Source organism: Xanthomonas sp. NCPPB 1062 (assembly GCF_041481705.2).
GTDB classification, from domain to species: domain Bacteria; phylum Pseudomonadota; class Gammaproteobacteria; order Xanthomonadales; family Xanthomonadaceae; genus Xanthomonas; species Xanthomonas euvesicatoria.
In genome coordinates, this window is sequence record NZ_CM192987.1 from 3,022,269 (window position 1) to 3,252,954 (window position 230,686).

The window sequence follows — 230,686 nt, forward strand, 5'->3', positions numbered from 1 at the left end:
CTCGGAAAATATTCGGCCAGCACAGCGATTCTCTCTTGCCTCTGCCCGCACGCGCCGCGTGCCGGCATGGGGTATAGGCAGACCCCGCGCGCGACAAGCGATGCGCAGGAACTGCAGCCAAACAATGGTGCCCAAGAGGGGACTCGAACCCCTACGACCTAAGTCGCTACCACCTCAAGGTAGTGCGTCTACCAATTCCGCCACCTGGGCATACGTTGCGCCGCTGGGCATCCCAGTGCGCAGCGTATTGTAACCGGCTTCAGCGTTTTTGTGCTGGTTCTGAAGCGTTTTCTTCGCTTGCTGCAGGCGCCGGCTGCGCCGGTGCGGACTGCGCAGGCGCCACTGCCGGGGCGGCGGCCGGAGCCGGCTGCGACGGAGCGGTCGGCACCGCACCTGCGGCCGGGGCCTGCGGCAACGGCTGGGTGAGCTCGCCGGCGGCGGCCGGAGCCGGGGTTGCCGACTGCGACATCACACCCAGGTTCTGATCCGTAGGACGTGCGCCGTGCGTGGCGTACCACGCCATGAACAGGCTGATGCTGAAGAACACCACCGCCAGCCACTTGGTCGACTTGGACAGGAAGTTCGACGCACCCTGCGAACCGAACACGGTGCCGGACGCGCCGGCGCCGAAGCCGGAGCCGGCCGCCGCACCTGCGCCACGCTGCATCAGGATCAGCGCAATCATCGCCAGGGCGACCAGCACGTAGACCACATTGAGGATCAACATCAGCATTTCGAAATCCGTCCCCGGACAAAACTTAATGGGTTAGCACGCGGCCGCCGCGCGTGCGATGGCCAGGAAATCTTCGGCGACCAGTGACGCGCCTCCGACCAGCCCGCCATCGACGTCAGGCTGCGCGAACAGCTCGCCGGCGTTGTCGGGCTTGACACTGCCCCCGTACAGGATGGGCAACGAATCGGCGATTCTAGCATCCGCCTTCGCGACTTCGCCACGCAGGAAGGCGTGTACGGCCTGCGCCTGCTCCGGGGTCGCAGTGCGGCCGGTGCCAATGGCCCAGATCGGTTCGTAGGCCAGCACCGCGCCTGCGAAACCGGCGCTGCCGACCAGCGCCAGGACCGGGTCGAGCTGGGCACGTAGGATTGCCTCGGTCTGACCGGCTTCACGCTGTTCCAGCGATTCGCCCACGCACAGCACCGGAATCAGTCCAGCATGGATGGCGGCGGCAAACTTGCGTGCCACCAGCTCGCTGCTCTCATGGTGATACTGGCGGCGCTCGGAGTGGCCGACCAGCCCGTAGCCGGCACCGACATCGACCAGCATGGAGGCCGAGACCTCGCCGGTGTAGGCGCCCTTCTCATTACTGCTGACGTCCTGGGCTCCGAACGACAGGTGATGGGCCTCGAAATCCTCGATCAGGTCGCCGAGGTAAGGCAGTGGCGGCAGGATGACGACTTCGACACCCTCCAGGGGCATGTGCGCGGCCACCTTGGCCACCAGCTCGGTGGCGAAGGCGCGGCTGCCATGCAGCTTCCAATTTCCGGCAACGATCTTTCGACGCATCAGGCGCAGGTTCCTGAGTTGAAGACAGGCGACAGAATAGCCCAAGGGCTGGCAGCAACCGGCACACTTCTGTCCGCCAGATGTCCTTCCCCTCCCCTTACAGGAACCTGCCATGTCCGTTTCGCCTGTCTTCGCCTTGATCACCGGCGCCTCCAGCGGCATTGGCCGCGAGATTGCGCGCGCATACGCCAGGCGCGGCGTGCCGTTGATCCTGACCGCACGACGGGTGGACCGGCTGCAGGCATTGGCCGAGGAATTGCGCAGCACGGTTCGGGTGGAAGTGCTGCCGGCCGATCTGGCCGACCCTGCCGCGGCCGAGGCGCTGGCAACGCAGATCCAGCGCAACGGCTGGACCGTGGGCACGCTGGTCAACAACGCCGGTTACGGCGTGCCGGGCCGCTACCTGCATCACGACTGGGCCACGCATGCGCGCTTCCTGCAGGTGATGGTGGGCGCGGTGTGCGAACTGACCTGGCGACTGCTGCCGATGATCCGTGCCAGCGGCCAGGGCCGCATTCTCAACGTGGCCTCGTTCGCCGCACTGACGCCCAGCGCCGATGGGCAGACCCTGTATGCGGCCAGCAAGAGCTTCATGCTGCGCTTCAGCGAATCGCTGGCGCTGGAAAACGCCGATTGCGCGGTCAAGGTCTGCGCGCTGTGTCCGGGCTTTGCCTGGTCCGAATTCCACGACGTGACCGGCACCCGCGAGGCGATGTCCACCCTGCCCGCCTGGGCCTGGCTGCAGGCCGATGCAGTGGCCGAATATGGAATCGCCGCACTGGAGCGCGGCCAGGTGCTGGCGGTACCGGGCTGGCGCTATCGGCTGGTCAACGCAGCACTGCGGCTGTTGCCGCATGCGTTTGCCCTACGCCTGATGGCGCGCGGCTCGCATCGGGTGCGGCCGCTGGAATGATGCATCGGCAGGCTGCGTGTGCGGGCCATATCGCCTGTGCTCGGCAGCGCTTCGTGCCCGCCTTCGACCCGGGCGACCGGAGGGCTTGCGACGACCACGCAAGCGCATGTATCGAGCGTCAGATGATTTGGATGCACGCGCATGCCAGCGCAAGTCGGCATCAGCTCACGCACCTTCCCGCCAACGCTAAACCACCCGCTTGCTTCAGTGATTGACGATCTCGCCGTGCATGGCCGCCAGACGCGCCAGCAGGCGGTTTTGCGTGCGACGCGGAATCTTGCGCTGATCCATGGCCCAGTTCAGATCCTCGACCAGGGCATTGAAGTCGCCTTCGCGGATGGCCAGGTGCGCGTGCGCCTGCTGCATCGATTTGGCGGTGTCCGGGCATGGGCCGTCGGCGACATGGCAGAACTTCTGCACCAGGCGCTCGTTGAGCATGACGATATTGACGCGCGCGAATTTATCGACGATGCGTGGATCGTCGGCGATGCGCGAGAGCATGGTTTCCACCAGCGCTTCGATGCCGGCCTGCCCGCCGAGTTCGTCGTACAGCGTCTGCCGCGATTGCGTGCTGGCGCAGGCGCCCGTCAGGCCCAGCACGCAGAGCAGCGACCAGCGCAGCCATCGGTTCATCAGAACGCCACCTGCAAGGAGAGATAAGGGCCGCGCTGATCGGCAAGCGTGGCGATGTCGCCAAGATCGGCGAATGCAGCGGTCAACGAGACATGCTTGCTCGGGAACCAGGCAACGAATGCATCTGCCCACGCTTGCTCGCGCGCAAAGCCGAGGTTATTGGGTTTGTCGCGATATTCCACACCCACTGCCCAGGACGGCGACAGCACGACGGCGGCGCTGACTTCCGGAACCAGGCGATAGCTGTTGCGGCGATCGCCGCCGAAGCCGAGCAAGCCGGCCTGGTTGGCGCGGGTAGCGCGCAAGGTGCCGTTGAGCAGCAGCTGATATCCAGCAGCGCCCTGCAGCAACAAGCGGCTTGCGCTGACATAGATGTCGGTGCCGTGATCGTCGCGCGCACCGATCGCCAACGGCAAGGTGCCGTTGCGCAGGCGTTTGTACTGCACGCCCAGGCTGACTTGTGGCGCATGTCCGTACACAAGGTCGCCGACCACGCGCACCTTGGCACCGAACACGTCCTGGCCAAGCGCATTCCATGGCAAGCCGAGCCGGTCCTGCAAGGTGCCCAGATCCAGGCGCTGGCGGGCAAGCGACAGTTCCAGCCGATTGCCGACCGTGAGCGCGGCGCCCTGCACGTCGAGACGGTAATCGCCGCTGTCGACATGGGTTGCGAACGCGACGGTGCCAAGCTCGTCGCGCGTACCGTACCCGGACAACGTGGCCCACGGCACGATGCCGCCGCCGCTACTGCCTTCGATCATCGACACGCCGCCGGTGGCGAGCAGGCGCCCGTCGCCGGCCAGGGCATGCAGCGGCGCGAACACGCCGGCCACCGCAGCGGCAACAAGCGCAACACGCAGATGCCCGCTCATCGCTGCACTCCTGCATGCGCTGGCGTGGTGATGCCGAGTTGGCGCATGCACCAGGCCACCAGCGGCGCTTCTTCCAGCGGTGGCGAATACAGATAGCCCTGCACCATGTCGCAGCCGTAGCCGCGCAGCAACGCGAGGGCCGCGGCGTTCTCGACGCCTTCGGCAATCACGCTCAGCCCTAGGTTATGCCCCAGATCGATCGTGCTGCGCACGATGAAGGCATCGTCGGTGCCTTCGGCCAACTGCATGACGAAACTCTTGTCGATCTTCAATTCGTTCACCGGCATGCGCTTGAGTTGTGCCAACGAGGAATAGCCGGTGCCGAAGTCGTCGATGGACAGGCGCACGCCGACACTGCGCAACTGATGCAGCATGTGCAGCGCGAATTCGACATCGCGCATCAGGGCACTTTCGGTCAATTCCAGTGTGACCGACTGCGCTGGCACGGCATGATGCTCCAGGCAGCCGCGGACGAAGTCGGGCAATCCGGGATCGGACAGATCCAGTGCCGACAGGTTGATGGCCATGCCCAGTTCCAGCCCCTGCTTGCGCCATTGCGCCTGGCAGCGCAGCGCTTGGTCCAGCACGAAGCGGGTGAGCGGATGGATCACGCCGGAGTGTTCGGCAAGTGGGATGAATTCGTCCGGGCCGATCGGCCCGAGCACCGGATGATGCCAGCGCACCAGCACTTCGACCTGTTCGACATGATCGGTGCGCAGACAAATCTTGGGCTGGAAGCGCAAGGTGAGTTCATTGGCGCCGATGGCCTGACGCAGATCGCCGGTGAGGCGCAAACGCCGCAAATGCTGTTCGTCCTGGCCCATGCGGTAGACGCTGGCGCCGAAGGCGGCCGTCGTACCGACCTGCCGCCGTGCAATGTCGGCCCGGCGCAACAAGGTGTCCGGGTCGGCGCCGTGCTCGGGAATCAAGGCGATGCCGATGCTGGCTTCGAGCTGGATGCGCGCCTGCGGCAACACCAGCGGGCGGCGCAACTGCAGCAGCAGGCGCTGCGCATCCTGCTGCACGCTGGCCGCATCGGCTTGCGCCACCACCACCATGAATTCATCGCTTCCCAGCCGGCCCACCAGGTTGGGCTCCTGCACGACCTCCACCAACCGACGCCCGGCTTCCACCAATACCTGGTCGGCGAAGTCGTGGCCCAGGCTGTCGTTGAGTTCCTTGAAGCGCTCCAGATCCAGGATCAGCACCGCGGCGGTGCCACCGGATGCCACGGTCTGATCCACCACGTCCTTCAAGCGCTCCAGCAACCAGATCCGGTTAGGCAACCCAGTCAGGGCGTCATGGCGGGCCTGATGCAGGATGTGCTGTTCGCGGCTGGCGATCTGGTGCTGCATGCGCCCGAAACTGTCGGCCAGTTCAGCGAGTTCGCGGCCTGGCGGCACCTGCACGGCGGTGCGGTAGTCGCCGCGCTGAATGCGCCGCGCGGCCTGCACCAGTTGCGCCACCGGTTTGCTCACGCTGCGCGCAAGAAAAATCGCCACGCCCAGTGCAGCGACCGTGGCCAAGCCTGCCAGCAGCAGGATCCGCAGCTTGAGGATGCGGTACGGCGCCACGGCGCGATCCAGCGATGCCTGCAAGGCCACCCGCACCTGGCTGTCGCCCTGGATCGATTGCAGCCTGACCAGATAACGCGACTCATCCAGCGTCAGCGGGATCGATGCAGCCTGCACCTTCTCGGCCAGGGGCAGCTGCTGCGCGAATTGGGCGCGCGCCGAGGGCTCCAGGGTGGAGGCCAGCACGCGCACCGGCGGGCCATCGGTAAAGAAGGTCGCATCCAGCCCGGTGGTGGTGCGGAAATCCTGCGCCAGGCCATCGCCGGATTCGTTGCCGATCCCAATCCAGCCGACCCGGTTCGGCGCCAGCACCTGCACCACCGCCAACCGCACGATGTGCTGATTCAGCGCCACCACACCGACCGCGCGTCCATCGCGCTGCGCTTGCTGCAGCAAGGCCTGCACCGCACGCAATTGTTCGGCTTGCGGCACGTCGGCCAGGCCGGTCAAGAATTGGCCATCGGGCGACAGCAAGAGCGCGGTTTGCGCCGACATGCGCGCGGCGTGGTTACGCAAGGCCGACTGCATGGTCGGCACATCGCCGCTTGCAACGGCCGCACGAAACCCGAAATCGTCGGCCAGCACCGACGCCGACTGCAGCAGCTGTTCGTCGCGGCGCACGTTGATGCGTTGCCAGACCCGCTGCCCGATCTCCAGCTCTTCGCCAAGTTGCGCCTTGACGCTGCGCTCGGTCGCCACCTGAACGGCAAGGAAGGTCAGCGCCTGGGTGGCAAGCACGACCAGCACGAGCAAGGCCGCGATGCGGGTATGCAGGCGCATCGACCTCATGGGCGCGGCTTCTTCGGGTCGGCGTTACGGAACTTGTCCTGCAGGGCGCGCACGCGCGCATCCGGTGGCGCCACGGCCGGCGCGGCGCCGGTGGTCTGCAGGGTCACGCGGCGCTGTACTGGTTCGCGTGCGATCACCAACGGCTCGCTGCTGGCCGCGCCCTTGATGCGCGGGTGCCAGACCCGCAGCGTGTAATTGCCCGCAGGCGCCTCCAGCTGGGCGCGGCCATCGCTGCCGGTCTTGCCGAAATACGGCGTGTCCAGCACCACGATGTACCCCAGCATCCAATCGTGGATGTTGCAGCCGATGGTGACCAGACCCGCCTGGTCGAAACGCACCGGCGTTGCGATGGTGCCTTGAAACAGCGGCAGCTCGAAGCGCTTGGCCGGAGAGAACGAATACACCTGGTGGCGAATCTGATCGTTGTTCGGAAAGCGCACCAGGGTGCCGGTGCGCACTGCGAGCACGGCAGGCACGAACTGCGAATTGACCTGATCCATCTCCGCAGTCTTGGCCGCGGCTGGCGGAGCCGGCCGCGCCGGCTCCAGGCTCACGACCGCATCGACCAGCACGCCGCCGGCATCGGCGACGGTCACATTGACCGCTGTCGCCGACACCGATCCTGCGCCGGCACAGGCCGCCAGCACCGACACGACACCCAGCCATTTGATCCATCGCATGCGCACGCCCCCAGCCCTGTGCAATCGGCAGCGGGCGCCAGGCGAGTCCGACGTCGCGCTAGCGATTAGCCTCGGTTATCGGCCCGAGTGAACGCAAGCTTTAACCAGACGCGAGCGGAATCTTCTGAACAGAAGTGCGGCACCGGTCACCGGTGGTGTTGCGAGCGCGGCTGTTGCGCAGGCGCAGATCACTTCAGCTTGATCTCGCGCAGACGCTCTTCCAGGAAGCCATGCGCCGTGATCGGCTCCGGATAACGGCTGGGATTGTCGGCGCTGATGCACGAGGGCAGCACGTCGATGAGGAAATCCGGATTGGGATGCAGGAAGAACGGCACCGAATAGCGCGGCTGGCGCGCCTGCTCTCCGGGCGGATTGACCACGCGGTGGATGGTGGACGGATATACATGGTTGGTCAGGCGCTGCAGCATGTCGCCGATGTTGACCACGATGGTGTCGGCGTCGGCAGTGAACGGCACCCACTCGCCATCGTGGGAACGCACTTCCAGGCCGGCGGCACTGGCACCCACCAGCAAGGTGATGAAATTGATGTCGCCATGCGCACCGGCACGCACGTTGGGAATGTCGTCGCTGGTGATCGGCGGGTAATGGATCGGCCGCAGGATCGAATTGCCGTTGTTGGTCTTGTCGACGAAGTAGTCCTGCGGCAGGCCGATATGCAGCGCCAGCGCCGACAGCACGCGCGAACCCAGTTGATCGAGCTGCTGGTACAGCTGGTAGCCGCGCTCGCGGAAACCCGGCACTTCGCTGGGCCACAGGTTCGGCGGCATCACTGCGCGGTACGGCGAATCGTCCGGAATCTCGCGGCCGATGTGCCAGAACTCCTTCAGGTCGAAGTGCTTGGAATCCTTGGCGGTTTCCACGCCGAACGCGGTGTAGCCGCGCGCGCCACCGCTGCCTTCCACGTGATAACGGCGCTTGGTCGCTTCGGGCAACGCGAAGAACGCCTTGAACACGTCGTAGGCGGCGTCGATGTCGGCCTGGGCGACGCCGTGATTGCGGATGCCGGCAAACCCCCACTGCCGATAAGCCGCTCCGAGCTCGGCGACGAAGGCGTCGCGATCGGTGTCGAAACGGGTGATGTCCAGCGTGGGGATGCGCGCGCTCATACGGATGTCTGCAGTCAAGGTCGAAAGGTCCAGAGAAACCTGCTGATCAGATCAGCAGGCGATACAACAGGTAGAACGTGGCGGCCTTGGCGATGACCACGCACACGCCAATGACGATCGACTCACGCCGCGTCACGCACTGCACCCGAGAGCCGGTCGAGCGTGTCCTGCATCAGGCCGGCGTCGTCGGCTTCCACGGTCACCCGTACCACCGGTTCGGTGCCCGACGGGCGCAGGAACGCGCGGCCGCGCCCTTGCACGGCGGCCTGCGCCTGCTGCAATGCCTGCTGCACGTGGACCGCTTCCACGATGGCCTTGGCGGTGCCGCCATCCAGGCGCACGTTGACGGTCTTCTGCGGCACCTTGCTCAGGCTGGCCAGCGCCTCGCGCAGGCTCTGCCCATCGCGGCCCAGCGCTTCGAGCACCTGCAGCGCACTGACGATGCCATCGCCAGTGCTGGCACGGTCCAGGCACAGCAGGTGACCGGACGTTTCGCCGCCCAACGTGCCGCCGCCTTCGACCAGGGCCTGATGCACGTAGCGGTCGCCGACCTTGGCGCGCTGGAACGGGATGTTCAGTGCAGCCAACGCCTGTTCCAGACCGTAATTGGTCATCAAGGTGCCGACCACGGTACCCGTCAGCCGGCCGCTGGCCTGCCACGAGCGGGCCAGCACATACAGCAGATCGTCGCCATCGACCGGGTTGCCCTGGTCATCGGCCATCAGCACGCGGTCGCCGTCGCCATCGAAGGCGATGCCCAGATGCGCCCCGCACTCGCGCACCTTGACGGCGAGATTGTCGATATGGGTCGAGCCCACGCCGGCGTTGATGTTGAGCCCGTCCGGCGCCGCGCCGATGACCACCACCTCGGCGCCCAGCTCGCGGAACAGCATGGGTGCGATGTGATAGGTGGCGCCATGCGCGCAATCCAGCACCATCTTCAGCCCGTGCAGGGTGAAACCGCGCGCCACGCTGGCCTTGCAGAATTCGATATAGCGGCCGATCGCGTCACGGGTGCGAATGGCCTTGCCCAATCGCTCCGATTCCACCGTGTGGAACTGCTCGTCCAACGCCGCTTCGATCGCCGCTTCGGTGGCGTCGTCGAGCTTCTCGCCTTCGGCGGAGAAGAACTTGATGCCGTTGTCGTAATGCGGATTGTGCGAGGCACTGATCACCACCCCCGCATCGGCGCGCAGCGTGCTGGTCAAAAAGGCGATGGCCGGGGTCGGCATCGGCCCGATCAGCTGCACGTCGGCCCCGGCGGCAACCAGGCCAGCCTCCAGCGCCGCTTCGAACATGTAGCCGGAAATGCGGGTGTCCTTGCCGATCAGCACCAATGGCCGCTTGCTGCGGCCCTGGGTCAGTACACGGCCAAGCGCATTGCCCAGGCGCAGCACGAAGTCGGCCGAGATCACACCCTGCCCGACCCGGCCGCGGATGCCGTCGGTGCCGAAATACTTGCGTGCGCTCATGCGGCGTCGGCGTCTTGCGGATGCGGCTGCCGCATCATCATCGCGGTGAGCTCGGCGATGCGGTCGCGCAGCTGGCGGCGGTCGCAGATCTGGTCGATGGCGCCGTGGTCGAGCAGGAACTCCGAACGCTGGAAACCTTCCGGCAGCGTTTCGCGCACGGTCTGTTCGATCACGCGTGGGCCGGCAAAGCCGATCAGCGCATGCGGCTCGGCGATGTTGATATCGCCGAGCATCGCGAACGAGGCCGACACGCCACCGGTGGTGGGATGGGTGAGCACCGAGATATACGGCAGGCCGGCTTCGCGCAGGCGGCCGAGCGCGGCCGAGGTCTTGGCCATCTGCATCAGCGAGAACAGGCCTTCCTGCATGCGTGCGCCGCCACTGGCGGAAAAGCATACGAACGGGCAGCCCACTTCCAGCGCCACTTCGGCCGCACGCGCAAAGCGCTCGCCGACCACCGACCCCATCGAGCCGCCCATGAAGGCGAAATCGAACGCAGCGGCGACCAGCGGATTGCCCTTGAGGGTGCCGCGCATGGCGATCAGCGCGTCGTATTCGCCGCTGGCCTTCTGACTGGCCTTGATGCGCTCGCCGTAGCGCTTCTGGTCCTTGAACTTGAGCGCGTCGACCGGCCCGAGCTGAGCGGCGATTTCAGTGGTGGCGGTGTCCGGGTCGAATAGCGAATTCAGGCGCGCGCGGGCGCGGATGGCCATGTGGTGATCGCATTTCGGGCACACCTCCAGGTTTTCTTCGAGCTCCGGGCCGTACAGCGCGCTCCCGCAATTGCTGCACTTTTCCCACAGGCCCTCGGGGACACTGCGCTTCTTGGCCGGGGTGTTTTCGGTGCGGATGCCGGAGGGCATCAATTTGCTGAGCCAGCTCATGCGTGTATGACAATCCATGCAGGGCGGCCTGGCGGGCCGCAGAGGGGCGACAGTCTAACGCGCCGTGGGAATGCCAAGGTAGCCAGGGTCATGAATGCGGGATCTGGCGCAGAGACTTGCGGCCTTGGGCGGCGAGATGTCTCTGCGCAGGATGGCCGCGGACGGATCGCGGCGACTGCCGTGGCGCGATGCGGCGCAATGGATCGGCTGCACGTGGCTGCGCCCGCCCCCTCAACCCACTCCCTAGCGCTGAGAGAGACGTTCGGTTCTCATTTCTGGTCGAGCGCCTGGCGCAACGGGGCCAGGAACGCTTCGGCGCGCTCACGGGCGCTGCGGACCTCGCCTGCGTCCGCCAATGCGGCGACCAGGGCACTGCCCACCACCACGCCGTCGGCATCCACGGCCATGGCAGCGGCGCTGGCCGCATCCTTGATGCCGAAGCCGGCCACCACCGGCGCGCCGGCACGCTGGCGCAGCTGGCGCAGGCGATCGCTGGCGGCATGGGTGTCGAGCAGATTGGAGGCGCCGGTGACGCCGGCAAAGCTGACGTAGTACAGATAGCCCTGCGCGGTGCTGCACAGCATGTCCAGGCGCTGCTCGCTGGTGGTGGGCGAGGCCAGTGCGATCAGCGCCAGGCCGACCTCGGTAAAGATGGCGCGCGTTTCGCCGGCTTCTTCCGGCGGCAGGTCGACCAGCAGCACACCATCCACGCCCGCGGCGACCGCGGCTTCGGCGAAGCGTCGCGTGCCATGGATCTCGATCGGGTTGAGGTAGCCCATCAACACCACCGGAGTGGTGGCATCTTCGCGACGGAATTCGTGCACCGCTTCGAGCACATACGCCAGGCCGGCGCCGCGTGCCAGCGCGCGCTCGGAGCTGCGCTGGATGGTGGGACCGTCGGCCATGGGGTCGGAGAACGGCACACCCAGCTCGATCACATCGGCACCGGCGCGCACCAGCGCGTGCATCACCGGCACGGTGGCTTCCAGCGATGGGTCGCCGGCGGTGATGAAGGGGATCAGTGCCTTGCGCCCATTGGCACGCAGCTCGGCGAAGCAGGAATCGATACGACGCATGAAATCACTCGAACAAGGGAGGAAGGCCAGCTGCCATCTAACCTCAGGTGGCAAAGAAATACCGCATCAGCGCAAAGCACAGCGCAAACAGGTAGCCGTAGGAAAATCGATCGATGCGCAGCACCGGGTCGCCGCGACGCGCACGCCACGCACCAAGCGCGGCCATCAGCCCACCAGCGACCAGCGGCGCGATCAGCAGCGCTGCCAGTCGAGACCCAAAGGTCGCAGTGAGGTGCTGCGGCAGCAGCCAGAGACTGACACCGCCAAGTAACGCGCCCAGGATTGCGTAGCCCACTGCCGCCAGCCAGGGCGAGGGCCTGCGCTCGAACGACTCGGCGACAGAGTGCAGGCCAACTTCGATCAGCAGCTCGGCCAAGGCCTGCAGGAGCACCTCGGCCACCAACTGGAGCATTCCTTCGAGCATCGCCGCGTCCCTGCGTCCGGATAGCGTCAGCCGCCACCACTTTTAAAGAGCGATCCCCTCGCGCGCTGCGATGGTATGCACATCCTTATCGCCACGCCCGGACAGATTGCACAACACCAGCGCATCCCTGGGCAGCTCGCGCGCAAGCTTGATCGACTGCGCCACCGCATGGCTGGACTCGAGCGCGGCAAGAATGCCTTCGGTATGCGCCAGCAGATGGAAGGCGGCCATCGCCTCGTCGTCGGTGATGCCCTGGTACACCGCGCGACCGCTGTCGGACAGGAACGAATGCTCCGGGCCCACACCCGGGTAATCCAGGCCGGCGGAAATCGAATGGGTCTCGGTGATCTGGCCGTCGTCGTCGCAGATCACGTAGGTGCGGTTGCCGTGCAGCACGCCCGGGCGACCTGCGGCGATGGAGGCGGCGTGGCGGCCGGTGGCGATGCCATCGCCGGCCGCTTCGGCGCCATAGATCTTGACGCCCGGATCATTGAGGAAGGCATGGAACAAACCGATCGCATTGCTGCCGCCACCCACGCAGGCACTGATCGCATCCGGCAGCCGACCATAGTCCTGCAGCATCTGTTCGCGCGCCTCGCGACCGACAATCGCATTGAAGTCGCGCACCATGCGCGGGTATGGGTCCGGGCCAGCCACGGTGCCGATGATGTAGAAGGTGTCGCGCACGTTGGTCACCCAGTCGCGCATGGCTTCGTTGAGCGCGTCCTTGAGCGTGGCCGAGCCGGAAGTCACCGGGATCACCGTGGCGCCGAGCAGCTTCATGCGGTAGACGTTGATCTTTTGCCGCTCGATGTCGGTGGCGCCCATGTAGACCACGCATTCCAGGCCCAGGCGTGCCGCCACGGTGGCACTGGCGACGCCGTGCTGGCCGGCGCCGGTCTCGGCGATGATGCGGGTCTTGCCCATGCGGCTGGCCAACAGCGCCTGGCCGATGGTGTTGTTGATCTTGTGCGCGCCGGTGTGGTTCAGGTCTTCGCGCTTGAGCAGGATCTGCGCCCCACCCACTTCACGGCTGAGCCGCTCGGCGTGGTAGATCGGGCTGGGCCGGCCGACGTAATGCTTGAGGTCCTTTTCGTATTCGGCAATGAAACTCGGGTCCTGCCGTGCCTGATCGTAGGCGGCGGACAATTCCTGCAGCGGGCCGATCAAGGTTTCGGCGACGAAACGGCCACCGAACTTGCCGAAGTGACCGGCAGCATCCGGATAGGCGTAAAAGTCACTGATGGGCTGGGCCGACATGGAATCCTCTGCAGCGATGCGTCATACGAGAGGCATCACTTTAGCGCAGCCGCGGCGCGCAATAAATCGATAAGATTGCCGCAACCTGTGAGCTGGAATCACATATGAGTGCCTTGCTTCCTCCACTGGCGGCGCTGCGTGCGTTCGAAGCTGCCGCGCGCCTGCAGAGCCTCAGCCGTGCTGCGCAGGAATTGCACGTCACCCATGGCGCCATCAGCCGGCACGTGCGTTCGCTGGAACAGGCGTTGGGCGCCGCGCTGTTTGCACGCCAGGGCCGCGGCCTCGTGCTGACCGCGGCGGGCGTTCGGCTTCGCGATGCCACCGGCGAAGGCTTTGGCGTGATTGGTCAGGCCTGGGCGGCATTACAACGCCCGGCCGCCGAAGCGCCGCTGGTGCTGGGGTGTTCGGGCAGCTTGCTGGCGCGCTGGGTGATTCCGCGCCTGGGACTGCTGCAGCAAGAGCTGCCTGACGTGCGCCTGCATCTGTCGGCCAGCGAACAGCCACCTGGTCCGGAGCTGGACGGCTTGGATGCCGCCCTGCTGCTGGACACCCCGCCCTGGCCCAGCGAGTGGCAGGTGCACACCCTCGGCGTGGAGTGGATTGGGCCGGTGCTGAGCCCTCAGCTCGCATCGACCCTGCAGATCGAGGGGAGCAACCCGGCCGCGCTCGGCGATCACGCGCTGCTGCACACCCGCTCGCGCCCGCAAGCCTGGCCGGAATGGGCCCAGGCGCACGGGCTGGCACCTGAGGGGCTGCGCTTCGGTACCGAATTCGAACACCTGGTGTATCTGTTGGAAGCCGCTGCCGCTGGTCTTGGGATCGCGATTGCGCCGCAGCCGTTGGTCGCCGCGGACCTGGCAGCCGGGCGCCTGCTGGCGCCATGGGGCTTCACCGCCACGCGAGGGCGCTGGGTCTTGTGCGCGGCCAAGCGCAACCCCGATCCACGCATCGAACGGCTGGCCGGCTGGCTAGGCAAAGCGCTGGCGACAGACCAGCACACCTCTTCAACCCTGCAGGCAGCGGAGAACTGAGCAGCCATCGCGCGCGATCACCACATGAGCACTTCGCCAGCTGCTGGCGCCTCGCAAACACGTGCAAGCGAAAAGGCGCAAGGATCAGGCGACTGTCCAGTGGATCCTGACGCAGCGGTGTTGCAGGCAAGAAGCAGCGCTTGAGATGCCTCGGCATAGCCGCTGCCACGAATCCCGAACCCCAATCACCCTCACGACATGTCGTGACAATCCGCCCGCCGCACTTCCTCGACGAACTTGCGCATCTTGTGGCCGTCCTTGATGCCGGGCGCCAACTCCACGCCACTGGAAACGTCCACGCCCCAAGGCAACGTGGCCACGATGGCGTCGAACACGTTGTCGGCGTTGATGCCACCGGCCAGCAGAAACGGACGGTGCAAGCCGGTGGGCAAGCGCGACCAGTCGAAGGTCTTGCCGGTGCCGCCGCCCGCGCCGGGCGCATGGCTGTCGAACAGAAAGCCAGCGGTATTGGGATACGACAACTGCAGCGTGCGCGCGTTGGCGTCCTCGCCATTCACGCCGCTGCTGCCCATCGGCACCGCCTTGAGATACGGCAGGTTGAAGCTACGGCAGAACGCGTCGTCTTCCTCGCCATGGAACTGCAACAAGGTCGGGCGCACGGTGCGCACCACTTCGCGCACTTCTTCCTTGGAATTGTTGCGGAACAACGCCACCACATCGACCATCGGCGCAGTGGCCTGGCGCATCGCGCGCGCCTCGGCCGGCGCCACGCGCCGGGGGCTGCCATGCGCAAAGATGAAACCTACCGCGTCCACACCCAGCTCGCCGGCCAGCCGGATATCGCCGGCGCGGGTCATGCCACAAAACTTGATACGGGTGCGGTACAGCGATCGATTCATTGGGTCACCTCAGCAGGCAGATGCCACTCTGCAGGATACAGAGGTCCGATAAATACCAGACCTTGTGGCGGCGCTGTCGGGCCGGCCACAGTGCGGTCGCGTCCGGCGAGCAACGTCGCGATCCAGTCGGCCGGCTGCTCGCCGGTACCGACCAAAATCAGCGAACCCACAATATTCCGCACCATGTGATGAAGGAATGCATTGGCCTGGACCTGCACCTCCACCACCTCGCCGATACGCTGCACGTGGATGGCCTGCAGGTGACGGCGCGCGTGCAAGGCCTGACATTGCACGCTGCGGAACGCGCTGAAATCGTTCTCGCCCAATAAGGCCTGCGCCGCCGCATGCATGGCATCGGCATCGAGCGGGCGACGCTCCCAGCTCAGGGTATGCCGATACAGGGCTGGGCGAATCTGCCGATTGAGCAGGCGATAGCGGTAACGACGCGCGCGTGCGGAAAAGCGCGCGTGGAAGTCATCGGCTGCCGGCACGCACCAGCGCACGGCGATCGACGGCGGCAGGCGCGCAGTGGTGCCCAGCATCCAGCCACGCGGCTCGCGGCGTGCGTCGCTATCGAAATGCACCACCTGGCATTCGCCATGCACGCCCGCGTCGGTGCGCCCGGCGCAGACCACCTGCACCGGCGCATCGGCGACCGACGACAAGGCCGCCTGCAGGCTGGCCTGCACGCTCGGCCCGCCATGCTCGCCCAACTGCTGCCAGCCCTGGAACTCGCTGCCGTCGTATTCCACGCCCAGCGCGTAACGCATCGGTACCTGCCCTATGAGTGAATCGATGAAATCGGCGCGCCGGTCATGCCGCCGCCATCGCAGGCGATTGCCAGCACAGCCCCGTCGCTGCAAAGAAGGTGAAGTGTACGAGCCGCATTGGCTGGTGCCGAGCCGCGGGACGCGCGTGCGACCAGCGCGCAGTCAGTCGTCGGACGCGACGCTGCGCTGGGACCACACGGCCAACGTGGTGCCGCCGGGCTCGCGGAAATGAAACCGGCTGCCGCCCGGAAAGCCGAAGACCGGCTTGACGATCACCCCGCCTGCGCCACGCACGCGCTCGATCACCGGGGCCAACGCGTCGGCATACAACACCACAAGCGGACCACCCCCGTCCGGCGCCGGCGCGGCTGCACGGTAGAAGCCGCCGTCCAGGCGTCCATCGTTGAAGGCCAGGTAATCCGGACCGTAGGCCTGGAATTGCCAACCGAACACCGCTTCGAAGAACGCACGGCTGGCATCCGGATCGATGGAGGCGAACTCCACATAGTCGATCCGGCGCTCGCGTGCGTCACTTTCCTGCGCGGCAAGGCGATCGATCGCCGGGCTCATGCCAGGCGTTCCAGCAGCTCGGCGGCTTCGGCGCGCGTGGCGTCGTCGCCGGTGGCGGCAACTTCCAGCAGCAGGCCGCGCGCGGTGTCCTTGTCGCCCAGGTCCATGTAAGCCACCGCCAGTTCCAGGCGATCGCGCCCGGCCGAGGCGACGTCCCGGCTGGCCGAGGGGCTGGGCGCAGCGCTCGGCGCCGCAGGCGGACGCTCGAAATCCAGGCTGTCTTGCGTGGCCGCCGCTACCGGGGAAGCCGTAGACGGGACATCACCGATCGTGGGTGCGACATCTGCGTGACTCGCTTCCACGGCCTCGAACGCCGGGTGCGGCGGAGCCTGCACCTCGTCGACGGGGGCGCTGTCCTGCGGCGGCGTTGCCACCACCGGCGGTGCGGCCCGCAGCGCACGCCAATCGTCGCTGTTGACCGCCATGGGCGCAGCAGCCGGCTCGGACGGCAGCGGCTCGCGACGCAGCACGTCCGACAATGGTTGCTGCGCGTCATGGGCGCGCTCTTCGTCGCGCAGATCGGCCTGCTCGAATTCGGTCTCGTGCACCACATCGCGCTCGCTGGGCTCAGTGGCTTGCGTCGCCTCTTGCGGCTCGGCGGCCTGCACCGGCGCGCCAGGCAGGACGAAGTCGAACTGCCGACGCGGCAACGGCGGCAGCGGCGAGGGTTTGCGACGGCGCGCGGCCAGCCACGCCACCACAGCCGCGACGATCAACACCAGCCCGCCGATCAACCACAGCGGAAAACCGCCACCCTGTTGTGCGGCCGCCGGGGTTTCCGACAGGCGCTTCTGTGCGGCCGCCAGGTCGCTGTCCTTCATGGCGATCAGCGCTTGCTGTTGCTGCTTGAGCTTTTCCAGATCCGCCACGCGGGTCCGCAGGTCCTGCAATTCCGCATCGCGGGTGGCGATGTCTTCCTTGGCCTGTTGCAACTGTTGATTGGCCGCCATCTCGCCCTCGCCTTCGGCACTGGTGCCGGACGTGACGCCGGCCTTGTTGGTCTGACTCGCCACTGCAGGGGCGATTTCGAGCCGCGCGCCGTTGCCAGCCGCTGCGGCAGGTGTGGCGGGCGGCGGCGTTGCGGCAGCGGCGGCGCCGGCCTCGGCCGGTTGCGGCACCGCCGATCGCGCCTGCCGCCACTGGGCGGCCTGCTCGCGCACCATGACCGCCGCTTCGGCCGCACCGACCTGGGCAAGCGCGTCTTCCTGCGGCGTGCGCAGCACCGCGCCCTGCTTCAGGCGATTGATGTTGCCGTTGATGAAGGCGTCCGGATTGGTGCGCAGCAACGCCAGCATGGTCTGGTCCAGCGAGTGCCCGCTGGAACGCGCCACCGCCGCGGCGATCTCCGACAAGGTCTGGCCCGCGCGCACGGCCGGCAACGCGTCGCCGGCCTGCGTCGCAGACGCAGCAGACGCACTGCCAGTTGCACGCGCAGCCGGTTCGGCCCTGGCGTTGTCCTGCGCGGCGGGCGCGGCGACCGGCGCCGGCTCGCGTGCAATCGCATTGCTGGAACCGGCACGCGGCGCTTCGATGGCCGGCTCGGCGATGGCGGCCGCGGTGTTGGGCGCATCGACCAAGGCGGAATATTCGCGCACCAGCCGGCCCTGGCCCCACTCCACCTCGATCAGGAAGTTGATCGCCGGCTGGTCCACCGCCTGGCTGCTGGTCACGCGGATCACCGCACGCCCGCGTGCGTCCTGCGCGAACTGGAACTGCAGATTGCTGACCAGCCCTTGCGGGCGCTCCAGGCCGACGCGCGCAAACGTGGTGGCCGATGCCAGCGCCACGCGTGCGTTGTCCAGTTCGCCCGGCTCGTTGGAGATGACCGGAATCTCGGCCACCAGCGGTTGCCCGGGCTTGGACAGCACCCGGATATCGCCCAGCCCCAACGCCATTGCAGCGCCGCTGCAGGCCATCAGCAGCAACGCACCTATCCCTTGTATCGGACGCATCGCGCCCCCGCCCCTATGTTTCATGGGCATCAATATAGCTGCTGGATGAGCGAAAAAGTCGGCGCCGTGATGCAGAGCGCTGTGCCAGCGACACTGCCGCAGTGCGGCATGCATGCGTGGCCAATGCAAACCGGCAAGTGCTGATGGGCGCTCTCACTGCGCGAGGTCTCAAGCGCGCAACGGCCTGTCGGCAGATTGCGTGGTGCAAAGTCACGCGCTGCGGGATGCCATGACAGGGCGCCAATGGCGTGTCGCCTGAGCAGGCACGGAGTGTGTGCGAGCGGCTGGCGACAGGTCTGCGCACTGCAAGCTGCAAGGTCCTCCAATGCCACATGAGGCGATACGCGCACGTGCGCATGCCCGCAGACGCGCGATGGGCAGCGCGCCTGCAGGTGGAATTCGGTTGAGGTGGAATTCGGTTGAGAATCGAGCCGACGTTCCATGTGTCGGTGCGCACCCTGCCGGAGCGCTTGCGCGCGGTGCGCCTCTCTGGGAAGCATCACCGCGCGCCGGCATGCTCCAGCACGTGCACGGCGGTTGAGAGCGCCAACTGCACGTCGCGAGCCGTCCCCATGCAGGCGCGAACGGCGCGCTCAGCATCGCAGTGGCCGGGTGACGCCTGCTGCACCAGGCGCCGGCCGCGCGCACGCATGGCGGCTGCGCGGTCGTCTTTGTCGTGCTGCTTAGCCTTCCTGTGCGACCAGTTCGGCCAGCTGCACGGCGTTGAGCGCAGCGCCCTTGCGGATATTGTCGGAGACGATCCACAAGTTCAGGCCGCGCGGATGCGAAAAGTCTTCACGGATGCGGCCGACGAACACCGCATCCTTGCCGGAAGCATGCGTGACCGGCGTCGGGTAGCCGCCGGGCTTGCGCTCGTCCACCACTTCCACGCCAGGCGACGCTGCCAGCAGCGCGCGCGCCTGCTCCACGGTGATCTTGTCGCGGGTCTCGATCGCCACCGCTTCGGAATGGCCGTAGAACACCGGCACGCGCACCGCGGTGGGGTTCACCTGGATGCTGTCGTCGCCGAGGATCTTGCGGGTCTCCCAGACCAGCTTCATCTCTTCCTTGGTGTAGCCGTTGTCCTGGAAGTCGTCGATGTGCGGGATCAGGTTGAAGGCGATCTGCACCGGGAACCGCTGCGGGTCGATGTCCTGAAAGCTCAACAACTCGCTGGTCTGCTTGCCCAGTTCTTCCATCGCCGAACGCCCGCCGCCGGAGACCGACTGGTAGGTCGCCACGTTGATACGCTCGATGCCGTACTGGCGGTGGATCGGGCCCAGTGCCACCAGCATTTGCATGGTCGAGCAATTGGGATTGGCGATGATGCCGCGCGGGCGCTGCTTGAGCGCTTCCGGGTTGACCTCGGACACCACCAGCGGCACGTCGTCGTCGTAGCGGAAGGCCGAGGAGTTATCGATCACCACCGCACCGGCCGCGGCGAACTTGGGGCCGTATTCCTTGGACACGCTGCCGCCGGCGGAGAACAGCGCGATGTCCACGCCGGCGGGGTCGAACTCGGCCAGGTCCAGCACATCGACCTTGCCGCCATTGAACTCCACCTGCCCGCCCGCCGAGCGCGACGACGCCAGCGCGTACAGGGTGGCTACCGGGAAGTTGCGCTCGGCCAGGATGCTCAGCATGGTCTCGCCGACAGCGCCGGTGGCGCCCACGACGGCGACGTTGAAACGACGGTTTTCGTTGCTCATGCGTTTGTCTTTATCGAAAGGGGAAATGAGGAAGCACTGCGCGCTGGGTTCGGGGAACCTCCAACGCTGGCCGCGGAGGTTCCCTATCGTTTGGTCGAAATGCTGCCGGTGACGCCGTTTTTTTTCGCGTCCACGCCGGTGCCGCCACGTTTGGTAGCGGCAACTGCATCGGCGTTGAGGGCGCTCGGCGGGTTGCCGGCATGCGGGCCCTTGCCCAGCGCAGCGATCAGGTTGTCCACCGCCAGTTGCACCATCGCGCGGCGCGTGGCCAGGCTGGCGCTGCCGATGTGCGGGGTGAGCACCACGTTGTTCAGCGCCAGCAGCTCCGGACGCACATGCGGCTCGCCTTCGTAGACATCCAGGCCGGCACCGGCCAGGCGGCCGTTGGCCAGCGCATCGGCCAATGCCAGCTCATCGACGATGCCACCGCGGGCGATGTTCACCAGCGTGGCGGTGGCGCGCATCTTGCCCAACGCCGCGGCATCGATGATGTGGTGAGAGTCCCTGGTGTACGGCAATACCAGCACCAGGTGATCGGACTGCGCCAGCAATGTCTCGAAATCCACGTACCGTGCGCCCAGCGCCTGTTCGGTAGCGGCCGGCAACGGGCTGCGGTTGTGGTACAGCACGCGCATGCCGAAACCGTGCGCACCGCGCCGGGCGATGCCTTGGCCAATGCGGCCCATGCCCAGGATGCCGAGCGTGCTGCCGTGGATATCGGCGCCGAGCATGGTCTTGAACGACCATTGCCCCCACTGCCCGTCGCGCAGCCAGCGCTCGGATTCGGTGATGCGGCGCGCGGTGGCCATCAGCAACGCAAAGCCGAGATCGGCCGTGGTTTCGGTAAGCACGTCCGGCGTGTTGCTGGCCAGGATGCCGGCCGCGCTTAAGGCGTCGATGTCGAGATTGTTGTAGCCCACGCCGACATTGGCGATGGCGCGCAGCTGCGGCGCGGCGGCGATTTCGGCCGCGCCGATGCGCTCGTTGAGGGTGATCAGGGCGCCGTCCAACGGTGCCAGTTGCGCGGCCAGCTCGGCCGGCGAATATGCGCTGACGCGCTGCGTGGTGGTCAGCTCGAAATGCTCGCCCAGCTGCGCGACGACATCGTCGAACAGCGGCTGGCTCACCCACACCCTGGGGCGACGTCCGTCAGACATCGACCTGACCGGGAATGCGTGGCGACACCTCGCCCACATCGCCGCACTGCGCACGATGTCGCAACGCCTGGTCCATCAGCACCAGTGCCATCATCGCCTCGGCGATCGGGGTGGCGCGGATGCCCACGCACGGGTCGTGCCGGCCGGTGGTGATGACATCGACCACGCTGCCATCGGCATCCACCGTCGCGCCGGGCAGGCGCAGGCTGGAAGTGGGCTTGAGCACCATCGAAGCAGTGACCGCCTGGCCAGTGGAAATACCGCCCAGGATGCCGCCGGCATGGTTGCTGAGAAAGCCTTCCGGGGTGATCAGGTCGCGGTGTTCGGTACCCTTCTGCGCCGCGCTGGCGAAGCCGTCGCCGATCTCCACGCCCTTGACCGCATTGATGCTCATCAACGCCGCCGCAAGTTCGGCATCGAGCTTGCCGTAGATCGGCTCGCCCCAGCCTGCCGGAACGCCGCCGGCCACCACGTCCACGCGCGCACCGACCGAGTCGCCGGATTTGCGCAGCGCGTCCATGTAGGTTTCCAGCTCCGGCACCTGCGCCGCATGCGGCCAGAAGAACGGGTTGTCTTCCACCGCATCCCAATCGAAACCAGCGGGACGGATCTGGCCCAGCTGCGACAGGAAACCGCGCACCAGCACGCCATAGCGCTGCTTGAGCCACTTCTTGGCGATCACGCCGGCGGCCACGCGCATGGTGGTTTCGCGCGCCGACGAACGCCCGCCGCCGCGAGGATCGCGAATGCCGTACTTCTGCCAGTAGGTGTAATCGGCATGGCCGGGACGGAACTGCTGGGCGATGTTGCTGTAGTCCTTGCTGCGCTGATCGGTATTGCGGATCAGCAAGCCGATCGGCGTGCCGGTGGTACGGCCTTCGTACACGCCGGACAGGATCTCGATCTCGTCGGCCTCGCGGCGCGCCGAGGTGTGCCGGCTCTTGCCGCTGGCGCGGCGCTGCAGATCGTGGGTGAACTCTTCCGGCGCGAGCTCCAGGCCGGGAGGGCAGCCGTCGACGACGCAACCGATCGCCGGCCCGTGCGACTCGCCGAAGGTGGTGACAGTGAACAGCTTGCCGAACGAATTGGCACTCATGCGCGCAGGCTCATCGCTGCGCGGCCAGCTCGGCGATGCGGGCACCGTGGGCGATCAATTCGCGGCATTCCACGGCGAAGATGCCCATCTGCCCGACCTTGAACTCGACCCAGGCCAGATCCACTTCCGGCAGCAGCTTGACCAGGTGCTGCTCGGACTCGCCCACTTCGCAGATCAGCAAGCCGTCTTCGCTCAGGTGCTGCGGCGCATCGCGCAGGATCTTCAACACCAGGTCCAGGCCATCGTCGCCGGCGCGCAGGCCGAGTTCGGGCTCGTAGGAATACTCCTGCGGCAGCGCGTCGGTTTCCTCGTTGGTGACGTACGGCGGGTTGGTGACGATCAGGTCGTACTGGCGACCGCCCAGACCGTTGAACAGGTCCGACTTGAGCAAGGTGACATTGTCGGCATGCAGGCGCGCCTTGTTTTCTGCGGCCAGCGCCAGCGCATCGTCGCTGATGTCCACGCCGTCCACATCCCACTGCGGGTTGTAGTGGCCCATCGCGATGGCGATGCAGCCCGAACCGGTGCACAGGTCCAGCGCGCGAGTCACTTCGCGCCCGCCCAGCCAGGGCTCGAAGCCGGCTTCGATCAATTCGGCGATCGGCGAACGCGGCACCAGGGCGCGCGCATCGCTCTTGAAACTCAGGCCTGCAAACCAGGCCTCGCCGGTGAGGTAAGCGGCCGGCACGCGCTCGGTGATGCGGCGCTCGAACAGACCAAGCACCTGGTCTTTTTCCGAGCGCAGCAAGCGCGCCTGGCCGTAGGCCGGGCCCAGATCGTGCGGCAGATGCAGGCTGTGCAGGACCAGCTGGGTGGCTTCGTCCAACGCATTGTCGTAGCTGTGGCCGAAGGTCAGACCGGCTGCGTTGAAACGGCTGGTGCCGTAGCGGATCAGGTCGATGATGGTGTGCAGTTCGTCGGCCGCGGCGGCAGTCATGGCAACAACTAAAGAGGAATCGGCCCCCGATTATAGAGGTCGGATCGGTATCATGAGCGTCCGTTGCACTGGAAACCGCCATGTTCAATCGCAATACCGGCATCGTGCTGCTGGTGGCCCTGGCCGCCGGCCTGGGGATGTTGCTGGGCCAGAAGTTCCTTGGCGGCGCGCCCAGTTCGCCATGGCCGCCCACCAAGACCATCACCTTTTATCCGCAGCCGCGCCCGCTGCCGCAATTCAGCCTGCGCCAGTCCGACGGCACCCAGCTGGTGCCCGGCGAACTCAAGGGGCATTGGACGCTGGTGTTTCTGGGCTTCACGTTCTGCCCCGATGTCTGCCCCACCACCTTGACCGATCTGGCAGTGGCGCAACAGCAATGGGAAAGCATTCCCGATGGCCTGCGCCCGCGCGTGCTGTTCGTGTCGGTGGACCCGCAGCGCGATCCGCCCGCGCGCCTGGGCGAGTACGCACATGCCTTCCACAAGGACACCCTGGCCGCCACGGCGGACGTGCCGGCGTTGGAGCGCTTCGCCACCGCGCTGGGCTTCGTGTTCCAGAAGGTCCCGGGCAAAGGCTATGCGCAAAATCCCAACGACTACAGCATGGACCACTCCGCCGGCATTGCCGTGCTCGATCCGCAAGGCCGCCTGGCCGGGCTGATCCGCCCCCCGCTCGATCCGAAGGCGATTGCCGCCGACCTCCAACAGCTGACCAAGGTAACCGCTCCGTGAGTCTTGTCACTTCCCTGACCTACGTGCTGCCGCACCGGTTGCTGTCCTCGCTGGCGCGCGCGCTGGCCTACTCGGATAGACCCGCCACCAAGCAGTGGTTGATCGACACGGTCACACGCAAGTTCGGCGTGGACCTTAGCGAGGCAGAGGAGCCGGATCCGCGCGCCTATCCCACCTTCAATGCGTTCTTTACCCGCGCCTTGAAGCCCGGCGCACGCGTGCCGGATGCCGACCCGGCTGCGTTGCTGATGCCCGCCGACGGCCGCATCAGCCAGCTCGGCCCGATCGAGAACGGCCGCATTTTCCAGGCCAAGGGGCAGTCGTTCACTGCTGCAGAATTGCTTGGCGACGAGGCCGCGGCGGCGCCGTTCAACGACGGCCTGTTCGCCACCGTGTATCTGTCGCCCAAGGACTACCACCGCGTGCATATGCCGTGGACCGGCACCCTGCGCGAGACCGTGCACGTGCCAGGGCGGCTGTTCAGCGTGGGCCCGGACGCCGTACGCAACGTGCCGCGCCTGTTCGCGCGCAACGAGCGGCTGGTCTGCCACTTCGACACCGATTTCGGCCCGATGGCCTCGGTGATGGTAGGTGCGCTGCTGGTGTCCGGCGTGGAGACGGTCTGGAGCGGCGTGGAGATTCCGCGCTATGGCGACCGCATCACGCGCAAGGACTACCGCGGCAAGGGCATCGTGCTGGAGAAGTTCGCGGAGATGGCCAGGTTCAATTACGGCTCGACCGTCATCGTGTTGCTGCCGCCGGGTGTGGCCACGCTCGATGGCAGACTTGCGGCCGAAACATCGGTTCGTCTTGGCCAGGCACTCGCGCGTCGTCAGTGAAGTGCAACGCTGCCCTCGTAGGAGCGGACCTGGCCGCGACCAGGCGTTTCCGGTGATACGCCGCCCCTACGCGCACGCCATCCTGCTCAGCCTCGGATGAAGAACATCCGGCATAAAACGGGCTGTTTGGATGGTTTGGTTGCGACCGGGTCCGCTCCCACGGCAACCACCAGGCTTGTCGTGCGCTCGCTGCCAACGTAGCAGCGAACCTGGCCGCGACGAGGCCTTCCCCACAAGGCCTCGCACCCCCGCGCACCGTTTTCCAACCTTCGACTGACGACACGCTGCGCGTGCCGGGGCTACCGGAACGGCTTTGGCACAGCCTGGCCTGCCCCACGCCAGCGGGTTCAGGCCGATGCGCACCGCCGTTTGAAGGGTGCGGACATCAGCAACGCTCCACCAGCGCCCGGTTCAGCGATCGCACCCCGCCAACCTGATGCTCTGCCCCGGCTTGAGCGCATACGACGGCGCTTTCAAGCCGTTGGCCTTGGCCAGCTCCTTGATCTCGCATTGGTACTTCTGCGCGACGCGACCGAGCGTGTCGCCCTTGGCGATGGTGTAGCTGCGCACCTGCTTTGCCTTGGGCTTGGCCACTGCCGGCTGACCGGTGGCGACGGTGGTCGGGACGCCGGCCATCTGGCTGACATCGCCCACCGCCACGCTGGGCACGTACTCGGGCGCGCTGCTGCTACGCACGATCGCGCTGTTGAGATCGGCAGTGATCAGGGTGCGCGCCAGATCCGCACGCGGGCCATTGACGCAGTAACGGGTGTAGAGGTTGACGATGCGGTTGGTGGCATTGATGACCGTGCCGGCCGGAATCCAGCCATCGGATTCGTAACGTGGGTTGAGATTGCGCAACGCACGCATGTAGCCGTCGCGTGTGCCCATGCTGCCTAGGCAGATGGTGAGTTCGTAGATGGTGGTCGACTTGGCCAGCTTGAGCGTGGCCGGCTGCGCATCGAGCTTGGGAAAGTCCACCCCGTATTGACGCGGGTGCAGGAAGATCCACGCCGCCGCGATCACCATTGGCACGTAGTCCTTGGTTTCGGCCGGGAACTGGTTATAGACGTCCTGGTCCCAGAAGCCGCGCCCGCCGCTCTGCGCGAACACGCGCGCGGCACGGCCTTCGCCACCGTTGTAGGCGGCCAGTGCCAGTTCGATGCTGCGGTTGAGCCCGGCCATGCGCTCATTGAGGTAAGCGGCGCTGGCTTCGGCGGCGCTGCGTGCATCGAAGCGGGTGTCGAAGCCGGTGCCGTCCGGGCCCAGCCCGAAGCGACGTCCGGTGGCGGGCATGAACTGCATCAACCCGGCGGCACCAGCGCGCGAGCTGGCATGCACCTTGCCGTTGGATTCCTTGGCCATGATGCCGAACAGCAGCGCTTCTGGAAGGCCGCGCTTCTGCCATTCCGGCCACATCACGCCGCGCAGGTTGCTGTAGTTCTCGTAGCTGGTCAGCAGCGCCGGGCGCATATCGGTGAGCCAGCGCCGGATGCCGGCCTGCACGGCCGGGTTGTACTGCACCATCTTGTCGAACTCGTGGCGCTGGTCGTTGAGCAGCGTGGCGGCACGCGCGGCCTCGGGCACGCCGTTCGACGCCGGGCCCAGATGGTCCGGGTCGGCTTGCAGCAGCGTGTCGTCGTCTTCCGGATCTTCGGCGGCCGGCGCCTCGGCATCGGCGCGCGCCTTGAGCAGGCGCTTGTAGGTGGCCAACTGATTGGACACCAGGCAACCACGCTGCTTGATGCAGGCGTCGATGATGTCTTCCATGTCCTCCAGCGCAGCATCGCCTTCGGCAGTGCCCTTGGGGTCGGAGTTGTTCACCAGCACCAGCGCATCGCGATAGCGCTTTTCGGCGGCGGCCATGCGCGCATCGAGCGCGGCGGCCTTCTCCGTGTCGCGTTTGGAGATGGCGTGGGCGGCGGGGACGACAGACATCAGCGCCACCACAGCCAGGACAGGCCATGGGCGCAAACCAAAATGAGCGAGCGGCATCGTAGGCAGTACAGCGGAAAGGCAGGCAGGGTAGCTGCCGGGGCAACATCGGGGCAAGGCAGCGAGGCCACCGGGGTCAGTGGGCCGTTAGCTTGGTGGGCGCGGTCGATGCGTGCAGTACCTGCAAACCGGCGCACCGACGCGAACGATCGAGTGCGTCTGCGGCTGCCGCGCGGCGTGCGTGCGTCGCCCGTTCGACCCAGCCTGCCTGCCAGGATCTGCCGCGTTGCCGGTTGGCATTGCCCGCTGGGATTGCCCGCTAGAATCGGCCCTTTCCTACCGGATCAGCGCAATGGCCTCGTTCCTGCTCGGCAAAGGCGTCACCGACGATATCCCTGTAGTGCTGGAAGGACGCTTCGGCAACCGCCACGGGCTGGTGGCCGGCGCCACCGGGACCGGCAAGACCGTGAGCTTGATGACGCTGGCCGAAGGCTTCTCGCGGCTGGGCGTTCCGGTGTTCCTGGCGGACGTGAAAGGCGATGTCGCCGGCCTGGCCGTGGCTGGCGATGGCGCGCCCGGCGTGCTGCAGCGCGCCAACGATTTGGGCATGACCGACTACGCCCCGGCCGCCAACCCGGTGGTGTTCTGGGACCTGTATGGCCAGATGGGGCACCCGGTACGTACGACGGTCAGCGAGATGGGCCCCACCCTGCTCGCCCGGATTCTGGAACTCAACGACACCCAGTCCGGCGTACTCGACATCGTGTTCAAGCTGGCCGACGACCGCGGCTTGCTGCTGCTGGACCTGGACGACCTGCGTGCGCTGCTCGCGCTGGTGATCGAAGAGCGCAAGGAGCTCTCCACCAGTTACGGACTGGTGTCCAGCCAATCGGTTGCCGCCATCCAGCGCGCCTTGCTGCGTTTGTCCCAGGACGGCGGCGAACAGTTCTTCGGTGAGCCTGCGCTGGAGCTGGCCGAACTGATGCGCGTCGCGCCGGATGGCCATGGCGTGATCGGCATCCTGGCTGCCAACCAATTGGTGCTCAAGCCGAAGCTGTATTCCACCTTCCTGCTGTGGCTGCTGTCGGAACTGTTCGAACGCTTGCCCGAAGTGGGCGACCTGGAAGAACCCAAACTGGTGTTCGTCTTCGACGAGGCGCACCTGCTGTTCGACGATGCGCCGGCGGCGCTGGTGCAGCGCATCGAACAGGTGGTGCGCCTGATTCGTTCCAAGGGCGTGGGCGTGTATTTCTGCTCGCAGTTTCCCGACGACATTCCCGACAATATCCTTGGCCAGCTCGGCAACCGCGTGCAGCACGCGTTGCGCGCCTACACGCCGCGCGACCAGAAGGCGGTCAGGACCGCCGCGCAGACCTTCGTCGGCAATCCCAAGCTCGATGTCGCCACCGCCATCTCCAGCCTGGGCACCGGCGAGGCGCTGGTGTCGCCGCTGCAGGGCAAGGGCGTGCCGGCGCCGGTACAGCAGACGTTGATCGCACCGCCGCGCTGCCGCATGGGCGCCATCAGCGAAACCGAACGCGCGCAGGTGCGCGCGGCAAGCCCGGTCGGCACCCGCTACGACACCGCGATCAACCGCGAATCGGCTGCCGAACTGCTGGCGCGCCGCGTCGAACAGGCCGCCGAACACAACGCAGCCCCACCTGCCCGCACTCGCGAAGATGACGACGCGCACGACAGCGGCTTCGGCCAGGCGGTCAAGGACGCGGTCTTCGGCACCCGCCGCCGCCAGGGCATGCTGGAAGCGATGGCCAAGCAGACCTCGCGCACGGTGGGCAACAAGATCGGGCAGCAGATCGTGCGCGGCATCTTCGGTAGCATTTTTGGTGGGAAGCGATGATCTGCTTGATCGCCGCTGCCACGTCTCGATGGCACCGTCGCCGTGAAGGGCTACCGCGTGTTGGCGTGAACGGACTCCAACACGTCATGCAACTTGGCGTACTGCAACAGCATGATGGTCTTGGCATCGGCGATCTCCCCTGAGCCGATCATCGCCAGCGCTGCATTCAGTGACAGCTCCAGCACTTCGATCTCTTCGCCGTCTTCTTCGAGTCCACCGCCGCCGCTGACCTTGTCGCCGTCGACGTATTCGCCGACGAAAAAGTACAGGCGTTCGGTGACCGAGCCAGGGCTCATGAAGGCCTCGAATACCTTGCGCACGTTGTCGATCCGGTAGCCGGTTTCCTCTTCGGTTTCCTTGCGGATGCAGGTCAGCGCATCGTCCTGGTCGAGCAGGCCGGCGCAGGCTTCGATCAACATGCCATCCGGGTTGCCATTGAGCAGCGTCGGCAGGCGGAACTGGCGGGTGAGCATCACCGTCTGCTTGGCGCGGCTGTACAGCAGAATGGTGGCGCCATTGCCACGATCGTAGGCCTCGCGCGACAAGGTCTGCCAGCGGCCGTCCTTGCGCTGGAAATCGAACGTGACCTTGCGCAGCACATACCAATTGTCCGAGAGCACATCGATGCTGCGGATGCGGACCTGCGGGTTGCCGGTGGCAGAGGGAATCAAGCGACACTCCTTGTGGTGCAAGCGAGCAGTGCCACGGTTGCGGCGCGCACGGTCGCTCGTAGGGCCGCGAGAGTGCGGCGGGCCACCATTTTACCTGTCGCTCAGCTGGCACCTCAGGCAGTCACGCACGCACCGCGTCGGCGGTCTGCCGATGCGCTTAGGGTGATGTCTGACACAGCATGCTTCGATGTAGGGCCGGCACTGACGCACGGCCTGGCCAGCAGTATCCAGACCATGCCCGCAACACGTCGCCGGTCGCTGGCGATCCGGGTTCGCCGGCTTGCCCTCCCCCAATTGCGTGGCGGCGCACGGCCCCGCACAATCCCTTCACATCACACGCCTGGGGAGCGTCATGGAAGACCGTTTTCGCGCACGCAAGGTGGCCGCGCTGGCTGCGCCTGCACCGTTCTGGACCCGCATTCCCGCCATCGCCACCTACCCGCTGCGTGGCTCGGCGCTGTATGCGCTGATCGCATTGACGCTGTGCAGCGCCTTGCTGGTGCTGCCGGGCATCCTGAAACTGGTGATTGCCGGTGTGCTGGGCATGGCGACCTATACCTATGCCTTCGACATTCTGCGCCACACCGCCGATGGCCAGACCGATGCGCCACGCCTGGGCTATAACAGCTTCGACAGCGCGGTACTGCGCCTGATCCTGCTGGCCGTCGCGCTGGGCATCGTGATCGGCGTAGGAGCCGTGATCGCCGGCCCGTTCGGCCTGACCATCGCCTATCTGGGCACCATGCTGCTGCTGCCTGGCATGCTGATCTCGCTGGCCATCGACGGCAGCCTGCGCCGCGCGCTCAACCCCGCCGTCTCCATCGACATGGCGCTACGGATCGGCTGGCCGTATCTGGCCGCCTACGGCCTGCTCTACGTGATCCAGGGCAGCGGCACGGCAGCGGTCTTCTTCGCTACCAAATACCTACCGCCGCTCGTGCGCGAAGCGACGGTCATGGTGACCTCGATCTGGACGCTGTTCGCCAGCTTTCACCTGCTGGGGTATCTGGTGTACCAGTACCACGAGGAGCTGGGCTATGTGCCCAGTGGCGCGGATGCGCACGAACGTAGCGACCCGGACCAGCGCCTGCTCGACGAAGCGGAACAGTACGTGCGCGACGGGCATTCCGACGAAGCCTTTCAGGCCCTGCGCGGTGCGGTGCGCTCGCGCGCGGTGAGCCTGGCGGTGCACGAGCTGTATCAGCGCCTGTTGCGCCAACACCATCGCAACGACGAGCTGCGCGAACACACTCGCCAATACATCAATCGCCTGTTGCAGGAAAAGCAGGAACGGCGTGCACTCGCGCTGCAGCGCGAAGCGCTGGACATCGACCCCACGTTTACGCCGCTGACGCCCGAGCAGGCCAACCTGCTGGCCGAGCGCGCAAGGATGGCCGGGCAGTTCCAACTGGTCACCGATGGCCTGCTGGCCGCCATTGCTGCGTGGCCGCGCGACCCGATGCTGCCTGCCTGGTCGCTGGACGCCGGCGTGCTGCTGGCCGAGCGCTTCGGGCGCGATGATCAGGCGCGCGCCGTATTGCAGAACGCAAAGGATCGCTGCGACGACGAAGCACTGCGCGCGAAGCTGGACGCGGCACTGAAAGCGGTGACGATTCAGCCGGCGTGATCGGCTGAGGAACCGTTCTGCAGGTTCCAGGTAGACAGATTCCCATCAAGCTCCGACCCATGCATGCCAGCCAGCGCGACCGGCCCTTGCCCGCCCGGCGCCGCGCGGTCAAAGAGCATGCGTTGGGCAGAAACCGCTCAACCGTTTTCGAGCAAAAAGCGCGCTTTGTTGGCCTGTCCCTGCTCTGGAAACTGATCCAGCAGCTGGCGCAGCAAGCGCGTGCGCTGCGCACCGTCCTGCAGCTCACCGTGACGCAAGGCAAGCACGAACCATTGTTGGGCCAATTCATCGCGCGGCGTACTCAACTCGCTCTCCTTCAATAGACGCTCGGCATCGGCCAACAGGCCGTTACGCATGCATGCAGCGATCAGCGCCATGCGCGCCGTCGGGCTGCAGGCAATCCTGGCCTTACTGAGTTCGGCGGCAACTGCCAGCTGGATGCGTGTCTGTTCGGCGCTATGGGTCTGCAGGGCCAGCAGCGTCTCGGCATGGCGCAGGCTGTCCTGGCTGCGCCCTGCATGACGCGCAGCGCGATAGCGCGCAAGCGCAACCTCCAGATTGTGCGGCTGCTCGCTCGCCAACTCCGCCAGCAAATGTTCGGCCTCGGCGTTTTCCATCCGGCCCAGGTGGCGCTGCGCACGCTCCCAGCGATCGTCCACCGCAACCGCGTCGCCCTCCTGCATAAATTCTGGCCGAGTTTGTCGCAGCACCACCAGCAAGGCGCCCAGCAACGCACCGCTCACCAGTCCGCCGGCATGCGCCTCGAAGGCGACTGCGCCGTCGTCGCTGGATGCCAGGCTATACAACTCCCAGCCCAGCCACAGCGGCAACAGCAGGATCGCAGGCCCGCGCACGTAATTGAAGACGACGAAAAACCAATAGAAAAAACGCACCCTGCGCCTGCCCCAGACCACGCAGAACGCACCCATCAGCGCGGCGATGGCACCGGAGGCACCCAGACCGCCACCGGGCTCGCCCCAGCGCCACCACAAGCTGGCCAGGCTGGCGCCGAATCCGCCGAGCAGATACAGCACCAGGAACCAGCCACTGCCGATGGCGCCTTCCAGCAAGGTACCCAAGGCAAGCAGGAACAGCATGTTGCCCAGCAAATGATCGAAGCTGCCGTGCAGGAACGTGGCAGTCAGCATGCGCGCTGGCGACCATTCGGAACTGCGCTGCACATGGCGCAGCGTAAATATCCTGGACAGCCGCGTGTCGTAAGGCGCACGCAATGCGCGCCACTCGCGCAGACGCGCGTCGTCGTTGAACAACGTGCCGCTGCGCAGGGCGTGTTCGAAGGCGACATCGTGCATCGTCAGGTGCGCCAGATACGCGATGCGTTGCGGTTTAGGCACGCTGTCCAGCTTTGCCTGGCGTGCCGCGCGCAGCTTGGCGTTGGCGGTCTGCTGCAGGTAGCGCGCATGCGCATCGGCCTCCAGCGCGCCCAAGCCGGAGTGCACGTAGTAGTGCACGGCGCTCTCGACCAGGCTGTCGTCCTTGCGCTGGTAGCCCAGGTAGACCGCCACATTGATCAGCACCAGCAGCAGCGTCACCCAGGGGATGTTCTGTCGCGACCAGGGTTTGTGCAGCGGCATGATCAGCATGACAACATCCGTGTCTTAAGAATGGCGGAAAGCTTCGCTGTGCGGCGGCAGATGCGCAAGCACGTCATGCGCGCTAGCATCGCGGCCCCGCCGTTGGAAATTGCCTGCCCCATGAGCCGCTGGCGCCCGCCTGCCGAGAAAAGCACTGCGCTGATCACGCCCGAAGGCCATGCCCGCCTCAAGGCCGAGCTGGACGACTTGTGGCGCGTGCGGCGGCCCGAAGTAGTCCGTGCCCTTGCGGCGGCCGCCGCAGAAGGCGACCGCTCTGAAAATGCGGAATACACCTATCGCAAGAAGCAGCTCGGTGAAATCGATCGGCGTGTACGCTATCTGAGCAAGCGGCTGGAAGCGCTGCGCGTGGTGGACACCGCACCCACCGACGCGAACGCGGTGTTCTTCGGCGCACAGGTGGAACTGGAAGATGCCGACAGCGGCGAGTTGCTGCGCTACCGCATCGTCGGCCCGGACGAAACCGATGCCGGACGCGGCTGGATCAGCATCGATTCGCCGCTGGCGCGCGCACTGCTGAAAAAGCGCGTGGACGACGAATTCGACGCGCACTTGCCGGCCGGCAAGCACACGTTTGTGGTGGTGTCGGTGCAGTACGTGCCGCTGTAAGGGATATACAGCGCGCGAAGCGATTCTGGCGCGTGCATCGGCAACGGCGGTAATCGAGGCCACAGAGAACCGAACACCCAGTGCCCCAGGACTGCCGCGTGACCTGCTGATACGCTCGCGCCCCGACCACCCTCATGCGGCGATGTCATGCCCACAGGCGATGTTGGTGCGCAGCGCGTCGTGCCGGGGGCGGCTGCGCGTCGCCAGCCTCGTCGCGCTCAGGCACGCTCCTACGGCTTGGCGTGCCCACCGCGGCATGTGCGCCGACGGTTCGGCACAGTCGGGAGCGCCGACGCCATCGGCCAGCCGGCATCCTGCTGCGGCTAAACGATCTGCAGGTTCAATGTCCGCCCTGGCTGCTGCACCGCGGGGCCAGACGGCAATGCATCGCCAAACAGATCGTGCTCGTCGCTGTCGGTGATTTCCACATCGACCAGATCGCCCACCTTCAAGCCGAGCTCGCCGCCGTTCTGGATATGCACCAGCCCATCGATTTCCGGCGCATCGGCACGCGAGCGGGCCACCGCGATGTCGTCTTCGATCACATCCACCAGGCACTGCTGCACGCTGCCGATCTTGGATTCCAGGCGCAACGCAGAGATCTGCGCCTGCTTGGCCATGAAGCGCGCCAGGCGCTCGTGTTTCACTTCTTCGGGCACCTGATCCGGCAATGCGTTGGCGCTGGCGCCATCGACCGGCGAATACGCAAACGCACCGACGCGGTCCAGCTGCGCCTGATCCAGGAAGTCCAGCAAGGATTCGAATTCGGCATCGGTTTCGCCGGGGAAACCGACGATGAAGGTCGAGCGCACGGTGATCTCCGGGCACATCGCCTTCCAGCGCTGCACGCGCTCCAGGGTTTTTTCCACCGCGCCCGGGCGCTTCATCAACTTGAGGATGCGCGGGCTGGCGTGCTGGAACGGGATGTCCAGATACGGCAGCAGCCTGCCTTCGGCCATCAGCCCAATCACATCGTCCACGTGCGGATACGGGTACACGTAATGCAGGCGCGTCCACACGCCCAGCTCCGACAACCCCTCGCACAGCGCCTTCATGCGGGTCTGGTACATGCGGTCGCGCCACGGACGCTCGGCGTACTTCAGGTCCACGCCATAGGCCGAGGTGTCCTGCGACACCACCAGCAATTCCTTGACGCCACCGCGCACCAACCGCTCGGCTTCGCGCAGCACCTCATCGACCGGACGCGAGACCAGATCGCCGCGCATCGAGGGAATGATGCAGAAGCTGCACCGGTGATTGCAGCCTTCGGAAATCTTCAAGTAAGCGTAATGGCGCGGGGTCAGCTTGATGCCGTAGTCCGGCACCAGATCCACGAACGGGTCGTGACGCGGCGGCAACGCGGCGTGCACTGCCTCCATGACGCTCTGGTAGTCCTGCGGGCCGGATACTGCCAGCACCTGCGGATACGCCTCACGAATCTGCTCCGGGCGCTTGCCCAGGCAGCCGGTGACGATGACCTTGCCGTTGGCGTTCATCGCTTCGCCGATCGCGTCCAGCGATTCGGTCACTGCCGAATCGATGAAGCCGCAGGTATTGACCACCACCACATCGGCAGCGTCGTAGCTGGGCACGATGTCGTACCCCTCCACGCGCAGCTGGGTGAGGATGCGTTCGGAATCGACGAGCGCCTTCGGGCAGCCAAGGCTGACGAAGCCGACTTTAGGGTTCAGCTGGGACATGGAAGCAGGAGCCTGGGAAGCGGAGCGGCCTGGGGCCTGAGCGGGTCAATTATAGCGGCGCGGGGGCGACGCTCTGAACCGCATGCCGCGCAAGCGGGGTCATCTTAGCGGAACCCTCACCTTCGCCCCCGCCGATCCGTTCGATAATGCGCGCCTCCCCGGACTGCAGCAGGAGTTTCCATGGGTCACTGGACCACGCTCGACACCCCCGACGGCCAGGTTGCCGCCTGGCACGCCACACCCGCTTCCAGCCCGCGCGGCGGCCTGGTGGTGATTCAAGAAATCTTCGGCGTCAACGAACATATCCGCGCAGTGGCCGACGACTATGCCGCACGCGGCTACGAAGTGCTGGCACCGGCCTTTTTCGACCTGGAAGAAAAGGACGTGCAGTTGCCGTACGACCAGCAGAGCCTTCAGCGGGGCCTGGCGCTGGCCAACGCGGTCGGCCTGGAGCGCGCCGTGGAGGTGGTGAAATCTGCCGCCACCCTGCTCACCCGCGCCGGCAAGGTCGGTACGGTGGGCTACTGCTGGGGCGGCTCGGTCGCGCTGCTGTCGGCCATTCGCCTGGGGCTGCCGTCGGTCAGCTACTACGGCGGCCGCAACACCCAGCTGCTGGACGAAACCCCCAAGGCGCCGGTGATGTTCCACTTCGGCGAGCGCGATGCCAGCATCCCGCCCGAGGCGATCCAGGCCCATCGCGAGAAGCTGCCGCAGATGGAAACCTTCGTGTACCCGACCGGGCACGCCTTCAACCGCAGCATCGACCCCACCCACTACGACGCCGACAGTGCCGAGCGCGCACTGGAGCGCACACTGGGCTTCTTCGCGGCGCACCTGGGATGAGCGACACCGCACCGGACAGGCCTGCGGGCGACTTCCAGCTCGACCCGCGCCTGGCGGCCGATAGTGTGTTCGTGGCCGACGGGCCGCTGTCGCAGGTGCGGCTGATGGACGACACCCGCTTCCCGTGGCTGGTGCTGGTGCCACGGGTGGCCGATGTCAGTGAATGGATCGATCTGGATGGCGGCCAGCAGCGTTTGTTGCTGGCCGAAATCAACCAGCTCTCGCAGTTGCTGCGCGCCGAACCTGGGGTGGGCAAGCTCAATATCGGCGCGCTGGGCAACATCGTGCGGCAGCTGCATGTGCATCTGGTCGGCCGCCACCCCGGCGATGCCGCCTGGCCCGGGCCCGTCTGGGGCAGCGGCAGTGCGCAGCGCTTTGCGGCCGAGGCGTTGCAGCAGCATGTCGCGGCGTGGGCGCAACGGCTACGATAGGCACCTGTCTTTCAACCAGTCTCCCGCATGAAATCCAATGTCGTCGCCGCGCTGATCCTGATCCTCGTCGGCCTGCTGTTCCTGGCCAATAACCTGGGCTGGACCAATCTCAGTATCGGTCGCTTGATCGCCACCTGGTGGCCGGCCGCACTGGTTGCGTGCGGAATTGGCATGCTGTTCGGGCGCGGGAAGTAGGTCGGGCGGGGATTCGGGAGTCGGGATTGGCGAATCGCAGCAGCGGTATCTGGCTGCTAATGGCCCTAACGACCTATCTTCTGCGGTGGCATGCAGCAGCTTCCTTCTCCCCTGGGGACATTGTCCTCCTTTATGGGGGAGAAGGTGCCCCGAAGGGGCGGATGAGGGTACGGGCGAAGCCTCGTGCATTTACCGACGGCTAGTCTGAGCTGGCACTTCCGGCCCCGCCCCACATAACCGAACACTGACAGCCCAGACCCGCGTCGCCTGCCCTGATCACGCATCACCGCACTTGAGGCACTCACTGGCGATGCAACATGACGACTGTCATCCGCAACTGTTGACTTCCGGCACCTGATTGACGGGCGCATCGAGCGCAGCATGGCCTCACACCAACCGAGGATGTCGCCATGAACTACCGTCTGATTCCTGCCCTGTTCCTGATCGTCCTGGGCGCGTTGTTTCTGCTGGACAATCTGGGATTGGCGCATATGGATGTGGGCAACCTGATCGCGACCTGGTGGCCGGTGTTCCTGATCGCCGCCGGTGTGCGCCAATTGCTGCGCTACCGCGAGAAGGCGGCCGCGACCTGCTGAAGGCCACGGCCGCGCCACCTCATCAGGTCCGCGGCAGGGTCACGCCGGTCTGGCCCTGGTACTTGCCGCCGCGGTCCTTGTACGAGGTTTCGCACACTTCGTCGGACTGGAAAAACAGCATCTGCGCCACGCCTTCGTTGGCATAGATGCGCGCCGGCAGCGGCGTGGTATTGCTGAATTCCAGGGTCACGTGGCCTTCCCACTCCGGCTCCAGCGGGGTCACGTTGACGATGATGCCGCAACGTGCGTAGGTGCTCTTGCCCAGGCATACCACCAGCGTGTCGCGCGGGATGCGGAAATATTCCACCGTACGCGCCAGCGCGAAGCTGTTCGGCGGAATGATGCAGACATCCGATTCGATATCGACAAAGCTGCCGGGATCGAAGTGCTTCGGATCGACGATCGTCGAGTTGATGTTGGTAAAGACCTTGAACTCGCGCGAGCAGCGTACGTCGTACCCGTAGCTGGAAGTGCCGAAGCTGACGATGCGCTGCCCGGCAGCATCGTGCTTGACCTGGCCGGGTTCGAACGGCTCGATCATCGCGTGCTGTTCGGCCATGCGCTTGATCCAGCGGTCGCTCTTGATGCTCATGCGTGTTCCTTGAAGACGGAAGGCGGCGGGCCGAGCGGCCCGCGCGAAGACGGCGAATTCTACCAGCGGCCGGCATCGCCGGCCCGATGCGCTACAGCAGGGATGCAGAGATCGGGATGCTGGCGCGTGGGCGCTTGCCCAGTTCCTCGGCAAGCCGCGTCGCCGCCGCTAGGTAGGCCTTGGCTGCCACCGACTCTGGCGCGGCCACCACAACCGGCTGGCCGGCATCGCCTTGCTCACGGATTGCGATCTCCAGCGGCAACGACCCCAGCAACGGCACGCCGTACTGCGCCGCCATGCGCTCACCGCCGCCTTCGCCGAACAGATGCTCGCGGTGGCCGCAGTTGCCGCAGGTATGCACCGCCATGTTCTCGACGATGCCGAGCACCGGCACCTCGACCTTTTCGAACATCTTCAAGGCCTTGCGCGCGTCCAGCGTGGCGATGTCCTGCGGCGTGGTGACGATGACCGCACCGGCAACCGGAATCTTCTGCGACAGTGTCAACTGGATGTCGCCGGTGCCCGGCGGCAGGTCGATCAGCAGATAGTCCAGGTCGTCCCACAGGGTGTCGTTGAACAACTGGGTCAGCGCGGACGTCGCCATCGGCCCGCGCCAGATCATCGGGGTGTCCTGATCGACCAACAGGCCGATCGACATCGCCTCGATCCCGAATGCGCGCAGCGGCTCGATCGACTTGTTGTCCGGGCTGTCCGGCCGGCCGCTCAAACCCAGCATTGCCGGCACGCTGGGGCCGTAGATATCGGCATCCAGCACGCCGACGCGCGCGCCCAACCGATGCAGCGCCAGTGCCAGATTCACCGCAGTGGTGGACTTGCCCACGCCGCCCTTGCCCGACCCCACCGCAATCACATTGCGGATGCGCGGATGCGGCGCCAACGTGCCCTGCACCGCGTGCGCGGCGATTCTGCGTTCGCCCGTCATGCGCCAACCGCCTGCGCAACCGCGCGCGTCGCCAAGAAACCACTTTTCGCCATCGTGTTCATCGCCTACCCGGGTTGTCGTGTGCTACCGCGAGCGACTCAAGCATCGCCTTGCGCCGCATCGAAGAGGGCGTGAGTGTACCGGCTCGATCAGACGCAGCCGCCCTGTTTGCCAACGCGACACAGACGCACGTGTAGCTCGCACGTGACATTCACTGGCAAATTTCGCAGAGATGGACACAAGATTAAAGAATTGTTACGGTCGAAAATCGGTTCAGCTGGCGCTCAGCGAACCCAACTGTGCAAGTCGAATCCCAGCAAGGAATCCGCGAAATCATGTCGAGCCGTACCTCGCAACGCACCCGTCGCCATCGCCTCAGCACTGCACTTTTCGGCGTACTAGCCGCCTCTGCGGGCAATGCTGCCGCCCAATCCGAAAATGGCGTCGCGCCTGATACGACCGATCTGGACAAGGTCACCGTCACCGGATCGCGCATTGCGCGTACCGGCTTTGTCACGCCCTCGCCCGTGACGGCAATCAGCGCCGAAGAAATCCGCGCCACCGGTGCGACCACCATCAGCGACCTGATGGCGCGTATGCCGGCACTGGCACCGAGCTACACGCTGGGCAATTCCACCCGCTTCATCGGCACCGCCGGCCTGGGCCTGCTCGACCTGCGCGGCATGGGCGTGGATCGCACGCTGGTGCTGGTGAACGGGCGTCGCCACGTAGGCTCAAGCCCAGGCTCGACTGCGGTGGACGTCAACACCATTCCGGTGGAATGGGTCGAGCGCGTGGAAGTCATCACCGGCGGCGCATCGGCGGTGTATGGCGCCGACGCGGTGGCCGGCGTGGTCAACTTCATCCTCAAGAAATCCTTCACCGGTTTCGAAACGCGCGCGCAGACCGGCCTGGCCGACGAAGGCAACTACAACCGCTCATTTGCCAGCTTTTCTGCCGGTACCGATTTCGCAGGCGGTCGCGGCAACATCGCGGTGTCCGGCGAATACAGCAAACAAGATCGTTTCGGTCGCGGCAACCGCGCCATCGGCCGCGAGTATCTGGTGAGTGTGCCCAACCCCGGTTTCGACCCCACCCGTCCGCCGAGCGAAAGCAATCCGCAAAACGTGCTCAGCGGCCCCGGTGGCAATCATTCGACCTCCTACGGCGGCACCTTCAATCTGGGCACGTTCGATTTCCGTAACCCGGCAAGCTACGGCAACCGCTATCTGTTCAACGACGACGGCAGCTTCCGGCGCAACCGTTACGACGGCACCGTGGTGAGCAACACCTCGTGCGTGGACTGCGATTTCGTCGACCTCAATGCGGTAGCCGACCTGCAGCCGGGCTTCGACCGCAAAAGCGTCAACACCATGATCAACTTCGAGATCAGCGAAAACCATCGCGTGTTCTTCGAAGGCAAGTACAGCGAAACCGATTCGGAATTCTTCGGCCAACCGGCATTCGACAGCTCGCTGCGCGTGCGCCGCCAGAACCCGTACGTCAGCCCCGAGCTCGGCGCCCTGATGGATTCGCGCGGCGCCACGCAGATCCTGATGAACCGCTTCAACGTCGACGCCGGCCGCCGCGGCGAAAACATCGAACGCAAGACCTACCGCGCGGTTCTCGGCGCCGAAGGCAACCTGACCGACAACTGGACCTACGATGTGTCTGCCAATTACGGCAAGACCACGGTGGACCGCCTCAACCTCAACAACCGCATCAATGAACGTTGGCAGGCTGGCATCGACGCCGCACGCGATGCCAGCGGCAACATCGTCTGCCGCACCACGCTGGATCCGACTGCGGTCAACCCCAACACCGGCCGCGTGTACTCGGCGCTGGCCCGCGAAGGTTGCGTGCCCTTCAGTGTCTTCGGTAACGGCGCGGTCACTCCGGAAGCGGCTGCATGGTTCAACACCACCGCGCGCTCGCAAGCCAAGATCCAGCAGACCGTATTCAGCGCCTCGGTGGCCAACAGCAACCTGCTGTCGCTGCCGGCGGGCGACATCGGTTTCGCTGGCGGCGTGGAATACCGCAAGGAACAGAGCGAGGAAGTCACCGACCCGTTGGCAGCATCGGGGGCGACCTTCCTCAACGCCATCCCCAACAGTGGCGGCGACTACAGCGTCAAGGAAGTGTTCGTCGAAAGCACCATCCCGTTGCTGGCCGGCCTGCCGGGCGTGGATCGCTTGGCGCTGGACGTTGCAGGGCGCTATTCGGACTACAGCAGTATCGGCTCGACCAAGACCTGGAATATCGGCCTTGACTGGACCATTATCCCGTCGCTGCGATTGCGTGGCACGCTGGCACAGGCCGTGCGCGCACCCAGCATTGGCGAGCTGTACGACTCGCAGAGCGAAAACTTCGCCACCATCAACGACCCCTGCAATTACCTGCCCACCAATATCAATCGTCCCGGCACCGCCGGCGATGTGGCGTTGCGTCAGGCCAACTGCAGCGCGCTGGGGATTCCGGTGGGCTGGATCGACACCTTTACCTCCACGCGTCCCGGCGTGAGCGGCGGCAATCCGGAGCTCAAGCCGGAGCGCGCGCGTAGCCTCTCGTACGGTTTGGTGTGGCAGCCGGAATTCTTCGAAGGATTCGGCATGTCGATCGACTATTGGCGCATCGACCTGCGCGATGCCATCGGCACGGTGACCGCCGAAACCAACGCCACCCGTTGCGTGGACAACCCCGGCGGTATCGGCAACAGTTTTTGCGGCTTCGTGCAGCGCGCCCCGCTCGGCGGCTTCACCGACCCGCAGGGCCGCATCTATCCAGAGCACAGCATCATCGGCTGGCAGGCACTCAACGAAAACCTCGCCCGTTCGCGTCGCGTGGGCGTGGATCTGGAAATGGACTACCGCTTCCAGATCGGCGAAGGCAATACCGTGCTGCGGTTCGTCGGCACCCGCCTGATCCAGTCGCGCGAATGGGTGTTCCAGGACTTCCCGGCCGAATACGACGAGTACGTGACCTACGTGACCGACCCGCGCTGGCGTGCGCAGTTCCAGACCAAGTACAACTGGAACGAGTGGCGCGCGTCGTGGGACATGAACTATGTGGACGGCAACCTGCGGGTGACACCGGAGAGCTATAACAGCAACCCTGGCTCGGCCAGCCCGATCAAGAATGGCTCGTACGTCTATCACAACTTCCAGTTCGGCTATCAAATCCCCGGCTCGAAGATCGACGTATACCTGGGCATCGACAACGCCTTCGACAAGGATCCGCCGCGCAACTACTTCGGCTCGGATTTCACCTCTGCGCTGTATGACAACGTGGGCCGGTTCTTCTACCTGGGCACGACAGTGCGATTCTGATGGCGTCACGCGTGTAGAAGAAGCCCCGCTTGTCGGGGCTTTTTTTTGCGGTTTGGCAACGCGATGGATCATCACTCGCTGCGCAGACCACCCAACAACCTTCGAACACGCCGATTACATCAGGCAATCTGTATCGAAAGTAACCATTAACTCACGAGCGCCGCTCCAGGTCGTTTGCCCAGGTGTGCAACATAACGCCACTTTGTGCCGAATTCCTCATTTCCGATGCGGATTTGGGTTATTTCATTAACAAATCATGTCAGATGCTTGCACTCGGTAGCAGGCATTCATTACGTTCGGGTTAAGGCCATCTGACTCCCCGATGACCGCCCTATCCGAACTCCAGTTGAAAGGTCAGGAATGAGCAATCAGTTTCGTCGCCAAGTCCTCAAACGCACCGCTCTCGCCGTCGTGCTCGGTGCTTGCCTAACCAACGGCGCGGTCTACGCGCAAAGCACCACCGGCAGCATCTACGGTAGCGCTCCCTCGGAAGCCGGCAGCACCATCGTCGTTCAAAGCGACACCGGCCTCAGCCGGACGATCACCATCGACGCCAACGGCCGTTACAACCTCGGCTCGTTGCCGGTCGGCGCTTACACCGTCACCTTGAAGCGTGGCGATCAGGTCGTCGACACCCGCAAGAACGTGCAGCTGCGCGTGGGATCCGGCACCGAGGTGTCGTTTGCTGGCGCAGCTGCCAGCGGCAGCACCGATGCAACCACGCTCGGCGCGATCACGGTCACTGCCGCCAATGCACCGAAGATCGACGTCAGCTCCACCAGCTCGCGATCGGTGATCACGTCCGAACAGCTGGCAACCCTGCCGCTGGGACGCAGTGCGGAGGCGATTGCGTTGCTCGCGCCTGGTGCAGTGGCCGGCAGTGGCGCTTTCAATAACGGCTCGCGCTCGGTGGTCTCTTTCGGCGGTTCCGGCGTTACCGAAAATGCTTATTACATCAATGGTTTCAACGTCAGTAATCCGCTGAGCAACCTGGGCGGCGTCAGCCTGCCCTATGGCGCAATCGACCAGCAGGAAACCTATACCGGCGGCTATAGCGCCAAGTACGGCCGTTCCACAGGCGGCGTGATCAACCAGCTCGGCAAGCGCGGCACCAATGAATGGCATTTTGGTGCACAGGCAGTGTGGGAACCAGATTCCCTGGCAAGTTCGACTGGCGATGTCTGGTTCCCGAGCAACACCCTGCCTGCGGGTTATGGCTACACCAACCGTACCCAGCCTGGCACGCTCTACCGCAGTGGCAAGGACAACAATCAAACCCGTACTGTCTACAGCGCGTATGCGGGCGGCCCGCTAATCGAAGACAAACTCTTTATTTTTGTCGCTGGAGAAACCGATAAGACCGACGGCGTCACCACCAACGCACGCACAAGCTCTATCCAGGGACAGAACAACTACGGGTACAGCTCGCCCAAGTTTTATGGAAAGCTGGACTGGAACATCAACGATTCCAATATTTTGGAATATACCCGCATCCAGAACACTGACCGACGCGGCGGCTACTACACCGCATTCAATTACGACGATCTGAGCACTGGGGGCGCGACCGGGACTTTCCCGGATACGTTCAAGATCACTGACAAATACGACATTTTCAAATACACCGGTTATCTCACCGATGATCTGACCTTGAATGCCACCTGGGGCCGCAGCACCCAGCACAACCGCCAGTTCAACCCCAATATTTCGGACCTTCCATTCCTCGACGGCGTCACCGAGCAAGATCCGGCAATTGTGGGTAACACGCCGATTCGCAACGATCAGGCGACCAATCGAGCCAAGGCTGATGACCCGATCAGCAAGTCGCGGAGCCTCCGTCTAGAGTTGGAATACCGCCTCGGCGATCACGATTTGACCGCTGGCGTGGACAATATGTATTTCAATGCCTACAACGAGGGCGTCCGCACCACGGGTCCTGGCTATCAGTGGATCTATGGCCGCCAGGACAATCCTACTGAAGGCATTAACCCCGAACTTGGCGTCGGTGCGCCCGGCGGACAGGGCTACTACGCGCAACGTCGGATCTTTACGACAACCACGAGCATGGCGGTCGAGCAGAAAGCCTATTATTTGGAGGACCGTTGGCAGGTCAGCGACAAGTGGCTGCTGACCCTGGGCATTCGCAACGATAAGTTCACAAACTACAATAGCGACCACGTTGCCTATGTCGACAGCGGTGATCAGTGGGCGCCGCGGCTGGGTGCAAGCTGGGATGTGTTCGGCGATTCGTCACTAAAGATATTCGCCAACCTTGGGCGCTACTACCTGGCGTTACCCAATAGCGTCGCCATTCGTGGAGCATCGGCCTCAACCTATACTGACGAATACTTCACATACACTGGTATCGACGCCAATGGCGAGCCAACCGGTCTTGGAGCGATTGGTCCTGGCCCGGTCTCGAGCAATGGCGAATACGGCCAGGCGCCGGATCCCAATGCGTTCGCGCCCAGTGATCTGAAGTCGCAGTATCAGGACGAGATCATTCTTGGCTTCGAGAAAACTCTCGGCGAGAGCTGGAACTCGGGCGCCAAGGTGACCTATCGCAAGCTGCAGAGTGCGATTGATGATGTCTGCGATCCTGGCAAGATGTCCGCGAAATTGGCTGCAACCGGTGGAGATGTCAGCAGCGTGAGCATCCCGGGGTGCGTCATGTTCAACCCTGGCCAGACCAATACCTACAATCTTGCCAACGTCGACGGCTCAGGCTATACGCAATTGCGCATGAGCCAGTCCGATTGGGGTTTCACCGACAAGGCGCGTCGCAATTACGTTGCCGTGGACCTGTTTCTGGAACATCCGTTCGACGAAAAGTGGTACGGCCGTGTCGACTACACCTGGTCGCATAGTTACGGGAATACCGAAGGTCAGGTTAAGTCTGACATCGGTCAGTCCGATGTCTCCAAGACGCAGGACTGGGATGCGGCTGAGTTGATGTATTACGCAGGCGGTAGTCTGGCAAATGATCGCAGGCATCAGCTCAAGGCATTCGGTGCGTATCAGATCACGCCGGAGTGGATGGCATCGGCGACTGTACGCGTGATGTCGGGCACACCGATCTCCTGCCTGGGCTACTTCGGGTCGAATGAAGGCAATCCGATCGGATATGGCTCTGCGTACCACTACTGTGGTGGCCAGGCTTCACCTCCGGGCGACGCTGGACGTACCCCGTGGATCAAGAATCTGGATCTTGGCATTACCTACCGGCCTTCCTTCGCCGACCATAAGTTGGCGCTGGGACTTCAGGTCTTCAACGTCTTGAACGACCGCTCGGTAAATCGTGTTGAAAGCCGCTACAACACCGCGCCCTTCACCGTTCGCAACACCTATGGTGTCGGTACCGAACCCTACAACTACAACACACCGCGATTCGTCCGTCTGACTGCAGCCTACGATTTCTGATCGCAGGAACCGGATCGCCGTAATGGCGCTTCCGGAGCAGAAATCACTTGAAAAGGCCCTGGTTTCCAGGGCCTTTTTTTATCCATTACCGAAGAGTCATGGCAATCACCCTGGTATTGGTCAATCACCAAAATAACCCGTGCAACATTATGTCCAGGCGCACGCTGACCAAGCCTCCTCCTGAGTGTGCTCCAGACCCGCACAGATACAAGCCGGAATCGCACCGCGATAGATGACGCCCCATCCCGGCAGCGGGCTGGGGCAGAAGAACTCAACCGCTGGCCCTGAAGTGACTTATCTAACGCCTAACAGGTGTCCATCCAAAGTCCCATAGAAGCTCAGGCTCAGTTGTCTCGCACGGAAAGCGCCGGATCAAATCACACGCCTCCTCTTCTGTGAAAGGCGCACTACTTGTCAGCGAATAAGTTACCGATGTATCGTTTTGAATATTGCAAGACCCTCCACCCGGCGGACAAATGACTTCACTACTGCAGCCGCCCTTAATCGTCAAACGATATGGCGCAGAAGTATCCCCTCCTTCCCATTGCGCGTTATTGCAAAAATACGCCTGCTGACCGACGGGAACGCCCTCGGCACTAAAATAGACGTAATTGATTGAGTTCTTACGGGCAGCCTGGACGTCTGCTCCAGCACATGCGAGGGCAATCAACAAAGCAACAGAAGCAATCTTCACCTGACATCTCCTTGTGAGTGAAATTCGCGCAATTACCGTAAGCGCACGCCATTATTATCACTTCCCAAGATAGATTTCAGATAAAGATCACATTTTTACAAGACAAGTTAGTAAAATTATTTAATTTCTCAGATGAGTGCCTACTTCAAACCAGATCCTCCCTGGCGGCGAATTCGATTCAATACATTGCAGCAAAAACTCAACCACCCAAAATCACCCGCGCCGCATTATGTCCAGGCGCGCCAGTGACCCCGCCGCCAGGGTGGGTTCCCGAGCCGCATAGATACAGCCCGGCAATCGCGCCGCGATAGGCGCCCTGCCCCAGCATCGGGCGTGCGCTGAAAAGTTGATTGAGGTTGAGGGCGCCGTGGAAGATGTCGCCGCCGGTCAGCCCGAAGATGCGTTCCAGATCGAGCGGGCTGAGGATCTGCCGGCCCAGTACCGAGGCCGCGAATCCGGGAGCGTAGCGCTCGACCGTCGCGATCATCAGATCGGCCACCTCCTCGCGATGATCGTCCCAATGCCGGCCATCCGGCAGCTGCGGTGCCACGTGCTGGCAGAACAGGCTGGCCACGTGTTGCCCGGGCGGTGCCAGCGTGTCGTCCAGCGTGCTGGGAATCAGCAACTCGACCACCGGTTCGCGTGACCATCCCGAAGCGCGCGCATCCTGCCAGGCACGGTCCATGTAATCCAGGCTGGGCGCCAGGATGATGCCGGCAGTCAAATGATCGCCCGTGCCCGGCAAGGCGGTGAAATCCGGCAGGCGCGAGAGTGCGACATTCATGCGGAAGGTGCCCGACCCGCAGCGGTAATGGGCAATACGTTCGCGCGTTGTCGCAGGCACGTCGCCTGGCCGCATCAGGCGCTGATACAGCAGTTTCGGGTTGACGTTGGCCACGATCGCGCGGGCGTGGATCGTCTCACCGCCGGTCGTGACGACACCGACCGCACGCCCCTGCTCCACCAACACGCGCTCCACCACGCAGCCGGTACGGATTTGCACGCCGTGTTCGCGCGCGCTGGCGGCCATGGCCTGAGTGATCGCGCCCATGCCACCGATGGCGTGGCCCCATGCCCCCTTGACCCCGTTGCTCTGCCCGAACACGTGGTGCAACAACACGTATGCGGTACCCGGCGTGTGGGGACTGGCGTAATTGCCGACAATGCCATCGAAGCCGAACAAGGCCTTGATCGGCGCGCTTTCGAACCAGCGATCCAGATATTCGGCCGCTGCAATCGTAAACAGGTCCAACAGCTCCTGGCGCAATGTCAGCGGCAGGCCCTGCAACTGCAGCCCGAGCTTGCCTGCCCGCCATAGCTGCGGCAATACCTGCAACCAGCCGCCATCGGTGACATCAGGCGGTGGCTGCAAGGCCAGCGCACGCAATACGTCGGCCAACTGCTCCAACCGCGCTTCGTAGGCGGGCAATGCGGCCGCATCCCGCGCTGAAAACCTGGCAACTTCCTGTGCCGTGCGCCCTGCCCCGGCAAGCAAATAGTCACCGTTCGGCAACGGCAGAAAATTGTTGAGACGTCGCGGCACCACGTGCAGGCCATGGCGCTCCAGTGCGAGATCGGCGATGACCTTGGGTTGCAGCAACGACACCGTGTACGCCGCCACCGAATTGCGGAAACCTGGATGAAACTCCTCGGTCACCGCCGCACCGCCAACCACGTCGCGCGCTTCCAACACCAGCACCCTTTTACCAGCCTTGGCCAGATAGGCAGCGCACACCAGCCCGTTGTGGCCGGCGCCGATGATCAGTGCATCCAGGGGTTCAGAGGCGACGGGCATGCACTGGTATATAGCACCGCTCATCTGCGCCCACCATCTGTCAACGGCAGCGTATGAGCCTGCCCGCCGCTAACAATGCAGCACTGCGGCGGCGCGCGCAGGTGGTAGGCGAAGAACGGTCGCTGCACAGTGCCGCTAGTGGTTGCCAGCAAGTGCCCCGCTGGGTGATTCGGGGGTGACCACGCCGACACCTCCAGCCGACAGCTGCAGGTTGTGTGACATCGACAGTACCGCCGTTGCCTACTGGCCATGGCGGGCCGGCTCACTGGATGTTCGGTACCCCCGCGCCCCAAAAGCTGGTGCCTCCCCCGGCCCTCTACGCCCCGCACCCATGACCTTCGACACCATGCCATCCGGCTGGCGAGGCGTAGAGTGCCGGCCACGGCCCCGGCGACGGGGCTTCCCATCGATGCTTCCGGAGTCCTTTGTGATTCGTACACCTCATTTATTGACGCTGACCCTGGCCGTGGCCACCGCCCTGAGCGGTTGCAAGAAGTCCGAAGACACCGCACCTGCCGCCCCTGCGGGCGACACCGCGGCCACTACCCCGGCAGCGCCCAAGACGCTGACCCTGGACCAGAGCAAGCTGCCGGCAGTGAACCAGTTCACCGCGGCCGACCTAGACCCCAACAGCAACGCCTGTACCGATCTGAACGCCTACGCCAATGCCAAGTTCCTGGCCGCCAACCCGGTGCCGAGCGACCGCACCAGCTGGGGCGCGTTCGAGATGCTCGACGAGCGCTCCAATGCGATCCAGCGGCAGTTGGTGGAACAGGCCGCAGCCGACGGCAAGGCCACCGGTGTGGAAAAGATCGTCGGCGACCTGTGGTCGACCGGCATGGACGAAGCCAAGATCAACGCGCAGGGCATCGAGCCGCTGAAGCCGGAACTGGCCGCCATCGACGCGATCAGCGACCAGGCCAAGCTGGTGGACTACCTGCGCAGCAGCGCGGCCAAGGGCAACAACGTCCTTTTCGGCTTCGGCGCCGAAGCGGACTTCAAGAAGTCCAGCCAGAACATCGCCTATGCCATGCAGGGAGGCCTGGGCCTGCCGGACCCGGAGTACTACACCAGCCCCGCCAACAAGGCCAAGCTAGAGGCCTACCAGGCGCACATCGCCAAGGTGCTGGAGCTGTCGGGCGTGGCCGCGGCCGATGCCGCCGCGCAGGCCAAGCAAGTGGTCGCGTTCGAAACCCGCCTGGCCAAGGTGTCCAAGACCAGCACCGAGCTGTCGCGCGACGCCTCGCTGGCCTACAACCCGATCTCCCCCGCCGAGGCCGACAAGCTGACCCCGAACTGGTCGTGGACCGAGTTCTTCAAGTCGCAGGGCGTGGTCACGCCGGAGATGTTCTCGCTGGCGATCCCCGCCTTCCATCAGGAAGTGAGCAAGATGATCGCCGATACCGACCCGACGATCTGGCGCGCGTACCTGCGCTTCCACACCGTCGATGGCGCTTCGCCGTTCCTGAGCCAGCCGTTCGTCGATGAGAACTTCGCGTTCTACAACAAGACCATGCGCGGCCAGAAGGAAATCAAGCCGCGTTGGAAGCGCGTGCTGGCCACCATCAACGGCCAGGCCGGCGAAGCGCTGGGCCAGCTGTACGTCAAGGTTGCCTTCCCGGCCGATTCCAAGGCCAAGATGGAAACCCTGGTGACCAATCTGCGTACCGCGCTCAAGGCCCGCATCGAAAAGCTGGACTGGATGAGCCCGGAGACCAAGACCAAGGCCATCGCCAAGTGGGAAAGCTTCACGCCCAAGATCGGCTACCCGGAAAAGTGGCGTGAGTGGAACGGCCTGAGCACCGGCCGCGACAGCTACCTGGGCAACGTGATGGCCGCGCAGGAATTCAACTACAAGTGGAACCTGTCCAAGATCGGCAAGCCGGTGGACAAGACCGAATGGAGCATGAGCCCGCAGACGGTCAACGCCTACTACAACCCGCTGCAAAACGAGATCGTGTTCCCGGCCGCCATCCTGCAGCCGCCGTTCTTCGACCCGAATGCGCCGGAGGAAATGAACTACGGCGGCATCGGTGCAGTGATCGGCCATGAGATGACCCACGGTTACGACGACCAGGGCAGCCGCTTCGGCGCCGATGGCAACTTCATCCCCGATCCGGGTTGGTGGACGCAGAAGGACCTGGACGCGTTCAAGGCACGCACCGGCAAGCTGGTGGCGCAGTTCGACGGCTACCGTACGCCGGCCGGCGACAAGGTCAAGGGCGACCTGACCCTGGGCGAAAACATCGCCGACCTGGGTGGCCTGAACACCGCCTACGACGCCATGAAGGCCGCCACTGCCGGCAAGGACGACCCCAAGACCGACGGCATCACCCGCGACCAGCGCTTCTTCCTCAACTGGGCCACGGTATGGCGTCGCAACTTCACCCCGGAAGAACTGGCCGTGCGCCTGAAGACCGACCCGCATGCACCGGCGAACTTCCGCGCCATCGGCGCACCGTCGAACATGCCGGCCTTCGCCGCCGCGTTCTCGTGCAAGGCGGGCGATGCGATGGTGCGTCAGGGCGACAAGCAGGTCGTGATCTGGTAATTGCGCAAGCGCGGTAAAACCACGGGCGGCCATCGAAAGATGGCCGCCCGTTTTCGTTGTGCACCCGGTATTTGCCGCAGCGTCTTTCTCCAAATCCGCCAGCCGGCACCAACGACCGAGGCAGGCCATGCTCCTGCAGTGGATGATCTTTCCTGCACGCACGCGCTGCCAGACCGATGCCGACCAACGGGTAGAACGCGCATCCTGCTGCGACGCCGTCGCTGCGCTGGCTACAAGCGCAGGCTACGCAAGACCCGCAAACACCAGCTGCAATGCGGTGCGATCTGCAATCGCGCCTGCATGCAAGCCTCAACAAAACTCAACGCACGCGCCCCCTGGTGATGGGTCCGCTTATGCTCGGCGTTTATCCCAGCCACTGGCGCCCATGTCACACACCAAGACCTCCACGCTTGCCCTTGCCCTGCTGGTCGCCCTGGCAGGCTGCCAACGCGAAGCGCAAACCAGCAGCACGCCGGAAAAAACCGCGACCTCGGCACCTGCAGCGACAGCGGCCGCGAAACCTGCATTCGACATCGGCGAACTGGATGCAGCTACCAACGCGTGCCAGAACCTGGACGATTTCGTCAATGGCCGTTGGAAAAAAGCCAATCCCATCCCGGCCGACCGCACCAGTTGGGGGGTCTCCGACGTGCTCGTGGAGAACAGCCTGACCACCCAACGCCAGATTGCCGAAGACGCCGCAAGGCAGGCGGACACCCAAACCAATCCTGTCGCCCACAAGATCGGCATGCTGTATGCCTCGGGCATGGATGAAGCGGCCATCGAAGCGGCCGGCGACCGGCCGATCAAGCCACAGCTCGACGCCATCGCCGCGCTGACCTCAGGCAAGGAGGTTGCCGACTACATCACGCATCGTTTTGCCGAAGGCGATGCGCAGGTGTTCGATTTCGGCGCACGTGCGGACTTCAAACATGCCGACAGGCAGATCGGGTTCGCGCAGGAAGGTGGACTGGGCCTGCCGACCAAGGAGTACTACACCTCTCCCGAATACGCGCCTATTCGCGAGGCATATCTGGCTTACATCGCCAAATCCTTCGAGCTCACCGGCAGCACCACAGACGCCGCCAAGGCACAGGCGAGCGAGGTCCTGGCGCTCGAAACACGGCTGGCCGCGGCCTCGCTCACACGCACCGAGGCGCGTGACCCCAGGAACCAGTATCACTTCGTCAGCACGGCCGAGGCCGACAAACTCACGCCGCACTTTGCATGGAGCAATTTCTTTGCCGTGCAAGGCATCGACAGCGGTACCGGCTTTTCCCTGTCGCAGCCGCGGTTCTTCGCCGAATTCGATCGTCAGCTGGCGAACGCGCCGATCGCACAATGGCAGGCCTATCTGCGCTTCCACACCATCGACGACGCCTCCAAGCAGCTCAGCAAGGCCTTCGTCGACAACAACTTCGCGTTCTATGGCAAAACGCTGTCCGGGCAACCCGAACAGCAGCCGCGTTGGAAGCGCGTATTACGCACGGTCAACGGCGCAATGGGCGAAGGGCTGGGGCAGCTCTACGTCGCCAAGGTGTTCACGCCGGAAGCCAAACAGCGTGCCAGCGACTTGGTGGACAACGTGCGTGTTGCGCTCAAGGCGCGCATCGAGAACGTCGACTGGATGAGCCCGGAAACCAAGGCCAAGGCCATCGCCAAGTGGCAAACATTCCTGCCCAAAATCGGCTATCCCGACACCTGGCGCGACTGGTCGGGGCTGGAGATCGTGCCTGGCGCGTATTACCGCAACCTGCAGGCAGCAGCGAAATTCAATTATCACTACGACATCGCCCAGATCGGTAAGCCCACCGACCGGATGCGCTGGCAGATGACCCCGCAGACGGTCAATGCGTATTACGACCCCAGCACCAATTCCATCAATTTCCCTGCCGGAATTCTGCAGCCGCCGTTCTTCGACGCCAGTGCGGACGACGCCTTGAACTACGGCGGCATCGGCGCAGTGATCGGGCACGAAGCCACGCACGGCTTCGACGATGAGGGCCGCCAGTTCGACGGCGCCGGCAACAATGTCGACTGGTGGACACCGCAGGATCGCAAGGCCTTCGAGCAACGTGCCGAGCGACTGGTCAAACAGTTCGATGCCTACGTGCCGCTGCCCGACCACCCCACGGTGCACGTCAATGGCAGGCTCAGCCTGGGCGAAAACATCGCCGACCTGGGCGGTACCAACGTCGCCTACGATGCGTTGCAGGCAGATCTGCGCGCGCATCCGGAACGCGCCGTCGCGATCGACGGCTACAGCCCGGATCAACGCTTCTTCCTGAACTATGCACGCAGCTGGCGTGGGCAGACGCGCGAACAGCAGCAGCTGGTCTACCTGGCAAGCGACCCCCATGCGCCCGACAACCTGCGCGCCATTGCCCCGCCCTCGAACATGCCCTCCTTCGCCAAGGCATTTTCCTGCAAGGCCGGCGATGCGATGGTGCGGCCAGAAAAAGACCGTGTGGTGATCTGGTAAGCCTGCACAGGCGACGGCTGCAAGCGCTTCCAACACGGTGGCACCCGGTACAGGCCCGCACGCGCGGGCCTGTCGCATTCATGCAAGCGGCCGGCACCGAACACGAACCGGCGCGCGCGCCTGCCTGCGCGGCACGCAGCCTTGCTAAACTCCGCCGACTTCAATCTGGCCACCCTTCTTCTCGATGCCCACCATTCGTCCGCTTGCCCTCGCTCTTGGCTTCAGCCTGATCTCGCTGCTGTCCGCCCCCGACGCCGACGCCGCTCGCAAGAAGAAGGCCGCAGCGCCCAAGGCTCCGGCCGTCTCGGCGGCCTGCACCAATTTCTACGACTACGCCAACGCCAGCTGGCTCAAGGCCAACCCCGTGCCGCAGGCCGGCGCCGTCACCGCGCTGGGTCAATTGTCCGAGCGCGCCCTGCAGCAACAGCGCGAGTTGCTCGATGCATCGATGAAGTCCCCGCAGGGCAACGTGCAGAAGCTGCTCGGCGATTTCTGGGCCAGCGGCCTGGACGAATCGGCTGTGGAGAAGGACGGCTCCAACCCGATCGCTCCCCTGCTCTCGCGCATCGACGCGATCAAGAAGGCCAAGGATGTGCCCGCTTCCATCGCCGCGTTGCATCAGGTCGGTATTCCGGTCGGCTTCAATTTCGGCCCGGACGTGGACCTGAAGGCGCTCGATCGCCATATCGGCTACTTCATGCAGGGCGGCATGGGCCTGCCCGACCCGGCCTTCTACACCCGCACCGACGCCGACACCCAGGCGCTGATGGGCCGCTACCGCGCGTACGTCAAGCAGATCCTGGCGCTGACCGGCACCGCTGCCGACAAGCTCGACGCCGACGCAGCCTCCGTGCTGCAGATCGAAACCGCGCTGGCGCGTAGCGCGCAGTCGGTGCAGGGCATCAACAACCCGTTCAACAACTACGCACCGATCGCCACCAAGGAACTGGGCAAGCAGTACAAGAACCTGCGCCTGGCCGACTTTCTGGAGGCGCAGGGCGTCAAGGACGACCTGGTGTCGATGGCCGACCCGGCCATGTTCAAGCAACTCGACAGCATGATCGTCAGCATCAAGCCGGACCAATGGAAGGCCTACCTGCGCTGGCGCGTGGGCGATGCGATGGCGCCGTACCTGTCCAAGAGCTTCCACGATGCCGAATACCAGTTCCGTGGCCGTCTGCTGCGTGGCGATGCGGTGCCGCCGCAGCGTTGGCAGCAGGTGCTGGACGCGATCAACGTGGCCGCCGGCCCGATGCTCGGCCGCGAGTACGTGGCGCGTTATCTGAGCAGCGACACCCGTCGCCAGGCCGAAGCCATCGCAGACCAGGTGCGCGATGCACAGCTGGCCGCACTGGAGCGCACCGGTTGGGGCAACGGCGAGGTGGTGGCCGAAGCCAAGGCCAAGCTGGCCGCGATGAAGATCGAAGTCGGCGCGCCGCGACGCGACCTGGATTACACCGTGCAGCCGATGGGGCGCGGCAGTTTCGGCGGCAATATGCTGATCGCCTCGACCTGGCGCCACCGCGAAGAGATGAAGCGCATCGGCAAGGGCAACGCCGACCGTCGCTGGGACGTGCTGCCGCAACAGCCGGCGGTGGCCTACGACATTGCGCAGAACCGCCTGATCGTCACTGCCGCCGTGTTGCAGGCGCCGGTGTTGACCACCGGCGGCACCCAGGCCGCGCAGTACGGTGCCTACGGTGCGCTGGTCGCACACGAGATCACCCGTGCGATCGATGCCAAGGGCTCGCTGGTCGATGCCAAGGGCGAATTGCGCAGCTGGTGGACGCCGGCCGAAAAGGCGAGCTGGACCATGCTGACCAACAAGGTCGCCGCGCAGTTCTCCGCCTACCCGTACCCGGGCGTGCCCAACGCCAAGGTCAATGGTGCGCAGACCGCCGAAGAGAACCTGGCCGATCTGGCCGGCGTCGAATTGGCCTGGCAGGCGTTCAACAAGGCGCAGCCGGCAGCCACCGAGGCCGACAAGCAAGCCTTCTTCACCGCCTGGGCCGGGCTGTGGGCACAGCAGTTGTCGCCCAACGAGGCGGTGCAGCGCGCAAGCGCCGACATCCGCGCACCGGGCCAGTGGCGCACCAACGGCCCGCTCTCGAACCTGCCCGAGTTCGGTGCAGCGTTCAGCTGCAAGGCCGGCCAGCCGATGCAGCGCGTGGATGCCGAGCAGTTGAAGATCTGGCGCTGAGTCAGGCGCCAGCAGGTCGCTGGCAATCAGCACGCAGTGGCAGGCAATAAAAAAGAGCGCGGACTCCGCGCTCTTTTTTTGTGCCTGGCATTTCGCCCATCCGTTGCTTACCTCAACGCGCTCTTCGTAGGGGCGGCCCGGCCGAGATGAAGCCTTGCCGGTAAAACCCCATCGCGGCCAGGGTCGCTCCTACGGAGCAGCGTGGATCTCAACGCACCACGCGCAACGGCGGCTTGCGCTTCCCGCCGCCCTTCCTTCCGCCGCTGCCGCCGAATGGCGACTGGCCGCGCCAGTAGCGGATCATCAGCCAGCCGAACAGCATGCCGCCCAGATGCGCGAAGTGGGCCACGCCAGGCTGCCAACCGGTCGCCCCGAGCAGTAACTCGATCGCGCCGAACACGATCACGAAGGTCCGCGCCTTCATTGGAATCGGCGGGAACAGCAGCATCACGCGCTGATTGGGGAACAGCATTCCGTAAGCCAGCAGCAAACCGAACACGCCGCCCGATGCGCCGACGACCGGCGCACCGCTTTGCGTGAACCAGGCCATCAGCAACTGGCACAGGCCGGCGCCGGCGACGCACACGAGGTAGTAGGTGAGAAAGCGCTTCTGGCCCCAGGTCTGTTCCAACGGCGCGCCGAACATGAAGAGCGCCAGCATGTTGAAAAATAGATGGTTGAAGCCGCCATGCAGGAATGCGTAGGTCAGCAGCTGCCAGGGCATGAAGCTGGCACCCGGCGTAAACGCATCGAAGCCGTTGGACAGCGGCCACAACATCAGCCACGACAACACGCTGTCCGATGGCAACACGCCAGCGCCCAGGTCGCCCACCGCCCATTGCAGCAGGAACAAGCCGATGTTGGCGATCAGTAATGCTTTGGTGACGGGCGGCAATTGAGGCATGGCGGCTTCCTTCGGAATGCTGCCGATGATAACGGCAGGCTTATGAAGGTCCCCACACGGCCGCATCCAGCCGCTGCGCGGCGCTGGCCCGGCGCACACGGCCACGTTCCACCTGGACGCCCTCGTCGCGCAGGCGCTGGCATTGCTCGCGGTAGCCTGCCGAGCCTTCGGGCAAGGCAATCCGGCCGTCGCTGCGCAATACGCGGTGCCAGGGCAGCTGCGGGTCGTCGTTGCCGCTGAGCACGCGTGCCACCAGTCGCGCACGGCCCGGCAGGCCCGCGCGCCGGGCAACTTCCCCATAACCGGCGACCTCGCCCACGGGAATTGCGCCGATCGCCTGAAGAATCCGCAGCCGCGCCTGCTCGCCGGACAGTGACGCGCTCTTGGAGCCTGCGCGCGCAGGCGGGCTGGCGGTGCCGCGCGGTGTTGGATGGCGAGATGTGGGCATCGCACAAGCATGCCAGCTGATGAGCGTGCGTGTGCGGATCGCCCTGCACGCGAGGGGAAAGTTGCAAGCCCTCTGCTCCCGGGAGAGGGCTTGAGGTGCGGGCCCAGCAAAGCAAACCGCCGAGGACACGCAATCAGTCGTCGTTTGTTGGTGGATAAAGGTACAACCAACCTTGAACATCAGGTCGCGTTGGATCGATGCGTCGCTTGTACCAGACCCTCACCCCAACCCTCTCCCACAGGGACAGAAGCTCGGTCCATTCTTCCATCAAGACACTGGGGGACCAGGTGACGCGCAGCGCCGGATGAGGCTACGGCTGCCACTGGCTATCCCAGCCTGGCATTGATCAAGGCATCGCCTCATGCGCCGCCACGCGGCAACCCACCATCGATGGCGACAGCGCCCCCCTCAATGCATCAACACAATCTCTTCAGACGAAGTGGGATGAATCGCCACGGTCTCCTCGAAGTCCCGCTTGGTCGCGCCCATCTTCACCGCCACCGCAAAGCCTTGCAGCATTTCGTCGGCGCTCTCACCCAGCAGATGGACACCGACCACACGTTCCTCCTCGCCCACGCACACCAGCTTGAACAGACTGCGCTGCGGCGCGTCGGCCAGCGCGTGCAGCATCGGGCGGAAATTGCTGCGGTACACGCGCACCGCACCGTTGTACCGTGCACGCGCCTGTTCTTCGGTGAGCCCGACATTGCCAAGCGGCGGGTGCGAAAACACCACGCTGGGCACGTTTTCGTAGTCCATGCGCGCATCCGGCTGGTGACCGAACAGGCGATCCATCAGCTTGCGCCCTGCCGCAATCGCCACCGGCGTCAGTCCGACCTTGCCGCCCACATCGCCGATGGCGTGAATATTCGGCACGTTGGTGGTCTGCCCGTCGTCCACCACCACTTCGCCCTTGTCGCCAAGCGCAACGCCCACCGCCTCCAGACCCAGCCCGGCGGTATTGGCGCGGCGACCCACCGCAAAAAACACCTTGTCGAAGACGTCGTTGCCCTGCTCGCGCGGATGCACGCAATGACCATGCACGCGCAACGCACCGTGCAGATCGCGCTCCAATGCGGTGGTGGTGAAACCGAAGTGCAGCCGCACACCCAGATGGCGCAGGTTGTCGGCCAACTGCAAGGTGAGCTCCGCATCGAAGCGCTCCAGCAAGCGCTCGCCCTGCACGAACAGATGCACGCGACTTCCCAGGGCCTGCAGCAGCCCGGCGATTTCCACCGCGATATAGCCACCGCCCACAATCGCGACCCGCTCGGGCGCATGGCAGAGATTGAAGAAATCGTCGGAGACTTCGCCATGTTCTGCGCCCTCCACGTCCGGGCGTAACGGGTGTGCACCGGTGGCGATAACGATGTGCTCGGCGGTCACCCGTACGCCGTCGCCGCCCATGACGGTATGGCGGTCCTGCAATACGCCGCGCTGCGGGATCAGGACCACGCCATCTTCGTTGAGGCGGCGTCGATAGCTGGCGTGGATGTTGGAGATGTACCCCTGCCGATGCGTGACCAGCTCCTGCCAGGCCAGCGTCGGGCGCGGCACCTCGAATCCCAGCGCGCTGGCCAACTCGATCTTGCCGGCCAGATCGGCTGCCAGCCACATCGCCTTCTTCGGCACGCAACCGAGATTGACGCAGGTGCCGCCCAGTTCGTCGGGCTCCATGATCGCCACGCGCGCGCCATGTTTTGCTGCGCGAAATCCAGCCGCGAGGCCGCCGGAGCCGCCACCCAGAATCACCACGTCGTAGTCGTAACGCGCACTCATGCGAAACGCTCCGCCCGGTAAGGATGCGGGTCCAGCGCGGGTGCGCGGCCCGTGATCAGGTCGGCCATCAATTGTCCGCTTGCAGTGCTCATGCTGATGCCGAGCATGCCATGCCCGGCTGCGAGCCAGACGTGAGGATGGCCCGGCACCGCGCCCAGGACCGGCACGTCGTCCCAGGTCATCGGCCGCCATCCGTACCAGCGCTCGATCACCGCAGGCCCGCATGGCGCCTGAAGATATTCGGCCGCTGCACGCTCCAACGCAGCCAGGCGTGTGGCATTGAGCTGCGTATCGCGCCCGGAAAATTCCATCGTGCTGCCGATGCGCAGGCGGTCGCGCCACGGCACCACAAACACCCAGCGGTCCTTCAACACCACCGGGCGGCGCGGCATCAGATGCGGCGCGCTGTAGGTAATCGAATAGCCCTTGCCGGCCTGCACCGGCAGGCGCAAACCAAGTTGCGCCGCCAGCACCGGCGACCATGGCCCGGTTGCGATCACCACTTCGCGCGCAGGGCGCTTGCCGTGCTCGGTCTGCACGCAGCTGCCAGCTCCATCGGGCACGATTGCCTGCACGCGGCAGTGCGCATCGATCACCACGCCACGTGCGCGCAGCACCCTCGCAAGCTCTGCGGTGTACTGCTCCGGGCGCAGATGGGCATCGCCCGGGAAGTGGATCGCACCGGCGATCCCATCGCGAAATGCGGGATCCTGGCGTATGTAGTCCGCACCATCGATGACCTCGGCCCGGATCCCCCACTGCGCCAGCAGCGCGCATTCGTCGCGGTATTGCGCAAAGCGGCGCGCATCGCCGAACACGTAATCCAGCCCGTCGTTACGAAACTCGCACTCCAACCCGTACCGCGCCACCCACGCGTCGAAGCGCTGCCGCGCGTCGTGCAACAACGCCGCGCGCGCCTGTGCACTGGCCTGCCAATCGCGTGAATTGCAGCGCCGCGCAAAACGCAGCAGCCAGCGCCACAACCCCGGATCCAGACGTGGCGGGATATACAGCGGCGCGTCCGGGGTGAACATCCATTTCAGTGCCTGCGCAATCATGCCGGGCGCCGCCAGCGGCGGTGCATGGCTTGGCGTGATGGTGCCGCAATTGCCGTAGGAGGTCGCCGCACCGGGCGCACCGGCATCGAGCACGCGCACCTGCCGGCCCGCTTCGACCAGTGCCAGCGCGGTGGCCAGGCCAATCGCGCCCGCACCGATCACCACCACATCATCGCGGCTGCCGTGCATGCAGGCGCTACCCGGCGCGCCCAGCGCCACGCCACATCGGCGGCATCTGCAGATAGGTCGCGCTGCGCCATAGCCATTCCATCGGCCCGAAGCGGAACCAGTGCAGCCAGCACCGGCTCAGCTGCACCTGTAGCGCGAACAGTGCCAGCGCGAACGGCAGCTGCCACACCCGCGGCAGCTGTTCGAAATAGCCCAGCCCGTAGCCGTAGAAGATGCCGGTGCAGACCAGCGATTGCAGCAGATAATTGCTCAATGCCATCCGCCCCGCCGGCGCAAGCCATGCCAGACGCGGCGCCAGGCGCACCACCCATGCGGCGTAGCCCAGGCACATCAACGGCCCTGCAATCAGCGACAGCGCGAAGGCGCCGGACAGGCGCAGGTCCAGCCGCGCCGGATCGATCCACGGCTCCAATGCATAACTTGCCAGCATCACGCCCAGCCCGAGCGGCAACACGCCATGGCGCAGCGTCGCAAACAAACGGGGGAAGCGCTCGGGCGCGGCGATCGCACCGCTGCGCACGAACCAGCTGCCGAGCAGGAACATGCCGAGCATGGCCGGGCCATTGATGCTGAGCCCGGTCATCGCCTGCTGAAAGTCATGCCAGCGCTGCACCGTCGCCTGCAGGTAAGTGCCGCTGCCGAATGCGGCGCGCTGCGCCTGCACATTCGCCAGCGCCTGCTGCGCGGCGTCGGCCATCGCCGCTTTCCACTGCACCGTCGCGGCAGGATCGGCCTGCGCCAACTCGCCTGCCACCCCGTACAGCAGGGTCAGCCCGGGTGCGCACAGGTACACCAACGCAGCGAACCACGGCAGCGTCACGGTCGGCACGTTGCGCGCACTGAACAGCAGCAACGCCAGCAGGGCATAGGTCACCAGGACATCGCCGGACCACACCAGCAGCGCGTGGGCAAGCCCGATCACCAACAGCCCGAGGGTGCGGCGCAGATACAGGCCGAAGAACGCGCGCCCGGCCTGCGCGGCGCGCTGCGCCATCACCGCAAAGCCCATGCCGAACAACAGCGAAAATAGCGTGTAGAACTTGCCTTGCACGAACACGTAAACCAGCGCATCGGCAACCCGGTCGGCGCCATGCCAATGCGGCTCCACGCCGGTCATGGCCAGATCGAGCGGCCCGACAAAGGCTTCGATGTTCATCAGCAGAATGCCCAGCAGCGCCACGCCGCGCAGGACATCCAGCACGACGATGCGCTCGGTCGCAGCAATGGGAAGCAGCACGTCGCGGGATGTCATCACGGCTCAGGCAACCAGATACGGCGGCGCGCGCCGCAGAATGCAAACGGCCCGCCGATGGGGCGGGCCGTCAGGAACAGCAATCATGCACGCGCCGCGGCAAACCGCACGGATGGGCCGACATGCGCGTGGAGTGCATGCGCCAGCGCAGCGCCGGATGACCGGCCTACGTCAGTGGCGCGCAGGCGTCGCACCCGTCCAACCGCCATACGAGCGCGTGCCCCACCCTTAGTGGTGATGACCGCCGTCGCCGTGCACATGGCCGTGGTCGCGTTCTTCTGCGGTGGCTTCACGCACTTCGACGATCTCCACGTCGAAATGCAGATCCTTGCCGGCCATGGGGTGATTGAGGTCCACATCGACCACGCTCATGCCGACTTTCTGCACCGTCACTGCGCGCGGGCCGAAGTTGGTCTGCAGCACGACCTGGGTGCCGGGCACCAGCTTGGTGGCGCCAAAATGCTTCTTGGGTACGCGCTGGCTCAGGCCTTCGCGGTATTCGCCGTAGGCGTCGGTGGCCTTGACGTCCACGCCGAAGCTCTCGCCGGCCTCCTTCCCCATCATGGCCGCTTCCAGGCCCGGGATGATGTTGCCGTGGCCGATCATGATCGCCAACGGGTCACGCTCCTTGGAGCTCTCGATCGGCTCCTGGCCGATCTCCGAAACGGTGTAATGGAAGCGGACGACGCTGTCTTTTTCGATCTTCATGCCTGGCTCTGAATGGGCTGCCCGGTGGCAGACGGTTGAGGACGGCTTGTCGGCCGCCGGGTGCGCCGCCATCATGGCGACCTTTCGAACCGCCCATTATCCCGGCTCCATGCATATCACGCCAGTTTTCGCCGCCCGCGCCCGTTGCGCCGCGGCCAGCCTGTTGCTGGGCCTGCTGCTCCTGGGGGGCTGTTCGTCGCACACGCCGGTTCAGCGCCCGGCCGCGCCACCGCCGACAACGCGCGTGTGGCCGCAGGTAACGCCAGCCGACCCGGCCGCCGCCAACAACATCCTGATGCGCGCGCTGGGGTTGGTGGGCACCCCGTACCGGTTCGGCGGCAACACGCCAGAGACCGGGTTCGACTGCAGCGGGCTGGTCACCTATGTCTACCGGGATGTATTGGCCCTGGCGCTACCGCGCACCTCCCGCGAACTGGCCGCAATTCAGGGCCCGCGCATCCCGCCCGAGCGACTTGCCACCGGCGATCTGGTGTTTTTTGGCTCCGGCGGCAACGTGACCCACGTCGGCATTTATGTCGGTGAAGGCCGCTTCGTGCATGCCCCTACCACGGGCGGTACGGTCCGCCTGGATTTCCTTGATGGAGCCTACTGGCGTGACCATTATTCAGGTTCGAAGCGGGTTTTACACTGAAATGTGACGTAGATCACAAGTCATAAAACGGAAAGTTAACTTTTTTTGAACGTAACGATTCTTTCACCAGGGCATCATCTCGCATCGACAGCAGAACTGTGATTCCCGCGTGACGAACGACGAACAGATCAAAACTGGCGCCGCACCGCTTCCGCCCCGGAAACCGCTCCGCCTGCTATGCGCCACCGCTCTCTCGATTGCAGCACTTCCCGCATTCGCGCAGACCGCCAGCAGCACGCCATCCGCTCCGCAGACGACCACGCCTGACAGCGCCGTCGCCGCCGAGAAAGCCGCAACCCGCAGCCGCGCCGACGCCGCTGCCACTGCAACACTGGCCGCCCTGCTTCCGCACCTGGCTGCCAACGACGCCATTCCGCTGATGGACCGCTCGGCAATGTTCGCCGGCGATCTCAGCCGCCTGCTTGCCAACTACGACGTGTCGCAGAGCGCAGCCAATGCGGCCCAGAACGCCGTGGCCGACAGCCGCGTGCAGGTGATCCTGCAGCGCGCCATGGCCCTGCTCGGCACCCCGTATGTCTGGGGCGGCGAGTCCACCGAAGGGTTCGATTGCAGCGGCCTGGTCGGCTATGTGTTCAAGACTGCACTCGGCATCGATCTGCCGCGCGTCTCGCGCGACATCGCCCGCGACGAATCGGCCGAACTGATCAAGGACCCGAGCGCGCTGAAGGCTGGCGACCTGGTGTTCTTCGGCAAGCGCGGTCGTATCGACCATGTCGGCCTGGTGGTCGGCGACGGCAAGTTCCTGCACGCGCCCAGCCGCGGCAAGGACGTGCGCGTGGATTCGCTGGCGAGCGGCTACTGGAGCGAGAAGTTCATCCAGGCGCGTCGCGTGCTGTAACGCTCGGTTGCCCGGACTCAGTCAAGCAAGGCCGCGACGATCTCGCGGCCTTTTTGTTGTGCGGAACCCGGCCGCGACGTCCGTGTGCGACTGCGCATGCTCTCGGCGCCTATCGGCCCGCGTGCCAGGCGCACCAGGAGCCACGCTGGCCGCACCGCATGCGCTTTCATCGGGCCAGACGACCTACCCCGTACGCGGCTTACTGCGACGTGTCGGCCTTGTACCGCGCCATGGTGTCCTCGATGCCCTTGCTCAACTCCATCACCTTGAGCGCATATTCGGCCAGGCGTTGATCTTCCGGGGTGTCGGGCCGCCAGGACGGCACTTCGACCGGGGTGACCCCGTCCGGGTCCATCGCCACGAACACGATGATGCAATGCGTGCACAGGCGCGAATCGCCTCCCATCGGACTGCGCGCGCGTACGTCGATGGCCAAATGCATGCTGCTGCGGCCGGTATAGACCAGCTTGGCCGACACCGCCACCAGGTCGCCGATGCGCACCGGCGCCACGAACCGGATGCCGCCCACCGCCACGGTGACGCAGTAATGCCCGCTCCAACCGCTGGCGGCGGCAAAACCAACCTGGTCGATCCACTTCATCACCACGCCGCCATGCACCTTGCCGCCGAAGTTGACGTCGCTGGGCTCGGCCAGAAAACGAAATGTCAGATCACGCTGTTGGCCAATCACCGCCCGCCCTCGTCAATGGATGAGCTGGAAGTGTGCCATGTGGTTGAAGCTCGTCGTACCCGCGACGCGATGGCCATACCGGTCGACGTGAGCGCCTACGAACATCGGCCGGCACACCCCTCGTTGCCATTGCTGTCCATCAGCGAGTGCCGGATGCCTTGAAATTCACATGCGAGCGTGAGCAGGGTCATCGCCAGATCGCCCGACGCACACTGCCCGGCGTCATCAGACAACACCCACAAGCACACTCAACCGCCAAGCACCCCAGGGTTGTCCCGCTTGCGCAGACACAGCCATGGGAAATGTGGCTGCGACACGCTGAGCGCCTTTCGCGCACAGGCACTCCAACAACGCGGGTCGAACAACCACTGCACCGCAAAGCGCTCGAACGTCGCGTAGGTATGCTGGTGGTAATGCGCGGCCAGCTCCGGGACGCCCAGCTCGGTGAAGTAGCGCAGGCTGCGTGCGGCACTCTCCTGGCCGCGTTGCGGCGTGGCGTAGAGCGGGCTATCGAGAATATGCAGCTCGCCATCCTCGCGCAGATGCGCGAGCAAACGCTCGATCAACGCGCCAGGATCAGCAAAATATTGCACGCAGGCGGGTAGCACGATGATGTCGAATACGTCGCGCGGTAGTGCCACGGTCTGGATGTCGCCAGCGATGAAACTCAGGCGCGCCGCATGGCCGAATACGCGTGCGGCCTGGGTGAGCTCGGTGCGATTGACGTCGATGCCGCAGACCTCGCGTTGCAGCGACTGCGCCAGCAAGTGCGATAGCCAGCCATTGCCGCAACCGAGTTCGAGGATGGCGCCCTCGCCGGCATGCGTGTCCAGGTGCTGCACCAGCAAACTGCTCGACAGCGCGCGCACGCGCCATTCCAGCATTGCCCCCAGTTTTCCGCCCGGACGCGGCAGGCTGCGCACCTGCGCATCGGTGTACAGCCGGCCTTCCTTGCGCCGGATCTCCAGATAGCGCGTCTCGAAGGGGTCGTCGGCCAAGCCGCGCTGCACGAACACGCCTTCCATGCGCTGCAGCTCGGGCAGCTGCTGCAGCCGTTCGCGCAGGAGTGGAGATCCGGCACGCATCAAGCCGCCTCAGCGCAGTGGTCTGGCGCTGTCGGCCGGCGGTTCTTCCAGTCCCACATTGGTGGAGGCGGAGTCGTAGATGCGCTTGTCGAGCAGTCCGGTTTCCTTGGCCACCAGCACCGGCACCAGCATCTGTCCGGTGACATTGGTCATGGTGCGCATCATGTCCAGGATGCGGTCGATCGCATACAGGTAGCCAATCACTTCCAGCGGCAGATTGGCCGCACTCAGCACCACCGTCGCCATGATGACGGCCGTGCCCGGTACGCCGGCCGTGCCGAAGCTGCCGAGCACCGAGGCGATCAGCACCACGAAATACTGGTTGGCGGTCAGCGGCACGCCGGTGTATTGCGCGATGAACACCGCGCACAACGCCGGAAAGATCGCGCCGCAGCCATCCATCTTGATGCTGGCGCCCAGCGGTACCGCGAATGCGGCGTAATCCTTGCTGACCCCCAGGTTATGCGTGATCGAACGCATTGCCACCGGCATTGCCGCAAAGCTCGACGAACTGACGAACGCCACCTGCATGCCAGGCGCGGCACCGCGGAAAAACTTCCACGGGTTGAGCCCATGTGCGAGCAACAGGCTGCTGTAGACCACCACAATGTGGATCGCGCAGGCCACATACAGCGCCAGGACGAAATTGCCGAACGGCAGCAGTTTCGAAAAGCCGTAGCTGCCGACCAGGCCAGCGATCAGGCCAAAGGTGCCGAGCGGAGTCATTTCCAGCACGAAGCGCGTCACCTGGATCATGATGTCGCTCATCTGCCCGGTGAGCTTGCGCGCCTCGGCCACCCGCTCGCCGAGCTTGACCATTGCAAAGCCCAGCAACGCGGCGAAGAAGATCACCGGCAGGATCGAGCCACGCCCCGCCGCCAGCACCGTTTCGCCGGCCGCGTTGGTCTTGGTGCCGATGCCGGTCAGTGCGTAGAACGGATTGGACGGCACCACATCCAGCAGCACCTGGACCGGGCTTGGCACATCGCGCGGCTTCCAGGCCGAATCCACGCTCAGACTGAAATGGCCGGCGCCCGGCTGCATGATCGTGCCGACCGCCAGGCCCACGCCCACCGCCAATGCTGCGGTGATGACAAACCATAAAAACGTGCGTCCACCGAGTGCGGCAACCGACTTTTGCCCGTGCAAGGACGAGATCGCATTGATCACCGCGAAGAACACCAGCGGGATGGCGATCATCTTGATCAACGTGACGTACAGGTCACCCAACGGACCGAACCACACATCGGCCGCCGGGCCCATGGCCCAGCCGACCAGCGCGCCGAGGACGAAGCCGGCCACCACGCGTTGCCAGAACGGAATGCGCAACCAGGCCGCAACCAGTTTCATGTCGTCGAATCTTCCGGGGGGAAAGTGCATGCACCATAGCCCAGGGCTGCCCTGCCCGCGAGACCACCGCTGGAACAGCGCTGTGTCATCGGTGTGACACCACCCAGCGCGGCATAATGGGGATTGATTCAGCCACGAGTTCGATGCCGATGCGTTACCGCCTGCCTACCCTCGCCGCCCTGACCACGCTGTGCGTCGCCGCCTGCGCCTCCACGACCGGCAGCAGCACCTCCGCACCCGCGTCGGTCCGCGTGGAGGTACCGCCGGTGGCGCACCCGGCGGGCGAAACCCCGCAGTGGTGGTACCGCTCGGGCGCCGCCCGTGCCGCCGGCAACGGCGCCATGGCCGGCAAGGCGCGCAACGTGATCCTGTTCCTGGGCGATGGCATGAGCCTGACCACGGTCGCCGCCGCCCGCATCCTGGACGGCCAGCGCAAGGGCGGGCCGGGCGAAGAAAACCTGTTGTCGTGGGAACAATTCCCCGCCACCGCTTTCAGCAAGACCTACAACACCGACTCGCAGACGCCGGATTCGGCCGGCACCATGACCGCGATCACCACCGGCGTGAAGTCGCACATGGGCGCGATCGGGGTCAGCAGCGGCAACCGCAGCGACTGTGCCGACAGCTTGAACAAGGGCCTGCTGAGCTGGCTGCAGCTGGCCGACAGCGCCGGCATGGCCACCGGCATCGTCACCACCACGCGCCTGACCCACGCCACGCCGGCGGCAACCTATGCGCATTCGCCGGACCGCAATTGGGAAAACGACACCGACCTTCCCGAATCGGCCCGTGCTGCCGGCTGCCAGGACATCGCCCAGCAATTGCTCTCCACCGCCCGCTACGGCCGAGGCCCGCAAGTGGTACTGGGCGGAGGACGCAGCCAGTTCCAGAGCGTGCAGGAGCGCGACCCGGAATACGACGACAAGGTGGGCCTGCGCCTGGACGGCCGCGATCTGGTGTCCGAATGGAAACAGGCGCACCCGCAGGGCGCTTATGTCTGGAACGAGCAGCAGTTGCAGGCAGCGTCCGGTGCACCGGCGCTGCTGGGCTTGTTCGAGCCGGACCACATGCAGTTCGACCACGACCGCAACCGCACCCCGCAGGGCGAGCCCAGCCTGACCGAAATGACCCGCACCGCGATCCAGTCGCTGTCGCGCGACCCGAATGGCTTCGTCCTGATGGTCGAAGGCGGCCGTATCGATCACGCCAACCACGCCGGCAATGCCTACCGCGCACTCGACGAAACCGTGTCGCTGTCCGATGCCGTACGCGCTGCCGTGCAGACTGCGCCAGCGGACACGCTGATCATCGTGACTGCCGACCATTCGCACACGCTCAACTTTGTTGGCTACCCGGTGCGCGGCAACCCGATCCTGGGCAAGGTGCGCGGCACCGGCGGCGAAGAAGGCGACCGCAGCCAGCTGGCCACCGACCTGGCCGGCCAGCCATACACCACGCTCAGCTACGCCAACGGTCCCGGCTACACCGGTGCCAGCAATGCGCAGCCGGCCGGCCCCAAGAAATATCCGCACGAACCCAGCAGCAGCGAGCCGGCTGCCGGCCGCCCGGACCTGACCCACGTCGACACCGAGGCCCCCAGCTACATGCAGGAAGCGCTGGTGCCGACCAAATCCGAAAGCCACGGCGGCGAAGATGTCGGCATCTGGGCCACCGGCCCCGGCAGCGCGGCATTCCGCGGCACGCTGGAAGAGAACGTGATCTACCACGTCATCGTCCAGGCCACCCCGCGCTTGCGCGAGCGCCTGTGCAAGGCAGGCACCTGCGATGCCGCCGGCGTGCCGGTGGAATTGCCCAGGCCGGCCACCTTCGAGGCTGCGGTCAAGCGCTGATGCGCGGGCGGCGCTGCGGCGATGGCGGGCGAGCTGGCGCGTGATGCGGTTGCCGCATCGCCGCTCGACCTGCCCGCCTGGCGTCGCCACCGCCATGTGCCATCGCGCCTGCGAACAGCCGCAGTCCCCAGCCGTTGGTGTGGTGCTCGGATGGGCCGTAGCGGAACGATGCGGTGACCGCGCACGGCAGCACGTTGCAGCCCAGTCTGCAGCTGCGCACGGTTGTTCGCGCTGCGGGGCGCCGGGAACAAGGGAATCGTCGATGGGTCCCAGGCAGAGAACATCCCGGGCAGGCGGCCGACACGCAATCACGCAGCAGGGATGGCATCTGCTCGCCGAGCGCGCAGGAGCCGTTGCGAGGTTGCGCCTGTGCTGACCGGCACCCCGCTCCTGTTGCCAGCCACCCCGCCCGGCCCGGTGCTGCTGGCCTATAGCGGCGGGATGGATTCCAGCGTGCTGCTGCATCTGCTGGCGGCGACGCCACGCTATCGGCACGCAGGATTGCGCGCGCTGCATGTGCATCATGGGCTGCATGTCGATGCCGATGCCTGGGCCGCGCATTGCCAACGCACCTGCGACACGCTGCAGGTGCCGTTGCAGATCGTGCGGGTGCAGGTGGCACGCGACAGCGGTCTTGGGTTGGAAGCGGCAGCACGCCACGCGCGCCATGCGGCGTTCGCGCAGGCGCTCACTGCTGGCGAATGGCTGGCGCTGGCGCACCATCGCGACGACCAGGCGGAAACCTTCCTGCTGCGTGCGCTGCGTGCGTCCGGCCCCGAAGGCCTGGCGGCGATGCGGCCGCAGCGCCCATTCGCCAGCGGCACGCTGTGGCGCCCGATGCTGGCGCACGCCCGCGCCGATCTGCTCGCCTACGCGCATGCGCAAGGGTTGCGCTGGATCGAAGATCCAAGCAATGCCGATCCGCGCCATGACCGCAATTTCCTGCGCAGCCAGGTCGTGCCGTTGCTGCAGCAACGCTGGCCGCAAGCACCCGACGCGTTGGCGCGCAGTGCGCAACTGAGCGCCAACGCCAGCGCATTACTGCTGCAGCAGGACATGGCGTTGTTGCCGAGTGTGCGGACCGCAAGCGGCGCGCTGGATCTGCAGGCATTGCGCGCGCACCCCGTGGAACGAAGGGCACGGCTGTTGCGCGCCTGGGTGAGTGCGGCGCACGCGCCGCCGCTGCCTGCGCAAGGCGTGGCCGCACTGGAACGGGAAATCGACAATCACGCTGCAGATCGGCAGGCCTGCTTTGCGTGGCAACAGGTAAAAGTACGCCGCTGGCGACAGTACCTGTTTCTGCACCGCCCCGCTGCGGCCTGGCCGTCGGACTGGCACGCGCAGTGGGACGGCGCAGCGCCCCTGCACCTGCCCGACGGTGCGCAGTTGCAGTTGCTCGGCGCACCCGGGCTGCGCTTTGCGCAACCGCTGCTGGTGCGCGCACGCCAGGGCGGCGAGCGCGTCGTGCTGCCGCAGCGCACGCATTCGCACCAACTCAAACACCTGCTGCAGGCGCTGGATCTACCGCCGTGGGAGCGCGGGCGCCTGCCGATCCTGTGGGACGGCACGCAGGTGCTCGCCGCCGGCGACTGCATCATTTCCGCCACCTTGGACGCATGGTTGCAGACCAATGCCGCCGCGCTGCAATGGCGCGCGGCTGCCGACGCGAATTGACCCGCCTGCGCGCGCGCCGCACACTTTAGCGATGGCCAAGAAGTCTTTGAACGAAACGTCCCCGGTTGCCCGCTTCGAACAGTCGCTGGAAGAACTCGAGCAACTGGTGCAGAAGATGGAAGTCGGCGATCTGAGCCTGGAGCAATCGCTCACGGCCTACGAGCGCGGCATCGGGTTGTACCGTGATTGCCAGCAGGCGCTGGAACAGGCCGAACTGCGCGTGCGCTTGTTGACCGACCCCGCCCGCCCCGAGCTTGCCGAAGCCTTCGAACCGTCGTCGCTGGACGGCTGAGGTGAGCTCGGCGCTGTTCGACCACTGGATCGCCCGCACCGAACGCAGCCTGGAGGCGGGCCTGCCGCGCGCCACGCATGCACCGCAGCGCCTGCATGCAGCGATGCGCCATGCCGTGCTGGGCGGGGGCAAGCGCATGCGTCCGCTGCTGGTCTACGCAAGCGGCGCTTTGTTCGGCGCTGCTGAGGATCAGCTCGACACGCCCGCGGTGGCGGTAGAGCTGATTCACGCCTATTCGCTGGTGCACGACGACTTGCCGGCGATGGACGACGACGCGCTGCGGCGCGGCCAGCCCACCGTGCATATCGCCTTCGATGAGGCCACCGCGATTCTGGCCGGCGACGCCTTGCAGGCGCGCGCGTTCGAATTACTCGCCACTGCCTCTGCCAGCGCCGAACTGCGCGTCAGCTGGATGCAGAGCCTGGCCACTGCTGCGGGCGCGGCCGGCATGTGCGGCGGCCAGGCGCTGGATATCGATGCGACCGGGCAACTGCAGTCGCTGCAGGATCTGCAACGCATGCATGCGCTCAAGACCGGCGCGTTGATCCGTGCGGCGGTCCGGATGGGCGCACTCACCGGAGGCGCCGCGGCAGCCGACCAGCAGCGTCTGGACGAATTTGCCGACGCCTTGGGCCTGGCCTTCCAGGTACGCGACGACATCCTGGATGTGGAATCGAGCTCGGCGCAGCTGGGCAAGACCGCCGGCAAGGACGCGGCGCAAGCCAAATCCACCTACCCCGCCCTGCTGGGGATGGATGGCGCCAAGGCGAAGCTGGCCGAGCTGGCCGCGCGCATGCACGACGTCCTGCAGCCCTATGGGCAACCAGGCGAGACGTTGGCCACCTTGGGCCGGTTTGCGGTGAACCGCGCGCACTAGGCGCAGTTGCCAACGCCGCTACACCGCAGCGAGCGGGAACGGCCGATGCCCGAATCGATCTGAAGTTTCCCGCGTGCCGCAATGGCGCGCTGGTGGCTCGCGCAGCCACATCTGGACGATTTGCGACATAGAGCGGACGCGCCGGACACGATTTGCGCACTCCGTGCGCCAGCGCACGGTCAACGTCTGCATCGGGGGCGTGCAAGCGGCGAACTGGGTCACACATTGCAACTTTTCCTGGCTGCGTTTGTGTCATGCGTTGACACATTCGGAGTTGCAGCACATGACCGATCGCACATTTTAAAGCTGAATTGTCGACATTCGTGCTATTTCAGCGGCGTTCATAAGTTCGCTACGAACAAAAATATTCGCAATTGAATAACTTGTCGCGTCCGCTCGTCCTGCCTAGGTTTGGCTTGCCCGCATCCGCGGACATCCCCCGATCACACGGAGAGTCACTGGTGAAGAACGTTTTTCTCGCATCGTTTGCAGCAGGCACGCTGGCCGTTGTTGGCGTCCTCGGATCGGCCCAGGCGCAGTCCGTGCGCGGCCCGGTTCCGTTGACCATCGAACTGTCGCCAGTGGCCGACCAGGCTGGGCGTCATCAGGGCAAGATCGCCGTCACCGTCACCAATAACGGCAGCCAGACCGCACGCGTGCCGACGTACCAGCTGCCGCTGAAATCGCTGGATAACGGCATTCTGGAAGTGAGCCGCGACGGCAAGCCGGTGGACTACACCGGGCGCCTGGTCAAGCGCGGCCTGCCCAAGGCCGCCGACTTCACCATCCTGCAGCCAGGCCAGAGCGTGAAGGGCGAGGTCGATCTGGCCGGCGCCTACGATCTGTCCACCAGCGGCAACTACACCATCCAGGTGCGCTCGGCGCTGCAGTACGCTTCCTTTTCCGACGGCAGCCTGATGAAAGCCGCCAGCGGCGAGCCGGCCGTCGCCACCAGCACCCCGCTCACCGTGTGGCTGGACGGCGTCAACCGTGGCGTACAGCGCCAGCTCGCAGTCGGCCCGACCGCCGTGGTCAACGGCATCAATTACCTCAACTGCAGCACCACCCGCACCAGCCAGATCGCCAGTGCCGTCACTGCCGCGCGCAACTACTCGCAGAACGCGCGCAACTACCTCAATGCCGGCAGCACCGGCGCGCGCTACACCACCTGGTTTGGTGCCTATAACGCCTCGCGCTACAGCCGGGTCAGCTCGAACTTCGTCAACATCGACAATGCGCTGGACCAGAACAACGGCCAGATCACCATCAATTGCGGTTGCACCGACAGCGCCTTCGCGTACGTCTATGCCAACGCGCCTTACGAAATCTATGTCTGCAATGCGTTCTGGAGTGCATCGACCACCGGCACCGACTCCAAGGCCGGCACGCTGGTACACGAGATGAGTCACTTCACGGTCGTCGCCGGCACCCAGGACCGCGTCTATGGCCAGTCCGGCGCGCGCAGCCTGGCGATCAGCAACCCGGCGCAGGCCATCACCAACGCCGACAGCCATGAGTACTTCGCCGAAAACACCCCGGCGCAGAACTGATCGCTCCATCGCCTGATACGACAAAGGCCCGGCATCGCTGCCGGGCCTTTGTTGTTTCCACCGCGCCGGTTACTTGATCAGGCGCAGCGCGAACGGGTAACGGTAATGCTCGCCGTTGTTGGCCTTGACTGCGGCCAGGATGCACAGCACCAGGTTGGCAATCCACACCAGCGTCGGCAAGAAGAACAGGATGCCGAACGAGACAATGGTCAGGATGATCGCTGCCACGGTGGCAATGAGCACGGTGATCTGGAAATTCAGCGCTTCCTTGGCTTGATCGGTCGCGAACGGCTTGGACGGGCTGGCGTCCTTGCTGATCAACCAGATCACCAACGCACCGACGAACGAGGTCACGATGCCGAGCAGATGCGCGGCCAGCGCGAGCGTACGCTCCTCCGACGGACTGGTGCCGACCGGTGGCGGTGGCGGTGCGGCGTGCGATTCGAATTCGCTCATCATGTCTCCCCGTGCATGGTTGTGGTGCGGCGGACTATAGCAACGATTCAGCCAGCCACCAGTGCGGAAAGACATGGGTGCGCGGCCCGGCCATGGCTGCAATCGGCCGCGCCATGGCGAAAAAGACCCTCCCTGCCTTAGTGCGAGCTGGTGCCGCCCACAAGACGCAGAGGGCTTATTCACGCGCGTCGCAAGGTGCGCAGGTAGCGCTCGCACGTCGCGCTCGCCGCCGCATGATCCATACCCCATTGCGCATATCGCATCGGAGACAGCGGCGGTGACCGTGACCTGCCCGCTTCGGCGTTACGCAGATGCATCGTCAGGTGCGAGCGGCGGCTCGTGGGGCGTGCGCCTACACGACAAGCCGCCCGGAAACCGGCGAAGCCGGCACAGCGGTGCCGCTCAGCTGTCGCCTGCCACCGTCATGCGGTTGATCAGCACAGAGCCGATCTTGACGTGCGAGCGCGGGTCGACATCGCTGCCCACCGCTTCGATGCCGGCGAACATGTCGCGCAGATTGCCGGCGATGGTCAGGCCATCGACCGGGTAGGCAATCACGCCGTTCTCGATCCAGAAGCCGCCGGCCCCGCGCGAATAGTCGCCGGTGACGGGATTGACGCCGTTGCCCATCAGTTCGGTGACCAGCAGGCCGCGCGACATGCCAGCAATCATCGACGCCAGATCGCCCGCATTGGCGGTGACCTGCAGGTTGTGGACGCCACCGGCATTGGCGGTGGTCTGCAGGCCCAGCTTGCGCGCCGAATAGCTGCCCAGCACATAGCGCTGCAGCACACCGTCGCTGATCAGCGCCGAACGCCGCGTCGCCACGCCTTCGCCGTCGAAGGCGGCCGAGCGCAAACCGCGGCGCAGGTGCGGCAGCTCTTCGATGTTGAACCAGTCCGGGAACAACGTGCTGCCGACGCTGTCGAGCAGGAAGCTGGCACGGCGATACAGCGCGCCGCCGGACACCGCGCCGAGCAGGTGGCCGACCAGCGAGCGCGCCACTTCCGGAGCGAACAGCACCGGCAACTGACCGGTGGGCAGCGAACGCGGCTGCAAGCGCGCCACGGTACGCGCGGCGGCATGGCGGCCGATGGCGTCGGGCGCTTCCAGGTCTTCGCGTGCCAGTGCACTGCTGTACCAGCCGTCGCGCTGCATGCCGTCGCCCTGCCCGGCGATCAGCGCGCAGCTGATCGAATGATGGGTACCGCGCTCGCGGCCGATGAAGCCATGCGAATTGGCGTACACCGACAGGCTCAGCCCGGTGCTGGCCGAGGCGCCGTCGGAGTTGCTGATGCGCGCGTCGGCGTCGCGGCCGGCGGTTTCGCAGGCCAGCGCCAGATCCACGGCGGTATCGGCGTCCAGCGCCCACGGATGCCAGCTGTCCAGCTCGGGGAACTCGCGCGCCATCAACTCCGGGTCGGCCAGGCCGGCGGCCACGTCGTCTTCGGTGAAGCGGGCGATCGCGCAGGCCTGCGCCACGGTGGATTCCAGGCTTGAATCCTGCAGGTCGGCAGTGCTGGCACTGCCCTTGCGCTTGCCGAAGTAGACCGTGACCGCAATGCCACGATCGCGCGTGGATTCGACCGTCTCTACAGCGCCCAGCCGCACATTGACGTCCAAGCCGCGCTCTTCGCTGCAGCTGACTTCGGCCTGCGTGGCGCCGGCGGCGCGCGCGCGCTCGAGCAGGCGCTGGGAGATGTCGGTGAGCGCATCCAGGCGCTGCAGGCTGTCGTCGGTGACGCGGATTTCGGAGGAGAGTGCGTTCAATGCTTTATCCTTGGAAACGCGGATCCGTCCGCGAAAGCCCGGCCATCCATGACCGGAATGTTTGAATTCGGTGCGGAGTTGTTCCGCCGACGCCCGGCCGTTCGAGGCCGCAGATGTTTATCAACCAAGTTTCGGGATGTGGTGGCAATGCGCGGACGCGATGAAGAGACCGGTGAATTTCGTGGCGCCAGCCGCAGCCAGCAACGGCGCGAGGCGCTGGAGATTTTCGACCTGGGCGAAAAGCTGGTGGCGCTGACCCCGGCGCAGCTGGCCAAGTTGCCGGTGCCCGAATCGCTGATCCCGCATATCGAAGAGAGCAAGCGCATAACCTCGCATATTGCGCACAAGCGGCAGCTGGCGTTTCTGGCCAAGCACATGCGCCGCGAGGACGAGCAGACCCTGGCCGCGATCCGCGATGCGCTGGACTCCAACAGCGATACCGCGCGCCGCGAAGTGGCGGCGATCCACCGGGTCGAACGCTGGCGCGAACGCCTGCTGGCCGAAGGCGACGTGGCGCTGGCCGAACTGCTGGAAGCCTATCCGGCCGCCGACCGCCAGCAACTGCGTCAACTGGTGCGCAACGCGATCCACGAACGTGCCAAGAACAAGCCCCCGCGCGCCTACCGCGAGCTGTTCCAGGTGCTGCGGGAGTTGTCTCAAGAGCAGGGATTGGAGAGCGGGGATTCGGGACTGGAAGACGAGCAGGATCCGGGAGACGACGAATAGGATCTGGTGGCCGCAAGCGCGAAGCTGCTCAACCAGCGCCTCCGCCGCAGTCCACCGCGGCAGCATGCGTCCAACATCAGCAACCTGGATAGGCGACACCTGAGCGCCGAGGACGCTATGCCTCTGTCCGGCTGCGCCTCCCGCTGCCCTGATCCCGATTCCCGGTATCAAGCCCGACGCAGCACAATACTCAGACACGCGATACCCCGCTCCCGCCGTTGCGATTCCCCATTCCCCAATCCCGATTCCCCGCATCTCAGGCCTGCGTTCCGCCGACCGTGATGCCGTCGATCAGCAGCGACGGCTGGCCGACGCCGACCGGCACGCTCTGCCCGTCCTTGCCGCACACGCCCACGCCTTCGTCCAGCGCCAGGTCGTTGCCGATCATGCGCACCTTCTGCATGGTTTCCGGGCCGTTGCCGATCAGGGTGGCGCCCTTGACCGGTGCGGTGACCTTGCCGTCTTCGATCAGGTAGGCCTCGGTGGCCGAAAATACGTATTTGCCGCTGGTGATGTCGACCTGGCCGCCACCGAAGTTCACCGCGTAGATGCCCTTCTTGACCGAGCGGATCATCTCTTCCGGGTCGTGCTGGCCGGCGCGCATGTAGGTGTTGGTCATGCGCGGCATGGTCAGGTGCGCGAACGATTCGCGGCGGCCGTTGCCGGTGGGCGCCACGCCCATCAGGCGCGCGTTGTGGCTGTCCTGCATGTAGCCCACCAGCACGCCGTCTTCGATCAGCGTGGTGCACTGGCTGGGCGTGCCTTCGTCGTCGATATTGAGCGAGCCGCGGCGCCCGTCCAGGGTGCCGTCATCGACAATGGTCACGCCCGGCGAGGCCACGCGCTCGCCGATGCGGCCGGCGTAGACGCTGGTGCCCTTGCGGTTGAAGTCGCCTTCCAGGCCATGCCCCACCGCCTCGTGCAACAGCACGCCGGGCCAGCCCGGACCGAGCACCACCGGCATCACCCCAGCCGGCGCCGGGATCGCGTCCAGATTCACCAGCGCCTGGCGCAGCGCTTCGCGCGCAAACCCTTCCGGGCGGCCGTCGGCGAACAGTTCGGCATAGCCATAGCGGCCGCCGCCGCCGGAATAACCGGATTCGCGCCGGCCGCCCTGTTCGACGATCACCTGCACGTTCAAGCGCACCAGCGGCCGCACGTCTGCTGCCAGCACGCCGTCGCTGCGGGCGATCAGCACCGTGTCCACGCCGCCGGACAGGCTCACCATCACCTGCTTGACGCGCGGGTCGGCAGCACGCAGGAACTGGTCGATCCGGCGCAGCAGGTCCACCTTGGTGGCGCTGTCCATGTCGTCGATGGGATCGGTGGCCGGGTACAGCGCACGGCCATTGCCGCGTACCAGCGCGCGGGTGGATTGCGCCCCGCCCTCGCGCGAGATCGCGCGCGCGGACTGTGCCGCTTCCAGCAGCGCATCGCGGTGGATGTCGTCGGAATAGGCGAAGCCGGTTTTTTCGCCGGCGATTGCGCGCACGCCCACGCCTTGTTCGATGGAATGCGCGCCGTCCTTGACGATGCCGTCTTCCACGCTCCAGCTCTCGCGCCGCGAATGCTGGAAATACAGATCGCCGAAGTCGATGCCCGGGCCCAGCAGGGCGCCGAAGGTGCGGTCGAGATGGCCGGCGTCCAGGCCGGAAGGAAGCAGCAGCCGGGTTTCGGCCAGAGTGAGAGCGTTATCGGTCATGTGGTCAGGATGGGGCCCGCGCGCCGGGGAGACAAGTCGTTCGGCTGAACATGCGCGCGGCTATCATCGCTGGCCAGTTCTTCACCGGTCGCCCGCGCATGAAGCTCATCGCCTACGTCCTGGATGGCCATACGCTGGACATCCGCCCTGCCCCGCACGAGCGCGCGTGGATGGATGCCACCGACCAGCGCTACGCCTACCGCTGCCTGCCGCTGGCGATCGCCAATGCGCATGGCTGGGAGCTGCTGTGCCAGTCCGGTTTCGAGGCCAGTTGGGACGGCAGCGACGCACTGGCGGCGATCAGCATCAGCGCCGATGCCAACACGCAGGCACCGGCGATCAGCCACTTCGGCTATGGCGTGCTGACCTTCCACGTACCGTGCCTGTTCCGCACCGACACCGGCATCGACCTGTTCGTTACCGGGCCGCTGAACCGCCCCAAGGACGGCATCGGCGCGCTGAGCGGCATGGTGGAAACCGACTGGAGCCCGCATACCTTCACCATGAACTGGCGCTTCACCCGGCCCGGGCGGGTGCGCTTCGAGGCGGGCGAACCGTTCTGTCATCTGTTCCCGCTGCAGCGGCAGTTGATCGAGCAGGTGCAGCCGCAGTGGAAGCCGCTTTCCGAAGCGCCGCAACTGGCCCAGCAACACGCCGACTGGACCCGGAGCCGCACGCGCTTTCTCGAGGAACTGCCCGATACGCAAACGGCGGCAGCACGCGAAAAATGGCAGCGTGGCTATTTTCTTGGTGTGGCCGCACCCGGGCAGCCGCCGGTGCCGGGACATCGGTCGCGACTGCGCCTGCCGATGTTTACCCGTGCCGGCAGCGAGGACGCGCCCGCAGAGTGAGGCCGACGGAGTCCATCAGCGCTGCGTCGGATCTGCCTTGCCGGACCTGCCGGAGGGGGCGGCCGGTTTGCTCGGCGCCCGCTCGCGCGCCTCGCGCTCCACCACGTCCACCTGCGGGTCTTTCCACGGCCCGGTGACGTGATAGGTCTTGGCACCGATCGCACCCAGCGGTTTGCCGAGCACCGCGTTGGCCGCTGCGCCGACGGCGGCCCCCACCGGGCCGCCGGCCACTGCGCCAACCACGGTCAGCAGGTTGCCGGCCTTGGGGTTCACGTCCACGGTCTGGTCGAAGGTCTGCGCGCGCAGGTCGGTCTGGCCACGGATCGCGATGTCGGCAGCCGGGCCTTCGATGCGGATGGCATCGGTCCGCGCGAAGCCCTCGCCGAAGCGCACCTCGCCGGCCAGCTTGTTGAAGGCCAGCCCCTTGGAGAAGAAATCGCGGAAGTCGAACATCAACCGGCGTGGCAGCTGCGCCACGCTCAGCAGGCCGAGCACGCGGCCGGCGCCCGGGTCCACTTCCAGCAATTGGCCATTGCGCACATCGACCTTGAGGTTGCCGTCCAGCGAGCCGAGCGCGAAACCGGTTGGTGAGCCCTGCCAGCCGGCATTGAGCTCCAGTTGCCCTTCGCCGCCGCGCAATTGGCCGCCCAGGGTGAGGTTCTGCAGCAGATTGCCCAGGTTGCGGCTGTCCACGCGCGCCGACAACCGCGTGCTGGCTGCCTCGCCCTTGCCGCGCCAGGCCCCGGTGAGGCCGATGTTCTGATCGTCCGAGCGCAGTTGCAGCTGATCCACCTGCATGCCATCGGTGAGCCGGCTGCTGCGCAAGGTGGCCGCGCCGAAGGTCATCTTGCCGATCTGCAGGTCGTCGATATCCAGCGCCAGTGGCGGAATCGACACCGGGTCGAATTCGGCCACGGCACGACGCGCGGGCTCCGGCAACGCGCCTGCCAACGGATCGCCGGGCTCGGGCGCGGCCGGCTCGGCAGGCGCCTCCACCGGCTGCCAGTGCACGGTCTTCAACGTGCCCTGCACCGTTGCGCCGTCGGCATTGGGAACGGTGAGCTGGCCGGCCAGCGAGGGGCCGTCCAGCGTCACCGCCACCGTGTCGCGGGTGGGGCGCAGCCGCAGACGCGTCTGCGGGAACACCCCACCGATCATCAGCAACCGGTCTGCCTGCACATCCACCTGCTGCAACGGCATCGGGTCTTTGGTGGGCACGGCCGGCTGGCCGGGCAACGGTGGCATGTCGGCGTCGCCGCTACTGCCGCGCGCCAGGCTGATCCAGTCGATCGCATCCAGCGAGGCGGCGCGGCCGGTGACCACCAGCCCGTTGGCGGGTGGCCGTTCGGTGACGGTATCGGTGCCCATCACCACACGCACGCCGGTCTGCGCGCCATGGCTGCTGGCCTTGAGCGCCACCAGCTTGCCGAACCCCACATCGATGTCGCCATCGCCCAGCGGCAGCGCGACCCTGACCCGGGTGTCCAATGGCTCGCTGGCTGCCTTGTCCAACGGCGCGGGCAGATCCAGCGTGGTGCCGACCAGATTGGAGCGCAGCGTCAGCACCGCATTCGCATCGGTCTGCCCCGGCGGCGGCAGCGGCACATCCACGCCCACCTGCCAGGGCGCACTGCCATGCACGTACGGGCGCAGCCATTCCATCTGGGGTGCACGGTCGAACAGTTCCCTGGCATCTAGGGTGGCGCCCAGACGTGCTTCGAAAGCTTGCCTGGGGTCCTGCACCAACCCGCCGGCGCGCAACGACAATTCGCCGCTGCGGCCTTCGTGCTGCACGCTCAGCCGCTCGGCGGCAAAGCCGGTGTCGCGATACTCGGCCTGCCCGCTGACCTGGTCGAAGGCCAGGTCCCAACGCGCGTCGGCCAGCTTGGCGCCCTGCAGGGCCACCGTGCCCTGCAGATGGCCACCGGCACCGTGCGTCCGCAAGGGGCGCAGCAGGTCGAAGGTCACGGCGGCCGGCCCGGACACGGTGAGATTGCGCAAGGTGTCGCCATAGCGTCGCTCCAGCGGACTCTTGCGCAACATGCCGAGCAGTTGCGCCGCATCGGCCTGCGTGGATGCGCGCACGTACAGTTCGGAGGTGGCAAAGCTGGGAATACCCGCTTCCAGCTGCGCGACCGGGGTACCGGCCAGATCACCCTGCCCTTGCAGCGAGAAGCCGTTGCCGATGAAGCTCAGGTTGGCCTGGACCTGCTCCATCGCCGGCCAGTCCGGCTGGAAGCGGATCACGCCGTCGCGGATCTGCCCGAACGCTTCGAAGCGCCCGTCGTTGTTGTCGAACGGCCAATCGTCCAGATCGCCGCTGACCAGGCCAGTGCCGCCGGTGACGGTGCCGCCGGCCACGGCCATGTCGAGCCAGTCGATGGCGGCCTCGCTCATCTTGGAGCGGATCCAGAACTTGCGCGCCACCGGCAGCGCCACATCGTCCAGCTGGGCCGCCAACTGCATGCGCGGGCGGCTGCCATCGCCCTGGAACCACAGCCCGCCACGCACGTTGGCGCCGTAATCCTTGCCCTGCACGCGCAGCGCCGGGGTGGCGACCTGCCAGCCAGCGCCTTCGCGCCAGCCGACGATCTTGCCGGCCAGTTGGATCTCGTGCACCACGCCAAAGCCGGTCGGCCAATCGAAACGCAGCGTGGCGTCGGGCGCGGGGTCCAGCTCGACGCCCTGCGCATCGCCATCGATGGTGCCGCGCAGGCCACTGATGCCAGGCGCATTGCCCACCGGCAAAAACCCCAGCTCTTCGATCTGGCCCTGCGCGCGCAGTGTGCCGCCCGGCTCGCCGGCGACCCGCAGGTCGGCCACGCGCAGCTGCGGTTTGGACAGGCTCAGCCAGCGCCGCAAGGCCGGCGACAACTGCTCGCTCAGGGCGGCCGCTGCGATCAGGCCCGAGGCATCCACATGCCTGCCCATCACCGCGTAGCGGCGCCCGCCGGCAATGCTCAGCCCGTCCAGGTGCTGCAGTTGCGCCGCCTGGCCCAGGCGCAGTAGCGGCGCGTCCACGCGCCAGCCGCCATCGATGGTCTGCCAGCGCGCACGCGCCTGCAGCCGTTCCCAGGTGAGCGTGCGCCGCGCGGTCTCGTCCGGCAGCGCGGCCCCGGACAGGCGTAGCTGCTGCAAGTCGACATCCACGCTCACCGCAGCGATCCGGCGTGCGCGCAGTTGCGCCCAGGCCTGCAAGCGCCCCCCACCGCTATCCACGCGCATGCCGCCGAACTGCAACAACGACGCCCAGGCGGACAGGTCGGCCGGATCGGCTTGCACATAGGCGCTGCCGTCGCCGCTGTCGCGATCGAATTCCAGCACCGCCGTCAGCGGCGCGCGCTTGAGATCGATCCAGCTACGGCTGCCCACTTTCACGGTCGAGCCGCTGACGCGCAGGCGTAGGTCGATGCGCGGCAGCGTGGTGTCCAGGCCGATCGAAGGCGCGGCCACATGCAGGCGCGCTTCGGCCAGCTGGATCTCGCCAAGCCGGCGCAGCGCATCCAGCGGATCGGAGTTCCCGCCGCTGGGCATGCCCTGGACCGACCACACGCCGTCGTCGCTCCGCTGCAAGGTCAGCGCCAGGCCACGCAGGCGTATTTCGGTCAGCGAATGGCCCGGCAGCAACCCGGCGTACATCGCCAACAGCACCTCGGCCTGGCCGACGCGCACCTCGCCGTGCGGACCGATACGCAGCCCATCCAGCCGCAGCAGCGGACCGCGCCGGGTCCATTCGGTCTGCAGCCGGTCGAACGCAATCGGCTGACCGGCACGCTGGCTCAGCCACTGCGCAATCTGCTGCGGGTGTTCCTCGGCCAACGGCAGCGCCTGGCTGGCCGCGCCCACCAACAACGCGACCGCCACCAGCGCAAGCGCGCAGGCGGTGATCGCATAGCGGCGAAACAGACGAAGACGGCGGCGCAGCGGGGTGGGCATCAGGAGCGGGGATTGGGCATTGGGGATTCGGGATTGGTTACAGCGTGTCCAAGCACGGTAACGTCAACGCTCCTGCTGGCCGCACATCATGACGGGGCCGGCTTTTACAAATCCCGAATCCCGGATCCCGAATCCCGGACTCACAGCAGCACCACATCGAACTGCTCCTGCAGGTACTGGTCGTCGGACTGGAAGCGGATGCTCTTGCCGAGGAACTCTTCCAGTTCGGCCACGGCGGCGGACTCTTCCTCGGTGATGCGGGCGACCACTTTCGACGAGGCGATCACCAACAGGCGCGCGGCATCGAACTGGCGCACGGCGCGGGTGATCTCGCGGAAAATTTCGTAGGTCACCGTTTCGGCGGTCTTGATGGTGCCGCGCCCGCCGCACTGGCCGCAGGTTTCCGAGAGCTGGCGCTCCAGGCTTTCGACGGTGCGCTTGCGGGTCATCTCCACCAGGCCCAACGGCGAGAACTCATACACCGTGGTCTTGGCATGATCGCGCGCCAGCGCTTTTTCCAGGGTGCGCAGCACCTGCCGGCGGTGCTCCGCATCGTCCATGTCGATGAAGTCGATGATGATGATGCCGCCCAGGTTGCGCAGGCGCAGTTGCCGCGCCACCGCCTGCGCGGCTTCCAGGTTGGTGCGGAAGACGGTTTCTTCGAGGTTGCGCTGACCGACGAACGAGCCGGTATTGACGTCGATGGTGGTCATCGCCTCGGTCTGGTCGATCACCAGATAGCCGCCGGATTTGAGCGGCACCTGCTTGTTCAGCGCGCGCCCGATCTCGTCTTCGACCCCGTACAGGTCGAAGATCGGGCGGTCGCCGGTGTACAGCTCCAGCCGCTCGGCCAGCACCGGCATGTACTTGGCCACGAACGCCTGCAATTGCACGAAGGTCTCGTTGGAATCGACCTTGACCTTTTCCACGTCGCGGCGGATCAGGTCGCGCACCGCGCGCAGCGGCAGGCTCAGGTCTTCGTAGATGATGCTGCACGGCGGCGCTTCGCGGCCGCGGCGCTCGACCACGTTCCAGACCCGCGACAGGTAGGCGATGTCCTCGGCCAGCGCCTCGGCCGGCTGGCCTTCGGCATTGGTGCGGATGATGTAGCCGAAGCCGCCATGCTGGGCCGAGACCTCGCTGACGATGGTCTTCAGGCGCAGCCGCTCGGCTTCGTCTTCGATGCGCGCCGACACCCCAACCACCTTGGACTGCGGCAGCAGCACCAGATAGCGCGAAGGGATGCTGATCTGCGTGGTCAACCGCGCACCCTTGGTGCCGATCGGATCCTTGACCACCTGCACCACGATCTCCTGGCCGTCGCGCAGCAGCTCCACGATCGGCACCGAGGCCGGCGGCGGCGGCGGGATCGGGGTTTCTTCGGTATCGACCACGCTGGCTGGTGCCGGTGCCAGACGGACCACGTCGTTGGCGTGCAGGAACGCGGCACGCTCCAGCCCCACTTCGACGAAGGCAGCCTGCATGCCCGGCATCACCCGCTGCACCTTGCCCTTGTAGATATTGCCCACCACGCCCCGGCGCCAGCCGCGCTCGATGTGCAGTTCCTGCAGCATGCCGTTCTCGATCACCGCCACACGGGTCTCGCGCGGGGTGACGTTGACCAAAATCTCTTCCGACATCAATGCGCTCCGAAGGCTGTGAGCAACTGCGAGGTGTGGTACAGCGGCAATCCCATCACGCCGGAATAGCTTCCGGACAGATGGCGGATGAAGCGTTCGGCGCGGCCCTGGATCGCGTAGGCGCCAGCCTTGCCCATCGGCTCGCCGCAGGCGGCGTAGGCGGCGATCTGCGCATCATCGAGCGTGTCGAAGGTAACCTCCGACACCACCAATGCCTGGGCCGGCGCGCGCTGTGCGCAGACTAGAACCACCGCCGTGAGCACCTGGTGGGTGCGACCGGACAACGCGCGCAGCATGGCAACGGCATCGTCCACATCGACCGGTTTGCCGAACACCCTCTCGCCCAGCACCACCTCGGTATCGGAGCCCAGCACGATGGCGTCGGGGTCGGCGGCCTGTACCAGCGCCAGCCCGGCATGCGCCTTCTCCAACGCAACGCGCTGCACGTACTGGTCGGGCGATTCATCGGCTGCGCGCAGCTCGGGCACATCCAGTTGCAGCGTCTGGAACGGCACATCCAGGCGTTGCAGGAGTTCTTGTCGGCGCGGCGAACGGGAAGCGAGATAGAGCATCCGTCCAGCATACCTGTTGCCCGCACTCGCCCGCTTGCCTGGTGAACGCACACACCGTTGCCGACAGCGCTGTCGTGCTCGACTCACAACATATTCATCGAGCTGCCAACACGCTCGCCACACAGACAAGGAGATCTCATGCGTACCCATCTCAAGCCGTTGTTGCTGGCCCTGTCCATCGCTGCCGGAACCGCCATGACTGCCCACGCCCAACCCGCGTCCAGCTACACCATTCCCAGCGACGGCACCCTGCTCAACGTCTCGGCCGAGGCCGAAGCCAAGCGTGTGCCGGACATCGCCACGCTGTCTGCCGGGGTGGTCACCCAGGCCGCCGACGGCAACGCCGCCATGCGCCAGAACGCCGAACAGATGAGCAAGGTCATGGCCGCGGTCAAAGCTGCCGGCATCGCCGACAAAGACGTACAGACCAGCGGCATCAATCTGAGCCCGCAGTACACCTACAAGGAAAACGAAGCGCCCAAGATCAACGGCTACCAGGCCAGCAACACGGTCAGCCTCAAGGTGCGCGACATCACCCGCCTGGGCAAGGTGCTCGACGCCCTGGTCGCGCAAGGCGCCAACGACATCAACGGCCCCAGCTTTTCGATCGACCAGCCCGAGCCGGTCTACGACGAAGCCCGCGTTGCCGCACTGAAGAAGGCCCAGGCGCGCGCCGAAACTTACGCCAAGTCGCTGGGGCTGAAGGTGCGCCGCATCGTCAGCATTTCCGAAGGCCGCAGCGGCGGCGCAGTCCGCCCGATGATGATGGCCGCCTCGATGCGCTCGGCAAAGGCCGAGATGGACACCCCGGTCGCCCCCGGCGAGAGCACCTTGTCGATCAACCTGGATGTGACGTTCGAGCTGGGGCGTTGACAAGGCAGACCACCGTCAAGCCACTGCGTTTGCACTGCCCTCCTCGGAGGGCAGTGTCGTTTGTACGCTCGGTAAAGCGCACCGCACCTCCGACCGTTGGCAGTCGCTGATGGTGACCAGTCACTAGCGACTAGCTACCTCTCTAAAACAAAGGCACTACTTAGGTGCAAGTGCCCACAGTCACAACGACTTATCCTGAATGCGCGTTTTCGGCTGTTTGTGCTTAAAAAAACATGAAATTTAGCGAAATCATTCTTTAAGCAAGCGCGACCGCTCTCTAGCATCGATTGTCAGCGCACCGTCATCTTCGTGACGGCGCCCATCTGGAGAGCGATAGAGATGACCAGCCACGCCGCGCGGCAACGCCGCCCGTTTCGTTCCACGTCGCCTGCGCGCTATGGCCGCATCAGCATGCTTGCGCTTGCCCTGAGCGGCGCCGTCGGCATGCTCGCCACCGGCACTGCAGCCGCGCAAAGCACCACTGCCGGCATCTACGGAAGCGCGCCGGCCAGTGCAGGTGCAACGGTCACCGCGCAGAGCGACACCGGTTTGACGCGCACGGCAACGGTCGATGCCAATGGCCGTTATGCCATTGGCAACCTCCCGGTGGGCACCTACACCGTCACCCTGCAACGCGAAGGCCAGGCCGCCGAGACCCGCAAGAACATCGCACTGCGCGTTGGCGCCGGCACCGATGTGTCCTTTGGCAGCGGCAATGCGTCCGACGACACGGCCACCCTGGGCACCATCACGGTGACCGGCAAAAACATCTCGCCGGTGGACGTCTCCGCCACTGCTTCACGCACCGTCATCACGGCCGAGCAACTGCAACGCTTGCCACTGGCACGCTCGGGCGAAGCGATTGCGCTGTTGTCGCCGGGCGCGGTACAGGGCAGCGGTTATTTCGGCAACGCCATTTCCTTCGGCGGCGCCGGCGTGACCGAGAACGCCTACTACCTCAACGGCTATCTCAGCTCCAATCCGCTGACCAACATCGGCGGCGTCACCCTGCCCTACGGCGCCATCGACCAGCAGGAAACCTATACCGGCGGCTACAGCGCCCGCTACGGCCGTTCGGCAGGCGGCGTGCTCAGCCAGGTCGGCAAGCGCGGCACCAACGAGTGGCATTTTGGCGGCCAGATGCTGTGGCGGCCGAAGAGCCTGTCCAGCGACTACAAGAATGTCTTTTATCCGAATACCGCACCGCCTGCCGGCTATGAGTACAGCGATGAAAGCCTGCCCGGCACCTTGTACCGCAGACGCAAGGACGACCAGGCATGGAATACGGTCTACAGCGCCTACGCGGGCGGCCCGCTGATCGAGGATCGGCTCTTCGTTTTCATCGCCGCCGAACAGGAACGCACCGAAGGCGCGTCGACCGCCAGCCGCGACAGCCCGGTCATCGGCCGCAACAACTACCGCATTGATGAGCCGAAGGTCTACGCCAAGATCGACTGGAATATCAACGACAGCAACGTCCTTGAATTCACTGGCGTAAAAAACAATTACCGCGAGAGCGGGGTCTATAGCGCTTTCAATGGCTACGACGGCATCACCTCGGATGCAGGCGATGCATTCGCCGACACCGTGAAGGTCAACGACCGTTACTACATTGGCAAGTACACCAGCTACATCACCGACGCACTGACCTTCAGCGCGACCTACGGCAAGAGCCAGCAGAGCGACTATCGCAACAACCCGAGCACGAATCCGTATCTGTATTCCGCCAATCTGCAGGACCCCGCCGTCACCGGGGGCACCGAGATCCGTAACAATCAGACTTCGTCTCAAGGACGCGACGGCGAAAACCGCACGCACGGTCTGCGCCTGGATCTGGAATACGTGCTGGGCGCCCATACGCTGGCCGCGGGCGTCGACAATATGTACTTCAACGCCGACAACGAGGGCGTGGTCACGACCGGACCGGGTTATACCTGGACCTACGGTAATTCGTCGCGTCCGGATTTGCCGATCAGCGGTTCGCTAGGCGTTGGTCCGGCAGGCGGCAACGGTTACTACGTGTATCGAGGCGTTTACAACACGTCTACCAGCATGTCGGTCCGGCAGAAGGCTTACTTTCTGGAAGACAAGTGGCAGGTGACCAACAACCTGTTGCTGACACTGGGCGTACGCAACGACAAGTTCACTAACTTCAACGATGCCGGCACGCCATATGTCGAAAGCGGCGACCAGTGGGCGCCGCGCCTGGGCCTGAGTTGGGACGTCTTCGGCGATTCGTCATTGAAAGTCTACGGTAACGCTGGCCGCTACTATCTGGCCCTGCCCAACAGCGTCGCCATCCGCGGTGCATCACCATCAACCTACACCCGCGAGTACTTCAATTACACGGGCATCGACGCGCAAGGCAATCCCACCGGCCTGACCCCGATCGCAGTCGACCCAAGCGTGGGTTTCTCCTGCGGCGGCAACGTGGTCTCCTCCAATCAGGAATGCGGCCAGCCGACCGACTCGGCCAGCGTTGCCGCCCGGGATCTCAAGTCGATGTACCAGGATGAGTTCATGGTCGGCTTCGACAAGACGCTGGGCAGCGACTGGGTTACCGGCGCCAAGTTCACCTACCGCAACTTGGGCACCACCATCGACGATGTCTGCGATTCGGACAAGATGCGCACCAAGCTGACTGCGATCGGCGTTGACCCCAGCACCGTCAATGTTCCCGGCTGCGTCATCTTCAACCCGGGCGAAACCAATTCCTTCAGCCTGGCTAACCTGGATGGTTCCGGCCGCACCGCGGTTTCGATGTCGTCGGCCGATTGGGGCTTCGACAAGAAGGCCAAGCGCAAGTACCTGGCACTGGATCTGTTCCTGCAGCATCCGTTCGACGGCAAGTGGGAAGGCCGCATCGATTACACCCTGTCGCGCAACTTTGGGAACACAGAGGGCCAGGTGAAATCCGATATCGGGCAGACCGACGTGTCCAAAACCCAGGACTGGGATGCCGCTGCGCTGATGTGGTATTCCGGCGGCTACCTGGCCAACGATCGGCGCCACCAGATCAAGATTTACGGCTCATACCAGATCGCATCGGAATGGCTGATCGCGGGCAATATCCGCGTCCTGTCCGGAACGCCGCGGTCCTGCCTGGGCTATGTCAGCACCAACGGCACTGATGAGTCTTCCGATGCGGGCGACCCGGTCGGTTACGGCTCGGCTTATCACATCTGCAACGGCCAGCCATCGCGTCCTGGCGACGCCGGCCGGTTGCCGTGGACCAAGATCGTCGACCTGGGCCTGACCTACCGCCCGGCATTTGCCGACAAAAAACTGGCCGTTACCCTGCAAGGCTTCAACATCTTCAACGAACGCAAGCCGCTGCAAGTGGACTCCACCTGGGAAGACAGCCCCTACACCCTGTCCAACACCTATGGCATGGGGGTCTATTTCACTCAGCCCCGCTACGCCGTGCTGTCCGTGTCGTACGACTACTGACGCACTCTCCCGTCAGCGTCGCTTCCCCAGCCCTGCGAAGGGCTGGGCTTTTCTTCGATCCACGCCCAGCTTCGGCTGGGCGTTTTGCTTGCGCGGATGAGTGCCGCGGCTGGTCCATGCGATATGCGTGAGCCGCAACGCATCCCCAAGCACCATGAAAACGACGCGTGCCGCGTTGACGGCTCGATGCAACCCCGCGCATTTGCGCGGCGCTTGTGCGGTTGCCACCACTGCGGTAAACCTACGCCACCGGATGGTGATGTGCGTCCGGCTCGCGCTGGTCCTTTCCGCAGTTCCGTTCTGGAGGTGGATGATGGTTCGCACGCAATCGCAGGTTTCTTCCCGTCCCCTTGGCATCGACCCCTCGCGCGTTCTGGCGATAAGCACGGCCGTGGCATTGCACCTGCTGGCCGGCGGGTTGTTGCTGATTCCGCTCTCGCACCGGGCCATTCCGCAGCAGACCGCGCCAAAAGAGCGTTGGCTCATGCCGGTCAGCATCCCGACGCCGCCACCGCCGCTGGTATTTCCAGTCGAAGTAAAGTTCACGCCGAAAACGCATTCACCGACCAAGACGCTGCCGGTGCCGGTACAGACCCCGGTGGTCAGTGAACCCTCCGTTGTCGACAGCGCACCGGTTGCCGTTGCCGCAACCGTCTCCGACGCTGTTGCAGACAGCGCTCCGACAACCACCACACCCAGCGGCCCGGTCGAAGCAGGGCAATTGCAGTATCTGAGTTCGCCCGCGCCGAGCTATCCGGCGGCTGCACTGCGTGCAGGGCAGCAAGGTACGGTGGTGCTGCGCGTACTGGTTGGCACCGATGGGCGTCCGGCCGAAGTGAGCGTGCAGACCAGCAGCGGCCATCGCGTGCTCGACCTGGCCGCGCGTAGCCAGGTGCTGCGCAGCTGGCGCTTCCAGCCGGCGATGCAGAACGGCCAGGCCGTGCAGGCCTATGGTCTGGTGCCGGTGAGCTTCTCGCTGAACTAAGTGGCGACTGGATGCGGCGGCCTGCAACCGCAGCCGCCGCATCGATGTGGCTCTGCGCACCAGTTCCGTTAGGCGCTCTTATGCGCGGTGATACGGATGGTTGGCCAGCATCGCCGCGGCGCGATACAGCTGCTCGGCGACGATCAGGCGCACCAGCATGTGCGGCAGGGTGAGCGGGCCGATCGACCAGCTTTCGCTGGCGCTCTTGAGCACCTCCGCCGCGTGGCCTTCCGGCCCGCCGATGAGAAACGCCAGGTCGCGGCCCTGTCCGCGCCAATGCTCCATGCGTTGGGCGAGCTGTTCGGAACTGAGCGGGCGCCCGGGGACATCAAGCGCCACCACGTAGGCATTTTTTGGCAGCGCCGCGAGCACGCGACGGCCTTCGTCGTCGGTCGCGCGCTGCGCATCGCGGCCCTTGCCGCGCAGGCCGGGCTCGATCTCGACCAGCTCCAGCGGCATCCAGTGCGAAAGACGTTTTTGATATTCGGCAAAACCTTGCGCCACCCAGCTTGGTGCGCGCTCGCCGGTAGCGATGAGTCGGCATTTCATGGCCACATGATATCCGCGTCACAGCCCGGGCAGCCCGCGGCGATTTGTCACCGCGTGTCATGGTGTGGTTACAGCTGGCAATTAGTGTCGCTCGACCACCCAGCCACGCAGGAGTCGTTCGATGCCGATTTTCGATCCCGCCCGCCGCCAGGTTCTCAAGGGCAGTGCTGCCGTCATGGCCGCCGGCGCCCTTGGCAGCTTGAGCGCGCTGCAGTCGCGCCAGGCCCAGGCCGCCACCTCGCCTTCCACGCAGCTTGCACCGGTCCCGAGCCGGTACGGCCCGCTCGCCCCGGTCGCCGACCAGAGCACCGGTTTGCCGCTGCTGCAGCTGCCACAGGGTTTCAGCTATCGCTCGTTCGGCTGGAGCGGCGACCGCATGGACGACGGCCAGCCCTGCCCCGACCGCCACGACGGCATGGCCGTGGTCGGCCTGCGCCGACCCGACTGGCGCCCCGGTAGCGACCCGCTACGCGGTCTGGAATATGTGCTGATCCGCAACCACGAACGCGGCGCAGGCAACCCGTTCCGCGCACCGGCGATGTACGACACCGGCATCGTCAGCGGCACCCAGCAGGCCGGCGGCGGCACCACCACGCTCAGCTACGGCCGGCGCGGCTGGGGCAGCCTGGAGCCCAGCCTGGGCGGCACGCTGGTCAACTGCGCCGGCGGCCCCACGCCTTGGGGCACCTGGCTGAGCTGCGAAGAGATCAAGACCAATACGGTCTCCAGCACCGGCCGCAAGCATGGGTACGTGTTCGAGGTGGACCCGGACAGCCACCGCACCACCGGCCGCCCGCTGGTGGGCCTGGGCCGTTTCAGCCATGAAGCGGTGGCGATCGATCCGCGCACCGGCATCGTCTATCTCACCGAAGACGACCGCAACAAGGCCGGCCTGTACCGCTTCATCCCCAACGACCGCCGCGGCCGCAATGGCTCGCTGGAAAACGGCGGGCGATTGCAAGCCGCGCGCGTGCGCGGGCGCCGCAATGCCGATCTCACCGTGGCCAGCATCGGCCAGCAATTCCAGCTGGAATGGGTGGATATCTCCGAGCCCGACCTGGACAGCATCGCTGCGCCGGCCGGCTTTGCCGATATCGGCGCCAACGACACCCTGAGCGGCCCGTTCGCGCAGGCCTGGGCCGATGGCGCGCTGCGCATGAGCCGCGGCGAAGGCATCTGGTACAGCTACGGCAAGATGTTCATCGTCGACACCAGCACCGGCGTGGATGCGCAGGGGCGCCGTGGGTACGGCAACGGTGCGGTGTGGGTACTGGACCTGTTTACCCAACGCCTGAGCGCGCTGTTCGTCAGCGGCAATCAGCTGGCTGCGCACAACCCGGATAACGTGACGGTGAGTGCGCGCGGCGGCGTGGTGTTGTGCGAAGACGGCGGCGAAAGCCCGGACCAATACGGCCCCGGCGCGCGTCTACTCGGGCTGACGCGCAACGGCGCCTCGTTCTATCTGGCCAAGAACAACGTGCAGCTGACCTCGCAGCAGATTGCCGATGCCGGCAAGACGATCGCCGAAGGCGACTACCGCGACACCGAGTTCTGCGGCGCGTGCTGGGACCCGTTGGCGCGCACCTTGTTCGTCAACATCCAGACGCCGGGCATTACCCTGGCCATCACCGGGCCGTGGGAACGCGGACCGCTCTAAGCGCGTGGCGCTGCGCACCTGCGGTATGCATGTCCCGAACAGCGCGTGGCCAAGGAATGCACGACGCCGACCGATTGCGCAGCGAACGCCCCAGACAACAACGGCGCCCTTGGGCGCCGTTGTTGTCTCTGCGCGCCTGCGGCGCCCCTGCGCAGACTCAGCGCAGTTCGTCGGACTCGTCTTCGTCGGACGGGCGTTGATCGCCCACGGTCCACAGACGCTCCAGTGCATAGAACTCGCGCACGCGCGGCAGCATCACATGCACCACCACATCGCCCAGGTCGACCAGGACCCATTCGGCTTCGCGCTCGCCTTCCACGCCCAGCGGCATCACGTCCAGACGCTTGGCGAACTTGACCACTTCGTCGGCGATCGATTTGACGTGGCGGGTCGAGGTGCCGGAGACCACCACCATGTAGTCGCAGACGCTGGACTTGCCGCGCACATCGATCTCGACCACGTCCTTGGCCTTGAGCTCTTCGACAGCCTCGCGCACGGTAGCCAACAGGGCCGGCACGGACGGCGGCGGGTTCGGAAGGGAGGTCTTGATGACTTGGGCTTGGCTGGTCAAAGCGGCAACTCGATGGAATTGGCGTGAATTATAGGCCGGTCCGGCAGCACGCGTGTTCAGGTAGCCGGGCGGACGCTGCGGTACAGGCCTTCACGCTGGATCATTGCGGCCACCGGGGGCGGCACCAGACGCTGCCATTGCGCGCCGGTGGCGATGCGTGACCGCACCGCACTGGCCGATTCGCCGCGCAGTGGCTGATGCAGCAGATACAGGCGGCCGGCCGGCGCACTGACCAGCTCGTCCGCGCGTGCGACCCAGCGGCCCTGCACCATCGCGGCCAGCTGCGGTGCGTCGGCCAACGCCAAGGGTGTGCCCGGACGGGCGGCAACCACGAAATGCGCCAGCCCGAACAACGCCTCCCACCGATGCCAATGGTGCAGCCCCACGAAGGCATCGGCACCGAGCAACCAGGCGATCGGCGCCGCAGGGCCAAGTTCGGCACGCAGCTCGCGCAAGGTATCGACCGTATAGGACGGCGCATCGCACTGCGCGGCGCGCTGCAGTTCGCGGGTATCCAGTTGCAGGCCTGGAGACTTGGCCAGCGCCAGTTGCAGCATCTGCGCACGCTGCGCAGCGGTGGCACCGGGTGCAGGGCGATGCGGCGGGTCGGCCGCCGGCACCAGTTGCACGCACGCGCCCAGTTCGTCGCGCGCCGCGCAGGCGATGGCCAGATGGCCCAGGTGGATCGGGTCGAAGGTACCGCCGTAGTAAAGATGGAGCTGGGAATCGGGGTTCGGGATTCGGGAATCGGAAGAGCCGGGGTCTGCAACGTGGTCGGGATGGGAGTGTTGCTGTTCCTGCGATCCGGAGGAGCTGCTTGCAGGGCTGGCCTGCGCAAGCTGGTCGGAATGGGCCCGCTGCCGGTCACCCTGCCCTTCCCGGCTCCCCGGTCCCGGGTCCCGGGTTCCGGCGTCCCTGGCCTTCACGCCAACAATCTCACCGCGCGGGCTTCGGCCACGGCCACCAGCAGGCGTTCCAGACCAACCCAGGCGTCGCCGTCGGCGCGGCCCTTGGCCATGCGATCGACCAGCCCGGCTTCGGCAACGAAGCGTTCCCAGCGGTGCGGTTCGGGGTGACGCTGCAGCGCGCGCTTGAAGGGCGCCTGGCGCGATTCCCACAGCCCTTGCGCCTTCATTTCGGCAGCCAGGTTGCCGCCGTTGGCCTGCACCTTCGCCAGTGACGCGGTGCGCAGCAGCTCCTTGATCAGGATCGGCATCAGCGCGGCGACCGCCTCGCCTTCGCCGCGCAGGCCGGCAAGCATGCGGATCACCGCGGCCGGCTGCCCGGACAACGTGGTTTCGGCCAGCCGGAACACGTCGTAGCGCGCGGCATCGGCCACCAGCGATTCCATCGCCTCCAGATCCAGCGTCTTGCCGTCGGCCAACAGGGCGAGCTTGTCGATTTCCTGCGCGGCGGCGAGCAGGTTGCCTTCCACCCGCTCGCTCAGGCGCTGCACGGCAGCGGCATCGGCGCGCAGGCCGTGCGCGCGCAGGCGGCGCTCGATCCAGTCGGACAGTTCGTGCGGTTTGATCGCCCAGGCCACCGCGATGGTGCCGACGCGACCGACCGCCTCCGCCCACTTGCCGTGATGCGCCTTGCTCCAGTCGTTGGCGGTGATCAGCAGCACCACGTCCGGCGGCGGGTTGGCGCAGAAGCGGGTGATGACCTCGGCCCCGTCCTTGCCGGGCTTGCCGCTGGGCAGGCGCACTTCAACCAGGCGGCGCGGACTGAACAGGCTGGGCGCATTGAAGCTGGCGTCAAGCTGGTTCCAGTCGAACTCGCGGCCATCGGCATCGAACACTTCGCGTTCGCCGATGCCTTCGGCGCGCGCGCGTGCGCGCACCGCATCGGCAGCCTCAAGCACACGCAAGGTCTCGGGGCCGGCGATCAGATACACCGGCTGCAAGGGCTGGCTGGACTGGCCGGCCAGCTGCTCTGGGCGAAGTTCCATCACCGAAAACGCGGGGCGCGGCTCAGTTGCCCGACGTGGGCGCGGGCGGCAACGAGGCCGGCACGCTGGATTCGGGTGTCGTGGTCGGCTGCGCTGGCGCCGTCGGGGCCGGCGGCAATGGCGCGGTCGGCGTGCTCTCCAAACCTTCGCCGCGCTGCAGGCGTGCCCGCACCACGCTGTCGATACGACGCAGGATCGAGGCCGACATGTCCTTGCGCAGTTCGTCGGCAAGGATTTCGCGCTCGGTTGCCGTACCGGTGGCATCCACCGGTGGCGACACGTAGTCGCGCGAGAGCTCGATCACCTGCTGCGGCACCAGCACCGAGCCATTGGCGGTGGTGACGGTGAAAATGGCCGCGTAGCGCAGGCTGTATTCCTGTGCACGGCCCTGGCTGTCGATGGCGATCGGCAGATCGCCCCAACGCTCGGACAACACCTGCAACTGCGCAAAGCCGGTCTTGGCATCGTCGTCGGCCAGCGTGGCGCCGGAGGCCTTGAGACCCCGCCGCAACAGCTTGGCCAGCTCGCTGTACTGCACGGCGGACTGCACCTTCACCGCCGGTGTGTCGGGCGGCAACGCCAGCGAATTGCGCAAATGGAAGCCGCAGGCGGTGAGGCTCGAGACGAGCACGAGGGACGCAGCGAAGGCAGTAGGAAATCGAATCATGGGCACAGTCTGGATGAGCGCCCCGGCGGCGGCAACAGGCGGCTAGCCTGCCCGAGACCGCGTGAACGGGGCTTGAGAGGGCGCCGCGAAGCACTGCGGCGCCCCAGGAATGAAAAAACGCGTCGCCACGCGCCAGTGAAACGCATCGTCGGCAACCACTGCCAAAACTCTACCCACGCGTCGTGCGCGCCAGTGAAATGCGGTGTCGAAAACGAAAGTGCCCACGTAAGCCACGCCACGCGCCGCCGCGGTGATTTGCCTGAAAACCCAGCAGCACGTCGTCACGCACCGATGGAATGGTCGCCCAAGACACCTGGCGCTTCTCACCGATCGGCCTCGCCTTTTCGTGTTACCGCGCCCCCATGCCATGCATCGCTAGATCCGTCGCAGCAGCACATCCGCACATCGCACGCCGGTGCAGTGTGCGGCAGCTGCAACGTTATCCACGCGCCTGACCGCGCTGGACGCCCCCGCCACCGTGCAAGCGCGTTGCCACGCCGATCCGGCGCACTGCCCGGACCGGCGAGGGCAACCCGCCGGACCAGCACGGCTTAGCCGGCGACGATGTTCACGATCTTGCCCGGCACGATGATGATCTTGCGCACGCTCAGGCCTTCGAGGAACTTGGCGGCGTTCGGCTCGGCCTGCGCCAGCGCTTCGATCTGTTCGCGGGTCGCATCGGCAGCGACGTCGATCGTGCCGCGCAACTTGCCGTTGATCTGCACTGCCAGTGTCAACGCATCGCGCACCAGCGCGCTGGCATCGGCCTGCGGGAACGCCACGTTTTCCAGCAGCGTCTCGCCGCGGCCCAGGACCTGCCACAACGCGTGGCTGGCGTGCGGGGTGATCGGATTGAGCAGCAGCACCATCGCCTCCAGCGCTTCCTGGCGCACCGCGCGGCCCTGTTCGCTGGCGTCGTCGAACTTGGCCAGCGCGTTGGACAGTTCCATCACTGCGGCAATGGCGGTGTTGAAGCTGTGGCGGCGGCCGTAGTCGTCGCTGACCTTGCCGATGGTTTCGTGGGTCTTGCGGCGGATCGCTTTCTGCTCGGCGCTCAACACGGCGACGTCCAGCGCGACGGCAGCACCCTCGCCCACATGCTTGTGCACCTGCACCCACAACCGGCGCATGAAGCGCGCCATGCCGTCGACGCCGGCCTCGTTCCACTCCAGCGACTGCTCCGGCGGCGCGGCAAACATCGAGAACAGCCGCACGGTGTCGGCGCCGTACTTGGCCACCATCGACTGCGGGTCCACGCCGTTGTTCTTGGACTTGGACATCTTCTCGGTGCCGCCGATGTGCACCGGCTGGCCGTCGGCGATCAGCACCGCACCGGTGACGCGGCCACGCTCGTCGCGCTGGATTTCCACGTCGGCCGGGTTGATCCAGTCCTTGCCGCCGTTGTCGGCATCGCGATAGAAGGTCTCGGCGATGACCATGCCCTGGGTGAGCAGATTGGTCACCGGCTCATCGCTGTCCACCAGCCGCGCGTCGCGCATGAGCTTGTGATAGAAGCGGAAGTACATCAGGTGCAGGATCGCGTGCTCGATGCCGCCCACGTACAGGTCGGCCGGCATCCAGTAATTGGCGCGGCGGTCGACCATGTCGCGTGCGTTGGGGCTGGTGTAGCGCGCCACGTACCAGCTCGATTCCATGAAGGTGTCGAAGGTATCGGTCTCGCGCTCGGCCGGGCCGCCGCAGTCCGGGCAGGTGGTCTGGCGCCAGCTCGGGTCGGTCTTGATCGGCGAACCGGTGCCGGAAAATTCCACGTTCTCCGGCAGCACCACCGGCAGTTGGTCTTCCGGCACCGGCACCGCGCCGCACTTGGCGCAATAGATCACCGGAATCGGGCAGCCCCAATAACGCTGACGGCTCACGCCCCAGTCGCGCAGGCGGTAATTGACCCGACGCTGGCCCTGGCCCTTGCGCTCGAAGCGCTCGGCCAGTGCTTCGAAGGCACCGCCGAAATCCAGTCCATCGAACTCGGCCGAATTGATCAGTTCCAGCTCGCGGCTCTTGTCGGTGTACCAATCGCGCCAGTGGGTGGCGTCCCAGGTCTGCTCTTCTTCGTTGCGCGGCTCGCGCAGCTTAACCACCTGCACGATCGGCAGGCCGTACTTGTTGGCGAACTCGAAATCGCGCTGGTCGTGGCCCGGAACGGCCATCACCGCGCCGGTGCCGTAGCCCATCAGCACGAAGTTGGCCACCCACACCGGCACCTGCTCGCCGCTGATCGGGTGGACCGCGGTCAGGCCAGTGGCCATGCCGCGTTTTTCCTGGGTTTCCAGCTCGGCTTCGGAGACGCCGCCATGCTTGAGCGTTTCCAGCAGCGCGGCCAGTTCCGGGTTGGACTTGGCGGCATGCAACGCCAGCGGATGCTCGGCGGCGATCGACACGAAGGTCACGCCCATCAGCGTGTCCGGGCGGGTGGTGAACACGCGCAGCGGGTCCAGCGGTGCGCCGTCGATGTCGCGCACGTCGAACTGGATTTCCAGCCCTTCCGAGCGGCCGATCCAGTTGCGCTGCATGGTCTTGACCGAATCCGGCCAACCATCCAGTTGATCCAGGCCGTCCAGCAGCTCCTGGGCGTAATCGGTGATGCGCAGGAACCACTGCGGGATCTCGCGCTTTTCCACCAGCGCGCCGGAGCGCCAGCCGCGGCCGTCGATGACCTGCTCGTTGGCCAGCACGGTCTGGTCGATCGGGTCCCAGTTCACCACCGCGTTGCGGCGGTAGGCCAGGCCCTTGCGCATCAACCGGGTGAACATGCGCTGCTCGTGCACGTAATAGTCCGGCGTGCAGGTGGCGAACTCGCGCGACCAGTCGATGGCGTAGCCCAGCGATTTCAGCTGCGCGCGCATGTGCTCGATGTTGGCGTAGGTCCACTTGGCCGGCGCGGTCTTGTTCTTGATGGCGGCGTTTTCGGCCGGCAACCCGAACGCATCCCAGCCCATCGGCTGGAGCACGTTATGGCCGGTCATGCGCTTGTAGCGGCTGACCACGTCGGAGATGGTGTAGTTGCGCACATGGCCCATGTGCAGCGCCCCGGACGGGTACGGCAGCATCGACAGGCAATAGAACTTGGGTTTCTCCGAGTTCTCGTCGACCTGGAAGGCGCGGGTGGCATCCCAGAACTGCTGGGCGGAGGTTTCGACCTGCTGCGGGTCGTAGACGTTCGGTTCGACGGTGGACATTGGGAGCGGATGCTCGGGCGGTGCAAAGCGGTACAGGGTACCGCAGTGCAGCAGGTGGACCAAACCGTTACCGCAGCGCGGCCGGCTTCGGCGGCCAGATCCAGCCCGCGACCGCCAGCCAGCCGACCCAGGCCAGGAACGCCAGCCGTTGCGCAATGGCCTGGCGCACCAGGCCCGGCGGGCCGAACGCCAGCACTGCCACCAGCAATCCGGCCGCCAGGCTCAACCAGGCCAGCCTGCGGGTCGTGGCATCGTTGAGCAGCGCGGCGGCAATCAACAACATGCCGGGCACGAACGCCACGGCCCACAACAACCAGGCGGTGGCATGGGCCTGGCTGGCACGGCCATCCAGATCGGTGGGATCCAGCGGCAGCATGCCCATGCCCAGGAAGGCCAGGCCGGCCAGCACGATCAACTGTCCGCCCACGCGCAGACTCCAGCTGGCCTTGGGCGGCATGCGCGCCAGCAGGCTGACCCCGGTGGCCATGCCCAGCGCGCCTACCAGCACGAAGGCGACCAGATTGAAGCCCAGCGCATGCGGCACGCCCTGCGCGCCCAACAGCGCCACCGGATGGCTGGCCTGCAGATAGCCCGGCAGCGTGACGCCGAAACCGGCCAGCGCCAGTACGAAAACCGTTGCCGCGATCAGGCCCATGTAGCGCTGCGCGCGCTCGGTGGTTGCCATTGGCTTGCTCCAACACGGGGCGCGACGCGCCGCCAGAACGCGGCATTGTCGTGCCGGTCGGGCGCGGCGTGAACCCCTGACGCTGCCACGGCCATGCGGAAGGCGCCCGAACCGGGCACGTGAGCGCCTCATTGCGGCTGGGCTTGTGTCAGCCGCGTTTGCCACCATTACCTCCCATTGTTGCCGCACTTAACTTCTGGAAGCCCATGTCCGACAAGCCGCATGTATTCGATGCCACCACCGACACCTTCGAGACCGAGGTCCTGCAGAAATCGTTGACGACACCGGTCCTGGTGGACTTCTGGGCCACCTGGTGCGGCCCCTGCAAGTCGCTGACGCCGATCCTGGAAAAGCTGGCCGGCGAGTACAACGGTGCGTTCGAGCTGGGCAAGGTCGACGTGGACAAGGAACAGCAGATCGCTGCGGCGTTCCAGATCCGCTCGGTGCCGACGGTCTTCCTGGTCAAGGGCGGGGAGATCGTCGACGGCTTCCCCGGCGCGATGCCGGAAGGCCAGGTGCGCGAATTCCTGACCCAGCACGGCGTGCTGCCGGCCGAGCCGCAGGTGGCAGAAGACGTGCCGCCGGCGCCGCTCGACCCGCAGGCGCAGGCCGCGGCACTGCGTGAAGCGGTCGCCGCCGAACCGGACAAGGACGAACTCAAGCTGGACCTGGCGCTGGCGCTGCTCAAGACCGGCGACACCGCCGAGACCGAGCAGTTGATCGATGCCCTGCCCGCCAACCTGGCCACCGACGACCGCGCGGTGCGCGCCAAGGCGCGGCTGAGCTTTGCCAACGTTCTCAAGGACGCCCCGGACGCCGGCACCCTGCAGGCTGCCGTGGATGCCAACAGCGCCGACCTGCGCGCACGGCACCTGCTCGGCGTGCGCCATCTGCTCGACGGCAACGACGAAGCGGCGCTGGAGCAGTTCCTGGAAATGCTGCGGCAGGACCGCAGCTTCGACGACAACCTGCCGCGCCGTAGCCTGATCGATGCCTTCCGCGTGATCGAGGACGAAGATCTGGTCGGCCGCTATCGTCGCAAGATGTCGGCGCTGGTGTTTTAAGCCCCAGCGTTGACGTGCGACACCTGCGCTGAGTTGAGGCGGTCACCCGATCGCCCTGCTCACCGCAGGATGCGCGCCGGGCCTGTGCCCGGCGTGTTGCGTTCGGGGGCCTGCATGGCTTTTTGACCCGGGCCAACGACCATGACGACACCAGCTCGCGGTCGGCAGCAACGGACGGACGCCGTGCCGACCACGCGCAGCCGGCCTACTCCATACGCATGCGAATGTTATGCTGCGCACTTTCCCTCGCCAAGGAAACAGGCCCGTATGCGCGCATCGCTGTTCAAGTTAGGCATCAACCTGTGGCCGCCATTTTTGTTTGCCGGCATCCACGTCACCGTGCTCTCGGCCGACTACCGTTTTGCGCGGGTGGAGCTGCGCCAGCGCCCATGGAATCGCAACTATGTCGGCACCCATTTCGGCGGCAGCCTGTTTGCGATGACCGACCCGTTCTGGATGCTGCTGACCATGCACAACCTGGGCCGCGAATATTACGTGTGGGACAAGGCCGGTAGCATCGAATTCGTCAAGCCCGGGCGCGGCACGGTAACGGCGGATTTCGTCATCGACGACGGCGTGCTGGCGCAATTGCGCCAGGCCACTGCAAACGGCGAGAAACATCTGCGCTGGTTCGAGAACACGGTCTACAACCGCGACGGCGAAGTGGTCGCACATGTCCGCAAGCAGCTCTACGTCAAACGCAAACCCGCACGCTGAGGATGACGGCAGTGACGCTGCCACGCCAGCCGATACGGCGATGCATGTTTCGCTCGACTCGCCGCCCACGCAACGGATGATGGCGGAGCGAAACAGCTGCACGCCCTCCTGACCAGGTGCTAATGCCGCAGCAGCAAACGCGCAGGCACTTTGCCATAGGCGCAACGCGAGTGTGGCCACCGCAGCCGCAAGCGTGCCGCCCGTTGCTGCAGTTGTCGCGCAACGCGCATCGGTTTTGTATCAGGCCATGGGCGCATTGACTTGGAACCCGTTGCTCACTGACAAGCCTGCGTTCCGGCATGCAGATAACGCCGGGCTGACGCAAGCGCTACGGGCCGCAGCCCTGGCTGCAACTCGTAGCGCGTGCGTTTGGTCATGGCCAGGCGCCGGCGCCTGGGCGGCGCTCAAGGCCTACCCTGTTGCCACTGCTGCAGCGCCTGCTTCTGACGCAAGGCCGCGCCAAGCGCGTGCAATTGCGCAGACAACTCTGCGATCACCGCGCGGCCTTCGCCGTCACCCGCGACGGGGAGATCGGCCAGCCGACCAAGCGCATCGTCGATGGTCGCGATCGAGACCGCTTGCGCAGCCACCTGGTCCCTTAGCTGCTGCAACGCATTGCGCAGTTGGTCGACGTCAGCGCTGAGCGGCACGGGCACGCCCGTGCCTTCTTCCATGGCACGCGCCACCTCGCCCTGGGCTGGCGGGGGAAGCAAGCCAAGCGCTGTGTCCAAGGGCTCGGCGAGCGTCTGCAAGGTGCGTGAAATCGTTCTATCCTGCTCGGCCGCTGCAATGGCGCGCTCGTGATCCAATCGCGTGGCCTGGGTGGTATTTGTGCCGTTCTTGGCTTTCAGCGCATTCCACACCACATCGTTGAAGAACATCTGCGCTCCTTGCTGCAACACCCATGCTGGAGAATTGTCGGCCTCTCCGGGCAAGCTGCCGCCGCCATACCCTCCTCTCAGCGGGGAAGCGATCAATCTGGTGGCACCCAACGAAGCCATGTTGGCCAACACATTGCCGACCATATGGCGTCCCAGCACATCGCGCAGCGCCGTCGTTGCCGCGTTCGCCGTGCTGAACGCCTGTCTCGCTAAAGCCATCGCTTCCTGACCTGTCTGCAATAGATAGCTGGGAAAATGCACCGCATCGGACCACGTGGCAGGAGGTCGTGTCTTGTCCGGCAATGCAAGAGCGAACAGATTCAAGCGCTGATGCCCACCGAGCAAATCGGGAACCGTCATCTGGCCAGTGCGCCCCATTGCCTTGCCGGTGTCCAGCAACGCCTTGTGCAAAGCGCCTGCACCACCCACCGCCAGCCCGGCCAGGCCAACTTCGGCAACCGCCGTACGGGTGGAGGGGTCCCCTGAGGTGCGCCGCGCGGCGTTAAAGCCGCCGCTGATGGTCGGCCTGAGCAGCATGGTGTCCAGCGCCGTATCGTCCAGCATGGACTGACGCTGAGCGATTCCTGCCCGACGGTCATAGGCCTGTGCCGTGAGCTCGGCACGGGTCGGCGTACCGTTTTCTCCGGGACGCACGAAGCGCTTGTTTCCCTCAGGGGTGACTTCCAATAGGACCGGCGGCGGGTCCGGCACCAGGATCTTGGGATCGATCGCCTGGAAACGCGGCAGATTGGCAACGCGCGCGCGCCTGTCCATCGATGGAATCAACAGCGTGTCGCAGGCATGCGACCCCATTCCCGAGATCACCCCAGCCAGGGTCGCTGTACTCTAGGGTTCCGAAGCGGGCGGGCGGCTGCTCTGGTAGGCAGTGGCTGCAGAAATGCCGAGCGGCGTCCGCAACGCGCCAACGAAAAACGATCTGAGACTTTCATACGCAATGGGCAGCGACGCTTTCCTGCCGACCGCCTTCATATCCCCGGCAACTTCGTAGGCAGCGTCCGGACCGAACGCCTCAATACGCTCCTGCAAGCGGGCATCGGCCCACTGCACGTATTCCGCCTGCAATGCGAGCTGCTCGTCCGACGGCTCCGCAAACGGGCGATCCTTCAGAACTGCACGCAGTTGCGCCTTCAGGCGTTCGCAAGCGGCGACACAGCGCTGCGCGTAAGCCCCCTGCGTCGCCGAAGAAGAAGCCGCCTGCTGGTTGCCTGGATGCCGCCCAGCGCGATGCTGGCGCTCCGCGCGCTCAGACGCAGCGCGGGAGGATTCACCCGCTTCCGGACGCCACTGCCTGGTCTTGGCGGGGGATAATTCACCCGACGGCAGCGTTGTGGTCTTGCCTGCACGCGCGCGCAAGCGCGGGCTCGGCTCCGCCAGCCCCTTTAGCACCGTCGAACGCGGCGTCTGCGGCTCTGGCACGAATGGTTCGCTTGCGTGCGCGGCACCGGGATTTGCGGACGATCCACTTGGGATGGACGGTGGAGCGCTGTTCTGGCGTTGGAGCTTCATACGACAGCCTCCCTGGCGCTGCCCGCCTGCGTTACCAGCGCATCCAGCACGACACGTGCGACGATCTGCCCCCGCTCGAGAGTGGCGGCCACGTCTTCGGGCGTCTGCGCGAGCAGCAACGGGCAGATGCACAGCAGGCCCAGGTTGGACATCGTCAGCCGCCACCCGTACTCGGTCAGCAGTTGCTCTTGCAGCGCAAGCAGCGTGACGACCTCGTCGCCCTCGAGTTCGCGTGCGGCCAACGGCAGGATGACTTCCGGAAATCCCGACACACCATCGTTCCGGGGCTGCGCATGCACGCGACACAGCATGCCCGCAGGCCCGAGAACGGTCTCGCCTTCACGCAGGCGCTGCACCAGTGCATCGGTCAGGCCCAGGCGAAGACCAAGACCGGAAAAGAACGAAGCCACCATGGAATCAACATTGATCTGATCGGATGTCATTTGAGGTATCTCACAATGAAAGTGCGAGCTGCATCGCTTGGCTCTGCCTGGGCAGTGTCACTGTCAGCGCCCGGTCACCGCAAAGAAAGCGCGAATCACCGGCGCAACGCACGAAGCGCAAAAGCCTCACGCAAATAGTTCGATCCGCACGCTTGCCTGTTTGCTCAAGTCAGCTATCAAGGCTGTGGTGGCCACAGATTTTTCGGCACCTCAGGCCATACCCGTCGCCAATGACCATCGCCTGGCGCGCCGTCCGGCGCGGCAGTCCTGACGCGCAGCACCATTGGCATGCACCCACGACGACCTGCTCGCCCTGGACGCGCATCTTTGGAAGGCTGCTGACGAGACAGAGACCGGCCGACTGCAGAGCGCCAGTGCATTTGAAAAGACTGCCCTCTGTCACGCTCCACATCCATTGCATACCAGGCGCCGCTTCGGAACCTGATTTGGTTCGCGTACGGCGATAGAAAATCTGCTGGACAGACAGCGGGCATACGCGTCTGGTAGTTCAATTTTCGCGCAGTGCATTCACCACTTCGCCTCCACCAATACCGGCAGGCTCAGGATTGCACCAGGAACTTCGCTACGGGAGGGAGGTTCCACGGCATCTGCGATGCAATCCCATGCGATGCGCACCAATCGTCCGGTACGCACGCAATCTATCTGCCGTATACACGTCAGGAGATGTCCCGATGAAGTCATCCGCATCCGTCGATTCGGCCAGCCGCAGTGCGGGGTCGCACTTGCCTGAGATCCAGGAAACAGAGCTCGCCACTGCCTCCACCTCTGCGGCCGTCACGCACCAATCCGCGCCGGACCCCGCACTCAGCCCACTTGGGCGTGCGCCCGTCAGGCGCAGTGGCGCAAACACGCTAGGGGCGCTCCTAGCCAGGCCCGAGCAAGACGCCCAGGCCCTCGTCCCGCAATCGGCAACCTCATCGAATGCAACGAAGGCGACGCTGGCACGGCTTCGTCAGCAGTTGGCTTCGGACGATGCACGCGCAATCGCACCGGACTTGGCGGCCGATCTGATCAGCAGGCTCAGGCCGATGAAATCGCCCGGCACCACGGGTGCGCAGGCACGCGCGGCCACGCATGCGGACCTGGTCAGCCGCATCAGCGAACACGATGTGATCGATTGGTACAAGGCGCAGGGGCTGAACGAAAACGACGTAGCCACGCTGCGGCGCACCGCACTGCTTTCCGGCATGCCCAACCCGAGCGGCAGCTTCCTCACCAATGCCATGCAGTACATCGTCTCGCCGTGGATCAACTATGCGACACGCCAACCGTGGGCCGGCGCAGGGTTCGGCCTGGCCACCATGCTGGTCGCCGCACCTGTGAATGCCGGCCAACAATCGGCGGTTGTCAGCCTGTGCGAGTCGATTCGCGAACACGGCGCTCACGTCATCGTGCCGGACAAGAAGCAGATCAACGACAAGCACTGGCTCCCCGAACTGGCACACGCCCTCAAGGAAAAGATCGAAACGTTCGCCAAAGCCTGCGACGTGTTTCGCGAGATTCAGAGTGATCCAAATTCCTCAAGTAAGGAACGCGCGGCGGCAGCCGACGTCTTGCTGGCAGCAGAGAAGGAGCTGCACCAGGCCCAGCATGATTTCGTCATGACCCAGGGCGCACACGATCGCCAGTGGCAGGGCAACCGCTGGCAGGCCGTTCCACGCATCTTGCGTTCGCCGGTGGCCAGCACGCTGGGGCTGCTCAGCAAGACAGGCGCGATGCGTGCGCTGTCGCCGACGGCGCAGACGGTTGGCGCGATGTTGATGACGGCTGCGCAACATGTGGCCGCCGGCTTCGACGAGCAAGCCAAGCAGGAAGCCAACAACAAGCTCAACCTCTTGTACGCCGATGTACTGACCGACGCAGGCAAGCAGAAGCTGGCCAGCGGCGCGGCGGTCAGCGCAGAGGACATCAAGACCGACAAGCTACGCAGCCTGATCCAGTCGCCTACCCAAGCGCTGGTCAAGCGCGTCACCGCCGGGGTCGCCGAGTTGGAGCAGCTGCTGGCGGATGCAGTGACAGCAGAGGATACGCAGCCAGGCGCAATCACGGCAGACGACCGCGACATCGAGGCCGGCGACGCCAGCAAGGCGATGCAGGAACTGCGCTTGGTGCGCAACGACCTTGAGGCGTTGCGCGAAGGCAGGCTCGACGAAATCGACCCGAACGGCACCGCATCCAAGCTGCTTATCGGCGCCGAAAAGTCCGTGCTGTCGCAGCAGCTGTTCAACGATATCGCCAAGAAGTACAACTATCTCGAGTTCACCGCGCAAACCGCACAGCGCATCGGCCAGATGTTCCATCTGATCTTCCTGGGCAGCGCCGCATCGTCGGTAATCAGCAAACTCGTTTCGGCCTCCCAGGGCGGGACCCGCAATGTTCCGCTCCCGCAAAGCCTGGCGGTCTCGGCGATCTCCGGGGGCATGGCCGCCGTTGGCGCCCTGAACCAGCACACCGCCATCACCATCAAGAACAACCGTCGCGAGGGAAGCACCGACATCGGGCTGGGGAAGCAGGTAGGCCGCGGAATCCTGGGCGCCATGCATGAAACGCTCTCCCAGCGACGTGGGACCAAGGCCAGCAAGGCCATCAACACCTTGTTGGAGGGCAATGATGTTGAAGCGCTGCTGGCAACGGCAAGAGCGTTGTCTGTGCAGGAGGCAAGCACCTCTTCCAGCCAGCCACAGGATTTGCCATCGACATCCACGGCGGCACCACCGCGCCGGGAACATGTTTCGGCCCCGAGTAGCCCGAACCGATCGAGGCTGGAACAGACCAACAACGAGATAACGCGGTCCAAGAGCGCTCGGAACTTGGGGACGGAACTGCACGAGTTCGCCCGCATGGCCGGCAAACACTCCAAGCACCTGGTGTGAGGTGATGATCCGGCATGTTGCAGGGCGTCGCCTCCCTGCACCATGGCCGCCGCACCGGACGCTGCCTTGTCCGTTACCGACGTCGATTGATGCGGGGTGTGCCGCTTCCTCGGCAGCCGCGCCGGCAGGCGGATGCCGAAGCGGACTCAGTGCCGAGTCAGCGGCGGCATCAGGCCGAAGATGCACGCCGCTGCATCGTTCGCCTCGGCGGTGAACGAAGCGATATCGCCCCTATCCATGTCGGGTCGCCGCCTGTCTGCCAAGGCATTGGTCACCGGCCATCGCGTGGCTTGGCGACCGCTGCCCAAGCGCGCAGACACCACCCGCATGGCTGGCGGATGTGAGCGACATGTGTGCAAAGCGGGCCGCCAGCGGGCGACGCTCACGGCCTGCTCGCTGGGGCATGCGGAGTCTGGGGTTTCCCAACCCACATGGAATGCTTTCATGAAAGCGATCAACGTCATCACTCTGGTGCTTCTCATCGTCGGTGGATTGAACTGGGGGCTGGTCGGCCTGTTCCAGTTCGATCTGGTTGCCGCACTGTTCGGCGGACAGGACGCACTGCTGTCGCGTGTGGTTTACACGCTGGTGGGGCTCTCGGCGCTGTGGCAGCTGGTACCGCTGTTCCGCAACAACCATGGCACTGCCGAGCATCACACCAGCCCGCACGTGCGCAACAATCCGTAACCTCCTGCCCGCGGCAGGTCTTCGCATCTGTGCATGACGCCGGCGCCCTGCGTCGGCGTCATGCCATGCGATGCATGCTTTGCGTCTGGGCGCGTGGTCGGCAAGAATCGCAGACACCTCCCTGCCGGCTGCCTTCATGCTCCTGCGCACTGTTGCTTCTGCCTGCCTGCTCGCCCTGCTGTTACCCGTAGCCGCCAACGCGGCTTACCGTAGCCCGCAACAGATTCTCGACAGCTCGCCGGCCAGCGCGTGGCGCGTGCTCGATCCGGACCGCACGCTGTACCTGGAGCTGGATGCCGGACGGGTCATCATCGAGTTGGCGCCGCAATTTGCGCCGGAGCACGTCGCCAACATTCGCACGCTGGCGCATGAGCGCTTCTGGGACGGGCTGAGCATCTATCGCTCGCAGGACAATTTCGTGGTGCAGTTCGGCGACCCCGATGGCGAGACGCCGGCCAAGGCCAAATCGCTTGGCTCGGCCAAGACGCATCTGCCGGCCGAATTCGAACGCGCATCGCAGGGCCTGGATTTCCAGCGCCTGCCCGACAGCGATGGCTGGGCGCCGCAGGTGGGCTTTGTCGACGGCTTCCCGGTCGGCCGCGACACGGCCACCGGCAAGACCTGGCTGGCGCACTGCTACGGCACCCTGGGCGCAGGCCGCAACAACGACGAAGACAGCAGCATCGGCGCCGAACTGTACGTGGTCACCGGGCAATCGCCGCGCCAGTTGGATCGCAACATCACCGTGGTCGGGCGTGTGGTCAAGGGCATGGAATTGCTCAGCGTGACGCCGCGCGGCCCCGACCCGATGGGCTTCTACGAAGACCCCGCGCAACGCGCACCGATCCGCGCGATCCGGCTGGCCAGCGAAGTGCCTGCGCCAGAGCGCACGCCACTGCAATTGCTGCGTACCGACAGCCAGACCTTCCGCGATGTGGTCGAGGCGCGCCGCAACCGCAAGGACGATTTCTACAAGCGCCCGGCCGGGCACATCGACCTGTGCAATGTGCCGTTGCCGGTGCGTGTGCCGCCGGCCGGTTGAATCGGGAATCGGGAATCGGGAATCGCAAGAGCGAGTCGCGCCCCGTCAGCGGGCGCGCTGGCTGAAGGCGACGCTGCCGAGGATCAGCACCGCGGCCACCAGCATGGTCCAGGTGAGCGGTTCGCCCAGCAGCGACCATGCCAGCAGCGCGCCGAACACCGGCACCAGATAGGTCACCGTGGACGCACGCGCCGGGCCGATGCGCTGGATCAGCCGGTAGTACATCAAGAATGCCAGCCCGGTGCACACCACACCCAACGCGGTGGCGCAGGCCCACGCCACCGCCGGCACCGGCGTGGTCGGCCATTGCCACCAGGCCAAGGGCGCCAGCAAGAGCGCACTGCAACCCAGGGTGGACGCCGCCGACGCAGCAGGCGGCAAATCGCCCATATGGCGCTTCACCAGGTTGTAGCCGATGCCGTACAGCAGCGAGGCAGTTGCACCAGCCAGCGCTGCCGGCCCGACGCTCAAGCCGGCGGATTTGCCGGTGGCCAGCACCAGCACGCCGATAAACCCCACCAGCAAGGCCAGCGCGCGACGCGTGCCGATCCGTTCGCCGAAAAACAGGAAGGCGATCAGCGCGGTAAACAGCACCGTCATCGCATTGCAGATCGCCCCGACTGCCGCCGGTGCATGTTGCGCGCCCCAGGCGAACAGCAGGAACGGCAACGCAGAGTTGAGCACACCGATTGCCGCCAGCATCGGCCAGCGATGCAACGGGAAACGTTCGCGTGCCAGCCACAGGAATGGCAGCAGCACCAACGCACCCAGCGCCAGGCGAATTTCCACCAGCACCACGGTGCCGAACTTGGGCGCGGCCACGCGCATGAACAAAAACGAGCAGCCCCACACCACGCCCAGAAAACCAAGCTCAAGCGGCGTACGCCATTGACGTACCGCAAGCTCGGGCTGCACCGACGATTGGGCGCTCATGGCCGTGCTCCCGAACCGTGCCATGCGGGGATGAAACGGCAGAAGACGGCAGCAGGCAGACTAAGAGACATGGCACGATCGTCGCGAAGGGATGATGCAGCATCGGCTGCCACCAGGGGCGCGACAAGCGCGTAGTATCGGGGCGAGCCACAAATCTCACTCATGCCTCGATGAATCTGCGCCCTACCCTGTTACCTGCGCTGGGCGTGTTCGCCGCTGCCGCCCGCCACCAGAATTTCGCCCACGCCGCCGAAGAACTGCACCTCACCGCCAGCGCGGTTAGCCACCATGTGCGCAAGCTCGAAGCGCTGCTGGGTGCGACCTTGTTCCAGCGGCTACCGCGTGGCGTCAAACTCACCGCCGAAGGCCGCCAGCTGGCAGATGCGGCCACCGCCGCGCTGGCCGAGATCGCGGCGGTAGCCGGCAACCTGCATCCGCGCGAAGACGCCATTCCACTGCGCGTTACCACGTTGCGGTCGCTGTCGTATTGCTGGTTGTTGCCGCGGCTGCCGCGCTTTTGCCGCGCCTATCCGCATATCCGTATGGACCTGCAATCGGATACGGCCTTTTCGCGTTTCGAAGAAGGCGGCCCGGACCTGGGTATTCGTTATGGCCAAGGCGCCTGGCCCGGACTGACCTCGCATCACCTGATGGACGACGAACTGTTCCCGGTGGCCTCACCGTCGTTGCCGGAAGTGGCTGCCCTGCGCACGCCGGCGCAGATCGCGCAATTACCGCTACTGACCGACATGTCGCCGCAGGGGTGGCGCGACTGGTTCCGCGCAGCCCAGGTCCGCGGTACCACCGTGCCGCCGATGCACATCTTCAACGACAGCACCGACGCGATGCGCGCCGCCGTGTATGGCCTGGGCGCGGTGCTGGCGCGCAAGCACATCGCCCAGCCCTACCTGCAGCGTTACGAACTGGTACGCCTGCCCGGCCCCACGCTGAAGGCGCGTTACGCGTACTACATCGTGCACCCCAGCCACCGCGAACTTAGCCCGGCCGCGGCATTGTTCATCGACTGGCTCAAGCGCGAAGCACAGGACGAACGCACCCCGATGCCGGCACTGCCCGCCGAATTGGTGGCGTTGCCGCTGAGCGAAGGCGTGCAGGAGCCGCGTGCAAGGCGGCGTTTGCGTAGCGCATCGGCGGCGGAATGAAGTTGCGCGGGTATCTGGCTATTTGCGTGAAACATTTCGCTGCCCTTCACGCTACGGGAAAAGGTGCCCGGCAGGGGCCGATGAGGGTAAGAGCGAAGGCTAGTGGAGTCGGGTGCACTTGCGGCTTCGGCGCGTACTTTCACCTCAAACCCCCGTTCCGCGCGCTTGCGCACCATCGGTGCGCAAGCGGTAGATCGGCGCCCCGCAGGAAAGTGGCTACCAGCACACCCTGAGCGACACTGCATAAATCGCTTGACAGCCATCCCCATCAAGATCATTAATTAGCTAATTCGTTAATTGGCTAACCCCATCCATGTCCATCGACCGCATCTTCGAAGCCCTGGCTTCCCGGCCACGCCGGGAAATCCTGGCCTACCTGTCCGCGCAGGAACTGACTGCCGGGCAGATCGGCGAACGGTTTTCGATGAGCGCGCCAGCCATTTCGCGCCACCTCTCCGTGCTGTCTGCAGCCGGGTTGGTCAGCAGCGAGCGGCGCGGCCAATTCGTGGTGTATCGGCTGACGCCCGACAACATGGTCAATACGCTCAGCGGCTTCGCATTTGAGGTGTGCCCCAAGGCAGGCCCGCTGCAGCGCGAGTCACGCAAGCTGGCCAAAAAAACCCGCTAATCCTCCACTCGACTTCTGCTGCAAGGACATGCCATGGACCACCAACGGATCGTCGCAGACACAAGCTTTCCGCGCGTATCGCTGCCCTCGTACAGCGGCGGCCGCCCGGTCGAGGTGATGCTGATTGCGCAACTGGACCCAGGCGCAGGCGATAGCTTGATCGCGCAGACCGGCGAACGGCAGCGACACCACCCAGCACACCACGATGCCCTGGACGAACCGTCGGCGCAGCTGTCCGCGCCGGACTTCGGCCATGACGATCGTGCCTCGCTATTTTCGTTTTCGGTCGGGCCGCAGGGGCATCCATTCCACTGCCATGCCGGCAATCGCGTGTTCACCGCAATCACCGGAAGCGGCGGTGCGCAACTGCGCTTTTCCACCGCCTCGGCGCAGCAATTGCGTCAGGACCCGCGGGCCTTCCTGCAGGCGCTGCGCTACGTGGATCTGCCCGGCGATAGCCTGTTTACGGTGCGCTTCGGCGGCGGAACGTGGCACCAGTTCGTGCCTGCGCAAGGGAACGCGGCACACTCGGCGTTCTTTGCGCTGTCCTGCCATCCGGACGAAGCCGGCGGCGACTTGAGCCCCGAGCAGCAAGCCCTGGTCACCCAGGGCACGGCGACCATTGCCAGCTTGACCGAACTGCTGCCGCCCCCTGTCGCGGCGCTGCTGCAGTCCGATGCCTTTCGTGCGGCGGATGTGCCTACCGTTTCGCTGTCGCTGCACGTCAAACCGCAGAGCTGGCAGCAGCGCGCCTGCAGCCGTGCGCGCCGTTGGAGCGGGCGCATCCGCCAGCTGCCGCCGCGCACCCGCCGCCCCGGATTTGTCGCCACCCGCGTGGCACCGCTACGGATCCGCTCGCTGCACGCACTGCCGGCCGATGCATTGCTGCGCGAGCAGTTGAGCGGGCAGGTGCATTTTCAGGACACCCATCAGTTGCGCCTGGACACACGCCAACTGCGCAGCGACAGCCTGCAAGGCCTGATGTGCGACTTGCTGCAGGCATTCGTCGATCAACCGCCGGGCGGGGTGAGCGGTTTGATGCGCCTGCGCAACCTGATGGTCAAGCCATTGGGACTACGTACCTCGCACCTGGGTTGCCCGGTGTCTTCGTTGCTCGACCCGAGCGCAGCGCAACGTTTTGCCGGGCGCTTCCCGGTGCTGGCACAACGCAGCGACGCCGATGGGCAGCACGTGCAGATCGTGCTGGGCGCCGACGACAAACATCTGCGCTTCCGCTCGTCGGTGGCATTGCGCCGGGTCGGCACGCACGAGATCGAGCTGACCATGGCCACCCGGGTGAGCTGCCGCAACGGGTTTGGCCGTGTCTACATGGCCTGTATCCATCATGCGCATCACCACTACGTCGTGCCCACGATGCTGCGCGCCGCAGTAGGCCGCGTGATGCAGTCCGATCCCGTTACCAGCCAGGCATGGCCGGCACGGCCCGCGTGATGTGAGCAGCGCGCCATCACCTCGTTTTGTCCTGGCGATGCCTAGGCTTGATGTCCCCAATCCACAGGACACTCCCATGCCTACCCTCCGCATGCGCATCACCGGCACCGACGACGACGCGCGTGCCATTGCCAACCTGCTGCAAAGCATCGACGGCATCGAGCACGTGGAAGAAGTGGACGATCTGATGCCGCACCTGGACGACGAAGATTCCAGCTCGGCAGGCCTGTCGGACGACGAAGGTCCGGGCAGCCACGAGTTCGAAGTGGAAGCCGGCAACGAGGCCACCGCGCAGAAGGTCCGCGACGCAGTGCAAGAGCTGGCACTGCAGCTGGACGTGTTTGTGGAATACGAAGTGGACGAAGGTTGAGCCGGGCTCAGCCCTACCTGTGGCGACAGTGCTGCATTGCTGGATCGCACGCGACGCCATGACGCGTCCTGCGGCGCTTGGGCATGCCGCTGCGCGCTCAAGCCGCGTGCGACCGAGCGCTGGCAGCGCACGCCGCATGCACTGATCGGTCGGACGACCCCGCAGCTGCACGGCAGTCCCGCGCAGCTGCGGTGCATCAGGACATCCGGCGCCGACGTACGCGCCAGCGCCACGCCTGCAACAACAACCAGCCGGCGATCAGTGCAACCGCAGCCACCGGCAGTAGCGCTGCCACTGCGCGGATGACGAACGCCACGCTGCTGGAAAATACCTCGCCGAACTCGGCAGCGGCTTGTGCGATCTCGCCCCTGCCCTGCTCGCCACCGGTACTGCGGAAATTGAGCGTCAGCAATTGCGTGCGCACCCGGCGCTGCTGCTGCGCGGCCTGCTGTTGGGTCTGCTGCGCCTCGGCTTCGATCTCGGCCAGCCGCTTGGACAAAGCCAGCAGATCGGTCACCGCCAGATCGCGGCGCTGCTGCAATTCCAGCAGGCGCGCATGCTCTTTTTGCAGCCGCGCCTGTGCCAGGCCGGTGTCGGCGATCTGCTGGGCCAGATCTTCGGCCCGCGTGCTACGCGCGGCGACATCGCCATGCTGGCCGGCCAACTGCACCATGGGTTCGATCCCTTCCGGTGCCAGCCGTACGCTGACGCGCCCACTGGGATCGCGCCCGCCTTCCTGCTCGACCGCCAGCAAGGCGCAGTCGCCGAACTGCGCGTCCTGGCAGGCAGTGCGTATCGCGGCGATGCGCTGGCCGATCTGGTCGGCAGGCAGCTCGATGCGCACATCGTGCTCGTAGGCCAGGGCATTGCCCTGCGCGGCAGGCGGTGCCGGCGCCGCAGCCCCGCCGTCGGCCGCGATCTCCGCGTGATGCTTCGCACACCCGCACAGCGCCCATCCCAGCAGCATGGCCGCGGCATACCGCTGCATGGCACGGCTCATCGGCTGGCTCCGTCGATTGCATGCACCTGCAGCCCGGCAAGATCCACTGCCGGCAGGCAACGCACATTGACCGCGACGCCCATTTCGCCGGTCTTGGGGTTGAGGCCCTCGCTGAAGGGCGCGATCCCGCACTGCGTGCAATAGTGGTGATCGATGTGCTGCTGATTGAAGCGGTAGCTGCCCACAGCTTCCGGCGCGGCCTGAAGCTGCAGCTGCGTGCGCGCGCCGAACCAGAGCAAACCGCCACGGCGGCGACACAGCGAACAGTTGCAGTCGTAGACCTCGGTGATGGGCGCTTCGGTCTGCAGATCGAACGCGATGCGTCCGCAATGACAGCTACCGGCATAGTGCATGTGATCCTCCTTGGAACAGGCCACCGTGCGGATGGCAAGCATGATGTTGCGTGTACGCGCCGCCTGGGTAGCGAGGCGGCGCCCGGGAACCGGAGTGTACGAGCGATCGCGCCCGCAACGTGCAGCCGTCGTGTGCCCCCGGGCGATTGCGCCGCTGCACGGCCGGCAGGATCGGGGCGCTCACCCACACGTGGTGCGCATCTGTCAGGGCACATGGAGGGCGCGCACGATCCGCAGGGTCAGGCGGCACACGCTGGTCCAAGCCTCGGCCGCGCCCGCCTGGCGGTGAGCGCCGTCGATTTCTTGGCTGCCCTACACCAATGGCGGATGCGCACGTGGGCGCAGATGCCTATGCTGGCGGTTTGATTCCACCAGGACCCACGATGCGTCAACGCCTGCTTGTCCTCGCCCTGCTCACCGGCCTCAGCGCCTGCCAGCAACAGCCCGAATCACCGCGCGCCGATGCAGCCGCGCCTGCCGCCAACCAGGCACAGACCCCGGATGCGCGCTTTGCCGCATTATCCAAACAGGCCCTGGACACCTGGATGCAGCTGTCGCCGGTGACCGCCACCCAGACCGGCGACCATCGCTTCGATGCGCAAATCGACGACCTGAGCGCCGGCGGCCGTCAGCGCAGCGTGGATGCGGGCAAGAAGCTGCTGGCCACCCTGGATGCAATCGAGGTGGCCAAGCTTTCGCGCGAGAACCAGGTGGATGCGGCCATCCTGCGCAATCAGCTGCAATCGGAGATCTGGAATACCGAGGTGCTGCAAAGCTGGGCCTGGGACCCGCAGGTCTACAACGGGCTGGCCGGCAGCGCGCTGTACAGCCTGATGGCGCGCGAATTCGCGCCGCTGCCCGAGCGCCTGACCGCGGCCACCCAGCGCATGGAAAAGATCCCGAGCATCTTTGCACAGGCACGCGAGAACCTGGACCCGGCGCGCGTGCCGAAGATCCATGCCGAAACGGTGGCCAAGCAGAACAAGGGCATCCTGAGCATCGTCGACAGCTTCATCGCGCCCAACATCAGTCAGCTTGGCCCGATCGAGGCGGCGCGTGCGCAGGCGGCCATCGATAACCTGCGCAAGGCAGTGGCCGAGCAGCAGACCTGGCTGGACACCGTGCTGGTCCCCAATGCCAAGGGCGACTTCCGCATCGGCGCGGAAAAATACGATCAGAAGCTGAAATTCGCGCTGCTGTCGTCGCTGTCGCGTGCCGACATCAAACAGCGCGCCGAATCCGAGCTCAAGCGCGTGCGCAGCGACATGTATGGGATCGCGCGCACGGTGCTCAAGGACAAGCCCGGCGCTCCCCAATTGCCCGAATCGCCCACCGACGACCAGCAGCAGGCGGCGATCGAAGCGGCCCTGGAACTGGCGTATGCCGACAAGCCGGCGCGCGACAAGGTGGTGGACGCGGCCAAGGCAGCGCTGGCGCAATCGACCGAGTTCGTGCGCCAGAAGGACTTGATGACGCTACCCGATTCGCCGGTGGACATCATCCTGATGCCGGAGTTCCAGCGTGGCGTGGCGGTCGCGTATTGCGATTCGCCCGGCCCGCTCGACAAGAATCTCAAGACGTTCTACGCGGTATCGCCGATTCCCGACGACTGGAACGACAAGCAGGTCGATTCGTTCCTGCGCGAATACAACACGCGCATGATCCAGCTGCTCAGCATCCATGAGGGCACGCCGGGTCACTACCTGGAAGGCTGGCATTCGGCCAAGTTCCCCTCCACGCTGCGCGCGGTGCTGCGCTCGGGCATGTTCGCCGAAGGCTGGGCGGTGTACACCGAGCGCATGATGCAGGAGCAGGGTTACCTGGATAACGACCCGCTGTTCCACCTGGTGCAGCTCAAGTTCTACCTGCGCACCATTGCCAATGCCATTCTCGACCAGGGTGTGCATGTGGACGGATGGGATCGCGACAAGGCGATGCACCTGATGACCCACGACACCTTCCAGCAGGAAAGCGAAGCCTCGGGCAAGTGGGTGCGTGCGCAGCTCTCCTCCGCGCAGCTCCCGACCTACTTCGTCGGCGTGCAGGAACATCTGGACACCCGCAAGGCGGTACAGGACAAGCTCGGCGAGACCTTCAACCTGAAGGCCTATCACGACAAGATGCTGTCCTACGGTGCACCGCCGGTACGCTTCGCCCGCGAGCTGATGCTGGATCAACCGATCGAGTGAGCATTTCCCTTCTCCCCGCGGGAGAAGGTGCCCCGCAGGGGCGGATGAGGGTACGGGCGAAGCCTCGCGTGCCTCATAGAGGACGCATTTTCTTGGTGCGAATTCAATCGACCATGAAGCCTTGTGTCATCCAAAACTAGCAAGTGGCTTCGCCCCGGACCCTCACCCCAACCCCTCTCCCGCCGGGAGAGGGGCTTAGGTCGCCGCCAATGTCTATTGGCCAGTTTCCAACCCGCGTTACCCCAGTCCCGTGTCCTTACACGTAGCTTTCCGTCACGCATCCGCAGCAACAAACCCTCCGGTCTGCCGCGCCCAAAGCCGTGCATACAGGCCGCCATGCGCAATCAATTGCGCATGCGTGCCTGTCTCGACGATCTTGCCGGCATCCATCACCACCAGCCGGTCCATGCGCGCGATGGTCGAAAGGCGGTGCGCGATGGCGATCACCGTCTTGTTGCCCATCAGCGCGTCCAGGCTGTCCTGGATGGCGGCCTCCACTTCCGAATCCAGCGCCGAGGTCGCTTCGTCCAGAATCAGGATCGGCGCGTCCTTCAGCAATACCCGCGCAATCGCGATGCGCTGGCGCTGACCGCCGGAGAGCTTGACCCCGCGCTCGCCCACATGCGCATCGAAACCGCGGCGGCCTTCGCCATCGATCAGCGTGTCGATGAAACTGTCGGCGCGTGCCTTGCGCACGGCGTCGAGCAGTTGCGCCTGGCTAGCCTGCGGCCGCCCATACAGCAGGTTATCGCGGATCGAGCGATGCAACAGCGAGGTGTCCTGGGTGACCAGGCCGATCTGCCCGCGCAGGCTTTCCTGCGTCACGGTTGCGATGTCCTGCCCGTCGATCAGGATGCGGCCCTGCTCCAGGTCGTAAAGCCGCAGCAACACGTTGACCAGGGTGGATTTGCCGGCACCGGATGGCCCGACCAGGCCGATCTTCTCGCCGGCACGCACCTGCAGATCCAGCCCGGCGATCACCCCACCGCGCTTGCCGTAATGGAAATGGATGTGCTCGAACTGCACCTGCCCCTGCGTTACCTGCAGCGGCACCGCATCGGCTGCATCCTGCACCTGCACCGGTTGCGAGATGGTCTGCATGCCGTCCTGCACGGTGCCGATGTCCTCGAAGATGCCGTTGACCGTCCACATGATCCAGCCGGACATGTTGTGGATACGGATCACCAGACCGGTGGCCAGGGTGATCGCGCCCACGCTGATCTGGCCGCGGCTCCACAACCACAGCGCCAGCGCGCAGGTCCCCACGATCAAAAAGCCGTTGGCCACTGCGATGGCGGTGTCCATGGCGGTGGTCACCCGGGTCTGCCGGCGGTGTTTCACCGCCAGTTCGTCGATGGCATCGCGCACATACGCCTGTTCGCGGCCGGCATGGGCGAACAACTTGAGCGTGGAAATATTGGTATAGCCATCGACGATGCGGCCGGTCGCCTTGGAGCGCGCATCGGAGGCAACCCATGCGCGCGCCTTCATGCGCGGCACGAAAAACGCCATCAGCGCGACGTACACCACCAGCCAGAGCAGCAGCGGCGCCATCAGCCAGGGGTCTGCCTGCGCGAACAGCCATAGTGCACTGCCGGTGTAGACCACGATGTACCACAGCGCATCCACCATCTGCACGGCCGATTCGCGCAGCGAGGTGCCGGTCTGCATCACCCGATTGGCGATGCGCCCGGCAAAATCGTTGTTGAAGAAGCCCAGGCTCTGGCGCACCACGTAGTTGTGCATCAGCCAGCGCGAACGGTTGCTAAGACCCGGCACGATCGCCTGATTGACCAGCAGATTGTGCAGGCCGGTGAAGAACGGCCTTGCCACCAGCGTGATGACCGCCATCCAGATCAGTTCGCCCGCATGCTGCCGGAAGAAGTCCGGCCCAGGCTTGCCGGCAAGCATGTCGACGATGCGGCCGAGGAAGTCGAACATCGCCACTTCCACCAGCGCCAGCAGCAGCCCGGCGATCAAGGTGGCCAGCAGGATCGGCCACAACGGCCGCAGATAATGCAGATAAAAGCGCCACACGCTGCGTGGCGGCATCTCCCGCTCGATGGGCGGGAAGATATCGATCAGGGACTCGAACCAGCGGAACATTGCGCGGACTTCGGAAACACCGGGATCTCAGGCTAGCCGATCGGGCGTCAAGCCGCAGTGGCGCTGGTCGGCACGCGGCTTGATCAGCCCATGCACTGCGTCAACGCCGTCGCCAGGAGAACAAGAGACGAGGTTTGCAGCGCCTTCGCCCATGAAAGGCGCCACCGCTGTCACTCGCGCACGCGCGCGAGCAGGCGATTGACCTCTGCCAGATCGAAATGCCCGGGTTCCAAGCGCCCACCCAAGCTCGCCAATTCCTGCACATGCCGCGGGTGGTCCGGGTCGGCGATGATGTGCAACAGCGCCTGGTAATCGGCAATGCCGCCACTGCTATTCGGCGGGCAGGCATTGGCACCGTCCACACAGCGCGCCACGCGCAGGCCGGCATCGGCCGGCAAGAGCGCTTCCACTTGCAGCCGATGCTGCCAGCCAGGGCCGGCGCCGTAGAAATACTCGAAGCCTTCCAGTTCGCCCACCGCGCTTTCCAGCGTGACACGCCCGGCATGCTTGAGCCGGGGACGCTCGGGCACATCCAGCCCGGATTCGCCGTAACGCCCGCCGCCGAGGTCGAATTCGTAGGGATGGGCGCCATTCCAGCCCATCACCGGCTGCAATACGCGATGCAAGGTGGCCAGGCGTACTGCGCCCGACACCAGCAAGCGCCGCCAGATCAGCGGCGCACTGCCGGTCAATGCCACATGCAGTTGATACACCGGCGCAGGTGCCTGCAGCGCTTGCTGCGCGGATTTCTTTTTTGCCTTGGTCATCATGCGATGCGTGTGCCTGCCTGTTACCAGTATGGCGTGCCAGGCAGGCGAATGCAGACGCTGTCCAGATCGGCGATTGAAATCACTGCGCAACCGCCAGGCGGGCGCGGCCGGTGCCCGGGTCGGGATGTAGCACTTGTCCATCCCGCCTCTGAGCGCCCCGTCCACGCCCATCCGACCGCCACGCGTCACGGCTTGGCGGCCACGCTCAAGCACTGCGGCGCAGGCGCAAACCGAACAGCAGGTCATACAGGATCGGAATCAGGCCCAGCGTCACCAGCGTGCCCAACGCCAGCCCACCGATCATGGTGATCGCCATCCCCGTCCACAGCGGGCCTGCAAACAGCATCAGCGGCACCAGGCCGACGATGCAGGTGAGCTTGGTCATGACGATCGGGCGCAGCCGCTTGACCGCGGCCGCCACCACCGCTTCGCGGCGCGGCAGGCCATCGGCAAGTTCGGCTTCGATGCGCTCCAGCAGCAACACCGCGTTGTTGACGATGATGCCGGCCAGCGCCAGCAGGCCGAAGGTCGCCATGAAGCCGAACGCATAGCCGGTCATCACCAGCGCCAGTGCCGCACCGATCAGCACGAACGGCACCGCCGACAGCACGATGAACAACTTGCGGAACGAGTTGAACTGCCACACGAACAGCAGCAGGATCGCGCCCAAGGCATGCGGCATGTAGTGCAGCAGGGCCTGATTGGCTTCGGCCGAATCTTCCAGCTCGCCACCAATCTCCACGCGGTAGCCGGGCGGCAGCTTGAGCGCGGCGATTGGCGCGGACAGCCGCTCGACGATCTCGGTCGCGGTCAGTTGCGGGTTGCGCGCGGTCACGGTGATCGCACGGCTGAGGTTGCGCCGCTGGATCGCCGACGGCTCGCTGTCGCGCAGCACCGTGGCGACCGCCGCCAACGGTACCGGTGCGCCGCCTGCCTGCGGGTACACCAACGTATCGGCCGGGTTGCCGTTGGCGGCACGCTCGTCGGTGCTGCCGCGCACGACAACCGGCACATCGGTGCCATCGTCGCGGATCAACGTGGCATCCACGCCGCTGTAGCGCCCCTGCAATGCCTGCGCAATGTCCTCGCTGCTGACACCGGCGCGGCGGGCCTTGAGCTGGTCCACCTGCACCACATAGCGCGGAATGCGCGCCTGCCAGTCGTCCTGCACGTCCACGGTGCCCGGCACCGCCCGCAAGGCCCTGGCAATCGCAGCAGCGCTGCTGCGCAGGACCGCCTCGTCCGGACCCACCACGCGATACACCGCCATCCCGGCTTCGGTGGCGCCCAGCGAAAAACGCTTGGGCTCGGCGCGCAGCGCGGGGAAGTGGCTGCGCACATGCGAGCGCACCCGTGCGATCACCGCATCGATGTCGGTCCCCGGCCGCACGCTGACCGTGAAGTAGGCCTGGTTGGCCGCCGGCAGCGGCGGGTTCAGGCCCAGCACGATGCGCGGCCCGCCATCGGCAACATACCCGATGCTGTCCACCACCTCGGGGTTGGCGCGGCGGTCGCCCAACCAGCGGCTGAGTTCACTCACCGTGCGCAGCGTTTGGCGTGCATCGCTGCCCGCCTGCAAGGTCACCGGCATCTGGAACTGCAGGCGGTCGGACTTGGGCAGGAAGTCGTATGGAATGGACACCAGCACGGTGACCGCCACTGCCAGCATCGCCGTCATCGCGCCGATGAACAGCACCTTGTGCTGCAGCACGCGTTCGATCACACGGCGGTAGCCGCGATAGAACCGCGATTCGGCTGCATCGCTGGTCTTGGTGACATGCACCTTGGCGAAGTACATGCACAGCAGCGGCGTCACCGTGATGCTCAGCAACCACGAACCCAGCAGCGTCACGCCAAGCACGGTGGCCAGCGAGCGCAGATATTCATTGGTGCTGGTCTGGCCGAAGAAGAACGGCGAGAACGCCAGCACGATGACCAACGACGAGGTCAGCAAGGGTGTCGCCAACGTCCGGCCCGCATCGATGCAGGCCTGGCGGCGTTCCTCGCCGGCCACCAGGCGGCGCTCGATGTCTTCGGCAATCACGATGCCGTTGTCCACCAACAAGCCCAGCGCAAGAATGATGGCGGCAATGGAGACCGTCTGCAGCTCCACGTTCAGCACACGCATGACGATCAGCGAGGCGAAGATGGTCAACGGCACGATCGCGCCGACGATCAACCCGGTACGCCAGCCCAGAAACAGCATCACCACCGCCATGACGATGACAATGGTCTCGCCCATGACGTGATGCATCTTGCCCATCTCGCGCTCGACCACATCGGCCTGGAAGCTCACCACGTGCTGGGTGAAGCCGACAGGCAGCTCGTGCGCGGTGTCGTCGAGCTTGGCGCGCAGCGCCTTGCCGAAGTCGGCGATATTGGTGCCCGGCTGCATCGAGACCGAGACCACCACCGCCGGCTGGCCCTGGTAAACGGCCGCGCTTTGCGGCGGGTCGGCCGGCATCACCTGCACCTGCGCCAGCTCGCCCAGGGTCACCTCGCGGGCACCGCCCGCAGGTGCGCCGGGCACGCTCAGCAGAACAGCGCGCAACTGCTCGGGCGTGCGGATTTCGCCGGACGTGGCCACGGTCAGCGCCAGCCCCGACACCGCGACCTGCCCACCGGAACCCACCACATTCTGCGCGCGTAATTGCGCCATCACGCTGGACGGCGTCAAGCCGCTCGCCAGCAACCGTGCGCGATCAAACGACACATACACCGATTCGTCCTGCAGGCCATACAACTTCACCTGCTCCACGCCGGGCAAGGCGTACAGCTGCTCGCGCATGCGCCGCAACGGGCCGCGCATTTCGCTCATCGAAAAGCCCGGTGCGGTCACCGCGATCGACGCCACCGACACGCGCCCGAAGTCGTCGTCGACAAAGGGACCAAGCGTGCCCGCAGGCAATTGCGCGCCGGCCTCCGCGGCCTTGGCGCGCACCCGCTGCCAGAGCGCCGGCAGATCCTGCACATCGTCATAGGCGGTCAGCTGCACGATCGCGCTGCCCGGATGCACCGTGGTGACGATGCGCTTGATGCCGGCCAGCTCGCGCAAGCGCTCCTCCACCGGACGCGCCAGCAGGTTTTCCACCTGCTCGCTGGGCATGCCGGGATAGGCCACCGACACCAGCGTGTCGCGTACGGTCACCGACGGTTCTTCCTGCGATGGGAAACCGAGAAACGCCACGATGCCGCCGATCAGGATCATCGCTGCGGCAAACAACGTCAGCCGGCTCGAGCGCATCGCCATCTGGGTCAGCTTCATGGCGTGCGACCTCCGCTCAGCTGCGTCTGCGCCTGCAGTGGCGTCACCGGCTGGCCGTTCACCAAGAAGCCCACACCGGCGCTCACCACCTGCTCGCCTGTCCGCAGCCCGCGCAGAATCTGGACGCGCTCGCCGACGATCGTTCCCAGGTCGACCGCGCGTTCGATCACGGCCCGCGTGGCCGGCTGGTAAACGAACACGCTGGCCTGTTGCCGGTTGAGTCGGGGCAATACCGCCGACAACGGCACGCTCGGCGTGGAAGCGGCAGCAGGCGGCAGCGTCAGCATCACGCTGTCGCCGCTGCGCAGCGAAGGCGCAGCGGCGAGCGGTTCCAGCAACGCCTGCACCGTCGTGGCATTGTCCAGGCGGCTGGAAAGACTGCGCAGACGCAGTTCGATCGGCGCGTCGCCCGCATCCACCACACGGGCATGCACGGTTTGCCCCGGCACCAGACCGGCACCGGCAGTTGCCGGCAGCGTGGCGACCAGTTGCACATGGCCCTGCCCCTCCACCTGCAGCACCGCCTGCCCCGCCGCCACATCGGCCTGCGGCTGTTGCAGGCGCGCCACCACGCTGCCATCGAAGGGCGCGCGGAGCTCGCCCAGACGCGCGCCGCGGCGCGCCATGGCCAGGTCGGCCCTGGCCACCTGCAGCTGCGCGGCGGCCGCATCTGCCGCCACCCGCGCGGCAGTCAAGGTGGCGCTGGAACTGGCACCGTCATCGAACATTGCCTGTTGCTGGCGCAATTGCAGTTGCCGTTCGCCCGATTGCGCCAGTGCCGCGCGCACGTTGGCATCGGCCTGCTGTTCGCGCAGGCGCAGCGGCTCATCGTCCAGCCGTGCCAGCAGTTGCCCGCGGGTCACCCGGTCGCCGACATCCACCAGCACCGCAGACAGACGGCCTGCTCCTTCGAACCCCAGCTCGGCGCGTTGTTCCTGGCGCACCAGCGCCGGCACCTGCAGTGGGTTATCGCTCCCGTTGCCGAAGCGCTCCAGCTTCACCGCGCGCGGCGTCTCGGTGGCCGGCGCCTCCGGCCCGCTGCATGCGGCCAGTCCCAGCAGCAACGTGCCGCACACCAGGCCACGATAAAACATCGTCATCATTGGATCCCCCGGTGTATGCCGCTCAGCGGCTGTAGGTCAGTGCGAGGTTGCCGCTAACCACGCTGCGGCGTGCCACCAGCGGGCTGTCTTCGGCGTTGTCCAGGTAGCGCGTTCCGGTGACCCCCAACGTGGTGGCCCAGTGGTCGCCCAACGAGTGCGTCCAACTGCCACCTACCGCGGCGGCATACGCACCGGACCCGGCATTGAAGGCGGCAAAGCGGGTGCGCGCGGCTTGCGCATCGGTGACGCCGAAGTAAGCCTGATTGAAGCGGCGGTCGCCGCCATGCACGTCCAGGTCCAGGGTGACCGTGTCGTTGGCGCTATGCAGCAGGGTGAACTCCATCCCGGCGCGATAGCGGTTGCGGCGCGCAGCATCCTTGAGCGTGAATTCGGCCTCCGCATTGACGTTCATGTAGGGCGTCACTTGCTGCATCACCAGCGTGCGTGCGGTCACCGAGCCAGGCACATCGCCCATGCCGGCCAGCAGGCGCGAGCCCGGCCGCCAGTTGCTGTCGCTTTGCAGCCGGCCCAGGTCGTAATACAACGATTGCGATACGTAGAAGCCGGACTTGCTCTGGAATTGCAGGCCGCCGCCGCGGGAGGTGTCGAAGAACAGGACGCCGCGCTGCACCACCAGCACCGGGTTGAATTGCACGCGCGCGCGCTCGGCACCGGCATACTCCGGCGTGGCAACCGCTGCCGCGCCGGCCGTGATTTCAGTACGGTCTCCCAGCAGGCGCGAACTCCCGGTCAGATCGGTTTGTGCGTGCGCAATGCACGGAATGGCGCTCATGCAGGCAAGCACGCTGGCGCGAACGGCATGGTGGCCACGCAGGCGATTGAAGGACGATAGGTGCATCGAAAGTCTCCGTCGGAAGTCAGGAAGCGGTGGGCAGGCGCACGCCATAGAAGGCTTGAAACAGCGCAATACGGCTCAGCACGCGTTGGCGTGCGGTATCCAGGTAATCGAGTTCGGTCTGAGCGATGCGGGTCCGCTCGGCCAGCAGCGCGCTGCGGTCTTCCAGACCGGCATCCACGCGTTCATGCATTCGAGCAAGACGCAGTTGCTCGCGTTCGACCTGCTCGCGCGAGCGCGGCTCGGCCTGCGACAAGGTGGCGTGCGCGTCGAGCGCGTTGGCGACCTCGCGGAATGCAGACTCGATCGCCTGCTCGTAGGCGACGACATCGGCACGTTTGCGTATTTGCGCCAGGTCCAGGTTGGCGCGATTGCGGCCGCCATCGAACAACGGCAGGTTCAGTTGCGGCATGAAGCTCCATACGCCGTGGCCTGCAGAAAACAGGCCGTTCAATCCGTCGCTGGCCGTGCCCACGCTGCTGCTCAAGGTGATGGACGGAAAAAACGCCGCGCGCGCCGCGCCGATGTCGGCATTGGCCGCGCGCAATTCCAGCTCGGCCTGCTGGATGTCCGGGCGTTGCAGCAACAGCGACGAATCCAGGGCGCGCCACGCACTGGCAGGCGTATCAGCGGCGATCAGACCCTGCAGGTCGCCGGGTACCGGAGTGCTGTCGTAGCCGGCCAGCAACTGCAGCGCACGCAGCGCCGCAGCGTGGTTGTCGTTGCCCTGCAGGGCCGCCACATGGGCTTGGTCGGCCTGTCGCTGCTGCGCATCGCGCTCGTCGCGCGCAATCAGCCCTACCTGATATTGCCGCTCGGCGATGGCAAGCAGCGCAGCGCTGTCGGCATCCAGCGATTGCAGCTGCTGCAGCGCCTGCGCGGTGGTGCGCTCGGCGGTGTAGGCACGCAGCACCTCTGCAATCAGGGCGCCACGCGCCGCGTCGCGGCCATAGGCGCTGGCCAGGTAGCGCTGGCGTGCGGCCTCGGACATCGCCTGCAGCTTGCCGAAAAAGTCCACTTCGAAATTGCCGATTCCCGCATTGGCAATCACCAGATCCTGCTGGTACCGCGCATCCAGCGTCGGGTTGTCGAAATGTTGCCGCAGCTGCTGCGCGCCGACGGCGAGCGTCGGCAGGCGCGACGCCCGCGCAATGCCGTACTGTGCACGTGCCTGTTCTACCTGCAACGCCGCACGGCGGAAATCGCCGTTGTGCGCCAAGGCACGTTCGACCAGGGGCCGCAGGTCGCGGTCTGGCGCGAAGGCCTGCAGAAACGCGCGCTCTTGCTCGTTCAGAGTGACGGCGGCGGCCGCATCGGCGTCGGGCTGGCCGGATGCCGGCGCCGATGCCGCCTGCGGGCTGCCGAACGTGGCCGGCACGCCGACCACCGGGCGCTGGTAGGCCGGCGTCAGCGAGCAGCCAACCGACAGCACCGCACTGGCGGCAACCAGGCACACGCAGGACCAACGATGCGGAATAATTTGTGGAATCATGATGTCGGAGCACAGAGCCAATCTCGACCGACATCCTCGACCCGCAGCGTCCAGGTTGTTTTCGGGAATTATCCAGATTTGATCGAGACGACAGGGCAACACGCCATGACAGGCAAAAAGGTTCTGCTGGTGGAAGACGACAGCGATAGCGCCAGCATTCTGGAGGCCTATCTACGCCGCGACGGCTTCGATGTGGCGGTGGCCGGCGATGGCGAACGCGCCATCCAGCTCCACCGGCAATGGGCACCGGATCTGGTGCTGCTGGACGTGATGCTGCCCAAGCTCAGCGGCATCGAGGTGCTGTCGACGATCCGCCGCGCCGGCGACACGCCGGTGATCATGGTCACCGCCATTGGCGACGAGCCGGAAAAGCTCGGCGCCCTGCGCTACGGCGCCGACGATTACGTGGTCAAGCCATACAGCCCCAAGGAGGTGGTGGCGCGTGTGCATGCGGTGCTACGCCGGAGCGTGGCGGTGCGCGCGCCGGGCGAGCCATTGCAGCACGGTCGGCTGAGCGTGGATCCGGCCGCCGTGGTCGCCAGCGTGCAACACGAAAACGGCGACAGCGTGGCGCTGGATCTGACGCCGACCGAATTCAACCTGCTCGCGCTGCTGCTCAAGACCCCATTCAAGGCCTTTACGCGCAGCGAACTGCTCGACGCCTGCCTGCCCGACAGCGATGCATTGGAACGGGTGGTGGATTCGCACATCCACAACCTGCGCCGCAAACTCGAAGTGCATGGCATCACCGGTGTCCTTGTCACCGTGCGTGCAGTGGGGTATCGCTTTCAATGAAGGTGCTGCGGCGGTTTCATGCCTGGCGCAACCAGGCGCCCCTGTGGTGGTGGGTGGGACTGCGCATGAGCGCGCTGGCGGTGGTGACCATGATGGTCATCGCGTTCGGCATGTGGTGCTATTTCAATCTGCGCTACAGCCTGATCCTGAGCAACGTGCCGGCCGAGCCGCGTGCCGAGATCTCCCAGCTGATCGAGCAGCCCCGGGCCAACCAGGCGCGCCTGTGGGAGCTGTTCCAGCGCTATTACGACATCGAAAATTTCCTGCCCGGGCTGGCCAATCCGGACTGGTGGATGCTGGGCGCCATGATGACCATCTCGGTCCCGGTCATCCTGTTCTGCGGCCTGCTCGCGTCGCGGCCGCTGTCGCGGCAATTTTCGCAGGTGGCGTTCGCCGCGCACCGGGTCAGCGATGGCGATTTCGGCGCACGCGCGCAAGTGGTGCGCGGCGCGCCGGACGAGCTCACCGCCCTGGCCGACGACTTCAATACGATGAGCGGCAGGCTGCAGCAATACGAGCGCGAATTACGCGACTCCAGCGCGATGCTGGCGCATGAACTGCGCACCCCGCTCAATGCCGCGATGGGACGCGTGCAAGGCATGCTGGATGACGTCTTCCCGCGCGAACCGGAGCAACTGCGGCTGGTGCATCGCCAGCTGGAGCAGATCAATCGGCTGATCGGCGACCTGCACCTGGTGTCGCTGGCGCGTGCCGGCCAGCTGGTGCTGGAGCCGGAAAGCGTCGAGCTGCGGGAGCTCGTCGCCGAGCGCATCGAGTGGGCAGGCCCGGCGCTGCGCGAGGCGCACATGACCATTCACTACCCCACGGCTCCGGCGCTGCGCCTGCATGCCGACCGGCACCGGCTGGGCCAGGTGCTGTCGATCCTGATCGATAACGCGTTGCGCTACGCCGCAGCCGGCAAGTTGCTGGAAATCGAGGTGCGCCGCGACGGCAACAGCGTGCAGCTCACCGTCGGCGACCGCGGTCCCGGCGTGGCGCCTGCGCAACTGCCGCACCTGCTGGACCGCTTCTGGCGCGCCGACAGCTCGCGCGCGCGGCATTCCGGCGGCAGCGGCCTGGGCCTGGCGATCGCCTCGGCCATCTGCCAGGCGCACGATGGCCAACTGGTCGTCAGCAACCGCCCCGGCGGTGGTCTGCTGGCCAGCGTGCAGTTGCCGCTGGGGCGTTGACGCAACGCCCGGCCGCGCACGCCGCCAGTGCACTGCCCGCACCTGCGGGCAGTCGCGCGCCGATCACCGCGACTGCAGGCTCGGCACCGCGTCGGTCACATTGGCGTGGCGGCGCATGATCCAGTTGAACAACGGCGTGGCCATCAGCGTGGACAGGATCGCCATCAGCACCAGCACCGAGAACAGGCCCTGTTCGATCACACCCGCCTGCAAGCCGATATTGATGATGATCAGCTCCATCAGCCCGCGTGCATTCATCAGCGAACCGATCGCCATCGCGTCGCGGTTGTTCTCGCCGGTCGCACGCGCCGCGGCCCAGCAGGCCACGCCCTTGCCGATGAACGACGCGGCCAGGATCGCCACGCCCGCCAGCATGATCTGCGGCTGCAGCAATACGCTGAGCTGGGTTTTCAAGCCCGAATAGGTGAAGAACATCGGCAGCAGCAACACCACGACGAACGGCTGCATCATCTCGCGCAGCTTCTCGGTCAGTGCGCCCCTGGGCAGGCAGACACCGAGCAGGAAACCGCCGAACACCGCGTGGATGCCGATCGCATCCATGGCCCAGGCGCTGATGCAGAACAGGATCAGCACCACCGCCAGGACACTGTTGCTCAGCGGCTGGCCGGGCACCACATGATCGGCCAGCCGCTTGAGCAGATGCCGGCCGACGAAAATCATGAAGACCGCATAGCCGATGCCGCCGCCGATGGCCAGGTAGGCACTGCCCCAACTGCCGCCGAAACTGGCCAGCACCACGGCCAAAATGCACCACGCTGCGGCATCGTCGAACGCGCCAGCGGTCAGCGCCAAGGTGCCCAAGGGGCTATTGGTCAGACCGCGTTCGTGGATGATGCGCGCCAGCATCGGGAAGGCGGTGATCGCAATGGCCGCGCCCAGGAACAGCGACGCTTCGGCCAGCTTGGCCTTTTCCGAAAACAGGCCCTGCACGTTGATCAACCATGGGCACATGGCAAATGCCAGCAGGAACGGCACCGCGATGCCCGCCATCGACACGCTCATGGCACTGCGATAGCGCGCGCGAAAGTGGTCGCCGCGGAAATCGGTTCCGACCAGGAACATGTACAGGCCCACGCCGAACTGCGCGAACACATACAGCACGTCCATGGTCTGCTTGGGGAACAGGGCCGCCTGCGCGCCCGGCGCCAGCAAGCCGAACAACGAGGGCCCCAGCATCACGCCGGCAATCATTTCGCCCACCACCTGCGGTTGCCCGAGGCGCTTGGCCAGCATGCCGACCAGCCGGCACACCAACAAAATCGCGGCAGCCTGCAAAAAGAAATACACCGACATCTGCGGAGTGGTCATGCGTGCGGCGACATCCCTGAAAAGTGCGCAGATCGTAACCGGACCTGCCGCACTTCGATAGCGTGCGGCGGCCGATGGCGATCTGAGCCACCTGCGCGCTTGGGCCCGCCAGGCGCAGCGCGCAGGTCATCCGCGCGTGCCTGCATCATTTGCCCGCAGCGGTCTGCGTCGGCACCGGCGTCAGCACCAGGTCCTGGAAATCGAAGCTGAAATCGGTCAGCGGCGAAATCGGCTCCATGCGCATCTCGCGCACCGCGCCGTCCGGGGTCAGCGCAAAATTGACGAAGGCATCGGCATTCAAGGAGCGGTCGTCCCAGCGCACGATGAAGCTGTCGTGTTGCCAATGCTCCAGCGTGCCCACCAACTGAGCGGTCCTGGCGAACTGCAGGCGCAGCCGCTTGCCGTCCTGGACGATCACCACATCGCCATACCAGGGGTCGCGATAGGTGGCCGCGTAACTGCGCAGCGGCAACGACGGCGTGGACCGCGCCGCGCGCGCGTCCTGGTGCTTCTTCCAACTTGCGTCCGCCTCGCTGTCGGCCTTCTCCACCAGCTTGGCGTACGCGGCGGTCCAATCGGTGGGCGGCACCTGCAAGAAGGCATCCAGCACCTGGAAGGTCACGGCGTTGAACGCAGCGCCCACCTCCTGATTGGTCAACACCACCACGCCCAGCTTCTGATCCGGCAGCAGCGTCAGGCGCGACACCATGCCGGGCCAGCCGCCGGTGTGCCAGACCAGGCGATGGCCGCGGTAATCGCTCAGGCTCCAGCCCTCACCGTAGCCGGCGAAGTTCGGCCGCGCCGCGGCAAGCTCGGGCACCTGCACCTCGCCGATCGGGATCGGCGTGATCATCGACCACATTTCCTGATGGCGCTTGGCGCTGAACAGGGGTTTGCCATCGGGCAGGATGCCGCCGGCCAGTTGCACGTTCATCCACAGCGCCATGTCGTGCACGCTGGAATAGATGCCGCCGGCACCGGAGTTGTTGGACCAGGTCAGCGGCGCCACCGTGCGCAGCTCGGTGAAGTCGTACTTGGCATGCCCGACTGCCGCGTGATCGCCGGGCTGCAGATGGTCGGCGTTGAAGCGCGTGCCGCGCATGCCCACCGGGTCGAAGATACGTTGCTGCAGAAATGCCGCGTAACTCTGCCCGGAGACCTGCTCGATCACCTTCTGAGCGACTGCGTACAGGATGTTGTCGTACGCATAGCGGTCGCGAAAACCGCCCTTCAGCGGCACCTTGGCCAGGCGCTGCACGACCTCTTCGGTGGTGTAGCTGGTGCTGGGCCAGAACAATAAATCGCCTGCACCCAGGCTCAGGCCGCTGCGGTGCGCCAGCAGATCGCGGATGCGCATTTGCCCGCTCACATACGGATCGGACATGCGGAACCACGGCAGATGGTCGATGACCTTGTCATCGAGCGAGAGCTTGCCTTCATCGGCCAGGATCGACAGCGATGCGGCAGTGAACGCCTTGGTATTGGAGGCAATCGCAAACAACGTGTCGGCCTGCACGGGCGCAGGCTTGCCGGTCTCGCGCACGCCGTAGCCGCGCTCCAGCACCACCTGGCCGTCCTTGACGATGGCCACCGCAATACCGGGCACGTCGAACTGTTTGCGCACGCGTTCCATCTGCGCATCGAACTGCTGCATGCCGGCGGGAAGTTCGGCCGCGTGCGTTGTCGTCACCAAGCTTGCCACCATCAGCACGCCCCCACTCAGCCATCGGTTCAAGGTCACTGCATCACCTTCAGGTTGTCGGTCAGATCGATCCGCCGGCGCCATCCAGCGCCAACGGTTGCGGCGCCACCAGCACGCCATCGGCATCGGCGTACAGCCAGTGGCCCGGAACGAAGGGCACGCCGGCAAAATTCACCGGCACATCCACATCGCCCAGATCGCGTCGCTCGGTGCGGCGCGGGCAAGCCGCCAGCGCCAGCACCCCCAGCGGCAACGTGGCAAGAATCTCGACATCGCGCACGCAGCCGTGGATCAGCACGCCGGCCCAGCCGTTCGCCACCGCATTGGCCGCGATCTGGTCGCCCAGCAGCGCATGCTTGAGCGAGCCCTGCCCGTCCACCACCAGCACGCGGCCGTCGCCCGGCATGGCGGCCAGCTCGCGCACCCGCGAGTTGTCTTCGAAACAGCGCACCGTGACCATGGGCCCGGCGAATGCCGTGCGCCCGCCGAAGTGGCGGAACAGCGGTTCGGCGATCGTCACGTCGGGGTAGCGGTCACACAGATCAGGCGTGGTCCAGGTCATCGGGGCGATCTCGCGCGGCAGAGCTGGCATGGTAGCCGGCTGTGGCCGCGCGCGGGCGATGGGTGACGGATGACCGATACCCGATGACCGACACCCGATAACGCGCCATGCAGGCACGCACGCTCAGCGAAGGTGCGCGCACGCGGACAACGCTGCGTTCGCCGCGTCGTGATGGTCGCTACAAGGCAGTCGCCATGCGGCGCTTGCCGCGTATGGTCTCCGTCGAGGCGCGCAACGCAGCCGGCGTGGGTTGCCGGCTACGCCGTCTGCGGCTTGCGCAGCCCATCTCCAGCAGCGTGCAACGCCGGCGCGGCAGACCAGCGCAGGCGTAACCCAACGTTGGCACGACCGCCAGCCTGCCATGCAACGTTGCGTCGTGCGGGCTCAACCATTGCACTGCCCCGCGGCGCCCATTGGCAACGCATTTTCTCATCGCGCCACCTGCGCCACGGCTATGATCGGCCGGCACGCGTCGCACCCATCGACGCATCCGCAATGACGCACGACCTCGCCAGCGAGTCTCCATGCAATGACCGATCTGTTCGCTTCCGCCCCGCCCGCCCTCGAAGGTATCCACATCGGCATTGGTGGCTGGGTGTATGCGCCGTGGCGCGCAGGCATGTTCTACCCGGAAGGCCTGGTGCAGCGCCGCGAGCTGGAATACGCAAGCCGCCACGTCACCGCCATCGAAATCAACGGAACCTATTACGGCACGCAGAAGCCGGCCACTTACGCGAAGTGGCGCGATGAAGTGCCGCCCGGCTTCGTGTTCTCGGCCAAGGCGCCGCGCCGCATTACCCAGTCGCGCAAGCTGGCTGGCACCAGGGCGCAGGTGGAAGATTTCATCGGCGGCATTGTCGAGCTCGGCGATACGCTTGGGCCGCTGGTGTGGCAATTCGAACAAGGGCACCGGCTGCAGGCCGACGATCTGGACGCGTTTTTGTCGTTGCTGCCCAAGCGTGCAGGCCCGCGTGCGCTGCGCCATGTGCTGGAGATCCGCGACCACGGTGCGGTAGATGCCTCGCTGCTCGCATTGGTCCGCGGCCATGGCGTGGCCACGGTGTTCACCGATTCGGATGAGCACCCCTCGTTCGCCGATCTCTCCACGGATTTCGTCTATGCGCGTCTGATGCGCAGCCAGGCGCGCCTGCATGCAGGGTATCCGGCGCCGGCACTGGCGCGTTGGGCAGAGCGCATCCAGGCCTGGCGCCGCGGCGAAGACCCGGCCGATCTGCCGCACGTGGACGCTTCGGCAGCGCCGGCACGGCAGCCGCGCGAGGTCTTCGTGTTTTTCATCAGTGCGGCGAAGGAACGCAACCCGGCAGCGGCGATGGCGTTGTTGAAAGAAGTGTCGGCGCGTCAGGGCAGCTAGCAACACGACAGCGCGGCCGCTTCGGATCGGCAGGTTCCATGCGTACGTTCGATTCTGCGTGCGGCGTCGGCAGCCCATCTGACGACGGCTTGCCGTTTTATCAGCCGCCCTTGGTCCGCACATGAGGGCAATCCGCGATGGTTGACGCGGCCGTCTCTTGCGCACAGCGCTGAGCGCTGAGGTGCCACGATCGATCGCGGCGTGGGCTGGTGCATCGCTCCTCGGCCATCCTGCCGTGATCCAGGTCGGCCGATGGCTGGCGGGTCGCACGATTGCTGCGCGACAGCCTGGCCAGCCATCCCTCCACCCCGCCGCTGCACGCCGGCGCCGCGTTCCTTGCAGCGCAACATCACGCAGTTTTCGGCGACAATGGCGCATGCCCACGACCGACCTGCGCAAGGCGCAACTGCAAATCCACTTCTGCGTCCTGCTTTGGGGCATCACCGCGATCCTGGGCAAGCTGATCACGCTGCAGGCACTGCCGCTGGTGTGGTGGCGCATGTTGATCGTGGTGGTGGCACTGGCCTTGTGGCCACGCGTGTGGCGTGGGTTGCGTGGCTTGTCCGGGCGTGTGGTGCTGGGCTATTGCGGCATCGGCGCGCTGGTTGCCTTGCACTGGCTCACCTTCTACGGCGCGATCAAGCTGGCCAATGCATCGGTGGCGGCGACCTGTATCGCACTGGCGCCGGTTTTCACGGCGGTCATCGAGCCATTGGTCACGCATCGCCCGTTCCGTCCGCGCGAGCTGCTGTTCGGGCTGGCCGTGTTGCCCGGCGTGGCGCTGGTCGTCGGCGGGGTGCCGGACGGCATGCGGGCCGGCGTGGTGGTGGGCGCGATTTCGGCGGTGTTCGTCGGGCTATTCGGCTCGCTCAACAAGCGCATGGTGGCGCATGCCGACCCGCTCACCGTCACCGCGCTGGAACTGGGCGCCGGCACGCTGACCCTGACCCTGCTTGCACCGGCGATGCCGCTGCTGCTGCCGGCGTTGCATGGCGATCTGCTGGTGGTGCCCAGCCTGCACGATGGCGTGTTGCTGCTGGCGTTATCGCTGGCCTGCACCTTGCTGCCATTTGCGCTGGCGCTGGTCGCCTTGCGGCATCTGAGCGCCTATTCGGTGCAATTGGTGACCAATCTCGAACCGGTGTACGCCATCGTGCTGGCGATCGCGCTGCTGGGCGAACAACGCGAACTGACCCTGCAGTTCTATCTCGGCGTGGCGATCATTCTCGGCGCGGTGTTCCTGCATCCGGTCCTGGAGCGTCGGCGCACGGTGGCGCACCCGGAATTGCTCGGCACAGCCGAAGCGAAAAATATCGTCGACTGATTGCACAGCGCTGCAAGATCGCGCTTGTCCACAGCGACCGCCGCGTTGAAGCACACCGGCGTTCACGCTGCATCGCGCGGCGTCCGCGCCGCCCGGCATACGGCAATCGACGTCCCATGCGCTGGCCAGGCGATCTGCATCGGCAGGCGCGCAACCACGCGCCCCTACTCCAGTGCGACCACCTGATCGCGCCCACCGCGCTTGGCCGCATACAGGGCCTGGTCGGCGCGCTTGATCACTGCCTCCACGCTTTCCTGCGGGTACAAGGTCGCCACACCGATACTCACCGTCACCGGCAGCGCGATCGTCATCGCCGCCACGCTCTGGCGCAGGTATTCGCATTGCACGCGTGCCTGCAGCAGATCCGTATTGGGGAGCAGCAATACGAATTCTTCGCCGCCATACCGGGCGATGGTGCCGGCACCGGCCATATGCGCACGCAACAATGCGGACAATTCGCGCAGCACTGCATCGCCCTGATCGTGCCCATGCACGTCGTTGACGGTCTTGAAGTGGTCCACGTCCAGCAGCGCGACCGACAGCGGCTGGCCCACCGCACGCGTCTGTTCGGTGGCCGCCGCCAACGCCACCGCGAACGCGCGCCGGTTGGGCAGGCCGGTCAACGGATCGGTGCGGGTCTGTTCGACCAGGTCGGCGTTCAACGCATCCATCTGCGCGTAATAGCCAGCCATCTGCTGTTCGTACCACTCGCGCTCGTGCAACTGCTGGCGCAACTGCCTGCCGGCCAGCCGCAACTCAAGCAGCTGCGAGGCCTGCCGCGACAATGCCTGCAAGGCCTCGCGCTGGTCTTCGCGCAGATGCGCCGGGGTCTGGTCGAACACGCACAGCGAGCCCAGCGCCAGGCCCTGGCTGGTCACCAGCGGCGCGCCGGCATAGAAGCGCACCCCGCCGCTACCGACCACCATCGGGTTATCGTGGAAGCGTGGGTCCAGCAAGGTGTCGTCCACCATCAGCACTTCGTCCGGGCGCAGGATCGCGTGCGCGCAGAACGAGATATCGCGTGGTGCTTCGCTGCGTGGCGCACCGTGCGCAGACTTGAACCACTGCCGGTCTTCGTCCACCAGCACCACCGCCGCCATCTGCGTCTCGCACAGCGTGGAGGCAATCATGGTCAGGTCGTCGAATGCACGTTCGGCTGGCGTATCCAGCACGTCGTACTGGCGCAGCGCGGCCAGCCGCTCGGCCTCGTTGCTCGGCAATTCCGGTTTGATCACTGCCGCCCCCTGGCTGTTATCTGTGAAAGTATGCCGGAGCCCGGCAAGTGCCACCATCGGGCGCACCCTACGCTGCAGCGCCGTAAGCGCCGCCCCGGCCGGCATCGGATATTTCGAAGCGCGATCCATACAGCGGGCGCAAGCACCCGGCACGGCGTTGCACGTTTGGTGCGGCAGCACGGCACTACAGCGCGGGCATGTGCCGTGTCCGAAACGCCGGCTGCGCTGACCTGACTGCGATGCAGCCGGCCCGGCACAGGCGCTTACCAGTCGGTGCGTTGCGGCAGCAGGTCGCGCAATTCCGCGTCGCTGAGGTTGCGCCACTGCCCCGGCTTGAGCGCAGCCAGCTTGATGTTGTCGATGCGCACCCGGCGCAGTTGCGTCACCCGGTAGCCGAACTCGGCAGCCATCAGGCGAATCTGCCGATTCAGGCCCTGCTCCAGCACGATGCGGAAGCCGAATTTGGCAATGCGTGCGGTGCGGCACGGCAATGTGGTTTCGTTGTGGATGCGCACCCCGCGTGCCATGCCGCGCAGGAATTCATCGGTGACCGGTTTGTTGACCGCGACCAGATATTCCTTCTGGTGGCGATTTTCCGCGCGCAGGATCTCGTTGACGATGTTGCCGTTGCTGGTCATCAGGATCAGCCCTTCGGAGTCCTTGTCGAGCCGGCCGATCGGGAAGATGCGCTGCTCGTGACCGACGAATTCGACGATATTGCCCTTGACCGAACTCTCGGTGGTGCAGGTGATGCCCACCGGTTTGTTGAGCGCGATGTAGACGTGCTTGCGACCACCGAGCTTCTTGGCCTCGCGTATGCGTAGCGGCTGGCCATCCACCAGCACGGTATCTTCCGCGCCGACCACCGCGCCGGTGCCGGCGGGTACGCCATTGACGGTGACCCTTCGTTCGCCGATCAGGCGATCGGCCTCGCGGCGTGAGCAGAAGCCGGTTTCGGCGATGTATTTGTTGAGTCGGATCGTCATCTGCCAATTATCGGCGATTTGGAGCAGGCCGTGCGCCATGCCGGCTGACCGGGCCAGCAATCGGCAGCAGGCAGTCGCCAGCCGCGTTGTACACGCAGCACCGGCCTGACGCTGCCCGACATCGCCCGGGTCAAGCGCGCTACCCGGAGACGGCCACCAGCTGCGGTGTGTGCAACAGTTCTTCCAGCGGGCATGGACGATGCAGGCTGAAACCCTGCACCTGGCCCACGCCGGCCTCACGCAGCCCGGGGATGTCGGCCTCCGATTCCACGCCTTCGGCGACCACCTCGATGCCCAGCGCCAGCCCGACCTGGGCGATCGAATGCACCGCCGCGCGATCCACTGCATCGTGCGCATAGTTGCGGACGAAGCCGCAATCGATCTTCAACACGTCCACGGTGAATTGCTTGAGATAGCCGAACGAGGCCAGGCCGCTGCCGAAATCGTCCAGCGCCACGTGACACCCGCGTGCGCGCACGCTCTGCACGAAACGCTGCGCGTGTTCCAGATCGCCGATGACCGCGGTCTCGGTGATCTCCATGCACAGCTTCGGCACCAGTGCCGGGTAGCGCTCGAACAGGGCGCAGACGACGTCGAGAAAATCCGGCTGCGCGATCGATTGTGCAGACAGATTGACGTGGCACAGGTCCAGCATCGCCACATGCATCGGATTGGCCGCCAACTGCGCGCACAGCGCTTCCAGCACATAGGTATCGACCATGCGCCCCAGGCCGTAACGCTCCACTGCCGGCAAGAATTCACCCGGGCTCAGCACCCGCCCGTCGCTGGCGCGCATGCGCACCAGCACCTCGTACTGCAGGCGTCCCGGGTCGTTCAGCACCTGGATTTTCTGCGCGTACAGCAGCAAACGCTCTTCGGCGATCGCCTGTTGCACCGCACTGATCCAGCCACCATCGTGGCGGCGCTGCGCCAGTGCCAGATCGTTCTCGTTGAAGCAGCGAACGCGGTTGCGCCCTTCTTCCTTGGCCGCATGACAAGCCAGATCGGCGGCGGTCATCAAGGTAGTGAGGTCGCTGACGCCGTGGCGAATCTCCACCACGCCAAAACTGCAACTGGGCGTCAGCGGTCGCCCGCCTTGATGGCTCCACGGTTGACCGAGCACGCCGTGCATGCGTTCCAGCACGGCCTGCGCCTGCGCCAGGTCGGTATTGGCCAGCAGGATGGCGAACTCATCGCCGCCCAGACGCCCCAACCAATCGCCAGAACGCAGCTGCATGGTGATCACGTCGGCGAAGTGGCACAGGAACTTGTCGCCGACCGCATGCCCGAAGGTGTCGTTGACCAGCTTGAAATGATCCAGGTCGACAAAGCACAGCGCGTGGCACATCTGCGGCGATTGCGGCAGCTCGATCAGGCGCAGCAGCCGGCGTTCGATTTCATGCCGGTTGATCAGCCCGGTCATCGCGTCGTGGCGCGCATGGAAGGCCACTTCGTCGGCCAGCTCGTGCGCGTGCGAGACATCTTCGATCACCGCCAGCACCAGGGTCGGCTCTTCCGGCCCCGGCTCGACCAACGACGCGCTCCAGCGGCCCCACATCACCCCGCCGTCGGCACGCACGAAGCGCAATTCGCCGGACTGCAGCAGCTTGGGCCAATCGAGCATGCCGCGGCTGTCCAGCTTGATGTCTTCCGGATGCATCACCTCGGCCAAGGTGCAGGCCTGCAATTCTTCGGGCCGGTAGAGCAGCACGTTGGCCATCGACGCGTTCGCATCCAGCACGTTGCCGCGCAGATCGAACTTGACCATGCCCAGCGCCGCCTGCTGAAACGCGGTACGGAAGCGGCCTTCATGCGACAGCAGATAATCGCGAATGCGCCGCATCGCCAGTACGCAGGTGATCAACACCAGCAGCAAGGTGGCCAGGCTGCAGACCACCATCACATCGTGCAGCAGCCGCGCGCAGCGGGTCAGGTAGGCCAGAAATTCGGACGCGTCGTGACGCATGCGGCCGTCCAGCAGATGCAGTTCATCGCGCAGTGCCTGCAACGCACGCGGGTCGGGCCGGTTGGCGGCCTGCACCGAAGCGGCGCGGTCGGCCAGATTGCTCAGTTGCAGGATGCCGGCGTCGGTGCGCTTCCACAGCGCGATGGCGTCGCCGAGATACGGAAATTGGTGCCCGTAGCGATACAGCCGCACCATTTGCGGCATGTCTTCATGGGCATTACGCCCAGCGGTCAGACCAGCGTAGACCGCGTCCCAATCGATCATCGGCTGTTCGATCGCCACGCGTGCGGCGCGGTCGCCCAGCGGCACTTCCAGCGCGCGGCAGGCGGCCTGCAGATCGGCCGTATCCCCGCTGCCCAGGTAGCGCTCCATCCAGTACACCGATTCTTGCTGGGCGTTGGACCAATGACTTTGGCCAACGATCCAGGCGGTCGCACCGGACTGGACTTCGATCACCAGCGCCGACACCACCGTCATGCAGACGGCGATGCCGATCAACAGCGCCAGAGGAAGCGTCAGCCAGCCACGCACCAGGTGCATGGTCTGCCCACCGCCCTTGCCGCGTACTGCTTGCGCCATCGCCGTCCGTCCTTCGCCGCCCCAATGCGATTCAGGCGCCCACTGGGCGCCTGAAGGCAGTAACGGCCGCAACGGCCGAGTCTGTATGGCTATGCCCGCTTGGCGTGATGCGACCGGGGTTAGCGACGCTGACTAGATCAGCCTGATCGCCGCCGCCTCGAGGCGCCGTAACGCCTTACCTGCTCGTTATGCCCTTGGATGCATAGCGATACTGGGCAACCCGACCGTCTGCAGGATCCCTGCAAGCAGGGCCGGGCAGCCTTACTCGCCGCGCGGCTTCGGCGGACCCTTGCGGTGCGGCGCGCCGGCGCGGTCCATCGGACGGCCCGGGCCGTTCGGGCGACCGGACGGCTTGCCGCCACGCGGGAAGCGCGGCTTGGACGCCGCTGCGGCCGCTTCGCCGTCTTCCAGCTTGCGCATGTTGAGCTGCTGGCCAGACACCCAGACCTTCTTGAGGTGCTGCAGCAGTTCGCGCGGCATGTCGGCCGGCAGATCCAGAATCGAGTAATCGTCCTGGATGTCGATACGACCGATATAGCGGCTTTCCAGCCCGGCTTCGTTGGCGATCGCGCCGACGATGTTGGCCGGCTTCACGCCGTGGCTGTGGCCCACTTCGATGCGGTAGCTCTCCATGCCGAACTCCGGCTCGCCACGTGGGGCCGGCTCGCGGCGTGGACGCTCGCCGGCATCGTCACCGCGCGGCGGGCGTGCAGCGCGCTCGCCGTCGGCACGCGGGCCACGTTCGAACTTCGGCTCGAAGCGGGGGCGATCGCCGCGGTCGGCACGCTCATGACGTTCGCGCGGCGCAGTGTCCTCGCGCGCACCGCGCACCGGCGGGGTCAGCAGGAACGGGGCATCGCCCTGCAGCAGCTTGGCCAGCGCGGCGGCGATATCGATCGCCGGCACGTTGTTTTCGGCTTCGTAGCGCTGCAGCAGGTCGCGGTACATGTCGATCTGGCCACCGGCCAGGGTCTCGGTGATGCGGCTCATGAAACGCGCGACGCGGGTGTCGTTGACCGCGTCCACGCTCGGCAGCTGCATCTCTTCGATCGGCTGACGGGTGGCGCGTTCGATGGAGCGCAGCATGCCCTTCTCGCGCGGCGTCACGAACAGGATCGCGTCGCCGTTACGCCCGGCACGGCCGGTACGACCGATGCGGTGCACGTAGCTTTCGGTGTCGTAGGGAATGTCGTAGTTCAGCACGTGGCTGATGCGCTCCACGTCCAGACCGCGTGCGGCAACGTCGGTGGCCACCAGGATGTCCAGCTTGCCGTCCTTGAGCTGGGCGATGGTCTTTTCGCGTGCGGCCTGCTGCATGTCGCCGTTGATGGCCGCGGCCGCCATGCCGCGCGCCTGCAGCTTCTGCGCCAGCTCTTCGGTGGCCGCCTTGGTGCGCGCGAAGATGATCATGCCGTCGAACGGCTCGACCTCGAGAATGCGGGTCAACGCGTCCAGCTTGTGCAGCCCGCTCACCCACCAGTAGCGCTGGCGGATGTTGGCCGAGGTGGTGGTCTTGGCCGCGATGGTGACTTCGGCCGGGTCCTTCAGATAGGTCTGCGCGATACGGCGGATGGCCGGCGGCATGGTGGCCGAGAACAAGGCCACCTGGCGCTGCTCCGGCAACTTCTTCAGCACCGCTTCGACGTCGTCGATGAAGCCCATGCGCAGCATTTCGTCGGCTTCGTCCAGCACCAGCGTCTTGAGCTGCGACAGATCCAGGGTGCCGCGGTCCAGGTGATCGATCACCCGGCCCGGGGTACCGACCACCACATGCACGCCGCGCTTGAGCGCGCTCAGCTGCTGGGCATACGGCTGGCCGCCGTAGACCGGCAGCACGCGGAAGCCGGGAATGGCTTCGGCATATTTCTGGAACGCCTCGGCGACCTGGATGGCCAGTTCGCGGGTCGGGGCCAGCACCAATGCCTGCGGCTTGACCTGGTGGAGATCGGCGTTGGACAGCACCGGCAGCGCGAACGCGGCGGTCTTGCCGGTGCCGGTCTGGGCCTGGCCGAGCACATCGCGACCGGCCAGCAACGCTGGGATGGTGGCAGCCTGGATCGGCGACGGCGACTCGTAGCCGACATTGGCAACGGCCTTCATCACAGCGTCCGAGAGGCCGAGATCTGCAAACAGCAGCGGCGCGGAAGATTCTTGGGTCATGGGTAACTCCGGAGGCGCCGCACGGAGCCGGCAGGCGCAAAGCAGCATAGTGTGCCTCTTCAGCCCCCTTGCTGTCGAAATTTTCGTGACAGTCCATTCAGGTTGTGAGGAATTGCGCTGCTGCGCGAATCATCCCCCGTGTCGTCCCTTGACCTGCCCGACCGGAGCCACGCCCCTGGACACAGACCTGCACACCCGCTTCAGCGCCCTGCTGCAGCAGCATCGCGGCATCGTGCTGAAGGTGGCGGCCAGCTATTGCCGCGGACGCGACGACCGCGACGAACTGGCGCAGGAAATCGCCACGCAACTGTGGCGGGCATTTCCCGGCTACGACCCGGGTCGGCGCTTTTCCACCTGGATGTACCGCATCGCCCTGAACGTGGCGATCAGCGATCTGCGCGGCCGCCGCGCGGCCGGCGAGCCGATCGCGCTGGATGCGGTGATGGAGCGCATCGCCGATCCACAGGCGCACGACCCTGTACGCGCGCAACAGGTGGCCGTGCTGTATGCCTTCATCGCACAGCAACCGCCGCTGGAACGCGCGCTGCTGTTGCTCTATCTGGACGAGCACAGCTATCGCGAAATCGGCGAAGTGCTCGGCATCAGCGAAACCAATGTCGCCACCAAACTCAGCCGACTGAAAACGCGCATTCGCGCCGAGCTGTGAACCCCACCGATCCGCAACCGGAGCAAGACATGGAACTGGACGACATCGCCCTGGCCTGGCGTTCGCTGGAACAACGGCTGGACCAACAAGCCGCACTCACCGGCCAGGTGCTCGGCGACCTGCGCAGCCACGCAGCACGCGCGCACCTGCGCCCGTTGTGGCTGAGCCAGTCGGCGCAACTGCTGTGCGCCATCGCAGTGAGTGGCATCGTTGCCCACAGTTGGCTCAGTTTCGCCGAACAGGCCGCTGCCGTCGTCGGCGGCGTGTTGCTGCAGGCGTGGTGCGTTGCGCTGGCTGCGTCTGCGGCCCGTCAACTGTGGCTGTTGTCGCAGTTGGATTTCGCCAGGCCACTGCTGCAGACACAGCGCGCGCTTGCACAGCTGCGGCGCTGGCGCACACGCGTGGCGCCGTGGCTGGGCGTGGCGTTCTGGGTGCTGTGGGTGGCAGTGGCAGACGCTGCGTGGCGGACCTTCACGGGCGTTTCGTTGCCGTACGCCTGGCTGTTATGCAACCTGCTGGTGGGCGTCCTCGGCGGCATCGGCACCTGGCTGGGCTATCGACGGCTGCAGCGCAGCGGTCACCCCTGGCTGGAACGCCTGGACGCCGCGCATGCCGGCCGCAGCGTCGCCCGCACCGAAACCCTGCTGGAACAGATCGCGCGCTTCCAGCGCGAGTAGGCGGATAATCGCGGCCTCCCTGCCACCGAGCACACCATGCAATACCTGGAATTCGACCTGGACGGCGACTACATCGAACTCAACCAGTTGCTCAAGCTGGCCGGCATTGCCGACAGCGGCGGCCAGGGCAAGGCGATCGTCGCCAGCGGCGCGGTCAGCGTCGACGGCGTGCAGGAGCTGCGCAAGACCGCCAAGATCCGTCCCGGTCAGCTGGTGCAGCTGGACGATGTGGAAATTCGCGTATTGGCATGGAACCCGGACGCCGAGCCTGACGCATGAAGGTGGTGGAGATCGGCCGGCGCAACAACGCACCTTCGGCCGACGATCCAACCCACGACGTCTGTGTTTTTTCGATCGCCATCGACTCGGACCAGCCGTTCTGGCTGGAGCAGTCCATCCGCGGCGGCCATGCCGAGCGAGGCGGCTGCAGCATGCTGGCCTTGCACGAACTGGATGCCTGGCGCGGCGACTGGCGTGCAGAGGTGACCAGGGCCGGTTGCGCCTGGGTGATTCCACTGCTGGAGCAAGCCCTGCATACCGGCGATACGCAGGCGGCCATCGATGCAATCCTGGCGCGGGTGCAAGCGACTGATTGAAGCTCACACCCGCCGGCAACGCTGCATCAAATGCCCAGCAGTGCGCGCACCAGTTTGATGATGCCCCAGAACGACACCACCCAGATGGCGCTGCGCAGGTACGGAATACCCGCGGCATACACCGGCACATACGCCACGCGCGCCCACAGGTAGAGCTGCACGGCGAGTGCTGTTTCTGCGCTGGTGCGCCCGGCTACGCTCACCGCCAGCACGGCGGCCGCGAAGATCGGAAAGGTCTCGAGATAATTGCGAAACGCACGGTCCAACCGCGCCGCCACGCCGGTGAGCGGCTTGGCCTCGCCATCGCGTGCGCTGGCATTCCACTTGGTGCCGCGCTGGGCGGTCATGCTGGCCGAGGCGGCCAGTAATTGCACCAGCCCGAGCACCATCGCCCAGCCCAGCATCTGCAGCTCGATCGTCAGTGGCATACGTTTCTCCCGGCCGATGGAAACATCACTTCACCGCCGTGCGCAGGCTGTAACCGGCCAACCGCCAGGTCTTGTCTTCGTCCAGACGGAACGAGACCAGCTCGCGGACCGGCTGCTGCGCCTTGGCGAAACGGGTCGGGAAGCTGACGTTGACATACAGGCCTTCGGGCACCTGCGCGCCGGGACCGTACTTGACCCGCGTGACCGAGCCCTGCCCGCGCCCCACCACCGCACCCAGCCGCGCGCGTTCGGTGCCGATCTGGCTGACGAAGACGTCGCGCTTGACCGCGGTCTTGGCCACCTTGGACGCGCCATCCCACAAGGACGCGACCTGGTTGCCGTCCACCATCTGCGCCACGCGCAAGGCGGCCTGAGTCATCTCGGTGTTCTGCTTGGTCAGCTGCGCCTGCTGCGCCGGGCTGAGCGCCGGCTGCCCTGCGGGCGCTGCAGCGGCCGGTTGCGCTGCCGCCGGGCTGGCAGGGCGACCGGCCGCCTGCGGTTGTTGAGCGAACGCCAGCGCTGGAGCCAGTGCCAACACGATAACCAGACGAGAACGAAGCATTGGATGGGGACCTTGTACGGATCGGGTGGAAAGGGAGAGGCGCCACCCACCTTTTAGTGGGTAGCGCAGTCTAGAGCGCGTCATGCGCAACACAAGTCTGCGGGTGCAGGTCCGGGGACGGCGCTGAAGGCGAAGGCAAGCGCTGACGCGGGCCTTTTGGAAAACACACTTCTCGAGCGCGCAAGCGGCGAGCAGAGACCTCCGGCCACCAATGCGCGCATTGGAAGTCATCAGGTCTGGCAGCGGCGTTTCATCCTTCTGTCTGGAGTGGCAGGCATGCTGCAGATGTCGGGCTCGGCTGGGTGCGCGGACGCGTGCCGCAATCACGTGAAGTGACCAGGCGCGCATTCCGCACAGGCACGCACCAACCTTGAATTCCCATTGCCGTTGTCAACGCGATCTAGACCTCGCTCCCGGGAGCCGGCGGTACGGCCGCCACGCCGCGCGGCCGCCACAGACGCCAACTGACCCAGAAGGCACGCGCGATCGCGGCAATCAGCGCCGCCAGACTCAGCCAGGTGGCCAGCGTCGCCGGCCATTGTTCGTGCATCGCGGCAGCGGCCAGACGCAGCAGCTCGGCCACACCGAAGCCAACCAGCACCAACAGGGCCGAAGGTAGATATGCCAGTAACACACCCTTGGTCTTGCCTCGCATACGCCCCCCGGCTCGGTTGTGATGCAGCGACGATAGGCAGCGCGCAGTGCGATACGCGTGAAGCCCATCACTGCGCTCAACCGTCGGGGTGCGTCGCGGGCGACGGGCCGGCCTGGGCCGCGTCCTGCGCTGGCGCGGAGTCTGGCTCGGCTGCAGGTGTCGCCGCACCTGCGGCATCGCGCTGGGCTTGGTCGTTGTGCGTCTGGCCGGCCTGCGCCTCACCGGTCTGCGTCTCGGACGTCGGGCTGGCCGGCAGCGCCGCGGCATCGGTTTCGGCCAGCGGGCTTTCTTCCGGGCAGGCCGCATCCGGAAAGCCGAAGCGCTGCTTCAAGGCCAGGCCGCAGGCATTGACCGCGTCCAGGTCTGCGCCCTCGCCCTTGCACTTCTGGTCGAAGGCGACCAGAAACGCGTCCTTGCGGCGTACGAAGGCATCGCCGCACTTGCGCATCTGGCGGATGCGTTCCAGATCGTCCTGCACGGCGTTGGTGCCGTCCAGCCCGTATTCGCGCAACTCTTCCACGCTGAGCAGGCGCAGGCTGCGGTTGGGCACGGTCATCATCAGGTCGGCCACCGCCACCGCCACGCCGTTGCGCTCCAGGTAATCCTTGACGTTGCCGTAGACCTCGCGCAGTTCGCGATTGAGCTCGGCGCGCGAAGTGGCCTTGGAGCTGATCCGCATCATGCGGTGAATGCCGACCTTGCCGGCGACCAGGCGGTTGTCGCCGGCCGCCAGCACGAACACGCAGGCGCTGTGGCAGATCGAGCCTTCGCGCACCCAGATGGTCCAGTTGGATTCGCCGATGGTATCGCCGGCGCGGATCGCCGCCTCCACCTGCCCGCCACTGGAATCCAGGTCCAGGATGCGATGCGGCAACTTCCACTGCTCCGCGACCGAGGCCAGCCGCCACACCAGCGCCGCAAAACCCGCATTGATCTTGCCGGCGTAGCGCACCCGCACCAGCCCGGTCTCGCGGCACGGCGCCAGCGCCGCTTCCACGCTGGCCCGGTCCAGTGCCGGCAACAACGTGCCGTCGCCGGCCTCGCGGCTGTAATCGGTCGCGCAGCTGATCCAGGCCTGGCCCGATTCCAGTTCCGCCTGCGGCCAGCCGGCCTCGCCCGCCTGCGTGCGCGGGCGCGGTGGCGGGACCGGGTCGGGCGTATCCACCGACACCATGTGATCGCCATCGCTTGCCTGCCCTGCACCACTCTGCTGCGCAACCGCTGCATCGGCGGAGGTCGCCGACCGATCGCAGGCGGCCAGCAGGAGCAAGCAGGCAAATGACAGACAAACCGATTTCAGCATGATGTGGGGCACGGAGCGCGACGGAGATCACCCGCAGTCTATGGCTGAATGGGTCGATGGGTTGACCCGGCCATGAACGCGCGGGCTCGCCGCAACCCTGTCCGAAAACGGCCAGCCGGCGCCAGGGCGAGCGCATAGACTGGCGCCATGCAGACCGCAACGCCCGACCGAACCCAATGCGACCGCGCGCGCCTGGCACGCGATGCACGCTTCGACGGGCTGTTTTTCACCGCCGTGCGCAGCACCGGCATCTATTGCCGCCCGGTGTGTCCGGCGCCGCCGCCGAAGCCGGCCAATGTCAGTTACTACCCCACTGCCGCGGCAGCCAGCGCCGCCGGCTACCGGCCGTGCCTGCGCTGCCGGCCGGAGCTGTCGCCGCAGGCGCAGCAACATCTGGGCGAAGAAAGCGTGCAGCGTGCGCTGGCGATGATTGCCGACGGCGCGCTGCAGGAGCAGCCGGTGCAGACGCTGGCCGATGCGGTGGGCTTGAGCGCGCGCCAACTGCAGCGGCAATTCGTGCAGCAGCTGGGCGCCACGCCGATCCAGGTGCACGGCACGCATCGGCTGCTGCTGGCCAAGCAATTGCTGACCGAAACCGCCCTGCCGGTCACCGAGGTCGCGCTTGCGGCAGGCTTCAACAGCCTGCGCCGCTTCAACGCGGCCTTCGTGCAGGGCTGCGGCATGCCGCCCTCTGCATTGCGCAAGCAGCGTACCGAGGTCCCCGGCGGCGAACTGACATTGCGCCTGGGCTATCGCCCGCCACTGGATCTGCCGGCGATGCTGGCCTTCTTGCAGCGCCGCGCGATCCCGGGCATCGAGCAGGTCGATGCCAACGGCTACCGGCGCGTCATCGGCCCGCCGGGCAAGGCCAGCGTGATCGAGGTCAGCGCGGCACCGCAGCGCGCGGAACTGCTGCTGCGCATCGGCGCCACCGACCCGCGCCAGATTCCGCAGATCGTGCGGCGCGTGCGCCGGCTATTCGATCTGGATGCAGACCTGCAGGCCGTGCACGCCACGCTCGCGCCGGAACCGTTGCTGGCCGAGGCGCTCGCGCGCCGCCCCGGGCTGCGCGTACCCGGCGGGTGGGACGGCTTCGAAGTGGCGGTGCGTGCGGTGCTGGGCCAGCAGATCAGCGTGGCCGGCGCAGCAACGCTGGCAGCGCGGCTGGTGAACCGTCATGGCGGTCATCATGCCGACATGCCACCCGGACTGGATCGCAGTTTCCCCACGCCCGAACAGCTGGCCGACGCGCCGCTGGAACAACTCGGCCTGCCGCGTGCGCGCGCCGCCACGCTGCGTGCGCTGGCATCGGCCTGCGCGCAAGGCCAGCTCCAATTCGGTGCCGGGCAGCGCCTGCCTGATTTCATCGCCGCCTGCACCGCGTTGCCCGGAATCGGGCCGTGGACCGCGCATTACGTGGCCATGCGTGCGTTGTCGCATCCGGACGCGTTTCCGGCCGGCGACCTGATCCTGCAGCAGGTGCTCGGCGCTCCCGGGCGCCTGAGCGAACGCGCCACCGACGCCCGTTCGCAGGCGTGGCGACCGTGGCGCGCCTACGCCGTGCTGCACCTGTGGCATCTGGCCAACGACCGCAAGGACACCCGCGCATGAGCACACTGCACTACGACACCTTTCCCTCGCCGATCGGCGCACTGAGCGTGGCCGCCGACGACACCGGCGTGCACCACATCCTGTTCGCGCAGAACCGCTACGACGCCATCGGCCGTGCGCGCTGGTTGCACGACCCCGATGCGCCGCTGGTGCGCGAAGCACGCGAACAGTTGCTCGATTACCTGCATGGCGGGCGACGCAGTTTCGATCTGCCGCTGGCGCCGGTCGGCACACCGTTTCAGCTGACGGTCTGGCGCACGCTGGCGCAGATTCCGTTCGGGCAGACCTGGAGCTACGCGCAACTTGCGCAGGCGGTCGGCAAGCCGGCCGCGAGCCGCGCGGTGGGCGCTGCCAACGGACGCAATCCGCTGCCGATCGTGCTGCCCTGCCATCGCGTGATCGGCGTCAATGGCACGTTGACCGGCTTCGGCGGCGGCCTGCCGACCAAGCAGGCCTTATTGCAGTTGGAAGGCTGGTCCCCGCGTGGCGCCGCGCGCGCCGACGATCTGTTTGCACCTGCCTCGGCAGTGCGCACTGGCTGACTTCGCGGCGTCATCGCTGCGCCGTAAACTGACGCCATGATCGACCGACGTTTTGGAGTTGCCGCAGCGGCGCTTGCCTTGCTTGCGGCCTGTAGCAGCCAGCCATCTGCGCGCAGCGCGCCCACGCAGGTGCCGGCTGCAGCGCCCAATACCGCATCGGCCAGCACCCCGCACACACTGCTGCTCATCTCCATCGACGGCCTGCGCGCGGACATGCTCGATCGCGGCATCACGCCGAACCTGTCGCAACTGGCACGCGAAGGCGTACGTGCGCGCTGGATGACGCCCTCGTATCCGTCGCTGACGTTTCCCAATCACTACACCCTGGTCACCGGGCTGCGCCCGGACCACCACGGCATCGTGCACAACAGCATGCGCGACCCGACGCTTGGGGGTTTCTGGTTGAGCAAGTCCGAGGCGGTGGGCGATGCGCGCTGGTGGGGCGGCGAACCGGTGTGGGTGGGCGTGGAAAACAGCGGCCAGCATGCGGCCACCTGGTCGTGGCCAGGCAGCGAGGCGGCAATCAAGGGCGTACGCCCGTCGCAGTGGCGCCATTATCAAAAAGGCGTGCGCCTGGACACGCGCGTGGACGCAGTGCGGGGCTGGCTGAAAACCGACGGCGCCCGGCGCAACCGCTTCGTCACGCTCTACTTCGAACATGTGGACGAAGCCGGCCACGACCACGGCCCGGAATCGCGCGAATACGCCGACGCCGTGCGCGCGGTGGATGCGGCCATCGGCCGGCTGCTGACAGACATGCAACGCGATGGCACGCGTGCGCGCACCAACATCATCGTGGTCTCCGACCATGGCATGGCCGAGGTTGCGCCGGGGCATGCGATCAGCGTGGAAGACATCGCGCCGCCGCGGATCGCCACCGCAATCACCGATGGCCAGGTGATCGGCTTGCAGCCATTGCCTGGGCAACAGGACGCTGCCGAGGCCAGCGTGCTCGGTGCGCACGACCACTACGACTGCTGGCGCAAGGCGGAGCTGCCGGCACGCTGGCAGTACGGCAGCCACCCGCGCATTCCGTCGATCGTGTGCCAGATGCACGAAGGTTGGGATGCACTCTTCCCGGACAAGCTTGCCAAACGCGCGCAGCGGAGCACACGTGGCTCGCATGGCTTCGATCCGGCATTGCCATCAATGCGGGCGGTGTTTCTGGCGCAAGGCCCGGATCTGGCGCAAGGCAAGACACTGCCAGGCTTCGACAACGTGGATGTCTATGCGCTGATGACCCGGCTGCTGGGTATTCCCGCCGCGCCCAACGATGGCAACCCGGCAACCTTGCTGCCAGCCTTGCGCGTGCCGCCGGCAGCCGACGCCAAATAGACGCGACCGGCACCCGCAGCAACGCCGCCCTGCGCGCGCGCAGCATCTACGCCGAAAACGCGCACGCAGGCAAGACGCTGCGCCACGTCGTGGCCGCGGGGCTCATGTCGGCGACAGCACAGGAATGTGGCTCGCTGTAGACACCGCTGCGGCCCAGCAGTGCGACAATGACGCAATGTCTGGTTCCAATTCCCCGCCGCGTCGCTTGCGGCCGCTGTTGTCCAGCGAAGGCTGGCGTCGTCGCGCTGCACTGTGGGGCGGCGCCATTGCGGTGGCGCTGGTGGCGATCGTATTCGCCAAGGCCAGCGACGCGGCCTTTCATCTATTTCAACGCATCACCGCACACTCGATCTGGTGGGCACTGCTGCTGACGCCGGGCATCTTCGCGCTGCTCGCCTGGCTCACCTCCGGTGCGCTGCGGCCTACGCGCGGCAGCGGCATCCCGCAGGTGATAGCCGCGCTGGAGCACCCGGAGCCGGCGTTTCGCGACAGCAACCTCTCGTTGCGCGTGTCGGTTGGCAAGCTCGCGTTGACCACCTTGTCGCTGCTCGGCGGCGCATCGGTGGGACGCGAAGGACCCACCGTGCATGTCGGCGCCAGCCTGATGCATGTGTTCGGGCGCTGGTTCGGTTTTCGCGACCCACGCGAGCTCTCGCATTTCCTGCTCGCCGGCGGCGCCGCCGGTATCGCGGCCGCATTCAATACCCCGCTTGCGGGCGTGGTCTTTGCGATTGAAGAGCTGAGCGGGCGTTTCGAGCACCGCTTTTCCGGCACCCTGCTCACCGCGGTGATCGTCGGTGGGGTGGTGTCGCTGGGCCTGCTGGGCAACTACACCTATTTCGGCAAGGTGGCCGTGGCCTTGCCCTTGGGCCAGGCCTGGCTGGCGATCGCCTTGTGCGGCAGCGTGGCCGGGTTACTCGGCGGCATCTTCGCGCGGATGGTGCTGGCCAGCGTCAGCGGCAAACCGCGCTGGTTGGGCGCGCTGCGCCAACGGCATCCGGTGCTGCTGGCCGCATTGTGCGGCGTTGCACTGGTCGGGCTGGCGCTGGTGTTCGGGCAAGGCGCCTTCGGCACCGGCTACGAACAGGCGCGCAGCCTGGTGCAGGGGCATGCGGTGGTCGGCCACGAGTTCGGCATGATGAAACTCATCGCCAACCTGGTCTCGTATCTGGCCGGCATTCCAGGTGGCCTGTTTTCGCCGGCGCTGGCAGTGGGTGCCGGCATCGGCCACAACCTCTCGGTGCTGATGCCCAGCGTGGATCCGCGCACCTTCGTGCTGTTGGGCATGTGCGCCTATCTCACCGGCGTGACCCAGGCGCCGCTGACCTCGGCGGTGATTTCGCTGGAACTCACCGACACCAGCCAGATGCTGCTGCCCATCCTGGCCACCGTGCTGATCGCGCGCGCAGTCTCCGGGCTGGTCTGCAAGACGCCGATCTATCGTGGCCTGGCCGAGCAGTTGCTGGCACCGGGTGGCGCTACCGTGGCACCGACGACTTCCGCGCCTGGTCACTGACGTTGGATGCGGCCGGCCAGCAGTGCGCAGCGCGGCCGGCTGCGACAGCAATGATTCAGTGCCGGGTCGCCTGGTGATCGACCACATGTCCCGGCGTTGATCAGGTGGCGCCGGGCCTAAGCCAGCGCGCACACGTACGCCGGGTCCATGAACGTGCCGGGGGAAAAGACGTTGCCGCGACCTGATCGGGCATCGCCTGGCCAGCCGGCGCCTTCACGATGCCGGCCAGGCAATGCCGGACAGCGGACATAAAAAAACGCGGCGCAAGCGCCGCGTTCTGGTGTCGCGAAGCTGGCCCGGATCAGCCGGCCTTGGCGACGGTCTTCTTGGCGACGGCCTTCTTGGCCGGGGCCTTGACCACGCCCTTCTTGGCAACCGGGGCAGCTGCACCCACGACAACCTTGCTCACCGCGTGCGAACGCGAATTGCCGTAGCTGGCGTTGTAGCGCTTGCCCTTGGCGGTCTTACGGTCACCCTTACCCATTTCGTCGACTCCTGAATGTGAATACAAATTCCCGTGCTGGCACAGGTCTGGCGAGGTTTCACCGGCGGCGCCCTCGCGCAAGGCCGACAAGCCTACCACGGCGGCCCCGGCGCGCGTAGCTGGGCAGCGCCCGGCCGCCTTGCGGCACTGATCGACCCAAGAACGATGCATGCAGTCGTGGACTGTGCGCGGCCGCGGTTGGAGCAGCAGAGCAGCCAGAAAATGCGGGGGCAGACGTGGAGGAACTCCGCTGTCCGCATCGGCCTGGCGGCGACGCAACCGCACGACGACAAAGGCTTAGTGCGACTAACAAAACGTAGCGAGCAGCTATCAGGTGGGCACGGACGGCGCGCTCAGAACCTTAGCGTACGCGTGGTACATGCCGATTCCGAGCACCGGCCGCGCCCGCCTGGCGGCTGCAGTCGTTTTGTTAGCCGTTCTTAGTGCGCGCAGCTGGCGTCGTGCACATGCCCATGCCCGTGATTCAGACGCAGATTGACCAGGTGGGCGATACCGACCAGGGCGCCGCCCAGCGTCATCACCACCGCATGCGGCACCACCGAATGATGAAGCGGGTCGTACAGCAGGCCCAGCCACAGCAACCCCAGGCCGGGCAGCAGCAACGCCAGTGCATGCAGCGCTTTATGCCGGCGATACCCGAGCACCAGGCTGAAAAGGCCCAGCAGCGTCACGAACACCACGATGGCCCGTTCCACCCCGTCGCCCAGCCAGAACGACAGGCCCAGCGAAGGCGCCAGCGCCAGCACCAGTGGCAATACCGCACAGTGCACCGCGCACAGCAGCGAGCCGGTTGCGCCGAAGCGGTCAAGAAGATGGCGAAGGGTTGGTAGAGGCATGACGTCCAGCAGGGTACTCGCGGCGACGTGGAATAATATAACATCTTACTGTTCCAGCCCCGCATCAGTGCATCGCGCAGTCATGCGGGCTCGCCGCCGGCGCAGCAGGAAAGCTGCGCCTTACCACTGATACACAGTAACAATTACAGAGTCCGGTCCACCATGCCCTCTTTTGCTCCCTCTTTCCGCCGTTCTGCGCTCTCGCTGGCCCTGGCCAGCCTGCTGACCCCTGCCCTGGCCATGGCCGAGGACGCTCCGGTCGCTGCCGATGGGCAGACCCCGCCCAGTTCGGACACGCGCCACGATGCCAGCCCCTCCAGTGGGCGTCATATCAAGGATCTGGACAAGGTGGTGGTCACCGCCAGCCCGCTGCGCGATGCGGCCGGTGAGTTGAGCCGCCCGGTGGAAGTGCTGGCCGGCGAGCGTCTGGACGAGGTGCGCAGTTCCAGCCTGGGCGAAACCGTGGCCAGCCTGCCCGGCGTGCAGAGTTCCAACTTCGGACCCGGCGTGGGCCGGCCGATCATCCGCGGCCTGGACGGCCCGCGCGTGGCAGTGCTGCGCGACGGCCTGTCCACCCAGGACGTATCCACCGTCAGCCAGGACCATTCCCCGGCGATCGAGCCGTTCCTGGCCAACCAGATCGAAGTGCTGAAGGGTCCTTCGACCTTGCTGTACGGCTCCGGCGCCATCGGCGGCGTGGTCAACGTGGTCGACGGGCGCATCGCCGAGACCCCGGTGGACGGCTTCAGCGGGCGCGCCGAAGTGCGCTTGGACGGCGGCGACAAGGACGGCAACACCGACATGTTCCGCGTCGATGCCGGTAATGGCAGCGGGCTGTCGATCCACGCCGATGGCGTGTATCGCAACCAGAACGACTACGACACGCCGAAAGGCCGCCAGCTCAACAGCTGGATCGATTCCAAGGTGGGCTCGATCGGTGCATCGCTGTCCGGCGACTGGGGGTTTGTCGGCCTGTCGGCATCGCGTTTCCGCGACAACTACGGCAACCCGGGCGAGCCGGGCGACCCGTCCATCGGCGAGCGCGGCGTGTCGCTGAAACTGCAGCAGGACCGCTACGACCTCAAGGGCGGGCTGACCGATCCGTGGGGCGAAGGCAGCGCGTTGCGTTACAGCTTCGGCCATACCGATTACGCACATACCGAATTCGAAGGCGCCGAAGTCGGCACCGTGTTCACCAAGCGGGCCAACGAAGGCCGCGTGGAAGCCTCGTTCACGTTTGGCGGCGGCTGGCAGACTGCATTCGGTCTGCAAGGCAGCGACAGCACCTTCCAGGCGATCGGCGAAGAATCCTTCGTGCCCAAGACCGATACACGCTCGCTCGGCGCATTTGCCGTTGCGCGCAACAGTTGGGAGCGGGTCACCGCCGAAGTCGGCGCGCGCGTGGACAAGGTCAAGTACCAGACCGATGTCGGCGTGGATCGCGATTTCACGCCGACCAGCTTCTCGGCCAGCGGCGGTTTCCGCTTCAACGAACAATGGCGTCTGACCGCCAACCTGGACCATGCCGAGCGCGCGCCGGCCGAAGAAGAACTGTTCGCCAACGGCCCGCACATCGCCACCCTCGCCTTCGAAATCGGCGACGCCAACCTGAAGACCGAGAAGGCCAACCAGGCCGAGCTGGGATTGAATTTCCAGAACGAATGGGTGGATGCCAAGGTGGCGGCTTACTACAACCGCTACAACGACTTCGTCTACATCGTCGACACCGGCGGCCAGTGGTTCAACGAAGAAGACAACGACTTCCTGCCGATTCGCCAGTGGACGCAGGCCGATGCGATCTTCCACGGCTTCGAAGGCGAGGCCACCTTCCACCTGGCCAACAACGAGAACGGTGCGTGGGACCTGCGCGTGTTCGGGGATACCGTGCGGGCGCGCCTGAACGATGGCGGCAACCTGCCGCGGATCGCACCGGGCCGCTTCGGTGCGCAGCTGCGCTGGGATGCGCAGCAGTGGCGCGCATCGCTCGGTGCCACCCGCACCATGAAGCAGGACAAGGTGGCAGTGAACGAAACGCCGACCGACGGCTACACCTTCGTCGATGCACATCTGGCGTATCACGTGGACCACGGCAGCACGGCGTGGGAAGTGTTCCTGGACGGCAACAACCTGACCAACCAGGACGCACGCGTGCACACCTCCTTCCTCAAGGACGATGTGATGCTTCCTGGCCGCAGCGCCTCGTTCGGCGTGCGCCTGTTCTTCTGACGGCAGACTCTCTCCCCTGCTGACTGGAAGGAAGGCCGCCTTCGGGCGGCCTTTTTTATGTGCATTGCCGAGCTATCGGCGCCGGCTTGCGCGCACTGCACTGCGCCTGCAGTCGCGTTCGCCAGCGCGTGGATTTGCACGGCACTCAGGACGGGAGCACCGACGCGCGACACGCCAGCACGACCTTCTTCCCAACGTGGAAGCGCAGCCCACGGCTGCTGCGTCGCACAACACGCTGCGGCGCATCTAGGGTTAAAACTTCATTAGCACTGCGCTGACAGGGGGCGCAAGCGACGCGATAGCGCGGGCGCGCGCGTGCACTGGCTGCCGATGCCTGCACACGCGGTGTGGCTCGGCAGCGTTCTTGCACTTTAAGACAAGGAGCCTTGCGCATGCGTTTTTCATCGCCCCGCTACACCCTTTCGCTTGCCGTCGCTGCCGCGCTGCTGGCACCGGATGGCCGCACGCAGACCGCCACGCCTGCATCAGGCAACCAGGAGGCCACCACGCTGGATGCGGTTATCGTCAGCGGCACCGCGCGCTTCAAGGGCCTGGCCAAGCGCGACGCCAGTTTTTCGATCACCACGGCCAGCCCGGAGCAGATCCAGCAGGCGGTGCCGCAAAGCACCGCCGACCTGCTCAAGATCGTGCCCGGCGTGTGGGCCGAGCCCAGCGGTGGCGGCACCGGCGCCAACATCTTCGTGCGCGGCATGCCATCGGAAGGCGATGCGCCGTTCGTGACCATGCAACTGGACGGTTCGCCGCTGTTTCCGCCGCCGACCTTGTCGTTCCTGGAGAATTCCACGCTGTTCCGTGTCGATGACACCGTCGAACGCATGGAAGTGCTGCGCGGCGGCTCCAGCCCGATCTTCTCCAACGGCCAGCCCGGATTGACCGTCAATTTCATCCAGAAAAAAGGCCAGGACGAACCCGAAGGCAGCGTGCGCCTGACCGGCGGCAACAACGCCTTGCGCCGCATCGATGTGTTCAACAGCGGACCGATGGGTAATGGCTGGTACTACAGCGTGGGCGGTTTTTTTCGCGAAACCGACGGCGTGCGCGACCCGCAGTTCTCCGCCGACAAGGGCGGCCAGTTCAGCGCCACCTTGAGCAAGCGCTGGGACAACGGCGAGCTGTCGTTCTACGCGCGCCACACCGACGATAACAACGCGTTCTACACCGCGATCCCGTTGCTCTCGCGCAACAACGGCAACGATCTTTCCAGTTTCCCCGGCTTGAACGCGCAGACCGGCACCCTGCTCGGCCGCGATTTCCGCAATGTGGATCTGTTGGTCGGACCCGATGGCCAGACGCTGCGGCGCGACCTGGCCGACGGGCGCGGCGTCAACATCGACGTGTTCGGCGGCGAATGGAACTGGGAGAGCGGCGGCTGGACCGTTGCAGACCGCTTCAATGTGATCAGCGGCAGCGCACCGACCTACGCGCTATTTACCGGCGATGCGCCACAACGCCTGGGCGATTTCATCGCCAGCTACGGCAGCAGTGGTAGCGCCAGCTACACCAATGGGGGCGGCGTGGTGGATGCGAATCAGCAGGTGCTCGAAGCCGGATGGTGGTCGGTGGACAAACGCCTGAATTCCTTTACCAACGACCTGCGTCTGAGCCGCGAGCTGTTTGCCGGCAACACGCTGACGGTGGGCGCGTATTACGCCAAGTATTCCTCTGCCGACACCTGGTACCTGGGCAATACCATGTTGCTCACCGCGCAAAACAACGCGCGCCGCATCGATGTGGCGTTGGACGATGGCCGCCAGGCCACGCGCCAGGGGTTCACCAGTACCGCGTTCTTGAACCTGCGCGCCAAGTACGACGGCGAAAACATCGCCACCTTCGTCGCCGACGAGTGGGAGCTGAGCGAACGCCTGCGCCTGGACCTGGGCGCACGCTACGAGCGCCAGAGCGTCACCGGCGATGTGCACGACACTACGACCGTGGATCTGGATGGCAACCCGGCCACGTTGTACGACAACGCCACCTCGCTGGCGCTGGCGACCACCCGGCGCATCGATCAGAACGATGAAGCGTTGTCGTGGACAGCCGGTCTGAACTTCACGCTGGACCAGCACAACAGCCTGTTTGCGCGGGTCAACTCCGGGGTGAAGTTTCCCGGCTTCGACAACCTGCGCGATGGACAGACCCGCGTGCAGGACGTGGATCAATACGAGCTGGGTTTGAAGTCCGGCACAAGCGTCTACGACCTGTATCTCACCGCGTTCTACAACACCTTCAAGAACTCGCCGTTCCAGGCATTCCTGGCCAATGGCGAGAACTTCACCGCCGTGGGCGATTCGCGCGCACGTGGCCTGGAGGTGGAGGGTGCGATCCGGCCGTTCGGCGGGTTCGAGCTGGCTGGCACCGGGGTGTGGCTGGACGCCAAGTACCGCAATTATCGCGAGTTCACCGGCAACCAGGTGATGCGCCAACCCAAGCGCCAGTTCCGCATCACGCCCAGCTATTACTGGATGCTGCCGTTCGGCGACCTCAAGGTGTTTGCCACCTATTCGTACATCGGCGAGCGCTTTGCGGACCTGGCCAACAGCCAGCGCCTGCCTTCGTACGACATGCTGGATATCGGCGCCAACCTGCATGTGGGCGAACATTGGGAAGTGACGGCCAGCGGCAGCAACGTCACCGACACGCTGGGCCTGACCGAAGGCAACGTGCGCGTGCCTGGCGCAGCCACCGGTGGTGTCTTCATGGGCCGCCCCATCGCCGGGCGGCAGTACCAGATGTCGGTGGCGTACCGCTGGTAGTTCGCCGCCACACGCTGAGCAGCGCAGCAGCGCAGACTGCTGCGCGGCACCTCGCTACCGCATGTCTCGATGCGCAGCCTGGTGGCACTGGCATGCCCGGGCCATGGCCGACGTTGCCAGACGCTGCGGGCCGCATACGTTTTCCCATGCGCGGCAGACGGTGTAACACGGTGATGACAGGACGGAGCCGAACAGCGCCGCATGCGAAGCACGACGACGCATCGTGATCGCTTATTTCGATCGAAGTGACTGCCACTGCCAAATTTTTCTGCAATTTTCGTCGGCAGAACTTCGCATGCAACGCATCACCCGACACGCCAGCCGTAAATTGCGCGATGTGTCACGAAGATGTCGTCGCTGGCATGCCTTGCAGACAATGCTGCCCCCCTTTGTAATCCAGGCGTTCTTGATGCACACGCATCGACAACATCGGCTGCGTCGACACGCACAGGGGAGCCGACGCCGGACCTGACCGCAGCGTCCATCGGCAGACATGCGCTTGGTAACTCAACTGGGATAAACGCACATGGCTCTTGTTGCAGCCTCCTTTGCATCGATGTCGCACTCCCCGGGCATCGACACGCAGCATCTGACTGCCTGCGGTGCAGCTCGGCTTTCGGATCGCACTGCCTGACGGGCTTTCCGGACCTGGCTGGCACCTGTTGGGTCCTTCACTCGCATTCCTCTTTCCGGCTCCACCAACACCGGCTTCACAGGCGCGAGCTTCGTGGAGTGGAGCAGTTGCAAAGGCCGATCGCGCGGTTGGCCTGACGGAGGAGTGTGTCACTCGACGGCGCCCCCCATTTGACTGGAATCAAACGGAATGAACTCTCTTCGCAGGCGACCTCTCGCGCTGTTGATCGTTGTCCTCCTGAGCGGCAGTACGCCGCCGTCGGTACTTGCTGCCACCCAGGCAACGGCTGCCGCCACCCCGGCCACTGCCAGCGCCAGCGCCAGCAATAGCGCCACAGCGAAAGCCACTGGCAACGACCCATTGCTGCGGTACCAGTGGCATATCTCCAATCAGGGGCAGGCCGTGATCGGCGACAGCCGTCCGGTCGCCGGCGTGGACATGGATGTCGACATCCTGCATGCCCTGGGCATTCGCGGCCGCGGCGTGCGGGTGGGCGTGGTGGACGATGGGCTGGAATTGGGCCATGAAGATCTGGCAGACAACATCCTGCCAAACGGGTCGCACAATTTCGGCGACGGGTCGCACGACACCACGCCGATCGACCCGAACAATGGTCACGGCACGTCCGTCGCCGGCATCATCGGTGCGGTGGGCTGGAATGGCCGCGGCGGACGCGGCGTGGCGCCAGAAGTGCAACTGGCAGGATTCGACTTTCTTGCACGCGACTCTTCGGTCACCGATGCCAGCATCCGGTATGCATGGGGCGATGGCCCGGAGGCACGCAACATCGATGTCTTCAACAACAGCTGGGGTTCGACTACCCCGTTCTACCAGGATTTTCCGCTGGAAGACCAGCGCAGCTGGGAAGCATTGATGGCTTCGACACGCGGAGGCCTTGGCGGCATTTACGTCAAATCTGCGGGCAATAGCTTCCTGCGCTTCCTTGTGCCCGACGAGAACGGAAACCCCGTCAATAGCTGCAGCGAACAATCGCGTGCATTGAAAGTCGGCTGCTCTCTGGCCAACATCGATCCGTTGGCAAATCTGCCCGGAACCATCGTCGTGGCCAGCCTGAATGCCAAGGGCACCCGTGCCTCGTATTCGTCCACAGGCTCTGCGTTGTGGGTCTCCGGTCTTGGCGGCGAGTTCGGCCGTCAACGCAAGTTCTATCCCGACGCAGCGTCCACCTTTTACCCGGACGCCGTCCCCTATGCCTACGACCCGGCGATTGTCACCACCGATCTCAGCGGCTGCGCAGCTGGCGACAACGTCGAAGCTCCCGATGTGGTCTACAACGCATTGGACGGCAGCAAGTCGAAGATCGACGCATCGTGCAACTACAACGCCGTCATGAACGGCACCTCGGCTGCAGCGCCCACGGTGTCTGGCGTGGCTGCGTTGGTTCTCGGTGCCAATGCGAGCCTGAGCGCACGCGACGTCAAATATATCCTTGCGACAACCGCGCGCCAGATCGACCCATGGCAGCCGCAGGCGGTCTACCAGGGCAGCGTGATCGATCCGGGCTGGATCACCAACGCAGCCGGGCACCGTTTCAGCAATTGGTACGGCTTCGGCCTGGCCGATGCCGCGGCCGCGGTCTACAAGGCGCGCTATTTCACGCCGCTGCCGCCCATGCGCGATACCCAATGGATCAGCTCCACCGATGCCGCCAGCCAGATCGGCGGCCCGGCGCGCCCGGGCAAACTGCGCATCCGTGTGCAGCAGGCGATGAAGGTGGAAGCGGTGCAGCTGTCGCTGCAGTCGGCGCACAAGACGCCGTCCAACCTGCGTGTGGTGCTGGTGTCGCCGAGCGGGACGCGCAGCGTTGTCGCCACGCCGTTTTCCGTCCTGGATCCGGCTGCTTATGCGCAGACGGGGTTCTATATCGACCTGACCTCCAGCAATGCGTTTCTGGACGAGAAATCGCGCGGCATCTGGACCCTGGAAGTGACCGACATGAGCGATCCCAGGAGCACTGTCGCACTCAACGCTTTCAAACTTCGCATCGTGGGGCACTGATATGAAACCGATGATTGTTGCTTGCCTATTGACGCTGTCACTCGCTGCAACCGGTGCTGCCCAGGCAGTGCAATACATGGACGCCAACACCCTGCGTGCGGCAGCGACCGGCGTGCGTTTCAAGTCCGGACCGGACATGTTCCGCATGCTGCCGGCCACGGTGGTGAGCGAGCACAAGCCGCCACGGAACGCGATATCGGCGCAGCGGTCGGCAGCCAAAGCCGGCATTACGGGTGCGGTGGCCCCCAGCGACAAGGTCGCCGCGCGCATCGGGCCGTATGCGGTCGTGCTGGATGCGCCTGCGGGTGCCGCACGCAGTCTTGCCACGAACACCGAACGCCCCATCGCCGCTGCGGTGAATGAGCGCAACGGGCGTGTCGTGCTGGTCAACCCGCAGGTGAAACTCACCGGTATCACGCCCGCCACTGCGAAATCGCTGGCTGCCAGCACCGGCGGAACCATTGCATACACCTCGACGGTGGACGGCAGCGCGGTGATCACCTATGCATCGGTGGACCAGGCCCAGCGCGCACTGCCCGGCCTGCAGCGCAGCAGCGGTGTCGCGCAGGCGGCGCTGGTGGTCATGCAGGCGGTGATGCAACCGATGTAAGTACATCGGCCGCAGGCCGATCCCTGCGGCCGTTTCACGTCAGGCAGCCTGCCGGCCGGTTTGGCCGGCACCTGCATCTGGCGTGCGCCCCCATGACCGATACCATGCCATGACACTGTCTCCCCTGCGGCGATTGCCGCTGCTTTGCGCGTGGCTGCTGGCGCTCGGGCCCTTCTCGCTGACAGCCGATGCTGCAGCAACCGGCGTTGACGCGCCGATCAAGACCACCCAGAACACAAACAATGCCAGCGACCCGTTGTTCCGCTACCAATGGCATCTGCTCAATCAAGGCCAGCCGGTGTTCGGCGACCAGCGTCCACGGCCAGGCGTCGATCTGGATGCGGACATCCTGCACACGCTTGGCATTCGCGGAGCCGGAGTCAAGGTGGCGGTCATCGATGGCGGGCTTGAGATTGCGCATGAGGATCTCGTCGACAACATCGTTGCCGGCGGCTCGCATAACTTCTTGAATGGTTCCAACGATCCGACGCCGCCTGCGGATGAAATCGACAATGACCACGGCACCGCGGTCGCCGGCATCATCGCGGCACGCGGATGGAACGGGCTGGGTGGACGCGGTGTTGCGCCGGAGGCGAATGTAGCTGGCTTCAATGCACTTTCCATAGTCGATGGCAGCAAGCAGTACGTCGATATCCGTTACTCCTGGGGCGATGGCCCGGAAGCCCGTGCGATGGACGTGTTCAACAACAGCTTCGGCATCTCGACAGCGGTCTATCCATTCAGCGATCTCGACGAGCAGCGCTCTCTGGAAAAAATGATGCGTGCCCAGCGTGGCGGCAAGGGCGGCATCTACGTCAAGGCAGCCGGCAATGATTTCAATACGCTGCTTGATGTGGATGCACAGGGCAAGCTGATCGATCGCTGCAGCGACCAGACCCGGCAGCTTGGCGTCGCCTGCAGCAGCGCCAATATCGACAACCTCAACAGCCTGACCACCATGATTGTGGTCGGTGCGGTCAACGCCGACGGTGTGCGTGCGAGTTATTCCTCGCCCGGATCCGCAGTGTGGGTGTCCGGTCTCTCCGGCGAATTTGGGTTCCAGCGTCGCTTCGACCCGCATCCTGAGACTTACAGTCCGTTCTATACACTGCTCGCTGCACAGGGACCGCAACCATTCTTCTCACCGGCGATCGTGACGACCGATCTGAGCGGATGCGCGGCAGGCAATAACCGCGATCGCACGCGTGCGCCGCAGAACGCGCTGGATACCAGCCACTCAAAGATCGATGCCTCGTGCAACTACAGCGCACGCATGAACGGCACCTCTGCCGCCACACCGACGGTTGCAGGCGTCGCAGCGCTGATGCTGGGCGCCAACCCGCAACTGACGCTGCGCGATGTCAAATACATCCTGGCGACGACGGCGGTGCAGGTCGATCCCCATCAGGCCAAGGCGTTCTACAAGGACGCCGTGATCGAGCCCGCCTGGATCACCAACGCGGCCGGCCACCGTTTCAGCAACTGGTATGGCTTCGGCTTGGTGGATGCAGCCGCGGCGGTGGAGCGTGCGATGCATTTCACTCCGCTGCCTGCAATGCAAGACACCGAGTGGACCGTCTATGACGGCAAGAGCAGCACCATCGGCGGCATCGGTTCGCCAGCGCGATTGGCGATCGACATCAAACAGTCCTTCAAGGTGGAAGGCGTACAGCTGTACTTCGCGGGGACGCACAAGAATCCGCGTCAACTGCGCGCCGTGCTGGTCTCGCCCAGCGGCACCCGCAGCACCGTGATGACGCCGTTTTCCACGCTCGATCCGGGCGATGGCTTCGTGGTCTTCCTGACCTCCAGCAATGCCTTCCTGGATGAGGCGGCCGCCGGTCGCTGGACATTGGAGGTGGACGACATGCTCGCCGACAACGGCAAGGAACAACTGCAGCAATTCGAAATGCGCGTGGTGGGCCACTGACATGAAAACTTCTCTGATCACATTGCTGTGCGTCGTTGCCGCCAGCATGTCTGCACCCGCCTCGGCACAGGTATTCGATCGCGCCCGCCTGCGGGCTGCCGCAACCGGGCAAACCGTGGTGGTGGACCGTGCCAGTTTCCGGCTGATCCCAGCAGCAGTGGTACAGCTGGCCGACACCACGCGCGGTACGGCCGCCACGCAAACGCTAGCAAGCACGCAGGCCAGCGCGAACGCACCGGTTGCCCGCGTCGATCGCTACGCGATCTACCTGGACACCAGCGGCGCGGCGAACGCGGTCGCGCGCACCGCGCGCAGCGAACCACCGGCGACCGTCGTTGCCGCGCTGGAAATGCGGAGCGGCCAGCCGGCATTGCTCGGCGCTTCGATCAAATTGTTCGAGACCACGCCAGCCATCGCGCGCGCACTGGCCACGCGTACGGGCGGCAGGCTGATCTATGCTTCCGCCACCGACGGCAGCGCGATGATCGGCTATGCCTCGGCGATGACCGCATTGGATAATTGCCGCCAGCTGCAAGGCAGCAACGGCGTGGGCGCAATCAAGCCGGAAGTGATCGTTCCGGCGGCACGGCCGTTGTGACGCCACTGCACGAGAACCGCGGCAGTCACGCGTGCCACGCTGCTGCAGTGTGTTGCAGCGTGGCGCATTGGTGCATCCCGCCTTACAGCGGCAGCGGGCTGCGCTCTGCAAACTGCCCGCGCCAATAGGGGTAGTACGGGTACGGCGGCTCCACCGCGCTGGCCTGATCCAGGCGGGCACGCTGGTCCTCGGTCAACGACCACCCCACCGCACTGACGTTTTCGCGCAGTTGCGCCTCGTTGCGTGCGCCAATCAGCACCGTGCTCACGGTCGGCCGCTGCAGCAGCCAGTTGATGGCGATCTGCGGCACGCTGCGACCGGTCTCTGCGGCAACGGCATCGAGCGCATCGACGATGTCGAACAAGCGCGTATCGTCGATCGCCGGGCCGGCCGCGGCGGTGGCATGCAGACGGCTGTGTTGCGGCAATGGCTGCCCACGCCGCAGCTTGCCGGTCAGCCGCCCCCAACCGAGCGGGCTCCACACCACCGCACCGATACCTTGGTCGATACCCAGCGGCATCAGCTCCCACTCGTAGTCGCGCCCGGCCAGCGAGTAATACGTCTGGTTGGCGACAAAGCGGCTCCAGCCGTGCGCATCGGCGACCGCCTGCGACTTCATCAGCTGCCACCCGGAATAATTGGACGCGCCCAGATAGCGCACTTTGCCCGCGCGCACCAAGCCATCCAGCGTGGACAGGGTCTCTTCCATCGGCGTCATCGCATCGAAGGCGTGCAGCTGCAGCAGATCGATGTAGTCGGTGCGCAAACGCCGCAAGGAGGCCTCCACCGCACGCAGCAAACGGAAACGCGAGGCGCCGGCATCGTTGGGGCCATCGCCCAGGCGCAGGCCGGTCTTGGTCGAGAGAATCACCTGATCGCGGCGGCCCTGCAGGGCCTGGCCAAGGATGTCTTCGGATGCGCCATCGGAGTACACATCGGCGGTATCGAACAGGTTGAGCCCTGCATCCAGGCACACATCGATCATGCGCCGCGCCTGCGCCACATCGGTATCGCCCCATGCAGAAAACAGCGGCCCCTTGCCGCCGAACGTGCCGGCCCCCAGGCCAAGCACGGGCAGCTTGAAACCGGAACGGCCCAGTAGACGGGTTTCCATTGAGAATTCCTTGGTAACGTTGAATGAGAGATGCGTTGGGTGACCGCTGGCCGCTCGCGCTTGTGGAATGCTGGGCGCGAAACCAGTGTTTATGCGCCTCGAATGCCGCCTGAGGCGCACTGCGCCAACCCGGCGAATGACCAGCGCGCGATCACCTCACCCCATCTGCGTACAGGCCAGTGGCGCAGTCGCGCGGCGGCGTTGCAACTGCACGCTCCATAGCGCCATGCCCAGCCCGATGGCACTCAACAGCGCGGCCACCCAGGGCGTTGCGGCCAGGCCCGCCTGCGTGGCGATCACCACGCCACCCAGCCATGCGCCCAGCGCATTGCCCAGGTTGAAGGCGGCGATGTTGAGGCTGGAGGCCAGGTTCTGGCCGGCGCCACGCGCGTGTTCCAGCACGCGCAACTGCAGTGGCGCCACGGTGGCAAAGGCGGCCACGCCCAATAGCCCGACAAAGGCCACCATGGCGGCCTTGCTGTGCAGGACACACCCCAGCGCGCCGAGCACCACCACCAGGGCGGCCAGGCTACCCAGCAGGGCCGCGGTGGGGCGACGGTCTGCCAGCCGGCCACCGAGCAGATTGCCGACGATCATGCCCACGCCGAACACCAGCAGCACCGGCGACACTGCCGATTGCGCAAGGCCGGTGACCTGCAGCAGCAGCGGCTGGATGTAGGTGAACACCGCGAAAACGCCGGCGTAGCCCACCACCGTGATCGCCAGCGCCAGCAGCACCTGCCCCCGCTGCAACACCGCCACTTCCTGCCGCCACGACACCGGCGTGGCAGCACCTGCCGTGGCCGGTACCCACACCGCGACCGCGGCAGTGGCCAGCACGCCGATCGCTGCCACCGCCCAGAAGGTCGCGCGCCAGCCCAGTTGCAGGCCCAGCCAAGCACCGGCCGGCACCCCGAGCAAGGTGGCCACGGTCAGCCCGGCGAACATCAGCGAGATGGCCGATGCACGGCGTTCGGCCGGCACCAGCGACGTCGCCACCACGGCGCCGACGCCGAAAAACGTGCCGTGGGCCAGCGACGTCAGCACCCGCGCGAGCATCAGGCTGGTGTAGTCCGGCGCCAGCGCGCAGGCCACGTTGCCGACGGTGAAGATCAGCATCAGCCCGATCAGCACCGCCTTGCGCGGCAGGCGTGCGCTGGCCAGGGTCAGCACCGGCGCGCCGACGAACACGCCCAGCGCATAACCGCTGATCAACAGGCCCGCCGCGCTGAGCGAAACGCCCAGATCGGCGGCCACCTGCTGCAGCAGCCCCATGATCACGAACTCGGTCGTGCCAATGCCGAAGGCACCGATGGTCAATGCCAGCAATGCCGGCGGAAAGCGCGACGCACGCGCAGAGGTGAGATTGGACATGGGCATGGCCAGGGAGGACTGCGCACAGCCTGCGCCCTGCGTTTACTTACAGAAAGCCCTGCTATCCTGATTCACTTTCAATCAATCATTGACAATCGCATGGACCGTCTTGGCGATATTGCCCTGTTCTTGCGCGTGCTCGACCTGGGCTCGATCACCGCAGGCGCGCGTAGCCTGGATCTGTCGGTGGCGGTGGCCAGCCAGCGTCTCAAGCGCCTGGAACGCGAATTGGGCGTGCGCCTGCTGCACCGGACCACGCGCCGCCTGCATCCCACTGCCGAAGGGCAGCGGCTGGCCGAACGTGGCCGCGTGCTGGTGGAAGATCTGGACGCGCTGGCCGAGGATCTGCGCGAAAGCGCGCACGACGTGGGTGGCGTGCTGCGCATGACCATGTCCGCCTCATTCGGGCGGCAATACGTGTCGCCGCTGCTGCCGGAATTCCAGGCCCGCCATCCGCGCCTGCGCATCAGCGCGCACCTGAGCGACGACCTGGTGGACCTGGTCAAACAGGGCTTCGATCTGGCGATCCGGATCGGACCACTGGAGGACTCCGGGCTGGTGGCCCGGCGCATTGCCGACAACCGCCGTACCCTGGCGGCCTCGCCCGCCTATCTGCAGCGTCACGGCACACCGCGCACGCCGGACGAACTTGCACAGCACGCCGGCGTGCTGCTGATGGGCCGTGACGGCCGCCAGGACGTGTGGACATTGCAAACGCCCGACGGTGGGCTGGTGCGCGTGCGCATGCAGAGCCGCTTCGAAAGCAACTTCGGCGAGCTGGTGCGCGACGCCGTGGTCGCCGGCCAGGGCATCGCGGTGCATTCGTACTGGCACATCGCCGACGAATTGCGCAGCGGCCGCCTGGTCGAAGTGATGCGCGACTACCCCCCGCCCACCTCGCACATCAGCGCAGTGACGCCGGCGCGCCAGCTGCAACCGCCGCGCGTGCGCGCGTTCGTGGATTTCCTGCTGGAGCGGCTGGGCGCACAGCCGCCTTGGGACCTGGCGACATAACACCGCGCATGGGACCGGCCGGCACCGGCGGTTGCCGTGCGGAAGGCGCTGCAGCGAAACGCGCCTGCCGCGACTGCGAGCAGGTGTAGGGCGCCGTTTGCGGCATGCCAGTCACCATCGGAAACGGCGGCATCGATGCGTGGTCGCTGCGTCTCACGCGCCCCGAGTGCGCGACTGGCTGGCGGCCCGCGGCATGACCGTGCACGACCGCAAGCGGAGGCCGGCAGCATGCGCAGCCACCAGGCAATCGCTCCCGCAGATCAACGCCCGCCGCGCAACAGGCGTTTGTGCAGGCTACGCCGCTGCGCATCGCTCAACAGATGTCCATGCGTCCGCAACAACCCCAGGATCTGCAGATGCGCCTGTGCGGTGCGCCGCGCCAATTCGGTGGCGGCAGCGGCTTGGAGCCGCTTCCACTCTGCCGGGCTGGTCGGCGTTGGAAAGCTGGAACGTTTTGCGGGCATGGCAGCAGGTGAATGCGAGAGACCTCGCCATGATACGGCCGGCCTGTGATCGCCCTATCAGGGCCGACGCAGTTCACGCGCAGGCGGCCACGACTGCTGCCGCGCTGTCCATCGGGCGCAAGCCCACCGCCCGCGCGATGGACCTTGCCGCCCACACCACCTGCACTCTTGTACGATCGGTGCCCTCGCGGCCGGGCCGCATCGCATCGTCGACGGGTTTTCGCATGTCTTCGCTGACCGAATTGAGCACGATCTTGCTGCGTCATGCGCCTGGCGACGGCATGCATCCCACGCAGATCGCCCGATTGCAGATCATGCGTAGCGCAGCGCCGACAGTGGCCATGCCCACTGTCTATACACCCATGCTGTGTCTGGTGGCGCAAGGCCGCAAGCAGGCAATGCTGGGCGCGCAGGCGTACGTCTATCACCCGCAGATGTACCTGGTGGCGTCGGTGGATCTGCCCATCGTCGGCTCGGTGATCCAAGCCAGCAGCGCGCAACCATACCTATGTTTCTGCCTGGACCTGGACACCGCGGTGCTCAGCGAGCTGGCGATCAATCATCCGGAGCTGGTGGACACGCAGCGCGATGCGGCATCGGCCGGGCTGCTACTCAATCGCAGCACGCCGCAGTTGCAGGACGCAGCGTTACGGCTGGCGCGCCTGCTCGATCGACCGCATGAAATTGCCGCGCTCGCTCCCCTGATCGTGCGCGAACTGTTGTACCGCCTGATGGCCGACCCGGCCAATGCGGCAGTGCGCCAGATGGCCATCGCCGACAGCCGGCTCAACCAGATTTCCAGGGCCATCGTGTGGTTGCGCGAGCACTATGCGCAGCGCTTCAGCATCGAGCAGATCGCCGATCTCTCGGCGATGAGCCGCTCCACCTTCCATGCGCATTTCAAGGCGGTGACCACGATGACGCCACTGGAATACCGCTCGCAGCTGCGCGTGCACGAAGCGCGCCGCCTGATGGTCGCCGAGGCGCTGACCGCTGCCGACGCCGGCTTCCGGGTTGGCTATGAGAGCGCATCGCAGTTCAGTCGCGACTACGCACGCATCCTCGGCATCTCGCCCGCGCGCGATGCGCAACGGCTGCGTGCCAACGCGCAGGACGCCACCGAAGCGGCGTGAGGTCTGCCGGGCGCAGCGCGGGCGGCGCAGCGGCCCCGGCAATCCGCCGCAGCGTCCACTCACGCCGAGGCGGCATCATCACCGCGCCAGCATCGGCATCACCGCTGTCTACTCGGCCGCATATTGCGCCTCGCTCACCTGCTCCAGCCAGCTGACGGGCGTGCCGTCCTGCGATTCGGCAATGGCGATATGCGTCATCGCCACGTTGGCATTGGCACCGTGCCAATGCTTGACGCCGGGCGGAATCCACACGATATCGCCCGGGCGGATCTGCTGCGCCGGCTTGCCCCACTCCTGCACGCGCCCGGCGCCGGCGGTCACGATCAACGTCTGGCCCAGCGGATGGGTATGCCATGCGGTGCGCGCGCCCGGCTCGAAGGTGACGGTGGCGCCGCCGACGCGTGCCGGTGCGTCGGCCTGGAACGGTGCATCGATGCGCACCTTGCCGGTGAAATACTCGGCCGACCCCACTGCCGACGGCGCCCCCCCCGCCTTGCTCACCCTGATCGGTCTCGCGGCCTCATCAGGAACCACGGCGGCCATCATCGACAACGACATTGCAGTCGCGAACAGATTCATTGCAGTGCTCCTAGATTCGAGTGTTCGAACTGTAGCGCGCCTGCCCGAGACCACTAACCGGCTAACCGCGCATGCTCCTAGAAACACGGCGCATCAATCCCGCAGCGCCGCGGAGTGCCTGCTGCAGCATTGAAGCCATCACGCACATTCGCGCATGATGCAGCCGCATGAATGGCATGCCTGACGCGGGCATTGGTGGCAATGGCACGGGAAAATCTCAATGACCTGCAGGTGTTCGTCACGGTAGCGCGCGAAGGCAGCTTCACCCGTGCCGCCGCGCAACTGGGCCTCTCGCAGTCGGCACTCAGCCACACCGTGCGCGCACTGGAGACGCGGCTGGGCATTCGCCTGTTGACCCGCACCACGCGCAGCGTGGCGATGACCGAAGCCGGGGCACGCCTGTTCGAAACCGTGGCACCGCGCCTGGAAGAGATCGACGCGCAGTTGTCCGCGCTCACCGATTTCCGCGATAAGCCGGCCGGCACCATCCGCATCACCACCGCCGGCCATGCCGCCGATGCCTACATCTGGCCGGCATTGTCGAAGGTGCTGCCAGACTACCCGGACCTCAAGGTCGAACTGACCGTCGACTACGGCCTGGCCGACATCGTTGCCGAACGCTACGACATCGGCATCCGGCTCGGCGATCAGGTCGCCAAGGACATGATCGCGGTACCGATCAGCCCGATGCAGCGCATGGCTGTGGTGGCAGTGCCGGGGTATTTCGTGCACCACACCATCCCGGCGGTACCGGCCGATCTGGCGCAGCACAATTGCATCGGTCTACGCCTGCCCACCCACGGCGGTTTGCTGCCGTGGGATTTCGACAAGGACGGGCGCGAAGTGAAGGTGCGCGTGGATGGGCAATGGACCTTCAATGGCAGCAGCGCCATCCTGCGCGCTGCACTGGCAGGCGGCGGCCTGGCCTTTCTGCCGGAGACCATGGTGCTGGAGCACGTGGCCGCCGGCCGGCTGCGCCGCGTGCTGGAAGACTGGTGCGAGCCGTTCGCAGGCTATTACGCCTACTACCCCAGCCGCCGCCAATCCTCCAGCGCACTAAAGGTCGTGATCGATGCATTGCGGCACGATCTGGTGCGTTGACCACGCTCGTACAGAGCCTGCCAGGGCGCGATGACGCGTGCGGCAGGCATGACCGCTGACGTTATTTGCCGACCAGTTTCTGCCGCTCCGGGCTGTAACGCGCACCGACAATCGCCACCGCATCCAGCGCCTGCTGGAGACGCGCAAGCTCCTCGCTACTCAAGGTCAATGCAGCACCGCGCAGATTTTCGTCAAGGCGATGCAGCTTGGTGGTGCCGGGAATCGGCACGATCCATGGTTTGCGCGACAGCAACCACGCCAACGCCACCTGCGCCGGCGTGGCGGCCTTGTCGGCTGCAATGGCCTGGATGCGTTCGACCAGCGCCTGATTGGCCTGCCGCGCCTCGGCAGCGAACCGCGGCACCTGATTGCGGAAATCGTCGGCGGAAAATTGCGTGTCGGCTCGGATGGCACCGGTCAAAAATCCCTTGCCGAGCGGACTGAATGGCACAAAGCCGATCCCGAGTTCTTCCAGCGTTGGCAGCACACTGGTTTCCGGCTCGCGCCACCATAGCGAGTACTCGCTCTGCACTGCGGTCACCGGCTGCACCGCGTGTGCGCGCCGGATGGTATCGGCGGACGCTTCGGACAAGCCGAAATGCATCACTTTGCCTTCGGCGATCAAGTCCTTGACCGTGCTCGCCACTTCTTCGATCGGCACCGCCGGGTCCACGCGATGTTGATAGAACAGGTCGATACGGTCGGTCTTCAGACGCGTCAGGCTGGCCTCGGCCACCGCACGGATGCGTTCGGGACGGCTGTCCAGCCCGGCGTCGGCTTGCCCTTCCTTGAAGCCGAACTTGGTCGCAATCACCAGCGTCTCGCGCTGCGCCGACAGCGCTTCACCCAGCAACGTCTCGTTGGCGAAGGGCCCGTAAGCCTCGGCCGTATCGAAGAAGGTGACGCCGCGCTCCACTGCCGCATGCAGCAAGGCGACAGCCTGCTTGTGCGCGGTCGCCGGCCCGTAGCCATAACTCAGGCCCATGCAGCCCAGCCCCAGCGCAGACACACGTAATCCGCTGTTTCCCAACTGTCGTGTTTGCATCGTTTGCTCCCGCGGCAACGGCCGCATCGAATGAGTCCGCCGCAGACAACAACACCGCTGCAGCACCGATGCGCCACGATAGTCCGGTGCCACAGGCGCATTGCACAGCGGGCGACGCTAAGCCTTATGAGCGACCCTCATCAACGCGCAGGCTGACCGTAGGATCTGCGCACGAGACGACGACGGCGCGCTACCGACGCCAGCCATCCAGCGCGCCGCCCTGCTGCCGCAACTAGAACCCGCTGGGCACCTCGCGCTTGCGATCCGCCTCAACCAGTGCAGATGCGGGACGATACGCACGCAGGAACAACGCCACCGCGCCGCCGACATACGCATCCAGCTGCACCGATTGCGCCTCTGGCGCATCGCCGCGCGCGGCAGCGGTAGCCGGCCGCCCGGTCATCAATCCGAAGAAATGCACCGATGCATCGGGCACGTTGTCGATCACCAATGCGCCGCGTTGCACCTCGCGCGCCAACAGCGTGCGCATCATGGTGTCGTAGCGCTCGAAGCACAGCGTCCACATTTCCTCGCGCACCTGGCCAGGCAGCAGTGGCGGGCGTACCAGGCCATACGCGGCATCATCCCGCATGCTGCTGGCAGACACGCGCAGCACTGCATCGGCTACCGCAGTCAGGCGTTGCTCCAGCGGCCCCTGCAGCTCCAGCAAGGCCGTCCAGCGATTGGGCGAGGCCTGCGCCAGCGCTTCCAGGGTGGTGCGGAACAGCACCTCCTTGGACGCGAAATGCGCATATACCGTGGCCTTGGACACCATCGCGCGCTCGGCGATGGTGTCCATGCTGGTCCTGTCGAAGCCGTGCTGCTGAAACAGCACGCGTGCCGCCGCCAGGATGGCGCCACGCTTGTCGTGCGGCGCACGCCTGGGCGCAACCGACGGTGCGTCGTCATCCACGCGGCGGCTCCGTTGCCGGGGCCGCGGCGGCAGTGGGCGCTGCGCTTTGCAGCCAGCCCCCGCCCATGGCCTTGTAGAACGTCACCAGGTTGGTGAAGCGCGACAGCTGGGTGTTGATCAAGGTCTGCTGCGCGCTGTACAGCGAACGCTGCGCATCCAGCGCCTGCAGATAGCTGTCGATGCCGCGTTCGAAACGCGCCTGCGACAATCGGTAGCTATCGGCAGTGGCATCCACCAGCGCTTGCTGGGCCTGCAGTTGCCTGCCCAGCGTGTCGCGCTGCGCCAACGCGTCGGAGACCTCGCGGAACGCGCTTTGGATCGACTTTTCGTAGCGCGCCACCTCGATATCGCGGTTGGCCTTGGCCATGTCCAGATTGGCGCGATTGCGCCCGGCATTGAAGATCGGCAAGGTCAGCGTGGGCACGAAGCTCCAGGCGCGCGTCCCGGCATCGAATAGCCTGGACAGGCTACTGCTGGACGAACCGGTCGATGCGGTCAGGCTGATGCTGGGGAAGAACGCTGCCCGCGCCGCACCGATATTGGCGTTGGCCGCACGCAAGTTGCGCTCGGCTTCCAGAATGTCGGGGCGACGTTGCAGCAACTGAGACGGCAAGCCGGCCGGCACGCTGGCCAACACATTGCCTTCCACGCTCGCGTTGTCGGGCAGTGCATGCGGCAGCAATTCCACCGGCACTTGCGTGCCGACCAGCAGCACCAGGGCATTGCGATCCTGCGCCACCTGCGCGGTGTAGCGCTCCACATCCACGCGTGCGGTTTCCACCGTGGTCTGCGCCTGACGCAAGGTCAGTTGCGAGGCCGCACCCAGTTCGAAGCTGCGCTGCTGCAGGCGATAACTGTCGCTCTGGCTGGCCAGGGTGGATTGCGCCAGCTGCAGCAACTGCTGGTCGGCCGCCAAGGTCAGATAGGCGGTGGCCACTTCTGCCACCAGGCTGATATGCGTACTGCGGCGTGCCTCGGCGGTGGACAGGAATTGCTGCAACGCCTGTTCCTTCAGGCTGCGCACGCGGCCGAACAGGTCCAGCTCATAGGCACTGACGCCGATATTGGCGCTGTAGGTGCGGAACACCTGCGGCTGGCCGGGAATGGCAAGCTCCGAGGGCGTGCGCGCATTGTTGGCGGTGCCGGTGCCCTCGATGGCGGGCAGCAGCGCGGCGCGGTCCACCCGATATTGCGCGCGTGCCACCTCGATATTGAGCGCGGCCACGCGCAGGTCGCGGTTATTGTCCAAGGCTAGCGCAATCACCTGCTGCAGCGCCGGGTCGGTGAAGACCTGGCGCCAGCCGATATCGGCAATGTACGCGGCGTCGGCGGTGCCGGCGGTATCGGCAGTGGCAGCCGGAGGGGCTGCCGACACGTCGGTGCCGGCAAATTGCGCTGGCACCGGTGCGTCGGGCCGTGTGTAGCGCGGCATCAGCGTGCAACCGGACAGCACGCTGGCCACGCCAAGCGCGCAGAGTGTCGTGCGAATCGTGATCATGTCAGTGTCCTGTCGGTTGCGGTGCGGGCGAGGCAGGCTGTGGACGGCGCTGGAACAGGCCGCACACCAGCACGAAGAACAGCGGCACGAAGAAGATCGCCAGCACCGTGCCGGAGAGCATGCCGCCGATCACGGCCGTGCCCAGCGCGTGCTGCGCGCCGGCGCCGGCGCCACTGGTCAACACCAGCGGCACCACGCCGAGGATGAAGGCCAGCGAGGTCATGAGGATCGGCCGCAAGCGCATGCGCGCCGCTTCCAATGCCGCAGCCACCAGGCTCTTGCCGCCCTCGTGCAATTCCCTTGCGAACTCCACGATCAAGATCGCGTTCTTCGATGCCAGGCCAATGGTGGTGAGCAAGCCCACCTGGAAGTACACATCGTTCATTTTCCAGGTCAGCATCGCTGCCAGCAGCGTGCCGAACACGCCCAGCGGTACTACCAGAATCACCGAGAACGGAATCGCCCAGCTTTCGTACAACGCGGCCAGGCACAGGAACACGATCAGGATCGAGACGCTGTACAACAGCCCGGTCTGACCGGACGAGGCTTTTTCCTGCCGCGACAACCCGGTCCACTCGAAACCGATGCCCGGAGGCAGCTTGGCGGCTGCGGCTTCGACGATCTGCATCGCCTCGCCGCTGGAAGCCGCACCCGGCAACGCCATGCCCAGGATCTCCATCGACGGCACGCTGTTGTAGCGCTCCAGACGCGGCGAGCCGGATTGCCAGCTCGCGGTGGCGAAGGCGTTGAACGGCACCATGGTGCCGGCGCTGTTGCGCACGAACCAATGGTCGATGTCCTGCGGGTTCATGCGGTAAGGCGCATCGGCCTGCAGCATCACCTTCTTGACCCGGCCCTTGTCGATGAAGTCGTTGACGTAGGTGCTGCCCCATGCGCTGGAAAAGGTATCGTTGATGTCGGAGATCGACACGCCCATCGCCTGCGCTTTATGCGGGTCGATTTCCAGCTTGAACTCCGGGGTGTCTTCCTGGCCATTCGGGCGCACCGCCACCAGGCGCTTGTCTTGCGACAGTTCGGCCAGCAATTGATTGCGCGCCTGCATCAGCGCTGCGTGACCCAGGTTGGCGCGGTCCTGCAGCATCAGATCGAAGCCGGTGGCATTGCCCAACTCCGACACCGCAGGCGGTGCGAACGCAAACACCTTGGCATCGCGGATACCGGCAAAAAATGCCCCGGCCCTGGCCGCCACGTCGGTGACGCTCTGGCCCTTGCCGGTGCGCTCGTCCCACGGCCGCAACTTGACGAAGGCAAAGCCCACGTTCTGGCCGCTACCGGCAAAACTGAAACCGGTCACGGCGAAGACACCGGCAACCGAATCCTTCTGGTCGACCAGGAAATGATGCTCCACCTGCTTGAGCACCTCGCTGGTGCGCGCGTTGGTGGCACCGGGCGGCAACTGCACCAGCACGAACAAGGTGCCCTGGTCTTCGTCCGGCAGGAATCCCACCGGCAATTTCATGAACCCGAACACCACCAAGGCCAGCAACGCCGCGTAGGCGAGCATGTAGCGCCAGCCCTTGCCAAGCATGTGCCTCACCACGCCCTGGTAGCCGGTGTTGCCGCGATCGAACAGGCGGTTGAACCAACCGAAGAACCCGGTAGTCGCCAGGCCGTGGCCCTTGTGCACCGGCTTGAGCAAGGTGGCGCACAAGGCCGGGGTCAGGATCATCGCCACCAGCACCGACAAGGTCATCGCCGAGACGATCGTGATCGAGAACTGCCGGTAGATCACGCCGGTGGATCCGCTGAAAAACGCCATTGGGACGAACACCGCCGCCAGCACCAGCGCCACGCCGATCAACGCGCCGGAAATCTGGTCCATCGATTTCCGCGTGGCGTCCTTGGGCGACAACTGCTCCTCGCTCATCACGCGTTCGACGTTTTCCACCACCACGATGGCATCGTCCACCAGCAAACCGATCGCCAGCACCATCGCGAACATGGTCAGGGTATTGATGGTGAAACCGAACGCCGCAAGCACACCGAAGGTGCCCAGCAGCACCACCGGCACCGCAATGGTCGGGATCAGGGTGGCGCGGAAGTTCTGCAGGAACAGGTACATCACCAGGAACACCAGCACCACCGCTTCCACCAGCGTGTGCACCACCTGTTCGATGGAGATGCGCACGAACGGCGTGGTGTCGTACGGCTTTTGCACCTTCATGCCCGGCGGGAAGAACTTTTCCTGCTCTTCCAGGCTCTTGTCGATTGCGCGCACCGTGTCCAGCGCATTGGCGCCGGTCGCCAGCTTGATCGCCAGACCGGCGGCCGGCTTGCCGTTGTAGCGGCCCACCGTGTTGTAGCTTTCGCTGCCCAGCTCGATGCGCGCCACATCGCGCAAGCGCACCTGCGAGCCATCGGACTGCGTGCGCAGCAGGATGTTTTCGAATTGCTCGGCGGTCTTCAGCCGGGTCTGTGCAGTGATGGTGGCGTTGAGCTGCTGGTTGGCCACCGCCGGCAACGCGCCCAACTGGCCGGCGGAAATCTGCGCGTTCTGCGCCTGGATCGCGTTGCGCACATCCACGGGCGTGAGGCTGAAATTGCTCAGCTTGTTGGGGTCCATCCACACCCGCATCGCGTACTGCGAACCGAACAAGGTGGTGTCGCCCACGCCTTCGACGCGGCTGATGGTTTCCTGCACGTTGGCAGCCACGTAATCGGACAGGTCCGAATCGCTCATGCTGCCGTCTTCGGACGTAAAGGCCAGCACGTTGAGGAAGTTGGTGGCCGACTTGGTCACCGTCACGCCCTGCTGCTGCACTTCCTGCGGCAACAACGGCGTGGCCAGCGACAACTTGTTCTGCACCTGCACCTGCGCGGTGTCCGGATCGGTGCCGTTTTCGAAGGTCAGGGTGATGGTCACCGCCCCGCTGGATTCGCTGGTAGACGCCATGTAGCTGAGGTGGTCCAGCCCCTTCATCTTCTGCTCGATGACCTGGGTGACGGTGTCTTCCAGCGTCTGCGCCGAGGCGCCCGGGTAGTTGGCGGTGATGGCGACTGCCGGCGGTGCGATGCTGGGGTATTGCGCGATCGGCAAGGTGGCGATGGACAGGATGCCGGCCAGCATCACGATGATGGCCAACACCCAGGCGAAGATCGGACGATCGATGAAGAAACGTGCCATGACGTGTGATCCCGCCTTAGTTGGCCGCACGCGGTGCGGTCGGGGCGGCAGGACCGGCAACATTGCCGGCGGCGGGTGTGGCCTTGGGCTGCCACGGCACGGTCTTGACCACGATGCCATCGCGTGCGCGCGATGCGCCTTCGACGACCACCTGCTCGCCGGGCTTCAGGCCGCTGCGCACCAACCACTGGTCGCCGACCGCGCGATCGGTTTCCAGCACGCGCAACTGCAGCTTGTGGTCGGCGCCGACGACAAAGGCCGTGGGTTTGCCCGCGCCGTTGCGCGAGACCGCCTGTTGCGGCACCAGCATGCCCTGCTCCTTGACGCCTTCCTGCAGCACCGCGCGCACGTACATGCCTGGCAACAGCTCGGCGTTCGGGTTGGGGAAGACCGCGCGCAGGGTGATCGAGCCGGTGTTCTGGTCGACGGTCACGTCGGAGAACGCCAGGTGCCCCTGCAACGGGTAGGTGCTGCCGTCTTCCAGCAACAGCGACACCTTGGCCGCACCGTCGCCGGCTTGTTCCAGATCGCCGCGCGCCATCGCCTGCCGCAGGCGCAACACCGCACTGCTGGGCTGGGTGACGTCGATGTAGATCGGGTCCAGCTGCTGGATGGTGGTCAGCGCCGTGGCCTGGTTGGCGGTCACCAGCGCACCCGGGGTCACGCTGGAGCGGCCGATGCGTCCGGAGATGGGTGCGTCGAGCCGCGCAAACGCCAGGTTGATGCGCGCGGTTTCCACGCTCGCCTTGCCGGCTGCCACGTCGGCCTTGGCCTGGCCTAGCGCGGCATCGGTGTCGTCGCCTTCCTGCTGGCTGATCGCCTTGATCTGCGCCAGTTCCTTGTAGCGCTCGGCCTTGAGCTGCGCGGTGCGCAGGGTCGCCTCGGCCTTGGCCAGGGACGCCTGCGCGCTGGCATAGCTGGCGCGGTACTGGGCCGGATCGATCTGGTACAGGGTCTGGCCAGCCTTGACGTCGCCGCCTTCGGTGAACTGGCGCGACTGGATGATGCCGCCCACCTGCGGGCGAATTTCGGAGATCAGGTACGGAACGGTGCGCCCCGGCAATTCGGTGGTGAGCGTCACCGGTTGCTGCTTGACGGTCAGCACGCCCATTTCCGGAGTGCCTTCCTGCGGCGGCGGGCCTCCCGGTGGGCTGCCGCAGGCACTGAGCAGGGCGGTGGCGGCAACGGCAACAGCAAGCAACGACAGGCGAAACGAGGCATGAGCACGCACGGGCAGTCTCCGCAGGAGGTGTGATGATTAAATCTAAACGGTACGGTTCGGTATCCTAATAAGCACATCCGTGGCCGTCAAGCATTTCTGCCCAGTCGGTATACTTATGAATTATTGGGAGAACTTGATGCGGGTCAGAACCGAAGAAAAGCGCGAGGCCATCGTCCAGGCAGCCAGCGAGGTCTTCCTCGAGCTGGGCTTCGAGGGCGCGTCGATGTCGCAGATCGCCGCCCGCGTAGGCGGCTCCAAGCGCACGCTGTACGGCTACTTTCCGTCAAAGGAAGAGCTGTTCGTGGCCGTTGCCAAGGACATGTCCGACCGCTATTTCGACCCGTTGCTGCATGCGCTTTCGCAAAGCAGCGGCCCGGTCGATGAGGCTCTGCAGCGCTTCGGCGAGGATGTGCTGACCTTCCTGTGCGCCCCGCCCAACATCACCAGCTGGCAGACCATCATCGGGGTGTCCGGCAGATCGGCGGTCGGCGCACTGTATTTCAGCGCCGGGCAGCAGGAAGGCATACAGCGCTTCGCCGAATACCTGCAGGCACAGGTGGATTGCGGCCTGCTCCATTGCCAAGACACCCTGCTTGCCGCCCACCAGTACGCGGCCTTGCTGGAATCGGAAACCTTGATGCCCTGCCTGTTTGGCGCACTCAAAGACCCCACGCCCGAGTTTCTGCGCGACGCGACGCGACGTGCGGTGCAGACGTTTCTGGCCGCGTATGGCGGCAAGGCAGGCAAGGCGGCGTGACGCCCTTTGCGACTTCACTGCATTGCACTGCGCGACGAGGCGCAGTGCGCGCGTACGGACGCCAGGCCTGCAGTCCACTCAGGCGTCTAACTGCCTTGCCGCGCCGCTGGCTTGAGCGCAGCAGCATCATCACCGCATGACGCAACCGGGCAGCGAGGCTGCGCTGTGCGGCCGGCGCAGGAATGCTGCTGCAGCGATTTAACGGTGGCGCGCTTGCGCTTGAACACGTTGCCATCGCACGCATGTTGCCGCCCGGGCATCGCGCCACCAGCGCCTTGAAACAGGCCGCGTCGAGGCACGACCTAGCGGCTGGTTACTCCGCCACTGCGCATTTCGCGCACAGGCCATGCACTTCCAGCGTCTGTGCCTGCGGCTGGAAACCCAGCGCCTTGGCGCGGGCTTCCAGTTGCGACACCACGTCGCGATCTTCCAGCTCCACCGCGCTGTGGCAGCGGTCGCAGATCAGGAACGGCACCGAATGCTGGGCGCTGTTGGGGTGGTGGCAGGCGACGAACGCATTGACCGATTCGAGCTTGTGCACGAAGCCGTTGGCCATCAGGAAATCCAGCGCGCGGTACACCGTGGGCGGGGCGTCGGCGCCGACGCCCTTGCCTTCGCGCACCCAGTCCAGCAGTTCATAGGCCTTGACCGGCTTGCCGGCGTCGGCGATCAGCCGCAGCACGTTCGCGCGGATCGGCGTCAGCCGCAGGCCGCGTTCGCTGCAGGCACGCTCCACTGCGCGCACGAAACCGTTGGCATCGTCGACGTGGTGATGCGGTGCAGTGCAGGCGAGGTCTGGTGCGTGGGTGTGCTTGGTCATACAGGCTCCGGCGTCAGGCCGCTCCAATCTTGATGAGTGCCGCATCGATGCGTTTCAAGGCACCCTCGCGTCCGGCCAGGTACACCGTTTGCGAAATATCCGGGCTGACCTGGGTGCCGGTGATGGCCACGCGCAGCGGCTGGGCGATCTTGCCCATGCCCAGTTCCAGCGCGGCAGCAGCGTCGTGCAGCGCAGCCGAGACGTTTTCGACGCTCCACGCATCCACGGCAGCCAGCAGCTCGCGCGCCTTGCCCAGCGGCACCTCGGCGCCAAGCTTGAGGTGTTTCATCACCGCCGCTTCGTCATAGGTTTCCAGCGGCTGGTACCAGACCACGGCTTTCTCGGCCATTTCCTTCAAGGTCTGCACGCGCTCGCGCAAGGCCACCACCACATCGGCGGCGGCCGGGCCAGCGGCGATGTCCACACCGAGCTTGGCAAGCTGGTATTCCAACTGCGGGGCGATGCTGGCCGGGTCGTCGGTCTTCAGATAATGCTGATTGACCCAGCCGAGCTTGGCCATGTCCAGGCGCGCGGCCTTGGAATTGACGTCCTTGACGTCGAACAGGTCCAGCAATTCCTGCCGGGTGAACAGCTCCTGGTCGCCATGCGACCAGCCCAGGCGCGCCAGGTAATTGATCAGCGCATGCGGCAGATAGCCGGCGTCCTTGTACTGCATGACGTCGGCCGCGCCGGTGCGCTTGGACAGCTTGGCGCCCTGCTCGTCCAGGATCATCGGCATGTGCGCGAACCTGGGCACCGGTGCGCCCAGTGCTTCGTAGATATTGATCTGGCGCGGAGTGTTGTTGATGTGGTCGTCGCCGCGGATCACCTCGGTGATGCCCATGTCCCAGTCGTCCACCACCACTGCGAAGTTGTAGGTGGGGAAGCCGTCCGGGCGAAAGATCACCATGTCGTCGAGCTCGCTGTTGGCGATCTCGATGCGCCCCTTGATCAGGTCCTCGAACACCACCGTGCCGCCGATGGGATTCTTGAAGCGGATGACCCGGTTGGGGTCGTCGCGATACGGCAGGTTCTGCTCGCGGGCAGCGCCGTTGTAACGCGGCTTTTCCTGCTTGGCCATGGCGGCCTCGCGCATGGCGTCGAGCTCTTCGCGGGTTTCGTAGGCGTAATACGCCTTGCCCTGCGCGAGCAACTGCTCGGCAACCTCCTGGTAGCGCGCGATGCGCTGGGTCTGGTAGATCGGGCCTTCGTCGTAGCCCAGGCCCAGCCAGTCCATCGCTTCCAGGATGGCGTCGATGGCCGCCTGGGTGCTGCGCTCGCGGTCGGTGTCTTCGATGCGCAGCACGAACTGCCCGCCGCGGTGGCGCGCCTCCAGCCAGCAATACAGGGCGGTGCGGGCGCCGCCGATGTGCAGGTAACCGGTGGGGCTGGGGGCGAAACGGGTGCGGCAGGTCATGGAGCGCTCGGCGGACGGGAGTCGGCCGATTTTACCTTGCGCGGCGTGGCCCTGCCCGGCCCGTGGCTCAGCGGTTGTGCAGCAGGTCGCCGTACACCACGCAATCGCCGCCGCTGCGTGCCTTGCCCGGGGCGTCGTACAGCACCAGCCAGGTGGGAATCTTGCCGGCCAGGTGCCTGGGCAGGTTGCAGATGGCCTCGGCGCGGTCGCAGTCCTTGCCATGCGGCAGCACTGCCGATTCCAGCAGGTCGTGCTGGAAGCGCACCGGTGCGCGGTTGGCGGCCAGCACGGTGCGCGCATCCGGCCATTTGAACAGGCGAATCTCGCCATTCAGCATCATTGTCGGCCCGGCGAGCAGGTACAGATCGTCGCCGGAATAATGCAGGTCGCGAATGCCCAGCCCGCCCAATTGCAGGAAGTGCTTGCGCAGCAGGGTGCCGTCTTCGTCCAGCGGTGCCAGGCGCAGATGGTCGCCATGCGCTTCCACCTGGATCTCCAGCATTGCCGACCAGCCACGCAGCACCGGCCCACGCAGGCCCAGCAGCAAGCGCTGGCCATCGACCACGATGCCTTCGATATCGAAGCCGTTGTCCTTGCCGGGAATCTTCAGGAACGGGCCGAAATGCGGGTCGTCGGCCAGCAGGTCGGTGAGTTGGTTGTGCTTGGCATCGCCCTTGAGGCGAAGTGCGCGGCGGCCGTCGGCGGCTTCGCGTACCAGCTGCGGGCTGCCGTCTTGCGCCTGCTCGATCGGCAGGCAGGCAAGCAAGCGGCGGTTGCCATCGAGCTTCAACTTGGTCAGGCGTTTGGCGTTTTCAGCGTCGTCGCGGCCGCGCTTGGCGTTCTTGCGCTTGCTGCCGTGCGAACCGACGACCCACAAGAATCCGTCCGACAGGCCCATGCCTTCCAGGTCGGCTTCCTCGCCGTCTTCGCCCGGCAGATCCAGCAGGTCCGCCAACGGAAAGCTCTGCCCTTCGCCGAAGCGCAGCGTCTCGCGCCGTACCGGATCGAGCTTGCGCAGCCGATCCACCGCGCAGGCTTCGTCGCCGGCCACCCACAGCCAGTCGTCGGTGAAGGCGGCGCCGGACAGATTGCTGTGCACCAGCGCACCGGGCGCGAATTCGAGCCGGACGCTATGCGGAATCAGGGTTTTCTTGGCCATTGGGAACCTGTGGGTGATGAATCAACCGAACGCGGCCAGCTTGGCACGCACCACATCGGCCGCCAACTGCCCCGGCCAATCGCGGTCGTTGGCCACCTGCGCCTGCGCGCGGCTGGCCTCGAACGCCGCAAAGTCCAACTCGGCCAGTGCCCACACCGTCTCGCCCTGGGTCTGCGCCAGCACGCCGTCGGCGGGGAAGCCGACATCCATTGGCGCAAACACCGCCGCGTCGCCGGTATTGATGTCCAACGCCGGGCTCCACGGCGCTTGGCCTGCAGTCACCGATTGCGCGACGAACACGCGGTTTTCCAGCGCGCGCGCCAGGCAGCCGATGCGCACGCGCATGGCGCCGGCGGCGGTGTCGGTGCAGCTGGGCACGATCAACAACCGTGCACCGGCCTCGTATTGCGCACGCACCGGCAGCGGGAACTCGCTGTCGTAGCAGATCGCGATCGCGGCGCGAATGCCGTCCAGTTCGAACACCTTCAGTTCCTCGCCCGGCTCGATCAGCCCGGTGGCCTTTTCGAAACCGGTGAGCTGCAACTTGTCCTGCCAGCCGTGCAGGCCCTCCGGGGTGAACCAGTCGCTGCGATTGCGGTAGCGCCCCTGCCCCAGATCCAGCAGAAAACTGCCGGCAATCAGGTGCAGCCGATGTTCCCGCGCCAGGTCGGCAAACAGTTCCAGCCACGGCGCGCGCAGCGCCTGGATGGCCGCCAGCGATTCGGGCAGGCCGGCAGAAATCTGCGTGTCGAACGTTGCGCCCAGTTCCAGCGACAGATATTCGGGCAGCACCACCACCCGCGCACCGGCAGCGGCGGCTTCGGCGATCAGGGCCGACTGGCGCGCCGCAAACGCGGCGAAGTCGACTGGCTTGCCGATGGGGTATTTGGCAACGGCAATTTTCATCTGGTGGCCTTTGGGGTGTTGGATCGAAGCGGCGAAGCAATCAGACCAGCTCGCCAACGCATTGTGCAGCGACCTTGCAGACCGCTCGTGATGCTTGTCGGTGGCTGTAGGGCGCTGGCCGCACTCACTGCGACAACGCACGTGTCCACACAACCAAGCTGTGGTCGATCTCGCCATGTTGCAACTCCGCCCACTGCAGGTGCACGCGCATGCCCGGCTGCGGGGCGTAGCCACGTTTGCGCCAGAACGCATCGTTGGGACGGTAGTCGGCTGGTTGGCGCGGGTCGTCGGGCGCGCGTTCCACCGAACAGAACGCGGTCGATGCAAAGCGGCCCAACGCGCGTGCATGCGCTTCGCGCCGGTCGAAAAATGCATGACCGATACCCTGCCCGCGATACGCCGGCAGCAGCACCGATTCGCCGAAATAGAACACGCCGGCCGGATCGATGCCTGCCGCACGGAACGGTGCGTGGAACGCGTCGCTGTCATCGAGCAGCGGCAAACCGGTCGATGCACCGATCACCGCATCGCCATCGCGCGCCAGCACGAAGACGCTGTCCGGCGATGCCGCATAGGCCGCCAGATAGTCGCGCTCGTACGCGGCATCGCCTTGGTACAGATACGGCCATGCGCCGAACACGCTGATGCGCAGCTGCGCCACTGCATCCAGATGCGGCAGCACCTGCGTGCCGCGCACCGTTTCCACCATTAACGAGGAGCCAGCCATGCCGCCATGGTAAGCCAGCAAGGCGTGGCTGCAATGCGATGCTTCAACGCAGCCAATGACCATGGTTCGAACCGCAGGTCTGCGGTTGTTGCCACAGCAACCACACCGCCGCTTCGTCGGTGGCCAGCAGTACCCCGAGCAGCGCATCGGTGCTGCGTGCCCAGTAGCTGCCATTGCTCAGCCGTTGCCACGGCCCATAGCTGGGTGCCCGGGCGTGGCCGGTGCGGGTGTGCTGCTGCGCTGCCGCCTGCAGGAACGCATGCCCGCCGCTGCGCAGTTGCTGCGCGGTGCGTGCGTGCAGCTGCAGGCCCACCACTCCGCGGCGCCTGTCGCGGTTCAGCGGCAAGGCCGACAGCGCCGAGCTCTCCCAAGCGTGCGGCAGCGCTGCGGGAAGCAGCGCCACCGTGTCGATACCGGCGGGCAGCAAACGCTGCGCGCGCCGGTGCAAGTGTGCCTGCGTCAGCATGCAGGCCTCAGCGCAGGCTATTGCCAAGCTCGTACCAATCGAGCTTGCGGGTGACCCACATGATGCTGGCCAGAATGCCGAACAGCAGCAACGACCCCATCAGCAGCGCGTTGTCCTCGGAGATCAACAGGCTGTAAAGCACCGCGTACAAGGCGGTGAGCATCACCGAGAAGCCAGCCGCACGGACCCAACTGCGCAACACGCCGGACAGATAGAAGAACTGCAGGCCGATACACGCCGCCGCCGACACCAAATAGGCCTGCCAGAACGCGATGTGTTCGGAAAGGCTGAGCAGCAGCAGGAAGAAGATCGCCAGCGCCAGGCCCACCAGCAGGTACTGCAACGGATGGATGGGCAGGCGCTTGATCAGCTCGAACAGCACGAAGGCCACGAAGGTCAGCACCACGAACAAGATGCCGTACTTGCTGGCGCGGTCGGCCTGGGTATACACGTCCACCGGGTCGACCAGGCGCACTTCCAGCGTATCCAGCGCCGCATGGCTGGACTGCAACTGGGTCTGCGCACCGGTGGCCAGCGACGACAGCGACCAGCTCGCATCGAAGCCCTTCGGCCCGATGCTCGGCGCATTCGGCAGGAAGCGGCCGCCGAAGGACGGGTGCTGCCAGTCCGAGCGCAGGGCGATGTCGTTGTTGTCGGCGATCGGCGCGATGGCCAGCCGGCGCGTGCCGTCCAGCACGAACTGCATGTCCACCACGTTGCCGTCCTGCAGCCGGCCAGCCAGCGGGTCGGCCAGCGGACCCAGTTGGGCGTGGATGCCCGCCGAACGGTCGGCCAGTGCGCCTGCGCCGCTCTCCAGCGCCAGCGCGCGGCCATCGACCTGCAAGCGCGGCGTGCCGACCAAGCCGCGCACGTCGGAAATACCGATTGCCAGATACGGCTGGCCATACGCACGGGTCGGCGCAGCCGCGTAGTCGAAGGGGTCGTATTCGGCATGCAAGGTGGCCTTCCAGGAATACACCTGCACGCGGTACAAGCCCACCTCGCGCACCGAGGGCACCATTTCGCCGCTGAGTTTCAGGCGACGCGGCGTTTGCAGCAGCGTACCTTCGCGCTTGCGCCAGACCTTGCGCTGGTTGCCCTGCTCGTCCGGCTCGGTGACCTGCACGTCTTCGGTATACGGCAGCACCCGCACCGGCGCGATGAACTGCTGCTCGCCGGCCTTGCTCTGCGCCACCCGCTCCACCGCCTCGTCGCGGTAGCGCGCGCGGTCCTGCACCGCGCCACGGATCAGGAGCAGCGGAATCAACAACAGCAGGATCAGCCCGCCGATGGTGGCGAACCGCAACAACAGTTTCAGGGATTTCATCGGCCATCCTCATCTTGGGAGGTGGCCAGGGTGCGCTGCACCGGTGTCGGCGGTTTGAGGCCAATTTGAAGCGAATGTGAAGTGGGCAACCCGGACATCCGGCGACCGGCACTGTGACGCATTGACGAAATACGGCTTTCAACGCTCCAAAGTGCCACCCGTGCCCAAAACGGGCTTCCGTTTGATCGGCAGCACTTCGCCTGGCCGCCGCACGCAGCCACTTCACGCGTAACGATGCACGGGCAGGTGCGCAGCCCCAAATCCCTCCTTTCATCTGATCGCAGCTTCCAGTTCGCTGCGCTTCGATGAGGTCTCGAGCCGCAGCCATTGCATCAGCGCTGCCATGGCCGCACGCCCACTCGGCAGTGATTTGGCAACTGCGCACGACTGCATTCCTTTCTTAACCTGGAGCTGCCTTCCATGAACTCGCACCGTTCGCTCGCCCTTTGCCTGCTCGCCGCCCTGAGCCTGACCGCCGCCACCGCGCAGGCGGCAGTGCACGGCATGGGCCTGAAGCCTTCGTCGTTGATGCAGCCGGTCACCCCGCTGTTCGGTACCGCGAGCGTGAGCACACCGCTGCCTGCCAGAGTCGACCTGACTGCATGGGCGATCACGCCGGGCGACCAGGGCCAGGTCGATGCCTGCGTGTCATGGGCGACCGCTCACACCCTGACCGGTTGGTATGCCAACGCCAACAGACAGGCCCAGACGCGCTTTGCCCCGATGTACCTGTACAGCCAGGTCAACGGCGGCGTGGATGAAGGCTCTACCCTGGAAGCGCCGCTGCAGATCGCGCTTGCGCAGGGCATCGACACCGAGCAGCACTATTCGTGGGGCAACTACGATTGGAAACACCAACCCACTGCCGCCGACAGGGCCAACGCTGCCAGGAACCCGACGCCGTATCGCCATTACACCGTGCTGTATTCGGGCAGGGGGAATGGGGGAAGCGCCCTGATCCAACAGATCAAGCTCGCCCTTGCCTCTTCCACGCCGGTGGCGATCGGCTTCTATGTGCGCCAGGGCTTTGAAGACCTAACAGCCCAAAATCAGGTCGATTACGACACCACGACGCCGATCCTGGGCGGGCATGCGGTCATCGCGCTGGGCTACGACAGCGAAGGACTGATCGTGGAAAACAGCTGGGGCACCGCATGGGGCAACAAAGGCTTCGGCAAACTGTCCTGGTCGGTGGTCGCCAAGGATGTGATCGGCGCCGACGTGGTGTACTAGCACGACGCGGCCACGCGCCGTACGCTGAGTGATGCAGGCGCGGCATGTGCCCTGGCGCATGCCGCAGCCTTGAACGCGCGGCTGCCACCGGCGCCAGCCAACCGCGACAACGGCCTGCAGCGACTCAGCCGATCGGCAGGCGCAACACCGCACGCGCACCGCCACCATCGCGGTTGCCCAGCATCACGTCCCCGCCATGCAGGCGCGCAACCTCGCGCACGAACGGCAAGCCGAGACCGGAGCTGCGCTGGCCGGTCTGCGGGCGTGCCAGCGAATAGAACCGCTCGAAGACGCGCTCGAGCGCGTAATCCGGCACGCCACTGCCGCGGTCTTCAACCAGCAACTCCCAGTGTCCGTCGCGCAGCCGCGCCTGCAGGCGCACATGGCTGTCTTGCGTCGAAAACGCGATGGCGTTTTCGAGCAGATTGATCAGTGCCTGCCTGAGCAGAAACCCATCGCCCAGTACGTGGTGATCGCCTGGCGCGCCAGCCCCTGCGTCCACCTCCACGGTGATGCCCGCCGCCGCTGCACGCAGCGCCACCGCGTCCGCCGCAGCCTGCAGCAGCCCATCAATACCGATGGGCTCGCGCTTCTGCAGCCAGCCGTGCTGCTCCACCTCGGCCAGTGCCAGCAGCTTGTCGATGGTTTCGGTGAGCCGGTGTTCCTGCGCGCGGATGGTGGCAACGAAGTGCTGGCGGTCGGCCTCCGGCAGTGGCTCGGTCAACAACTCCGAGGCACCGCGAATGGCCGCCAGCGGGCTTTTCATCTCGTGCGTCAGCGACTGCACGTACTGCTCCACGTAGGCCTTGCCTTCCAGCTTGCGACGCATGCTCTCCAGCGCCTGGCCCAGATCGCCGATTTCATCGCCACGCGGCTCGGGCGGCGGTACCGGGATGCCGGCGCTCACTGCCTGCGCATAGCGATTGAGCCGGCCGATGCCACGCATCAACCACCAGGTCATCAAAATGCCGATCAACGCGGAAATGCCGATCAACCAGGCGCCGCGCTGCAGGATGTTGCGCTGGCTGGCTTCGATAAACGGGTCGATGCTGCGATTGGGCTGCGCCAGGGTCAGCACGCCGATCAGTTTGCCGGGGTCGTCCGGTGCGTAGATCGGCGCGGCCACATGCATCACCGTGGCGGCAGGGTCGCCATCGATGTCCGGGCTGGAACGCGCGCCATATTCGCCGCGCAGCGTGCGGTAGACATCGTTCCAGCGCGAATTGTCGCGGCCCACGTCGCGGCCCAGCGAATCGAACACCACCACGCCGCGCGCATCGGTGACGGTCACGCGGTAATCCACCGTGTTCTTGCGAAAGCGCCATACCCACGCCTTGGGGTCGCGCTGCTGGGCCCTGGCCACGTTGCGCGCGAAGCGGCCATCGGCAAGCGTGCCGGCAGCCAACTCGCCACTGGCCATTTCCGCCAGCACATTGGCCGCATCCACCAGCGTGGATTCCATCGCCTGGCGCACCCCTGGCTTGACCTCGTTGACGAACACGCGCATCACGAAGAACGCGGCCAGGCCCACGATCAGGAAGAAGCCCAGGAACAGCTTGAGACCAAGCCGCATGTCAGCCCGCGGCCTCGCTCAGTTCACCAAATGCGTGCCGGCGCATGCCTATACCTCCAGCGCGTAGCCAAGGCCCCGGTGGGTGCGGATCGGGTCGGCCGGCACGCCGGCCAGGCGCAGCTTGCCGCGCAGCGTCTTGATATGGGTGTCGACGGTGCGGTCGGCACTGTCGGCGCTGGCGTCCCAACCGCGGTCCATCAGCTGCGCACGGCTCAGGATCGCACCGGGGCGCTGCAGCAACGCTGCCAGCAGCGCGTATTCGTAGCGTGTCAGCGGCAGCAGGGTCTCGCCATAGCGGATGCGGCTGCCCTCGCGGTCGATCGCAAACGCACCGTGCGGCTGCCAGCCCGATTCGGCCGGCGCGCCGGCATGGCGTCGGCGCAGGCGCGCACGCACGCGCGCCACCAGCTCGCGCGGCGAGAACGGCTTGGCCATGTAATCGTCGGCGCCCAGCTCCAGGCCGAGCACGCGGTCGATCTCGTCGTTGCGCGCGGTCAGGAAGATCACCGGCACCTGGCTGAAACTGCGCAACGTGCGGCACACCTCGAACCCGTTGATGTCCGGCAGGCCCACATCGAGGACCACCACATCGGCCGGATCGGCGCGCAGACGCGTCAGCGCATCGCGGCCCAGCAGGCAATGCTCAGGCGCATAGCCCTCGCTGCGTAGTGCGTAGAGCACGGTATCGGCAATGGCGGCTTCGTCTTCGACGACGAGCACGCGGGCGGCAGACTCTGACATGCCGCGCAGCATACCGGCATGCGGGCACGGCCTACAGGTCGAGGTGGTCCACGCATGGCGTGGCACGACATGCGCACACGCCGCATTGCTTGCGGCATCGCGCAGCCTCTGGATGTCGCCACCGTGCGCTTGCGCTGGGCCGCCCGCAATGGGCGGCAACAAATCGCGCCGCAGCCTCTACACTGCCGCGATGAACTATCGCCACGCCTTCCATGCCGGCAACCATGCCGACGTGCTCAAGCACATCGCCCTGCTTGCCCTGATCGACACCCTCAAGCGCAAGAACACCCCGTTCTTCGTGCTCGACACGCACGCCGGGCGCGGCCGCTACCAACTCGGGGGCGAAGAGAGCCGCAAGACCAACGAGGCCGATGCCGGCGTGATGCGGCTGATGGCAGAGGCCAGCTTGCCCGAGGTGGTCGAGCGCTATCTGCGCGCGGTACAGGCCGACAACCAAGCCGTCGCCCGCCCCGCCACGCCCGGCCAGAAGCCCACCCGCCCGACCGCCGGCATCCAGCTCAACCACTACCCCGGCTCGCCGCTGCTGGCTGCGCAAGCACTGCGCGAGCAGGACCGCATGGCATGTTGCGAACTTCAGCCCGACGAAGCCGAGGCGCTCAAGGCCCTGTTCGCCAGGGACAGCCGGGTACGCGTGCACGCCGGCGACGGCTACGCGGCCATCCGCGCCTTCCTGCCGCCACGGGCTGGCGAAACCAAGATCGGCCGTGGGCTGGTGTTGATCGACCCGCCCTACGAATTGCAGGACGCCGAATACCCGCAGATCATCCATAGCGTGCGCGAAGCGTTGGCGCGCTGGCCGCAGGCGATCTGCATGGTGTGGTACCCGATCAAGCTGCGCCGCAGCCTGCAGCCGTTCATGCGCAAGGCCGCCGCGTTGCCGGCCAAGTCGGTGCTGGTCGCCGAGCTGCAGGTGCGCCCGGACGACTCGCCGCTGCGTCTGACCGGCAGCGGGCTGCTGATCGTCAACGCGCCCTGGCAGTTCGACCAGATGCTGGCGCCGGCGTTGCCGGTGCTCAAGCAGCATCTGGGTGAGCCCGGCGCTTCGACCCGGCTGGAGTGGCTGCGCCAGGACGGCTGAGCCGGCAGGCGCGTTCGCCTACCATCACGGTGGTAGGCCGGCGGCGTCGTTGCACCGCTGCAATGGCCCGCACCACGCGCACCGCGTCGGCGGCATGGCAGGTGCCGCGAGCACCTTCAGCGCAGCGTAAACAAACGGGCGCTGCGCCGGATGCCCATGTCCCAGCAAGGCCGAGCCGGGCGACCAATGCCTTCCGGCGGCCCCGCGGCGTCCACTCGGCTGCCACAGTGCGCGCCCCATCACGCTCACGACCGGCTCACGGCTCCGCTCGTTACAGTTGTGTGAGAAGCACTGCCACCTCCTGTCGGCCCCCGGCGGCACACCGGATTCATTCACGGTTGCGCGCCGGGCTGGTGCCAGAATCTTCCGATCTTTAAGGAACACCGGTCATGGCCATTCGCAATCGCATGCCTCCCTGGCATGAAAACTTCAGCCTGCCCAATGGCCGCACCCTTCTGCTTCGCCCGATCCGTCCCGAGGATGGTCCGCCGCTGCAGGGAGCCTTCAGCCTGTTGGGACCGGAGGAAATTCGCGCGCGCTTTGTGCGCTCCTCCACCGAAATCACCCCGGAGATGGTGCAGCGCCTGACCCATCCCAACCCCAAGAGCGAGATCGTGCTGGTCGCTGCCGAGCAACTGCCGCCCGGCGAAGCGCTGGTCGGCGCGGTCGCGCGCGCCGCACTGGTGCCGGGCACCCGCCAGGCCGAATACACCATCCTGGTCAGCAGCTTCGTCGCCGGCCAGGGTCTGGGACGGCAGCTGATGCGCAAGCTGGTCAAGTGGGCACGGCGCAAGTACCTGGACTGCCTGTTCGGCGATGTGCTGCAAAGCAATGTGCCGATGCTGCAGTTGGCAGAATCGCTGGGCTTCAAGCCGCAGGCGCATCCGGAGTCGCCGGAACTGGTGCGGATGGTGTTGGAGCTGGATGCTTGAGGGGCCGGGATACGGGATACGGGATTTGGGATTCGTAAAAGCAGATCGCGGCTGCTTTGCGTGATCGGGGCTTGGGTCTTGCTTCATCACGGAGAGCCACCGTTGCGCGGCGGCCTGATGTTCTCGACGGTAAGCTGCAAGACCCCCGAAAGGATCGGCACACTGGCTGACACCTAAGGCCACTTACGGATCCTTCCCCTCGCCGCTTGCAGGATCCTGGGGTGGCATGGGTGCCACGCTTCATCCGCGCACGCCGCTTCCCGAAGGTAGACAGCCCGACGTTTCGCCATTGAAAGCTGCCACAACCGTCGAGAGTGTTGCCGTGCGGACGGGAGCGCTGTGTCTGGCTCATACCCAGGCGCCACGTAAAACCGTCTGCTGTGGTGTCCTCGCCGCTTGCGGGACCGTGTGGCGGCATGGATGCCGCCACCGAGCCTGCAGATACAGATTCATGGCGTGTCCCGCAAGCGGTAAGGGTCGCGCGCACTCGACCGAGTGGGGTCTTTGCCTCGCGAGCGTGCGCATGACTTGCACCCGCGTACCCAACCCCATTACCCGCAGTGCACATCCGGGCGGGTGGCCCACCACCAGCTTTCACACCAGATGGACCGGCCGCAGCGGGGGCTCTGATAAAATCGCCGGCTGATGCCGTCGCCTACCTTCCCCTCCCCGCCGCTGCCCAAGTCCGGCCAGCTCCGCGCCTACTGGCGCGCTCCGTCCTCTCCGACTGCGCTGGCCTGGTCGATTGCGCAGGCAGCCGAAGCGCATGCCGGCCCGTTGCTGGTCATCGCACGCGATAACCAGAGCGCGCACCAGATCGAAGCCGATCTGCATGCCTTGCTCGGCGAACAGGCGGCGCTGCCGGTGGTGCCGTTTCCCGATTGGGAAACCCTGCCCTACGACCAGTTCAGCCCGCACCCGGAAATCATCAGCCAGCGGCTGGCCGCCCTGCATCGCCTGCCCGGCCTGACCCGCGGCGTGGTGATCGTGCCGGTGCAGACCTTGCTGCAGCAGCTGGCGCCGCTGAGCTACATCGTCGGCGGCAGCTTCGATCTCACCGTTGGCCAGCGGCTGGATCTGGATGCGGAAAAGCGTCGCCTGGAAAGCGCCGGCTACCGCAATGTGCCGCAGGTGATGGACCCGGGCGATTTCGCGGTGCGCGGGGGCCTGCTGGACGTGTTTCCGATGGGCGCGGACACGCCATTGCGCGTCGAGCTGCTGGATGAGGACATCGATTCGATCCGTGTGTTCGACCCGGAATCGCAGCGCTCGCTGGACAAGGTGGACGCGGTCAAGATGCTGCCGGGCCGCGAAGTGCCGATGGACGATGCCAGCGTGGAGCGCGTGCTGGCCTGCCTGCGCGAACGCTTCGATGTGGATACCCGGCGCAGCGCGCTGTACCAGGACCTGAAATCCGGGCTGGCGCCATCGGGCATCGAGTATTACCTGCCGATGTTCTTCGCCAAGACCGCAACGCTGTTCGATTACCTGGACAAGCGCGTGCTGCCGGTGATCGCCACCGGCGTGTCCAACGCCGCCGACGCCTTCTGGACCCAGGCGCAGAACCGCTACGAACAGCGCCGCCACGATGTGGAGCGCCCGCTGCTGCCGCCGGACGAGCTATACCAATCGCCGGATGCACTGCGCGAGCGGCTCAACAAGCTGGCGCGTATCGAAGTATGGGCCAGCGATCATGCGCGCATCGATGAGGCCGCCCCGCTCGGCGACCAACCGTTGCCGCCGCTGCCGGTGGCCGCAAAGGACGCGCCGGCCGGCCAGGCGCTGGCGACGTTCCTGAGCCATTATCCGGGCCGCGTGCTGATCGCTGCCGATTCGGCCGGCCGCCGCGAAGCCTTGATGGAAGTGCTGGCCGCCGCGCAGTTGAAACCGGAGCTGGTCGCCGATGTGCCGGCGTTCCTGGCGGGCACGCTGCGTTTTGCCATCACCGTGGCGCCGCTGGAGGACGGCTTTGCGCTGGATCAACCGCAGATTGCGCTGCTGACCGAGCGCCAGCTGTTCCCGGAGCGGGCCAATCAGCCGCGCCGCACGCGTCGGGTCGGACGCGAGCCGGAAGCGATCATCCGCGACCTGGGCGAACTGTCCGAAGGCGCGCCGATTGTGCACGAGGATCACGGCGTGGGCCGTTACCGCGGGCTGATCGTGCTCGATGCCGGCGGCATGCCCGGCGAGTTCCTGGAGATCGAATACGCCAAGGGCGACCGGCTCTATGTGCCGGTGGCGCAGTTGCACCTGATCAGCCGTTATTCCGGCGCCTCGGCCGAGACCGCGCCGCTGCATTCGTTGGGCGGCGAGCAGTGGACCCGTGCCAAGCGCAAGGCTGCCGAGAAGGTGCGCGACGTGGCCGCCGAACTGCTGGAGATCCAGGCACGTCGCCGTGCACGCGCCGGCCTGGCGTTGCAGGTGGACCGCGCAATGTACGAGCCGTTCGCGGCCGGATTTCCGTTCGAGGAAACCGGCGACCAGTTGGCCGCCATCGATGCGACGCTGCGCGATCTGGGCAGCAGCCAACCGATGGACCGCGTGGTGTGCGGCGACGTGGGCTTCGGCAAGACCGAGGTTGCGGTGCGTGCGGCGTTTGCCGCCGCCAGCGCCGGCAAACAGGTCGCCGTGCTGGTGCCGACCACATTGCTGGCCGAACAGCACTACCGCAATTTCCGCGACCGCTTCGCCGATTACCCGATGAAGGTGGAAGTGCTGTCGCGCTTCAAGAGCACCAAGGAAATCAAGGCCGAACTGGAGAAGGTCGCCAGCGGCGAGATCGACGTGATCATCGGCACGCACCGCTTGTTGCAGCCGGATGTGAAGTTCAAGGATCTCGGCCTGGTCGTGGTCGACGAAGAACAGCGCTTCGGCGTGCGCCAGAAGGAAGCGCTCAAGGCGATGCGTGCCAATGTGCACCTGCTCACGCTCACCGCCACGCCCATCCCGCGCACGCTCAACATGGCCATGGCCGGCCTGCGCGATCTGTCGATCATCGCCACCCCGCCGCCGAACCGCCTGGCGGTGCAGACCTTCATTACTGCCTGGGACAACACGCTGCTGCGCGAAGCCTTCCAGCGCGAACTCAGTCGCGGTGGTCAGCTGTATTTCCTGCATAACGATGTGGAAAGCATCGTGCGCATGCAGCGCGATCTGTCGGAACTGGTGCCGGAAGCGCGCATCGGTATCGCGCATGGGCAGATGCCCGAGCGTGAGCTGGAACGGGTGATGCTGGATTTCCAGAAGCAGCGCTTCAACGTGTTGCTGTCGACCACGATCATCGAATCGGGCATCGACATTCCCAATGCCAACACCATCATCATCAACCGCGCCGACCGCTTCGGCCTGGCGCAGTTGCACCAGTTGCGCGGCCGCGTGGGTCGCTCGCATCACCGCGCCTACGCGTACCTGGTGGTGCCGGATCGCCGCTCGATGACCTCCGATGCAGAAAAGCGCCTGGAAGCGATTGCTTCGATGGACGAGCTCGGCGCCGGCTTCACCCTGGCCACGCACGACCTGGAAATCCGCGGCGCCGGCGAATTGCTGGGCGAAGACCAGAGCGGCCAGATGGCCGAGGTCGGTTTCAGCCTCTACACCGAACTGCTCGAGCGCGCAGTGCGCAGCATCCGCCAGGGCAAGCTGCCTGACCTGGATGCCGGCGAAGAAGTGCGCGGTGCCGACGTCGAACTGCACGTGGCCTCGCTGATTCCCGAGGATTATCTGCCCGACGTGCACACGCGCCTGACCTTGTACAAGCGCATTTCCAGCGCACGCGACCCCGATGCGCTGCGCGAACTGCAGGTGGAGATGATCGACCGCTTCGGTCTGCTGCCGGACCCGGTCAAGCATCTGTTTGCCATCGCCGAGCTCAAGCTGCAGGCCAATGCGTTGGGCGTGCGCAAGCTGGACCTGGGCGAAAACGGCGGGCGGCTGGTGTTCGAGGCCAAGCCGGCGATCGACCCGATGACCATCATCCAGATGATCCAGAAACAGCCGAAGATCTACACGATGGATGGCCCGGACAAGTTGCGCATCAAACTGCCGATGCCCGAAGGCGCCGACCGTTTCAATGCGGCACGCGGCCTGTTGGCGGCATTGTCACCGGGCTGAAGCGCTGCGGCGCCGGCAAGCGGCGACCGCACCGAGCACGATCACCACGTATAAAACGCGACCAGGCAGGCGGGCAATCCACCGCCTGGTCGCATTTGCCCGTCATGACTACCGCAGCACGCGCGCCGCGCATCCGGTTTGGATAAAAGCGCCCGCCGGTGCTTCACGCGCGCGAAGCCGGGGCGTCACCTGCAACGCCGTGCCGGAACGGGGCGAACTGTCCGACGGGACAGGCTCGAACAGTCCCCCTGAGCCTGCTTCCGACAAAGCTGAGCAATTAATCCACAGGCGGTGACGGGTTTCGCAAATCCGTCATTGCGCTGAATTTTGCCTAAATATTTCCAAAAGGCGCCGATACCTGCATAGACCGGCATGGCCCGTGTGCAGCGCTGCTCACACCCGTCCAGGCCGTTGCGACCTTCCCAGGCCATGGTACGCACCCGTGCGCCATCGCACCGCTTGAGGCACCAATGAACACGCCACTGTCCGATCTACCCGCGCCGCTGACCCTTGCCCTGGAGGGCGAGATGACCATTCGTCGCGCGGCCGAGCTCAAGCCGTTGCTGCAGCCGGCCTTGCTGCATCCGGGTGGATTGCATCTGGACCTGGCCGCCGTCAGCGAGATCGATACCACCGGCCTGCAATTGTTGCTGGCCACCAAGCAGGCGATCCAGGCCGATGGCCGGCCGTTTTCGTTGACCGATTCCAGCCGTGCGGTGGTCGATGTCATCGAGCTGCTCGGCCTGCTCGAGGCCCTGTACCCGCATGCGGTTGCAGGCCTGGGCGAACGAATTCACTAACGGACTGGTGACGCGCGCATGGACATGAACCAGCTGATGCAGACCTTCCTGGCCGAGAGCCGGGACCTGCTCGAAGACATGGAACGGCATCTGCTCGAAGCCGAGCGAGGCGAACCGTCGCCGGATGCGGTTAATGCCATCTTCCGCGCCGCGCACACCATCAAGGGCTCCGGCGGCCTGTTCGACCTGCCGCAGCTGGTCGGCTTCACCCATGTGGTGGAGAGCGTGCTGGATCTGGTACGCGACGAAGCGCTGAGCTTGAGCTCGGAACTGATCGGGCTGCTGCTGGTGTGCTGCGACCATATCCATGCCTTGGTGGAAACCGCCGCAGACCCGAGCCACGCCGACCCGGTCGCGCTGGCCGCCGAAGCCGAACCGCTGCTGGCGCAATTGCAGACGTATCTTCAACGCAGCGCCTGCGGCGTCACTGCAGCCGCGGTTGCGCAAGGCGCACCGGAAAAGCAGAGTGGTTACTGGCGGATCACCCTGAAACTGTTCGCCGACGCACTGCGCTTCGGCAATTCGCCGCTCAAGCTGATTCGCAACCTGCGCAGCCTGGGCTCGGTCGAATCGATCACCACCGATATCAGCCAGCTGCCGGCATTCGACGACCTCGATCCGGAAGCCAACTACCTGGGCTTCCAGATCCTGCTGCGCAGCGATGCCGACCGCGCCGCCATCGAAGAGGTGTTCGAATTCGTCCGCGAAGATTGCGATCTGGAGATCGTGTCGGTTCCGGCGCCATCCGATGCCGCTGAATTGCTCAGCGCCGAAGCGGCAGCCAGCCCCACGCCGAACAAGCCGCTTGCTGCCGTACCCAGCGCCGCTTCGGCCCCAGGCCGTGCCGCGCCGGACGCTGCCGCGCGCAGCGCCGACGCGCGTTCCATCCGCGTGGATGCCGACAAGCTCGATCGCATGATCGATCTGGTCGGCGAACTCATCATCGCCGTGTCCAGCACGAGTGCCAATGCGCAACGCACCGGCGATGCGCAGTTGCTTGAATCGGCCTCGATCCTGGCTGGCCTGGTCGAAGACGTGCGCGAAAGCGCGTTGCAGCTGCGCATGGTCAAGATCGGCGGCACCTTCAGCCGCTTCCAGCGCGTGGTGCACGACGTGGCGCGCGAACTGGGCAAAGATATCGCGCTGGTGGTGGCCGGCGAAGACACCGAACTGGACAAGTCTGTGGTGGAAAAGATCGGCGACCCGCTCACCCATCTGGTGCGCAACGCGATGGACCACGGGATCGAGCCGGCAGACGTGCGCGTGGCGCGCGGCAAGCCTGCGCGCGGCACCGTCGGGCTCAACGCATATCACGACTCCGGCAGCATCGTCATCCAGATCACCGACGACGGTGGCGGCTTGAACCGCGACCGCATCCTGGCCAAGGCACTCGAACGTGGCCTGATCGAACCAGGCCGCCAACTCAGCGACCGCGACGTATTCGCGATGATCTTCGAACCGGGTTTCTCCACGGCCGAAAAGGTCACCAATCTGTCCGGGCGCGGCGTGGGCATGGACGTGGTCAAGCGCAACATCACCGCACTGCGCGGCACGGTCGAGATCGACAGCACCGCCGGCGTGGGCACCACCATCTCGGTGCGCCTGCCGCTGACGCTGGCCATCATCAACGGCTTCCAGGTCGGCGTGGGAAAATCGGTCTTCGTGGTGCCGCTGGACGTGGTCGAAGAGTGCGTGGAGTTCACCCCCGACTACGCCAGCGACTACATCGACCTGCGCGGCAGCGTGTTGCCCTACGTGCGCCTGCGCGAACTGTTCGCGCTGGGCGGCAAGACGCCCTCGCGCGAAAGCATCGTGGTGATCCGGCAGGGCGCACAGCGCTTCGGCCTGGTGGTGGACACCCTGCTCGGCGAATGGCAGACGGTGATCAAGCCGCTGTCCAAGGTGTTCGCGCAGGTCAAAGGCATCAGCGGCTCGAGCATTCTGGGAAGCGGCGATGTCGCACTGATTCTGGATGTGCCCAGCCTGATTCAGCAGTTGCATCCCAACCAGGACGCGTTGGCGGCCTGAACGCCCGCGCCATCGCTCCGTCCGAACCGTCGTTTGTCGTTACCTGACCCCAGGAAGCTACCGTCATGTCACACCGTCTACCGATCGCTACGCAGTTGTGGTTCACCGCCGCGCTTGCAATCGCCCTGCCCGTTGTCGTGGTCGTTGCCGGCGTGGCGCTGGCGCTCTCGCACGCAGCCTTGCTGGGCACCAGCCTGGTTGCAGCATTGATCAGCGGCGCCTTGCTGGTCTGGGCAATCCGTATCGCCAGCGCGTCGCTGGAGATGGCCACCACCACGCTGGACGCGTTCTCGCGCGGCAACTTCGATGTGGCGCTGCCGCAGGTGCGCGAGGACCAGGCCAGCGATGTCCTGCGCGGGCTGCGCAAGGTGCAGAGCGGCATCCGCCATGTCAACGAGGAAATCAATCGCGTTTCGCGCGAACACGATGCCGGCGAGATCGACGCGCGCATCGACGTGGCGCGCTTCGAAGGCGATTTCCGCGCAATGGGCGACGGCATCAACCGCATGGTGGCCAGCCATATCGCCGTCAAGAAGCAGGCGATGGCCTGTGTGGCCGAGTTCGGTCGCGGGAACTTCTCCGCCGAACTGGAACGGTTGCCGGGCAAGAAGGCCTTCATCAACGAGATCGTCGACCAGATCCGCGGCAACCTCACCGGCATGGTCGCCGAGGTCAATCGCATGTCGGCCGAGCACGATGCCGGCGATATCGATGCGGTCATCGACACCCAGCGCTTCACCGGCGATTTCCGTCGCATGGCCGAAGGCATCAACGCGATGGTGGCCAGCCATATCGCGGTCAAGAAGCAAGCCATTGCCTGCGTCAGCGAATTCGGCCGCGGCAACTTCACCGCACAACTGCCATTGCTGCCGGGCAAGAAGCGCTTCATCAACGACACCATCGAACAGGTACGCGGCAATCTCACCGGCCTGATCGCCGAGATCAACCACATGTCGGCCGAACATGAGGCCGGCGATATCGACGTGGTCATCGACAGCAGCCGCTTCGATGGCGACTTCCGCAGCATGGCGCTGGGCATCAACCAGATGGTGGGCGCGCATATCGCGGTCAAGAAACTGGCGATGGGCGTGGTGGCCGAATTCGGCCGCGGTAACTTCGATGCCCCACTGGCGCAGTTGCCGGGCAAGAAGGCCTTCATCAACGACACCGTGGAGCGCGCGCGCGGCAACCTGCGCAGCATTTCCGAAGTGATCCAGGTCATGGGCGCGATGGCCGAAGGCGACCTCACCCACACCGTGGAAGGCCGCTACGAAGGCGCCTTCGCCGACATGCAGCGCTACGTCAACACCACCATGAGCCGCCTCACCGAGATCGTCGATGAGGTCAACCGCAACGCCGAAAACCTGGCCAGTGCGTCGGAAGAGGTCAGCGCCACCGCGCAGGCGCTGGCCCAGGCCGCCAGCGAACAGGCGGCCGGCGTGGAAGAAACCAGCGCCTCGCTGGAGCAGATGACCGCCTCCATCGCGCAGAACACCGAAAACGCGCGCGTCACCGACAGCATGGCGGCCAAGGCGGCCAGCGAAGCGGCCGACGGTGGCGACACCGTGCGCGCCACCGTGGTGGCGATGAAGGACATCGCCAAGAAGATCGGCATCATCGACGACATCGCGTATCAGACCAACCTGCTGGCGCTCAATGCCGCCATCGAAGCCGCGCGCGCCGGCGAACACGGCAAGGGCTTTGCGGTGGTCGCCGCCGAAGTGCGCAAGCTGGCCGAGCGCAGTCAGATCGCTGCGCAGGAAATCGGCGAAGTGGCCGAATCCAGCGTGGAATTGGCCGAAAGCGCCGGCCGCGTGCTCGGCGAGATGGTGCCTTCGATCCGCCGCACCTCCGACCTGGTGCAGGAAATCGCCGCCGCTTCCGAAGAACAGACCGCCGGTGTCAGCCAGATCAACACCGCCGTGGGGCAATTGAACCAGACCACCCAATCGGCCGCCGCCAATGCCGAAGAACTGGCCGCCACCTCGGAAGAGATGAGCGCGCAGGCCGAACAGCTGCAGCAGCTGATGGGCTTCTTCCGGCTGGGCAATGGCGGCCGCGGCGCCGCGTCGGGCAGCAACAGGCAGGGTCCGCGCAGGATCGCCGCGCATGCGCCTGCCACGGTGAGCAGCGCGCAGCCACGACGCACCAACGTGCGCCAGCTCAGTGCGGTGGCCGCCACCGCCGATGCGATCGACGAATCGCAATTCGCCAGCTTCTGAGGAGCCGACGATGCAAGCGCTTCCTGCAACCGACCGCCAGGTGCCGTCATCGACGGCACCGCAGCAATACCTGACCTTTCTGCTGGGCCGGGAAATGTTCGGCCTGGGCATCCTGAGCATCAAGGAAATCATCCAATACCGCGTGCCGACCGATGTGCCGACGATGCCGCCGGCACTGCGCGGGGTGATCAATCTGCGCGGTGCGGTGGTACCGGTGGTGGATCTGCAGCAACGCTTCGGCCGCAACGCCAGCGCGATCACCAAGCGCAGCTGCATCGTGATCGTGGAGATCGCGCATGGCCAGCTGCATCAGGTGCTCGGGCTCCTGGTGGATGCGGTCAGCGAAGTGCTGGAAATCGCGCCGGCCGACATCGTCGACACGCCCAGCTTCGGCGCCGGCATCGCGCGCGACTTCATCCACGCCATGGGCAAGATCGGCGAGCGCTTCGTGATCCTGCTCGATGCCGATGCCGTGCTGGGCAACGACACGCTCGCCCAGCTGCCGGCCGCCGAGCTGGCGGCCTGACCTCACGCATGCACTCAAGGACTCCCATGCGCCCCGCCCTTCTCTCCTGCAACTGCACGCTGGCCGGCCCGGTCCTGGTCGTGGACGACAGCGTGGTCCAGCGCGAACACGCCATGGCGCTGTGTCGCCAGCTCGGCGCAAGCGTGGTCGACGGTGCCATCGACGGAAACGCGGCACTGGAATGGCTGACGCGCGCCCAGGCGCCATCTTTGTTGCTGGTGGATCTGGAAATGCCGGGAATGGACGGCGTGCAGTTGCTCGACGCCCTGGCGCGCGGCAAATACAGCGTGCCGGTGGTGGTGGTCTCGCAACGCGGCGGTGCCTTGATCGATGCAGTGATGCAACTCAGCCGCAGTGCCGGCGTGCGCGTGCTCGGCGGCATCGAAAAGCCGATGAACCTGCAAGATCTGGCCACCGTGCTGGATTGCGAACCGGAGCCGGCCGCCGATGCACCGGCATTCGCGCCGGTGGCGATCTCGCCGCTGATGTCCAGCGGTGGTGCCGCCGCCTCGCGGCTGGACCGTGCCATGCGCCGCGGCGAGATCCGTGTGGCCTACCAACCCAAGCTCGACCTGAAGGACGGCCGCCTGCGTGGCGTGGAAGCGCTCGCACGTTGGCGCCGCCCGCAAGGCGACATGATCGGCCCGGACCGTTTCATTCCGCTGGCCGAACGCGAAGGCTTGATCCACGCGTTGACGCAGCAGGTCATCGACAAGGCCATCGCGCAATTGGTGGACTGGCGCGCCGAAGGCTTCGACCTGAGCCTGGCCTTGAACCTCTCGCCCCGGCTCTTGGGCGAAGACCATTTTCTCGAAGAGCTGTGCGCCAAGCTGGGCGAGAACGGCCTGAGCCCGGCCAACCTGGTGCTGGAACTCACCGAAAGCGCCATCGTGGAGCCGGCCAATGCGCTGAGCATGCTGGCGCGTTTGCGCCTGCACGGGTTCGGCCTGTCCATCGACGACTACGGCACCGGCTTCTCCTCGCTGCAGCGGCTGGCCAGCATTCCCTTCACCGAACTCAAGCTGGACCGCAGCTTCGTGCATGCAGCGCATCGCAGCCGCAGCCAGCGCACCGTGCTCGAATCGACGCTGGAGCTGGCGCATCGGCTTGAGCTCACTGCCGTGGCCGAAGGCGTGGAAACGCCCGACGACTGGCGCCTGCTGCGCGAACTTGGCTGCGACTTGGCACAAGGCTATCTGATGGCCTCGCCGATGCCCGGGCCGATGCTGTCGGAGTGGTGGCGCGAACACGCCATGCGCATCGCGCGCCTGAGCGACAGCACGTTCCACAGCGATGCGGATGTGGCCTGAGCCGATGAGCACCGCGACCGCCATCACCGAACAGGAGTTCGGCCGCTTCCAGCGCTTCATCTTCGAAGCGGCCGGCATCACCATTTCCTCCGGCAAGAAGGCGATGCTGTGCGGCCGCCTGGGCAAGCGCCTGCGCGAACATCAGTTCAGCACCTATACGCAGTACCTGCAGCTGCTGGAAAGCCGGCAGGACCGCAGGGAAATCCAGACCGCGATCGACCTGCTCACCACCAACGAAACCTATTTCTTCCGCGAGCCCAAGCATTTCGAGCTGCTGCGCAAGCTGGCCGGCGAACACCGTGGCGGGCTGCCGTTCCGCTGCTGGAGCGCGGCCAGTTCCAGCGGCGAAGAGGCCTACAGCATGGCCATGGTGCTGGACGACACCTTGCAGGGCCGCCCGTTCGAGGTGGTAGGCACCGACATCAGCACGCGCGTGCTGGCCAAGGCGCGCACCGGCCATTACGCGCTGCAACGTATCGACGGCATCCCGCAGGCCTATCTCAAACGCTATTGCCTGCGTGGCCAGGGCGAGTACGACGGCACCTTGCTGGTGGAGCGGCGGCTGCGCGAGCGCGTACAGTTCGTGCACGCCAACCTCAATGCCGCGCTGCCGGCACTGGGCAGCTTCGATGCGATCTTCCTGCGCAATGTGATGATCTATTTCAACGGCCAGACCAAGCGCGAAGTGATCCTGCGCGTGCTGTCCAACCTCAAGCCGGGCGGGCACTTCTGCATCGGCCATTCGGAAAGCCTGAGCGAACTCGACATCGATCTGGTCCAGGTGGCACCCTCGATCTTCCGCAAGGCATGACCCAAGGATTCACCGTGTCGACAGCGCTCCATCGCCCCGCCGCCAACCCCACGACCATCAAGGCCATGGTGGTCGACGATTCGGCAGTGGTACGCCAGGTGCTGGTGGGCGTGCTCAACGACGCGCCGGGCATCGAGGTCATCGCCACTGCCGCCGACCCGCTGCTGGCGATCGAAAAAATGCGCCAGCACTGGCCGGATGTGATCGTGCTGGACGTGGAAATGCCGCGCATGGACGGCATCACCTTTCTGCGCAAGATCATGAGCGAGCGGCCCACGCCGGTGGTGATCTGCTCCACGCTTACCGAAAAAGGCGCGCGCGTCACCATGGATGCACTGGCCGCCGGCGCGGTGGCGGTGGTGACCAAACCCCGCCTGGGTCTGAAGCAATTTCTCACCGACTCTGCTGACGAACTGGTGGCGACCGTGCGCAGCGCAGCGCGCGCCAACGTCAAGCGGCTGGCTGCGCGCGTGACTGCCGCGCCGCTGGAAGCGGAGGTCAAGCACACCGCCGATGTCATCCTGCCGGCACAAAGCGGACGTGCGCTGGCGCAGACCACCGAACGCATCGTCGCCATCGGCACCTCCACCGGCGGCACCCAGGCCCTGGAAGAAGTGCTCACCGCGCTGCCGCGCGTTTGCCCCGGCATCGTGATCGTGCAGCACATGCCGGAGAAATTCACCGCTGCCTTCGCCGCGCGCCTGAACGGCCTGTGCCAGATCGCCGTCAAGGAGGCCGCCAACAACGACCGGGTGATGCCGGGCCGTGCATTGATCGCACCGGGCGGCAAACATCTGCTGCTGCGTCGTAGCGGCGCGCAGTATTTCGTCGAAGTGCTGGAAGGCCCACCGGTCAACCGGCATCGGCCCTCGGTCGATGTGTTGTTTCGCTCGGCCGCGCGCGCGGCCGGCAGCAATGCGCTGGGCATCATCATGACCGGCATGGGCGACGATGGCGCCGCCGGCCTGCTGGAAATGCGCCAGGCCGGCGCACGCACGGTGGCACAGGACGAACACACCAGCATTGTGTTCGGCATGCCCAAGGAAGCGATCAAGCGCGGCGGCGCAGACCGTATCCTGCCGCTGGGCGCGATGGCGCGCGAGATCGTGACGCAGCTGCAATAACGCGAGCGACGTTCAACTCACGCGCCAAACGTACTGACACAACCACCGCGTCTACCGCATCTTCCGCGCGACAGACCCACTGCACCTGCTGGACAGAGCCTGTGCACCTGCTGGACACAGCCATTGCCCGTGCTCCAATGCAGCCATTGCGTCTGCTCCAACGCAGCCACTGCGTCTGCGCCGCATCGGCGCGCGCATTCTCCTATCCATGAAAGACCGCCACCTGCCCTTCTCCCGCCGGCGGGAGAAGGTGCCCGAAGGGCGGATGAGGGCAACACGCTAACCAGCCAGCTACAGCTGCGACTCCAGCGGCAACCAGCCCATCACCGCTGCTGCGCCACGTCGCCACACGCTCGCCGCCGGCTCGCGCGACCACACCTCGGGCGGCTGCGCGGCATCGTCGTGCCAACGCAGCTCGCCCTGCTCCAGGGTCACGCGGTAACTCACCGGCGCACTGATCTTGTGGTTGTACAGCCGCTCCAGCTCCGCGGTGACCACGCGGTCGTTGAACAGCAGGCCCATTTCGGTGTTGAGGTTCATCGAACGCGGGTCCAGGTTGAACGAGCCGATGAAACCGCTGCTGTCGTCCACGACAAACGCCTTGGTATGCAGGCTGGCGCCGCTGGAACCGAACAGGCTGCCGTCCGGCTTGCCCATCGGCTTGAGCTCATGCAGGCGCACGCCCTGATGCAGGAGCGGCACGCGATAGCCGGCATAGCCGCTGTGCACGGCCACCACGTCGTTGGCCGCCAGCGAGTTGGTCAGAATGCTCACGCGCACATCGCGCTGGCGTAGGTTGCCGATCCAGCGCATGCCCTCGTCGCCCGGCACGAAATACGGCGAGATCACTTTGAGCTCGCGCTGTGCGTGCGCCATTTCGCCGATCAGCACCGGCGTCATCCAGTCGGCTTGCGGCGGCGCACCTTCGGCTTTTTCCGGCGGGTCGGAGACGATGCGCGCCTGCGACACCCAGTGCACCGGTCGGTCGCCCTGCATCAGTTCACGCACGCTTGGCGAGCGCTTGAGACGCTCCACATACGGGTGCGCGCGCACCGATGCCATGCCCGCGTCCAGGCTGCCACGCAAGGCCTCCAGTGCCTGCGGCTTTGCGGTGACCAGCGCAGACAGCGGCAAGGCATTGGGGCTATTCCAGTATTCGTCGAACACCTGCTCGGCCTGGCCCACCGCCGGCCCCATCAGCGCCGCATCCATATCCATGAAGTTGGTGTCGCGCGCCGCATCGAAATATTCGTCGCCCACGTTGCGCCCACCCACCACCGCGATGCGGCCATCGGCAATCCAGGCCTTGTTGTGCATGCGGCGATTGATGCTGAACATGCGCAGCACCATCTCCACCCCACGCATCAAGGTGCCTTCGCGCGCGCGCGTGGGGTTGAACAGGCGAATCTCGATCAGCGGATGGCTATCCATGGCAGCCAGCACCGAATCGCTGCCATGGATATTCATGTCGTCCAGCAACAACCGCACGCGTACGCCGCGATCGGCCGCGCGCAGCAATTCGTTATGCAGCAGGTTGCCGGTGAAATCGGCATGCCAGATGTAGTACTGCAGATCCAGGCTGCGCCCGGCCGCACGCGCGGTGAGCGCACGTACCGCAAACGCATCGACGTTATCCGGCAGGATCACCATGCCGGTCTGATCGACGTGCGCCTGTTGCAGTGGCGCCACCACCTTGTCGATGGGCGTCGCCACCGCCGTGGCAGGCAGCACGTGACTGACCGGCCCGCGTTGGCGGTCGGCAAAGCGCCCGTAGCCGTACAGCGATAACGCGCTGGCCAGCACCAGCACCAGCAGCGCAATGCCGAACCATTTGAAAAATTTCCGCCTTGTCACTGCCGATTCCGCGATGCGCAGCGCGGCAGTGTAGAGCCCACGCGGGCAGGACGGTGTGCAGACGCCGCCACAAGCAAACTCGACAATTCCCGCGAGAAACAGACGGGTGTCGTGGAAGTGTCGTGGACGCGAGTACTCGCAGCACCGCGTGCCGCACAGGGCGAACGTGGTGGTTTACGGCGTCATCAGCGGTGTGGCGCGCCAGCTGCCGAAGCACCGGCGCGCGCCCGCGGCGCTTACCAGATGGTCACCCGCTCCTTGTCGCCACGTACCATCGCATCGCCGGGCTTGCACTGGAACGCCTGCGCAAACGCCAGCATGTTCGACGGCGCACCGTTGGCGCGGAAATTCGCCGGTGCGTGCGGATCGGTGTTCAGGCGCACGCGCAATTCGCCATCGGTGAAGTTGCGGCGCCAGACCGTGGCCCAGTTCATGAAGAACCGCTGGTCCTGCGAATACCCATCGATCTGCGTGTTGGCGGCCGGCTGCTCCTGCAACGCCATTTGCAATGCATCGTACGCCACGGTCAGGCCGCCCAGATCGCCGATGTTCTCGCCCAGCGTCAGCTTGCCCTTGACGTGCACGCCCTTGATCGCTTCATAGCCATCGAACTGTGCCACCAGCCGGTCGGTGCGCTCGCTGAACAGCTTGCGGTCTACATCGGTCCACCAGCTATCGAAGTTGCCCTTGGCATCGAACTGGCTGCCGGAATCGTCGTAGCCGTGCATCATTTCGTGCCCGATCACCGCACCGATCCCACCGTAGTTCAAGGCCGGATCGGCCTTGGGGTCGAAGAACGGCGGCTGCAGGATGGCCGCCGGAAACACGATCTCGTTGCGTGTGGCGTTGTAGTACGCATTCACCGTCTGCGGGGTCATGTGCCACTCGCGCTTGTCGACCGGCTTGCCGATCTTGTCCAACATGTCGCGGTAGTTGAATGCCTGCGCGGCCTGCATGTTGGCAAGAAAGCCGTCGCCACGCGTCTGAAGGCCCGACCAATCGCGCCACTGGTCCGGGTAACCGATCTTGGGAGTGAAGCTGGCCCATTTCTCCAGTGCGCGCTGTTTGGTGTCCGCGCTCATCCAGTCGAGCTTTTCCAGCCGCGCCTTGAGCGCCGCCGACAGGTTTTGCACCAGTTGCTGCATCTGCTCCTTTGATTCGGCCGGGAATGCAGATTGCACATACAGCTGGCCCAGGGCCTCGCCCATCGCCTCGTTGACCGCATTCAAGGTGCGCTTCCAGCGCGGCAGCATGTCCTGCTGGCCGCGCAGGGTCTTTGCGTAGAAATCGAAATTGGCCTGCTCGAACGGCTTGGCCAGATACGGCGCCGCTTCGTCCACCGTATGGAAGCGCAGATACGCCTTCCAGGTAGCGATCGGCGTATCGGCCAGCATCGCATCGAGCTCGGCGAAATAGCCCGGCTGGCTCAGCGAGAAGGTGCCGGCCGGCACCTTGAGCGCTGCGAAAAACGCCTTCCAGTCGAAGTGCGGCGTGATGGCGTTGGCGCCGGCCACATCGACCGGGTTGTAGCGCTTGGCCGGGTCGCGCAGTTCGATACGCGACAACGACGCATTGGCCAGGCGCGTCTCGAACGCCATCACCGCCTTGGCCTGCGCGGCCGTCTGCGCTGCCGGGATACCCGACAGCTCCAGCATCCGCGCGATATAGGCCACGTACTGCTCGCGGATCTTTGCCTGCGCCGGATCGGTGTAATAGCCCTTTTCGGGCAAGCCCAGACCGCCCTGCCCTGCGTAGGCGATCATCTGCTCGGAATTCTTGTAGTCGGCATTGGCACCGAACGAAAACACCAAGCCCTGGCCTTGCGCATAACTGTTGCGCAACCAGGCGGCGATGGACGGCGCATCGGTCAATGCGTCGATGTCCTTCAACTGCGGCTGCAGCGGCGTAATGCCCGCTTTGTCGATCGCCGCTTCATCCGAGCCGGTCCGCCACAGGTCGGCGATCTTGGCATCCACCGAACCGGCCGACAGATTGCCGCGCGCCAGTTGCTCCACCAACGCGTGCTGGATGGTCAGCGAGCGCTCGGCCAGCACCTCAAAGCTGCCCCAGCTGGTGCGATCGGACGGCACCGGATTGGCCTTGAGCCACTTGGCGTTGACGAACCCGTTGAGGTCCTGACACGCAGCGATGCTCGGGTCTAGGTCGCTGCTGCTGAATGCCACGATCGGCGCATCGAGCTTGGACACATCCACCTTGGTCGATACCGCCTGCGGCGCGGCAGGCGCCACCTTGGCGGTGTCATCGGAGGCGCCGCACGCAGACAGCGCGACCGCGATGGCGACCGCAAGCGACAGCGGAGCTAACTTGCGCAACTTCATTGAATTCTCCAGGGCATGACCGCGCAGGCGCGATCGAAAAAAGTCGACATCCGGTCGGCAAGCGCTGGCGAAGAACCGCGCAGCGCAGGCGCCCGCCTCTTCGTCAGTCGCTCTGCAACCGGCCAGACCACATCCGTGCAGCGGCACCGCAACATGAAGTCGATGCCGTGCGCCATGAAAGTCCATTGCATCTGTACAGCACGTGCGCGTCCGTCATCGGCACCGCCACGCACTGCTTCCACTCCACCTGCATGCCGGCGCAACGCGCGCCATCGCATGCGCTCAACGCCGCGCGTAAAACGGCGCCATCACCAGATACACCGGATACGCCAGCACCATCAGCGCCAGGGCGACCTCGTGCCCCGACGCCGCATCGGCCCACGCTTCCATCTGTGGCGCCGGCCCAGCCACGCCAAACCCCAGCAACAGCGCCCCCATCGCGCAGATCAGCAGTGCCAGCGCCAGTCCCGCGCCGGAGATGTCGCCAGCAGCCAAGGCGACAAACGCGGCCCCGCCGGCCACCAGCATGCCGAGCGTCACCAGATACGCGCGACAGTAAACGGCAGTCATCTGCCGGGTTCTCCGTTTGCTGGACATCGTGTCTCGCCTGCGCCTCGGTGCCGAGCGCGTATTACCCTCTCGCACCGCTTCCATTCATCACCGCACGCAGCCGCTTGCAGCCGCATGCGCACAAGAACACGCGCTGCGCGCACCGCACGCAGCGCTGCAACCGCCAACGGCGATTACTTCGCCTTGCCCTGGTTGGCCACCGCTTCGGCCGCGCGCTTGGCCGCTTCCGGGTCGCCCAGGTAACGGAAGCTGCGCACCTGCAGGTTGTCGTCCAGCTCGAACAGCAACGGGATGCCGGTGGGGATGTTGAGCTCGAGGATCTGCTCGTTGGAGACATCGTTGAGGTACTTGTACAGCGCGCGCAGCGAATTACCGTGCGCGGTCACCAGCACGGTCTGCCCGGCCTTCAACTGCGGCGCAATCGCGTCGTGCCAATACGGCAACACGCGCACCAGCGTGGTTGCCAACGACTCGGTCCCCGGCAGCGCGTTGCGGTCCAGGGTGGCGTAGCGCCGGTCATGGCACGGGTGGCCCGGGTCGTTGACGTCCATCGCCGGCGGCGGGATGTCGTAGGAACGGCGCCAGATCTTGACCTGCTCCTCGCCGTGCTTGGCCGCGGTTTCGGCCTTGTCCAGCCCTTGCAGGCCGCCGTAGTGGCGCTCGTTGAGGCGCCAGCTCTTGGACACCGGCAACCAGTCCTGGTCCAGTTCCTTCAATGCGCCCTGCAGCGTGTGGATGGCGCGCTTGAGCACCGAGGTGTGGGCGACATCGAACTGCAGCCCTTCGTCCTTCATCAGCTTGCCGGCCGCCACAGCTTCCTGGCGGCCCTGGTCGGTGAGTTCCACATCCACCCAGCCGGTGAAACGGTTGTCCAGATTCCATTGGCTCTGGCCATGGCGCAGCAGTACGAGTTTGCGGGTCACTACGGTTCTCCGATTGGGGCCGATCAGCCTGCGATTGTAGCGGCAGCGCGTGCATCGCAGGCGTGCACGAGATCGCCACAGGCAGCGCGCGATGCTTTCGCAATGCAGACCAACGATCCCGTCTTCGCCGGTTGGGACGGCAGCGTGATTCAGGCGCGACAGTTGCAGCAGCAACTGGCACGGCGCGTGGTGCTCGATGACGCGGTGAGCGCAACGCCGCAGTTGCTTGCAGGGTTCGATGTCGGTTTCGAAGACGATGGCCAGATCACCCGCGCGGCTGCCGTGTTGCTGGATGCGCAGACGCTGCTCCCGCTGGAAACGCACGTCGCGCGCGTGCCGACCTCGATGCCCTATGTCCCCGGCCTGCTCAGTTTTCGCGAATTGCCCGCATTGCTGCAGGCCCTGGCGCTGCTGTCGCGTACGCCGGATCTGGTGTTCATCGATGGCCAGGGCATCGCGCATCCGCGCAGGCTGGGCATCGCAGCGCACTTCGGCGTGGTCACCGGCCTGCCGTGCATCGGCATCGCCAAGCAGCGTCTGGCCGGCAGCTTCGCCGAGCCTGGGCCCGAACGCGGCGACCACACGCCGATCCTGCTGGGCGGTGCGCAGATCGGCTGGGCACTGCGCAGCAAACCGCGTTGCAACCCCTTGATTGTCTCGCCCGGCCATCGCGTGTCGATGCAAGGCGCGCTCGACTGGACCCTGCGCACATTGCGCGCCTATCGCCTGCCCGAGCCTACGCGCCTGGCCGACCGGCTGGCCTCGCGCCGCGGCGAGGTGACGGTACCGGTAGCCTGCTCCGGTCAGCTGCTGTGAGCAGGCGTCGCGTCAGCGGCCACGTGCCACAGCCCCAGCGCCGGCCGCATAGGCACGGCGCTGGGGCAACCCATCAGTTGTAAGTGATGACGATGCGACCGGAGCCGTCGATCCGGAAGAAAATCATTTGCTTGTCGGACGCAGGCCGGTAATTCACCAAAGAGCCCACTGCATAGGGCTGATCGCTGCACGAGGACGAGGACGCAGCGACCTGATAGGTGGTCGCTGTGCTGAGCGTCGGCCCTGCAACACTCCTGCCGGAGTAGACCGCATAGCAGCCGACCGCGCTTCCATTTATCAGGAATGCCAGCGAGCGGACATTGTCGGACGCACTGATGATGCGACTGGGGAGGGCCCGGGCGCTCTGCGCACTACCAAGGCAGGGCGCCAACGCTGCCATCACCAAGAAGAGCAGCGATGTTGTCTTCCTTCCTGAGATCGATAAGGACATAACGTATTCCTCGGATTGGGAGTGAGAATCTGAAACGCATCGAGTAAAACGCTAAAGCGCGAGCGACTTGCCGCCAGGTGTGCACCGCAGACGATGCGCAGCAAGCGACCGTTGCCGATCCGTCACCTGAGACGCATGCAATGAAGGCCAAAGCGCTCGTGGATCGTGCAGCGCCGCCATTATTCATGGCGCGATGACGCACGTGACCTGGCACGCTGCATTTAGGATGCGGCGGTACGTTTCCCGCCATGCAACTTCGTTCGTGTTGCAACTTCGCCGCTGCCAGAACCTCGTCCACCGATACCTGGCGGCAGCAGCGGTGGCGAGCCCTGGAGACAGCCGCTTGCGTTGCAAGATCGGGCCGGCCATGGCGGCCACAAGCGCCCGGGCCTTGCCGATGGGAGACGTGCGCACGGCAATGGCGCCCGCGCCGAGCTTCAGTAGTGCGGCCTGCATGATCCCGGACCGCAGCGCTGGATGCGTCGTCTTCGCTGCCGACAATGTCCTCGTTGGTACCGCATCTGCCTGCACAAGACCGGGGCTGTCTCGCACTGAGCCGCTGCTACCTCGTGCCGCGCCCGCACGGCGTTCGCGGTGCGGCACTCGCTGCCGCGCCGATGGCGCGCTCCCCCGACGCGCAGGAAGCGCCATGACCCGGACACTGCGTTTTACGCCACGCACCCGCCCCGGCCACCGCGCATGCGAAGCTCGTGCCCACGTCATCAACTCCGCGAGACCGCGCATGACCACCCTGATCGCTCCACGCGTCCATGACATCGGCGGCCTGGAAGTGCGTCGCGCCGTGCCCACCCTGCAGGCGCGCAGCGTCGGCCCGTTCGTGTTCGTCGACCACATGGGCCCAGCCGTGCTGGAGCCCGATCACGGCATCGATGTACGCCCGCATCCGCACATCGGCCTGGCCACGGTCACGTTCCTGTGGGCCGGCGAAATCGGCCACCGCGACACGCTGGGCTCGGATCAGGTGATCCGCCCCGGCGACGTCAACTGGATGACCGCCGGCCGCGGCATCGCCCATTCCGAACGCACGCCTGGCCCGGAGCGCGCACGCGAACACGCCTTGCACGGTATGCAGACCTGGATCGCCTTGCCGCGCTCGGCCGAAGAAACCGCGCCCGCGTTCCATCACCACGCGGCGGCAAGCCTGCCGCAGCAGCGCCGCGACGGCGTGTGGCTGCGCGTGATCGCCGGCCGCGCATATGGCGAGGAATCGCCGGTACAGGTGTTCAGCGGCACGCTGAATGTGGCGCTGGATCTGGCGCCCGACGCCGAACTGGATCTGGACACCGGGCACGCCGAGCGCGCCCTGTACATCCTGGAAGGCCAAGCGCAGCTGGACGGTGCCGACGTGCCAGCTCGCCACCTGATCGTGCCCTCGCCCGGCGCCCGCGGCCGCCTGCGCGCCAAGACCCCGCTCAAGGCGATGCTGCTTGGCGGCGAGCCGCTGGATGGGCCGCGTCATCTATGGTGGAACTTCGTGTCCAGTTCCAAGGAACGCATCGAGCAGGCCAAGGACGACTGGCAGGCAGGCCGCTTCGGCAGCATTCCCGGCGACGACAAGGAGTTCATTCCGCTGCCCGAGTCACCGGCCCCAAAACCGGTTAATTACCCTTGAAACCGTGCGCTGCGCGAGTGGACCAACACGCGCGATCACCAGGTCTCTTACCGGAAGTGCCACGCTGCACATGCGATGCCAGGCACAGGTGCGACACCACTTGAGCTGACTCGCAAAACTGTGGTAGTGATGGCCCTGTAGACGGAGCGCGTTGCGTAGACGGCAGTCCTTGGACGGGGAGTTCGAGGCACTGCAACGGCACGAAATCGGCGCGCCCGCATCGTCATCCAATGCCGGGGAATCGTGTATGAAGTCTGCATCCTGCCTTGTTGGCCTGAGCTTGCTGCTGGCCGCTGCCACCGCCCATGCCCAGACCTCGCCGGTCTGCCCGCCGTTGCCACCGGCCTCCGGCCTGCAGTGGAACGAGCTCGCCGGTGCCGATTACCTGGTCTGCAAGGCCATGACTGCCGATGGCCGGCAGGTGGTCGGCGTGATGCTCACTACCCGCGACCCGGCGATGACACTGGCACGCGAGCGGCGCGCCGAAAAGGGCCAGATCCAGCAGGAAGATTTCTACTGGTACAAGCTCGATCTGGGCGGCCGCGACATGCCGGGCACGGAATCGCGCCGCGTCACCGTGGTCGAACTGGGCAAGAAGCGCTACGCCCAGCTGTGGATCGATGGCGCCAGCACCGAAGAACTCGCCTCGATGCAGTCGATGGTGCAGAACATGGATCTGCAGCCGGCCAGCCTGGCGCTGCAGCGCTGACGCAGCGCGCGTCACAGCCCCGCGCACTGCTGCACCCGTCTTGCAGCGCGTGGGTTTGCCGGCACGCTGCAGACAGTATCTGACGATATCTGCCGCGAGCGTGTCGCCGCAGATCACCATTGCGCACTGATGCTCGTGCCCTCGCGTGTCGCGCCGACGCGCATGAGGCGACGCCCGAGCGGCTTGCGCATGCACCAAGCGCACCGATGCGTCCAGCCGCTCAACGATTTTGATTCCGGCGGCCACCACGTGCGGCGGCGATGGGCTGGAGAACGCTCACGGTTGCAAACGTTGGAGCAGTGGCGCACGTCATGTCGGCATACGCCCGGAATCGGGGTGGACCGATCGCTCGTTCCAATTCCGATTCCGCACTCACCGAACCCAAAGACTGCCGGCAAGCGTCTGTCAGTCGCTTCGAATCGCCGTGTCTCCACCGCCGCCAGCCGCCTGCAACTGAGTCTCGATGCGCACCTCGCCGGTCAGCAGGCGATGGATCGGGCATTTGTCGGCCACCTCCATCAACCGTGCGCGTTGCTCGTCGTCGAGCGCACCGTCAAGCACCACCGCGCGGGCGATCGCCGTGCCGGCAGCGCCGCGCTGCGTGTAATGCAGATGCACGTGCACCGCCGTCAGCGGCCAGTGCTTGCGCGCGGCCACCATCGACACCGTGATGGCGGTGCACGCACCCAGTGCGCCCAACACCTGCGATTCGGGATCCGGCCCGGCGTCGCTGCCACCATTGGCCGGCTGCGTATCGCCGCTCCAGGTGTGCAGCCCGTCGTGGATACTGACCGTGTACGGCACCGTGCCGGTACGCACGCTGACGGGCCGGTCACTCATTGCCGGCTCCTGCTGTCGTACGCGGGCCGGTTCAAAACCGGCCTTCCTGGAAATCGACGAACGCCTGCATCAGCTCCTGCTTGGTATTCATCACGAACGGGCCATGCCGCATCACCGGCTCGTTGAGCGGGCGGCCCGCGACCAGGATCAGCTGCGCACCGTCGGCACCGGCGTGCAGGCGCAGGCGCTGTCCGCCACCCAGCACGGCCAGCTGCTGCGCCGGCAACACGCGCGCGGTGTCGCTCTCGCCCACCGTCAGCGCGCCCTCGAAGGCATACGCGAACGCGTTATGTCCGCTGGGCAGCTGATACTCCCATTCCACGTTCGGCTCCAACGCGATATCCAGGTACACCGGGCTCGTTGCAGGTTGCACGATCGGCCCGACCACCTCGCCGACCGCACCGGCAATCACCTTGACCGTCACGCCGGGCGCCGGATGCGCCACCGGAATGTGGTCGGGTGCGTACTCCTGGTACTTGGGATCGGTCATCTTCTCGCGCGCCGGCAGGTTCACCCACAACTGAAAGCCGCGCATGCGCCCGGATTCCTGCTCCGGCATTTCCGAATGGATCAGCCCGCGCCCGGCGGTCATCCATTGCACGCTGCCCGGCGTCAACAGGCCTTCGTTGCCGTGGTTGTCCTTGTGGCGCATGCGCCCGTCGAGCATGTAGGTCACGGTCTCGAAACCGCGATGCGGGTGGCTGGGGAAACCGGCCAGATAGTCTTCGGCCTTGTCGGTGCCGAATTCGTCCAGCATCAGGAACGGGTCCAGCTCCGGCAGCTGCTGGGTGCCGATGACGCGGGTCAGTTTGACCCCGGCCCCGTCGGAGGTCGGCATGCCGCGAATGGTGCGCAGTACGTGCGCTGCTGTGGTGGTCATGGTGCTCATCGCTTGTCCCTGTGCCCTGTGGCGAAGCGCCAATGATGGGTGCGCGCGGGCCGCCGCCCAACCGCGACCATTGCAACCGATCGTTCCAAACGCCGCCAGCGTGCCAGCGCTCTAACCGATCTATGACCGCAGCACCGTACGACCAAAGTTTTAACCCGTTGCGCCCGCCTGGCATTGACCGCAGCCGGGCGTGGGGGGACCCTTGAACGAATCGTTCCTGAGGGGCATGCATGAAAGGGTTCTCCAAGCTGGCCTGGGGCGCGTTGGCGCTGCTGGCCGCGTTCTGCCTGGGTACCGTTGCGCTGCGGCGTGGCGAGCACATCAACGCGTTATGGATCGTGGTGGCCGCGGTGTCGATCTATCTGATCGCCTACCGGTTCTACAGCCTGTTCATCGCCGACAAGGTGATGCAGCTGGACATCACCCGCGCCACCCCGGCGGTCGCCAACAACGACGGCCTGGATTACGTGCCCACCAACAAGCACGTGCTGTTCGGCCATCACTTCGCCGCCATCGCCGGCGCCGGGCCGCTGGTCGGTCCGGTGCTCGCCGCACAGATGGGCTACCTGCCCGGCCTGCTGTGGCTGGTGGTGGGCGTGGTGTTCGCCGGTGCGGTGCAGGACTTCGTGGTGCTGTTCCTGTCCAGCCGTCGCAACGGCCGCTCGCTGGGCGATCTGGTGCGCGAGGAAATGGGCCAGGTGCCCGGCACCATCGCCCTGTTCGGCGCCTTCCTGATCATGATCATCATCCTGGCGGTGCTGGCGATGGTGGTGGTCAAGGCGCTAGCGGAAAGCCCATGGGGCATGTTCACCGTCATCGCCACAATGCCCATTGCGATCATGATGGGCGTCTACATGCGCTACATCCGCGTCGGCAAGATCGGCGAGATCTCGGTGGTGGGGTTGATCCTGCTGCTGGGGGCGATCTGGCTGGGCGGCAAGGTGGCCGCGGACCCGACCTGGGGGCCGGCCTTCACCTTCACCGCCAAGCAGATCACCTGGATGCTGATCGGCTACGGCTTCGTCGCCTCGGTGCTGCCGGTGTGGCTGCTGCTGGCACCGCGCGACTACCTGTCCACCTTCCTCAAGATCGGCACCATCCTGGCCCTGGCGATCGGCATCCTGGTTGTCATGCCGGACCTGAAGATGCCGGCGCTCACGCAATTTGCCTCCACCGGCGATGGCCCGGTCTGGAAGGGCGGCATCTTCCCGTTCCTGTTCATCACCATTGCCTGCGGCGCGGTCTCCGGCTTCCATGCGTTGATCGCGTCCGGCACGACGCCCAAGCTGCTCGCCAACGAAGGCCACATGCGCTACATCGGCTACGGCGGCATGCTGATGGAATCGTTCGTGGCGATCATGGCGCTGGTGGCCGCGTCGATCATCGAGCCGGGCATCTACTTCGCCATGAACAGCCCCGCCTCGCTGGTGGGCTCCGACACTGTCGCAGTGGCTGCCAAGATCAGCGAGTGGGGCTTCTCGATCACACCGCAGGTACTCGAGGCCACGGCACGCGATATCGGCGAGCACAGCATCCTGGCGCGCGCCGGCGGTGCCCCTACGCTGGCGGTGGGCATCGCGCAGATCCTGCACCAGTTGCTGCCGGGCGAAGACACCATGGCGTTCTGGTATCACTTCGCCATCCTGTTCGAAGCCCTGTTCATCCTGACCGCGGTAGACGCCGGCACGCGCGCCGGCCGCTTCATGCTGCAGGACCTGCTGGGCAACTTCATCCCGGCGTTGAAGAAAACCGAGTCGTGGACCGCCAACATCATCGCCACCGCCGGTTGCGTGGCGCTGTGGGGCTACCTGCTCTACACCGGCGTGATCGATCCGTTCGGCGGCATCCAGACCTTGTGGCCGTTGTTCGGCATCTCCAACCAGATGCTGGCCGGGATCGCGTTGATGCTGGGTACGGTGGTGTTGTTCAAGATGAAGCGCGACCGCTACGCCTGGGTCACCATCGTGCCGGCGCTGTGGCTGTTGTTGTGCACCACGTACGCCGGGTTGATCAAGATCTTCGACAGCAACCCGGCGCAGGGCTTCCTGGCGCAGGCGCACAAGTTCCAGGCGGCCATCGCCAGCAACACCATCACCGCGCCGGCCAAGACAGTGCCGCAGATGCAGCAGATCGTCACCAATGCCTACGTCAACACCGGGCTGACCGTGCTGTTCCTGTTCGTGGTCGGCTCGATCCTGATCTATTCGATCAAGACGATCGTGGCAGCACGCCGCAACCCGCAGCGCACCGACCGCGAAACCCCGTACGTGGCGTTGCAGCCGCATCAGATGGCAGACCTGTAATGGGCACGCAACTCGTCTTGGCCAGTCACTATCAGGCGCATCGCCGCATCTGGCGGCGCCTGATCCAGACCGCACGGCTGTGCTGCGGCATCCCCGACTACGACAACTACGTGCGCCACATGCTGGAAAAGCATCCCGATAAACCGGTGATGGACTACCCCGCCTTCTTCCGCGAGCGCCAGGATGCGCGCTATGGCGGCAAGAGTGGGTTTCGCTGTTGTTGATCGGTGACGGTTGATTGCCTGGCCGGTCGTCGGCCGATCAAGAGGTAGAACCGCAACAGGGCGCGATGCGAATCGCGCCCTGTTGCGTTGGCTCGACCGCAACTCGATAAAACGAATCACGTAATGGCGCATTCGCTCGTCGCAGCGCCTGTCGATGTGATGGCCAATCGATCCGCAGCAAAAACCCAATCGACGCGTGCAGGAACCTGTTCGCGGCAGCGAGCTGCTTTCACCAGGCGTCAGTCAACTGTCTAGTGCGGTGTCCTCGCCACTTGCGGGACCGTTGGCGGCATGGATGCCGCCAACGACTCCCATGGACGGGTTCACGGCGTATCCCGCAAGCGGCGAGGAAACCGCGCACTCGACGACCCAGCTTTTGAATGCGTCAAGATTGGGCGATGACGCGAATCGCGATCACTCGGACGGATCGCAACGTCCAATCCATCAATTGCAGGACACTACCCGCGCATTGGCTGCGGGCCCTCTCACGTTGGTCGTTACGCATGTTTCGACAAGACAACCGAACACCTTGCGGCGCGGTGTCCTCGCCGCTTGCGGGACGGGGCCACTGCGTACCCATGACACCGCCCCCCCTCACCAAGCTGCCGCCTTACCCAGCCCGCTTTTGCGCCAACCGCGCGAACAGCGCAGGCAAATCACGCATGTCGTCGAACACTTCAAGCACACCAATGCGGCGCAGGGTGTCGCCATGCCCCGGTGGAATGTGGCTTGCACCGGTAAACCCCAGCACCTGCATGCCGGCCGTCACGGCCGCGGTTGCACCGGTGGGGCTGTCTTCGATGACCACACAACGCTGCGGCGCGACTCCGGCGGTGCGTGCCGCCAGCAGATACACGTCCGGTGCCGGCTTGGGCCGCTCCACCATGTCGGCGCTGAAAATACGTCCCGCCGCGCGTGCGGTGAGCCCGGCCCGTTCCACCGAGGCAATCACATTGTGGCGCCGGCTATTGGAGGCCACCGCCAACGGCAGTGGAATCTGCTCCAACGCCTCGCGTACGCCTGCGATCGGCTGCACCTGCGCCTGGATCAAGGCCTCGCTGCGCGCCTGGATCTGCGCGAGCAGGGTCTCTGGCAACTGCAATGCAAAGCGCTCTTCCACCCGCCGCAGCACCTCGCGCGTGGTCTGCCCGAAGGTGGTTTCCAGCAGCTGTTCCAGCGGCTCGCTTGGCACGAAAGACGCCAGCGCCTCACGCATTACCCGGTCGGCCAGTATCTCGCTGTCGACAAGAACGCCATCACAGTCACTGATCAGTAGCTCGTACGCCATCGCACCCATCTGCTCACAAAGCGCCATTATGCCGGCCCGGGTGTGACCGTCGGCTGTGGGGCAGCAGGCTGTGGCGATGGACACTTCGCCGCTTGCAGCATGCGCACCATCAGGACAGGCGGCCCCGAGCATGCGGCCCGCCGTACCGTCATGTCACAAAAAGCCATGTCACGAAATCTTACCGCAAGCGATTTTTCCAGCTGCTAGGATCTGCCCCGCTGCGGCGGGACTTGCTGCAGCGTCATCAGGAATGCGATCAGGAGAAGGAGATTTCGATGCAACCGCGATTCCCCGCCCTGCTCGTTCTTGCGACCTCGTTTTTCGCGGTCTCATGCACCGCCTCGCCCGGTGCCAAGGAGCAAACCACCATGTCAGCTACGCTGCAGGACCACACCGTCGCCTTCCGCGACCCCGCCCTGACCGACATCGCCCAGGCCATTGCGCACGGTGATGTGGCCCGGATCAAGGCACTCGCCCCCACTGTCGATCTCGCCGCGCATGGCGATCAAAACGTCACCTTGCTCGAATGGGCAATCTGGAACGAACAACCGCGCGCGCTGGCCGCATTGCTCGATGCAGGTGCAGACCCATCGCTCCCCGGCATGGACCAGGAAACGGTCGTGCACATGGCCGCCATGGCGCAAGACCCGCAGTATCTGCAGATCCTGTTGCAGCACAAGGCGCCGATCGATGTCGTCAGCGCGCGAGCGGGCTGGACGCCGCTGTTTCGCGCGGTGCAGAGCAAGCGCGATGCGCAGATCGATTTGCTGATCAAGGCCGGTGCAGATGTACAGCGCGTCGACCACACCGGCAACAGCCTGCTGCACCTTGCAGCGCAAAGTGGCGCAGCCAGCCCTGCAGTGCTCGCCCTGCTCAAGGCCGGTGTCGATCCCACCGTGCGTAATGCCCAGCAGAAGACCTTCCAGGCGTATTTCTTCACCACGCCGGACCGCCTGCTCAACGCCAGCGGCCAGCAGGTCAGGTCGGACGTACGCGCGTGGTTGAACGCCCACAACATTCCCGTGGAAAGCAGCCGCTAAGCGCGCTTTTCGCATGACGAACGCAAGGAGCCGCGCATGAGCCCGTCAGAATCCTCTTCTTCCACCCCGTTCGCAGAATCGATGCGCGGTCAACAACCGCATCCGGAAGACCGCCAGCTTCCAGCGATGCTGCAGGACCTTTACGCCACCGCCGCGCAGCGACGCGAAGGCGGTGCCGAAACCTTTGCCGCCCTGCCCAATGGCTGGTCGCGCATGGACGACCGCGCGCTGCAGCAGGCAGGCATCGACCCTGCCCTGCTGCACGACGCCAAGAGCGGCTTCGATGCCGCGTTCTATCGCAATGATCAGGGGCAGGTGGTGCTGGGCTTCTGCGGCACCGACGAAGGCAAGGACTGGAAGCACAACATCGGCCAGGGCCTGGGCTTGGACGATGCGCAATACGCTTCAGCGATCCAGCTCGGTAGCCAGGCCAAACAGGCGTTCGGCGACCAGGTGGTGATCAGCGGGCATTCGCTGGGCGGCGGTCTGGCCGCGGCATCGGCAATGGTCAACGACATTCCGGCGGTGACCTATAACGCCGCCGGCGTCAACGACCGCACGCTGGAGCGCCAAGGTCTGGATGCATCGGCGGCCAAGGATTACGCCAACAGCGAATTGATCCGCGGCTACCACGTCAAGAACGAAATCCTGACCCATCTGCAGGAAGACAGCATCCCGCTCAAATGGGCCATGCCCAATGCGGCCGGTCATCAGATCGAACTGCCCGAACCGGACCCGTTGTCCTTCGGCCAGCGCCTGGTGCCGGGCATGATGCTCAAGCATCGGCTGGATCTGCACGGCATCGATTCGGTGATGAAGGCGCAGGACATGCAGTCGCAGGACCAGGCGCGCGGCACCGCATTGCAGCCCGGCAGCCAGCTATTCAACGACGCGGTGGTGCAGTTGGATGGGCAACGCGACCGCCTGGGGCTGCGCGACGACACCGCGTTTCTCAATACCGCTGCCAGCGTGGCCGCGCGTGCAGGCAACGATGGCTTGCAGCGTATCGATCACCTGGTGCCCAACCGTGACGGCGACAGCCTGATCGCGGTGCAGGGGCGCATGGACGACCCGGCCCATCTGCGCAGCCATGTGCAGACGGCATCGGCAGCCAACGAGCCGGCGCAGACCAATGTCAGCCAGCTGCACCAGCACAATCAGCAACACACCCAGCAGCCGCCGCAACCGCAGGAAGAGCAGCGCCGGGTGATTCAGCAGTAAGGCGCCGGTGGCCCGCGCAATGTCGCGGGCCACTCTTCGCCCTGCACGCGGCTGGCAGCAGCGCGTCAAGGTCTTGCGCGCGATCGCTGCCGGCTTCGCGCAGTGCAGCGTGTCTTTGAGACTAGTGCGCGTGTTCGACCGCGGCGCGACGTGGCCGACACCGTGTCATCGGAGTCGTCAGCCAATCGCGCACGATGCGCAGACGCGGCATGCCAGGCGCGGCACATGACGCAACGCCGAGCATCGCCCAGCCGCACTGGCGATTGCACAGCGGTGTGATACCTCGCTCGGTCGCTTCATCGTGGCGTTGCAGATTGCGGCGCGAGTTATCCAGCGCCTGCCATCGCCCGCAAGGTAATGCCGACCAGATAGGCCAGATAGGTGCCGGTGGCGTAGCCCATCGTGCCCAGCAGCACACCGACCGGCGCCAGAGCCGGGTGAAATGCCGCGGCAACCACCGGCGCGGAGGCCGGGCCGCCGATATTGGATTGCGAGCCGATCGCAAAATAAAAGAACGGCACCCGCAACAACCGGCCAAGCCCCCATAACACGGCAATGTGCACGGCAATCCAGATCAGGCCGAGCAGGAACAACCATGGCCGGTCCAGCAGCGCCAGCAGATCCATCTGCATGCCGATGCATGCGATCAGGAAATACAGCAGCAAGGTGCCGATCCTGGACGCGCCCGCGCCCTCCAGCGTGCGCGCACGGGTAAAGCTCAGCAGCAGGCCCAGGCTGGTCGCCAGCACCACCACCCACACGAACGGCGTGTCCAGGCTGAACTGGCTGGCCCAATCCAACTGCGCCTTGCACCACGCGGCAAGAGGATTGGCCAGGGCATGCGCAAGGCCGACACCGCCGAATGCCACCGCCACGATCACCATCAAGTCGGCCAAGCTGGGAATGCGCGCATGCTCGGCCTGGAAGCGCGCCATGCGCTCCTGCAAGGCATCCAGCGCCCGGGTGTCGGCACCGCTGCGTGCATCGATCTTGCGCGCGCGGCCGGCCAGGAAGATCAGCGCCGCCATCCACACATAGCCCACGCCGACATCGACCACCGCGAACTGCCCGAACGTGGTTGCGTCCACATCGAACACTTCGCGCATCGCCAGCATGTTGGCGCCACCGCCGATCCAGCTGCCCGCCAGCGCTGCCATGCCGGCCCAGGTATCGCCGGCCACGGTGGCCGGATGCAGCCAGCGCATCACCCAGAACGCCACCACCGCACCCAGCATGATGCTCAGCGATGCGCCCAGATACATCGCCACCAGCTTGGGGCCGAGCCGCAGGATCGCGCGCAGATCGATGCTCAAGGTCAGCAGGATCAATGCCGCAGGCAGCAGCACGTCACGGGCGATCGGGTTGTACAACCGGGTGTTGGCACCATCGATCAAACCGACCGTGTTGTAGATGCCGGGCAGCAGATAACACAGCAACAAGGCCGGCACCACCGCGTAGAAACGCCGCCAGAACCCCTGCTCCCGTGCAGACGTCCAGAACACCGCGCCCAGGGTGGCGGCGATCAGGCCGAACACGACGATATCGTTTCGAATCAGCGCAGCACCGGCAGCATTCACGACAGGCGGACATCCAGAGAAGTAGCCGCCAGAGCGCGGACCGGACCCAGGTGGCCGATCCCTCGAATCTAGCCGACCCGGACGTCTGCGCAAACCCCGCACAGCTGCGGACAGCCGCCACCGTGGGCAATGGTTTACTGCAGCAAGCGACAGCGTTGCCTACGGCCTCAGCCGTAACGCCGCACCACCCGATCGCCGCCTCCGGTGTTGACCACCACGCCGCTGGGCTGGCCGGTGGTCAGGCAGTGCAGCTTTGCCATCCATTCGGCAAAGTCCAGGGCGCCCTGCTCGCGCAAATACCGCAGCGGCGACCAGTGCGGGCGGGTTACCCACCAGCCGCCCTGTGCGGGGTGGATGCGTACGACATAACGAGACTCGTCCATCAGGCCTCCGGCCAGTGCGTCTAGCGGTCGAGCAAAGGCGCATGGGGCGTGGGGCCGCGATGCGCGAGGAATGGGAACGCCTTCTCCCGTCCGGTATGCCGGCGTGCCCTTACTCAAGGGGCCGCGGGAGAGTAGCCAATGGCCCCGCGTCCGGCATAGCCAGGATGTTCTTTTACGCATGCCAACGCCGTCGGGCTGACACTGGCAGGTCGGTAGGAAAATTCTTACGTGACACACATCACGTCCAGCGCTACATTCGGTCAGGACTGGTGAACGCCGCGTCATCAGCAACCGTCAGACGAGCGTGGACGGTGCGCAGTGGGTGATCAGTCGCTCTTGAAGACTGCCTCTGGGGAGGGGTTGCATGCATCTGCTTAGGAAATTCCAGTTTTCGGTCAAGACCGCCATGGTCATTGGCTATGTGTTGGTGATCAGGGAAGCGGTCGTGCTGTGGTCGTAAGGCTGTTGCACGGTTGAGCGTGTCGGCCAGGCATGTCGGTTGGCGGGCTGCAAAAAAGAGGTAACGCGCCTGGACCGGTGTCGGTGATCGGCACCGGTCACGTCAGCGTGCGTGCAGTGACGGTGCCTGCCGCTGACGGTGCGGCCGGCGCCGATCGTGTCAGGACCCAGGCTGCCAGAGATTTGCGTGCGTACCCGTCACGGCGTCTCAGTCCGCATCGACCCAGCCGCGCTGCTGCGCGGCGGCCAGATCCGTCGGCGTGTCGATATCCAATGCCAACGCCGGGGCGCTTACGCACCCCAGGCTCTGCATGTCCAGGCTGGCGAACAGGCCACGCAAGCCGCTATCGGCCTGCAATGGCACATCCGCCCAGGCCGCATGCGTGACCACCGCGGGAATGCCGCGCACGCCGCTGTAGCCACTGGTTGCACACCCGGAGACGGCGCGATCGGCTTCTTCCAGCAGGGAGCGCAGATGCGGGGCATCCAGCGCAGGCTGATCGCACCCCAGGATCAGGCTGCGTCGCAATGCCGGGTCGCCCTGCACATGCCGGCGCAACGCGGCCAGGCTGGAGCCCATGCCCTCGGACCAATCGGGGTGCCGCAGTATTTCGACATCCAGATCCTGCAATACCTCGCTCAACGTATCAGCATCGGCACCCAGCACGACCACGCAGCGGCGTGGCGCAGTCAGTAACGCAATGCGAGCGGCGCGATGCAGCAACGGCTCGCCATCGCGCATCAGCAATTGCTTCGAGCGGCCAAGCCGGCGCCCTGCCCCGGCGCCCAGCACCAGTGCGGCGTGATCGCCACTCATGCGCCGTACGCTGCTGGCGTGGCGGCAGCAGCGTGCGGTGCTGGTTGCCAGACGGCGGGAGCGTGGCGCTTTCCGACGTCGTCACCACGTGCGGAATGGTGGGTGGCGAAGAAGCTAACGCGAACAGCATCACGCGAGACGTCGACGTGGCGATCCGGAACAGGGGTCATGGCGACGTGCTGCTTGAATGGAAGACAGCTGCAGCCTAGAGCGCCGGCTGTGCGTGCAAGGTGACTACCCTTTGCGTGCGCTGTGGATGCATTGGCGAAGGCCTGCCCATGGCGATGCAGATGACAGCGTGCTGTCGGAGGCCTGCCACGATAGTGCTCGAAAGCAGCTGTGTGCGACCCGACCGGCTGCGATGCGCCTTGATGACTCACGCACGCGGCAGGAGCAGCCAGCGACTTATCGGCTTGCGGTCACGGCCTGTAGATCTACCACCGCTTGCGTGGCTTCGGCGATGATGCCGAGCGCGATGGTGTGCGGTGACGAGCGCCCCATGCGCCAGCCCGCCGGCAAACGCAGACGTGCGAGTGCGGCATCGCCATACCCAAGCGCCCGCAAGGCCTGCAAGCGACCTTCGCGCTTCTGCCGGCTGCCGAGGATGCCGATGCAGGCAACAGGGGACGCCAAGCCGCGCTGCGCAACCTGCATGTCGATCTCGGCATCGTGGGCCAGGCTATACAGCGCGGTGTCGGCATCCAGATGCAGGTCCTGCAGCGCATCGCCCAACGCACGTCGGTCGTAGTGCTCGGGCGCCAAGCCCGGCGGCGGTTCGCCCGGACCATGCGGCCGCAACACGCGCACGTCGATGCCCATCTGGCTGGCCAACGACACCAGCGCCAGCAGCGATGGGTCAGCGCCGACCAGCACCAGCCGCAACGGCGGACGATGGCTGCGCACGAATTCGCCTGCACGCGCGTCCTGTGCATTTGCCAGGTAACGCACCGTGCCGGACGCACGATCCAAGGCCACATGAAATGCACGCCGATGCTGGCGCGCGTTACGCCAACGTGCGAGGTGCTCACCCAGATCCGGCACCGGCCACACCAGCACGCCGATGCGCCCGCCGCAGCTGAGCTGGATGTCCAGCACCTGGCTGCCTTCGCCATAATCCAGCCAGCGCGGCTGACCATCGCGCAGCGCTGCCATGGCTTCATGTGCCACCGCCGCCTCGACGCAGCCGCCTGAGACATAGCCTGCCACGTTCCCATCGGCGCTGATGGCCATCTCGCTTCCCAACGGCCGTGGGGAGGAGCCTTGCACATCGATCAAGGTTGCCATCGCCACGCGCTGCCCTGCACGCTGCCATGCGCTCAACGTTGGCAACAAATCGTCGAGCAACGCGTAGCCCGGCCATGCCGGCCACGCCGGCGGCGCATGCGCGATCGGGGCAACCACCGCGCTCACGCGCGCAGCATCTCGGGCAGGTGCGGCAGCAATTTGTCCAGGGTCACCGGATAGTCGCGCACACGCACGCCGGTTGCGTTGTACACCGCATTTGCGATTGCTGCTGCCACGCCGCAGATGCCCAACTCACCCACGCCCTTGGCCTTCATCGGCGACGATAGCGGGTCGCTTTCTTCCAGGAACACCACGTCCTGATGCGGGATGTCCGCATGCACCGGCACTTCATAGCCGGCCAGGTCGTGGTTGACGAAAAAGCCCAGGCGTTTGTCCACTGCCAGCTCTTCCATCAGTGCCGCGCCGGCGCCCATGGTCATGCCGCCGATGACCTGGCTGCGTGCGGATTTGGGATTGAGGATGCGTCCTGCGGCGCATACGGCAAGCATGCGCCGGATGCGCACTTCGGCGGTGGCCACATCCACGCCTACCTCGACGAAATGCGCACCGAACGTGGAGAGTTGATGCGTCTTGCTGAGGTCGCCGAACTCGATCTTGTCTTCCACCACCAGCGCGCCACTGGCCACGGCATCGCCGAGCGCAATGCGCTTGCCACCGGCGCGCACATAGCCATCGGCAAATTCGGCAGCGGCCGGATCCAGGCCCAATTGCCTGGCCACCGCTTCACGCAACTTGACTGCGGCCGCATAGACGCCTGCGGTGGAACTGTTCGCGCCCCATTGCCCGCCGGAGCCTGCAGAGGCCGGAAAGCTCGAATCGCCCAGGCGCACATCCACCCAGTTAAGCGGGACCCCAAGCATTTCCGCAGCGGTCTGCGCAATGATGGTATAGGAGCCGGTCCCGATATCGGTCATGTCGGTTTCCACCACCAAGCGCCCGCCCTGCTCCAGCCGCATACGCGCGCCGGAGGTCGTGACCGGCGCGTTGCGAAATGCCGCCGCCACGCCCATGCCGACCAGCCAACGACCGTCGCGCGTGCTGCCCGGCCTGGCCTTGCGCTTGGACCACTCGAATCGCTTTGCGCCATCTTCCAGGCACTTGACCAGCTGACGCTGCGAGAACGGGCGTTGCGGATTTTCCGGGTCCACCTGGGTGTCGTTGACGATGCGGAACTTGACCGGATCCATGTCGAGCTTTTCGGCCATCTCGTCCATGGCGATTTCCAACGCCATCAACCCCGGCGCCTCGCCCGGCGCGCGCATGGCGTTGCCTTCGGGCAGATCGAGCACGGCCAGACGGGTCGTAATCAGGCGGTTAGCACCAGCGTAGAGCAATTGCGTCTGTGCAGCGGCGTTTTCCGGGCTGCCGTCGGGCAAGTCGCCCGACCAGCTTTCATGCGCAATCGCCGTGAGCTTGCCGTCGCGCCCGGCCCCAAGCCGGATGCGTTGCACCGTGGCCGGGCGGTGGGTGGTGTTATTGGCGATCAGCGGCCGCGGCAACATCACCTTGACCGGACGTCCGACCTGACGCGCGGCCAGCGATGCCAGGACTACATCGGCACGCAGGAACAGCTTGCCGCCGAAACCGCCGCCGACATACGGCGACATGATCCGCACGTTTTCGCGCGGGAGGCCCAGCGTCCTGGCCAGATCGCCGGCACCCCAATTGATCATCTGATTGGATGTCCACACGCTGAGCTTGTCGCCATCCCACATGGCAATCGATGCGTGCGGCTCCATCATCGCGTGCGAATGATCCGGTGTGGTGTATTGGGCATCCAGTTGCACCGGCGCCGTAGCGAAGGCAGCGTCGAAGTTGCCGACATTGCTGTTGGGCGCGTCGCCCTTCTTGGTCACCTTGGCGCCGCCACGGGCCTTTTCCAGATCGTAGGCGCCAACGTGCCGGCCGTAATCGACCTTGATCAACTGGCCGGCCGCACGCGCCTGCTCGAAGGTTTCCGCCACCACCACGGCAATGGCCTGGTGGTAATGCGCGATCTCGGGGCCGCCCAACAGCTTGGCGGTGTTGAACTTGCCCTTTTGCAACTTGCCTGCGTTCTGCGCGGTCACGATGCCCAGCACGCCCGGCGCCTTGCGCGCCGCGCTCAGATCGATGCTGCGAATGGTGCCCTTGGCGATGCCTGCGCCCACCACATGCCCGTAAGCGGGCTGGCCCGGCAAGTCGTGATGTTCGTAGGCATACGGTGCCTGCCCGGTGGTCTTGAGTGGCCCGTCGATACGGTCGACGGGCTTGCCGACGACAGTGAGCTGATCGATGGGATTGGTGCCGGCGGGAGTGTCGAATTTCATATCAGGCCCTCGTGTCGGCCAGGATCGCGGTCAAGGTGCGCTCGACCAGCGGCACCTTGAATGCGTTGTGTTCGGTGGGCTGTGCGCCGTCGAGCAACACGGACGCAATGGCGCGGGCACCCTCTTTCGCTCTGGCTTCGGCAGCTTCGCTGCGCCATGGCTTGTGCGCGACGCCGCCGACTGCGACGCGCGTACTGCCGTCGCGCTGAACGACGGCGGCCACCGACACCAGGGCGAACGCATACGAGGCACGGTCGCGCACCTTGCGGTACACGTGCGTGCCACCCAGCGGCTTGGGCAAGGTGACGGCGGTGATCAATTCGCCGCGCTCCAGCACGGTTTCCAGATGCGGCGTCGTTCCCGGTGCGCGATAGAACTCGGACAGGGCCACGGCGCGCGTCTGCCCATCCGGGCGCACCGTTTCCACCACGGCATCAAGCAGGCGCATGGCAATGGCCATATCGCTGGGATGGGTGGCAATGCACGCATCGCTGGCACCGATGACTGCCAGTTGACGGTTATAGCCACCGATGGCCGCGCAGCCACTGCCAGGCAGTCGCTTGTTGCACGGCTGATTGGTGTCGTAGAAATAGGGACACCGCGTCCGTTGCAGCAGGTTGCCGGCCGTGGTGGCGCGATTGCGCAGTTGTCCCGAGGCACCGGCCAGCAATGCGCGCGACAGCACGGCGTAATCGCGGCGCACGCGCTGGTCGGCCGCCAGATCGGTGTTGCGCACCAATGCACCGATGCGCAGGCCGCCCTCAGGCGTGGCCTCGATGGTATCCAGGCTCAGGCCGTTGACATCGATCAGGTGCGACGGCGTTTCGATCTGCAGCTTCATCAGATCGAGCAGGTTGGTCCCGCCTGCGATGAACTTGGCACCGGGCTGGCGCGCGGCCTTGGCTGCCGCATCTGCTGGCGAGGTGGCCCGCTCGTAGCTAAAGGCCTTCATGCGCGGCCTCCGGCAACGTCGTTGATGGCTTCAACGATGTTGGAATACGCACCGCAGCGGCAAATATTGCCGCTCATGCGCTCCTGCAATTCGGGTGTGGTGAGCTTGGTCTTTCCGGTGAGGTCTTCGGTGACATGGCTGGGGATCCCGCGCTTCACCTCGTCCAGCACCGCCACTGCCGAACAGATCTGCCCGGGCGTGCAATACCCGCATTGGTAGCCATCGTGCTTGACGAACGCCGCCTGCATGGGATGCAACTTGTCCGGCGTGCCCAACCCTTCGATGGTGGTGACCTTGGCGCCCTCGTGCATCACTGCCAGCGACAGGCACGCGTTCATGCGTTGCCCGTCGACGATGACCGTACAGGCGCCGCACTGGCCGTGATCGCAGCCCTTCTTGGTGCCGGTGAGATGCAGATGTTCGCGCAGCGCATCCAGCAAGGTGGTGCGGTTATCCAGCGTCAGAGCGACCGGCTTGCCGTTCACCTCGAAAGCGACCTGGCTGGATGCATTGGCAGGCTCGGTTGCCGGCCGCTGCGAGATCGCAGTGGCGGCGGTGGCGGCCATCGACTGGGTTGCGGCAACGCTGGCTGCCGATGCCGTTCCTGCGATCAATACCTCGCGACGGGTCATCTTGATGTCTCTCATGGCTGGCATCTCCAACAATGCTGGCTTTTACAGTTCTCAATCAATGTGCAGCGCTGCCGGTCACAAGCGCGTGAGTGCGCGGTGGCGCCTGCGGGCGTGAAGCGGTGTATTGCCCGATTCTAGTAGCCGCCTTTGCCCGCATTAGCGCTGGGTGCTGCATGCGCCTATGAAAGACGCTCATCACTGCGAGTAACCAGGCCCATGCGCCGATGACGTTGGAGACGGACGGGCCGGCCGAACAGTTCTTGGAATGTGCACGTGCAGCACGTTGGTTGGCCGCCGTGGGCTGCGAACGAACGAAACTCGAGAAGTATTGGTTGCGCTCGCCAGCAGCATCATGCAGGCGGCGGCCCTTGCACACGTCGAACTACGGAATTCACGCGCCGGCGCTGCGGACGCATCGCCCGCGCTCAGTACCGCGGGCTGGATCAGAACTCCAGCGCGATCTTGCCGAGATGCCCACCGGCCTTCTGCAGCGCGAACGCTTCACCGATCTCATCCAGCGCAAAGCTGCGATCGATCACCGGCCGCAGCGGCAAGCTGTCGAGTGCGCGCACCAGGTCCTGTTGATGCCTGCGGCTGCCAACGACCAACCCCTGCAGGCGTTGCTGGCGCCCCATCATTTCGGCAGTCGGAACCGGCCCAGCGGCACCGGTCAACACACCGATCAAGGCGATATGCCCACCTACGCGCGCTGCACGGATCGATTGCGTCAGCGTGCCCGGGCCACCGACCTCGACCACATGGTCCACCCCACGCCCTTCGGTGATGTCCAGGACCTGCGCCGCCCATTCGGGATGCTGCCGATAGTTGATGAGGTGGTCGGCGCCGAGCGCTCGCACCTTCTCCAGTTTCTCGTCGGATGAGGAAGTGGCGATCACGCGCGCACCCATCGCCTTGGCAAATTGCAGCGCGAAAATCGACACGCCGCCGGTGCCTAGTACCAATACGCTGTCGCCGGCCTTGAGCCCGCCATTGACCGCAAGCGCGCGCCACGCGGTAACGCCGGCAGTGGTCAGCGTCGCAGCCTCGGCATGGCTGTAACCGCGGGGTGCATGGGTGAATGCCTGCGCGTCGGCGACGACCGCCGAGCGCGCATAGCCATCGACGCCATCGCCTGGGGTGGTGGCAAAACCGGCATGCAAGGGCTCGCCGTCCAGCCACTGCGGGAAGAAGGTGGACACCACATGATCGCCCACTGCGAACTCGTCGACCTCCGGCCCCACTGCTTCCACCACGCCGGCGCCATCGGACATCGGAATACGCCCGTCTGCGGTCGGCATCTGCCCGAGCACAACGCCCAGATCATGAAAATTGAGCGAACTGGCATGCAGGCGGACGCGGATCTGACCGCGTGCAGGCTGCCCCGGATCGGGCAGTGCAACCGACTGCAGCGATGCGATGGCGGCGGGATGGCGAAGACGAATAGCGTGCATGGGGAACTCCTGAGCGTGATTCAGTACCCGGGATAGCATGCTGCCCGTTACGCAAACGCAGTCGAGCTGGCTCTGACATCTGTCGCAGTGCGTGGTGATGCGCTGCAGCGAGCGCTGCTGCAGCGGCGATCGCGCGTGGCGACCTGGGCAAGCGGGCTGTTGCATACAACGTGAGGCAGCAATCACAGATCTGTCATTGCACGTATTGCCGCACCTAGGCACGCGCGCCGCGACGCGTAGGCTGGCACGGCGGTTGCATCGCCCTGGTATCCAGACAGGTAGCCACAGTGACGTCAACAAGCAAGCGGCGGCGGCAACGTGCTCAGCGCATCGCGCTGCATTTCGTACTGACTGTGTCTTGGATGTTGTTGCTCGGCTCGGAGTATTGGTCCATCCACGAAGAACGCGCGACCGCGCTGCGCAGCGCACAGGCGCAGTCGTTG

189 protein-coding genes, 1 tRNA gene, 1 other RNA gene and 1 pseudogene (2 of these 192 only partly in view) are annotated in these 230,686 nt (G+C 65.7%); 81 read left to right on the forward strand and 111 right to left on the reverse strand.

Annotated features, from left to right (window positions below; genetic code table 11):
- From ACCQ16_RS13220 to tpiA, 4 genes are all read right to left on the reverse strand, one after another.
- Window positions 1-23, reverse strand: partial view of an NADH-quinone oxidoreductase subunit A gene (locus ACCQ16_RS13220; RefSeq protein ID WP_372379975.1) — the 5' portion only. The gene continues 334 nt to the left of window position 1, outside the view; only the first 23 of its 357 coding nucleotides appear in the window; it begins with the start codon at window positions 21-23; its stop codon lies off the left edge, out of view.
- 102 nt (window positions 24-125) lie between these two features.
- Window positions 126-210: transfer RNA gene (locus ACCQ16_RS13225), tRNA-Leu, on the reverse strand.
- Between the two features lie 49 nt (window positions 211-259).
- On the reverse strand, window positions 260-733 hold the full coding sequence (secG, locus tag ACCQ16_RS13230; protein ID WP_014090525.1) for a preprotein translocase subunit SecG: 474 nt from the start codon (window positions 731-733) through the stop codon (window positions 260-262).
- A 33-nt stretch (window positions 734-766) separates the two neighbouring features.
- On the reverse strand, window positions 767-1,522 hold the full coding sequence (tpiA, locus tag ACCQ16_RS13235; protein ID WP_008570966.1) for a triose-phosphate isomerase: 756 nt from the start codon (window positions 1,520-1,522) through the stop codon (window positions 767-769).
- Between the two features lie 112 nt (window positions 1,523-1,634).
- Between tpiA and ACCQ16_RS13240 the strand changes: the two genes are divergently transcribed.
- On the forward strand, window positions 1,635-2,435 hold the full coding sequence (locus ACCQ16_RS13240; RefSeq protein WP_008570965.1) for an SDR family NAD(P)-dependent oxidoreductase: 801 nt from the start codon (window positions 1,635-1,637) through the stop codon (window positions 2,433-2,435).
- Between the two features lie 204 nt (window positions 2,436-2,639).
- On the opposite strand, the gene ACCQ16_RS13245 is transcribed toward ACCQ16_RS13240, so the two are convergent.
- From ACCQ16_RS13245 to trpB, 10 genes are all read right to left on the reverse strand, one after another.
- Window positions 2,640-3,068: a group I truncated hemoglobin gene (locus tag ACCQ16_RS13245; RefSeq protein WP_029819750.1), complete on the reverse strand. Its 429-nt coding sequence runs from the start codon at window positions 3,066-3,068 to the stop codon at window positions 2,640-2,642.
- Window positions 3,068-3,940, reverse strand: coding sequence for a DUF3034 family protein (locus ACCQ16_RS13250; RefSeq protein ID WP_218496252.1), 873 nt, complete (start codon window positions 3,938-3,940; stop codon window positions 3,068-3,070). The genes ACCQ16_RS13245 and ACCQ16_RS13250 overlap by 1 nt, the downstream gene beginning before the upstream one ends.
- Complete coding sequence (locus ACCQ16_RS13255) at window positions 3,937-6,303, reverse strand: putative bifunctional diguanylate cyclase/phosphodiesterase (RefSeq protein WP_011347945.1); 2,367 nt, start codon at window positions 6,301-6,303, stop codon at window positions 3,937-3,939. The genes ACCQ16_RS13250 and ACCQ16_RS13255 overlap by 4 nt, the downstream gene beginning before the upstream one ends.
- Window positions 6,300-6,983, reverse strand: a complete 684-nt coding sequence (locus ACCQ16_RS13260; RefSeq protein WP_277572659.1) for a methylamine utilization protein — start codon at window positions 6,981-6,983, stop codon at window positions 6,300-6,302. Before ACCQ16_RS13260 ends, ACCQ16_RS13255 begins: the two co-directional genes overlap by 4 nt.
- Window positions 6,984-7,171: 188 nt before the next feature.
- Window positions 7,172-8,110: an isopenicillin N synthase family dioxygenase gene (locus tag ACCQ16_RS13265; RefSeq protein WP_029819752.1), complete on the reverse strand. Its 939-nt coding sequence runs from the start codon at window positions 8,108-8,110 to the stop codon at window positions 7,172-7,174.
- 122 nt (window positions 8,111-8,232) lie between these two features.
- The gene (gene glmM, locus ACCQ16_RS13270) at window positions 8,233-9,582 is read right to left on the reverse strand and encodes a phosphoglucosamine mutase (RefSeq protein WP_277572658.1); all 1,350 of its coding nucleotides are present in this window, start codon (window positions 9,580-9,582) and stop codon (window positions 8,233-8,235) included.
- The gene (accD, locus tag ACCQ16_RS13275; protein WP_008570957.1) at window positions 9,579-10,466 is read right to left on the reverse strand and encodes an acetyl-CoA carboxylase, carboxyltransferase subunit beta; all 888 of its coding nucleotides are present in this window, start codon (window positions 10,464-10,466) and stop codon (window positions 9,579-9,581) included. The genes glmM and accD overlap by 4 nt, the downstream gene beginning before the upstream one ends.
- A 269-nt stretch (window positions 10,467-10,735) precedes the next feature.
- Entirely contained in the window at window positions 10,736-11,542 is an 807-nt protein-coding gene (trpA, locus tag ACCQ16_RS13280; protein ID WP_031423335.1) for a tryptophan synthase subunit alpha, read from the reverse strand.
- 43 nt (window positions 11,543-11,585) lie between these two features.
- Window positions 11,586-11,966: a hypothetical protein gene (locus ACCQ16_RS13285; protein WP_008570955.1), complete on the reverse strand. Its 381-nt coding sequence runs from the start codon at window positions 11,964-11,966 to the stop codon at window positions 11,586-11,588.
- Between the two features lie 42 nt (window positions 11,967-12,008).
- Window positions 12,009-13,226, reverse strand: coding sequence for a tryptophan synthase subunit beta (gene trpB, locus ACCQ16_RS13290; protein WP_277572657.1), 1,218 nt, complete (start codon window positions 13,224-13,226; stop codon window positions 12,009-12,011).
- Between the two features lie 104 nt (window positions 13,227-13,330).
- On the opposite strand from trpB, the gene ACCQ16_RS13295 reads away from it, so the two are divergent.
- Window positions 13,331-14,257, forward strand: a complete 927-nt coding sequence (locus ACCQ16_RS13295; protein WP_277572656.1) for a LysR family transcriptional regulator — start codon at window positions 13,331-13,333, stop codon at window positions 14,255-14,257.
- A gap of 191 nt (window positions 14,258-14,448) precedes the next feature.
- On the opposite strand, the gene ACCQ16_RS13300 is transcribed toward ACCQ16_RS13295, so the two are convergent.
- From ACCQ16_RS13300 to prmB, 8 genes are all read right to left on the reverse strand, one after another.
- The gene (locus ACCQ16_RS13300) at window positions 14,449-15,117 is read right to left on the reverse strand and encodes a phosphoribosylanthranilate isomerase (protein ID WP_008570953.1); all 669 of its coding nucleotides are present in this window, start codon (window positions 15,115-15,117) and stop codon (window positions 14,449-14,451) included.
- Window positions 15,114-15,887 carry a tRNA pseudouridine(38-40) synthase TruA gene (truA, locus tag ACCQ16_RS13305; RefSeq protein ID WP_136732725.1) on the reverse strand — a complete coding sequence of 258 codons (774 nt, stop codon included), beginning with the start codon at window positions 15,885-15,887 and terminating at the stop codon, window positions 15,114-15,116. Before truA ends, ACCQ16_RS13300 begins: the two co-directional genes overlap by 4 nt.
- A 162-nt stretch (window positions 15,888-16,049) precedes the next feature.
- Window positions 16,050-16,457, reverse strand: coding sequence for a VOC family protein (locus ACCQ16_RS13310; protein WP_218505868.1), 408 nt, complete (start codon window positions 16,455-16,457; stop codon window positions 16,050-16,052).
- The gene (locus ACCQ16_RS13315; RefSeq protein WP_506175220.1) at window positions 16,454-18,409 is read right to left on the reverse strand and encodes a type IV pilus assembly protein FimV; all 1,956 of its coding nucleotides are present in this window, start codon (window positions 18,407-18,409) and stop codon (window positions 16,454-16,456) included. The genes ACCQ16_RS13310 and ACCQ16_RS13315 overlap by 4 nt, the downstream gene beginning before the upstream one ends.
- 683 nt (window positions 18,410-19,092) lie before the next feature.
- A complete protein-coding gene (locus ACCQ16_RS13320; RefSeq protein ID WP_011347954.1) occupies window positions 19,093-20,118 on the reverse strand; it encodes an aspartate-semialdehyde dehydrogenase in 1,026 nt (341 codons plus the stop codon).
- Between the two features lie 83 nt (window positions 20,119-20,201).
- Complete coding sequence (locus tag ACCQ16_RS13325; RefSeq protein ID WP_039417773.1) at window positions 20,202-21,275, reverse strand: 2-hydroxyacid dehydrogenase; 1,074 nt, start codon at window positions 21,273-21,275, stop codon at window positions 20,202-20,204.
- On the reverse strand, window positions 21,268-22,371 hold the full coding sequence (gene aroC / locus ACCQ16_RS13330; RefSeq protein ID WP_008577522.1) for a chorismate synthase: 1,104 nt from the start codon (window positions 22,369-22,371) through the stop codon (window positions 21,268-21,270). The genes ACCQ16_RS13325 and aroC overlap by 8 nt, the downstream gene beginning before the upstream one ends.
- 10 nt (window positions 22,372-22,381) lie before the next feature.
- Complete coding sequence (gene prmB / locus ACCQ16_RS13335; RefSeq protein WP_014090540.1) at window positions 22,382-23,308, reverse strand: 50S ribosomal protein L3 N(5)-glutamine methyltransferase; 927 nt, start codon at window positions 23,306-23,308, stop codon at window positions 22,382-22,384.
- A gap of 80 nt (window positions 23,309-23,388) precedes the next feature.
- Here prmB and ACCQ16_RS13340 point away from each other — a divergent pair, with 80 nt between their 5' ends.
- Both ACCQ16_RS13340 and asd read left to right on the forward strand, forming a co-directional pair.
- On the forward strand, window positions 23,389-24,039 hold the full coding sequence (locus ACCQ16_RS13340; RefSeq protein WP_008577518.1) for an SCO family protein: 651 nt from the start codon (window positions 23,389-23,391) through the stop codon (window positions 24,037-24,039).
- Complete coding sequence (gene asd / locus ACCQ16_RS13345) at window positions 24,036-24,878, forward strand: archaetidylserine decarboxylase (protein ID WP_218505866.1); 843 nt, start codon at window positions 24,036-24,038, stop codon at window positions 24,876-24,878. The genes ACCQ16_RS13340 and asd overlap by 4 nt, the downstream gene beginning before the upstream one ends.
- A gap of 411 nt (window positions 24,879-25,289) precedes the next feature.
- Here the strand turns inward: asd and ACCQ16_RS13350 are convergent, their stop codons facing one another.
- Window positions 25,290-26,873 carry a transglycosylase SLT domain-containing protein gene (locus ACCQ16_RS13350; protein ID WP_011347957.1) on the reverse strand — a complete coding sequence of 528 codons (1,584 nt, stop codon included), beginning with the start codon at window positions 26,871-26,873 and terminating at the stop codon, window positions 25,290-25,292.
- A gap of 292 nt (window positions 26,874-27,165) precedes the next feature.
- Here ACCQ16_RS13350 and ACCQ16_RS13355 point away from each other — a divergent pair, with 292 nt between their 5' ends.
- Window positions 27,166-28,671: a helicase HerA-like domain-containing protein gene (locus ACCQ16_RS13355; protein WP_277572655.1), complete on the forward strand. Its 1,506-nt coding sequence runs from the start codon at window positions 27,166-27,168 to the stop codon at window positions 28,669-28,671.
- 50 nt (window positions 28,672-28,721) lie between these two features.
- On the opposite strand, the gene nudK is transcribed toward ACCQ16_RS13355, so the two are convergent.
- Window positions 28,722-29,342: a GDP-mannose pyrophosphatase NudK gene (gene nudK, locus ACCQ16_RS13360; RefSeq protein WP_218492050.1), complete on the reverse strand. Its 621-nt coding sequence runs from the start codon at window positions 29,340-29,342 to the stop codon at window positions 28,722-28,724.
- Between the two features lie 352 nt (window positions 29,343-29,694).
- Here nudK and ACCQ16_RS13365 point away from each other — a divergent pair, with 352 nt between their 5' ends.
- Window positions 29,695-30,969 (forward strand): DUF4013 domain-containing protein, encoded by a 1,275-nt coding sequence (locus ACCQ16_RS13365; RefSeq protein ID WP_008577509.1) that lies wholly within the window; start codon window positions 29,695-29,697, stop codon window positions 30,967-30,969.
- 137 nt (window positions 30,970-31,106) lie between these two features.
- Here ACCQ16_RS13365 and ACCQ16_RS13370 read toward each other — a convergent pair whose 3' ends face one another.
- Complete coding sequence (locus tag ACCQ16_RS13370; protein WP_029819763.1) at window positions 31,107-32,573, reverse strand: rhomboid family intramembrane serine protease; 1,467 nt, start codon at window positions 32,571-32,573, stop codon at window positions 31,107-31,109.
- 111 nt (window positions 32,574-32,684) lie between these two features.
- Here ACCQ16_RS13370 and greB point away from each other — a divergent pair, with 111 nt between their 5' ends.
- A complete protein-coding gene (greB, locus tag ACCQ16_RS13375) occupies window positions 32,685-33,191 on the forward strand; it encodes a transcription elongation factor GreB (protein ID WP_011347962.1) in 507 nt (168 codons plus the stop codon).
- A 323-nt stretch (window positions 33,192-33,514) separates the two neighbouring features.
- Here greB and rimO read toward each other — a convergent pair whose 3' ends face one another.
- Window positions 33,515-34,891 carry a 30S ribosomal protein S12 methylthiotransferase RimO gene (gene rimO / locus ACCQ16_RS13380; RefSeq protein ID WP_011347963.1) on the reverse strand — a complete coding sequence of 459 codons (1,377 nt, stop codon included), beginning with the start codon at window positions 34,889-34,891 and terminating at the stop codon, window positions 33,515-33,517.
- A 180-nt stretch (window positions 34,892-35,071) separates the two neighbouring features.
- Between rimO and ACCQ16_RS13385 the strand changes: the two genes are divergently transcribed.
- The 4 genes from ACCQ16_RS13385 (at window position 35,072) to ACCQ16_RS13400 (ending at window position 36,956) form a co-directional block, all read left to right on the forward strand.
- Window positions 35,072-35,734 carry a dienelactone hydrolase family protein gene (locus ACCQ16_RS13385; RefSeq protein ID WP_007963954.1) on the forward strand — a complete coding sequence of 221 codons (663 nt, stop codon included), beginning with the start codon at window positions 35,072-35,074 and terminating at the stop codon, window positions 35,732-35,734.
- Complete coding sequence (locus tag ACCQ16_RS13390; protein WP_008577500.1) at window positions 35,731-36,165, forward strand: HIT domain-containing protein; 435 nt, start codon at window positions 35,731-35,733, stop codon at window positions 36,163-36,165. The genes ACCQ16_RS13385 and ACCQ16_RS13390 overlap by 4 nt, the downstream gene beginning before the upstream one ends.
- Before the next feature lie 27 nt (window positions 36,166-36,192).
- On the forward strand, window positions 36,193-36,360 hold the full coding sequence (locus tag ACCQ16_RS13395; protein ID WP_008577498.1) for a LiaI-LiaF-like domain-containing protein: 168 nt from the start codon (window positions 36,193-36,195) through the stop codon (window positions 36,358-36,360).
- 410 nt (window positions 36,361-36,770) lie between these two features.
- The gene (locus tag ACCQ16_RS13400; protein WP_029819764.1) at window positions 36,771-36,956 is read left to right on the forward strand and encodes a LiaI-LiaF-like domain-containing protein; all 186 of its coding nucleotides are present in this window, start codon (window positions 36,771-36,773) and stop codon (window positions 36,954-36,956) included.
- Between the two features lie 22 nt (window positions 36,957-36,978).
- Here ACCQ16_RS13400 and dcd read toward each other — a convergent pair whose 3' ends face one another.
- Both dcd and apbC read right to left on the reverse strand, forming a co-directional pair.
- Complete coding sequence (dcd, locus tag ACCQ16_RS13405; protein WP_008577495.1) at window positions 36,979-37,548, reverse strand: dCTP deaminase; 570 nt, start codon at window positions 37,546-37,548, stop codon at window positions 36,979-36,981.
- Window positions 37,549-37,639: 91 nt separating this feature from the next.
- Window positions 37,640-38,491 (reverse strand): iron-sulfur cluster carrier protein ApbC, encoded by an 852-nt coding sequence (gene apbC / locus ACCQ16_RS13410; RefSeq protein WP_031423356.1) that lies wholly within the window; start codon window positions 38,489-38,491, stop codon window positions 37,640-37,642.
- A 335-nt stretch (window positions 38,492-38,826) separates the two neighbouring features.
- Here apbC and ACCQ16_RS13415 point away from each other — a divergent pair, with 335 nt between their 5' ends.
- Together ACCQ16_RS13415 and ACCQ16_RS13420 are read left to right on the forward strand one after the other, a co-directional pair.
- Window positions 38,827-41,817: a TonB-dependent receptor plug domain-containing protein gene (locus ACCQ16_RS13415; protein WP_277572654.1), complete on the forward strand. Its 2,991-nt coding sequence runs from the start codon at window positions 38,827-38,829 to the stop codon at window positions 41,815-41,817.
- A gap of 360 nt (window positions 41,818-42,177) precedes the next feature.
- Window positions 42,178-45,234, forward strand: coding sequence for a TonB-dependent receptor (locus tag ACCQ16_RS13420; RefSeq protein WP_277572653.1), 3,057 nt, complete (start codon window positions 42,178-42,180; stop codon window positions 45,232-45,234).
- A gap of 298 nt (window positions 45,235-45,532) precedes the next feature.
- Here the strand turns inward: ACCQ16_RS13420 and ACCQ16_RS13425 are convergent, their stop codons facing one another.
- Window positions 45,533-45,928 (reverse strand): hypothetical protein, encoded by a 396-nt coding sequence (locus ACCQ16_RS13425; RefSeq protein ID WP_228607703.1) that lies wholly within the window; start codon window positions 45,926-45,928, stop codon window positions 45,533-45,535.
- A gap of 199 nt (window positions 45,929-46,127) precedes the next feature.
- Window positions 46,128-47,723, reverse strand: a complete 1,596-nt coding sequence (locus ACCQ16_RS13430) for a phytoene desaturase family protein (protein ID WP_277572652.1) — start codon at window positions 47,721-47,723, stop codon at window positions 46,128-46,130.
- Window positions 47,724-48,171: 448 nt separating this feature from the next.
- Between ACCQ16_RS13430 and ACCQ16_RS13435 the strand changes: the two genes are divergently transcribed.
- From ACCQ16_RS13435 to ACCQ16_RS13445, 3 genes are all read left to right on the forward strand, one after another.
- Window positions 48,172-50,274, forward strand: a complete 2,103-nt coding sequence (locus ACCQ16_RS13435; protein WP_164738793.1) for a M13 family metallopeptidase — start codon at window positions 48,172-48,174, stop codon at window positions 50,272-50,274.
- Between the two features lie 385 nt (window positions 50,275-50,659).
- Window positions 50,660-52,756 (forward strand): M13 family metallopeptidase, encoded by a 2,097-nt coding sequence (locus tag ACCQ16_RS13440; RefSeq protein WP_372379978.1) that lies wholly within the window; start codon window positions 50,660-50,662, stop codon window positions 52,754-52,756.
- A 184-nt stretch (window positions 52,757-52,940) separates the two neighbouring features.
- Entirely contained in the window at window positions 52,941-54,956 is a 2,016-nt protein-coding gene (locus ACCQ16_RS13445; RefSeq protein WP_029819771.1) for a M13 family metallopeptidase, read from the forward strand.
- A 208-nt stretch (window positions 54,957-55,164) separates the two neighbouring features.
- Here the strand turns inward: ACCQ16_RS13445 and ACCQ16_RS13450 are convergent, their stop codons facing one another.
- From ACCQ16_RS13450 to ACCQ16_RS13475, 6 genes are all read right to left on the reverse strand, one after another.
- Complete coding sequence (locus ACCQ16_RS13450; RefSeq protein ID WP_277572651.1) at window positions 55,165-55,860, reverse strand: rhomboid family intramembrane serine protease; 696 nt, start codon at window positions 55,858-55,860, stop codon at window positions 55,165-55,167.
- Window positions 55,861-55,900: 40 nt separating this feature from the next.
- The gene (locus ACCQ16_RS13455; protein WP_011347973.1) at window positions 55,901-56,308 is read right to left on the reverse strand and encodes an MGMT family protein; all 408 of its coding nucleotides are present in this window, start codon (window positions 56,306-56,308) and stop codon (window positions 55,901-55,903) included.
- A 408-nt stretch (window positions 56,309-56,716) separates the two neighbouring features.
- The gene (gorA, locus tag ACCQ16_RS13460; protein ID WP_277572650.1) at window positions 56,717-58,087 is read right to left on the reverse strand and encodes a glutathione-disulfide reductase; all 1,371 of its coding nucleotides are present in this window, start codon (window positions 58,085-58,087) and stop codon (window positions 56,717-56,719) included.
- Entirely contained in the window at window positions 58,084-59,364 is a 1,281-nt protein-coding gene (locus ACCQ16_RS13465) for an NAD(P)/FAD-dependent oxidoreductase (RefSeq protein WP_031423371.1), read from the reverse strand. Before ACCQ16_RS13465 ends, gorA begins: the two co-directional genes overlap by 4 nt.
- Window positions 59,342-60,586, reverse strand: coding sequence for a DUF418 domain-containing protein (locus ACCQ16_RS13470; RefSeq protein WP_277572649.1), 1,245 nt, complete (start codon window positions 60,584-60,586; stop codon window positions 59,342-59,344). Before ACCQ16_RS13470 ends, ACCQ16_RS13465 begins: the two co-directional genes overlap by 23 nt.
- A 228-nt stretch (window positions 60,587-60,814) precedes the next feature.
- Window positions 60,815-61,294 carry an FKBP-type peptidyl-prolyl cis-trans isomerase gene (locus ACCQ16_RS13475; protein WP_071117672.1) on the reverse strand — a complete coding sequence of 160 codons (480 nt, stop codon included), beginning with the start codon at window positions 61,292-61,294 and terminating at the stop codon, window positions 60,815-60,817.
- A gap of 109 nt (window positions 61,295-61,403) precedes the next feature.
- Between ACCQ16_RS13475 and ACCQ16_RS13480 the strand changes: the two genes are divergently transcribed.
- Both ACCQ16_RS13480 and ACCQ16_RS13485 read left to right on the forward strand, forming a co-directional pair.
- Window positions 61,404-61,946 carry a C40 family peptidase gene (locus ACCQ16_RS13480; RefSeq protein ID WP_011347978.1) on the forward strand — a complete coding sequence of 181 codons (543 nt, stop codon included), beginning with the start codon at window positions 61,404-61,406 and terminating at the stop codon, window positions 61,944-61,946.
- Between the two features lie 109 nt (window positions 61,947-62,055).
- Complete coding sequence (locus ACCQ16_RS13485) at window positions 62,056-62,805, forward strand: C40 family peptidase (protein ID WP_277572648.1); 750 nt, start codon at window positions 62,056-62,058, stop codon at window positions 62,803-62,805.
- Between the two features lie 199 nt (window positions 62,806-63,004).
- Here ACCQ16_RS13485 and ACCQ16_RS13490 read toward each other — a convergent pair whose 3' ends face one another.
- From ACCQ16_RS13490 to ACCQ16_RS13500, 3 genes are all read right to left on the reverse strand, one after another.
- Window positions 63,005-63,496, reverse strand: coding sequence for an acyl-CoA thioesterase (locus ACCQ16_RS13490; protein ID WP_014090559.1), 492 nt, complete (start codon window positions 63,494-63,496; stop codon window positions 63,005-63,007).
- A gap of 248 nt (window positions 63,497-63,744) precedes the next feature.
- A complete protein-coding gene (locus ACCQ16_RS13495) occupies window positions 63,745-64,581 on the reverse strand; it encodes a class I SAM-dependent methyltransferase (protein ID WP_277572647.1) in 837 nt (278 codons plus the stop codon).
- Window positions 64,582-64,590: 9 nt separating this feature from the next.
- On the reverse strand, window positions 64,591-65,931 hold the full coding sequence (locus ACCQ16_RS13500) for a dicarboxylate/amino acid:cation symporter (protein WP_014090560.1): 1,341 nt from the start codon (window positions 65,929-65,931) through the stop codon (window positions 64,591-64,593).
- A 143-nt stretch (window positions 65,932-66,074) separates the two neighbouring features.
- On the opposite strand from ACCQ16_RS13500, the gene ACCQ16_RS13505 reads away from it, so the two are divergent.
- The 5 genes from ACCQ16_RS13505 to ACCQ16_RS13525 all read left to right on the forward strand — a co-directional run bounded on the left by ACCQ16_RS13505 (window position 66,075) and on the right by ACCQ16_RS13525 (window position 72,174).
- The gene (locus tag ACCQ16_RS13505) at window positions 66,075-67,781 is read left to right on the forward strand and encodes an alkaline phosphatase family protein (RefSeq protein ID WP_071117675.1); all 1,707 of its coding nucleotides are present in this window, start codon (window positions 66,075-66,077) and stop codon (window positions 67,779-67,781) included.
- A 369-nt stretch (window positions 67,782-68,150) separates the two neighbouring features.
- The gene (gene tilS / locus ACCQ16_RS13510; protein WP_277572646.1) at window positions 68,151-69,455 is read left to right on the forward strand and encodes a tRNA lysidine(34) synthetase TilS; all 1,305 of its coding nucleotides are present in this window, start codon (window positions 68,151-68,153) and stop codon (window positions 69,453-69,455) included.
- Between the two features lie 31 nt (window positions 69,456-69,486).
- Window positions 69,487-69,747 carry an exodeoxyribonuclease VII small subunit gene (locus tag ACCQ16_RS13515; RefSeq protein ID WP_218490046.1) on the forward strand — a complete coding sequence of 87 codons (261 nt, stop codon included), beginning with the start codon at window positions 69,487-69,489 and terminating at the stop codon, window positions 69,745-69,747.
- Between the two features lies 1 nt (window position 69,748).
- Complete coding sequence (locus ACCQ16_RS13520) at window positions 69,749-70,624, forward strand: polyprenyl synthetase family protein (RefSeq protein ID WP_277572645.1); 876 nt, start codon at window positions 69,749-69,751, stop codon at window positions 70,622-70,624.
- Between the two features lie 461 nt (window positions 70,625-71,085).
- Window positions 71,086-72,174, forward strand: a complete 1,089-nt coding sequence (locus ACCQ16_RS13525) for a M35 family metalloendopeptidase (RefSeq protein ID WP_011347989.1) — start codon at window positions 71,086-71,088, stop codon at window positions 72,172-72,174.
- Window positions 72,175-72,243: 69 nt separating this feature from the next.
- Here the strand turns inward: ACCQ16_RS13525 and ACCQ16_RS13530 are convergent, their stop codons facing one another.
- Window positions 72,244-72,705, reverse strand: a complete 462-nt coding sequence (locus ACCQ16_RS13530) for a DUF4870 domain-containing protein (RefSeq protein WP_014090566.1) — start codon at window positions 72,703-72,705, stop codon at window positions 72,244-72,246.
- A gap of 327 nt (window positions 72,706-73,032) precedes the next feature.
- The gene (pmbA, locus tag ACCQ16_RS13535; RefSeq protein WP_218503247.1) at window positions 73,033-74,400 is read right to left on the reverse strand and encodes a metalloprotease PmbA; all 1,368 of its coding nucleotides are present in this window, start codon (window positions 74,398-74,400) and stop codon (window positions 73,033-73,035) included.
- Window positions 74,401-74,547: 147 nt separating this feature from the next.
- Here pmbA and yjgA point away from each other — a divergent pair, with 147 nt between their 5' ends.
- Window positions 74,548-75,126 carry a ribosome biogenesis factor YjgA gene (gene yjgA / locus ACCQ16_RS13540; protein WP_372379979.1) on the forward strand — a complete coding sequence of 193 codons (579 nt, stop codon included), beginning with the start codon at window positions 74,548-74,550 and terminating at the stop codon, window positions 75,124-75,126.
- Window positions 75,127-75,382: 256 nt separating this feature from the next.
- On the opposite strand, the gene tldD is transcribed toward yjgA, so the two are convergent.
- Window positions 75,383-76,828 (reverse strand): metalloprotease TldD, encoded by a 1,446-nt coding sequence (gene tldD / locus ACCQ16_RS13545; protein ID WP_011347993.1) that lies wholly within the window; start codon window positions 76,826-76,828, stop codon window positions 75,383-75,385.
- 98 nt (window positions 76,829-76,926) lie between these two features.
- Between tldD and ACCQ16_RS13550 the strand changes: the two genes are divergently transcribed.
- A complete protein-coding gene (locus ACCQ16_RS13550; RefSeq protein WP_029819787.1) occupies window positions 76,927-77,679 on the forward strand; it encodes a DUF6065 family protein in 753 nt (250 codons plus the stop codon).
- Window positions 77,680-77,694: 15 nt separating this feature from the next.
- Here ACCQ16_RS13550 and ACCQ16_RS13555 read toward each other — a convergent pair whose 3' ends face one another.
- The 3 genes from ACCQ16_RS13555 to ACCQ16_RS13565 form a co-directional block, all read right to left on the reverse strand.
- Window positions 77,695-81,615 (reverse strand): YhdP family protein, encoded by a 3,921-nt coding sequence (locus tag ACCQ16_RS13555; protein WP_277572644.1) that lies wholly within the window; start codon window positions 81,613-81,615, stop codon window positions 77,695-77,697.
- A 140-nt stretch (window positions 81,616-81,755) separates the two neighbouring features.
- Window positions 81,756-83,255 (reverse strand): ribonuclease G, encoded by a 1,500-nt coding sequence (gene rng, locus ACCQ16_RS13560; protein ID WP_011347997.1) that lies wholly within the window; start codon window positions 83,253-83,255, stop codon window positions 81,756-81,758.
- On the reverse strand, window positions 83,255-83,827 hold the full coding sequence (locus tag ACCQ16_RS13565; RefSeq protein WP_011347998.1) for a Maf-like protein: 573 nt from the start codon (window positions 83,825-83,827) through the stop codon (window positions 83,255-83,257). The genes rng and ACCQ16_RS13565 overlap by 1 nt, the downstream gene beginning before the upstream one ends.
- Before the next feature lie 138 nt (window positions 83,828-83,965).
- Here ACCQ16_RS13565 and ACCQ16_RS13570 point away from each other — a divergent pair, with 138 nt between their 5' ends.
- The 3 genes from ACCQ16_RS13570 (at window position 83,966) to ACCQ16_RS13580 (ending at window position 89,135) form a co-directional block, all read left to right on the forward strand.
- Window positions 83,966-84,700: an SIMPL domain-containing protein gene (locus ACCQ16_RS13570; protein WP_008573166.1), complete on the forward strand. Its 735-nt coding sequence runs from the start codon at window positions 83,966-83,968 to the stop codon at window positions 84,698-84,700.
- 339 nt (window positions 84,701-85,039) lie between these two features.
- Complete coding sequence (locus ACCQ16_RS13575; protein WP_277572643.1) at window positions 85,040-88,150, forward strand: TonB-dependent receptor; 3,111 nt, start codon at window positions 85,040-85,042, stop codon at window positions 88,148-88,150.
- Window positions 88,151-88,460: 310 nt separating this feature from the next.
- Entirely contained in the window at window positions 88,461-89,135 is a 675-nt protein-coding gene (locus ACCQ16_RS13580; RefSeq protein ID WP_301541727.1) for an energy transducer TonB, read from the forward strand.
- Window positions 89,136-89,213: 78 nt separating this feature from the next.
- Here the strand turns inward: ACCQ16_RS13580 and rlmH are convergent, their stop codons facing one another.
- Window positions 89,214-89,684, reverse strand: a complete 471-nt coding sequence (gene rlmH, locus ACCQ16_RS13585) for a 23S rRNA (pseudouridine(1915)-N(3))-methyltransferase RlmH (RefSeq protein WP_003486825.1) — start codon at window positions 89,682-89,684, stop codon at window positions 89,214-89,216.
- Between the two features lie 121 nt (window positions 89,685-89,805).
- On the opposite strand from rlmH, the gene ACCQ16_RS13590 reads away from it, so the two are divergent.
- Entirely contained in the window at window positions 89,806-91,341 is a 1,536-nt protein-coding gene (locus ACCQ16_RS13590; protein WP_057681410.1) for an alkaline phosphatase PhoX, read from the forward strand.
- A gap of 157 nt (window positions 91,342-91,498) precedes the next feature.
- Here ACCQ16_RS13590 and rsfS read toward each other — a convergent pair whose 3' ends face one another.
- The 6 genes from rsfS to ACCQ16_RS13620 form a co-directional block, all read right to left on the reverse strand.
- On the reverse strand, window positions 91,499-91,912 hold the full coding sequence (rsfS, locus tag ACCQ16_RS13595; protein ID WP_005912943.1) for a ribosome silencing factor: 414 nt from the start codon (window positions 91,910-91,912) through the stop codon (window positions 91,499-91,501).
- A 56-nt stretch (window positions 91,913-91,968) separates the two neighbouring features.
- Window positions 91,969-92,838, reverse strand: a complete 870-nt coding sequence (nadD, locus tag ACCQ16_RS13600; RefSeq protein WP_029819791.1) for a nicotinate-nucleotide adenylyltransferase — start codon at window positions 92,836-92,838, stop codon at window positions 91,969-91,971.
- The gene (gene holA, locus ACCQ16_RS13605; RefSeq protein WP_218502091.1) at window positions 92,835-93,863 is read right to left on the reverse strand and encodes a DNA polymerase III subunit delta; all 1,029 of its coding nucleotides are present in this window, start codon (window positions 93,861-93,863) and stop codon (window positions 92,835-92,837) included. The genes nadD and holA overlap by 4 nt, the downstream gene beginning before the upstream one ends.
- A gap of 22 nt (window positions 93,864-93,885) precedes the next feature.
- Window positions 93,886-94,530 carry an LPS-assembly lipoprotein LptE gene (locus ACCQ16_RS13610; RefSeq protein ID WP_014090575.1) on the reverse strand — a complete coding sequence of 215 codons (645 nt, stop codon included), beginning with the start codon at window positions 94,528-94,530 and terminating at the stop codon, window positions 93,886-93,888.
- A 551-nt stretch (window positions 94,531-95,081) separates the two neighbouring features.
- Window positions 95,082-97,724, reverse strand: coding sequence for a leucine--tRNA ligase (leuS, locus tag ACCQ16_RS13615; RefSeq protein ID WP_029819792.1), 2,643 nt, complete (start codon window positions 97,722-97,724; stop codon window positions 95,082-95,084).
- Window positions 97,725-97,791: 67 nt separating this feature from the next.
- The gene (locus ACCQ16_RS13620; RefSeq protein WP_008573173.1) at window positions 97,792-98,409 is read right to left on the reverse strand and encodes a DUF998 domain-containing protein; all 618 of its coding nucleotides are present in this window, start codon (window positions 98,407-98,409) and stop codon (window positions 97,792-97,794) included.
- A gap of 206 nt (window positions 98,410-98,615) precedes the next feature.
- Between ACCQ16_RS13620 and trxA the strand changes: the two genes are divergently transcribed.
- Window positions 98,616-99,473, forward strand: coding sequence for a thioredoxin (gene trxA, locus ACCQ16_RS13625; RefSeq protein WP_372379980.1), 858 nt, complete (start codon window positions 98,616-98,618; stop codon window positions 99,471-99,473).
- A gap of 267 nt (window positions 99,474-99,740) precedes the next feature.
- Window positions 99,741-100,190 carry a DUF4442 domain-containing protein gene (locus ACCQ16_RS13630; RefSeq protein WP_029819795.1) on the forward strand — a complete coding sequence of 150 codons (450 nt, stop codon included), beginning with the start codon at window positions 99,741-99,743 and terminating at the stop codon, window positions 100,188-100,190.
- A gap of 404 nt (window positions 100,191-100,594) precedes the next feature.
- On the opposite strand, the gene xopF is transcribed toward ACCQ16_RS13630, so the two are convergent.
- A complete protein-coding gene (gene xopF / locus ACCQ16_RS13635) occupies window positions 100,595-101,884 on the reverse strand; it encodes a XopF/Hpa4 family type III secretion system effector (protein WP_372379981.1) in 1,290 nt (429 codons plus the stop codon).
- 94 nt (window positions 101,885-101,978) lie between these two features.
- Between xopF and ACCQ16_RS13640 the strand changes: the two are divergent.
- Window positions 101,979-102,331 (forward strand): annotated as a pseudogene (locus tag ACCQ16_RS13640) (hypothetical protein); the annotation flags it as partial.
- A 263-nt stretch (window positions 102,332-102,594) separates the two neighbouring features.
- On the opposite strand, the gene hap3 reads toward ACCQ16_RS13640, so the two are convergent.
- Complete coding sequence (gene hap3, locus ACCQ16_RS13645; protein ID WP_031423417.1) at window positions 102,595-103,041, reverse strand: Hpa3 family type III secretion system protein; 447 nt, start codon at window positions 103,039-103,041, stop codon at window positions 102,595-102,597.
- Between the two features lie 692 nt (window positions 103,042-103,733).
- Between hap3 and xopN the strand changes: the two genes are divergently transcribed.
- The 3 genes from xopN to ACCQ16_RS13660 all read left to right on the forward strand — a co-directional run bounded on the left by xopN (window position 103,734) and on the right by ACCQ16_RS13660 (window position 107,664).
- Window positions 103,734-105,935: a type III secretion system effector XopN gene (xopN, locus tag ACCQ16_RS13650; RefSeq protein ID WP_277572787.1), complete on the forward strand. Its 2,202-nt coding sequence runs from the start codon at window positions 103,734-103,736 to the stop codon at window positions 105,933-105,935.
- A gap of 444 nt (window positions 105,936-106,379) precedes the next feature.
- Window positions 106,380-106,622, forward strand: coding sequence for a DUF378 domain-containing protein (locus tag ACCQ16_RS13655; protein ID WP_014090582.1), 243 nt, complete (start codon window positions 106,380-106,382; stop codon window positions 106,620-106,622).
- Between the two features lie 70 nt (window positions 106,623-106,692).
- Window positions 106,693-107,664: a peptidylprolyl isomerase gene (locus tag ACCQ16_RS13660; RefSeq protein ID WP_127166604.1), complete on the forward strand. Its 972-nt coding sequence runs from the start codon at window positions 106,693-106,695 to the stop codon at window positions 107,662-107,664.
- A 45-nt stretch (window positions 107,665-107,709) separates the two neighbouring features.
- Here the strand turns inward: ACCQ16_RS13660 and ACCQ16_RS13665 are convergent, their stop codons facing one another.
- Window positions 107,710-108,597, reverse strand: a complete 888-nt coding sequence (locus ACCQ16_RS13665) for a DMT family transporter (RefSeq protein ID WP_005919389.1) — start codon at window positions 108,595-108,597, stop codon at window positions 107,710-107,712.
- A 170-nt stretch (window positions 108,598-108,767) separates the two neighbouring features.
- On the opposite strand from ACCQ16_RS13665, the gene ACCQ16_RS13670 reads away from it, so the two are divergent.
- The 4 genes from ACCQ16_RS13670 (at window position 108,768) to ACCQ16_RS13685 (ending at window position 112,210) form a co-directional block, all read left to right on the forward strand.
- Window positions 108,768-109,760, forward strand: coding sequence for a LysR substrate-binding domain-containing protein (locus ACCQ16_RS13670; RefSeq protein WP_127166606.1), 993 nt, complete (start codon window positions 108,768-108,770; stop codon window positions 109,758-109,760).
- Window positions 109,761-110,073: 313 nt separating this feature from the next.
- Complete coding sequence (locus ACCQ16_RS13675; protein ID WP_011348014.1) at window positions 110,074-110,388, forward strand: metalloregulator ArsR/SmtB family transcription factor; 315 nt, start codon at window positions 110,074-110,076, stop codon at window positions 110,386-110,388.
- Window positions 110,389-110,505: 117 nt separating this feature from the next.
- Window positions 110,506-111,840: a DUF2867 domain-containing protein gene (locus ACCQ16_RS13680; protein ID WP_277572786.1), complete on the forward strand. Its 1,335-nt coding sequence runs from the start codon at window positions 110,506-110,508 to the stop codon at window positions 111,838-111,840.
- Window positions 111,841-111,916: 76 nt separating this feature from the next.
- Window positions 111,917-112,210 carry a hypothetical protein gene (locus tag ACCQ16_RS13685; protein WP_005912915.1) on the forward strand — a complete coding sequence of 98 codons (294 nt, stop codon included), beginning with the start codon at window positions 111,917-111,919 and terminating at the stop codon, window positions 112,208-112,210.
- A 196-nt stretch (window positions 112,211-112,406) separates the two neighbouring features.
- Here ACCQ16_RS13685 and ACCQ16_RS13690 read toward each other — a convergent pair whose 3' ends face one another.
- A complete protein-coding gene (locus ACCQ16_RS13690) occupies window positions 112,407-113,210 on the reverse strand; it encodes a DUF4349 domain-containing protein (RefSeq protein ID WP_011348016.1) in 804 nt (267 codons plus the stop codon).
- Window positions 113,207-113,605 carry a GFA family protein gene (locus ACCQ16_RS13695; RefSeq protein ID WP_080505891.1) on the reverse strand — a complete coding sequence of 133 codons (399 nt, stop codon included), beginning with the start codon at window positions 113,603-113,605 and terminating at the stop codon, window positions 113,207-113,209. The genes ACCQ16_RS13690 and ACCQ16_RS13695 overlap by 4 nt, the downstream gene beginning before the upstream one ends.
- Before the next feature lie 341 nt (window positions 113,606-113,946).
- Between ACCQ16_RS13695 and ACCQ16_RS13700 the strand changes: the two genes are divergently transcribed.
- Complete coding sequence (locus tag ACCQ16_RS13700) at window positions 113,947-115,752, forward strand: DUF885 domain-containing protein (RefSeq protein ID WP_109291384.1); 1,806 nt, start codon at window positions 113,947-113,949, stop codon at window positions 115,750-115,752.
- Between the two features lie 273 nt (window positions 115,753-116,025).
- On the opposite strand, the gene ACCQ16_RS13705 is transcribed toward ACCQ16_RS13700, so the two are convergent.
- From ACCQ16_RS13705 to ACCQ16_RS13730, 6 genes are all read right to left on the reverse strand, one after another.
- Entirely contained in the window at window positions 116,026-117,858 is a 1,833-nt protein-coding gene (locus tag ACCQ16_RS13705; protein WP_277572640.1) for an ABC transporter ATP-binding protein, read from the reverse strand.
- A 170-nt stretch (window positions 117,859-118,028) separates the two neighbouring features.
- Window positions 118,029-118,628: a plasmid pRiA4b ORF-3 family protein gene (locus ACCQ16_RS13710; RefSeq protein ID WP_014090590.1), complete on the reverse strand. Its 600-nt coding sequence runs from the start codon at window positions 118,626-118,628 to the stop codon at window positions 118,029-118,031.
- A gap of 205 nt (window positions 118,629-118,833) precedes the next feature.
- A complete protein-coding gene (locus ACCQ16_RS13715; protein WP_372379982.1) occupies window positions 118,834-121,893 on the reverse strand; it encodes an efflux RND transporter permease subunit in 3,060 nt (1,019 codons plus the stop codon).
- Window positions 121,890-122,996, reverse strand: a complete 1,107-nt coding sequence (locus ACCQ16_RS13720; RefSeq protein WP_029819810.1) for an efflux RND transporter periplasmic adaptor subunit — start codon at window positions 122,994-122,996, stop codon at window positions 121,890-121,892. The genes ACCQ16_RS13715 and ACCQ16_RS13720 overlap by 4 nt, the downstream gene beginning before the upstream one ends.
- A 22-nt stretch (window positions 122,997-123,018) precedes the next feature.
- Window positions 123,019-123,855: a MipA/OmpV family protein gene (locus ACCQ16_RS13725; protein ID WP_029819811.1), complete on the reverse strand. Its 837-nt coding sequence runs from the start codon at window positions 123,853-123,855 to the stop codon at window positions 123,019-123,021.
- Window positions 123,856-123,874: 19 nt separating this feature from the next.
- Complete coding sequence (locus ACCQ16_RS13730; protein WP_041470118.1) at window positions 123,875-125,344, reverse strand: efflux transporter outer membrane subunit; 1,470 nt, start codon at window positions 125,342-125,344, stop codon at window positions 123,875-123,877.
- 105 nt (window positions 125,345-125,449) lie between these two features.
- On the opposite strand from ACCQ16_RS13730, the gene ACCQ16_RS13735 reads away from it, so the two are divergent.
- Together ACCQ16_RS13735 and ACCQ16_RS13740 are read left to right on the forward strand one after the other, a co-directional pair.
- A complete protein-coding gene (locus ACCQ16_RS13735; RefSeq protein WP_005912893.1) occupies window positions 125,450-126,139 on the forward strand; it encodes a response regulator in 690 nt (229 codons plus the stop codon).
- Entirely contained in the window at window positions 126,136-127,329 is a 1,194-nt protein-coding gene (locus ACCQ16_RS13740) for a sensor histidine kinase (protein ID WP_031423443.1), read from the forward strand. The genes ACCQ16_RS13735 and ACCQ16_RS13740 overlap by 4 nt, the downstream gene beginning before the upstream one ends.
- Before the next feature lie 63 nt (window positions 127,330-127,392).
- Here ACCQ16_RS13740 and ACCQ16_RS13745 read toward each other — a convergent pair whose 3' ends face one another.
- From ACCQ16_RS13745 to rraA, 3 genes are all read right to left on the reverse strand, one after another.
- Window positions 127,393-128,658, reverse strand: coding sequence for a cation:proton antiporter (locus tag ACCQ16_RS13745; protein ID WP_057681421.1), 1,266 nt, complete (start codon window positions 128,656-128,658; stop codon window positions 127,393-127,395).
- Window positions 128,659-128,803: 145 nt separating this feature from the next.
- Window positions 128,804-130,399: a serine hydrolase gene (locus tag ACCQ16_RS13750; RefSeq protein ID WP_506175221.1), complete on the reverse strand. Its 1,596-nt coding sequence runs from the start codon at window positions 130,397-130,399 to the stop codon at window positions 128,804-128,806.
- A 22-nt stretch (window positions 130,400-130,421) separates the two neighbouring features.
- The gene (rraA, locus tag ACCQ16_RS13755; protein WP_127166732.1) at window positions 130,422-130,922 is read right to left on the reverse strand and encodes a ribonuclease E activity regulator RraA; all 501 of its coding nucleotides are present in this window, start codon (window positions 130,920-130,922) and stop codon (window positions 130,422-130,424) included.
- 529 nt (window positions 130,923-131,451) lie between these two features.
- On the opposite strand from rraA, the gene ACCQ16_RS13760 reads away from it, so the two are divergent.
- The gene (locus ACCQ16_RS13760) at window positions 131,452-132,294 is read left to right on the forward strand and encodes a DUF72 domain-containing protein (RefSeq protein ID WP_372379983.1); all 843 of its coding nucleotides are present in this window, start codon (window positions 131,452-131,454) and stop codon (window positions 132,292-132,294) included.
- Window positions 132,295-132,670: 376 nt separating this feature from the next.
- The gene (locus tag ACCQ16_RS13765; RefSeq protein WP_003487571.1) at window positions 132,671-133,618 is read left to right on the forward strand and encodes a DMT family transporter; all 948 of its coding nucleotides are present in this window, start codon (window positions 132,671-132,673) and stop codon (window positions 133,616-133,618) included.
- A gap of 164 nt (window positions 133,619-133,782) precedes the next feature.
- Here ACCQ16_RS13765 and ACCQ16_RS13770 read toward each other — a convergent pair whose 3' ends face one another.
- From ACCQ16_RS13770 to ACCQ16_RS13785, 4 genes are all read right to left on the reverse strand, one after another.
- Complete coding sequence (locus ACCQ16_RS13770) at window positions 133,783-134,910, reverse strand: GGDEF domain-containing protein (RefSeq protein WP_011348033.1); 1,128 nt, start codon at window positions 134,908-134,910, stop codon at window positions 133,783-133,785.
- Window positions 134,911-135,116: 206 nt separating this feature from the next.
- Window positions 135,117-135,839 carry a pseudouridine synthase gene (locus tag ACCQ16_RS13775; protein ID WP_277572638.1) on the reverse strand — a complete coding sequence of 241 codons (723 nt, stop codon included), beginning with the start codon at window positions 135,837-135,839 and terminating at the stop codon, window positions 135,117-135,119.
- A gap of 139 nt (window positions 135,840-135,978) precedes the next feature.
- A complete protein-coding gene (locus ACCQ16_RS13780) occupies window positions 135,979-138,384 on the reverse strand; it encodes a putative bifunctional diguanylate cyclase/phosphodiesterase (protein WP_008573503.1) in 2,406 nt (801 codons plus the stop codon).
- Between the two features lie 261 nt (window positions 138,385-138,645).
- Entirely contained in the window at window positions 138,646-140,544 is a 1,899-nt protein-coding gene (locus tag ACCQ16_RS13785) for a DEAD/DEAH box helicase (RefSeq protein WP_046931892.1), read from the reverse strand.
- A 148-nt stretch (window positions 140,545-140,692) separates the two neighbouring features.
- On the opposite strand from ACCQ16_RS13785, the gene ACCQ16_RS13790 reads away from it, so the two are divergent.
- The 4 genes from ACCQ16_RS13790 to ACCQ16_RS13805 are packed head-to-tail and all read left to right on the forward strand — an operon-like array spanning window position 140,693 to window position 142,484.
- A complete protein-coding gene (locus ACCQ16_RS13790; RefSeq protein WP_014090602.1) occupies window positions 140,693-141,211 on the forward strand; it encodes a sigma-70 family RNA polymerase sigma factor in 519 nt (172 codons plus the stop codon).
- Between the two features lie 29 nt (window positions 141,212-141,240).
- Window positions 141,241-141,888, forward strand: a complete 648-nt coding sequence (locus tag ACCQ16_RS13795) for a hypothetical protein (RefSeq protein WP_277572637.1) — start codon at window positions 141,241-141,243, stop codon at window positions 141,886-141,888.
- A 36-nt stretch (window positions 141,889-141,924) separates the two neighbouring features.
- Window positions 141,925-142,167 (forward strand): RNA-binding S4 domain-containing protein, encoded by a 243-nt coding sequence (locus ACCQ16_RS13800; RefSeq protein ID WP_005912879.1) that lies wholly within the window; start codon window positions 141,925-141,927, stop codon window positions 142,165-142,167.
- The gene (locus ACCQ16_RS13805; RefSeq protein ID WP_184419946.1) at window positions 142,164-142,484 is read left to right on the forward strand and encodes a hypothetical protein; all 321 of its coding nucleotides are present in this window, start codon (window positions 142,164-142,166) and stop codon (window positions 142,482-142,484) included. Before ACCQ16_RS13800 ends, ACCQ16_RS13805 begins: the two co-directional genes overlap by 4 nt.
- Window positions 142,485-142,510: 26 nt before the next feature.
- Here ACCQ16_RS13805 and ACCQ16_RS13810 read toward each other — a convergent pair whose 3' ends face one another.
- The 4 genes from ACCQ16_RS13810 to ACCQ16_RS13825 all read right to left on the reverse strand — a co-directional run bounded on the left by ACCQ16_RS13810 (window position 142,511) and on the right by ACCQ16_RS13825 (window position 145,432).
- Window positions 142,511-142,912 (reverse strand): MAPEG family protein, encoded by a 402-nt coding sequence (locus tag ACCQ16_RS13810; protein ID WP_005912874.1) that lies wholly within the window; start codon window positions 142,910-142,912, stop codon window positions 142,511-142,513.
- A 25-nt stretch (window positions 142,913-142,937) separates the two neighbouring features.
- Window positions 142,938-143,474: a DUF4019 domain-containing protein gene (locus ACCQ16_RS13815; RefSeq protein WP_011348040.1), complete on the reverse strand. Its 537-nt coding sequence runs from the start codon at window positions 143,472-143,474 to the stop codon at window positions 142,938-142,940.
- Window positions 143,475-143,874: 400 nt separating this feature from the next.
- Window positions 143,875-144,129, reverse strand: coding sequence for a hypothetical protein (locus ACCQ16_RS13820; protein ID WP_005912872.1), 255 nt, complete (start codon window positions 144,127-144,129; stop codon window positions 143,875-143,877).
- A gap of 76 nt (window positions 144,130-144,205) precedes the next feature.
- Window positions 144,206-145,432 (reverse strand): COG3904 family protein, encoded by a 1,227-nt coding sequence (locus ACCQ16_RS13825; protein ID WP_218488708.1) that lies wholly within the window; start codon window positions 145,430-145,432, stop codon window positions 144,206-144,208.
- Window positions 145,433-145,579: 147 nt separating this feature from the next.
- Here ACCQ16_RS13825 and ACCQ16_RS13830 point away from each other — a divergent pair, with 147 nt between their 5' ends.
- The 4 genes from ACCQ16_RS13830 (at window position 145,580) to ACCQ16_RS13845 (ending at window position 150,436) form a co-directional block, all read left to right on the forward strand.
- On the forward strand, window positions 145,580-147,043 hold the full coding sequence (locus ACCQ16_RS13830) for an AlkA N-terminal domain-containing protein (RefSeq protein WP_218498592.1): 1,464 nt from the start codon (window positions 145,580-145,582) through the stop codon (window positions 147,041-147,043).
- The gene (locus tag ACCQ16_RS13835; RefSeq protein WP_218498591.1) at window positions 147,040-147,585 is read left to right on the forward strand and encodes a methylated-DNA--[protein]-cysteine S-methyltransferase; all 546 of its coding nucleotides are present in this window, start codon (window positions 147,040-147,042) and stop codon (window positions 147,583-147,585) included. The genes ACCQ16_RS13830 and ACCQ16_RS13835 overlap by 4 nt, the downstream gene beginning before the upstream one ends.
- Before the next feature lie 36 nt (window positions 147,586-147,621).
- Window positions 147,622-148,920, forward strand: a complete 1,299-nt coding sequence (locus tag ACCQ16_RS13840) for an alkaline phosphatase family protein (RefSeq protein ID WP_372379984.1) — start codon at window positions 147,622-147,624, stop codon at window positions 148,918-148,920.
- A 124-nt stretch (window positions 148,921-149,044) separates the two neighbouring features.
- Window positions 149,045-150,436 carry a chloride channel protein gene (locus ACCQ16_RS13845; RefSeq protein ID WP_008571873.1) on the forward strand — a complete coding sequence of 464 codons (1,392 nt, stop codon included), beginning with the start codon at window positions 149,045-149,047 and terminating at the stop codon, window positions 150,434-150,436.
- Window positions 150,437-150,737: 301 nt separating this feature from the next.
- On the opposite strand, the gene ACCQ16_RS13850 is transcribed toward ACCQ16_RS13845, so the two are convergent.
- The 3 genes from ACCQ16_RS13850 to ACCQ16_RS13860 all read right to left on the reverse strand — a co-directional run bounded on the left by ACCQ16_RS13850 (window position 150,738) and on the right by ACCQ16_RS13860 (window position 151,777).
- Window positions 150,738-150,920 (reverse strand): 30S ribosomal protein THX, encoded by a 183-nt coding sequence (locus tag ACCQ16_RS13850; RefSeq protein ID WP_008571876.1) that lies wholly within the window; start codon window positions 150,918-150,920, stop codon window positions 150,738-150,740.
- Window positions 150,921-151,224: 304 nt separating this feature from the next.
- Window positions 151,225-151,301: non-coding RNA, sX9 sRNA (locus ACCQ16_RS13855), on the reverse strand.
- A gap of 59 nt (window positions 151,302-151,360) precedes the next feature.
- Window positions 151,361-151,777, reverse strand: a complete 417-nt coding sequence (locus ACCQ16_RS13860) for a MerC domain-containing protein (RefSeq protein WP_008571877.1) — start codon at window positions 151,775-151,777, stop codon at window positions 151,361-151,363.
- Window positions 151,778-151,939: 162 nt separating this feature from the next.
- Here ACCQ16_RS13860 and ACCQ16_RS13865 point away from each other — a divergent pair, with 162 nt between their 5' ends.
- The 6 genes from ACCQ16_RS13865 (at window position 151,940) to ACCQ16_RS13890 (ending at window position 162,568) form a co-directional block, all read left to right on the forward strand.
- Window positions 151,940-154,003 (forward strand): TonB-dependent receptor, encoded by a 2,064-nt coding sequence (locus ACCQ16_RS13865; protein ID WP_277572635.1) that lies wholly within the window; start codon window positions 151,940-151,942, stop codon window positions 154,001-154,003.
- A 392-nt stretch (window positions 154,004-154,395) separates the two neighbouring features.
- Complete coding sequence (locus tag ACCQ16_RS13870; protein WP_277572634.1) at window positions 154,396-156,777, forward strand: TonB-dependent receptor; 2,382 nt, start codon at window positions 154,396-154,398, stop codon at window positions 156,775-156,777.
- Between the two features lie 856 nt (window positions 156,778-157,633).
- Entirely contained in the window at window positions 157,634-159,430 is a 1,797-nt protein-coding gene (locus ACCQ16_RS13875) for a S8 family peptidase (protein ID WP_277572633.1), read from the forward strand.
- A 1-nt stretch (window position 159,431) separates the two neighbouring features.
- Window positions 159,432-160,040 (forward strand): hypothetical protein, encoded by a 609-nt coding sequence (locus ACCQ16_RS13880; RefSeq protein WP_029819832.1) that lies wholly within the window; start codon window positions 159,432-159,434, stop codon window positions 160,038-160,040.
- Window positions 160,041-160,149: 109 nt separating this feature from the next.
- Complete coding sequence (locus ACCQ16_RS13885; RefSeq protein WP_277572632.1) at window positions 160,150-161,970, forward strand: S8 family serine peptidase; 1,821 nt, start codon at window positions 160,150-160,152, stop codon at window positions 161,968-161,970.
- Between the two features lies 1 nt (window position 161,971).
- A complete protein-coding gene (locus ACCQ16_RS13890; RefSeq protein WP_277572631.1) occupies window positions 161,972-162,568 on the forward strand; it encodes a hypothetical protein in 597 nt (198 codons plus the stop codon).
- Between the two features lie 82 nt (window positions 162,569-162,650).
- On the opposite strand, the gene ACCQ16_RS13895 is transcribed toward ACCQ16_RS13890, so the two are convergent.
- Both ACCQ16_RS13895 and ACCQ16_RS13900 read right to left on the reverse strand, forming a co-directional pair.
- A complete protein-coding gene (locus ACCQ16_RS13895) occupies window positions 162,651-163,682 on the reverse strand; it encodes an aldo/keto reductase (protein ID WP_277572630.1) in 1,032 nt (343 codons plus the stop codon).
- 156 nt (window positions 163,683-163,838) lie between these two features.
- Window positions 163,839-165,056 carry an MFS transporter gene (locus ACCQ16_RS13900; RefSeq protein ID WP_014090618.1) on the reverse strand — a complete coding sequence of 406 codons (1,218 nt, stop codon included), beginning with the start codon at window positions 165,054-165,056 and terminating at the stop codon, window positions 163,839-163,841.
- 99 nt (window positions 165,057-165,155) lie between these two features.
- Here ACCQ16_RS13900 and ACCQ16_RS13905 point away from each other — a divergent pair, with 99 nt between their 5' ends.
- A complete protein-coding gene (locus tag ACCQ16_RS13905) occupies window positions 165,156-166,070 on the forward strand; it encodes a LysR family transcriptional regulator (protein WP_122272543.1) in 915 nt (304 codons plus the stop codon).
- Window positions 166,071-166,330: 260 nt separating this feature from the next.
- Here ACCQ16_RS13905 and ACCQ16_RS13910 read toward each other — a convergent pair whose 3' ends face one another.
- Window positions 166,331-166,534, reverse strand: coding sequence for a hypothetical protein (locus ACCQ16_RS13910; protein WP_014090619.1), 204 nt, complete (start codon window positions 166,532-166,534; stop codon window positions 166,331-166,333).
- A 224-nt stretch (window positions 166,535-166,758) separates the two neighbouring features.
- Here ACCQ16_RS13910 and ACCQ16_RS13915 point away from each other — a divergent pair, with 224 nt between their 5' ends.
- Window positions 166,759-167,667 (forward strand): AraC family transcriptional regulator, encoded by a 909-nt coding sequence (locus ACCQ16_RS13915; protein WP_011348053.1) that lies wholly within the window; start codon window positions 166,759-166,761, stop codon window positions 167,665-167,667.
- Between the two features lie 108 nt (window positions 167,668-167,775).
- On the opposite strand, the gene ACCQ16_RS13920 is transcribed toward ACCQ16_RS13915, so the two are convergent.
- The gene (locus tag ACCQ16_RS13920; RefSeq protein ID WP_029819840.1) at window positions 167,776-168,246 is read right to left on the reverse strand and encodes a (R)-mandelonitrile lyase; all 471 of its coding nucleotides are present in this window, start codon (window positions 168,244-168,246) and stop codon (window positions 167,776-167,778) included.
- A 201-nt stretch (window positions 168,247-168,447) separates the two neighbouring features.
- Between ACCQ16_RS13920 and ACCQ16_RS13925 the strand changes: the two genes are divergently transcribed.
- Window positions 168,448-169,347 carry a LysR family transcriptional regulator gene (locus ACCQ16_RS13925; protein ID WP_005919295.1) on the forward strand — a complete coding sequence of 300 codons (900 nt, stop codon included), beginning with the start codon at window positions 168,448-168,450 and terminating at the stop codon, window positions 169,345-169,347.
- A 61-nt stretch (window positions 169,348-169,408) separates the two neighbouring features.
- Here the strand turns inward: ACCQ16_RS13925 and ACCQ16_RS13930 are convergent, their stop codons facing one another.
- The 5 genes from ACCQ16_RS13930 to ACCQ16_RS13950 form a co-directional block, all read right to left on the reverse strand.
- Window positions 169,409-170,392: an aldo/keto reductase gene (locus ACCQ16_RS13930; RefSeq protein WP_218531310.1), complete on the reverse strand. Its 984-nt coding sequence runs from the start codon at window positions 170,390-170,392 to the stop codon at window positions 169,409-169,411.
- 232 nt (window positions 170,393-170,624) lie between these two features.
- Window positions 170,625-171,305, reverse strand: coding sequence for a TetR/AcrR family transcriptional regulator (locus tag ACCQ16_RS13935; protein WP_218531309.1), 681 nt, complete (start codon window positions 171,303-171,305; stop codon window positions 170,625-170,627).
- Complete coding sequence (locus tag ACCQ16_RS13940; RefSeq protein WP_014090623.1) at window positions 171,298-172,803, reverse strand: efflux transporter outer membrane subunit; 1,506 nt, start codon at window positions 172,801-172,803, stop codon at window positions 171,298-171,300. Before ACCQ16_RS13940 ends, ACCQ16_RS13935 begins: the two co-directional genes overlap by 8 nt.
- 1 nt (window position 172,804) lies before the next feature.
- Window positions 172,805-175,948: an efflux RND transporter permease subunit gene (locus ACCQ16_RS13945; RefSeq protein WP_014090624.1), complete on the reverse strand. Its 3,144-nt coding sequence runs from the start codon at window positions 175,946-175,948 to the stop codon at window positions 172,805-172,807.
- A 16-nt stretch (window positions 175,949-175,964) separates the two neighbouring features.
- Window positions 175,965-177,179, reverse strand: coding sequence for an efflux RND transporter periplasmic adaptor subunit (locus ACCQ16_RS13950; RefSeq protein WP_277572629.1), 1,215 nt, complete (start codon window positions 177,177-177,179; stop codon window positions 175,965-175,967).
- A 106-nt stretch (window positions 177,180-177,285) separates the two neighbouring features.
- On the opposite strand from ACCQ16_RS13950, the gene ACCQ16_RS13955 reads away from it, so the two are divergent.
- Entirely contained in the window at window positions 177,286-177,927 is a 642-nt protein-coding gene (locus ACCQ16_RS13955) for a TetR/AcrR family transcriptional regulator (RefSeq protein WP_071118156.1), read from the forward strand.
- A 313-nt stretch (window positions 177,928-178,240) separates the two neighbouring features.
- On the opposite strand, the gene ACCQ16_RS13960 is transcribed toward ACCQ16_RS13955, so the two are convergent.
- From ACCQ16_RS13960 to creD, 7 genes are all read right to left on the reverse strand, one after another.
- Window positions 178,241-178,747: a transcriptional repressor gene (locus tag ACCQ16_RS13960; RefSeq protein ID WP_005912830.1), complete on the reverse strand. Its 507-nt coding sequence runs from the start codon at window positions 178,745-178,747 to the stop codon at window positions 178,241-178,243.
- A 13-nt stretch (window positions 178,748-178,760) separates the two neighbouring features.
- Window positions 178,761-180,164 carry a glutamate--tRNA ligase gene (gene gltX / locus ACCQ16_RS13965; protein ID WP_008576091.1) on the reverse strand — a complete coding sequence of 468 codons (1,404 nt, stop codon included), beginning with the start codon at window positions 180,162-180,164 and terminating at the stop codon, window positions 178,761-178,763.
- Window positions 180,165-180,231: 67 nt separating this feature from the next.
- The gene (locus tag ACCQ16_RS13970; RefSeq protein WP_277572628.1) at window positions 180,232-181,323 is read right to left on the reverse strand and encodes a DUF3616 domain-containing protein; all 1,092 of its coding nucleotides are present in this window, start codon (window positions 181,321-181,323) and stop codon (window positions 180,232-180,234) included.
- A gap of 21 nt (window positions 181,324-181,344) precedes the next feature.
- On the reverse strand, window positions 181,345-182,229 hold the full coding sequence (locus tag ACCQ16_RS13975; protein WP_277572627.1) for a carbon-nitrogen hydrolase family protein: 885 nt from the start codon (window positions 182,227-182,229) through the stop codon (window positions 181,345-181,347).
- A gap of 124 nt (window positions 182,230-182,353) precedes the next feature.
- Window positions 182,354-182,956: a GNAT family N-acetyltransferase gene (locus tag ACCQ16_RS13980; RefSeq protein ID WP_029819849.1), complete on the reverse strand. Its 603-nt coding sequence runs from the start codon at window positions 182,954-182,956 to the stop codon at window positions 182,354-182,356.
- Window positions 182,957-182,999: 43 nt separating this feature from the next.
- The gene (locus ACCQ16_RS13985) at window positions 183,000-183,422 is read right to left on the reverse strand and encodes a hypothetical protein (RefSeq protein ID WP_029819850.1); all 423 of its coding nucleotides are present in this window, start codon (window positions 183,420-183,422) and stop codon (window positions 183,000-183,002) included.
- Between the two features lie 7 nt (window positions 183,423-183,429).
- Window positions 183,430-184,749: a cell envelope integrity protein CreD gene (gene creD, locus ACCQ16_RS13990; RefSeq protein ID WP_057681444.1), complete on the reverse strand. Its 1,320-nt coding sequence runs from the start codon at window positions 184,747-184,749 to the stop codon at window positions 183,430-183,432.
- Between the two features lie 420 nt (window positions 184,750-185,169).
- Here creD and ACCQ16_RS13995 point away from each other — a divergent pair, with 420 nt between their 5' ends.
- Complete coding sequence (locus tag ACCQ16_RS13995) at window positions 185,170-185,982, forward strand: C1 family peptidase (protein ID WP_011348066.1); 813 nt, start codon at window positions 185,170-185,172, stop codon at window positions 185,980-185,982.
- Between the two features lie 124 nt (window positions 185,983-186,106).
- Here ACCQ16_RS13995 and creC read toward each other — a convergent pair whose 3' ends face one another.
- Both creC and creB read right to left on the reverse strand, forming a co-directional pair.
- Window positions 186,107-187,555 (reverse strand): two-component system sensor histidine kinase CreC, encoded by a 1,449-nt coding sequence (gene creC / locus ACCQ16_RS14000; RefSeq protein WP_218539665.1) that lies wholly within the window; start codon window positions 187,553-187,555, stop codon window positions 186,107-186,109.
- Window positions 187,556-187,603: 48 nt separating this feature from the next.
- Window positions 187,604-188,308 (reverse strand): two-component system response regulator CreB, encoded by a 705-nt coding sequence (creB, locus tag ACCQ16_RS14005; RefSeq protein ID WP_008576101.1) that lies wholly within the window; start codon window positions 188,306-188,308, stop codon window positions 187,604-187,606.
- 178 nt (window positions 188,309-188,486) lie between these two features.
- Here creB and ACCQ16_RS14010 point away from each other — a divergent pair, with 178 nt between their 5' ends.
- From ACCQ16_RS14010 to ACCQ16_RS14055, 10 genes are all read left to right on the forward strand, one after another.
- Window positions 188,487-189,395, forward strand: coding sequence for a 23S rRNA (adenine(2030)-N(6))-methyltransferase RlmJ (locus ACCQ16_RS14010; RefSeq protein ID WP_277572626.1), 909 nt, complete (start codon window positions 188,487-188,489; stop codon window positions 189,393-189,395).
- Between the two features lie 389 nt (window positions 189,396-189,784).
- Entirely contained in the window at window positions 189,785-190,327 is a 543-nt protein-coding gene (locus ACCQ16_RS14015) for a GNAT family N-acetyltransferase (RefSeq protein ID WP_003488532.1), read from the forward strand.
- A gap of 645 nt (window positions 190,328-190,972) precedes the next feature.
- The gene (gene mfd, locus ACCQ16_RS14020; protein ID WP_372379985.1) at window positions 190,973-194,437 is read left to right on the forward strand and encodes a transcription-repair coupling factor; all 3,465 of its coding nucleotides are present in this window, start codon (window positions 190,973-190,975) and stop codon (window positions 194,435-194,437) included.
- A 470-nt stretch (window positions 194,438-194,907) separates the two neighbouring features.
- Complete coding sequence (locus ACCQ16_RS14025; protein ID WP_003488096.1) at window positions 194,908-195,237, forward strand: STAS domain-containing protein; 330 nt, start codon at window positions 194,908-194,910, stop codon at window positions 195,235-195,237.
- 18 nt (window positions 195,238-195,255) lie between these two features.
- Window positions 195,256-197,265: a chemotaxis protein CheA gene (locus tag ACCQ16_RS14030; RefSeq protein WP_277572625.1), complete on the forward strand. Its 2,010-nt coding sequence runs from the start codon at window positions 195,256-195,258 to the stop codon at window positions 197,263-197,265.
- A 65-nt stretch (window positions 197,266-197,330) separates the two neighbouring features.
- Window positions 197,331-199,487: a methyl-accepting chemotaxis protein gene (locus ACCQ16_RS14035; RefSeq protein WP_218531302.1), complete on the forward strand. Its 2,157-nt coding sequence runs from the start codon at window positions 197,331-197,333 to the stop codon at window positions 199,485-199,487.
- Window positions 199,488-199,497: 10 nt separating this feature from the next.
- A complete protein-coding gene (locus ACCQ16_RS14040) occupies window positions 199,498-200,013 on the forward strand; it encodes a chemotaxis protein CheW (RefSeq protein WP_218504403.1) in 516 nt (171 codons plus the stop codon).
- A 26-nt stretch (window positions 200,014-200,039) separates the two neighbouring features.
- Window positions 200,040-201,323, forward strand: coding sequence for an EAL domain-containing response regulator (locus ACCQ16_RS14045; protein WP_218550361.1), 1,284 nt, complete (start codon window positions 200,040-200,042; stop codon window positions 201,321-201,323).
- A 4-nt stretch (window positions 201,324-201,327) separates the two neighbouring features.
- Window positions 201,328-202,134, forward strand: coding sequence for a CheR family methyltransferase (locus tag ACCQ16_RS14050; RefSeq protein WP_008571300.1), 807 nt, complete (start codon window positions 201,328-201,330; stop codon window positions 202,132-202,134).
- A complete protein-coding gene (locus ACCQ16_RS14055) occupies window positions 202,131-203,258 on the forward strand; it encodes a protein-glutamate methylesterase/protein-glutamine glutaminase (protein WP_008571299.1) in 1,128 nt (375 codons plus the stop codon). Before ACCQ16_RS14050 ends, ACCQ16_RS14055 begins: the two co-directional genes overlap by 4 nt.
- Before the next feature lie 291 nt (window positions 203,259-203,549).
- On the opposite strand, the gene ACCQ16_RS14060 is transcribed toward ACCQ16_RS14055, so the two are convergent.
- From ACCQ16_RS14060 to gpmA, 4 genes are all read right to left on the reverse strand, one after another.
- Window positions 203,550-205,112, reverse strand: a complete 1,563-nt coding sequence (locus ACCQ16_RS14060) for a phospholipase D family protein (RefSeq protein WP_277572624.1) — start codon at window positions 205,110-205,112, stop codon at window positions 203,550-203,552.
- A 236-nt stretch (window positions 205,113-205,348) separates the two neighbouring features.
- Window positions 205,349-207,451, reverse strand: a complete 2,103-nt coding sequence (locus ACCQ16_RS14065; RefSeq protein ID WP_277572623.1) for a M13 family metallopeptidase — start codon at window positions 207,449-207,451, stop codon at window positions 205,349-205,351.
- A gap of 282 nt (window positions 207,452-207,733) precedes the next feature.
- Entirely contained in the window at window positions 207,734-208,048 is a 315-nt protein-coding gene (locus ACCQ16_RS14070; protein ID WP_033478650.1) for a hypothetical protein, read from the reverse strand.
- Window positions 208,049-208,194: 146 nt separating this feature from the next.
- A complete protein-coding gene (gene gpmA, locus ACCQ16_RS14075; RefSeq protein ID WP_008572455.1) occupies window positions 208,195-208,944 on the reverse strand; it encodes a 2,3-diphosphoglycerate-dependent phosphoglycerate mutase in 750 nt (249 codons plus the stop codon).
- A gap of 102 nt (window positions 208,945-209,046) precedes the next feature.
- Between gpmA and nfi the strand changes: the two genes are divergently transcribed.
- Window positions 209,047-209,760, forward strand: coding sequence for a deoxyribonuclease V (gene nfi, locus ACCQ16_RS14080; RefSeq protein WP_014090641.1), 714 nt, complete (start codon window positions 209,047-209,049; stop codon window positions 209,758-209,760).
- Between the two features lie 73 nt (window positions 209,761-209,833).
- Here the strand turns inward: nfi and ACCQ16_RS14085 are convergent, their stop codons facing one another.
- Window positions 209,834-210,211 (reverse strand): hypothetical protein, encoded by a 378-nt coding sequence (locus ACCQ16_RS14085; protein ID WP_372379987.1) that lies wholly within the window; start codon window positions 210,209-210,211, stop codon window positions 209,834-209,836.
- Between the two features lie 742 nt (window positions 210,212-210,953).
- On the opposite strand from ACCQ16_RS14085, the gene ACCQ16_RS14090 reads away from it, so the two are divergent.
- Window positions 210,954-211,844, forward strand: coding sequence for a pirin family protein (locus tag ACCQ16_RS14090; RefSeq protein ID WP_008572447.1), 891 nt, complete (start codon window positions 210,954-210,956; stop codon window positions 211,842-211,844).
- 247 nt (window positions 211,845-212,091) lie between these two features.
- On the forward strand, window positions 212,092-212,553 hold the full coding sequence (locus ACCQ16_RS14095) for a hypothetical protein (RefSeq protein WP_008572445.1): 462 nt from the start codon (window positions 212,092-212,094) through the stop codon (window positions 212,551-212,553).
- Between the two features lie 405 nt (window positions 212,554-212,958).
- Here the strand turns inward: ACCQ16_RS14095 and ACCQ16_RS14100 are convergent, their stop codons facing one another.
- Window positions 212,959-213,393 (reverse strand): OsmC family protein, encoded by a 435-nt coding sequence (locus tag ACCQ16_RS14100; protein WP_011348083.1) that lies wholly within the window; start codon window positions 213,391-213,393, stop codon window positions 212,959-212,961.
- Window positions 213,394-213,424: 31 nt separating this feature from the next.
- Window positions 213,425-214,282, reverse strand: coding sequence for a pirin family protein (locus tag ACCQ16_RS14105; RefSeq protein ID WP_277572622.1), 858 nt, complete (start codon window positions 214,280-214,282; stop codon window positions 213,425-213,427).
- A gap of 230 nt (window positions 214,283-214,512) precedes the next feature.
- On the opposite strand from ACCQ16_RS14105, the gene ACCQ16_RS14110 reads away from it, so the two are divergent.
- Complete coding sequence (locus ACCQ16_RS14110) at window positions 214,513-216,585, forward strand: carbon starvation CstA family protein (protein WP_218531292.1); 2,073 nt, start codon at window positions 214,513-214,515, stop codon at window positions 216,583-216,585.
- On the forward strand, window positions 216,585-216,809 hold the full coding sequence (locus tag ACCQ16_RS14115) for a YbdD/YjiX family protein (protein WP_003488133.1): 225 nt from the start codon (window positions 216,585-216,587) through the stop codon (window positions 216,807-216,809). Before ACCQ16_RS14110 ends, ACCQ16_RS14115 begins: the two co-directional genes overlap by 1 nt.
- 610 nt (window positions 216,810-217,419) lie before the next feature.
- On the opposite strand, the gene ACCQ16_RS14120 is transcribed toward ACCQ16_RS14115, so the two are convergent.
- Window positions 217,420-218,124, reverse strand: coding sequence for an HAD family hydrolase (locus ACCQ16_RS14120; protein WP_011348086.1), 705 nt, complete (start codon window positions 218,122-218,124; stop codon window positions 217,420-217,422).
- Window positions 218,125-218,327: 203 nt separating this feature from the next.
- Here ACCQ16_RS14120 and ACCQ16_RS14125 point away from each other — a divergent pair, with 203 nt between their 5' ends.
- Window positions 218,328-219,137 carry an ankyrin repeat domain-containing protein gene (locus ACCQ16_RS14125; protein ID WP_172397285.1) on the forward strand — a complete coding sequence of 270 codons (810 nt, stop codon included), beginning with the start codon at window positions 218,328-218,330 and terminating at the stop codon, window positions 219,135-219,137.
- Between the two features lie 36 nt (window positions 219,138-219,173).
- A complete protein-coding gene (locus ACCQ16_RS14130; RefSeq protein WP_011348088.1) occupies window positions 219,174-220,358 on the forward strand; it encodes a Tle-like phospholipase domain-containing protein in 1,185 nt (394 codons plus the stop codon).
- A gap of 326 nt (window positions 220,359-220,684) precedes the next feature.
- On the opposite strand, the gene ACCQ16_RS14135 is transcribed toward ACCQ16_RS14130, so the two are convergent.
- From ACCQ16_RS14135 to ACCQ16_RS14170, 8 genes are all read right to left on the reverse strand, one after another.
- Window positions 220,685-221,935: a DUF819 family protein gene (locus tag ACCQ16_RS14135; protein ID WP_011348089.1), complete on the reverse strand. Its 1,251-nt coding sequence runs from the start codon at window positions 221,933-221,935 to the stop codon at window positions 220,685-220,687.
- Between the two features lie 167 nt (window positions 221,936-222,102).
- The gene (locus tag ACCQ16_RS14140; RefSeq protein ID WP_008572430.1) at window positions 222,103-222,318 is read right to left on the reverse strand and encodes a hypothetical protein; all 216 of its coding nucleotides are present in this window, start codon (window positions 222,316-222,318) and stop codon (window positions 222,103-222,105) included.
- A 667-nt stretch (window positions 222,319-222,985) separates the two neighbouring features.
- Window positions 222,986-223,594: a nucleotidyltransferase family protein gene (locus ACCQ16_RS14145; protein WP_008572425.1), complete on the reverse strand. Its 609-nt coding sequence runs from the start codon at window positions 223,592-223,594 to the stop codon at window positions 222,986-222,988.
- A gap of 405 nt (window positions 223,595-223,999) precedes the next feature.
- A complete protein-coding gene (locus ACCQ16_RS14150; protein ID WP_008572422.1) occupies window positions 224,000-225,004 on the reverse strand; it encodes an XdhC family protein in 1,005 nt (334 codons plus the stop codon).
- Entirely contained in the window at window positions 225,001-227,208 is a 2,208-nt protein-coding gene (gene paoC / locus ACCQ16_RS14155) for an aldehyde oxidoreductase molybdenum-binding subunit PaoC (protein ID WP_277572621.1), read from the reverse strand. Before paoC ends, ACCQ16_RS14150 begins: the two co-directional genes overlap by 4 nt.
- A gap of 1 nt (window position 227,209) precedes the next feature.
- The gene (locus tag ACCQ16_RS14160; RefSeq protein ID WP_071117639.1) at window positions 227,210-228,160 is read right to left on the reverse strand and encodes an FAD binding domain-containing protein; all 951 of its coding nucleotides are present in this window, start codon (window positions 228,158-228,160) and stop codon (window positions 227,210-227,212) included.
- Entirely contained in the window at window positions 228,157-228,807 is a 651-nt protein-coding gene (gene paoA / locus ACCQ16_RS14165; RefSeq protein ID WP_029819880.1) for an aldehyde dehydrogenase iron-sulfur subunit PaoA, read from the reverse strand. The genes ACCQ16_RS14160 and paoA overlap by 4 nt, the downstream gene beginning before the upstream one ends.
- Before the next feature lie 428 nt (window positions 228,808-229,235).
- The gene (locus ACCQ16_RS14170; protein ID WP_014090655.1) at window positions 229,236-230,243 is read right to left on the reverse strand and encodes a zinc-dependent alcohol dehydrogenase family protein; all 1,008 of its coding nucleotides are present in this window, start codon (window positions 230,241-230,243) and stop codon (window positions 229,236-229,238) included.
- 287 nt (window positions 230,244-230,530) lie between these two features.
- Here ACCQ16_RS14170 and ACCQ16_RS14175 point away from each other — a divergent pair, with 287 nt between their 5' ends.
- Window positions 230,531-230,686, forward strand: partial view of a sensor domain-containing diguanylate cyclase gene (locus ACCQ16_RS14175; protein ID WP_372379988.1) — the start only. The gene runs 1,329 nt beyond the window's last position; the window shows 156 of its 1,485 coding nt (coding positions 1-156); the start codon lies at window positions 230,531-230,533; its stop codon lies off the right edge, out of view.

Excerpts from the sequence above, each read along its gene's own strand:
- secG (WP_014090525.1), bottom strand. The coding sequence starts at position 733 with ATGCTGATGTTGATCCTCAATGTGGTCTACGTGCTGGTCGCCCTGGCG.
- tpiA (WP_008570966.1), bottom strand. The coding sequence starts at position 1,522 with ATGCGTCGAAAGATCGTTGCCGGAAATTGGAAGCTGCATGGCAGCCGC.
- ACCQ16_RS13240 (WP_008570965.1), top strand. The coding sequence starts at position 1,635 with ATGTCCGTTTCGCCTGTCTTCGCCTTGATCACCGGCGCCTCCAGCGGC.
- ACCQ16_RS13245 (WP_029819750.1), bottom strand. The coding sequence starts at position 3,068 with ATGAACCGATGGCTGCGCTGGTCGCTGCTCTGCGTGCTGGGCCTGACG.
- ACCQ16_RS13250 (WP_218496252.1), bottom strand. The coding sequence starts at position 3,940 with ATGAGCGGGCATCTGCGTGTTGCGCTTGTTGCCGCTGCGGTGGCCGGC.
- ACCQ16_RS13255 (WP_011347945.1), bottom strand. The coding sequence starts at position 6,303 with ATGAGGTCGATGCGCCTGCATACCCGCATCGCGGCCTTGCTCGTGCTG.
- ACCQ16_RS13260 (WP_277572659.1), bottom strand. The coding sequence starts at position 6,983 with ATGCGATGGATCAAATGGCTGGGTGTCGTGTCGGTGCTGGCGGCCTGT.
- ACCQ16_RS13265 (WP_029819752.1), bottom strand. The coding sequence starts at position 8,110 with ATGAGCGCGCGCATCCCCACGCTGGACATCACCCGTTTCGACACCGAT.
- glmM (WP_277572658.1), bottom strand. The coding sequence starts at position 9,582 with ATGAGCGCACGCAAGTATTTCGGCACCGACGGCATCCGCGGCCGGGTC.
- accD (WP_008570957.1), bottom strand. The coding sequence starts at position 10,466 with ATGAGCTGGCTCAGCAAATTGATGCCCTCCGGCATCCGCACCGAAAAC.
- trpA (WP_031423335.1), bottom strand. The coding sequence starts at position 11,542 with ATGCGTCGTATCGATTCCTGCTTCGCCGAGCTGCGTGCCAATGGGCGC.
- ACCQ16_RS13285 (WP_008570955.1), bottom strand. The coding sequence starts at position 11,966 with ATGCTCGAAGGAATGCTCCAGTTGGTGGCCGAGGTGCTCCTGCAGGCC.
- trpB (WP_277572657.1), bottom strand. The coding sequence starts at position 13,226 with ATGTCGGCCCAGCCCATCAGTGACTTTTACGCCTATCCGGATGCTGCC.
- ACCQ16_RS13295 (WP_277572656.1), top strand. The coding sequence starts at position 13,331 with ATGAGTGCCTTGCTTCCTCCACTGGCGGCGCTGCGTGCGTTCGAAGCT.
- ACCQ16_RS13300 (WP_008570953.1), bottom strand. The coding sequence starts at position 15,117 with ATGAATCGATCGCTGTACCGCACCCGTATCAAGTTTTGTGGCATGACC.
- truA (WP_136732725.1), bottom strand. The coding sequence starts at position 15,887 with ATGCGTTACGCGCTGGGCGTGGAATACGACGGCAGCGAGTTCCAGGGC.
- ACCQ16_RS13310 (WP_218505868.1), bottom strand. The coding sequence starts at position 16,457 with ATGAGCCCGGCGATCGATCGCCTTGCCGCGCAGGAAAGTGACGCACGC.
- ACCQ16_RS13315 (WP_506175220.1), bottom strand. The coding sequence starts at position 18,409 with ATGCGTCCGATACAAGGGATAGGTGCGTTGCTGCTGATGGCCTGCAGC.
- ACCQ16_RS13320 (WP_011347954.1), bottom strand. The coding sequence starts at position 20,118 with ATGAGCAACGAAAACCGTCGTTTCAACGTCGCCGTCGTGGGCGCCACC.
- ACCQ16_RS13325 (WP_039417773.1), bottom strand. The coding sequence starts at position 21,275 with ATGTCTGACGGACGTCGCCCCAGGGTGTGGGTGAGCCAGCCGCTGTTC.
- aroC (WP_008577522.1), bottom strand. The coding sequence starts at position 22,371 with ATGAGTGCCAATTCGTTCGGCAAGCTGTTCACTGTCACCACCTTCGGC.
- prmB (WP_014090540.1), bottom strand. The coding sequence starts at position 23,308 with ATGACTGCCGCCGCGGCCGACGAACTGCACACCATCATCGACCTGATC.
- ACCQ16_RS13340 (WP_008577518.1), top strand. The coding sequence starts at position 23,389 with ATGTTCAATCGCAATACCGGCATCGTGCTGCTGGTGGCCCTGGCCGCC.
- ACCQ16_RS13350 (WP_011347957.1), bottom strand. The coding sequence starts at position 26,873 with ATGCCGCTCGCTCATTTTGGTTTGCGCCCATGGCCTGTCCTGGCTGTG.
- ACCQ16_RS13355 (WP_277572655.1), top strand. The coding sequence starts at position 27,166 with ATGGCCTCGTTCCTGCTCGGCAAAGGCGTCACCGACGATATCCCTGTA.
- ACCQ16_RS13365 (WP_008577509.1), top strand. The coding sequence starts at position 29,695 with ATGGAAGACCGTTTTCGCGCACGCAAGGTGGCCGCGCTGGCTGCGCCT.
- ACCQ16_RS13370 (WP_029819763.1), bottom strand. The coding sequence starts at position 32,573 with ATGCTGATCATGCCGCTGCACAAACCCTGGTCGCGACAGAACATCCCC.
- greB (WP_011347962.1), top strand. The coding sequence starts at position 32,685 with ATGAGCCGCTGGCGCCCGCCTGCCGAGAAAAGCACTGCGCTGATCACG.
- rimO (WP_011347963.1), bottom strand. The coding sequence starts at position 34,891 with ATGTCCCAGCTGAACCCTAAAGTCGGCTTCGTCAGCCTTGGCTGCCCG.
- ACCQ16_RS13385 (WP_007963954.1), top strand. The coding sequence starts at position 35,072 with ATGGGTCACTGGACCACGCTCGACACCCCCGACGGCCAGGTTGCCGCC.
- ACCQ16_RS13390 (WP_008577500.1), top strand. The coding sequence starts at position 35,731 with ATGAGCGACACCGCACCGGACAGGCCTGCGGGCGACTTCCAGCTCGAC.
- ACCQ16_RS13395 (WP_008577498.1), top strand. The coding sequence starts at position 36,193 with ATGAAATCCAATGTCGTCGCCGCGCTGATCCTGATCCTCGTCGGCCTG.
- ACCQ16_RS13400 (WP_029819764.1), top strand. The coding sequence starts at position 36,771 with ATGAACTACCGTCTGATTCCTGCCCTGTTCCTGATCGTCCTGGGCGCG.
- dcd (WP_008577495.1), bottom strand. The coding sequence starts at position 37,548 with ATGAGCATCAAGAGCGACCGCTGGATCAAGCGCATGGCCGAACAGCAC.
- apbC (WP_031423356.1), bottom strand. The coding sequence starts at position 38,491 with ATGACGGGCGAACGCAGAATCGCCGCGCACGCGGTGCAGGGCACGTTG.
- ACCQ16_RS13415 (WP_277572654.1), top strand. The coding sequence starts at position 38,827 with ATGTCGAGCCGTACCTCGCAACGCACCCGTCGCCATCGCCTCAGCACT.
- ACCQ16_RS13420 (WP_277572653.1), top strand. The coding sequence starts at position 42,178 with ATGAGCAATCAGTTTCGTCGCCAAGTCCTCAAACGCACCGCTCTCGCC.
- ACCQ16_RS13430 (WP_277572652.1), bottom strand. The coding sequence starts at position 47,723 with ATGCCCGTCGCCTCTGAACCCCTGGATGCACTGATCATCGGCGCCGGC.
- ACCQ16_RS13440 (WP_372379978.1), top strand. The coding sequence starts at position 50,660 with ATGTCACACACCAAGACCTCCACGCTTGCCCTTGCCCTGCTGGTCGCC.
- ACCQ16_RS13445 (WP_029819771.1), top strand. The coding sequence starts at position 52,941 with ATGCCCACCATTCGTCCGCTTGCCCTCGCTCTTGGCTTCAGCCTGATC.
- ACCQ16_RS13450 (WP_277572651.1), bottom strand. The coding sequence starts at position 55,860 with ATGCCTCAATTGCCGCCCGTCACCAAAGCATTACTGATCGCCAACATC.
- ACCQ16_RS13455 (WP_011347973.1), bottom strand. The coding sequence starts at position 56,308 with ATGCCCACATCTCGCCATCCAACACCGCGCGGCACCGCCAGCCCGCCT.
- gorA (WP_277572650.1), bottom strand. The coding sequence starts at position 58,087 with ATGAGTGCGCGTTACGACTACGACGTGGTGATTCTGGGTGGCGGCTCC.
- ACCQ16_RS13470 (WP_277572649.1), bottom strand. The coding sequence starts at position 60,586 with ATGACATCCCGCGACGTGCTGCTTCCCATTGCTGCGACCGAGCGCATC.
- ACCQ16_RS13475 (WP_071117672.1), bottom strand. The coding sequence starts at position 61,294 with ATGAAGATCGAAAAAGACAGCGTCGTCCGCTTCCATTACACCGTTTCG.
- ACCQ16_RS13480 (WP_011347978.1), top strand. The coding sequence starts at position 61,404 with ATGCATATCACGCCAGTTTTCGCCGCCCGCGCCCGTTGCGCCGCGGCC.
- ACCQ16_RS13495 (WP_277572647.1), bottom strand. The coding sequence starts at position 64,581 with ATGCGTGCCGGATCTCCACTCCTGCGCGAACGGCTGCAGCAGCTGCCC.
- ACCQ16_RS13500 (WP_014090560.1), bottom strand. The coding sequence starts at position 65,931 with ATGAAACTGGTTGCGGCCTGGTTGCGCATTCCGTTCTGGCAACGCGTG.
- ACCQ16_RS13505 (WP_071117675.1), top strand. The coding sequence starts at position 66,075 with ATGCCGATGCGTTACCGCCTGCCTACCCTCGCCGCCCTGACCACGCTG.
- ACCQ16_RS13515 (WP_218490046.1), top strand. The coding sequence starts at position 69,487 with ATGGCCAAGAAGTCTTTGAACGAAACGTCCCCGGTTGCCCGCTTCGAA.
- ACCQ16_RS13530 (WP_014090566.1), bottom strand. The coding sequence starts at position 72,705 with ATGTCTTTCCGCACTGGTGGCTGGCTGAATCGTTGCTATAGTCCGCCG.
- yjgA (WP_372379979.1), top strand. The coding sequence starts at position 74,548 with ATGCGCGGACGCGATGAAGAGACCGGTGAATTTCGTGGCGCCAGCCGC.
- tldD (WP_011347993.1), bottom strand. The coding sequence starts at position 76,828 with ATGACCGATAACGCTCTCACTCTGGCCGAAACCCGGCTGCTGCTTCCT.
- ACCQ16_RS13550 (WP_029819787.1), top strand. The coding sequence starts at position 76,927 with ATGAAGCTCATCGCCTACGTCCTGGATGGCCATACGCTGGACATCCGC.
- ACCQ16_RS13555 (WP_277572644.1), bottom strand. The coding sequence starts at position 81,615 with ATGCCCACCCCGCTGCGCCGCCGTCTTCGTCTGTTTCGCCGCTATGCG.
- rng (WP_011347997.1), bottom strand. The coding sequence starts at position 83,255 with ATGTCGGAAGAGATTTTGGTCAACGTCACCCCGCGCGAGACCCGTGTG.
- ACCQ16_RS13565 (WP_011347998.1), bottom strand. The coding sequence starts at position 83,827 with ATGCTCTATCTCGCTTCCCGTTCGCCGCGCCGACAAGAACTCCTGCAA.
- ACCQ16_RS13570 (WP_008573166.1), top strand. The coding sequence starts at position 83,966 with ATGCGTACCCATCTCAAGCCGTTGTTGCTGGCCCTGTCCATCGCTGCC.
- ACCQ16_RS13575 (WP_277572643.1), top strand. The coding sequence starts at position 85,040 with ATGACCAGCCACGCCGCGCGGCAACGCCGCCCGTTTCGTTCCACGTCG.
- ACCQ16_RS13580 (WP_301541727.1), top strand. The coding sequence starts at position 88,461 with ATGATGGTTCGCACGCAATCGCAGGTTTCTTCCCGTCCCCTTGGCATC.
- rlmH (WP_003486825.1), bottom strand. The coding sequence starts at position 89,684 with ATGAAATGCCGACTCATCGCTACCGGCGAGCGCGCACCAAGCTGGGTG.
- ACCQ16_RS13590 (WP_057681410.1), top strand. The coding sequence starts at position 89,806 with ATGCCGATTTTCGATCCCGCCCGCCGCCAGGTTCTCAAGGGCAGTGCT.
- holA (WP_218502091.1), bottom strand. The coding sequence starts at position 93,863 with ATGGAACTTCGCCCAGAGCAGCTGGCCGGCCAGTCCAGCCAGCCCTTG.
- ACCQ16_RS13610 (WP_014090575.1), bottom strand. The coding sequence starts at position 94,530 with ATGATTCGATTTCCTACTGCCTTCGCTGCGTCCCTCGTGCTCGTCTCG.
- leuS (WP_029819792.1), bottom strand. The coding sequence starts at position 97,724 with ATGTCCACCGTCGAACCGAACGTCTACGACCCGCAGCAGGTCGAAACC.
- ACCQ16_RS13620 (WP_008573173.1), bottom strand. The coding sequence starts at position 98,409 with ATGGCAACCACCGAGCGCGCGCAGCGCTACATGGGCCTGATCGCGGCA.
- trxA (WP_372379980.1), top strand. The coding sequence starts at position 98,616 with ATGTCCGACAAGCCGCATGTATTCGATGCCACCACCGACACCTTCGAG.
- ACCQ16_RS13630 (WP_029819795.1), top strand. The coding sequence starts at position 99,741 with ATGCGCGCATCGCTGTTCAAGTTAGGCATCAACCTGTGGCCGCCATTT.
- xopF (WP_372379981.1), bottom strand. The coding sequence starts at position 101,884 with ATGGGGTCGCATGCCTGCGACACGCTGTTGATTCCATCGATGGACAGG.
- hap3 (WP_031423417.1), bottom strand. The coding sequence starts at position 103,041 with ATGACATCCGATCAGATCAATGTTGATTCCATGGTGGCTTCGTTCTTT.
- xopN (WP_277572787.1), top strand. The coding sequence starts at position 103,734 with ATGAAGTCATCCGCATCCGTCGATTCGGCCAGCCGCAGTGCGGGGTCG.
- ACCQ16_RS13655 (WP_014090582.1), top strand. The coding sequence starts at position 106,380 with ATGAAAGCGATCAACGTCATCACTCTGGTGCTTCTCATCGTCGGTGGA.
- ACCQ16_RS13660 (WP_127166604.1), top strand. The coding sequence starts at position 106,693 with ATGCATGCTTTGCGTCTGGGCGCGTGGTCGGCAAGAATCGCAGACACC.
- ACCQ16_RS13665 (WP_005919389.1), bottom strand. The coding sequence starts at position 108,597 with ATGAGCGCCCAATCGTCGGTGCAGCCCGAGCTTGCGGTACGTCAATGG.
- ACCQ16_RS13670 (WP_127166606.1), top strand. The coding sequence starts at position 108,768 with ATGAATCTGCGCCCTACCCTGTTACCTGCGCTGGGCGTGTTCGCCGCT.
- ACCQ16_RS13675 (WP_011348014.1), top strand. The coding sequence starts at position 110,074 with ATGTCCATCGACCGCATCTTCGAAGCCCTGGCTTCCCGGCCACGCCGG.
- ACCQ16_RS13680 (WP_277572786.1), top strand. The coding sequence starts at position 110,506 with ATGCTGATTGCGCAACTGGACCCAGGCGCAGGCGATAGCTTGATCGCG.
- ACCQ16_RS13685 (WP_005912915.1), top strand. The coding sequence starts at position 111,917 with ATGCCTACCCTCCGCATGCGCATCACCGGCACCGACGACGACGCGCGT.
- ACCQ16_RS13690 (WP_011348016.1), bottom strand. The coding sequence starts at position 113,210 with ATGAGCCGTGCCATGCAGCGGTATGCCGCGGCCATGCTGCTGGGATGG.
- ACCQ16_RS13695 (WP_080505891.1), bottom strand. The coding sequence starts at position 113,605 with ATGCTTGCCATCCGCACGGTGGCCTGTTCCAAGGAGGATCACATGCAC.
- ACCQ16_RS13700 (WP_109291384.1), top strand. The coding sequence starts at position 113,947 with ATGCGTCAACGCCTGCTTGTCCTCGCCCTGCTCACCGGCCTCAGCGCC.
- ACCQ16_RS13705 (WP_277572640.1), bottom strand. The coding sequence starts at position 117,858 with ATGTTCCGCTGGTTCGAGTCCCTGATCGATATCTTCCCGCCCATCGAG.
- ACCQ16_RS13710 (WP_014090590.1), bottom strand. The coding sequence starts at position 118,628 with ATGATGACCAAGGCAAAAAAGAAATCCGCGCAGCAAGCGCTGCAGGCA.
- ACCQ16_RS13715 (WP_372379982.1), bottom strand. The coding sequence starts at position 121,893 with ATGAAGCTGACCCAGATGGCGATGCGCTCGAGCCGGCTGACGTTGTTT.
- ACCQ16_RS13720 (WP_029819810.1), bottom strand. The coding sequence starts at position 122,996 with ATGATGACGATGTTTTATCGTGGCCTGGTGTGCGGCACGTTGCTGCTG.
- ACCQ16_RS13725 (WP_029819811.1), bottom strand. The coding sequence starts at position 123,855 with ATGCACCTATCGTCCTTCAATCGCCTGCGTGGCCACCATGCCGTTCGC.
- ACCQ16_RS13730 (WP_041470118.1), bottom strand. The coding sequence starts at position 125,344 with ATGATTCCACAAATTATTCCGCATCGTTGGTCCTGCGTGTGCCTGGTT.
- ACCQ16_RS13735 (WP_005912893.1), top strand. The coding sequence starts at position 125,450 with ATGACAGGCAAAAAGGTTCTGCTGGTGGAAGACGACAGCGATAGCGCC.
- ACCQ16_RS13740 (WP_031423443.1), top strand. The coding sequence starts at position 126,136 with ATGAAGGTGCTGCGGCGGTTTCATGCCTGGCGCAACCAGGCGCCCCTG.
- ACCQ16_RS13745 (WP_057681421.1), bottom strand. The coding sequence starts at position 128,658 with ATGACCACTCCGCAGATGTCGGTGTATTTCTTTTTGCAGGCTGCCGCG.
- rraA (WP_127166732.1), bottom strand. The coding sequence starts at position 130,922 with ATGACCTGGACCACGCCTGATCTGTGTGACCGCTACCCCGACGTGACG.
- ACCQ16_RS13760 (WP_372379983.1), top strand. The coding sequence starts at position 131,452 with ATGACCGATCTGTTCGCTTCCGCCCCGCCCGCCCTCGAAGGTATCCAC.
- ACCQ16_RS13765 (WP_003487571.1), top strand. The coding sequence starts at position 132,671 with ATGCCCACGACCGACCTGCGCAAGGCGCAACTGCAAATCCACTTCTGC.
- ACCQ16_RS13770 (WP_011348033.1), bottom strand. The coding sequence starts at position 134,910 with ATGGTGGCACTTGCCGGGCTCCGGCATACTTTCACAGATAACAGCCAG.
- ACCQ16_RS13775 (WP_277572638.1), bottom strand. The coding sequence starts at position 135,839 with ATGACGATCCGACTCAACAAATACATCGCCGAAACCGGCTTCTGCTCA.
- ACCQ16_RS13780 (WP_008573503.1), bottom strand. The coding sequence starts at position 138,384 with ATGGCGCAAGCAGTACGCGGCAAGGGCGGTGGGCAGACCATGCACCTG.
- ACCQ16_RS13785 (WP_046931892.1), bottom strand. The coding sequence starts at position 140,544 with ATGACCCAAGAATCTTCCGCGCCGCTGCTGTTTGCAGATCTCGGCCTC.
- ACCQ16_RS13795 (WP_277572637.1), top strand. The coding sequence starts at position 141,241 with ATGGAACTGGACGACATCGCCCTGGCCTGGCGTTCGCTGGAACAACGG.
- ACCQ16_RS13800 (WP_005912879.1), top strand. The coding sequence starts at position 141,925 with ATGCAATACCTGGAATTCGACCTGGACGGCGACTACATCGAACTCAAC.
- ACCQ16_RS13805 (WP_184419946.1), top strand. The coding sequence starts at position 142,164 with ATGAAGGTGGTGGAGATCGGCCGGCGCAACAACGCACCTTCGGCCGAC.
- ACCQ16_RS13810 (WP_005912874.1), bottom strand. The coding sequence starts at position 142,912 with ATGCCACTGACGATCGAGCTGCAGATGCTGGGCTGGGCGATGGTGCTC.
- ACCQ16_RS13815 (WP_011348040.1), bottom strand. The coding sequence starts at position 143,474 with ATGCTTCGTTCTCGTCTGGTTATCGTGTTGGCACTGGCTCCAGCGCTG.
- ACCQ16_RS13820 (WP_005912872.1), bottom strand. The coding sequence starts at position 144,129 with ATGCGAGGCAAGACCAAGGGTGTGTTACTGGCATATCTACCTTCGGCC.
- ACCQ16_RS13825 (WP_218488708.1), bottom strand. The coding sequence starts at position 145,432 with ATGCTGAAATCGGTTTGTCTGTCATTTGCCTGCTTGCTCCTGCTGGCC.
- ACCQ16_RS13830 (WP_218498592.1), top strand. The coding sequence starts at position 145,580 with ATGCAGACCGCAACGCCCGACCGAACCCAATGCGACCGCGCGCGCCTG.
- ACCQ16_RS13835 (WP_218498591.1), top strand. The coding sequence starts at position 147,040 with ATGAGCACACTGCACTACGACACCTTTCCCTCGCCGATCGGCGCACTG.
- ACCQ16_RS13840 (WP_372379984.1), top strand. The coding sequence starts at position 147,622 with ATGATCGACCGACGTTTTGGAGTTGCCGCAGCGGCGCTTGCCTTGCTT.
- ACCQ16_RS13845 (WP_008571873.1), top strand. The coding sequence starts at position 149,045 with ATGTGGCTCGCTGTAGACACCGCTGCGGCCCAGCAGTGCGACAATGAC.
- ACCQ16_RS13850 (WP_008571876.1), bottom strand. The coding sequence starts at position 150,920 with ATGGGTAAGGGTGACCGTAAGACCGCCAAGGGCAAGCGCTACAACGCC.
- ACCQ16_RS13860 (WP_008571877.1), bottom strand. The coding sequence starts at position 151,777 with ATGCCTCTACCAACCCTTCGCCATCTTCTTGACCGCTTCGGCGCAACC.
- ACCQ16_RS13865 (WP_277572635.1), top strand. The coding sequence starts at position 151,940 with ATGCCCTCTTTTGCTCCCTCTTTCCGCCGTTCTGCGCTCTCGCTGGCC.
- ACCQ16_RS13870 (WP_277572634.1), top strand. The coding sequence starts at position 154,396 with ATGCGTTTTTCATCGCCCCGCTACACCCTTTCGCTTGCCGTCGCTGCC.
- ACCQ16_RS13880 (WP_029819832.1), top strand. The coding sequence starts at position 159,432 with ATGAAACCGATGATTGTTGCTTGCCTATTGACGCTGTCACTCGCTGCA.
- ACCQ16_RS13885 (WP_277572632.1), top strand. The coding sequence starts at position 160,150 with ATGACACTGTCTCCCCTGCGGCGATTGCCGCTGCTTTGCGCGTGGCTG.
- ACCQ16_RS13890 (WP_277572631.1), top strand. The coding sequence starts at position 161,972 with ATGAAAACTTCTCTGATCACATTGCTGTGCGTCGTTGCCGCCAGCATG.
- ACCQ16_RS13895 (WP_277572630.1), bottom strand. The coding sequence starts at position 163,682 with ATGGAAACCCGTCTACTGGGCCGTTCCGGTTTCAAGCTGCCCGTGCTT.
- ACCQ16_RS13900 (WP_014090618.1), bottom strand. The coding sequence starts at position 165,056 with ATGTCCAATCTCACCTCTGCGCGTGCGTCGCGCTTTCCGCCGGCATTG.
- ACCQ16_RS13905 (WP_122272543.1), top strand. The coding sequence starts at position 165,156 with ATGGACCGTCTTGGCGATATTGCCCTGTTCTTGCGCGTGCTCGACCTG.
- ACCQ16_RS13910 (WP_014090619.1), bottom strand. The coding sequence starts at position 166,534 with ATGCCCGCAAAACGTTCCAGCTTTCCAACGCCGACCAGCCCGGCAGAG.
- ACCQ16_RS13915 (WP_011348053.1), top strand. The coding sequence starts at position 166,759 with ATGTCTTCGCTGACCGAATTGAGCACGATCTTGCTGCGTCATGCGCCT.
- ACCQ16_RS13920 (WP_029819840.1), bottom strand. The coding sequence starts at position 168,246 with ATGAATCTGTTCGCGACTGCAATGTCGTTGTCGATGATGGCCGCCGTG.
- ACCQ16_RS13925 (WP_005919295.1), top strand. The coding sequence starts at position 168,448 with ATGGCACGGGAAAATCTCAATGACCTGCAGGTGTTCGTCACGGTAGCG.
- ACCQ16_RS13930 (WP_218531310.1), bottom strand. The coding sequence starts at position 170,392 with ATGCAAACACGACAGTTGGGAAACAGCGGATTACGTGTGTCTGCGCTG.
- ACCQ16_RS13940 (WP_014090623.1), bottom strand. The coding sequence starts at position 172,803 with ATGATCACGATTCGCACGACACTCTGCGCGCTTGGCGTGGCCAGCGTG.
- ACCQ16_RS13945 (WP_014090624.1), bottom strand. The coding sequence starts at position 175,948 with ATGGCACGTTTCTTCATCGATCGTCCGATCTTCGCCTGGGTGTTGGCC.
- ACCQ16_RS13955 (WP_071118156.1), top strand. The coding sequence starts at position 177,286 with ATGAATTATTGGGAGAACTTGATGCGGGTCAGAACCGAAGAAAAGCGC.
- ACCQ16_RS13960 (WP_005912830.1), bottom strand. The coding sequence starts at position 178,747 with ATGACCAAGCACACCCACGCACCAGACCTCGCCTGCACTGCACCGCAT.
- gltX (WP_008576091.1), bottom strand. The coding sequence starts at position 180,164 with ATGACCTGCCGCACCCGTTTCGCCCCCAGCCCCACCGGTTACCTGCAC.
- ACCQ16_RS13970 (WP_277572628.1), bottom strand. The coding sequence starts at position 181,323 with ATGGCCAAGAAAACCCTGATTCCGCATAGCGTCCGGCTCGAATTCGCG.
- ACCQ16_RS13975 (WP_277572627.1), bottom strand. The coding sequence starts at position 182,229 with ATGAAAATTGCCGTTGCCAAATACCCCATCGGCAAGCCAGTCGACTTC.
- ACCQ16_RS13980 (WP_029819849.1), bottom strand. The coding sequence starts at position 182,956 with ATGGCTGGCTCCTCGTTAATGGTGGAAACGGTGCGCGGCACGCAGGTG.
- ACCQ16_RS13985 (WP_029819850.1), bottom strand. The coding sequence starts at position 183,422 with ATGCTGACGCAGGCACACTTGCACCGGCGCGCGCAGCGTTTGCTGCCC.
- creD (WP_057681444.1), bottom strand. The coding sequence starts at position 184,749 with ATGAAATCCCTGAAACTGTTGTTGCGGTTCGCCACCATCGGCGGGCTG.
- ACCQ16_RS13995 (WP_011348066.1), top strand. The coding sequence starts at position 185,170 with ATGAACTCGCACCGTTCGCTCGCCCTTTGCCTGCTCGCCGCCCTGAGC.
- creC (WP_218539665.1), bottom strand. The coding sequence starts at position 187,555 with ATGCGGCTTGGTCTCAAGCTGTTCCTGGGCTTCTTCCTGATCGTGGGC.
- creB (WP_008576101.1), bottom strand. The coding sequence starts at position 188,308 with ATGCTGCGCGGCATGTCAGAGTCTGCCGCCCGCGTGCTCGTCGTCGAA.
- ACCQ16_RS14010 (WP_277572626.1), top strand. The coding sequence starts at position 188,487 with ATGAACTATCGCCACGCCTTCCATGCCGGCAACCATGCCGACGTGCTC.
- ACCQ16_RS14015 (WP_003488532.1), top strand. The coding sequence starts at position 189,785 with ATGGCCATTCGCAATCGCATGCCTCCCTGGCATGAAAACTTCAGCCTG.
- mfd (WP_372379985.1), top strand. The coding sequence starts at position 190,973 with ATGCCGTCGCCTACCTTCCCCTCCCCGCCGCTGCCCAAGTCCGGCCAG.
- ACCQ16_RS14025 (WP_003488096.1), top strand. The coding sequence starts at position 194,908 with ATGAACACGCCACTGTCCGATCTACCCGCGCCGCTGACCCTTGCCCTG.
- ACCQ16_RS14030 (WP_277572625.1), top strand. The coding sequence starts at position 195,256 with ATGGACATGAACCAGCTGATGCAGACCTTCCTGGCCGAGAGCCGGGAC.
- ACCQ16_RS14035 (WP_218531302.1), top strand. The coding sequence starts at position 197,331 with ATGTCACACCGTCTACCGATCGCTACGCAGTTGTGGTTCACCGCCGCG.
- ACCQ16_RS14040 (WP_218504403.1), top strand. The coding sequence starts at position 199,498 with ATGCAAGCGCTTCCTGCAACCGACCGCCAGGTGCCGTCATCGACGGCA.
- ACCQ16_RS14045 (WP_218550361.1), top strand. The coding sequence starts at position 200,040 with ATGCGCCCCGCCCTTCTCTCCTGCAACTGCACGCTGGCCGGCCCGGTC.
- ACCQ16_RS14050 (WP_008571300.1), top strand. The coding sequence starts at position 201,328 with ATGAGCACCGCGACCGCCATCACCGAACAGGAGTTCGGCCGCTTCCAG.
- ACCQ16_RS14055 (WP_008571299.1), top strand. The coding sequence starts at position 202,131 with ATGACCCAAGGATTCACCGTGTCGACAGCGCTCCATCGCCCCGCCGCC.
- ACCQ16_RS14065 (WP_277572623.1), bottom strand. The coding sequence starts at position 207,451 with ATGAAGTTGCGCAAGTTAGCTCCGCTGTCGCTTGCGGTCGCCATCGCG.
- ACCQ16_RS14070 (WP_033478650.1), bottom strand. The coding sequence starts at position 208,048 with ATGTCCAGCAAACGGAGAACCCGGCAGATGACTGCCGTTTACTGTCGC.
- nfi (WP_014090641.1), top strand. The coding sequence starts at position 209,047 with ATGCAGACCAACGATCCCGTCTTCGCCGGTTGGGACGGCAGCGTGATT.
- ACCQ16_RS14085 (WP_372379987.1), bottom strand. The coding sequence starts at position 210,211 with ATGTCCTTATCGATCTCAGGAAGGAAGACAACATCGCTGCTCTTCTTG.
- ACCQ16_RS14090 (WP_008572447.1), top strand. The coding sequence starts at position 210,954 with ATGACCACCCTGATCGCTCCACGCGTCCATGACATCGGCGGCCTGGAA.
- ACCQ16_RS14095 (WP_008572445.1), top strand. The coding sequence starts at position 212,092 with ATGAAGTCTGCATCCTGCCTTGTTGGCCTGAGCTTGCTGCTGGCCGCT.
- ACCQ16_RS14100 (WP_011348083.1), bottom strand. The coding sequence starts at position 213,393 with ATGAGTGACCGGCCCGTCAGCGTGCGTACCGGCACGGTGCCGTACACG.
- ACCQ16_RS14105 (WP_277572622.1), bottom strand. The coding sequence starts at position 214,282 with ATGAGCACCATGACCACCACAGCAGCGCACGTACTGCGCACCATTCGC.
- ACCQ16_RS14110 (WP_218531292.1), top strand. The coding sequence starts at position 214,513 with ATGAAAGGGTTCTCCAAGCTGGCCTGGGGCGCGTTGGCGCTGCTGGCC.
- ACCQ16_RS14115 (WP_003488133.1), top strand. The coding sequence starts at position 216,585 with ATGGGCACGCAACTCGTCTTGGCCAGTCACTATCAGGCGCATCGCCGC.
- ACCQ16_RS14120 (WP_011348086.1), bottom strand. The coding sequence starts at position 218,124 with ATGGCGCTTTGTGAGCAGATGGGTGCGATGGCGTACGAGCTACTGATC.
- ACCQ16_RS14130 (WP_011348088.1), top strand. The coding sequence starts at position 219,174 with ATGAGCCCGTCAGAATCCTCTTCTTCCACCCCGTTCGCAGAATCGATG.
- ACCQ16_RS14140 (WP_008572430.1), bottom strand. The coding sequence starts at position 222,318 with ATGGACGAGTCTCGTTATGTCGTACGCATCCACCCCGCACAGGGCGGC.
- ACCQ16_RS14145 (WP_008572425.1), bottom strand. The coding sequence starts at position 223,594 with ATGAGTGGCGATCACGCCGCACTGGTGCTGGGCGCCGGGGCAGGGCGC.
- paoC (WP_277572621.1), bottom strand. The coding sequence starts at position 227,208 with ATGAAATTCGACACTCCCGCCGGCACCAATCCCATCGATCAGCTCACT.
- ACCQ16_RS14160 (WP_071117639.1), bottom strand. The coding sequence starts at position 228,160 with ATGAAGGCCTTTAGCTACGAGCGGGCCACCTCGCCAGCAGATGCGGCA.
- paoA (WP_029819880.1), bottom strand. The coding sequence starts at position 228,807 with ATGAGAGACATCAAGATGACCCGTCGCGAGGTATTGATCGCAGGAACG.
- ACCQ16_RS14170 (WP_014090655.1), bottom strand. The coding sequence starts at position 230,243 with ATGCACGCTATTCGTCTTCGCCATCCCGCCGCCATCGCATCGCTGCAG.